Origin of the sequence: Polynucleobacter sp. HIN5 (assembly GCF_030297555.1) — a bacterium.
Taxonomy (GTDB): domain Bacteria; phylum Pseudomonadota; class Gammaproteobacteria; order Burkholderiales; family Burkholderiaceae; genus Polynucleobacter.
This window is the reverse complement of sequence record NZ_AP028136.1, coordinates 57,672-286,550: the sequence shown is the minus strand read 5'-3', so window position 1 is coordinate 286,550 and position 228,879 is coordinate 57,672. Positions and strand designations below refer to the sequence as shown.

Below are 228,879 nucleotides of genomic sequence, written 5' to 3'. Positions count from 1 at the left end.
ATGCCCCTCCGCTAAATCCATCACATGGATATAGTCGCGCTCGCCTGTTCCATCTTTGGTATCGTAATCATCACCAAAGATGTTGAGGTGCGGTAATTGCCCACTTGCCACTTGGCATAAATATGGCATTAAATTATTCGGAATACCTTGGGGTCGCTCTCCAATCAAGCCGCAGTTATGAGCGCCAATTGGATTGAAGTAGCGCAAGCAAACGATCGACCATGCATCATCAGATTGTGATAGGTCCTGCAAAATTTCCTCAACTTGCAATTTGGTTCTGCCGTATACATTGATGGGTTGCAAGGGATGCGCTTCATCATAGGGCAAATACTGTGGTGCGCCATAAACGGTAGCGCTTGAGCTAAAGATTAACTTTTTGATATTGATCGCCTGCATGGCCTCAAGTAATGCAATCGACCCCCCCACATTATTATCAAAATATTCTAAGGGGTTTGTCTGCGACTGGGCAACGGATTTAAGCCCAGCAAAATGAATCACGCACTCGATCTGCTCCTCTTTTAGAATTCGTTTGAGTAAAGGCAAATCCCGGACATCGCCCTCGTAAAACGGCAGAACTTTGCCCGTAATACTCCTTAGGCTGTTTAGCGTTTCTTTTTGACTATTATATAAATTATCAATGATCACTACATGATGGCCATAATCTGCCAACACGGTCGCGGTGTGACTGCCAATAAATCCTAAACCACCAGTTAAGAGAATATTCATTGTATCTATCTAATATTGATCAACAGACTTTAGCGCACTATAGGTTGGCCTTTGAGGAATCAATAGCCCTGCCATTAAGGCAATCATGAAATATAAAATTTCAATCCCGTGTTGGGAGCTCACTTCCCCTACAGTATATAAACAGAGGATCGAAAATCCTAAAAGTAGTACTAAGTACCGAAAGGGCCCGCTGCTGTGAAGGGCAAGGACCAAAATTGATCCAATCGCCCCTAATGTCAACACTAAGGCAGGAAATCCAAATGCTAAAGTCAATTCAACCCATGCACTATGGCTTGAGATGATTCCTTTAGAGCTATTTGGAAATGTCTCATTCAATAACATGCCAAATGGTCGACTGAGAATGCCCACGCCCAGGGGGGTTTGCGGGGCAAGGATGGTCATCCCGACTACTGCCCAAGAGACTCTCTCGTAAGTATTGACCCGCACTTGCTTTCCTAAGGCATTTTTTGGAAATCCTAAAGTGGCTGGATCTTGCCAGTTGGGATATTCATGCACTTGCACGGCAATATTCATATCTTCGATCAGGGTCGCCCAACCAGGATTCAATTTCGCTTGATGCCAACCAAACCATCCGGCAGCGCCAACAAGACTTACTAAAAATACGAAGTGAATGACAACTTTTTTTATCTCGGGTTTTGCGAAAAAAGAATGAACAAGACGAATCAAAAGTCCGACGCCCACTGCACCAAAAATCAAAAAGCTTAGCCCAACGCCGTTGAGCGCATCAAAAATAAAGACATAGGAAAACAAGGCAATGCCTGTGGCAAAAAGCCAGAAAATAATCATCGCCCACTTCGCACGCGCGCCTAGGCGAGGAAATAAATCCAACAGGGTTCCTAAGACTCCAGCAATGAAGATTGTGCCGACCAAAACACCACTGATCTTGCCGTAAAAAATATAACCGTGATAGTCCGGTGCAAAGAGACTCTGGGCAATGGCTGCTTTTTGTGCATACTGGTAGTACAAATAAAGAAAGCTCGGTATGAATCCAAGCCATAGGATATTCACTGCCGCGGGTCGCTTGGTAAGCGCGATTCCGGTGGCCAACCCCAACACCACCCCCATAAAGGCCCGAAGCCAGGTCGATCGCAATTCTTGAAATTGCAGCTCAGGAAAGCGGGCTAGAAATAAGAAATGAAATATGATCCAGCCAAACATCAAACCAATCAAAATAATTGGAATGAAATAGCAAAACGAAATCGCAATCCCTTGATCGTGCCACGTTTTAAAGACTTGATAACAGTAGAGCGCTGCGATTGGAGCACCCAAAAATAGCATGGCATTACGCAGAGCAATGGTGTCTTTGACCGCCCAACATCCCAAGAGGATAGCGCTCATGACAATGAGCACAAGACCAAGGGAGGGTAAATTAAATAATCGATTCACACGAAATCAATCGATCTATCACGGCATGGGGAATCTTGAGTAATCGACAGAGTCGATCCCCAACACCATAGGAAATGATGACGCCATCGTCTTGCAAGACCATACTCACCACAATCTCAATCCCAATATGTTCGATGAAAAAAGGTCTACTAATTTCAATGATCTGAAGATCGGGGCTAAAGAGCACGAAATGATGGGTGTACATCCGAGCGCCTTGATAAGCGATTGGGGCTGAATGCACCACTGCCAAATACCCGTCGGCATATGGCACTAAATTTGATCCCCCGCGGTACGGATAGGGTACTTCAGCCGCTACCGAATCAAACTTATCTGGCAAGCAGATTGGCTCCGTGGGAGAGTGCATCGAGAGAATTTGCAATGGCTCTAAGCTATAAATCAACTTTAACTGCGATGCATGGGCAACCGGAATCCAGTTCTTTTCTACTTTCTGCTCTCGGGGCGAAGGCAAGATACGATACTGAGTAATCCGATGCCCATCAAGCCGAACCATAACCTGCCCAATGGCGCCCTCCAAGCGATTACCAACGGCAGCAATACCCCACACCTCACCCTTCCAATCAAATAGCCGAATATCCTCAAGAGCAGAGGTCCAACCCGATGCATCCTTACTCAACAATGATTCATCCAGAATGTCGTATTTGATGATATTCAGTTGCGCATCTAGCCACATCACATAATTGACATCTTTGGGAGCATCGGGATTCGTCACGCAGACGCGGTCATTAAACACATGAACTGCGCTCGATCGTGCAGTCATCAAATAGCCACTGGGTATTTTTAATAAACTCGGGTTATACGCTGGGTTTGGGATGCTCAAAGAAAGCTTGATGCGTTTTACCCCATCTAGATTGATTAAAAATGGAGTCGTAGTCGCCGTGATGTGGGCTTGCAAGCGAGCAACGTCCGCTTTGGATGCCCACACTTTTTCTCTCCAGCGTCGGCCAAAGAGAATTCGCAATAGGATGTGGTCAATACGAAACGCGCTCTTCATTATTTCCTAATGGATCAATTTCAAAATCATTCTAAATTTTAAAACCACGAAGTGAACGGATGACCCTTAGTGGCTCGATGCGTCGCAAAGGGTGCTTTTGGGGCTATTTTCGTAAATCCAGCTTCACGTACTCGTTATAAGCAGTGGCCAGACCCTCTTCCAACCCAACCTTAGGGCTCCACCCTAGACGGTTTAATCGTTTAGAGTCCATGAGTTTGCGCGGGGATCCATCCGGCTTTGTCGGATCAAAGGTAATCTGACCTTGATAGCCAGTTGCTTTGGCAATCGCATCGGCTAATTGTGCAATCGTAATATCGCTACCAAAACCCACATTGATATGGCTTTGCATGGGTTCAGTTTGCGCCTCATAGGCTACCGGATCGAGCTGCATGACAAACACGCTAGCAGCAGCCATATCATCGACATATAAAAATTCACGCTTAGGAGTACCAGTTCCCCAAATCGTGACCTCGGGTGCGTGATTGATCTTTGCCTCATGAAAACGCCGAATGAGTGCCGGAATCACGTGACTATTTTCAGGATGGTAATTGTCCCCAGGCCCATACAGATTGGTGGGCATCACCGAGCGATAGTCCACCCCATGGCTTTTGCCATATTGACGGTTATAGCTCTCGCACATTTTGATCCCCGCAATTTTGGCAATCGCATAAGGTTCATTGGTAGGCTCGAGCTTCCCAGTCAAGAGTGCATCCTCCGCCATGGGTTGCGGGGCTAACTTGGGATAAATGCAGCTTGACCCTAAAAACAAGAGTTTTTTAACGCCGCTCATAAACGCCTGATGAATTACGTTGTTTTGCACCATCAGGTTCTCATAAATAAATTGCGCAGGATAGGTGTTATTGGCATAAATCCCGCCTACCTTGGCTGCGGCTAAATACACCTGATCGGGTTTTTCGGTCTCAAAAAAATCACGAACCGCCGCTTGATTGGTAAGATCCAATTCTTGGTGCGTGCGATAAATCAGATTGGTATACCCTTGGCGCCCTAACTCGCGCGCAATAGCTGATCCAACCATACCCCGGTGACCCGCGATGTAGATTTTTTGTTGAAGATCGTTTGCCAAGAAGAGTCCTAAATTTGTTACAAGAGAGTTAAGTGTGTTTTGCTGTTCGGTTACTTTTTGCTTACTTCTCTATTTCTTCTCGCTTACTTTTCCTTGCCCACCGCCACCACATAGCCATGCTTTTTCAATAGCGCATGCTGCTTGGCTTTTTCGAGGTCATGGGTAACCATCTCTTGAATCATTTGATCTAAGGTAATTTCAGGGACCCAACCGAGCTTCTCTTTAGCTTTGGTGGGATCGCCCAGGAGGGTCTCGACTTCAGTGGGGCGGTAGTAATGGGGATCGATTTGCACAATCACATCACCCACTTTGAGCGCAGGCGCTTTATCCCCCTCAATCTTGGCCACGATCGCCTTCTCGGCCTCCGATTTGCCTTCAAATCTGAGTGTGATTCCTAACTCGTTAGCGCTCTTTTGAATGAACTCACGCACCGTATATTGCACGCCAGTCGCAATCACAAAATCTTCGGGCCTGTCTTGTTGGAGCATCAACCACTGCATACGTACGTAGTCTTTGGCATGACCCCAATCGCGCAGCGCATCGATATTACCCATGTAGAGGCATTTCTCTAAGCCCTGGGCGATATTCGCAAGGCCCCGGGTGACCTTGCGCGTGACAAAGGTCTCGCCGCGGCGTTTGGATTCATGGTTAAAGAGAATGCCATTGCACGCATACATGCCGTAGGCTTCACGGTAGTTGACGGTAATCCAGTAGGCATAGAGTTTCGCGACTGCATACGGGCTTCTGGGATAAAAGGGGGTCGTTTCCTTTTGGGGAATCTCTTGCACCAAACCATAGAGCTCAGAGGTCGAGGCTTGGTAAAAGCGGGTTTTCTTCTCTAAACCCAAAATACGAATCGCTTCGAGCATGCGAAGCGCCCCAATTGCATCGACGTCCGCCGTGTATTCGGGGGACTCAAAGGAGACCGCTACATGGCTTTGCGCACCCAGGTTATAAATTTCATCGGGCTGGGTTTGCTGAATAATGCGTACCAAATTACTGGTATCCGTGAGATCCCCATAGTGAAGAATCAGATGAGGGTGATTGACATGCGGATCTTCGTAGAGGTGGTCAATACGCTCGGTATTAAAGAGTGAAGCGCGGCGTTTAATGCCATGCACCACATAGCCCTTCTCTAATAGAAATTCTGCAAGGTAAGAGCCGTCTTGACCAGTGATTCCGGTAATTAAAGCAACTTTGGCTTGATTTTTACTCATGGCTTCCCTCTTAACTTCATTATTCGTGATTGAGCTTATTGTCGCCCATAGGTGTCTTCAAAGCGCACAATATCATCCTCACCCAAGTAAGAGCCGGATTGAACCTCAATAATTTCTAAGGGCTCCGTGCCAGGATTGGCTAAGCGATGGGTTTGCCCTTGGGGGATGAAAGTGCTCTGATTTTCATGCAAAGTCAGCACCTGATCACCATTGGTAATCTCGGCAATACCCTTAACTACAATCCAATGCTCAGCGCGGTGATGATGCATTTGAAGCGAGAGACTCGCTCCGGGTTTGACTTGAATGCGTTTGACTTTAAAGCGCTCGCCCTCATCCACGCTGTCATACCAACCCCAGGGGCGATTGACTTTGCGATGCAGGTTTTTCTCTTCACGCCCCGCTTTCTCCAAGCGGCTCACAATCGCCTTGACCTCTTGGCTATTGGCACGATTGGCTACCAAGACCGCATCGGCAGTCTCCACAATCACAAGATCCTTCACCCCCACTGCGCTTACTAAGCGCGTACTCGAGTACACCAGACTATTGGTGGTTTGATCCAAAACCGTATCGCCCCGCGTCACATTCCCGGCATTATCTGCAGCGCCGACTTGCCAGACCGCGTCCCAAGCACCCAGGTCATTCCAGCCCGCATCCAATGGGACCATTTGAATGGGAAATTTACTGCCTGGGCATTTTTCAATTACCGCGTAATCAATCGACTCACTAGGAATCGCTTCAAACAGGGCATTGTCCGGACGAATAAATACGGTGCCATCGTGCGCGTCGCTGGTTTTACCACCCCATGCTTGAGTGCTTGCCTGCAAAATGTCTGGGCGAAATGCCTGGAGGGCTGCAAGCCATACGCTGGCTTTGAGTACAAACATACCACCATTCCAATAGTAGCCACCCTCCTTTAAATACTGGGTCGCAGTTGCCACATCGGGCTTTTCAACAAAACGCTCAACGGTCATGCCAACATCACCTGCTCCCTGAGCATTGACCTTAGCCTTGATGTACCCGTAGCCAGTCTCTGGGCCAGTGGGGGTTACGCCCAGGATGGCGATTGCCCCGGATTGCGCGATCTGCAGTGCGGAGTGCATCGCCAGCTCAAAAGCAGGTTGATTGGCAATCGTTTGGTCGGCTGGGGTAATGAGCAAAATAGGGTCATCGCCTTGCGCCTGTGCACACAATGCCGCTAGCGTGAGCGCCGGGGCAGTGTTACGCGCTACCGGCTCGAGTAGCAACGTTGCCTTTACATCCTTTAACTCACGCAATTGATCGAGTACTAAAAACCGATGCTCTTCATTAGTCACAATGAGGGCAGGCTCTTGGTGAGCATGGGTTCCAATGGCTTTTTGAGCGCGGCTTAGAGCCTGCTGAAAAAGGCTATGCTGGTCTTCATTACTTGAGAGAACAAGAAATTGCTTGGGAAATCCCGAGCGTGATAAGGGCCACAAACGCGTGCCCGAGCCGCCACAAAGAATGACAGGGATGACTTTGGAGTTTAAATTAGGGTTTGGCACAATTCGTATCATTTTTCAGAATAATCGTATTGTAAAGGGGGAAGGGGAGAAGCAAAGGCTCCCACAAGGCATCTAAGCTGAGGTCCTCTGCCCCTGACACCGAGCTCTGCATGGATCCTCATGAAAACCTGGCGCTGTAAGTGCCTCCCAAAAGTTCGTATCATTAGCGTATGAGCAAAAAAGCCCTCATTATTGGCATCACCGGCCAAGACGGTGCCTACCTAGCCCAATACCTATTAGGCAAAGGCTATACCGTAACCGGTTCATCGCGCGATGTGATGGCCTCCTCCTTTCATAATTTGAATATTTTGGGGATTCGCGAACAAGTCAAGCTCCTCTCTGTTTCCATTAATGATTTTCGTAGTGTGTTTAATGCCATTCAAAGCTGCGATCCCGATGAGATTTACAACCTGGCTGGACAAACCTCGGTGGGACTCTCGTTTGAACAACCGGTCGAAGCGATCGAGAGTATCGCGATTGGCACGCTCAATATCCTAGAAGTCATTCGGGTATTGGGGAAGTCTGTGCGTTTTTACAATGCTGGCTCCAGCGAGTGTTTTGGTGATACTGGCACGACCCCCGCCAATGAATCCACACCCTTTGCACCCCGTAGCCCCTATGCAGTCGCGAAATCAACTGCCAAGTGGCTCATTAACAGCTACCGCGAGTCTTATGGCTTATATGCTTGCACGGGCATTCTGTTTAACCACGAATCGCCCTTACGTCCGGAGCGCTTTGTCACCCAAAAAATCATTGTGGGTGCTAGCAAAATTAAAGCGGGGCTACTTCAAAAGATTCAACTGGGTAATTTAGATATTTGTCGAGATTGGGGCTGGGCCCCGGAGTATGTAGAAGCTATGTGGCTCATGATGCAGCAAGATAGGCCTGATGATTTTGTGATCGCTACGGGCCGCATGGAGTCGCTCACCTACTTTGTCGCTAAAGCCTTTGAGTATTTTGATTTGGATTGGCAAACCCATGTAGAAATCAACCCTGCGTTTTTCCGACCCAATGAAATCCAATACAGCGTGGGCAACCCAGAGCGCGCCATCACTCTCCTAAACTGGGCAAAACCCACGAATGTGGATGGCGTGATTCAACGCATGTGTGCTGCCCAATCACAAAAACTAGGGCTTTAGAGCCAATCGAAATAAGTTGGGCTACGATTCATTCCCTATCATTACTCGAACTTAATCAATTTCTGGCAGCTACTCACCACCTCGGCAACCGTCGGTGGTTGTTGCACATCGCCGTGATTGGAAATACGCTCTGACCAATAGCCTTCAGTTTTCCACCTCGGGGAGTCGCAATAAATCTCGACCGTGGGTTTACCCAAAATAGCGGCCACATGGGTTAAGCCGGTGTCCACACCCACGATGAGTGCGGCATGGCCAATGAGTGAATAGGCCTCTTCAATCGAGATGGCTCTTGGAACGATTGCCCCGGGGATGTGACTTGCGATGGATTCACTCACCTGCCTTTCGCTCGTGCTCCCCCAAGGCAGTACTAACCGGTAGCCTTCTTTAGCCAATGATTTTCCTAAATCAATCCACGATTCATTAGCCCAGCGCTTGGCGGCGCGCGCCGTGGAATGAAAACACACCACATACGGCGCGATGAGATCATTACCCACTTTCGAAAGACCCTCAAGGGGTAGGGTTGGAAGATGCTTTACAAATTCAGGAGGATAAAACTGCGGTGGTTCGTTCTCGCGTTTAATCAGTGGCCAGTCCATTGCCGAGCACATCACCCAACGCGCGCGATCAACCGCGTGGCACTGTTTAGGCACCTGAACTGCTTGGGTATAAAAAAAGCGTGCCAACGGCTCATAGCCTGAGTACTCGGTGGCATTCCCCAGGCCTGCAACCACCGCATGAGCGGATTTTTTTGCAAGTGCGCACACCAGCGCCGATTTGATTAAGCCTTGCGTTTCAAGAATCACATCGTAGGTGGTGAGTTGAAGCATTTGGCGCATCGCTAAAAACTCATGCCAGGCACTTCGACTCCAAAGGCTTTTGCGCCAGCGGCGAAACGCGAGCGGAATAATTCGATCAATCCCTCTAAATGTGCTCGTGGTTTCTAAGGGTTTGAGTAATGGGACATAGGCCTCTTCCACAATCCAATCGATTTGCGCATGGGGTAAGCGCTTGCGCAAATCCCAAACAATGGGCAAGGTATGGAGCACATCGCCTAAGGACGAGAGCTTGACGATCAAGATTTTGGGGGCATCCCCCTCTTGAGTGATCGATCCTACCCCATCAATCTCATGGATGGATGCGCGCTGTGACCCTTGCGTCTGCGATGAACTAGCCATGGCTCGATTATCGTATGGTTTAGTGATGGGCCTTGCTCATTTCCTTTGACTTTCAGGGCGACTCGATGGATACCACTAAAACTTGGGGGCCTGCTCCCAGGATAGACCTGCCGCATCTTTAGTATTGAGCGAAACTTCTACGCCCGCTGGAATGGACCATTGGATCGCGATGGTGGGGTCGCACCATGACAAACAGACTTCGCTCTTTGGATCGTAGTAATCGGTGGTTTTGTACAAAAACTCTGCAGTATCGGATAAGACCAAAAAGCCATGCGCAAAGCCGGGTGGAATCCACAGTTGGCGATGGTTTTGAGCGCTTAATATCTCCCCCACCCAGTGGCCAAAAGTCGATGAGTTTTTGCGTAAGTCCACAGCCACATCAAAGACCGAACCCGCTACCACTCGCACCAGTTTGCCTTGCGTGTGTTTGAGTTGGTAATGCATCCCTCGCAGTGTCCACTGCCGTGAGTACGAATGGTTATCTTGCACAAACTCCACAGTCAGCCCAGTCGCGTTGGCAAAATCCTTGGCATTAAAGGATTCAGTAAACCAACCGCGCTGATCCCCAAAGACCTTGGGCTCGACTATCAAGACCTCCGGGATCGCGGTGGGCTTGACTTGCAATTTCGGATTGGTATCGATAGTCATGATTTTGCTTTGGCAGACAAACTAATTGGCTGTGCGCTGGTATTTAACTCATGAAGTATTTTGGATAGATACTGACCATAACTGCTTTTACTGAGTTGATTAGCTACCCTCTCCACGGCCTCTTGGCTAATCCAACCGTGTCGGTAAGCGATCTCCTCGGGACAAGCGACCATCAAGCCCTGACGTTTTTGCAAAGTAGCAATAAACCCTGCGGCATCCAAAAGCGAATCATGTGTGCCCGTATCGAGCCAAGCATAGCCGCGCCCCATGATTTCAACACTCAAGGCATTGTGATTGAGATACGCACGATTGACATCCGTAATCTCAAGCTCGCCCCTAGCACTGGGTTTAATCGAAGCAGCAATATCGCATACCTGATGATCGTAAAAATAAAGGCCAGTTACCGCATAACTGCTGCGCGGCTTTGCAGGTTTTTCTTCAATTGAGATGGCTTTGTAATCTTTGTCAAACTCCACGACGCCATAGCGCTCAGGATCATTCACGTGATAGGCAAATACCGTGGCACCATCGGTTTGGGCACTCGCACGTTGAAGCTGGTCCACGAGCTCATGTCCATAAAAAATATTGTCGCCCAGCACCAAGGCACTCGGCTGATGACCGACAAAGGATTTACCCAAAATAAAGGCCTGGGCTAAACCATCGGGTGAAGGTTGGACGCAGTAAGTGATGTTCAACCCCCACTGTGAACCATCGCCTAATAGCTCGGTAAAGCGCGGCGTGTCGTGCGGAGTGGAAATCAACAAAATATCGCGAATACCAGCGAGCATCAGGGTTGTTAGCGGGTAATAAACCATCGGCTTGTCATAGACGGGCATGAGTTGCTTAGAGACTGCTTGCGTGACGGGATACAAACGTGTACCCGAGCCTCCCGCCAAGATAATGCCTTTGCGATTTTTTGAATTCATTGAATTTACAGTCATCGGGAAATGCCTTTAGGAAGCTCTAAATATTTTTATGAATCACTAAATCTTGAACATAGTCAGCGACTGGCTTTTGCCATGATTGTTGCCATTGTTGCCATTGCTGCCATTTTGTCACATCAGTGTCTTTAGAGATCTGATTCATTAGAGTATCTAATGCAGGTCGCGCCATGCGCGAGTTCATCGGTCGTGGTGCTGGTAAAGGGTGCTCTGAAGCAGGAATGGCAATGATGTGATCGGGACGCAGTTTTAGATCCGCACCCGCATCAATTGCAGCTTGAACTGCAAACGATGCCAATGCATGCCACGTGGTTTCTCCTTGGGGAATGGCGTGGTAAAGCCCCGAGGGAAAAGATCGCAGTTGATGGTTCTCATCAAGCACCATCGGTAGGCTAATACTCGCTAACCAAGGTGCGCTGGTAGGTACCCCATATTGATTGGCAATTACTTTGAGACTTTCGCGCTCTTTAGCGAGCCGTAAGATCGTACGAATAAAGTTACCCCCGTCGCCATAGACCCAGCTGGTTCGCAAAATCGCAAATTGTGCCTTTATATGAGGGTCTTGCTTAAAAGCATCTTCAATCCCCGCTTCGCCAGCCGCCTTACTTTTGCCGTAGATCCCCAAGGGATTGCGCACATCGCTCTCAAGGTAGGGAGTGGTTTTCATGCCATCAAAGACGTAATCGGTCGAGTAGTGCAACAAAGTTGCGCCCTCTTTCATAGCGTATTGCGCCATGATGGCTGGCGCATTGGCATTGACGGCATAGGCTAAATCGATTTCTTGTTCAGCTTGATCCACCGCTGTATACGCCGCGGCATTGATGATGAGGTTTGGTTTCGTTTCTCGTAAAAGATTGGTTATGGCATCGGCGTTGCTAAGGTCACATTGCGCGCGCCCCACGTAGTGAATGCGATGCAACTCGCCAAGTTTCTGATCTGTAAAGACGCATTGAAAGGCTTTACCTAATTGGCCATCTTTACCAAAAACCAGAATGTTCATCGAATGATGTGCCAATTGATCTTAGTTGTAGTGCTTTTGCACCCAATCGCGATAGGCGCCACTTACCACCCCCTCCACCCAGGATGGATTGTCGAGATACCACTGCACGGTTTTACGAATCCCCGTATCAAAGGTTTCAGCGGGTCGCCAACCAAGCTCGCGCTCAATTTTGCGGGCGTCAATCGCATAGCGCCGATCGTGGCCAGGGCGGTCTTTCACAAAGGTAATTTGCTTGGCATAAGACTGACCATCGGCCCTCGGTCTTAACTCATCCAAAATCTGACAGATGGTTTGCACGACACTGAGATTGGTTTTCTCATTCCAGCCGCCGATGTTGTAGGTTTCTCCAAGCGCACCGTGAGCGAGCACCGCACGAATTGCTGAGCAATGATCACCGACATAGAGCCAATCGCGCACTTGCTGACCATCGCCGTAAATCGGTAGGGGCTTGCCATTAATCGCATTGAGAATGACCAAGGGAATGAGTTTTTCGGGGAAATGGTAGGGTCCATAGTTATTCGAGCAATTGGTGGTGACCACGGGAAACCCATAGGTATGAAACCAGGCTCTTACCAAATGGTCAGATGCGGCTTTAGAGGCAGAATACGGGCTATTGGGCTCATAAGAATGGGTCTCCGTAAATGCCGGAGCGGTGGGTGCTAGTGAGCCATAGACCTCGTCGGTGGAGACATGATGAAAGCGAAACGTTCGTTTTGCATCGTCTGGTAAGCCACTCCAGTACTCGCGCGCGCACTCGAGGAGATTAAAGGTACCTACGATATTGGTCTCAATAAAATCGGCTGGCCCATGAATTGAGCGATCCACATGACTCTCGGCCGCAAAGTTCACAATCGCGCGCGGTTGATGCTCTTTTAATAGTTGCGCGACCAGAGCGCGATCGCCAATATCCCCCTGCACAAAAACATGACGCGAATCGTTTTTTAGCGAATCAAGTGTGGCTAAATTGCCGGCATACGTTAATTTATCCAGATTAATGATGCCTTCGGCATGGGGGTCTTTGAGCCAATCGAGTACAAAGTTGCCACCAATAAAGCCTGCGCCGCCAGTAACCAGAATCATCGCTTGTTTCTATTGTTCAAAAGTTGCAAACCTAGGGAGACTTCATGAGGTCTAGGTATTTGTTAAAGCGTTTTTTGCCAAAGAGCATCTGCCCCAAGCGCTGAACCAGTTTAAGCACCCCTTTGGGTGCTTGGGGTAGCGGCGGTTCGACGGCATCAGGGTATTGCGCGCAATTAATCAGCGCACAATTAATATAAATTTTATAGCCTTTTTGACGCAAGTCTTCATGAAAGGGGATGTGGTCCGCTACATCAAAGCCACCCTTACGATCAGTGCCCGCATAGCGCCCTGCGAGAAACGCCTCACGACGATAAATCGCTAAACCTCCAAACGCTGAATCAACTTCAATGAGTCCTGCGCGCGGATCCAGAGTCACTTGCCGCGCGGTCACCGCTAAATGTTCAGCCGGTCGATCGCCAATCACTGCTTCAAGCGCGGTTTTTTGCTGCCAGCAGTCGGTCGGGCACCAATCGCGATGGCGTAGTGCCCAAATGTCATAGTACGGTCCCAATTGATTGGCGGTAATCACATCCCAGTTTTCAGGCACGCTCCAGCACTGGGCAATTTTTTCCGGGGTGATGAGGTGATTCATGCCATCCATGTCGGCCATGGCAATGTAATCAATCTGCGCGCACTCTGGGTTTTGCGCTACCGCATCGATAATCGCATTACGACACAGGGCAATCCGATCAGTTCGTCTGGGATATTGCTTACTGAGCTGCCCCATGCTGACATAGGAAAACTGGGGCATGGTCTTGGACAATTGCTCTAATTGCTGAACGGTCGCATCACTCGAGTCACTTTCAATCACCAGGCACGCGCTCGTTTTAAAGTTCGCCAAACTCGCCATCAAGGTCTTGACTTCGCGCTCAATGGTGGCGGCGACATTGCGCACGGGGCCTGCCAATAAAATGGAAGACTCAGAGATAGGCCGGTGGTGAGAGTCTCGTGAGCGGTATAGTGTCATCAATAATGAAATTTGCGAATTATTATCAACCGGATCGGGTAAAAAACGCCTCGTTTGAGGTCATTGATCAACATCATACCTATAACCCGACCTATACCAATCGGCTTTTGCGCTCCGAGTTTTTGGCGCACGGCGTGGAACTCAATAACCCCGATGTGAACCTGGGGCGAGCCATTGCCTTTCACCTGCTGCACGATGGTCAAGTCACGCCTGATTTACCCAGCCCCAAATACCTGATTGCCACCGAAAATCCGATCATTTGCCCCTTCAATCGCGATCCTGCCTACTTGGCGCAATTTAATGCCTTCTTTACCTGGAATCGCGATCTTTTGCACCTACCCAATGCCGTGCCGCTTCTGATTCCCAATCAAATTCGCTATGAGGCAACTCCCCACTTTGACGAGCGCCCCATCTTTAGTTGCATCATTAATGCCAATAAAGCCTTTCCACCCGGCATCCCCGGAGACCTCTACCGCGAGCGTGTAGCGGTGATTCGTTGGTACGAAACGCATGCGCGGGCTGATTTTGCGCTCTATGGCTTAGGCTGGGGAAAGCCCAGCCCCGCCTTTGATCGCATGGGAAAAATCAAGCGGCGCGCGCAGCGCATCGCTTCCCAACTGGTTGGCTACAAACCTTTTCCCAGCTACGCCGGTGAAATCGAAGATAAATCGGTGGTCTATCGCAAAACCAAATTTGCCTATTGCTATGAGAATGTGGCAGATTTACCCGATTACATTACTGAAAAAATCTTTGATTGCTTTTTTGCGGGTTGCGTACCGGTGTACTGGGGGTCGCAGACGATTGGTGAGCGCATACCGAGTGAGTGCTTTATTGATCGCCGGCAGTTTGCAAGCACCGCCGATGTTCATCATTACTTAAAATCCATCGATGCCAAAACCTACGCGCGCTACCAAGCGCACATTGCCGACTTTTTAAAAAGCCCAGCCGCCATGGCCTTTGACACCACGCGCTACGTATCGATCATTCGCAGGCGCATTTTGAGTGATCTCGGACAATGAATCAGCGCTACTTCATTGACTACGACAATCCCGATGCAGGGATTGGTCACTCGCTCGGATTTATTAATCGCGGCATCAAAATTGCCACGCGCCATCAATTGCAATTTGCCTATGCCAAAGAGCAGCTTCGCAAATCATCGAATACGGATTGGCGCTGGCGTCTTCGGCAAGGGCTGCGCCAACTCCGAGGCGCCCGCGCCCATGAAACCCACAATCTTGGCGATGATCTCAATCGCATGCTGGGTCTCGCAAGCATTCTTCCGAGTCGCAGTGCGATTGAAGAGCGCATTCGCCAGGGTGAACTCAAGGTAATCGATCTTCCCCCGTTTGAAATGCACATTCCATCAAATGCGCAAATCGATGATGAAGTCTATCGCCCAGTCGATGAGTTTATTCAAGCTCACCCAGAACCCAATACCGTGTTTCGGGTGAGCAACAATCGCTTTGGCGATTACGAGTACGCGAGTACGCGGGGGTGGTTTCGTGAACTCTATGACAAGGCACGTCAAACCGATCCGATTACTCTTTCGTATCAACCTGAGCGCTTCAATATTGCTCTCCACATTCGCCGCGGTGATTTATTACCGGGTCGGCAGTTCTCTGATCTCGCCACGCGCATGCTGCCCGACTCCTGGTACCTCGCTATTTTGGATCTCATTGTGAGAACGACGCACCGCCCCCTTGCGATCCACATCTTTAGTGAAGGCAAACAAGGTGTTTACCAGTCGGAGAAGGGAGAACCCTTTTCTTGGACCCAATACTTTGCCCATAGCGATCACTCTGTGACCGAGCACATTGATACGCCCTTTTTAGAGACCTTTCACCATCTACTCTATGCCGATCTCTTCATTGGGTCCAAAAGCGGGATGTCGCACTTAGCTGGGATGCTGGGTAGTGCTGTCAAACTCGTACCAAAACTGTGGCACTCGTATCGCGGTGCGCAGCAACTCTTCGAAGTTCCCGATGCGATTGATAGAACGAGTGAAGAGGCGATTGCCAACTTCTTAGCGGTTTGCCCACCAGGCCGCGAACGCACGCTCTAAACGGGTCAAGGGCGTCCAAAGCCCTGAACGGCGATACTGAAAGCGCGCATAAATTTCACCGCAGGCCCGATACGACATCCCTGGAAAGCGCCCTTTTAAGGCGCAAAGCAAGGTGAGCGCTACCGGCCAACGCTCTCGCCAAGGTAGTGGTTCGGGACGCAGACTTAGATCGATTCCTAAGAGGGTCAAGTAGCGTTTTTGCACTTCAATTGTGGAGCGCTTAAATTTTTCCAGATGCACGGAGCTCGTTTGCGCAGGGTATTGCCGATAGGTCACCAGGCGCTCTCGCAAATTCAAAAAGCGAGCACCGGCAGCAGCCATTTGTACCCATAGGTAATAGTCTTCGGAGGTCAAAATCGTGGTGTCGTATTTGAAGCGTTTAAAGAGTTCGGCGCGCGCGGTCACCGCGGAGTTGCACAAGGTGCAGTAGATGGCCAGAAGCGCGCGCAAATCTGCGTCCGAAAATTTGTCTTTGGATTTTTTAACCTGTTGCGTCGCATCATCCAAGACCCACTGGGCACTACCGCACACATCGCACCCGTTGTTTTCTAACACACGCAGCTGCGCTTCAAGTCGCATGGGGTCCGCAATATCGTCTGCGTCCATGAGTGCGATGTATTTGCCCTTGGCTAAATCAATGAGGGCATTGCGGGCATAAACCACGCCCTGATTTTGGTCCGAGAGCACCTTGACGATGCGTGGATCGGTATAGCGATTAATGACCGATCGGGTTTGATCGGGGGAGCCGTCCTCAAAAATTAGGAGTTCCAGATGTGTATGGGTTTGCGCGAGGATGCTCTCAATCGCTTGACCAATGTATTTCTCACTCTTAAAGGCCGGCATGATGACGCTTACGAGCGGCGTGGTCATGGCAGCTTGCGCGCTCATTAGATGAAGCTTTGCAAATAGCGCCCCACGCGCTTGATTTTTTTCAAGGCGCGCGAGAAGATGGATTTGTTGCTCGGACCAAGATCGAGGCTCAAATCCCAACTCGATTGGTAGATGACACCCAGGTAGTTTTCCTTGAGCTTCGGGATAGACTCGCCCAAGCGGCGCAAGATAAAGTAATGCCAATCGTAGTAATACACCCGAAACAATTGCTCAATGGGGTGAAGAGGAATCGCCCGAAAGTTCAAAAGCGCCTCGAGGTAAATCAAGGTCTCGGGGTGCTCGCGCGTGCACAGATCCCACAAGGTTTGTCCTCGGGGTTCTAAATAATTGGTATCGAGCGATTGCCACACGGCAGCCGACCAAATAAAGGGTGGGCAGGGGCAATAGTAGTTGGGGCCCGTGCGTCCAAAAATAGCTTTGACGCGCTCGGCTTCGCTTTGCAAGTGTCGCGGCGCTTTGGCGTAGTTTCGGTTGGTTGCTAACTGGTGGTATTCCTTATTTTGGTACATCACCGTATAGGGATTGCCGTCGCTCGCGATAAAGTCGCTTTTTTGAAAGTCTTGAATAAAAATGCAATCCGAGTCCAAGCATACGTAATTCTTTGCCAGACCCAAACGCCAAAATTCGGATTTGATGACCTGCTGCGCAAGGCCTCCGGACTTGGTCTTATCAATATCCAATGGCGCTCGTGGGTTAGCGCGCACAATCGACTCGTCCGAGACCCACTGATAACCCTGAACACCAATTTGACGTTCGAGCTCAGCGCGCTCGCTCTCCGAGGTGGAAATGTAAAAATCGAGCTGGTCTTTGTTGTATTGCTCAATCGATGCCAATAAATTGCGCAGACGCAAAAAGTCCTTGGAGTAGGACTTGCAATACAAAACGATGTCTTTCAAAGGCGCGCCCGCTTAGTTGTAAAGATGACTCAAAATGGTGTGAACCGCTTGATCCACCCCAATTGGATTGTAAATCGGGGTAATGAGTTGCTGACTCTTCCAATCAAGCCAAATGCGCTCGAGCGTCATGGCAATGCCTACCGCATCGCCATCCGCGCTCAGATAGGATCCTCGCTCCGTGAGCATCTGATCGAGCTGCGGATTGCGGTGCGTGATACCCCAAATGGGGCGGCCCGCCCAGAGGTAGTCATAAAACTTCGATGGGATGTATTCCGCACACCACTCATCGTTCCCATGCAAGAGAAGAAGGATATCGGCCTCTTGCATCTTTTGCGCTACGCGTTCACGCCCCGATTGACCGGTTACCGGATCGCGCTCAAGACGACCGTGCGCCACCAAGAGATCGGCGTAATCGTATTGCTTGATTGCTTCGACGGTTAATGAATCCAAGGGTGCACCATAGGCATGCACTTTGATAAGCGCTCGGGCCTCTGGGTATTTAGCGACCAAGGTATGCACCGCCCGCAAAATCATGGAAAGCGAGCGATCATTGGCCAAAGAACCAAAGTGGCATAGATTCAAGTAGTTGCCATAGTGGTGAGGGGTGCGCTCTGCAGCAATCGGTGGATTGGCCCCTGGCATCACCACAAAACCACGGGCATTGCCTGGGGTATTTAAATTTGGATTACGAATCTTGGCGTAATGAAGCGCCCCATCGGTAAACCACCACACATCATCAGAATACTTGCACAACTGTTGCTCTAGGTAATGGCGAAAGCGCGCGTCGCGATTTCTGGGTTTTTCCATCCCAAGATCATTGGGACCTTTACGAATCACCAAGGGATCATGTACCTCGGAAATCAGTGGCAAGCCCGTAGCGCGTTTTAACCACACGCCTGCTAAGTGAGCTGACCATGCACTGCCAATCGAATAAATCACATCGACTTTGCCCGATTTGATGAGCCAGTAGCCACGCAAAAACGCCGGGATCGCCCAGGACCATTGACTCGAGTAACCCAAGAGGAGTTTTTCAATCGCAATGAAGGGGGCTAGGAGCACCGAAACCGTTCGAGTTGTCAGTTTATAAAACCACCCCCGTCCGTATTGATTGGCAATCCAATGGCGAAAGTCAAAGCGAAAGGCTGACGGGCCCCAGGCCAAGAACTGCTGATGAGGAAAGCGCGTATCGTGAATACCGGTAATGGCGCTCAGCACAATCGGCTGCACCCCGGCCTCTAAAAAATAAGGGATCTTATCGGTGATGGTCAGGCTCGCCGCCCGGCCGTCCATATTAAATGCATGGGTGAGCAGTAGCCAACGGCGTTGCGTGGGTGGAACGGATATTTTTTTCAATGAACTCTCTAAAAAGATCCCCTAATACCAATTGTTCTTGATGAAGTCCTAGCGAGGACTTTGAATACGAGCGAACGACTCGATTATAGTAGGCTTACTCGCTAGTCAATTCCTCAATCCACGAGATGCCCAATCTTCACCGACTCCTTGACTTTTTTCGTCGACCCGAACGGATTTCAGCGCCCTATGTTCTACATGATCATCGACTCTATACCAAAGCACCCATTGCCATCAAGCACGATCGGATTCGCTTTGTTCGCAAAGCATTTCGTAAAGGCCCCGAACTCCAGGTCGTTGACCTACAAGGCGAATCGTTTTATTTGCTATTGATTCACGTTGATAACATCGCGCACTTTTTTCATGACGTCTTCTTTCCGCTCTACTATGTCTGGCGCACGAACAAAAAACGAATTTGCGTCTCGATTGATGGTGATCGCTTTCAACAAGAGTTTCTTGAATCGGTGATTGGTAAAGACTATTTGGTTTTTCTCGATCGCTCTCGCGTTTACCAATTTTCCGATCTGATTCTCACTCCGGAAGGTCGAGATCTCAAAATCTATCCCGACTACCTCTCGATCTGCGAGGAGATTAAAGCGATTTGTTTTGCGCGCAATGGCATTACTGAACACCGCACTAAAAATCTGCTCTACGGTCGCAATGAACTGAGTCGCAAAAATTTACTCGATATTGATCCCAAGTTTTTAAACGATCACCACATTGAGCTTGTCTACTTATCAAAACTCAGCTTTAAAGACTATTTGCAAACCTTGGCTTCGGCTAAAACCTTTACTTACATGGTAGGTGCCGGAGTCTTTAATCTATTATTTCTTGATCGCGATGTTCGCGTGCTCGAAATTAATCCACATCGCAATAACTCCTGGGCACAGATGTTTGGGCTTAGTGCACTGGTGGATTTTCAAGTGATTATCGGTCAGCGCCTCAAACCATCCTCAGCTGCAACCCAAGATGAGGCAATTCTTGACAGTCACGTCTATTTTGATGAGAGCATCGCAGCCGCAATCGCAGCTTTAGTTGCCCGCCACGATTGACATCACCGCCATCCGGACAGCAATTCCAAAAGTGACTTGTTTGAGGATGACCGATTGAGCACCATCGGCCACCGCTGAATCAATTTCCACCCCGCGATTCATGGGGCCGGGATGCATCACAATCGCATCGGGTTTGGCGAGTGCTAAACGTGCAGGGGTGAGTCCAAACTGATTAAAAAATGCAGCGCCTTCAGGAACCTTACCCGCTTCCATGCGCTCTTTTTGAATGCGTAGCGTCATCACCACATCAACGCCGCGCAGACCCTCCTCCATGCTATGAAATACTTTCACGCCCAGCAAATCCAAATCATTGGGGAGCAAACTCTCAGGACCAATGGCGCGAATGTCAGTGCAACCCAAAGCAGTGAGCGCATGAATATTCGATTTCGCGACGCGGCTATGCACAATGTCCCCCACAATCGCTACCTTAAGTTTGGTGAAGTCCTTCTTAAAGTGGCGCATGGTGTACATATCGAGTAAGCCTTGCGTGGGATGCTGATGGCTCCCATCACCGGCGTTAATCACATGGACATAGGGTGGTACGTGATTCGCAATCTCAATCGGAGCGCGCGAGACACTGTGACGCACCACAAAAATATCGGCCTGCATCGCAATGAGATTATCGATGGTATCCATGAGACTCTCGCCCTTAGCGGTTGATGAGGTCGAGATATCCAGATTAATCACATCCGCCGAGAGGCGCTTGGCTGCAATCTCGAAGGTTGTGCGGGTACGCGTGGAGTTCTCAAAAAAGAGATTAAAGACGCTCTTGCCCCGCAGGAGCGGCACTTTTTTCACTTCACGGGCAGGGTCGGTCACGCTCACAAACTGCTGCGCAGTATCCAAAATGTGGACGATCTGCTCTTTGGGCATACCTTCGAGCGTGAGTAAATGGGTGAGCTCGCCTGCGGAATTTGTTTGCATGGTCATGCGCGCTCCTCGAGAACGAAGCGAAAGAGTTCGTGGTTGCCCTTGGTTACTTTTTCCAAAGCCAGGATTTGAGTGTCCGGTAGCTGGATATGCTCACCGACAAAATCAGCAGCGATCGGCAACTCCCGTCGACCCCGATCGGCAAGTACCATCAGCTCCACGGCAGCGGGCCTGCCAAAATCAAAGAGTTCATTGAGCGCCGCGCGCACGGTTCTTCCAGTAAAGAGCACATCATCGATGAGTACGATTTGAGCGCCAGTGACCTCAAAGGGGAGATGCGTTGCCATGGTGTCGGCCGATCGAATCGCTGCCAACCCTTTCTCCGCATAATCGTCGCGATGAAACGCCACATTAATCACGCCGTATTGTGCCAAGCTTAAATCGTTGGCGAGGCGCTTAGCAACCCAGGCACCGCCAATGGCAAGTCCGGCGATCTGAAGGGTTGGTTCACTTTGGAGCTTCTCCCGCAGATGATTTAGTAACTTTTGATAGAGAAGCTCAGCATCCATATTTTCGAATCGGTTGATTTGGACTGACTCACCTTAAGTTTTGAGCCAATTTTGTACTGCACCTGACCCAATCCCAATGCACCTTATTGTATTGCTTCAAAACAGAGGGCAGGATGAAACCGACCTAAATCCAAGAGCCTCCTCTGTCTTCTGGGTGTCGCGTATATCCCTCAAAGAATTCAAATACTTACAAATACCCCTAAAGATTGATTAACTTTAACTATCCATTAAGAAAATCACTAGTTTTTTCCTATTGGATCTATACAAAAATACGATGAAACGGTCATCAAAATTTCTGATAATTACTAAGTGGACTAGTGCCGGGAGAGCCTCTCCCGTCGCTGCCTCTAAATTTATAACCCATTCATTCTAAAGGAGATTTATATGGCTAAGTCGGTAAAAGGTACCAAGACTGAACAGTCGTTGAAAGAAGCATTTGCTGGTGAGTCCCAAGCCAACCGTCGTTATTTGTACTTCGCAAACCAAGCTGACATTGCTGGTGCAAACGACGTAGCAGCTGTTTTCCGCTCTACCGCCGAAGGCGAGACCGGTCACGCTCACGGTCATATGGAGTATTTGATCAATGGTGGCGCTGGCGAGCCAGGTACTGGCATGCCTGCTAAGACCGTTGCCGAAGCCCTCCAAGCAGCGATTGCTGGTGAGACCCATGAGTACACCGATATGTACCCAGGTATGGCTAAAACCGCTCGTGAAGAAGGTTTTGACGAGATTGCTGATTGGTTTGAGACTTTGGCTAAGGCTGAGCGCAGCCACGCTAACAAGTTCACCAAGACCTTAGAAGCACACTTGGCAAATTCCTAATTCGTCGTTTTTTTAGGAAAAGAAAATGGCGCTCAATTGAGCGCCATTTTTATTTGGTTAAACATCGCAAGGATGTTGAAAGGCTTGTTTCGAATTAACCTGCTTTCTTAGCCCATGCTGAGCACCAGCCGGCAGCGGCCACTTGCTTACCAGCAAAAAGGCTGCAACCACCAGCAGCAGCACCAGCTTTGGCTTGGTACAGGGCGCAGTTATCGCAACGCTGCGTATTGGCGTGCTTTGGATACTTCTTGGTATCGACCTTAGTGGTATCCGCTTTGTAACCCAAGGCTTGTGCTTGTGGATCGGTCTCAGCAACCATGGCTTGTGCTTGAGCCAAGTTATTGAGTGACAAAGTGGCTGCACCGGCAGCAGACATGATCAAAAATTGACGACGTGTGTTTTTCATGGATTCTCCGTGTTCAAAAAAACTGCAGATGCGATCTTAAAACACAAATCAACACTCGTTGTAGTGTTTTATAAGCTACTGATTTAATTGATTTTTTAACTGAGAATGATTCTCAAATCAATAAGATGGGGCTCTACTGCTTGCCTTGCTGCTTATCCATGAGCGCTAAGAACTCTCGGCGCAAATTCGCATCCTTTAGAAATGAACCGCGCATCACACTATTGACCATCTTGGAATTGAGATCCTTCACGCCGCGCCACTGCATGCAAAAGTGATCGGCTTCCATGACAAGTGCCAATCCAGTGGGCTTCATCTTCTCTTCGAGGATGTTGGCAAGTTCCACCACGGCCTCTTCCTGAATTTGTGGCCGACACATCACCCATTCGGTGATGCGAGCGTATTTAGACAAACCAATCAGCGCCGTTTGCTTATCGGGCAACACCCCAATCCACACGCGCCCCATAATCGGGCACAAATGGTGCGAGCACGCGCTCTTGACCGCAATGGGCCCGATGATCATGAGCTCATTTAGACGCGTAATGTTCGGAAACTTGGTGAGATTAGGTTGTGGGGTGTAGCGTCCGGTGAACACTTCGTTGACATACATCTTAGCCACCCGATAGGCGGTACCACGCGTGTTGTGATCACTCTCCGTATCAATCACCAAACTCTCAAGAACCCCTTGGAGCTTGCCAGCTACTTCATCAATCAAACCATCGATCTCACCGGGTTCAATGAACTGCGCAATATTGTCGTTTGCATGAAAACGGGCTCTCTTCGCTTGAATGCGTTTACGGATGACTTGCGAAAGTGGCGCGCCCTCTTCACTTTTGCGACTCTTACGAGTCACTGATGGAGTACTCGCTTTGGATGGGGTTTGTTTAATTGCGCGGGGCATAAAAGTCTCAGCGTCTTGGGTGCTGACCTAAATTTGGAAGAATAAAGCTACTGTACACGCAAATCCAATGAGCCACACGAAGGTGCGCAAGTTCGCCCAGTCCATCACATAGCATGCAATATAGGCCACGCGAGCTAAAAGGTAAGCAATTGCCAACACATCGATGCGTGCTTGGGGCGCTTGCAAGATCATCGCAATCGCAATCGCAACATAGAAAAAAGGTAAGGACTCAAAGGTATTGGCTTGCGCTGCATTCGCACGTGCACGCAATCCCGTTTGCTTGGCAAGCCACTCGCGCGGTTGGTTGTTGTCATAGGGATCGCTTGCAGAGTTCTCAGTGGGACCAAACTTCGCAATGCCCGCTGCAATGATCGGTAAAAACCCAGCGAGTATGACACAGATAATTGCAATGCTCATAGTGATGGCCTATTTTTTAGTGAGGCGCGTCTCCGTGCCATTGAGAAGATTGCGGATATTACTGCGATGGCGATAAATGAGAAGTGCACTCATCATCAAAATAGCTAATCCCATGGGCTGCACACCAAATAAAAAGGTGAAATAAATCGGTGCAAAGACTGCGGCGCACAGGGCAGCAAGTGATGAGTAGCGCATAAAGACTGCCACAATCAACCAAGTTCCTAAAGTGGCCAAGCCCAAAGCCCAATTGATGGCAAATAAGATCCCTGCGGCTGTGGCTACACCCTTGCCCCCTTTAAAGCGATGAAAGATCGGATAGAGGTGTCCGATAAAGACGGCAATCGCCACTAGTCCTAGGAGAATGTTGACGCTTTCCTGGCTGGCGTCGCCTAAGACTGCTCGCGCGAGAGTGACTGCCAACCACCCTTTGGCCGCGTCCCCAATCAAGGTGAGGGCAGCAGCGACTTTATTGCCAGTGCGCAAGACATTAGTAGCGCCTGGATTTTTAGAACCATGGGTATAGGGGTCCGGCAAACCCATCGCGCGACTGACAACCACCGCAAACGAGATCGACCCTAGCAAATACGCCACCGGGATCAACCAACAATACTTTATCAACTCGTCCATAAATCAATACTAGCGGATTTGATTAAGAACCACGCGGATGGTGGGTGGCGTGTAAGGATTTGAGACGCTCACGGGCCACATGGGTATAAATTTGGGTGGTGGAGATATCAGCGTGCCCCAGTAAGAGCTGCACCACACGCAAATCCGCACCATGATTTAGAAGATGCGTTGCAAAAGCATGGCGCAGGGTATGCGGTGAGAGAGCCACTTTGATACCCGCAAGACTCGCGTATCGTTTAATGATGAACCAGAAGGCTTGACGGGTTAATCCAGTGCCTGTACGGCGCCCCACAAAAACCTCTTGGCAATTTTTTCCTTCCAAAAGAATCGGTCGGGCCTCTTGTAGGTATTGACGTAACCACTGCCCAGCCTCTCCCCCAAAAGGCACAATGCGCTCCTTACCGCCCTTGCCGTTGACCACCCGCACCACCCCTTCATTGAGTCCTAACGATACAGTTTTGAGTGACACAATTTCTGAGACTCGTAAGCCGCTCGCGTACATCAGCTCGAGCATGGTGCGATCGCGCAATCCCAGCGGCTGCTCAATATTGGGGGCATTCAGTAACGCAATGACCTGATCTTCACTCAAGACCTTGGGGAAACGCTGTGCTTGCTTAGCTGCTCGTAATTTCGCACACGGATCTTCTTTGACATAGCCAAGACGCAGTGCATGGCGATAAAAGCGCTTAAAGACGGTTAGGCGCCGATTGGCTGTGGTGGCTTTATCGCCTCGCTTTACTGCCATGTAGGCCGTGAGATCTGCCTCCTGGACGTGATAAAGATCGCTGGCATTTTTTTGCTCACCCAACCAAGTGGCAAATAAAGTGAGATCTCGCCGATAGGCACTTAACGTATTTTTTGAAAGGCCGTCTTCGAGCCAACAGGCATCACAAAACTGATCAATCGCATTTTGAGATGCCAAAACCACAAATTAGTCGCGAAAATTGTTAAACGCCAGAGGGGCTTCGCTTGCTTCTTTTCGCAGCAACGCCATCGCAGTCTGCAAATCATCGCGCTTGGCACCAGTCACGCGCACCGCATCACCTTGAATACTCGCTTGCACTTTAATTTTGCTGTCTTTGATGATGCGCACGATCTTTTTAGCAAGCTCTTGCTCGATGCCTTTTAAAAGTTTCATAGTTTGCTTTCGCTTATCGCCTGACATCGTTTCGGTCTTATCGTCTTTTAAAAACCTTACGTCCACATTGCGTTTGGCCATTTTGCTAAAGAGTACATCGCGCACTTGCCCTAATTTAAAGTCATCATCAGCAAACAAAATGAGTTCGTTATCTTTTTGCTCGACGCGCGCGTCTGAACCTTTAAAGTCAAAGCGGTTTGTAATTTCTTTATTGGCTTGCTCGACAGCATTTTTGAGCTCCACGACATTGGGTTCGCACACAGTATCAAATGACGGCATTTACCTCTCCAAACGAATGTTGTAATCATGACGGTTTTGCTATTTTTAGACCAATTTCGTTCTTCATGCAAAACCCGAATAAGATTGTGGCATGAACTTTGATTACAAGCCACTCGCCAATTACTCCTTAGAGGATCGTAATACCTTAGGCTTTGAAGTGGTGGCCGAGTGGGTGTTACCCATTACCCAAGCTGAGCAAATCCCCGCTGCGATTCGCTGGGCCAAAAATGCCGGGTTATCCCATCGCGTTCTTGGAGGAGGTAGTAACGTTGTTTTACCCGACCAATTACAAGGAGTCACCCTCCTCATGGACATCGATTTCATCGAGATTCTAGAGAATCGTGATTCAAATACACGATTGCGGGTAGGAGCTGGGGTGAACTGGCATGACTTCGTTGGCTGGACCTTGGATCAAAACTATCGGGGCCTTGAAAACCTTGCTTTGATTCCAGGCACGGTTGGCGCAGCGCCCATCCAAAATATTGGCGCCTATGGGGTTGAGGTGAAAGAGTACATCGATGCGGTAGAAGCCTATGATTGCCAAACCAATCAGTGGGTCAGTCTATCCAAAGCGGATTGCCAATTTTCCTATCGGCACAGTGTGTTTAAAGATGAACGGAATCGCTTTGTGATCACAGCAGTCATTTTTAATCTACCCAAGGTATGGCAACCACGCCTGTCATACGCCGATCTCACCAACCATTTTGCTAATCGCTCAGTTGATGCGATCACTGCCCCTGAAATATTTGAAGCAGTGTGCGCAATCCGTACTCAAAAATTACCGGATCCCAAGGTGATTGGAAATGTCGGTAGTTTTTTTCAAAATCCTGTAATTTCCAATCAGCAATTGCAAATTTTAAAAGAACATTTTCCCCAGATGGTGAGTTATCCAGAATCGGCTACGCATAGCAAGCTTGCTGCTGGATGGCTCATCGACCAATGCGGCTTTAAAGGGATGCAACTGGGTAATGTGGGGGTTCACGACAAACAGGCCCTAGTTCTTACACATCGCGGTGGAGGTAATGCAGGGGAACTGCTTGGGCTTGCGGAGCAGATTCAGAAAAGGGTGAAAGAGACCTTTGGCGTTGAATTAGTTGTTGAACCGATTCTCTTTACTTAACAATTTGATAACAGCTCACGGAACAACCATACATTCCTCAAGTTAGTTTGCTACCGTGATGTAAGATTCGGTATGGATTTACTCAAATTAGATAAAAGATGGGATCAATTTCATCAAATATGCCCTATATCGGTAATTCGTAACTCTCAAGATCACGATCGAATGCTGCTCATTGTCGATCAAATTTCAGATGCTCTTTGCTCATCAAACAACGAGTCGCTCTTAAGCCTTTTTGATTTAGTTTGTGAGCTAATACACTCCTATGAGTTGGAGCACATTTGATTCACTAGCATAAATCCCAGCCAAATTTTGTTTTACAAGAATTGGGATAACCTAAGGATCGAATTAGCTACCATTCAATCTGCTGATAAGAGTTGGATATATTGGTGGTAGCTAAAACTTCGATTCTTCCTGTTTCCCGTTTGCTCAGAAATAATACCCAGGGCTTCTAAATTTTTGACAGCCAAGTTCGCGGTTGGGTAGGAAGTTGTTAGAGCCGCTCGCGCCCCCTCTACCGTAAAGCGAGGCATCATCGGTAGCATTTCAAATAAGCGCTGCGTGGCTGTTCCACCAACTGGGGATTCGAACACTTTTTTTCGATCATTTGCTACTAAAGCTCCAATTTGAACAATGTTTTTTTCAGCTTTAGTGGCGGCAACATCTACCGCCTCCAGGAAAAATTGAATCCACGATTCCCAATCGCCCTCAGCGCGTATTGCCGATAGAAGTCGGTAGTATTCCATTTGATGTTGCTTTAAATAACTACTCAAATACAAAAGTGGCTCCGGCAGCAATCCAAAATCCTCTAAAAGAGCAGATATGAGTAAGCGCCCAATACGGCCATTGCCATCTAAAAATGGATGAATGGTTTCAAATTGAGCGTGCACGAGCGCAATGACCACTAGAGGTGGTAGTCTTTGCTCGTTGACCTTATGAGAATTGAAATTCTGATCATGAATGAACTTTTCAAGCTCACTCATCAAGCTCCCCACATGATCAGCCGGAGGTGGAACAAAAACTGCATTCCCGGGTCGGGTTCCGCCTAACCAGTTTTGTGATTGTCGAAGTTGACCTGGTTGCTTTCCAGCCCCACGAATACCTTTTAGTAAAACCTTGTGGGCCTTGCAAAGCAGTCGAACGCTAATTGGCAAACCCTTGGGATCTTGCAAATTCTCACGCACCAACCGGTAGGCAGCAATATAGTTAACCACCTCCTCCACATCATCGGTATTGCTTACTTGTATACCAGCTTCGTTATCAAATAAGTCAGTAATGGTGGCTTGGGTCCCCTCAATTTGAGAAGTTAGCAATGCCTCCTTGCGGATGGCCCCATAGAGCAACCAATCGACCGAAGGCACCAATGCGGCCACTCCTGCAAGACGCGCTAGGGCCATCTCAGCTTTGTAATTAAGTTCCTGGAAACTCTCTAAGGCGATCTCTGGTCTTTGGGGCGGTAGTGGCTCTGGCACAAACGCTTTAACCACCTCCCCAAGTGTGGTGGATTGAATGTACTTCCCAGTACTTCGTTGGGTTTTAAGGGTTGCTTTAATCGTCATGCCTTATTTTAAAGAAAACTTTAAAATGAAGCAATCATATTAAAGTTTTCTTTAAAATAAGATCGCTGGTCGATGTTAACAAATATTTAAACTATTGATTTATATGAATTATTAGCATCATAATCATCTTGACCACGAAGCCACCAGCCAGCACTTAAACCAAAATACTGGCAAAGCTTTAGGTCCTCCCCCTCTGTAATGGGGCCCTTACCCGCAATAATGTCACTTATTCTTTGAGGCGACATCCCAACATCCTCAGCAAGACGATAAGCTGTGAGCCCCAATGGCTTTAAAAATTCCTCTTTCAACATTTCGCCTGGTGTAACTGGTGTAATTATTCTTTTCATTTTTTAAATCACTACTTAGTTGCTTTATCGAATCTAGCAAGAACCTCACCTGTGGCGAGTTTAACGATGTAATCCTCATCCTCCCGAATATCACTGGGTTGCCGTGCTGCCTTTTGATTCTGATCCAAAATGACGGCATACCCTCGCTCAAGCGTGCGCTGCGGATTGAGGGTTTCGAGTTGAGATAGCCAATGTGCTTGATTGCGTTTCAGGCTCTCTAGATACACGCGTATACCTTGTGACAGACGTTGCTGCCATTGCTCAATTTGCTCGCGCATGCGCTCTGGGTTTGGCAAAGCGTGCTTGAGTCTTAGGCTGATTTGATCAAGCGTTTGGGCTTCACGCTCGAGACGCTGCTCCAGACGCTGAGTGATCGTGTCTTGATAGCCCTTCAGTTCTTGTAAGAGTTGCTCTCGTTTGGGGGTGGCTAATTCAGCAGCACCGGTTGGTGTCGGGGCTCGTAGGTCTGCCACGAAATCGGCAATCGTGAAATCCGTTTCATGGCCCACTCCGCTGATGATTGGTATATCGGAGTTGGCAATGGTATGCGCTAGCTGCTCGTCATTAAACGCCCATAAATCCTCAATGCTGCCCCCGCCCCGCACTAGAAGAATTATCTCTGCCACGCCATCATCATTAGCCTTTTGAATGGCATTGATGATGCCGGCAGGGGCATCCGCGCCCTGAACCAACGTTGGATAAATGTAGATGGGAATGTGCGGCGCACGACGCGCCAAGGTGGTGAGTACATCCTTCAGAGCCGCGGCTTGTGTTGAAGTCACAATTGCAATTGCCCTGGGATGAGATGGAATTGCGCGTTTACGCTCTTCGTCAAATAAACCTGCCTTCGCTAACTTATCTTTGAGTTTCAGGAATGCTTCGTATAGACCTCCAAGGCCTGCTTTGCGTAAAGCATGAATCGTTAACTGCACATCACCGCGGGGTACATACATGCTGACCGATGCACTCACCTCGACCTGATCCCCAGATTGGGGCATAAATCCAACTTGTAGATTTTTTCCCCGAAACATTACACAGCGAATCTGACCCTCTTCATCCTTGAGAGAGAAATACCAATGCCCGCTGTCATAGGCTTTGAAGTTCGATACCTCCCCGCTAACCATGACAAACTCAAATTGTTCGGTCAACGACTCAGCAATGGCGCGGTTTAGATCGCCAACGCTCAGGATCAGGCTTGATTTTTCCGTCATTTATTTGTCACTTTCCAGTAACTATATGGGCTTGCGGGTCGCGACATATCCACAAGCCTTGGCTGGCCGAAATAGTAAGAAAGTTAGTGAATACTCGCTCTTTATCAATGTCGCTTTCATCCAACAAAAAATTTGCAAGTAATTGATTTAAATGCATATTTTTATCATTTGAATGGACTGATCTTTAGGCATAAATCAAGGACTTACACCACCCATCAAGGACTTAGGGTGGACTTTGCTCAAAGTTTTGCACAGAGTTATCCACAAGCCGGTATAAACGCCCGTGGCTCGATGAAACTGGTTTACTTGTTGGGATAGGGTCAGCCGCTTTTTTGGGCTTTTCTGAATTTGCATGAAAATACCGTTCATGTATTCCATCTTAATCGCTGCTGGCTGGCCAATCTGGCCACTTCTTGCTATATCCATTCTCGGCCTTGCCATTTTGCTTGAACGCTGCTGGTATTTGCGCAAAACCCACATCGTTCGCAAACAGTCGATTGAAGAGGCCTTTGCTGCCACACCGACTCTGGCCAATGATCCCAACTTCATTAATCACCTCACGAGTTCCTCCCCGATTGGCGGACTATTGGCTGGTGTCTTACGTGAGCATGCCCTGGGGCACTCGGCCGAGGTTGCCATCGAAGAGCTACAAATCCTCGCCCAAAATCTTTGGACCAAATTAGATCGCTATCTCGGTGCGCTCGCAACAATCGCCACTATTGCCCCCCTTCTAGGTCTCTTTGGCACTGTGGTTGGCATGATTGAGATCTTTGGTAGCCAAGGTGGCACGATTGGTAGTGCAGTGAATGCCGCAAGCGTTGGAGCGACCAATCCGCAGCAATTAGCACACGGCATCTCAATTGCGCTCTACAACACCGCGTTTGGTCTTTTAATTGCAATCCCAGCATTGGCTGGATGGCGGATCTTACGCGCAGTGGCTGATCAACGCCAACGTGAGTGCGAGGAATGCACTCGGCAGTTATTTAAGAAGTTGTATCCCGATACTTAACCTGGGGCAAGTGTTGCACTCACCAAAAATTGATCAGGTTTAGGTTTGCTAGGTTTTGGAAAAGGCAACCCACGTTCGCTATAAAAGACAAGGCAGTATTGAGAGCATCTTTTGCATGAATGAGCGCTTCATAGCGATTCTTACCAAAAGTAATGGCCTCAGGGATGTCATCAAACGTAACAAGTATTTTGTCATCGTCGTTAATCAAATTTGCAGGGTAGAGCATGATTTCGGAGAAAGTTGAATGTCTCATTATCAAGGATCGAATTAAAAGAACATAATTTTTATCACCTGAATAAGGTTATTATTTTTACAAATGAGCCCCTTTAAATATCAATCGCACAAAGCAAGATCTTTCTTCATTGGTAATACCTATGCCAATCGTTTTGCGCGCACTGAACCCGAAATCAATCTAATCGCATTTATTGATGTCCTCTTGGTCATTCTGATCTTTTTGATGATCTCCACCACGTTTACCAAATTTCAAGAAATTGCGATTACCTTGCCAACAGCTTCGGGTGTCGAGACGGTCGATTCAGCGCGTGAGATCAATATTGCGGTGAGTAGCGATGGCCGCTTTGCTCTCAACGGCAAGGTTATGAATCGCGCTCAATTAGGTAGCGCTCTCAAGCAAATGAACACCGCTCCTGAGCAAAACCTACGTATTAGCATTGATGCCGATGCTCGCGCACCACACCAAGCCGTCATGACCGTATTGGAACTGGCGCGTGATGCGGGCCTACCTAATATCGCCTTTAGTAGTCAAGCGAAGAAATAATGCTCTTCAAAACTGCGCCGCGCTTTTGGGAAAAATCTTCTTTTTCTCAATCGCCCATTCGAGCGCTGGTCGATCGCTTCATCAGTATTGTTTTACTGCCCTTGGCATGGCTCTATGGCCTCGTGGTTTGGATCAAGCAGTTGATCGTGGACTCTGGGCTATTGCACACCCTTAGGATCTATCGGGCTGCACCAGTTCCCATCATCATCGTGGGCAACATTCGGGTGGGGGGCACGGGAAAAACGCCGCTCGTGATTGCGCTTGCCAATGCACTAGTTGAGCGGGGTTTTAAGCCTGGCGTAATTAGCCGTGGCTATCAACCCCATACTCGCTCATCACTCTCGCAACCCACACGTGTTGATCGTGCCAGCAAGCCCAATCAAGTTGGTGATGAACCCGTATTGATGGCGCAACGCATTCATGACTGCGTGCCCATTTGGGTCTATCGCAAACGCAAAGCCTGTATTGATGCGCTTTTACAGTCCGATCCCGAGGTCAATGTGATCATTAGTGACGATGGTTTGCAGCATGCGGCCTTAGTACGCTGGCCTGCGCGCGAAGGCGGACGCGATTTGGAATTAGTCGTTGAGGACGAGCGTGGGAATGGCAATGCCAGACTCTTGCCCGCTGGGCCATTACGCGAGAGTGCTAAGCGTGAGCGCGATGCAACCATCACTATTAGCGAATCCCCTCCCCCGAACGACCCGTTTCCCAGCTCTCGCGAACTGCACCTGAGTCCGATGATCGATAGTGCCTATCCACTCCATCGGCCCAATGAGCCTATTAGCTTTACCCAAATGCTCAGTCGCTTGGTTGGATTAAAAGTAGGCGCACTTGCAGCCATTGGCAATCCAAAGAAGTTTTTTGATGCACTCACTAAACTGGGGGTGCATATTGATCAAACTCTAGCCTTACCCGATCATGCACCGGTTCACCACAATGATCTCAAAGCACTTCCTGTAGATCTCATCCTAATCACCGAAAAAGATGCAGTTAAATGCGCTGGGATCGAAGACTCTCGCGTCTGGGTTGTTCCCATGCGCCTAGAGATCCCACGCGTGTTTAGTGATTGGGTGCAAGAGGTGATTACGCGGCCCGATCCCTATCTCAAATAACCCCACGTCTTGGACTATGATGAGTACATGGTGATGATTAAGGCCCTCTGATGATGAATAGAAATCTACTCGATATTGTGGTTTGCCCGATTTGTAAGAGCTCGCTCCATTTGGATGAAGATAAACACGAGCTCATTTGCAAAGTCGATAAACTTGCTTACCCAATTCGCGATGACATTCCGGTCATGCTAGTTGATGAAGCGCGCAGTCTCAGTTCTGAAGAAACTGCTGCTCTCTCTAAATAATTACTTGCGATGACCGTATTTACCGTTGTAATCCCGGCGCGTTTAGCATCGACACGGCTTGAGCGCAAAGCGCTTGCGGATCTGGGTGGTAAACCAATGGTGGTGCGTGTGGCCGAGCGTGCAAAACAATCCAAAGCAAAACAAATTTTGGTTGCCACCGATGCCGTTGAGATTGAAGCTGCCTGCCATGCGGCAGGATTCAATGTCCTCATGACTCGTGCAGATCACCCTAGTGGTACCGATCGGATTGCAGAAGTTGCCTCTCGCTTAGGGTTAGATGATGAGGCACTGATTGTGAACGTGCAAGGCGATGAGCCTTTAATTCCGGTGGAGCTCATTAATCAAGTGGCTGACACTCTGGCAGCGAATTCAGAGTGCGTGATGAGTACAGCCGCTGTAGCCATTCAAAGTGCTGAGGAAATTACCAATCCCAATGCGGTGAAAGTAGTCCTCAATCAACAACGCGAAGCCTTGTACTTCTCGCGAGCAGCTGTGCCCTACGATCGCACTCAATCGTCACCTACTTACTATCGCCATATCGGTATCTATGCCTACCGCGTGGGTTTTCTAAAAAAGTATGCCCAACTTGCAACATCTCCATTAGAGATTGCAGAGTCTCTAGAGCAATTGCGTGCACTCTGGCACGGCTACCGTATCGCAGTACACCTCGTCTCCGAATTGCCACCAGCCGGCGTAGACACCCTCGAAGATCTTGCGCGGGTGCGTGCCTTCTTTTAAGGGATTTCGCTAAGAAGCAGGTCCCAATAAATCTGCCCTAAGTCGGTGCAATCAATTAGACTATAGGGAATGAAAAAATAAGACAGGGGATGACATGCGCTTAATTTTGCTAGGTGCTCCAGGTGCGGGCAAGGGAACGCAAGCCCAATTTATTTGTGAGAAATTTGGTATTCCGCAAATCTCCACTGGCGATATGCTGCGCGCCGCCGTTAAAGCGGGTACCCCCCTCGGAATAGCTGCCAAGAAAATTATGGATGCGGGTGGCCTGGTTTCTGACGACATCATTATTGGCTTAGTCAAAGATCGCTTAACCCAGCCCGATTGCCACAAAGGCTATCTCTTTGATGGCTTCCCACGGACCATTCCACAAGCACAAGCCATGAAAGATGCCGCTGTGCCGATTGACTATGTACTTGAGATTGATGTGCCCTTTGATGCCATTATTGAGCGCATGAGTGGTCGCCGCGTGCACCCCGCTTCTGGTCGCTCGTATCACATCAAATTTAATCCCCCAAAAGTCGATGGCAAAGATGATGTAACGGGTGAACCCCTTATTCAGCGCGATGATGATCAAGAGGCGACTGTACGTAAGCGTCTGCAGGTCTACACGGATCAAACGCGCCCACTAGTGGACTACTACTCAAAGTGGGCGAGCGAGCCAGCAAGTGCTGGGGTTAAAGCACCTGCCTATCGCAAAGTATCTGGTACAGGTTCGGTGGAGGATATTACTAGAGCAATTTTTACTGCTTTGGCTTAACTGAAGGCTTGATTGACCCACCCAAGGGTTTCTCAATTGGGTAATGCTGCAACTCATAGCTTTCGATTGCGCTGAGCAACACTTCAAATTCCTCAGCCTCTTGGGAATTCATCTCTGGTGGATGCTCAAAAAATTGTGAAGCCCGCTCAAGAGCATCCCAATAATTTTGCTCATTATGAATTTGCAAAAAATTCATTTCAGTAAAGCTACTTCAGCTCTTTGAGAGCACTCTCGAACGACTCCAGATCGGCAAAGCTGCGATAGACTGATGCAAAGCGGATGTAGGCGACTTTATCTAAACGCTTAAGTTCACGCATGACCAGTTCGCCAACCCGCTCACTAGGGATTTCTTTTTCGCCGGAGGCCATCAGTTTTTCTTCGATGCGTCCGATCGCATCATCAACCGCATCCGACGAAACCGGGCGTTTGCGTAACGCTAAGCGGATCGAGCTCACTAATTTCTCATGGCTGTACTCCACTCGACTGCCATTTTTTTTCACAATCGCAGGTAGACTTAACTCGGCTCGCTCATAGGTGGTAAAGCGCTTATCGCAGGATGCGCAGCGCCTGCGGCGTCTGACCGAATCGCCCTCGTCCGATACCCGGGTATCCATCACCTGGGTATCGTCACTATGGCAAAACGGGCAGCGCATGAAACCTAATTTCCGTAGACGGGGAAGCGTTTAGTGAGTGCATTCACTTGCTCGCGCACCTTTGCCAAATGATTGGCATCATTGGGATGATCGAGCACATCCGCAATCAGTTGCCCCACTTGCTTGGCTTCGGCCTCTTTAAAACCGCGCGTGGTCATCGCGGGTGAGCCCAAGCGAATCCCACTCGTTACCATGGGTTTTTCAGGATCATTGGGAATCGCATTTTTGTTGACGGTAATGTGTGCAGCGCCTAATGCGGCCTCGGCTTCCTTACCGGTAATTTTCTTGGCACGTAGATCGACGAGCATCACGTGCGACTCGGTTCTACCAGAGACAATCCGCAGGCCCCGCTCAATCAACGAATTTGCTAAGGCTTGCGCATTGGCAATTACCTGCTTTTGATAGTCTTTAAAGCTAGGCTCTAAGGCTTCTTTAAATGCCACCGCCTTCGCGGCGATTACATGCATTAAGGGGCCACCTTGCATACCTGGGAATACCGCAGAGTTAATGGCTTTCTCATGCTCAGCTTTCATGAGAATGATGCCACCGCGTGGACCACGTAGACTCTTATGCGTCGTTGAAGTTACCACATCCGCATAGGGCACTGGATTGGGGTACACACCTGCAGCGATCAATCCTGCGTAGTGCGCCATGTCGACCATAAAAATGGCACCGATCTCTTTAGCCACTTTTGCAAAACGCTCAAAATCAATCTGCAAAGAATAAGCGGACGCACCAGCAATGATGAGTTTTGGTTTTTTCTCGCGCGCTAAGCGCTCCATTTGCTCGTAATCAATCGCTTCGTTTTGATCGAGTCCATAGGAGATCGCGTTAAACCATTTACCGCTCATATTAAGGGCCATACCATGCGATAAATGTCCGCCCTCAGCAAGGCTCATGCCCATAAAGGTATCGCCAGGCTTTAAAAAGGCTAAGAAAACCGCTTGATTAGCCGATGCTCCGCAATGGGGTTGCACATTGGCGGCGTCGGCTCCAAACAATTTCTTGACCCGATCGATCGCCAATTGCTCAGCCACATCGACAAATTCACAGCCGCCGTAATAGCGCTTGCCGGGATAACCCTCGGCATATTTGTTAGTTAACTGCGAGCCCTGAGCGGCCATCACTGCGGGCGAAGTATAGTTTTCAGAGGCGATGAGCTCAATATGCTCCTCTTGACGACGGTTCTCGTTTTGGATGCTAGTCCATAACTCAGGGTCAATGTGCGCTAAAGTGTGCTGACGATCAAACATGGTGGCTTCCTAATTAATCACAAATCGATACCAAAATACGACAATTAAACTGCGGCAATCCGTTAAGGATTGGCTAAAATTACCCTCCATAATACAAAGTCCTTATGAACCCTACTGAAGACCTTTCTATTCTGACCCTGGTTCTCAATGCCAGCATCTTGGTCCAAGCGGTCATGGTGTTGCTCTTGAGCCTCTCTGTAGCCTCGTGGACCATCATTTTTCGTAAGGGCTCAAACTTACGCGCAGCGCGGCGTGAGACGGAGCGCTTTGAGCGCGATTTTTGGGCGGGCGGTGACTTACAAACCTTATTTGAGGCTGCCCAGCGCAAAATGAATAGTGCCGGCAGTCAAGCCAATGCAGCGGTTTTAGAGCGCATCTTCGCTGCCGGGATGCAAGAGTTTTTAAAAGCCAAAGAAATCGATGCGGCACGGCGCGCGATGAAAGCCGCCTATCAACGTGAGATGGATCGCTTAGAGGCCAATCTACCCTTCTTAGCATCCGTTGGCTCGGTGTCACCCTATATTGGACTCTTTGGAACAGTTTGGGGCATCATGCACGCCTTTCGAGGCTTGGCCAATGTGCAACAAGCCACTCTCGCCTCTGTTGCCCCAGGCATTGCAGAAGCGCTGGTAGCCACTGCAATTGGTTTATTTGCAGCCATCCCCGCCGTCGTGGCGTATAACCGTTACTCCACCGATATTGATCGCCTCTCGATTCATTTTGAATCCTTTATCGAAGAGTTCACGAATATTTTGCAACGCCAAGGCGCTCGCCTCTAAACCCCATGGCGAGCCGTTCATCCTTTCGCTCCTCTCGTCGGAAAGCGATTGCGGACATCAATGTAGTGCCCTACATCGATGTGATGTTGGTGCTCTTGGTCATCTTTATGGTGACCGCACCGCTCGTTAACCCCGGAGTGGTCAATCTTCCAACCGTCGGTGGCGCCAAGGTGCAAGCCCTACCCCCGGTCTTTATTACGATTGGTGCTGATGAAGCCATTACGATTCGTAAAGAGGGCGAGAGCGCACAAACTATTTCTAAATTAGAACTTGGTGCCTTTGCGCGCTCTCAAGCTGAAAAGTCTGCTGAGCAACCGGTGGTACTAGCAGCCGACAAGTCCATTAAATACGAAGTGGTGATGGATGTGATGTCACGCCTAAAAGAAAACGGCGTCAAACGCGTGGGATTAGCCGTTCGCAGTCAGTAATGATGAGTCAATATGAGTAGCGTGACCCTTAACGCCTCCTGGCAGTTTCATGCGGATCGTGAACCAGGCACTACCAAAGCATTTGCACTCTCCTTAGGGGCCCATCTTTTTCTCATTGCGCTGCTGACTTTGGGGATTCATTGGAAAACGAGTTCTAGCCCAGCTGGCGTTGAGGTCGAGCTCTGGGAGGCGAGTGTTCCACCTCCAAGTGTGACACCCGCCCCGAAAATGGATATCAAGCCCGAAGCCGCTGAGATCGTCATTAAAAAAACTAAACCACCCCCCGAGCCACCCAAAGAGGTGGTCAGAAAACCCGAGCCCAAGCCGGAGAAGAAAGCAGAAACCAAGCCACCTGAGAAAAAAGTGGATCCCAAAGAAGACGCAGCCGCTAGAAAAGCAGCTGCCGCGGCAGAGAAAGCACGCCTGGATCAATTAGCCCGTTTAAAAGCAGCTGCAGGTGCCGAGGGCGGTAGCAGTGGCAAAGTGGGCGATGGCGTGGGCGCAGGTGGTAATGCCCCGCCCGGCTACGCCGATCGGGTCCGTAAGAAGATTAAGCCCCTCATCGTCTTTAATACGGAGTCCACCAGTGGTAATCCAACGGTGGTGGTGATAGTTGATCTCGCTCCCGATGGCATGATTTTGAAACGGGCCGTGACCTCGCCCAGCACGGATCCAGCCTGGGATCGTGCGGTCCTAATTGCAATTGATCGCGCCGAGAGCCTGCCGCGGGACGAAAACGGCAAAATCCCCATGCGTCAGATCAAGTTGACCTTTAAGCCCAAGGATTAACTTCTAGGCCATTGCAAGCGGCTAGAATAATGTCCATGACATATGAGCGCATTCGTATTGCCTCCCTGCTAATACTAACTATTTTCATGGGACTATTCACTGCCCCCGTGAACGCTCAAATGAACATCGAGATCAAGGGTGTTGGTCAAACCCTCTATCCAATTGCGGTTTCCCGATTTAAAGATGAGGACAAATTACCGGTCAAGATTTCTGATGTGATTCGCCAAAACCTCACACGCAGTGGTTACTTCCGAAATATTGAGCTTGGTAACGGTGTTGAGGACGATCAAGTGATTCCCAACTTCAAAACGTGGGCGGCGCGCGGAGCCGATGCCCTAGCCGTTGGCTCAGTCACCCAAAAATCTCCTGGCCAGTATGAGGTTCGTTACCGCTTATACGATATTCGAAAGGGTGAGAGCCTCAATGGTTTGATCGTGTCAGCAAGCGAGGATAACTTGCGCCTTGCGGCCCACAAGATTTCAGATGACATCATCTTCAAACTTTTGGGTGAACGCGGCGTATTCTCCACCCGTCTGTCATATGTCATGAAAGAGGGTAAGCGCTATCGCTTAGTCATCTCGGACGCCGATGGTCAGAATATGCGCAACGCGCTCAATAGTAGTGAGCCCATTATTTCAGTTTCGTGGTCACCCGATGGTCAAAAGATTGCTTATGTATCCTTTGAGGATCGTAAGCCCATCGTTTATGTCCACGAGCTGGCGAGCGGGCGTCGTATTGTTCTTTCCAATGAGCGAGGTAATAACAGCGCCCCATCCTGGGCGCCTGACGGTAAGAGCTTAGCGATCTCGCTTTCTAAAGATGGTAATACGCAAATCTATCGAGTCAATGCCGATGGTAGTAATCTGCGACGCCTCACTCAAGGCAATACGATTGATACCGAACCGCAGTTTTCTCCAGACGGTAAGTTCATTTATTTCACGAGCGATCGTGGCGGCAATCCACAAATTTATCGGATGAGTGCCGATGGTGAGCGCGGCGAACCAGCCAAACGAATTAGCTTTAAGCAACCCTATGCAACCTCAGCACGCATCTCGCCCGATGGTAAGTACTTAGCTTACATCGGCGGCGCGGGCGGCGGCTTTAAGCTCTTTTTAATGAATCTCCTCACGGGTGATAGCACACCCATGACCGATACCAGCTTTGATGAATCCCCAAGCTTTGCCGCAAATGGTCGCTACATTTTGTACTCAACCCAAGTCGGGGGTAAAAAAGTATTAGCGGCAGTTTCTGTGGATGGCTATGTCAAACAAATTTTGAGTGTTCCAGGATCCGATGTACGTCAACCATCCTGGGGTCCATTTATGGATCGCTAATCCGCTTTAGTGATCCATAATTCAAGGCATAATACTAATCAGTTTGCAGTCCATCGGTTTAAAAACACCATCAATTTATACGAGGGAGAGCGCATGAAAACCACATCACCCCAGCGTCGCTTTGTACTGACCAGCATTTTGGGAGGCATCGGCCTACTCAGTGCATGCTCATCGGGCGTTAAATTAGATGACCTTAGCACCATGAAAACCGATGAGGCTAAAGGTAGCAATATTGCTTCTCAACCCTGGAATGATCCAAAGAGTCCCCTCTTTCAGCGCAGCATCTATTTTGACTTTGATGAATACACCATCAAGCCCCAATATCAAAATATGCTGCAAGCTGGTGCTGCTTTCTTAAAGCAAAACCCCCAACAAAAGATCATGATTCAGGGCAATACCGATGATCGTGGTACCGCCGAATACAACCTTGCCCTTGGTCAGCGTCGCTCGGATGCGGTTCGTAAAGCCCTCGCCGCACTGGGCGTACCCGATAATCAAATGGAAGCCGTGAGTCTTGGAAAAGAAAAACCCAAAGCAGAAGGTAATACTGAAGCTGCATGGGCTGAGAACCGTCGTGCTGACATCATTTACATCACCAAATAAGAGCAAATCGCTTGACCGTTATCTCCAAATTTACTCGTACCGCTCTTACGATTACAGCAGGAGCATTCCTTTCAAGTAATGCTTGGGCGATCTTCTCAGATGACGAGGCTCGCAAAGCCATTCTAGAAATGCGCAAGTCGGTTCAGGCCTCGCAAGGCGCTATTTTGGACCTACAAAATCAGATCGAGAAACTCCGTACAGAAAACGCCCAACTACGCGGCCAAGTCGAGACTCTACAAAAGCAAACGGATGATCTCACTAATAATCAAAAAACCTACTATCAAGATCTAGATAATCGACTGACTCGGTTTGAACCCCAAACCGTGGAGGTGGAAGGTGTGACTGGTGTGGTTCAACCCGGTGAGCGGTCTGCATATGAAGAGGCGCTCAATGCGTTTCAGAACAATCAGCTCAAAAAAGCCGATACCGATCTCAATACCTTTATCCGGAAATACCCATCTAGCCCTTATTTGCCCCTTGCACTCTTTTGGTCCGGCAATACTAAATACGCTCTTAAAGATTACAACGGCTCCATCAATCAATTACAAACTCTGATTACTAGGTTCCCAGGCCATCAGCGAGTGCCTGCGGCGATGTTAACCCTTGGCAATGCCAATCTTGAGTCGGGTAAGAAAGCAGTGGCCAAAAAGGTTCTGAGCGACCTCATCACCAAATATCCCGACTCTGAGGCTGCCAAAGAAGCAAAGCCGATTGTTACCAACATCAAGTAAGTAGATCCTGGGTTTCTAATTTTGGACTTTTCTGCTTTTAAGCATTCGTTTACTCAATCACAGGCACGCACACCCAATAGTTCTGCGGTCATTCTATTCTCCGGTGGCTTGGACTCTACGACCATTCTGGCGCTTGCCAAACAACTAGGCTATCGCTGTTATGCCCTCTCAGTTCATTACGGCCAAAAGCACTCGTCAGAGTTGGATGCTGCAAAAAAGATTGGGCAATCATTTGGTGTTGAGCGCCATGAGGTCATTCACCTGGATCTTGCCCGCTTTGGTGGGTCCGCCCTCACTGACGAGATGCTGCGTGTTCCAACCGAGGGCGATCCAAAGACAACAGACATCCCGATTACCTATGTACCCGCTCGCAACACCATCATGCTCTCGATGGCCCTAGCCTGGGCCGAGTCTCTGGGAAGTATTGATGTGTTCTATGGTGCTAATGCAGTGGATTACTCGGGGTATCCAGATTGTCGGCCTGAGTATGTGAAGTCCTTTGAAACCATGGCGAACTTAGCTACAAAAGCTGGGGTCGAGTCTATTGATGAGCAGCATCGATTCCGGATCCACGCGCCTATCATTTCCATGAGTAAGGCACAGATCATTCAACTGGGCCAATCCCTGGGCATTAATTACAGCCAAACGGTGTCGTGCTATCAAGCCAATCAAGAAGGCCAAGCCTGCGGCGTCTGTGAATCTTGTCAACTTCGTAAAGCGGGATTTAAAGAGGCTGGGGTAGCCGATCCAACGAGATATCAGTATTAAGTTGAGTCTTTACTTAGCATGCGCGCCACATAACGCGCAATCAGATCCACTTCTAAGTTCACGTGATCGTTTGCTTTGAGTTTGCCAAGTGTGGTGTGATCCAGGGTATGAGGAATGATATTGATTTCAATGGGGCATTGGGATTGATCTTTGGACCCTGCATGATTCACGGTTAGCGATACGCCATTCACCACAATCGATCCTTTGTAAGCCAGATAAGGAGCCAATGATTGCGGGGCATCGATTACCAACTTCCATGAGCCATATACATCGCCTTGAACGGGAGTAAAGGATTGAACTGTACCTATTCCATCGACATGGCCACTAACCAAGTGGCCTCCAAGACGATCATTAAATCGTAGAGCCTTTTCTAGATTCACAGAACCAAGTTTGTCGAGTCCTGTTGTTTTTGAAATCGACTCCTTAGAAACATCCACATCAAAGGCGTTGGCTTGCATAGTCGTAACCGTCATGCAGGCGCCATTAAGGGCGATACTATCCCCGATCGCCACATCATCAAGATAGTTGGCAGGGGTTGTGACGGTTAAATGGAGGCCATCCCCTTTGGGAGCGAGATGAGTAATTTCACCAATCGCGGTAATGATTCCAGTAAACATGAATGCACTATATCAGTTTGGAAGGCAGGCAATACTATGGACGTACAGCGCGTATGCGCAGATCATCTCCGATCAGAGTATGTTCAACAATTCTCCAAGAATCCCTCTGTGATAGTTCTTGAAGCAGTCCAATATTGACCATTCCTAGGCCCTCACCCAAGAAGCAAGGTGCCTGATAGATGAGAAGCTCATCCACACACCCCTCGCGAATGAGCGAACCATTTAATTTGTGACCTGCTTCGACATGGACTTCATTGATCTCACGCTCTTTAGCCAAATATGCAAAAAGTTTAGGCAGGTCTACCTTACCCTTTGCATTCGCAAGTTGCACCACTTCAATACCGCGCCCCGCCAACTCTTTTTGGGTTTTCTGTAAGTGGCCTGACTCTGGATTAGCGCAAACGATGATGGCATTTCCATCATGCAGCACCTTAGCTCCTAACGGAATCTCCAATTGCGAATCCACAATCACTCGTAATGGCTGACGCTGAGTGCTCACCTCACGTACCGTGAGAGCTGGATCATCTTCCCTGACCGTACCCACCCCCGAAAGAATGGCGCATGCTTGGGCCCGCCAATGATGACCATCGGCACGGGCAGCTGGTCCTGTAATCCACTGACTCTTACCATTGAGTAGCGCGGTACGACCATCCAAACTCGATGCAATCTTCATGCGCACATATGGAAGACCCTGGGTCATGCGTTTGATAAATCCAGGATTTAGTAAGGCCGCTTCATGCGCCATTAAACCAAGATCCACCTGAATGCCATGCTTTTGTAAGCTTGCAATCCCCTGACCAGAGACCTTAGGATTGGGATCTTGCATGGCAATAACCACACGCTGTGGCGAGAGTTTTATCAACGCATCACAACACGGGAGTGTGCGACCAGTATGCGAACAAGGCTCAAGCGTGACATAAAAGGTGCTGGCAGCAAACTCAGTGTCACCTGCTCCCAACCGTCGTGCATTAGCGATCGCCTCAATCTCAGCGTGCTGAGACCCCACTTGCTGGGTAAACCCCTGGCCTAAAATCTGTTCACCCTTGGTGATCACGCAACCCACCCGTGGATTGGGGTTGGAAAGATACAGGGCCTTATTGGCCTCCTCAAGCGCCAAGGCCATCATCTGTCGATCAAATGAACTAAATTGGGTCATAGCGCTATTAAACCCGATTTATTGATCTGACTAAATACACTAACAACCCAGCCCTTTTGGATTCGTTGCAGAATTTGGGTTACATATACGCCAGCGGCCACTTGCTGCCAAGATGACATGACGCTGCAGGGATGTGTTCTTGGTGTGAGCAAAAATCAAGCGATTAGCGACAAAGCCGCCATGTTTTGATTTCGCCCCGCCCGCAGGATTAAATCGAATCTGACTTTGGCCAGAATGTGGATCCATAAACCCCTTGGAATGAATCGCAATATTAGCAGGTAAGGAATGTCGAACAATCTTTTCTGGCGAGCCATTTATATCAAGGCCCTCAAGCTGCCAACCTGAATTCCAATTCGCTTCATCATCATTCCTTGCTCTTGGCTTTAAGAGCATATCGCGACCCCCATAGAGAGCGCGCTGTCTTGCAAACTGTGCGTGGTAAATGAACTGGCGCGCCGCATGCTCGAGCTCTCGCTCATAGAACTGATTTTGGATTTGAGGAACCCCAAACATCAGCAGCAAACTGATGAGCGCGATGACCACCATCAACTCCAATAAGGTATACCCCTGCTCCCCATACCCTCGCGAGTGAAATGAATAATATTCTTGTCCTCTACTCATAGATTAACTGCCAATTGATGCGGCTAAGGTGTTGACTGGCGATTTGATAACAGAGCGCGCTACGAAGCCGAATCCCTTGGCCAACTTCCATCTCGACTAGTAGCGTGTTCTTCATTGGATGTTTCTGTTGATGGACCATTTGTGTTGCACTCATGAGCTTTAGTCGACAGCCCTCCGAACCGAATACATCGAGGTCTTCCTGCGACGGATTAGGCTCATGAATCAATAATGTTCTGAGCCGATCTTCACACTGGGTTAAGAGCGCTTCTGCTCTCTCAAACTGGGACAGATATTGGACCTGGGTCGCTTGCGATTGAATCTCAAGGGCGATCACCGACTCTAACTGGGCTACCGCCCATGCCAGATAAAGTAAAAGACTCATCACCCAAAGCAATATCATGGGTTATAAATGCCATGGCGCTGACTAATGTAGCGCGTCTGCTCGATGACCCGCGTTGGGTTATTTGACCCTCCATGGGGTTGTACGCGCAGAGTAATGCCAACCAGGCCGCTTGGGGTCCGAGAGATAGTAGGCGCTTGGCTTAGTGAATGTGCTCGTACCCAGTTAATCTGCAAGGACTGAACCTTACTCAGAATTTCACCCTGATGTAACCGACCTTGACGATCGACGCTCTGACAAATCAGCGTCTGGGTTCGAGAATCATGCCGACTGGGTTCTACATAAAACCGCTGATAGGCCTGTTGTTTAATAGTGCGTTCGAGTGCTAATGGATTACCCATGCAGTCATACCCTAATTTGTCCGGAATATCTTGGGTAAGCACAATGGCATCAGAACCGCGAGAAGAGCCGCCTTTTTGGATGGTAATTGGGTTTACTGTCAATGAATTCTGCATTGAGCTAGATTGATAACCCGCACCTTGAATCGCTCGACTGATTAACTCCAGTGAGCGATCCATATTCTGTTGCAGCAAAACTCGATCCTCGAGCTGAGCGTGATGAGTAAGTACATGATGAACCAGCCATGCAGGTGGCAATAGCAAAATGGCGCTGAGTGTGAGTGCCGTTAAGCAGGCCAGTAAGGTCATCGTTTTGATCGAGGCGCATTGTTCGGTTGCTGACTTTTGAATCGATTGAGGTAAAGTGCAATTTCATGCTGGTTCTTTTGATGAACCCACGCTGCATGCGACTTCTCTAATTGAATAGCCTTCATGACCAGTTTTGAATAAACCATATGAGCAACCGTAATACTGCCCACGATAAGGGTCATCGCAATCAAAAGCTCAAATAAGACCATTCCAGATTCGGCTAAATGGTCATCGTTCATTAGGATTCTCCTGAAGTGGCTGATCCCAAAGATTGTTCCCAAATCCATAGGGCTTCACCATCAGCCTCTTCGGAAAATCCTGTTGTAGAGCCCTACTAAGAGCAAGAAGGCTTAAAATGACGCTCTATTTACGAATTCCATAACCATGCCAAGCTCACCATTACCAGCCATTAGCCCCGTTCATGAGATCGTGGCCGACCTTCGTGCTGGCAAGATGATCATCTTGGTTGATGAAGAGGATCGTGAAAATGAAGGTGATTTAGTTCTTGCCGCTGATCACGTCAGTGCTGAGGCCATTAACTTCATGGCCAAGCATGGTCGCGGTCTCATTTGCCTCACCCTCACGAAAGAGCGTTGCCAGCAATTAAACCTGCCTCTGATGGTTCGAGACAATGGCACTGCCCTAGGTACAAACTTCACGGTCTCAATTGAAGCCGCCAGTGGCGTAACGACTGGGATCTCAGCAGCTGATCGAGCACGTACCATTCAAGTCGCTGTTGCCCCAAATGCCAAACCAGCCGATTTAGTACAACCAGGCCATGTCTTTCCTTTAATGGCTCAACCTGGGGGTGTCCTAATCCGCTCTGGCCACACGGAAGCCGGTTGTGATTTAGCAAGTCTTGCTGGTTGCTCGCCCACTGCCGTGATTTGCGAAATCATGAAAGACGATGGCAGTATGGCACGCTTGCCCGATCTCATCGAATTTGCTAAAGAGCATCAACTCAAGATTGGAACGATTGCGGATCTGATTCAGTATCGCAGTCAAACGGAGAGTATTGTGTTGCGCGAAGGCGTGCGCGAGTTTGCCAGCCCTTGGGGTCGATTTACGGGTGTAGTGTATCGGGATACGCCGAGTAACTGCTTACACCTTGCACTGGTTCAAGGAGACCCGCAGTCCGCTGAAGAATCGATTGTGCGGGTTCATGAACCGGTTACTGTTTTGGATCTTTTGGATATTGATCAATCCACGCATTCCTGGCCATTGAGTAAAGCCCTGCAGGTGATCGCCAATGCACCGTGTGGCGTTGCTGTTTTACTCAACGCTGCCGGAGTTGCGGCTCCCAATGAGCTCAAATGGCTTTCGCAGTTTGAGAAGTTGACTCAATTGGACCAGGGCTCCAATCACAACCCATCAAAACCATCGAGTCAATCCGGTGCGGAGCGTAAAACGGATTTCCGAAGTTACGGAATTGGGGCACAAATTCTTAAAGACTTAGGTGTGCGCAAAATGCGTTTACTAGCTAACTCCTCTAGAGTGCCGAGTTTATCTGGCTATCAGTTGGAAATTGTTGATCACATCCCCTACACACCCATCTCATCTTGAGGAATACCGAATGAACGATATCGATGTCTTTGAGGCTGACTTAAATGGCCAAGATCTAAGAGTTGCGATCGTGCAAGCTCGTTTTAATGAAGAGCACTGTAAAGCCCTGTCTGAGGCCTGCATTACCGAGCTACTGAACCTAGGCGTGGCTCATCACGATATTCAATTGGTGACCGTACCTGGCGCCTTAGAGATTGGCTTTGCCCTCTCCCAGCTTGCGAAGACCCACGAGTTTGATGCCATGATTGCCCTGGGCGCTGTCATTCGGGGGGAGACCTACCACTTTGAATTGGTCTCTAATGAATCTGCGAGTGCCATTACTCGCATTAGTTTGGATCACGACATTCCGATTGCCAATGGGGTGCTAACGTGTGACACAGACGATCAAGCATTTGCACGCACCCTCGAAAAGGGTCGTGATTGTGCGCGAGCTGCGGTTGAAATGGCCAATCTCGCCCTAGCCATTAATCCTGACCTTGATATTGAGTCAACATAAATCATGACCGCTGGATCAACCTCTAAGCCAAAGCGCTCGCTCACGCCGCGGCGACGCGCCCGCGAGTATGCCTTACAGGGTATTTATCAGTATTTGGTGATTCAAAAGGCGGGCGAGCTAAGCGATGCCCCTTTAACAATCAGTGCGATCACAAAACAACTTGGCGAAGATCCGGCATTTAAAAAATGTCAGGGTGATTTATTTGCAAGCATCTTCCAGGGAGTGATTGGCCAACACCAAGAACTCGATGCATTAATTATTCCGGAATTGGATCGACCCTTGGCTGAGCTATCACCAGTCGAGCATGCTGCAATGCTGATCGGCACGTATGAGTTAGCTGCTGATCTATCGGTACCCTACAAAGTGGCAATCAATGAAGCAGTTGAATTAGCAAAAACCTTTGGTGGTACCGATGGCCATAAATACGTCAATGGGGTTTTAGATCAACTTGCCCAAAAACTGCGGCAAGCTGAAATCGTCACGAACTAAACGTTACCGCCTAAACGGCGCGCAACGTTACGTAACTCTTCACGTTGTGAAAATACCTTGTGGGTATAGGTACCAATACCGCTCGCTGCATTGGGAGCGCCCAAATAACTCTTTAAACCATCCTCAAGCGATCCAGCACGAGCGATACAGGCCTTCAAAATCAGAGCTCCCACCCGAATATTGGCTTCAGGGATAAAGGCAGCTAACGGACCGCCATAGGGTTCAAATTTCTCTTGATGGACGTGAGTTCGAACCTGCATTAACCCTTGGGCACCGGCACGGCTCTCAGCACGGGGGTTTAGGCTGGATTCTGTCGCCATCACAGCCAAAATTAAGGTAGGGTCTAAGTTAACCTCTTTACTCACCATCATGGCTTGATTGACGTAGTGAAGCGTATCTTCCATTGAAATACCAAATTTTTTGGCCAAGTGATCGGCAACCGCGCGACGCTCATTCTCAGTTCGCAATATGGAGCGATCGATCGCACTCAAGTCGACCAAATGCCCGGGGATTTGGGATGCAGGCCCTGCAATCGAGGGGATGCTCTGTGGGCTTGAGCTCCAAAACTTGAGCTGATTCGCGGACTCATCGGCCGTCAAGATCTCGGCGCTATCGGCACCAAGGATGAGCGCGCGGGCTTCGGCGGGAACTAAATAGTGGGCAAGATCAAAAATTCCGGCACCAGTGCGGGGACCAAGTAACCAAAGAGCAAGAACAGCAGCAACCAAAAATGCAAAAAGACGCTGTATGAGCCTAGCTAAAGATGCAGAGGCTAAGTGCTGTTCAATCCCAATTGTCTTTGGCAAATTAAATGGTTTCATCGTTTGGGTCGCATTGCAATAACAGGAATTCAGTCAATTAAACTCTTTTATATTGCAGTGCAACAACTATTAAACATGCCGCATCTTAGAAACCCCTATATAACCTGTCAAGAATAAAGAAATAGTTTTATATATCAATTAATTCATATTATCGGTTTAAACCCTAATATGATGCGCTACTGAATATAAAAATATCAATTAAAACAATGATTTAATTAAGTTAGTCAACACTCATTCCTCATCATGAAAAAAACATTCATTCGGGGCATATTTTCATATTTTGGAAAAAAATACATACCATTCTAACTACCTATAGGCTGTCAAGTGAGTCAAATCCACTATTGGTAGTAGTTTTTAGAAATCAGCATTCGCTCCATAGGCAATACGTTTGAGTATCTATTTTTGTATGTTTGGAGCCAAGCACCCCACTCTCTGGAGCCAATCATTGCCAATAATCCTCCGCTGCGGTTGGGATTACACTAAGCCATCGAAACACATCCACTCAAAAGAAAATTATCATGAACGCTCCTAACTCAATTGCTGACATCAGTAAGCTCCTGAAGAACCCCGATCTTTTTCATGAGGATGCGTTTATCAACGGCCAGTGGGTGAAAGCGTCAGGGAACGCTCGATTTGCCGTTTCCAATCCCGCCAGCGGTGAAATCATCGCTAAGGTTGCTAATTTAAATGGGTCGGATGCCCAAGAAGCGATCTCGGCTGCCGAGTTGGCTCTAAATGCCTGGAAAGGCAAGCTGGCCAAAGAGCGTGCTCAGGTCATGCGCAAGTGGTTTGAGTTAATTCTGGCCAATGCGGATGATCTCGCCACCCTCATGACTCTTGAGCAAGGCAAACCCCTTGCCGAAGCTAAGGGGGAAGTGGTCTACGGCGCTTCCTTTGTAGAATGGTTTGCCGAAGAAGCCAAACGCGTCATGGGGGCGATTCCAGCAACCACCTGGAGTGATAAGCGCACCATTGTTTTAAAGCAAGCCATTGGGGTCTGCGTCGCCATTACACCCTGGAACTTTCCAATTGCCATGATTACTCGCAAAATCGCTCCGGCAATGGCAGCCGGATGCACCATCGTGATTAAGCCTGCAGAACAAACTCCGCTTTCAGCACTCGCAATTGCGGAACTAGCGAATCAAGCAGGGGTCCCGCAAGGGGTCATTAATATCGTGACCTCCGATGCTGAGCAATCCATTGCGGTTGGTAAGGTCCTTTGTGAATCCCCAACGGTACGCCATCTATCGTTTACCGGCTCCACAGAGGTGGGTCGCATTCTGATGGCGCAATGCGCCCCAACGGTCAAGAAACTCTCCTTAGAGCTTGGTGGTCATGCGCCCTTCATTGTGTTTGACGATGCCGATATTGATGCTGCCGTATCGGGCGCAATGAGCTCCAAATACCGAAATGCCGGGCAAACTTGCGTTTGCGCCAACCGGTTTTATGTACATAAAAAAGTACACGATGCGTTTGTAGAAAAGTTAGCCCTTGCAACCAAAGCAATCAAAATTGGAAACGGTCTAGAGCAAGGCGTTTCTCAAGGGCCTCTCATCGATCAAGCCGCCATTGAAAAGGTGGAGCGACATGTAGCGGATGCAATTAGCAAAGGGGCGCGACTTATAATTGGCGGTAAACGTGCAAGTTTAGGTGGAACGTTTTATGAACCAACGGTTCTTGCTAACGTTACCAATACGATGCTCATTACCCATGAAGAAACCTTTGGTCCGGTTGCACCGGTCATACCATTTGAGAATGATGATGAAGTGATTCGACTGGCCAATAGCAGTCAATTTGGTCTAGCGTCTTACTTTTACAGTCGGGATATTGGTCGGGTTTGGAAGGTCGCTGAAGCGCTCGAATTTGGCATGGTGGGAGTCAATACCGGACTGATCTCAAATGAAGTAGCCCCATTTGGGGGGGTCAAACAATCTGGCTTAGGCCGCGAGGGTAGCTCTTGGGGAATCGACGAGTACCTTGAAATGAAATACGTCTGTATGGGTCTTTAAGACTCACCCTTACGATAGAGCAAATCCCAAACCCCGTGACCCAATTTAAGACCACGGTTCTCAAATTTGGTCAGCGGGCGATACGAGGGCTTATCGACAAAACCCTCATGTATCCCCTGTAACTGCTCCGCCGTCCAATCAATACCACCGATAGTTTGATCCTGATCGATACCGAGAATGGCTCCTAAGCGAACTTTTTGAGTGGATTGATTTCGTAATAGAGGGTGGTGATTGAGAACCAAGAGCATTTGCTCCGCGTAATGCTGCCAATCAGTGGCCAAGTGAAGATAGCCATTGGGCTTTAATCGGGAAACGAGTAGTTCTACAAATTCTTTTTGAATTAAGCGGCGTTTATGATGACGCGTTTTATGCCATGGATCCGGAAAGAAAATATGAACCCCATCCAAAGAACTGGGTGCAACCATCCGTTCGAGTACCTCAACAGCATCATGGGAAATTAAGCGAAGATTATGTAGATCCAACTCACCAATGCGTTTAAGAAGCGCGCCAACCCCGGGCTCATGAACCTCAAGGCCTAAAAATACATCGTTGGGACGAACCTGTGCAATCTGAGCGGTTGACTCTCCCATGCCAAAGCCGATCTCGACAATGCGGGGGGCATTCTGATACGACGGACCAAATACTGACCAATCAAATAATGTATCTTGATATGGAAGTAGGAATTGATTGCCCAAGGTTGCAATCGCATGCTCTTGGGCATTTGTAGTACGACCTGCTCTACGAACAAACGAACGAATTCTTCTATGAGGATGATTCGATGGCAGGAATTTATCCATGCCTTTTTATTTCAATAGAACTCGAAAGTAAGAGATTGTCTCTTTCAAGCCGTCCTCAAGGGATACCTTGGGCTTCCACCCTAATTTAGCTTTCGCTAAGTCGATGTTCGGTTGGCGCTGCTTCGGATCATCCGATGGCAATGGTTGATGAACAATCTTGGATTGACTACCAGAAAGCTTGAGAACCATCTCGGCAAGCTCAAGCATGGTGAACTCTCCGGGATTGCCAATATTGACTGGACCCGTAAAGCCAGCTTCTGTGGCCATCATCCGAACCATGGCATCGATTAGATCATCCACATAACAAAAACTTCGGGTCTGAGAACCGTCTCCATAAATCGTGATGTCTTTACCTTGCAAGGCCTGCACGACAAAGTTGCTCACGACCCGACCATCATTGGGATGCATCCTTGGGCCATAGGTGTTGAAGATACGTACCACTTTGATATCGGTTTGGTGTTGACGAAAGTAGTCAAAAAATAGGGTTTCAGCACAGCGCTTACCCTCGTCATAACAGGACCGAATGCCAATCGGATTGACTCTGCCCCAATAGCCCTCGGGTTGAGGATGCACCTCTGGATCACCATATACCTCACTCGTAGAGGCTTGCAAAATACGGGCGCGCGTCCGCTTAGCGAGACCTAGCATATTAATCGCACCGTGCACACTGGTTTTAGTCGTTTGCACGGGATCGTATTGGTAATGCACTGGAGAGGCGGGACACGCCAAGTTATAGATCTGATTGACCTCGACATACAAAGGAAAGGTCACATCATGGCGCATGATCTCCAAATTAGGATTACCCATCAAGTGCGCAAGGTTCTGTTTGTTGCCAGTAAAAAAGTTATCCACTACCAAAACATCATTACCCTCCCGAACCAAGCGTTCAGTCAGATGAGAGCCTAAAAAGCCAGCTCCACCGGTGATGAGGATTTTGTTTTGATTAATTGTCATAGATATCTTTCAGAAATTTTAGATTACTGCGAATTTTATTCCTAGGACCTTTTAGGCTTTTGAGATAGTTCTTGCGCAGGCATATCCCAACTCGTTGAGCGATAGGCAAATACAACCTCAACCAATATAAGTGTTAGAGAAACCACAAATGAGACCAAACCCGCAACAAACGTGATCAGAACATAACCCACATTGACTAATTTGCCAGCACCGGTTTGTACTAAAAACAGCTCAAGAACAGTCAGCGAAATTAAAACGCCTGCCAAAACATCAAAGAAAATGGCTAGAGTACATAATCTTCCCCTGGTCTTGAACTCATCAATTTCTTTCTCATAATGCGTTTTTAGCTTTTGACTGAGTTGATGATCGCCGTATAGCTGATTCTGAATAAAGCGCATCCGATCTACATTACGCGCTAGTCTTGCTGTGATCGCAGCAACTAAAGTAGCGACAGCCGTTAGGAGGAAGACGGGTGCTAAGGCCAACTGAATATTGGCTTGAATAGCATCGATGGAAAGGTTCATATTTTTACTCTACAACGATCAGTTAGACCAAGCGACAAGACCGGTATACGAGGTCACCAAAACTAAAACGCCAAAAATAATACGATACCAAGCGAAGGGGATAAAGTTGTGATGCGCAACATAATGAATCAGCCAGCGCACACAAATAAACGCTGAAATGAACGCAGCGACAAATCCGACCAAGAGGGTAGGTGCAAACTCAGCAAAACCAAATGCTTGGGATGAGTTTGCAATCTTGAGTAACTCATACGCAGTTGCCCCACCAATGACTGGGATTGCTAAGAAAAAAGAAAATTCAGTTGCGACAGCTCTTGGTAGTCCAAAGAGCATTCCACCAATAATCGTTGCTCCTGAGCGCGAGGTGCCAGGTATCAGAGCTGCGCATTGGGCTAGCCCCACCTTTAGGGCATCAAGTGCAGTCAACTGATCAATGCTATCGATTTTCTTCATGGTCGACGCTTTGGTTTGACGGTACTCCGCCCAGAAGATCACAAAGGCACCCACAATGAATGCGCTCGCCACAGGAACTGGTGAAAATAGATGGGCCTTGATGAACTTACCAAAAATTAGACCAAGCCCCATGGCCGGGATACAGGCAATCACCACATGCAAAACAAACTTTTGCGATTGTTTACTCGAGAAAAAGGTATTGGTCACCTTGAATAGGCGCTCACGGTACTCCCAGCACACTGCCAAAATGGCACCAAACTGAATAATGATTTCAAAAGCCTTGCCACGGTCATCATTAAAATTTAAGAGATCCCCCACCAAGATCAAGTGCCCGGTGCTCGAGATAGGTAAAAACTCGGTTAAGCCCTCAACAATCCCGAGAATGAGGGCTTTGAATAGAAGTAATGGATCCATAGGCATCAATACTAAAGCCTTAAACCCCTAAACTCATTAACTTGGCGTTTGGGCTTAAACTTCGGATCATGCATTCAATGAAACGGTTCCCATTAATTACCCTCATTGGACTGGCTGGATGGATAATATCTAGCCAGGTACTTTCACAATCGAATCAGCAGCCAACCTCTAATCAAGGCTCCGTCACCGTAACACCGGCAAATAATGCATTACCCAAGACCTCAAGTCCTCAAGACCTTCTAAGGCTCGAAGCACCACCACAAACAGCGATCCCAATCCCACCGATTTCATCGAACCTAACGGATCCACAAAACCGTAAGGCGCTCGATGGCCGTACTTTGGATCTCCTTACCCTGTATCAAGAGGCTGCATTTAATGATCCAGTGATTAATAGTGCACGCTTTAATTTAGCAGCCCGAAAAGAGCTCTACTGGCAAGGGTTATCCGTATTGCTACCACAGGTTTCAGCTAATCCAACTGCTACTCGGTTTTTCCAGCACGGAGAGGGCAATATCCGAGTTTATGATCAGCGCAGCTATACCCTTACGCTAACCCAACCGGTCTTTAACTTAAGTGGGGTGCAGCTATTTAAACAAGGAGAGCTTAATAGCAAAATCTCTGATCTTCAGTTTTATCAAGCTCAGCAAGATTTGGTCATTCGAGTATCGCAAGCCTACTTTGATGTATTAACAGCTCAAGACAATGTTGAGCTTTTCAAGAGCAAAAAAGAGTTAATCCGTCAACAACTTCAGGCTGCAAAGGCCAAGTTTGAGATTGGCTCGGCTACGATCGTCGATGCCAATGATGCCCAGGCACGCTTTGATGTCGCAAATGCTCAAGAGATTGCTGCACATGCAGACCTAGTCGTTAAACGCGGAGTTCTCGAACAGCTGATTGGCCACCCGGTCAAGCACATTAAACCAATGGCAAAGGATGTTTCGATTGCTGGGGTGGTGGCTGATCCAAGGGCCCGCAATAAGGATATCAAAGGAGTACCAATTGCAGAAAGTGTCAGCCCCAAACTACCCCCAGGCCAAGCATTGGAGGACTGGATTACCCAATCCGAAAACGCCAACTATGGAGTACTGGCTGGTCAACTCAGTGTGCAATTAGCCGAGAGTGTATATAAAGGCTCTCTCGCCGCAAACTATCCAAGCGTTAACTTTGTTGGGACTGCGGGTTTTAATCAATCGAATGGTTCTGCTCTGAACTTTAACCCACTCCCAACACAAAATATTTATAACAACACTTTAGCGTTACAAATGACACTGCCTATCGTGTCGGGCGGATTTAATATGTCCGTCATCCGCCAAAACGCAGCGCTTTTTGATAAGTCGAAGGCAGATTACGACAATCTACGACGTACCGCTGCCCAGGCAACCCGCCAAGCCTTTACTGGATTCTATGGTGGCTTAGCTACAGTCAAGGCATTAGAAGCGGCTGAGAAATCCTCGGCTACCGCAGTGGAATCCAGCAAGTTAGGCTACAACGTTGGTACCCTCATTAACATCGATGTCTTAATTGCCTTAGATACGCTCTTCACCACACGCGCCTCACTCTACAAAGCCCGCTATGACACGATCATGAATGCTTTGCGCCTTAAGGCACAGGCTGCCAATCTGTCCGATGAGGACCTAATTGCGATTAATTCCTTACTGCGCTAATGATTGATATGCAATTAATCGTGCTCGCGAAAGAACTGCTCTAAAAGTAATCCGGCTGCATGCGAATCTAGAGCCCCTTGATACTGGGAGTCTTGTTCTAGCAGTACCGAGGAATAGCGCTCATCGATAAAGTAAATTGGCTTACCAAATTGCTTGGAAAGCTGTTTACCGAACGAGCGCGAGCGTTTGGTTATTGCATGTTCAGCACCATCTGGATGCAATGGTAAGCCTACCACTAGGCAACTCGGTTGCCACTCATGAATTAACTCTTGAATTTTTTGATATGTTTGATTGGGCTTGATATTTTGGATTACATCCAAAGCTTGAGCACTTCCGGTCAGCGAATTGCCAACCGCCACCCCAATCCGCTTAGTGCCGTAATCAAAACCTAGAACAATGGTTACTGGATTTGAAGCATCATTAGGCATGCCCCGCTTCTCCAGAAAGGCTTGCTAGATCAAAGCCCAAAACCTGCATTGCCCTTTGATAACGATCGGTATATGGCGTATCAAAAATAATCGTTTGCATTTGATCATTTGGGATAGCGATATTGATCCACCCATTGAGCGAAATCTCCTCTTCGAGCTGTCCTGCACCCCACCCCGCATATCCTAGTGTCATCAGAAACTTCTCAGGTCCAGAGCCATTCGCTACCGCCTCAAGAACATCTTTAGATGTGGTCATAGTGAGACCATCTGCAATGATTAATGAAGATGAGTACTTCTCCGCAAGATCAGTCGGATGCAGCACAAATCCTCGCTCAACCTGAACGGGGCCACCAAAATAAACTGGCTGATCAAGTAATGGGGCGATTTCAAGCTTCAGCTCGATTTTCTCAAACAGGGTTGAGAGCACAATATCGGTCGGACGATTGACCACCAGTCCCATAGCACCTTTGTCGCTATGTTCTAAAAGATACACCAAGGAACCTGAAAAATTTTCGTCTAGCATACCCGGCATGGCTAACAAGAACTGGTTAGCAAAGGAACTGAATGAGGGGAAGGCATTGGCTTGGCTCACAACTCATTCTAGCAAGCCTCAGGAATTCAGAAAAGTGATATTTTTCCAGTCAATTGATATGCTGCAATACCAATATATTCATGCAGTAGCTTATTCCACAGAAATGCACCCTCCGTTAAATCAAATTCGCGCCATTGCAAGGTATTCGCTGTTTGGTAATCCACTGGTACAGCAATCACCGCAATGCCTTGCTTTTCAAAGATTTTTACAGAGCGATACATATGACTCGCGGAGGTGACCAAAAGCCATGGTTTTAACAGTTGGTCTGGGGATTGTGGATAAATGGCATCGATAATCTTTTTGGAATAAACCGCATTTTCATAAGTATTGCGAGATTGATTCTCGTAAAAGGCAGTGGTGTTTGTTCTATCGGCAAGCCCTTGCTCTTGAATCAATTGTTTAAACGCATCCGCCTCTGACATCCCTCTTGGATTCACTCTGTCTGAAAACCCACTAAAGATAAATGGCTTATCTGGATATTTTCGAATGAGCTCTAGTCCCTTCGTAACACGCTCGGCCGATGATTTAAGAGATATCTCACCACGATCAACGGCAACATCTTCACCCTCGATAGCCCCACCCAAAATAATGATTCCAGCAAATTGGTCTGGATTGAGATTCTGAATCGATGGTTTGGGAACGGCATTTTCCAGAATGCGGATCAAAGACTCAGGAATAGGCATATACCCCACGCCCAGGAAGCCAATAACTGCAAGTGCCAAAAGACGATTGGTGAAGACGGGCTTGCGAATGGTAAGAAAAAACCATGCCAGAAGGGTAGCCAAGAAAATCAGGTTTAAAGGCTCAATTAGGAATTGAACAATCTTCGAAGTAATAAAAAATAGGCTATCCATGAGGGCATCATAATCAAAATCGCATTCCCGAATAAGATAGAGCCTATGACAAGTGCATTGGTATGGCTTCGACGTGATTTACGCCTATATGATCAGGCGGCTCTTCATCACGCCCTAAAACAGTATCAACAGGTCTGGGTCTGTTTTATCTTTGACACCTCGATCCTTACCCCCCTACTCTCCAAAGGCAAAGGCTTTGATCGCAGGGTCGATTTCATTTGGCAAACGATTGAAGATCTAGATAAAACGCTAAGAGCTCAAGAAAGCGGAATCATTTGCCGTCATGGTAACCCAATAGAACTCATCCCCGCCTTAGCTAAACAACTTGATGCACAAGCAGTCTTTACCAACCATGACTATGAACCCTCGGCAATTTCACGCGATGAGGCCATCGCACAAACGCTTGCGAAGAATGGCGTTGCGTTCCAGCATTTTAAAGATCAGGTTATTTTTGAGAAGACTGAAGTCTTAACTAACTCTGAAACCGTATTCTCGGTCTTTACTCCGTATAAGAATGCATGGCTTAAGAAACTAAACCCCTCAGACCTTGAGCCCTTTGTCTGCGATCTCCCTAATGCTGGCTTACAGGGTCGATATGCCCCCATTCCCAAGAGCATTGATACCGGCATCCCTTCGCTGGAATCCATGGGATTTAGACCGACAGGCATAGAAAAGTATCTACCCCCAAGTCAGAAGGGTGCTGAGCTCTTTTTGAGTGACTTTCTAAAACGAATTGATCAATACAACATTGGCCGAGACTTCCCAGCAACCAAAGGCGTCAGCTACCTCTCTACATACTTGCGCTTTGGTCTTCTATCAATCCGGGGCTTGGTTCGCGAGGCTCATCGTCGAATGCTTGCAGGCAGTCTTGGTGCAAGCACATGGCTGAGTGAGCTCATATGGCGGGACTTCTATTTCATGATTTTGGCCAATCACCCACGCCTTGCCGATGGCGAATCATTTAAGCCCGACTATGACAAGATTGTTTGGGAGCAAGGTCCCAAAGCACAAAAATTATTTAAGGCCTGGTGTGATGGCCAAACTGGTTACCCACTAGTCGATGCAGCCATGCATCAACTCAATCAGTCAGGCTATATGCACAATCGCTTACGCATGGTCGTGGCTAGTTTCTTATGTAAAGACCTCGGCATCGATTGGCGCTGGGGTGAACAGTACTTTGCAGAGCATCTGAACGATTTTGAGTTTTCCTCTAACAATGGTGGCTGGCAATGGGCCTCGTCTTCTGGGTGTGATGCCCAGCCCTACTTCCGCATCTTTAACCCTATCACCCAGTCTGAGCGCTTTGATGGTGAAGGAAAATTTATCCGCCGCTATATTCCCGCTCTTGAAAAGCTATCCAATAAATCAATTCATGCGCCCTGGCTTGCAGGTCAGCTTGAACTCGAGGCAGCAGGTATTGTGTTAGGCAAAGACTACCCCCGACCCATTGTCGATCATGATGAAGCCCGTAAGGCGACCTTGATTCGATACAACGTTGTGAAAAAAGTGGCTTGAGTAATGACGCGCGTCTTTGCGATTGGTGATGTACAGGGTTGCTTAAGGCCCCTTAATCAACTCATCAAGAAACTCCACCATGGCTCTAAATTCATTTTTCTGGGGGATCTCGTCAACCGTGGCCCAGATTCGCTGGGTACCTTGCGGCGACTCAAGCAACTTCAGGAAGAGGGGGTTGCCGAGTGTATTTTGGGTAATCATGATCTGAACTTATTGGCGTGTGATGCAGGACTTCGTGATACCAAGCCTCTTGATACGATTGATGATATTTTGGCTGCACCTGATCGTCGTGAGCTGATCGATTGGTTGAGATACCGTCCCATGGCACTGAGTAATGGCAAGGTCTTACTGGTGCACGCAGGGGTACTACCCCAGTGGAGCATTAAGAAAACTTTATCTTTGGCTCATGAGGTGGAGATTGCACTACGCCATAAAAACTATCGAGATTTTTTATCCCAAATGTATGGCAATACCCCGAATCGCTGGGATCCAAAATTATCTGGATTTGATCGTTTACGTTTAATCACCAATACCCTAACCCGGATTCGGTTTTGTACTCCTCAGGGCGAAATGGAGTTCAAGAGTAAAGAGGGATTAGAAAGCGGTCCAGCTGGCTATATCCCATGGTTTGAGGCGCCAGAGCGTAAAACAAAATCGATACCGATTGTCTTTGGTCATTGGTCAACACTTGGCTTACTCAATCGCCAAGGGGTGATCGGAATTGATACTGGCTGCGTATGGGGTGGCACCCTAACTGCAATCGATCTCGATCATTTGGATACCATGAACCGCAAGACTTTAATTGGAGATTCCGAATCGCTTACGATTAAGACAGTCAGTGTGGCGGGCTATGATCACCCGCTGCGGATGTGAGCGCATTAAATCTTCTTAAACGATTGCTGAGCTGCTCGAATAATCTCATCAACCACTGCGTTATCGTGTGCAATCGATGTAAATCCAGCCTCATAAGCGGATGGAGCAAGGTAAACACCTTCGTCCAACATCGCATGAAAGAAGCGTTTGAAGGCTTCAATATCGGTTTTGGTCACTGCTTCGTATGAAGCTGGTACCGTCTGTGAAAAATAGAAGCCAAACATTCCACCAACACTGTCGACCGAGAATGGAATCTTAGCTCGATTGGCTTCTTGCTGCAATCCCGCCATTAATTTTTTTGTTTGTTCGGTCAAGCATTCAAAAAACCCGGGTCGCGAGATGATCTCCAAGGTCTTCGCCCCCGCAGCTACCGCAACAGGGTTGCCAGATAAGGTGCCTGCCTGATAAACATTACCTAAGGGAGCGAGCTTCGCCATAATCTCCCGCTTACCTCCAAATGCTGCCATGGGCATACCGCCACCCATGACTTTGCCCAGACAAGTTAAATCCGGCTGAATGCCATGCAAGGATTGGGTGCCGCCCAAGGCCACCCGAAATCCCGTCATCACCTCGTCGTAAATCAATACGGCGCCATACTGCTGGGTGAGCGAACGAACCGCCTTGACAAACTCGGGAGTCGCACGAATTAAGTTCATATTGCCAGCAATCGGTTCCAAAATTAATGCAGCGACCTGATCACCATGGCGCTTGAAGGCCTCTTCTAGAGCACCAACGTCGTTATAGGGCAGCACTAAGGTATGCTTCACTAAATCCTGAGGCACACCACCCGATGAAGGTGCATTCTTTGTGGAATCGGCAAAAGTGAGCAAACCAGAACCGGCTTTGACCAACAGGCTATCCGCATGGCCATGGTAACAGCCCTCAAACTTAATAATCAAATCACGATTCGTATAACCGCGGGCTAAACGCAAGGCACTCATGGTCGCTTCGGTACCGCTCGACACTAAACGAATTTGCTCGATTGCTGGCATTAACTCACAAATACGCTCAGCAAGATCAATCTCCCCTGCGGTCGGGGCACCATAGCTAAAACTCTGAGTTGCGGCACGCTGCACTGCTTCCACTACTTCTGGGTTCGCATGCCCAACAATCATGGGCCCCCACGACATGATGAGATCAACATAGCGCTTATCGTCGGCGTCCCAAAAATAAGGGCCTTCTGCACGCTTGATAAATCGCGGGGCACCCCCCACTTGCCGAAATGCCCTCACTGGAGAGTTCACGCCACCTGGAATCGTTTTCTGGGCGCGTGTGAAGAGTTGATCGTTTTGGCTCATGGCATTCATTAAAAAGTCTAATTCATTAAATGACGCACATCTCAAAATCATCTTTGCGCGCACCACACTCGGGGCACGACCAGTTCATGGGAACATCTTTCCACAAGGTTCCAGGCGCAATGCCATCATCCGGACAACCTTTGGCTTCATCGTAGATCCAGCCGCAGATCAGGCACATATAGGTTTTATATTCCATTTGTTATTTCTTTCAGATTGAAATCTTATTTTACGATTTCTGGGCATCGCTTCGCCCCCGAATCTCAAACTTGAAGAGTCTGCATTCCAAGGGGCCATTAAATAATGGGGTGCGTTTGGACTCTTTCATGCGTAAATGGCCCGGTAAGCCCATATCTGCAGTGAGAACAAAGATCTCCCAACCTGCAAAATGGTCTTTCAGTTGCTTACTAAACTGATCGAGTAGCATTGCAAACTTCGGATCGATCGGCTCTTTCACTAAAGGCTCTCGGCTCGTACGTCGTTTTTGCATGTATGCAGCCTTGCTATCACCAAAGACATGGGTTCGATCAGAGTCGCCACCCTTCATAGCTAGGCGCTCTCCATAAGGTGGATTAAATACCATCACCCCTTTTTGCCCTTCGCTTGAATCAATATTGGGCCTAATCGCGATTGCATCTAATTGTCGAACCACAGGCAATCCAGGCAACTGCGCGCGTTGCCAATTTGCCTTACACATTGCAATCATTTTCTCGTTGATATCGCTGCCACTAATTGCAATAGTGTCTTTCTGATGCCGATGCATTTCCGTCTTCGCAGCATCGCAAAGTGTTTGCCAGTTCTTTTTTTCCAGGGAGCTCAAAAAGGGCTTGAGTCGCAAAAAGCCAAAGCCACTTTGCATAACCGATGGCTTCCACGATACGGCTATATTTTGATCGGATGAGCCAAGTATGCGCGCTCGCAGCGCCCCCGCTGGAATATGAAAGGCTATCTGGGCAGCCTCAATCAAAAAGGTGCCGCTTCCGCACATGGGGTCATAAAGCGGCATTGCAGCTTGCCAGTTGGTCAATCGTAAAATCCCAGCAGCGAGATTCTCTTTAAGAGGCGCTTCACCCTTTTCCTCCCGCCAGCCGCGTTTGAACAAAGGCTCACCCGAGGTATCCAAATAGATGGTGGCGTGCTGTTGCGTTAAATGAACCTGAATCCGCACATCGGGATTGACTGTATCAATATTCGGGCGTCCACCCGTTTGCTCGCGCAAACGATCAACAATCGCATCTTTGATTCGTAAAGTAGCAAAGTTCAAACTCTTTAGAGGCGATCGTTGTGCGGTGATATCGACCCGAAGCGTTTGATTCGAGGAAAACCAATCTTCCCAACCAATCGCTTTTACTTGACGATAAAGATCATCCTCGGATTTATAGGGTCCGTCGGTCATCTTTAACAAAACACGACTGGCAATCCGTGAATGCAGATTCATTGCCATTGCTAAGGCAAGCGGTCCCTCAACCCCCATTCCGCCGGTTAAGCTTGACGGGGCTGGGTCAACCGATGATCGTCCCAATGCTTTTATCTCAGGTCGAGCAACAATCTCCTCGAGCTCTTGGGCTAAAACTGCCTCAAGTCCGCCCGGACAAACAATAAAAAATTTCACAATGGGGATCAGTTGGGCTTGATCACCACAAGGGCAGTGACCACTAGCATGAGTAAAACTGGAGCTTCATTAAACCAGCGGTACCACACATGGCTTTTGGTATTTTGCTTTTGAACAAATTGCTTAAGGAGACGCTTACATTGCAAATGGTAGCCAATCACAATCAGCACTAATAACACCTTCACATGCATCCAGATCGAGCCGCGGCCAACTCCGTAATACAGCCACAAAATGAGTCCCAAAGCGACCGCTGGCATCATCAGGATGGTCATAAAACGGTAGAGTCGTTGTGCCATACCGATTAAACGTTCATAGGCGATATCATTGGTTTCTTGTGCCAGATTCACAAAGATACGGGGTAAATAAAAAAGCCCAGCAAACCATGAGGCAATTAAAACGATGTGCAGGGTTTTAGCCCAAAGGTAACCATCAAACATAGAGTCTCTTTATCAAAATTACTGACGTATTTCACCGTGGCCCATCACCACATACTTCAACGAGGTGAGCCCCTCAAGACCAACGGGGCCACGCGCATGCAACTTATCGTTGGAGATCCCAATCTCGGCACCTAAGCCATACTCAAAGCCATCTGCAAATCGGGTACTGGTATTGACCATCACACTCGCACTATCGACTTCTCGCAAGAAACGATTGGCATGCTCTTGATTTTGGGTAATGATCGCGTCCGTGTGCTTACTACCATAATGCTCAATATGATCCATTGCCTCATCAAGACTCTCAACAGTCTTAATCGATAAGATCGGCGCCAGATACTCTGTGCGCCAATCTTCCTCAGTCGCATCGACCAAGTTAGCAAATTGATTCGATTCAAGCAAGGAGCGGGTCTTTGGATCCACACGCAATTCCACGCCTTTGTCTTGATAAATTCGGCAAAGCTTGGGTAAAACCTGAGGTGCGATCTTGCCATGAACGAGTAGAGTCTCCATCGCATTGCAAGGAGCATAGCGCTGGGTCTTGGCGTTATCACATACTTTAATCGCTAAATCAACATCGGCAGCCTCATCTATAAAGGTATGGCAAATACCATCGAGATGTTTGATCATGGGCACTCGACCATCTTGCATTAGCCGCGCAATTAAACTCTTGCCACCCCGCGGCACAATCACATCAATGTACTCGGTCATGGTGATCATTTTTCCAACCGCAGCCCGATCAGTCGTTTGCACAACCTGCACGGCATTGGCTGGCAATTGAGCGGCAGCCAGGCCCTCCTGAATTAATCCAGCTAAAAAGGTATTAGAGTCAATCGCCTCAGAGCCGCCGCGCAAAATGACGGCATTCCCCGACTTTAAGCATAGAGCTGCCGCATCAATCGTCACATTCGGACGTGACTCGTAAATAATGCCAATCACACCAAGAGGCACACGCATTTGACCAATCAAAATACCCGAGGGTTGCTGTTTAAAGGGGGAAATCTGACCGATTGGATCCTCCAGGGTGACGATTTGCTCTAACCCCATGGCCATGGTCTCGATCGATTTCTCGGTCATGGTTAAGCGATCCACAAATGCAGCGTCATGACCAGCGGCCTTAGCCCGCTCCACATCACGCGCATTGGCCGCGAGAATCTTTGCGACATTCCTACGAATAGCCTTCGCAATATTGCTTAATGCCTGATTCTTTTGCTCAGAACTGGCCCTGGCCATCGCCCTTGAAGCGAGGCGAGCTTGCTGACCAATGGTCAGCATCATTTGCTCAATCGAGGAGTTCATCGCATTTGCCATAATTGATACTCTAACGCAATAAAGAACCAACGAGTCGTAAGCCATCCCAAGGGTTGGCTGGAAGATCGCGAACCGATAGACCTTTGGCTTGCTTATCTAAGTTAGCAGCAAGCACTAGCGCTTGTTTGAGTTTCTTGGGTTGAATGCGCTTGAGAGCCACAGGGTAAAGCTTCTCGCGCTTTCCCCAAATGCGGTAATTACGCATGATGGTTGGCAAACTCTCTCCTGCCGCAAGCGCGGCTTGAGCCCGATTAAGTGTTCTTAGCTCATCGCTTATACCCCACAGAATCAGAGGCAAGGGCTCACCCTCACCTTGCAGGCCATCCACCATTCGATTCAGACGTGCCGCATCACCAGACAGCAGTGCTTCTGTTAGCTCAAATAGGTCATAGCGAGCAACCTTGAGAACCGCAGCACGAATTTGCTCATCGGTAATCACTCCGCTGGGATACAAAAGTCCTAGCTTCTGAATCTCTTGATGCGCAGCAATCAAGTTACCTTCAACCTGATCGGCCATCCATTGCAAACTGCGCAGCCCCGCTTCCCCAGGTTCAACGGATTGCAACTGCAGTGACATTCGCTTAGCAATCCATTGGGGTAATTGACTACGCTCAATCGAATCAATTTGTACTGCCATTCCGGCCTCATCAAGGGCCATAAACCAAGCTGAGCTCTTGGTTTTCAGATCAAGACGCGGAAGCTGAATGCACATAATCACGTCAGGCACTGAGCCGGCTGATCCTAGAGAAGTGGCAAAGTTTTTCAGTACATCCGCCCCCTCGCGACCAGGTTTGCCAGTGGGCATACGCAGTTCCACAAAGCGCTTATCGCCAAACAGGGACATGGATTGCCCGACACTTAATAACGATTGCCAATCAAAGTAGCGATCCTGAACCATCACATCGCGCTCAGTAAATCCTTGGGTTTTGGCAAATGCCCTGAGGCTGTCCACAGCCTCCATCATCAGAAGTGGCTCATCCCCCGAAAAAACATATAAGGGATTAAGGCTCTGGGAACCCTTCGCTAGACCAGCCAAATGAATCTGAAAGGCATCACTTTTGATCATTGAGATCGATCAAATCGTAAATTTATTTACTCACCCGACCGAGGGTGGCAATGCGACGCAAAATCTGCAGCGCCAAATCAGAGCGCATACTCTCTAAGAATTGTTGCTGCTGAATATCTGCCGATAGTACAGTTGACGTGGTGAAGTCAAGATCCCGAATCACATAAATGTCGGACTCTGGAATAACTTCGGCACCCGTATTGTCAAACGCACGAAATACAACCCGATTATTGAGTCGATACGCTGATATCTGACCCGTCGAGGTATAGGTCAAAATTTGCCGGGTACTATCCTCACTCACAATGTCCAGAATCAAATCGGCATCCTTGCCAGTTGTGACTACCTTTGCATTTGTTCCAGTCGCAATAATGCGCTCGAGGTCATAGCGTAGTTGGGGTGATGGCCGCCCTGAAATCAAAATCGATTTATATGGAATAGTGACTGATCCACGCAAACGAAAACCACAGGCAGTAAGTCCTGAAACTGAAATCAAGCCAAAAAGAGCGCTTTGCAGCAGTAGGCGACGATTAAGGTTATGGGGTGCGCTGCTCATCTATTTACGCAACCACATTCACCAAGCGGCCAGGAACCACAATGATCTTCTTGGGTACCGCGCCGTTTAAGAGTCGCAAAACAGGCTCTGACTGTAAGCTAATCGCCTCAATCGTATCTTTTGAGGCATCGGCTGGTACCTTGATTTGGCCACGGTGTTTGCCATTAATTTGCAGCACTAACTCAATCTCTGACTGAATCAAGGCAGACTCGTCCACTTGTGGCCAAGGTGCATCCAATAAAGAGCCAAAGTGCTTGGTAAATCCAAGGTCTTCCCACAACGCATAGGTGCAGTGTGGAACGACGGGATACAAAATGCGTAGCAAAATTCCAAGTGATTCCGAAAGCACTTCAGGACGAATCGAATTTACATCCTGATTTAACTTAAAGGGCTCTAACACATTCAACATCTTCATGGCAGCCGAGACCACGGTGTTGTACTGACGACGTTGATAGTCAAAATTAGCCTGCTTCAAAATCGTATGCACCTCAAAGCGCAGCTCTTTTTCAGTAGCATTGAGATCGCTTGGAAGGGACGAATGCGCTGTATGTAAAGATTCCGCTTGCGAACTCGCATAGCTCCATAAACGACGCAGGAACCGAGAAGCGCCTTCTACGCCAGCGCCGGACCATTCAAGTTGCTGCTCGGGTGGCGCAGCAAACATCGTAAATAGCCGTGCCGTATCAGCGCCATACTGATCAATCAGGGCTTGCGGATCAACACCATTATTTTTACTCTTGGCCATTTTCTCGACGCCACCGATCTGAACTGCTGAACCATCCTTAATCAATTTAGCAGCAATAGGACGTCCCTTCTCATCGAGATCCAATTCGACGTCCGCAGGATTAACCCACTGCTTTTTGCCACTCGAATCTTCTTTATAGAAGGTTTCGTTAAGAACCATCCCCTGCGTGAGGAGATTTAGAAATGGCTCATCAAACCGCACCAAACCTAAATCGCGCATCACCTTGGTCCAAAACCGAGCGTACAGCAGATGCAAGATCGCATGCTCAATTCCGCCAATGTATTGATCCATTGGCATCCAATAATCATTACGAGCGTCCACCATGCTTTCTGCATCGGGACCGGTGTAACGCATGAAATACCATGAGGAATCCACAAAGGTATCCATGGTGTCGGTCTCACGCCGTGCAGGCTTACCGCACTTCGGACAATCGACTTTTAAAAAATCTTCGCGTTTATTGAGAGGATTACCAGAACCATCTGGCACGCAGTCTTCGGGCAAGACCACAGGTAAATCCGACTCAGGAACTGGCACTTCGCCACAATCAGTGCAGTGGATCATGGGGATTGGAGTCCCCCAATAGCGCTGTCGAGAAATTCCCCAATCACGTAAACGATAGGTGGTTTTTAGCTCACCAAGACCTCGTTCTTTCAGATCTTTAGCAACGGCCTGGACTGCGTCTGGGTGCGATAAGCCGTCATAGGGCCCGCTGTAAATGCACTCAGTGTTCTCTTTTTGTGCATACCACTCTTGCCAGTGCGAGGTATTAAAAAGATCGGTTACCCCTTTAACAGCAATCACCTGCTTAATAGGCAAATGGTATTTATTAGCAAAGGCAAAGTCACGCTCATCATGGGCGGGAACTCCCATCACGGCACCATCGCCATACGACATCAGTACGTAATTACCAACCCACAGCGGAATGGGCTCATTGGTTAAGGGATGGGTCACATACAAACCGGTTGGCATACCCTCTTTTTCTTGGGTCGCCAGATCGGCTTCAATCACACTCCCGGTTTTGCAGCGTTCAATAAATTGCGCTAATGCTGGATTGGTTTGTGCCGCCTTGGCAGCCAAGGGATGCTCGGCAGCAACCGCGCAAAATGTAACGCCCATGATGGTATCAGCGCGTGTGGTGAACACATACATCTTGCCATCGTTAATGAAACGGCCGGCATCATCCTGAATTTGATGGGTAAATGCAAAGCGTACTCCATGGCTTTTACCAATCCAGTTTTGTTGCATGATCTTGACGCGCTCAGGCCATGCTAGATCATCGAGTCCCGTTAATAATTCTTCAGCATACGCAGTAATATTGAGGTAGTACCCAGGGATCTCACGCTTTTCAACCAAGGCACCCGAGCGCCAACCACGCCCGTCGATCACTTGCTCATTCGCTAAAACGGTTTGATCTACTGGATCCCAGTTGACGGTTTGGGTTTTGCGATAGGCAATGCCTTTTTCAAGCATCTTCAAAAATAGCCACTGGTTCCAACGGTAATAATCAGGCTTGCACGTTGCGATTTCTCGAGACCAATCAATTGCGAGACCCATCGAGGCCATCTGGCCGCGCATGTAATCAATATTTTGATAGGTCCATTGTGCGGGTGGCACATTATTCTGAAGTGCGGCATTCTCAGCAGGCATGCCAAATGCGTCCCAACCCATCGGCATTAAGACGTTGTAGCCCTGCATCCGCAGCTGGCGCGCCATCACATCATTGATAGTGTAGTTGCGTACATGCCCCATATGCAACTTACCGGAGGGGTAAGGCAGCATTGAACAGGCATAGAACTTGGGCTTTAATTGACCAGTAGCTGTCTTTGCATCTTCACTGACACGATAAACGTTCTCAGCTTGCCACTCATGATGTGCACGCGCTTCAATACTCCGAAAATCGTAATCTTTGGCTAAATGTTTATCCATTAATTGTTTTTGTTGTTAGGGATTAAATTATTTGAGGCCTAAGACGTCTTCCATATCAAACCAGCCTTTGGGCTGATTTTGTAAAAAAGTGGCTGCGCGTAAAGCACCTTCGGCGTAGGATTGACGGCTCGTTGAACGATGGCTAATTTCGATGCGCTCACCCTCACCGGCAAAGATCACGGTGTGATCACCCACAATATCACCACCCCGTATGGTTGCAAAACCAATGGTGCCTGGCTTACGCTCACCAGTGTGCCCCTCACGGGCATACACCGCCAGATCAGCCAGAGAATGCCCTTGGGCCTTGGCAATCACCTCACCCATTTTGATGGCCGTTCCTGAAGGTGCATCCACTTTATGCCGATGATGCGCCTCCACAATCTCGATGTCATACCCCTGCTTGAGTAATTGCGCAGCGACTTGCAAAATTTTGAGAGTAGCATTCACTCCCACGCTCATATTAGGTGCAAACACGATGGCAATGGTATCGGCAGCACTGCGAAGCTGTTGCAGTTGCTCAGCAGTAAAACCGGTCGTGCCAATAATCATTTTGACGCCTACCTGCTTCGCAGCCTCAACATGCAACAGAGTTCCTTCAGGTCTTGTGAAATCAATTAAATACTCAGCACCCGCCAATCCTTTGGCTAAATCAGACGTAATCAAGACATTGGTTTGTTGACCTAAAAATGCTCCCGCATCCGTTCCTAATAAGGGGCAACTAGGGTGCTCAAGAGCACCGGTTAATTGCGCATTGGATGATCTCAAAATCGTGTCGATGAGCATTTTGCCCATTTTTCCGGTCGCTCCCGCAACTGCAAATTTCATTGGCATTACTAGCTCTCTAATTAATTTTTAACAGGGGTAACCACCACATCAGGCTGCGGTGTTGGGGCCGGTAAATTATTGGGCTGACTAATCACCATCACCTCAGGGGGCGGTCTCTTTACTGGCTTGGGTGGCTTATTTTTACCCGTTAGCACTTCCCAAAAACTGCGCTTTTCACGCGCATAGTTATCAATCTCAGCCACAAGCTCTACTTCAGTGGGCAAGGCATCGCCATCAAACTTCACGAGTTTGTCGCCATCAAAAATTAATGTGACACGTCGCTCCTTACCAATCGTCTGGCCCTCACGTTTGAACTCAAATACATAATCCCAGCGGTTTGCATGAAAATAACTTGCCAGCAATGGTGTGCCCATTATTTGGCGCACCTGCTCGCGGCTCATGCCCACTTTCAGTTGAGAGTATTGCTCGCTGGATATAAAGTTACCTTGAACCACATCGGGGACATACGGCTGGAAAATACTATTCATCCAAGCTCGCTGAGTATTGTCAACCGCTGAAGTGCACGCACCCAAACCAACACAAGCACACAACACGATCAACATCCGTGATGCAAAAGCTCGATTTGGCTTACGGCAAGTAAAAATGCTAATCTGCATGGGTCAACAGTTCAACGTATCATTAAGTATCTGATTTTAGCGCCCAAATCTGCCAATCGAGCCAAACCGTATGAGCCAAAACGCCTCCCCTACCGATCTCCGTGAAATCGGTCTAAAAGTCACGGCGCCGCGCATGAAAGTCCTTGAGTTTTTTCAGGAAAATGCGAATTCACACTTTAGTGCCGAGGAGGTCTACATGGCCTTGGTCAAGGACAATTCCGATATCGGTTTAGCCACGGTCTATCGAGTTTTAACCCAGTTCGAGCAGGCTGGGATCCTACTCCGCAGCCATTTTGAGTCGAGCAAGGGTGACAGCCGTGCCATTTATGAGCTCAATGAGGGTAATCATCATGATCACCTTGTATGCCTAGACTGCGGCCATGTGGAGGAATTTGTGGATTCGGCGATTGAAAAACGCCAAAACGAAATTGCCAAATCCCTCGGGTTTAAGCTCCAAGAGCATTCTCTGGCGATGTACGGTCATTGCCAGAAAAAGAACTGTCGCAATAAGAAAAAGTAATTGATCCAATTACTCACTGAGCTTGTATGCCACAGTTCTACCTAGCGGGTGATTGGGCCCAATCTAATCTACCAAAACAACTTCTACCAGTTGATAATGATTTAGCCCATCACTTGCGCGTTCGTCGTATCGGAGCAGATGATGTATTCACTGTGTTTGATGGTAAAGGCCATACCGCGGTAGGAAGAGTCTCCAGAACGAACGAAACCTATTCCCAGATTGAAATTGAACAAATCCAAGAAGATCGCCAGCGCGAGCTCCCTTATCGCATAGACCTAATTCAGGGACTTGCCAGCGGTGACAAAATGGATTGGGTCATCGAGAAAGCTGTTGAAACGGGGGCGACAAGCATCACCCCCATTGAGTGTGAACGCTCGGTGGTCAAACTCAAACATGACTCAAAGCGACTAGAAAAACGTCTGCTTCATTGGCAGGCAATCGCGCAAGCGGCGTGTGAGCAATGCGATCGCAGCGTCATTCCAGAAGTTAACGCAATCCAACATCCTCGGGATGCATTCAAACAAAGTGTGGCTGGGTTAAAAATCCTTTTGAGCACAACGACCACCGATTCGCTGCATCAATTTCTAAATCGGCATCCACCCCAAAGCATTGCACTTGCGATTGGTCCAGAGGGAGGGTTTTGCCCTGAGGAAGAGGAATATGCCAAACAGGCTGGTTTTACCGCCTTATCACTTGGTCCACGCATTCTACGAACAGAAACGGCTGGGATCGTTACGATCTCAGCCGTAGAGAGTATTTGGAGCTTAAAGACGAGTTAAGCGAACGAGTAAAAGACTCGATATGGGACGCGGCGCTCTGACCAAAACTCAACGGCATCGCGGAACACATCCAGGAGGGTCTCCCTGGCTTCTTTGTCAAACTTTTGAGTGCAAGGCAAACCTTCGAGGACCACCACAAAACCTGGCTGAGGACCAGCTTTGTCAACCAAGGTTGTCAGAGCATCCAACAGGGGATCAAAGTTTTTAGCCTGCTGCTTGGTAAACATATAGGCGTTCGCGATTGCTTCGAGCACCTCACCCTTGGTATTGGCATTGGTGCAACTCGCATACACAAAGTGCTGGCCTAACTCTGTTGCAGCCTCGGCCAAATCACTGGTTCTGAATGCACGAATCGATTGCACGATATTGGGGCGCACACTGCGCAACATTGCTGGGGGACCAGCATCTCTCATCGCCAAAGCGGCACGCCAAGAAGCTGTCACTTTTTTTCCTAGGTCTTGATTAGCAGCATAGGTCTGAAGACGCGACAGTCCGCCTTGGGCATAAATGCTCGCCGCCGAGATCTCGCGATCGGCTTGATCATTTCTGTCCCAATTTTCTGCGCGGCTGTGATCTTCGACGCTTGCTGAAGTAATGTTTTCAGGCAGAATATTCATGATGGGTAATAGGTTACCCTTATCCCGCCCCCAAATCAAGCCCAATCCAAGAACTAATTTGATAAGTTATTGATTTTTATCAATAATTTAAAAGTGAGCAACTACTTACTAAGTATATTTCCCTTTTAAAATAAGCCCCTGGATTGGCTGGCGGCCTCTACGACCGCAAGCGTGCTCACATTGACAATCCGGCGCACCGTGGCCGCCGGAGTCAAAATATGGATGGGTTTTGCAACCCCGAGCAAAAGGGGTCCGATAGCTACGCCATTACCAGCAGCCGTTTTCAATAAGTTATAAGAAATATTGGCAGCATCAATATTAGGCAAAACCAATAAATTAGCTTCGCCACGCAAGCTTGAGTTCGTAATGGCGCCTGCGCGGATTTCAGGATCTAAGGCGCAATCGCCGTGCATTTCGCCATCAACCTCAAGTTCTGGAGCGGCTTTTTGCAAAATTGCCAGTACCTCACGCATTTTTGCAGCCGATGGAGCGTCGCTGGAACCAAAGTTCGAATGCGAAAGCAAAGCAACTTTCGGGGTCATACCCAACTTGCGCATCTCGCTCGCAGCTAAGAGTGTGATTTCAGCTAACTCGGCAGCGCTTGGATCAATATTGACATGGGTGTCCACCAAGAAGACTTGGCGATTCGGCAGTATCAGCCCCGACATTGCTCCATACACTGTCGCACCCGGTTCATGACCAATCACCTCATCAATGTATTTCAAATGAATGCCGGTGTTACTGATTGTGCCGCAGATCATGCCATCTGCCTGTCCCTTTTTAAGAAGGATGGAGCCAATTAAGGTATTACGGCGGCGCATCTCGAGCTTTGCGAAGGACTCGGTTACCCCCTTGCGCTCTGTGAGCTGCAAATAGGTTTGCCAAAAATCCTTAAAGCGTGAGTCACTTTCTGGATTAACGATCTCAATATCGACTCCTGATTTCATGCGCAACCCGAACTTCTCAATGCGATGCTCAATCACCGATGGGCGACCAATCAGAATGGGGTTGACCAAACTTTCATCGAGCATGATTTGCACGGCACGCATCACACGCTCATCTTCGCCCTCACAAAAGACGATGCGCTTTTGCTCCATTGGGATCTTCTTTGCGATCCCAAACAAGGGCTTCATGACCGTTCCCGAGTGATAGACAAACTGCTGCAATTGATCCTTGTAGACAGCAAAATCTTTAATTGGGCGGCTTGCAACCCCACCGTCCATCGCGGCCTTCGCAACGGCTGGCGCAATGACCGTAATTAGGCGCGGATCAAACGGTTTCGGGATTAAATAATCTGGACCAAAAGCCAGGTTCTCAGAACTGTAAACGGCCGCCACCACATCACTTTGTTCTGCTTGAGCTAATTCAGCAATTGCCTTCACTGCCGCGATTTCCATCTCGGTGGTGATGGTGGTTGCTCCCACGTCTAAGGCCCCGCGAAAGATGAATGGGAAGCACAGGACGTTGTTGACTTGATTGGGGTAATCCGTGCGTCCGGTAGCCATGACGGCATCAGGACGAACCAGTTTGACCTCCTCAGGCAAGATCTCAGGGGTTGGATTTGCTAAGGCAAACACTAGCGGCTTATCTGCCATTTTGGCAACCATCTCCGACTTCAAGACGCCGCCAGCCGATAAGCCCAAAAATACATCAGCCCCCTCAATCACATCACCCAAGGTACGCTTGTCGGTCTTTTGCGCAAACGGAGATTTTTGCGGATCCATGAGTTCAGTGCGGCCCTCATAAACCACACCAACAATATCAGTTACCCAAATATTGCTCTTAGGCAATCCAAGATGAACTAGTAACTCCAAACACGCCAGTGCAGCCGCGCCGGCACCAGATGTCACCAACTTGACCTTCGTAATATCTTTACCAACGACTTTTAGGCCATTAAGAATTGCCGCCGCCACCACAATGGCTGTGCCATGTTGATCATCATGAAAGACGGGAATCTTCATACGCTCACGGAGTTTGCGCTCGACCAAGAAGCAATCAGGAGCCTTTATGTCCTCGAGGTTAATTCCGCCAAAGGTTGGTTCCAGGGCGGCAATCACCTCAACCAATTTCTCGGGATCGCTTTCGTTGACTTCAATATCAAACACATCAATCCCTGCAAACTTTTTAAAGAGTACCGCCTTGCCCTCCATGACCGGCTTACTGGCGAGTGCGCCAATATCACCCAAACCCAATACAGCCGTACCGTTGGTGACCACCCCAACCAAATTGCCTCGTGCGGTATAGCGAAATGCAGTGGCGGGGTCTCGCTTGATTTCTTCACAAGCAGCTGCTACTCCTGGTGTATACGCCAAGGAAAGGTCGCGCTGATTGGTTAATTGCTTGGTGGGAGCAATCGATATTTTGCCGGGGACCGGAAACTCATGGTACTGAAGGGCAGCTTCACGTAAAGCCTTAATTTGCTCTTCTTTGTTTTGATTGGATTTGTTGCTAGATTGACTCATAGGGTTTCGCGGATAATGGGATAAAGGGGCTTGAAGCCTTAAACAAGAATGCCAAAAGCTCTATTCTATTCCTCTAAAGCCCTCTCTTTGTATGCCCTCTTAAACGGCAGGTCCTGAAAGAATGGGCCTTAAAGCCCGCCTACAATACAAGGATGACGAAGCAATTCCCTCAGAACCCGCCATCTGATACCCAGAAACTAGGGGAATTTGAGTTAATTCGCGATATTTTCATGAAGCGCGCCGAACAAATGATGAGGGCTAAACCGCAACATGCTCCGCTTCTTAGCATTGGCGATGATGGGGCAGTGGTTGCTTGTCATCCAAACGAGGAACTGGTGATCACAACCGATATGTTGGTGGCCGATCGCCACTTCTTTGTGGATACCGACCCTTACCTCGTCGGGAAAAAATCCCTGGCGGTTAACTTATCGGATCTTGCCGCAATGGGTGCTAAGCCGACCGGATTTACTCTGGCGCTCGCCTTACCGAAACAAAAGCAAGCATGGTTACATGGATTTGCGAATGGTCTTTTTGACTTAGCCGATCTATTTGATTGCCACCTAATTGGCGGCGATACCTGTCAAGGGCCATTAACGATTAGCATCACGGCTTTTGGTGTGGTTCCAAATGGACAAGCGATTAAACGATCGGGCGCTCAGGTGGGCGACTCCATTTGGGTCTCTGGTGCACTGGGCGATGCTCGTCTAGCACTCGGATGCATTCGTAAAGAATGGTCTTTGGATCTAGGCGCCGAAGAACTCAATCAGATCAATCAACGCCTTCATTCGCCGCTGCCCCGAGTGGCACTCGGAATTGCTCTGCGTGAAATCGCAACGGCAGCCTTAGATGTGTCAGATGGATTATTAGGCGATTTGCGACACATTTTGGAGGCCTCCCATGTGAGCGCCAAAATTAACCTGGATGCCCTACCCCGCTCAACAGTGTTGCGGCGACAAGATCAGGCAATTCAGTATCAATGCGTAGCCTCTGGTGGCGATGACTATGAGCTTTGCTTTACTGCAAACCCAGATCAACATGACACCATTACGAGTCTCTCGAAAGAACTCGGGCTTCCTCTGACTTGCATCGGTCAAATTATCGAAGCCCAGGATGAAAGTTTATTGATACTCGAGGATGGCGATGGCATACCACTAAGCCTCGAAAAGTCCCAAGCGCTGCTGAGATCTTTTGATCACTTTCGAGATTAGGCATTTATGAGGTCAGCTCACTGCCCGTCTCTGAATTGGATGCTGGGATCCGTGCATCGGGTATTTGGTATCGGCTTTGGGGTCGGCCTTGCTCCAATTGCTCCAGGCACGGCTGGCACCCTGCTTGCCTGGGCTTTGTTTTTGATCCTCAACGCAATTCTTTCAACAACGGTCATGTTTGTTCTACTTAGCGTTGGAACGCTTTATGGACTATGGGCTTGCGGGCAATGTAGTCACGATCTAGGCCGCCCCGATGATGGCTCGATTGTTTGGGATGAAATCATCGCCTTTGCTTGGATCCTACAACTGCTTGAATCCAATGATCTTTGGGTGCAAGCAATTGCATTTTTGATCTTTCGGTTTTTCGATGCCGCCAAACCTTGGCCTATCAATCGCATCGATCAATACTTTAAGAAAAACTGGATCCATCAAGAACATATCAACTCATCGCAGATCATCAAACACGGCTTTGGGATCATGATTGATGATCTCATCGCCGCTCTCTTTACTATTTTGATCATGATGCTTGGAATACACTGGCTCGCATGAACTCATCGATCACCTCACTGACTCAACAATTAGCTCAAACCTTGTTGTCTAAAGGTTTCAAGATTGCCTTAGCCGAGTCATGTACTGGGGGCTTATTGGCTGCGCACCTCACCAGCCTTGCCGGATCCAGTGACTGGTTTGAGCGGGGCTTTGTCACCTATAGTAATCAAGCGAAAGAAGAGAGTATTGGCGTAGCGCATTCGCTCATTGAGTGCTACGGGGCCGTGAGTGAAGAAGTTGCTCGAGCGATGGCCGAAGGCATTCTTAAGAACAGTCTTGCCCAAGTTAGCGTAGCCATTACTGGAATTGCAGGCCCTGGCGGAGGAACTGCGAATAAACCCGTCGGGATGGTTTGCTTTGCTTGGGGAATGCGAGTGGTTGATCAGATCCAAACCCGCTCACAAACGAAACACTTTAGCGGTGATCGTCAGAGCATTCGGGAGCAGGCTTGCGTTTACGCGATCGAGTCACTCCTTGCGCAACTCACTGCAAGCGAGTCCCACTAATTTGACTTCAACCAGCCTTTGTGGCGGAAGTAGCCCAAGGGAATCATTGCCGAGATGATCATGCTGATGATTGCCAGTGGATAGCCCCAGGTCTCTTTGAGCTCGGGCATGTATTCAAAGTTCATACCCCAAACGCTTGCCAATAAGGTTGGGGGCATTAAGGCGACCGAGACCACAGAGAAGATCTTAATAATTTTGCTCTGGTTCAAGCTAATAAAACCCACCGTGGCGTCCATTAAGAAGTTAATCTTGTCAAATAAGAATGCTGTGTGATTTTCTAGCGAATCAATGTCACGCAAAATCTGACGTGCCTCTTCTTGCTGCTCGTCGGACAATAATTTGCTTCGCATCAGAAATGACAGTGCGCGCCGTGTATCCATCACATTGCGTCGAATACGGCCATTGGTATCCTCTTCGGTAGCAATCGTCTCAAGAACTTCTGCTGCGTCGGCGTCGGTGATCGTTTCTGATAAAACACGTTTGCCCGCGCGCTCAAGATTTTCATAAACCTCTTCAAGCGCATCGGCCGAGTACTCGGCATCGGTTGAGTACAAGTCAAGGAGCACATCCTTCGCATTACTGACCGAGCCCGGACGTAAACGCGCCCGTAAGCGCACTAGACGGAACACTGGTAAATCTTCATCGTGGATGGAGAACAAGACCTGATTGGTCAGAACGAATGCCACCCTCACGTTGCGTGATGTATCTTCTTCGTCAAGCAAAAAGTCGGTGCGAATATGCAGATGCCCATCGTCTGCCTCAAAATAGCGTGCAGACGCCTCCAAGTCCCCAAGGTCGTCCAACTCAGGCAGTTGGACTGCAAAAGCCTCTTTAATCCAGAGAAGCTCTTCCTCTTCAGGATCGATCACATCAATCCAAATTGGATTGTGGTGTTGGAGCAGTTCATTGCGATCTTCGACTTGCTCTTGCGATAGACGGCCATTTTGTAGGACGAACAAGTTGATCATGGTGAACTCCCGACGAATGCGCTAGTTTATCCTATGCACTATGAATCGTTCATTACATTTGGCAAAAAATCCGGGGTCCTTTCGGGATCAGATCGAGGCTGCCTGGGCATCCCAGGGCAGCATGCTCTGCCTGGGTCTAGACCCCGACCCCCAGCGCTTCCCGCCCAGCATGGGTAAAGGCCCCAAAGCCATCCTCAGCTTTTGTAAGGAAATTGCGGATTCATGCGCCGACCTGGTGTGTGCATTTAAACCACAGTTTGCCCACTTTGCCTCCCAACGGGCAGAGGATCAACTGGAAGAACTAATTGCCCACCTCAAAAGATCCTACCCACAGATCCCCATTATTTTGGATGCCAAACGGGGTGATATTGGTAGCACCGCCGAGCATTACGCACTAGAAGCGTTTGAGCGTTATGGGGCCGATGCCGTCACAGTCAATCCATACATGGGTAAAGACTCAATTGAACCCTATCTTCAGCACCCCGGTAAAGGGGTGATCATCCTGTGCCGCACCTCCAATCCGGGTGGATCCGATATACAAAACCTTCCCATCAACAGCAACCAAGCAGTGTTTGAACGCGTTGCACACCTTGCCAAAGAGTGGGATCAAGTGGGTCAAATTGCACTTGTGGTGGGAGCTACCTTTCCCCAAGAAATCGCCCGAGTTCGAGCCATCGTCGGCGCCATGCCCTTACTCATCCCTGGAATCGGGGCGCAAGGCGGGGATATTGAAGCGACGGTTGCTGCGGGGCAAGTAGCGAATAAACCCGGAACGGGAATGATGATTAACTCATCGCGCGCCATTTTGTATGCGAGCAACGGAAAAGACTTTGCAGACGCTGCCAGAAAAGTAGCAATAGCAACCCGTGATGCGATTCGCTCCGCACAAGCCAAATAAGATAGATGGTTTGTGTTGCTAACGGTTTTTAGGTAAGACTACGCGATCCATATTCTCTAAGATAAATTGTTGGCGCAGGCCAAAATCAATACTGCCGCGTTTGCAGTACTTACTTTTATCAAAACATTTGGGTGCCGGTAAGGCAGATGCTAATGCGGCTGCCTGTTCGCGACTAATATTTTTGGGATTAGCCACGTAGTAGTGAGAAGTCGCTGCACCAATCCCAAAAATCCCCTCGCCCCATTCGACGGAGTTCATATAAATCTCAAGAATGCGTTGTTTGGAAAGCATCAGCTCCAAAAGACCCGTAATCACCAGCTCTTGTGCTTTACGTAGGTAGTTTTTTTCAGAGGAAAGAAATAAATTCTTGGCCAATTGCTGGGTGATTGTGGAGCCACCGCGTACCACCTTACTGCCGCCCTTTTGGTTTCGCTCCCACGCTTTTTGCATATCGTCAATCCGAACGCCGTTGTGCTTAAAAAAGATATCGTCTTCACTGACCAAAATCGCCCGCTTTAAGTCGTTACTGATCTGCTCGTAAGAAACCCAACGATGCTGAATTGGACAGCTCAAACTCCAGTGACAAAGGCGCCAACGTTCAGCCCTCTGAAATGCCGTACTGCTTGGATTCATGAATGCCCATAATCCAATCTGAATCACAAAGTAAAGCTGCAAACCAATTGCTCCCCAAGCCATACATTTGAGGAGATACATGACCCATGGCATGATGATTACGCGTTGCGCAGTTGTGCAACAACAGCTCGAGTATCTAAACGTTTGATGTCCACTTGACGCCACTGACTAAACGCAATAGCTGCTTGCTCGACTAACATTCCTAATCCGTCACTGATCCGACAGCCGCGCTGTAAGGCTTGTTCCATAAATACGGTGGTTTTACCGTACACCAAATCATATGCAAAGCCGCCGGTGCAAAAGACATGGTCTGCCGCTAATGTGCTTAAAGGACTTTGGTCCTCAAGACCAGCTGAGCTCGAATTAATCACGAGTGAGAATGCAGGAGTTGCATGATTCTCCAATTGAGCGGTGCTACTTGCCATTAACTCCACGTCAAGCTCTGTTGCCAGAGGCTGAAATATCGACACAAGCTCGTGGGCTTTTTGAGCGGTGCGATTAGCAATCCAAATCCGTTTGGGCTTTTGATGTAGCAGTGGCTCAAGGATCCCGCGACTTGCACCACCAGCCCCCACGATCAGGACATCTGCTTCATGAATGACCACTCCTTGAGACAGTAGATCAGCCACCAACCCAGCCCCGTCGGTGTTATCACCGCAGAGCATCCCGTCCTTTTGCCAGACGGTATTCACAGCACCCGCTAAACGCGCACGGGTGCTCAATTGCTGACATAGCTGATACGCATCTAACTTGAATGGGATCGTAATACTTGCGCCTTGACCACCGAGTGCAAAAAATTGGGTGAGCATTGCTGCGAATCCATCCAGTGGTGGCTGAATCCTTAAATAATCGATTTCTTGCTGGGTTTGTATCGCAAACTGCTCATGAATCAGCGGGGACTTACTATGCCCAATCGGATTGCCAAATACCGCATAAATATTTTTACCAACAAAACGATTTGGCTTCAGCTCAGTCAAAAAGGGATAGTGACTCATGGTTTGGCACCCCTTAATTCCAGTCGATTGCCAGATTGATCTTTCAAATCGCGTGTGAACTCAAACGTTGAAACCCAATCCAAAACATCGATCTGCTGACGCATCTCACTTGGAAACGCTCCGAACGGAGCGGCGGCGCGCACAATCGCCACTGCTTGACGATCAAGCTCTGGAATACCGGATGAGCGACTTACTTCAATACCCTCACGCCCTTTGACGTTATTAGTAATTCGACCCTCTGCATCAACACTAACAGTTAACACCAAGCTACCATACAACGGCCGACCCTGGACGCGAGGAAAAAAAGTATTGCCATAGGCTTCAATCTTTTGACGCATACCATCATAGTAATATGCAAACGCAACCGTTTTGGTACTGCTTGCACTAAGGACCGCGCGACGTGGAAGACGACCCTCAGGGCTAAGTCGTCTAGCAAGCTCGGCTTCCAACGCATTGGTCTGAGAGAGCTGTTTAGATTCTTCGCCCGATCGCATTCCACTGGCCTGTTTTTTATCGGTATCTAATTTGGATAACAATTGCTTTTGGCGCTTCTCAAGTGCCTCTAACTTAGCATCGGCACCCAAGTGGGCGCGGTGCAATGCACTCGCATCCTCCCGAATAGTGAGGCCCCCACCATCCAAATTAGCCTGTGCTAATTTCTGTGCTTTTTGAGGAGGCGCGGGGCTTGATGCATTCACGAGCACAATACTCAATGGTGTATTGAAACGCCTCTCGGTTTCTGGCGGATTGAACCAGCGCTGACTCAATAGGGCAAGGTGAACCAGCAGAGATATGGCTAATGCGATCCATAGCGGCTTAATAGACCGACTCACCTCAAATGAATGCAGAGCCAGTCTCATTCTGGTAAATCCCCTTCTACCTCAGCACTAACTTCACTCGGGCTGGTTTCCAGCTCAAGCACACGGGCCTTAGCAGATAGGTCTAAAAGATCTATATCCATAACTTCGATCTTAGCGCGGGTGAGACGAGGATGACTCGCCAATTCAGGGATGGGCAAATGCAGTGGAATAGGCTCAATACGCGCCATACCCTCTTTCAAATGACGTGCGTAAATTGAATGGGGCAATCCAGATTGAGCCAACCAACGCAAGCACCAATAGCGCTCCATGCGTGACTGATATTCCCCGTACTGAAGATATACCGTATCGAAATCAGCGGCAATTCCCATGATCTCAGAATCTTTTGGCGGAAAGGGAGCTGTCATCTTCGCTGTTACGCCATTTCGAATCATGGCAATCAATTGCCATTGATTTACAAGATCTGCATACCGACGTAATGGCGAGGTACACCACGCATAACAATCAACACCCAAGCCCTCATGAGGGCCAGGGGTGGTTTGCATGCGCGTGCGCATCGCTCCCCAGCCTTTTTGGGTTCGAAATAAAGCTGGTAAACCATGCGCAGCCAGCGCTTGTCCCCAAACCCGATTACATAAGATCATGCATTCGGCCACGATGGTATCCAAAATAGAACCGCGAGTACGGGGCTCAATCACAATTTCATTGCCTGACGAAGTGATCTTGAAATTGAAATCACGGATTAAAGCATTTGGATCAGCTTGACCCAAGACCTCGGCTCGCAAGCCGTCTTTGACACGCTGCTCTTGACGTTTTTGATGCTCATTTTGAGCCAAAGCCCACAATCGAGTCAGTGCTTCGTGATGCGGTAATGATGAGTTCTCTTGGACCAAGAAGGCTTCGTCAACTAGTGGTTCCCAATCGTCTAAGCGAAGATTAGTTTCAATCGGCACTAACTCGAGAGCACTTTGCACAGGCGTCTGGGTTCGTTGGCCAGAGGCATCTATCTCAAGATATAAAGAAATGGCAGGACGAGCTGAGCCTGCATCCAAAGAGAAATGCTGAACAAACTGCTCTGGCAACATGGTAATTTTGTCACCGGGAAAATAAACAGTCGACATCCGCTCGCGTGCGACTTGATCAAAACGATCGCCCTTCTGAATCAGTAAACCCGGTGCTGCAATATGAATACCCAATCGATAAAGGCCATCACCGATAGGCGTTAATGACAAGGCATCATCAATTTCAGTGGTACCGGCGTCATCAATTGAAAAGGCCTTCACTTGCGCAATCGGTAAGCCAGCAATGGCCTTTTCAAACTCTGCGTCAGTAAATCGAAAATCACTTGCAAAGCCCGTGCCTTTCGGAAAATGGGTCTGCACAAATTGGCCATGATGGTAAGACTGCGGGGAATCCAAGGCAGCACAGCGCATCAGCAAACGCGCCGGATGTTCGCCCGTCTGTTCACAGGCCCCATGAAAAGCCTTGTATGCCAAGCTATTTTTATCTGGACGAAACAGTAAACTATTCACCTGCGTATGTAAGGCTTCTGGCAGCCTTCCTTCAATCAGTTCCACCTGCCAAGCCTCTTGTTGTAAAAGCTCTCTTTGCTTGCGTTCGATTGCTGCTAATCCAGCTTGCAACTGCTCGAGTGGCGCCCGCATAAAGACACCGCGCCCCTTGCGTCGAAAGTAAACAGGTGCCCCTTGTAATGCAATCGCCAAACCGATTAATTGGGGTGTACCAACAGTGTCCCCAAAATACTCTTTAGCAATTGTCTGGAATGAGAATTCTTGATCGGGCGCGCAGTCCCATAGAAGTTGTAAGTCAATCGTTGTAGCAATATCATGCGCTTGTTCAAGAGCGTCTTGAGGATTCGCCTGATCAAGTTGCAGCCATACCTCTTTAGCCTTTAGCTTGAGATGCTTGCCTGATAAAGCGCTTGCCTGCCATGACTGAGAGTCTCCAGTCCCAGAGGTTGACAAGATAGTGGCAATACGTAACTCACCACCTTCCTCGTACAGTAAATGCATTAAAGCGAAATCCCGCCACTTGCCTCAATGGTTACGCCATTGACATAACTGGCTTCATCGCTCGCTAAGAACAGATACACATTCGCCATTTCCTCGGGAGTGCCCAAGCGTGCCATCCACGAACGCTGCTCAATACTTTGCAAAATGTTCTCGGGCATCGCCTTGACCATCTCAGTTGCAATGAATCCAGGACACACGGCATTTACCCGAATCCCTTTTTGACCGAACTCACGGGCCCAGGTTTTGGTAAATCCAATTACGCCAAATTTAGTGGCAGAGTAATTGGTTTGCCCGAAATTACCATAGATGCCAACCACACTCGAAGCATTGACGATAGCCCCTTTTTTAGCCTCTAGCATATGAGGAACCACCAATTGGGTGCAATTAAAGACGCCTTTGAGATTGACATCAATCACCGCATCAAATTGTTCCTCGGTCATTTTCACTAAACGTGCATCTTGAGTAATGCCAGCGTTATTAATTAATATGTCAATGCGTTGATGTTTAGAAATAATGTCGTCAACCGTACGCTGAATACTGGCTCGATCGGTAACATTCAACACATAGGGTTCAGCATGCTTGAGTTGGCCGACGGCCTCCATCACCGCAGCTTCATTTAGATCGGCCAACATGACCTTGGCACCCTCCTCGGAAAACCGTTTGGCAGTTGCAAAACCAATTCCTTTAGCTGCTCCAGTAATAAGTGCCACTTTGTTTCGTAAACGCATACCAATTCCTCTAATTAGGGATGAAGGTGCTCTAAGCGAGCCAGAATTTTTTGATGAACCCCACCAAAGCCGCCATTGCTCATCACCAAAATATGATCATCAGGTTTGGCTTCGCTACATACCGCTTCAACTAAGCGCCCAAGATCATGAAAGCTTTTCGCTTTAGAGCCCAATGGCGCAATCGACTCTTGCAAATCCCAACCTAAGGCATCTTTGCCACTAATTGCTCCATAGGCAAAGACCAAATCAGCTTCTTTCAAGCTATCCGGAAGCTGTGACTTCATAACACCAAGCTTCATGGTGTTGGAGCGTGGCTCAAGTACCGCCAGAATTCGTGCCTCACCCACTTGTTTGCGCAACCCATCAATGGTGGTGGCAATTGCCGTTGGATGATGGGCAAAATCGTCATACACATGGACTCGATGCTTCTCACCGATGAGCTCTAAGCGTCGCTTCACATTTTTGAACTCCGCTAAAGCGAGGGCGGATTCTTCTGGGGTGATGCCAATATGATGGGCAGCCGCAATCGCTGCTAGTGCATTGAGTTGATTATGAACACCCATCACACCCGAATGCCTTGCCCAATGAACTTCCGCGCATTTCTTGCCCTGATAAATAACTGCAAAATCAGCTCCACCTTTGCCGTCTGCATTTTGCATATCCTCAAATGACCATTCGCTGTTACCGGAACCAAAGCGCTCCAAAGGTGACCACAATCCGCGCTCGATCACGCGATCCAATGACTGCTGTGAACCATTCGCAAGCACCAGGCCTGTTTGTGGAATGGTTCGGACTAAATGATGAAATTGGGTTTCGATCGCCGCTAAGTCTGAAAAAATATCGGCGTGATCAAACTCGAGGTTATTCAAAATCGCGGTTCGTGGCCGATAGTGCACGAACTTACTACGCTTATCAAAGAAGGCGGTGTCATATTCGTCAGCCTCGATCACAAAATGGCTCCCATCACCTAAGCGAGCCGATACTGCAAAGTTCAATGGCACACCGCCAATTAAATATCCGGGCTTGCGGTGATTGCGCTCCAAAATCCAGGTAAGCATGGCCGTCGTTGTGGTCTTGCCATGCGTTCCAGCAACTGCCAGCACATGCCTACCGGACAACACCTGCTCGCCCAACCATTGGGGGCCTGAGGTGTACGGCAAACCTTGATTCAGAATCTCTTCAAGCAAAGGGTTTCCCCTGGAGACCACGTTCCCAATCAGAAATAAATCAGGTTTCGATTTAAATTCACGAAGTTGATCGGGGGAGTATCCTTCGATTAATTGAATACCTTGGGCTTCGAGCTGGGTACTCATTGGAGGGTAAACATTTGCATCACAACCGGTTACCTCATGACCGGCTTGTCTGGCAATTGCCGCGATCCCACCCATGAAGGTGCCACAAATGCCTAAGATATGAATATGCATGCGTGGATTTTAGCTAAGGAGAGTCATGAACCGTCGTCATTTTCTAATTGCAAGTGTGGTCGCCATTGTTGCTGCCGTCGCAGGTGCTTTTATGGCCAATCGCAGAACTGCCCTCAAGTCCGCCTCGCAAGATGCTGTCAAAGCCCTTTTTGACCGCGAGTGGTTTTCTCCAGACCAAAAGCCCATTTCGACCCAAGATTGGAAAAATAAGGTTTTGGTCGTCAATTTTTGGGCCTCCTGGTGCCCGCCCTGTGTTGAAGAAATGCCCGCTTTGGACAAAGTTCAGGGGGAATATGACCCTAAAAAGATGCTAATTGTCGGTATCGGTATCGATTCACCCTCGAATATTCGTCAATTTATTGAAACTACCATTATTTCTTATCCCATTGTTTTAGGTGGACTTGGTGGCAACGACATCAACAAAATGCTAGGAAACCCATCGGGAGCCCTACCCTTCACGGTAGTGATCAATGCCAAAGGGGATATCACAGGTAGAAAATTAGGCAAGATCAGCGAAGATGAGCTTAGAAAGATCATTAAAGACGCAATTTAATTAAAATTAGCTACTTTTAGACCAATATTGAAAATGGCTTAGACGGCCATTTTTCGTTCAATTCTTAAAAAAACGGTCAATTTCTAGGTATTCCAAGCTCTTGGGGGTATACTGCTTCTTACGTTAATTTTCTGGATTTATCACCAAATTAATCGATATTTTTCAATAACTGTAGCGATCTATGCCTACTAACCATTCAAATTTCTCTGTTTTGCTTCTAAATGGTCCCAATTTAAACCTTCTCGGCACTAGAGAGCCTGAGGTTTACGGTAAAACAACCCTTGAAGACATTACAAAACGCATGGGTGAGCTTGCTAAAAATGCCGGAATTTCGCTGGAAAGCTTTCAAAGCAATCATGAGGGCGAACTAATTGATCGAGTTCAGAAGGCAAAAAAGGATGGTATTGGTTTCATCATCATTAATCCAGGTGGATTTACGCACACCAGCGTTGCCCTGCGCGATGCTTTAGCTGGTGTAGCGATCCCTTTTATTGAAGTGCACCTCTCGAATATTCACCAGCGTGAAGAATTTCGCAAACATTCTTATTTCTCAGACCTAGCCATGGGCGTGATTTGCGGTCTAGGTGCACAAGGTTATGAACTGGCATTCACAGCAATTCAGAACAAACTGGCTTCTCATTAAAAATCATTACAACGAGGTTTGGCATGGACTTACGAAAACTCAAAACCCTGATTGACTTAGTCTCTGAATCTGGAATCTCCGAACTCGAAGTGAGCGAAGGAGAAGATAAAGTCAAGATTGTGAATGCGCGACATTCCGGTTCCGTTGCAAACGCTCCTGCAGCGATGCCCATGAATACCATGGTCATACCAGCGCCGATCCAACCCGAAGCTCCAACTGCATCGGTTGTTGCTACCCCACAAGCAAGTGCAGCGCCAGAGGGGTTCGTACAGAAGTCGCCGATGGTGGGAACCTTTTATCGCTCACCCAATCCTGAGGCACCTGCTTTCGTGAATGTGGGCGATACCGTAACTGTTGGTCAAACCTTATGCATTATTGAGGCAATGAAGCTTCTCAATGAAATTGAATCGGAGAAAGCAGGGGTAATCAAACAAATCCTGTGCGAGAACGGTCAAGGCGTTGAATTTGACCAGCCGCTATTCGTCATCGCCTAATCGCCATGTTTGACAAAATACTGATCGCCAATCGTGGCGAAATCGCTCTGCGAATTCAGCGAGCTTGCCGAGAACTCGGGATTAAAACCGTAGTGGTGTACTCCACCGCTGATAAAGACGCTAAATACGTAAAACTCGCTGATGAGGCGGTTTGCATCGGGCCCGCACCCTCGACGCAAAGCTATCTCAATATGCCAGCGATTATTTCAGCGGCTGAAGTCACCGATGCCGAAGCTATTCATCCAGGCTATGGATTTCTCTCAGAGAATGCGGATTTTGCTGAACGAGTTGAAAAGTCCGGATTTGCATTTATCGGCCCAAGACCCGAGTCGATCCGCTTAATGGGAGATAAGGTTTCAGCAAAAAATGCGATGATTAAGGCAGGGGTTCCCTGCGTACCCGGATCAGCCGGTGCATTACCTACGGATAACCCAAAAGAAATTTTGGCGACCGCCAAGCGCGTTGGCTACCCCGTCATCATTAAAGCGGCCGGTGGTGGTGGTGGGCGCGGTATGCGCGTTGTTCACACCGAAGCAGCCCTGATTAGCGCTGTCAATATGACCCGTGAAGAAGCGGGGCGCGCCTTTGGGAACCCTGAAGTCTATATGGAGAAATTCTTAGAGCGCCCAAGGCACGTGGAAATTCAAGTCTTAGCCGATACCCATGGGAATGCGGTTTGGCTGGGTGAGCGAGACTGCTCGATGCAGCGTCGCCACCAAAAAGTGATTGAAGAGGCACCGGCTCCAGGAATCGATCGCAAACTGATTGCAAAAATTGGGGAACGCTGTGCCGATGCTTGTAAAAAAATTGCCTACCGCGGTGCTGGTACTTTTGAATTTCTCTATGAAAAGGGTGAGTTCTTTTTCATTGAGATGAACACCCGCGTGCAAGTCGAGCATCCCGTCACGGAGATGATTACTGGGATTGATATTGTTCAGGAGCAAATTAAGATTGCGGCTGGTCAGAAACTGGGCTTTCGGCAACGCGATATCGTCTTTAAGGGTCATGCGATTGAATGTCGCCTAAATGCTGAAGATCCCTTTAAGTTCACTCCCAGCCCTGGTCGAATTCAGTCATGGCATATGCCTGGTGGCCCGGGTATTCGCGTCGACTCGCATGCCTATAGCGGGTATCTGGTGCCCCCGAACTATGATTCGATGATCGGTAAGTTAATTGCCTATGGAGCTACACGTGAGCAAGCAATTCGTCGCATGCGGATTGCCCTCTCCGAAATGGTGATTGATGGCATTCTGACCAATGTGCCCCTGCATCGCGAGCTGATGCTCGACTCAAAATTTGTGGAGGGTGGCACGAGCATTCATTACCTCGAACAACGCCTTGAGGAGCAATCCGCGACTCGTGGCGAAAAGTAGGCCCTCCTAAGCCAATGTCGTATCGCGAGTTCCAATTTACGGTCGTTGCTGAAATTGCTGAGCCCTTGGGCGATGCGCTCATGGAACTTGGGGCGCTCTCAGTTTCGGTCGAGGATGCTACAGCGGGCGGCTATGATGAAAATCCCCTCTATGGTGAACCGGGACTATCACCCGAAGTGCAGGCATGGGATTTATCCGTTGTTAAGGCACTCTTTGATCAAAGCTTCGAAACCAGCAAGGAAGAATTAGCCAACATTCTTCTAGAGGCAGGATTTGCCGTTCAGACACCCACCGAATCAATTGTGGCTGACCAAGATTGGGTGTCAATGACACAAAATCAATTCGACCCGATTGCGATTGGTGAGCGTATTTGGATTGTCCCTTCGTGGCACCAAAAACCGTCTGCACCAGAAGCAATTTGTCTGGCAGTCGATCCCGGCCTTGCATTTGGTACTGGCAGCCACCCAACAACCCGACTATGCCTTGAGTGGCTTGAGCAATACAGTAAGAACCCTGTTTGTAAAAGTCAAAGCGCGTTGGATTATGGCTGCGGCTCTGGCATCTTGGCAATTGCCGCTAAAAAACTAGGCTTTCAAACCGTGTTTGGAACCGATATTGACCTGCAGGCTATTGAGTCGGCGCGTGCAAATGCCAATCAAAATCAAACGAAGATTGAGTGCCAATTACCTGACGATATCGATGCGGCGATTGGGTCTACACAGTTTGATGTAGTGATTGCCAATATTTTGGCCAACCCCTTACAAGTTCTAGCGCCCGCTCTCATCGCACGCGTAAAGGATGGTGGGCAATTAATCCTATCGGGCATCTTAGAGCGCCAAGCGCAAGAGGTCATCGATTGTTATCAGCCCCATATTCCGCTGTCGATCTGGAGAGCCTCGGAGGGCTGGGTATGCCTACATGGTCAAAAGCCTGTCTCTAAGCAAAACCGGACCTCGAGCGTTCGTTCGATTGAGGATGTCTCAAAGCCCAATCGCTCAATTGTCAGCGCTCCCATCACAAAAAGTACAGGATTTCATCTACGTAAACCTTTGATCACCGTTGGCTTATTAATGATGATCGGCTTCATCGTCGCAATGAGCCTTTGGCGTGTCTCAATCTTGCATTTTTTTGCACCCAGCCTAGATAAAAACCCCAACCCAATTGCCTTGCGTAGCTTCGAGTTGTTACAAACAGTTGATCGGGGAATATGCGAAGTCTTGCCGTGTGATCAGAAAGCTGTGATTGATTTCACGGCATGGCGCTTTCTGCTCGCCAATCTTGGAATGGATGACAGCAAGCGCGGTATTGAGGTTCAATCCATCTTGCAAATCGAACTACAAAATCGCTTATTGGTCCCAGTTGCAATCCCCCATTTGGAGCTAACACTTAGCGATGCCGATGAAAAAACCATTGCTCGTATTCTGATGAGTCCTGAAGAGTGGCTTCCCAAGACCTGGCAAAGCGCCCATCCCAGCTTTTTGCTGACCGGAGCGCCACCCAAAGAACTGTTTAACCTTTCGATACCCCTGCAGCTTCCTGCGAATGCCGCGGGCTATCGCATGCGTGTAGCATATCCCTCCTCCACTCAACCTTCATCCCTATAGAGAACTTTATGGCAAGCATTATTTGTGGCTCCATTGCGTATGACACCATCATGACCTTTGAGGGTCGCTTCCAGGATCAAATTCTTCCAGAACAAATCCATATCCTGAACGTCGCCTTCTTGGTCCCCAGCATGCGCCGGGAATTTGGCGGATGCGCTGGCAATATCGGCTACAACCTCCAGCTGCTTGGCGGCAAACCAATGATCATGGCGACCGTGGGAGCGGACGCAGATCCCTACCTCTCCCACCTCGAGAGAGTCGGGATGAGTCGAGAGTTCATTAAAAAACTCGATCAAGCCTTTACGGCCCAAGCGATGATTACGACTGATCTTGCCAATAATCAGATCACCGCCTTTCACCCTGGAGCCATGAACGATTCCCATTTAAACCGTGTGGATGACTGCATAGCCACTCTGGGTCAAAAGGATCGGCACATTGGTATCGTCGCACCCGATGGCCGAATTGGCATGTGGGAACATTGCCATCAATTTGCGCAGGCAAAGATCCCATTTATCTTCGATCCCGGCCAAGGGCTGCCAATGTTTAATGGTCAGGAGCTACTGGAGCTTGTGGATTTAGCCAACTATGTCGCTGTAAACGACTATGAGGGTGAAATGCTTTGCCAGCGTACCGGCTTATCGCTAAACGAACTGGCAAGTCGCCTAGAAGCCTTAATCGTGACGAAGGGGGCTCAAGGAGCGCAGATTCATGCACAAGGCAAAGTCATTGATATCCCCGCGGTTCCGGCTGAGAAGATTTCTGATCCAACCGGTTGCGGCGATGCATTCCGGGGAGGCCTGCTATATGGCCTTGAAAAAAGTTTAGATTGGGAGACCACTGGGCGCTTAGCAAGCCTCATGGGATCGATCAAAATTGCTCACCAAGGTCCTCAAAACCATCAACCCACTCGCAGTGAAATCAGTGATCGCTTCAAAGCTGCTTTTGGTACTGCGATTACTCTTTAAATAAAAATGGGGTCCCGAAGGACCCCATCCAGACTACTTCAACTATCCACTAAGCCTAGGCTTAGGGACGGCTGCCTGTAGGAAATGGCCAAGCCGCAGCCGGATTCAGCGCAGTTTGCGCTGGAGCAGCAACGGCGGGCTTAGCCGCGGGCTTTTTTACAGAAGCACCTTTCTTGGCAGCAGGCCTTTTCTTGGCTGCTTTTTTAGCAGGCTTTTTCTTGGCAGCTTTTTTCTTTTTAGCAGCAGGACGCTTTTTGGCTACTTTTTTCTTAGCAGCTTTTTTAGCGGCAGGCTTCTTTGCTGCTTTTTTAGCAGCTGGTTTCTTAGCGGCAGCTTTTTTAGCAGCTGGGCGCTTCTTTGCTGCTTTTTTAGCAGCTGGTTTCTTAGCAGCTACTTTTTTCTTAGCAGCTGGTTTCTTTGCAGCAGACTTCTTTTTGGCGATTGCCATAGTGATTCTCCTTCACGTGTGAGGATTAGAACAAACTACTGATTAAGAAAACCCGACCATGACTCCACGTTACGCCTTGCGGTGCACCATGGGAAACGAGCGAGCTATTCATCGGCGCGCGGCTTACTACATGGTGCTGCACGCTAATGAATCCTGGAAAAAAAGCTGCGGCCCTTGCGGGAAGCAGCTTTTCAAAGAGGGTGGAAAAAATTGGGAAGAAAATCCAGTCACCCTGTTTAAAGGGTTTTCGCATTTTTGCCAGTTTCAAGCGACTACTAATACTAATCAACCGAACTATCTCCTATATTGCCGGAGGAAGCGCTGGTCTAGCTTTTTGTTACTCCCAATTCAGCGCACCACCGGTTTGATACTCAATCACTCTAGTCTCAAAAAAGTTTCTCTCTTTTTTCAGATCTATCATTTCTGACATCCATGGAAATGGATTCTCTTCATTTGGATACATTGCGTCAAGTCCTATTTGCATACACCGACGATTACAGATAAAGCGAAGGTAACTTTTGAACATCGGCGCATTGAGTCCAAGCACCCCTCTTGGCATCGTATCCTCGGCATAGCGATACTCTAACTCCACTGCTTTTTCAAAGATGCTCCGAATCTCTTCTTTGAACGCAGAAGTCCATAACTGCGGGTTCTCCAGCTTGATTTGGTTGATTAAATCAATGCCAAAATTGCAATGCATCGACTCATCACGCAAGATGTATTGATACTGCTCCGCCGCCCCCATCATTTTGTTTTGACGGCCCATCGCGAGGATTTGCGTAAAACCAACATAAAAGAACAAACCTTCCATCACGCAGGCAAAAACAATCAGGGAGCGCAATAGCTTTTGATCGTTTTCAAGAGTACCGGTCTTAAAAGCGGGATCGGTGAGCACATCAATAAACGGAATTAGGAACTCATCTTTGTCCCGAATCGAAGGAACCTCATGGTAAGCATTGAAGATTTCGGCTTGATCCAGACCCAAGGACTCAACAATGTACTGGTAGGCATGGGTGTGGATGGCCTCTTCAAAAGCCTGGCGCAATAAATACTGACGGCACTCTGGAGCCGTAATCTGGCGATAGGTTCCCAATACGATGTTATTCGCTGCCAAGGAATCCGCGGTTACAAAGAAACCTAAATTACGCTTAATAATGCGCCGCTCATCTTCGGTCAGACCATTGGGGTCTTTCCAGAGCGCAATATCGCGGTTCATATTGATTTCTTGGGGCATCCAATGGTTAGCACAGCCAGCTAGGTACTTCTCCCAAGCCCACTTGTACTTAAATGGAACCAGCTGATTAACATCGGTTGTGCCATTAATCACCCGCTTATCGGCGACGTTTACACGACGCTCAGTGGCATCGGCTACTGGTTTTGCTGCCGCTTGGACTGGAGGAGCAACAGCCACCTGATCAGCCACAGGGGCAACTTGCACTGGCGGAACGGCCATTGGCGAGGGTGGCGGCACAAACCCTGCCTTCGCAAGGGCTGGAGCGACTTCTTCATCCCAGTTCAACATACTTTTCTCCTAATTCCTATTTGTTCTAGTGTTCTCATCGAGCTTATTGACAAGCTTCGCATTCCTCAAACCCTGGATCGCCAGGACGCATGGTGCAAACCGGGCCATCTGCGGCAACTGCTCCTGCGGTACTGGCAACAGCCCCACTGGAAACCGCATTGAGCTGGCCAGTAGCGACGGTCGATTTCTCAACATGGGTCGCTGCCATGGTCCGCAAGTAATAGGTGGTTTTCAAACCCCGAATCCAGGCCAACTTATAGGTGTCATCCAATTTCTTACCGGAAGCGCCGGCCATATAGATATTGAGCGATTGCGCTTGATCGATCCACTTTTGACGACGTGAAGCAGCCTCAACCAACCAGCTTGGCTCAACCTCAAAGGCAGTCGCATACAAATCGCGTAGATCTTGGGGAACGCGATCAATTTTGGACAAGGTGCCATCAAAATACTTCAAATCCGCAATCATGACCTCATCCCAGAGTCCGCGATCCTTCAAATCCCGGACTAAGTAGTCATTGACTACGGTGAACTCGCCAGAAAGATTGGATTTCACGAACAAATTCTGGAAGGTGGGCTCAATACAGGCCGAGACACCAATAATGTTCGAGATCGTTGCGGTTGGGGCAATTGCGACGCAATTGGAGTTACGCATGCCGTATTGCTTAATCTGGGTGCGTAAGGCATTCCAATCCATGGTGCTTGACTGATCTACTTCAACATAGCCGCCGCGCTCCTCTTGCAGCATCTTAAGGGTATCTTGGGGCAAAATGCCGCGATCCCACAGCGATCCTTGATAACTGCTATAGGTACCACGCTCTTTGGCGAGCTCACTCGATGCCTGATAGGCGTAGTAGCAAACCGCTTCCATCGAGGTATCAGCAAACTTGACCGCCGCTTCACTCGCATACGGAATCCGCTGCATGTGCAAGCAATCTTGGAAGCCCATAATCCCAAGACCGACTGGGCGGTGCTTCATATTGGAGTTACGAGCCTTCGCAACCGCATAGTAATTGATATCAATCACGTTATCGAGCATGCGCATTGCAGTCTGGATGGTCTTCTTGAGCTTAGCGTGATCGAGCACCATCTGACCGTTAGCATCGGTGGTCATGTGGGCGGTAAGGTTGACTGAACCTAAATTGCAAACGGCGATTTCGCTCTCATTGGTGTTGAGGGTAATCTCAGTACACAAATTGGATGAATGCACCACGCCTACATGCTGTTGAGGACTACGAATATTGCAAGGATCTTTGTAGGTAATCCAAGGATGGCCGGTCTCGAATAGCATGGCCAACATCTTGCGCCACAACTGAACCGCAGGGATCTTCTTCGATGGCTTAATTTCGCCAGCCTCAGCACGTTTTTCATAGGCAATATAGGCTTGCTCGAAGGCCTTGCCGTATTTGTCATGTAAATCTGGGGTGCTGGATGGGGAAAACAAAGTCCACTCTCCGTTTTCCATCACCCGCTTCATAAATAAATCGGGGATCCAATTGGAGGTGTTCATATCGTGGGTACGGCGGCGATCGTCGCCCGTATTCTTGCGAAGCTCTAAAAACTCCTCGATATCTAAGTGCCAGGTCTCCAGATAGGCGCAAACAGCACCCTTGCGCTTACCACCTTGGTTTACGGCTACAGCGGTATCGTTCACAACCTTTAAGAAGGGAACAACGCCCTGGGACTTGCCATTGGTACCCTTAATGTGACTGCCCAAAGCCCGCACATTCGTCCAGTCATTACCCAAACCACCGGCAAACTTGGATAACAAGGCATTCTCTTTCAGGGCCTCGTAAATACCGTCCAAATCATCATCCACCGTGGTGAGGTAGCAACTCGAGAGCTGCGAGCGCAGGGTCGCTGAGTTAAATAATGTTGGGGTACTCGACATGAAATCGAAGGTCGAGAGAACCTCATAAAACTCAATCGCACGGCGCTCACGCTCTGGCTCATTTAAAGCCAGGCCCATTGCCACGCGCATGAAAAATGCCTGGGGCATTTCAATCCGATGGTCTTCAATGTGCAAGAAATAACGGTCGTAAAGGGTTTGGAGGCCTAGATAGTTAAATTGCAAATCCCGATCGGCATTGAGCGCTGCCGAGATTTTGCTCAGATCAAACTCCAAAAGGCGGGGATCTAACAGTTCCGCCTCAATACCCTTACGAATAAATTGAGGGAAATAGTTTGGATACTCAGACTGCATATCGCCTTGCAAGACCTCGCGCCCCAGAATTTCCTTCCGAATCACATGCATCAAAATACGAGCAGTCACTTGACTGTATGCAGGGTCCTTCTCAATCAGGGTGCGCGATGCCAAAATAGCCGAGTCATACACCTGCGCCATGGGGACACCGTCATAGAGATTCTTGATGGTTTCGGTCATGATGGGGCTTGCATCAATGTGGTTACCCAATCCTTCGCATGCCGCCTCAATTACACTGCGCAAAGCAGCGACGTTGAGGGGCTTGGTAACACCGTTGTCGTTCACTTGCACGGAGGGCAAGCTAGGGTCGGCGACTTGCTCTTGAGCCGCGCTTTGCTGCGCAGCGCGTTCCTGATTGCGCTTTTCGCGATAAAGAACATAAGCGCGAGCAACGTTATGCTCCCCACTACGCATCAAGGCTAACTCAACCTGATCCTGAATGTCTTCAATATGAAAGGTTCCGCCATTGGGACGGCTGCGCAATAGTGCACGAACCACGTTTTGGGTCAATTGCTCAACTTGCTCACGAATCCGTGCTGAGGCTGCACCCTGACCACCGTTAACCGCTAAAAAGGCTTTGGTCACAGCAATGGCAATTTTCGAGGGCTCAAAAGCAACTACCGAACCATTACGACGAATGATTTTGTAGTCTGAAAGCTGGGTGGTTTGAGCAAGACCTACACCACCGGCGACATAGTTAGCGGATGGGGTTTGGGTCAAATTACCTACGGGGCTAACGCCTCCATGACTCATGGTGCCTACTTGGCCAGCTGCTTGAGGATCGGCGAAGGTCATATTGCTCCTGCTATATATATGTATTTATTGGAAAAAAGACAAATTTGTAACAAAAACACTAGATGTAGTGGTTTTGAATCGTTCTGGGTACTAAGTATAGGTAAATATTTTAAATTAGGTAAGTTCTTTTTTACGGAATTTATTAGTAATTTCCCTATTTTTGATAGAAATGAAATCTTCAAAAAAGTGATGTAAGCGGCCGCTTACCTGATGGAGATACAGCTAGCGAGAGTCAAGCCCAAAAGGCAATTGTTTCTCACTTAAATTTGCTAAGCGTTGTATTCGCACCCAATCAAATGATTTGCCTGGGTCGGTCTTGCGATCGGGCGCAATATCGCTATGTCCCGCAAATCGCAAGTTGGAAAAATTCTTTTCTAAGAGGTCAATCAGTTCGGCAAGGGCCGCATATTGCTCATTGGTGAACGCGCAATCTCCATCCCCCACTAACTCAATGCCAATGGAAAAATCATTACAGCGCTCACGCTCAAAAAATTGGGATGCACCTGCATGCCAAGCCCGTTTATGAACCGATACCAGCTGAACGACTTGCCCATCACGATCAATCAAGAAATGGCTTGAAACCTTCTGATGCGCAATTTGTTCAAAATAAGGGTGGGCATGAGCATCTAACTTGTTTTGAAAAAAATCAATAATGTGACCGCTGCCAAATTGACCAGGGGGCAAACTAATGTGATGAATAACCGCCAAATCTGGCTTAGCTTGAGTGGGTCGATCATCAAAGTTAGATGAAGCTCGCCACTGAGCCCTTCCCCACCAACCCTTTTGACTTAGACGATCGTGGTGATCAGCGCAGCAGTAATAGCGACCATCCCATGCAATCGCATCATCTTCGGGCAAGTGAAGATCGCAATACGAACAAGAAACCATGCGCTTCGGCTTTAACTGAGAGGGTGGTGCTGACTTCGGCTCCAAAGCCTTTTCTTGATCCCGCTTTTTCTTAAGCACCAACCACCAATAGGCGAAGGCCAACCCCAAGCCTAGCAAAATCCATTTCAGCAAAATTAGGTTCTCTGCAAAATCACTTCGGCAACAAAGCGTGTGCCCGCATAAGTCAACAACAGAGCTATAAACCCACCCAAGACCCAGCGCACTGCCGTTGGCCCCCGCAAACCAACGCGCAGGCGCGCGACCACTAAACCGCTAAATACGAGCCACGATAAGAGTGCAAACACTGTTTTATGGTCAAAGACTAGTGGCTTACCGAACAGCTCTTGTGAGAAAAATAGGCCGGAGAAAACGGTCATACTCAAAAGTGCATATCCGACATAGAGCAAACGGAACAAGAAGCTCTCCATGGTCAATAATGGTGGCAGACTTTCAATCCAGGTTGGTGCGCCGCTCATGCCATTGGCCATCCCCTTACGCAACGCACGATCTTGCAGGCTCATTAAGACCGCCAGCATCGCTGATAAGCTAAAAAAGCCCACTGCAAAGGTTGCAACAATAAAGTGGGCCTTAAACCAAGGATCGGCGACGGCGCGTTGAGAGATGACCGACCCCGGAAAGAGATCGGGCAGGATCGCACAAAACATCGCCATGCTGATGGTCATCAGCCGTAAGCTTGAAATGGGCAAGAAAAAGCTCTGAATCCAGTAAAAACTGAGTCCCACCCAAGCCATCAGGGAAAGATCTTGCGCAAAGCCAAATACAAAGCGCTCCCCATTAAAAATGGACTCGTATAACAAGATTCCGTGAATGATCAACACGATCAGAATCAAAATTTGGACCAAGCCAACAAAAAATGGAGTCTCAGGACGCCTTTGGTCGCGATAACCCAGAACAATAATTAGTAAGAGATAAAGTAAGGATGGCAGCCAGCCAAATCCCGAGTAACCTAAAATAGTCATTTCGAAAGTCTAATCGATAAATGCTTGAGAATCTGACCGACCGCTTAAGTCGTGTGGTTAAAACCATGCGGGGCCAAGCTCGCCTGACCGAAAGCAATACGGCCGACATGCTGCGCGAGATTCGTCTCGCTTTACTTGAGGCGGACGTGGCTTTACCGGTTGTAAAGAGCCTCATGGAGCAAATCAAGTTCAAGGCGCTTGGTGAGGATGTGGTTGGCAGTCTGACGCCTGGTCAAGCCTTAGTGGGGGTCGTACAACGCGAGCTAGCCCTCATCATGGGCGGGGATGAAGAAGAGTCTGGGAAATTAAATCTAGCCACCCAACCTCCTGCGGTCATCTTAATGGCCGGTTTGCAAGGTGCTGGTAAAACAACCTCAGCAGCCAAACTTGCTAAGTTCTTGCAAGAAAAGTTAAAGAAAAAGGTTTTGACTGTTTCGTGCGACGTGTATCGTCCGGCCGCGATCGAGCAATTAAAAACGGTTAGTGCTCAAGTTGGAGCGGATTTCTTTCCAAGCTCACCTGACCAAAAGCCCATTGAGATTGCCAATGCGGCGCTCGATTGGGCTAAACGCCATTATCACGATGTTTTAATTGTTGACACGGCAGGTCGTTTAGGCATTGATGAGCAAATGATGCAAGAGATTAAGTCTTTGCATGCGAGTCTCAAACCGATTGAAACCCTTTTTGTGGTCGATGCCATGCTCGGTCAAGACGCGGTTAATACGGCACGGGCTTTTCATGAGGCATTACCCCTGAGCGGCGTCATTCTCACCAAACTGGATGGTGATTCCCGCGGGGGTGCAGCGCTATCGGTTCGTCATATTACCGGCGTGCCCATCAAATTTATCGGCGTTGCAGAAAAAATGGATGGGCTTGAGGCGTTTGATGCCGAGCGCATGACCAACCGCATACTGGGCATGGGCGACATCCTGGCCTTGGTTGAACAAGCCCAACAAAATGTCGATGTTGAGCAAGCCCAAAAGATTGCCAAAAAAATACAAAAGGGTGGATTTGATCTTGGTGACTTCCGAGAGCAAATTAAGCAAATGCAAAATATGGGGGGCATGGCCAATCTGCTCGATAAATTACCCAGTCAAATTGCGCAGCAGGCCAGTAAAGCCAACTTAGGAATGGCTAATAAGCAAATGAAGCATATGCAAGGGATCATTGATAGCATGACCCCACAAGAGCGTGCCAAACCCGAACTATTAAAGGCAAGTCGTAAGCGTCGGATTGCTGCCGGTGCGGGCGTTCAAGTTCAAGAGGTCAATCGCCTCTTGGCGCAATTTGAACAAATGCAAGGCATGATGAAGCAAATGAAGGGCGGCAAGATGGCCAAGATGATGAGCTCGCTTGCCGCCCGCGGTGCCGCCAAAGGACTCGGCGGGCTGTTCAAAAAATAGAGCTTAAATCAAATTATTTTTTGCGGTATTGATCGCAGTAACAATTGTGTGCGTAATCGACTTCAGCGGTATTAATTGAGCGACACTTTCTCGTCGACTCTGAAACTCAACCTGATCTTCTTTGAGACTACGCTCGCCAATCACGATACGATAAGGGACACCAATCAACTCCCAGTCTGCAAACATCGCGCCCGGACGCTCACCGCGATCATCTAAAACAACATCCACGCCAGCAGCAAGAAGTTCTTGATGTAAATGGTTGGCAGCGTCGCGTACCGCATCGGATTTATCGTAGCCTACCGGACAAATCACGACCTCAAATGGCGCCATGGAAATCGGCCAAATAATCCCACGCTCGTCGTGACCTTGCTCAATCGCAGCACCCAATAAGCGGGTCACGCCAATTCCGTAACAGCCCATCACCATCGGCTGAGCTTTACCATTTTCGTCAAGGTAAGTGCACTTCATCGCTTCGGAATATCGGGTTCCCAATTGAAACACATGGCCTACTTCAATGCCGCGACAAATCTCAAGAGTTCCTTTTCCATCTGGCGAAGGATCTCCGGCCACTGCATTACGCACATCGGCTACCAAAGGCTCAGGAACGTCGCGCCCCCAATTGACACCAGTCAAGTGATAGCCTTCGGCATTGGCGCCGCAGACAAAGTCACTCATATTTGCCACGGTGCGATCGGCAATCACTTGAACTGAGGACGGTAATCCAACCGGGCCTAAGTAACCCACTGGTGAACCGCACGCTGTTTGGATTTCAGCATCGGTGGCAAACCGAAAGGCACTTAAGCCAGGGACCTTATTAACCTTGATTTCATTGAGCTCATGATCACCCCTGAGCAACACCATAAATAGTTTGGCGGATCCAGTTTCTTGATCAACTGCCAACACTAAGGATTTAATGGTGTTTGACAGATCGATCTTGAGAAACTGCGCAACATCTTCGCAACGCTTTTGACCTGGCGTTGCCACTTTTTGCATGCTTTCTTTTGGAGCGGCACGCTGTGCAATCAGAGCAACCGATTCAGCCGCTTCTAAATTGGCGGCGTAATCCGAATTCGGGCAATAAACAATCGCATCTTCACCGGTATCGGCAATCACATGAAACTCTTGGCTGCCTGAACCTCCGATTGCACCGTTATCGGCAGCAACGGCTCGAAACTGCAAACCCATGCGTTGAAAGATTCGGGCGTAGGCATCAAACATGAGCGCGTAAGACTTTTTCAAGCCTGCCTGATCACGATCAAATGAATAAGCATCCTTCATGCTGAACTCACGACCCCGCATGATCCCAAAACGGGGGCGACGCTCATCACGAAACTTCGTCTGAATTTGATAAAAATTGACGGGCAATTGTTTGTAGCTTCTGATCTCCGAGCGCGCAAGATCAGTAATTACCTCTTCGGAGGTTGGCTGAATCAGGTAATCGCGCTCATGGCGATCTTGAATGCGCAACAACTCAGGGCCCATTTTTTCCCAACGGCCCGTCTCTTGCCATAACTCAGCAGGTTGAACGATCGGCATCAGAAGCTCGATGGCTCCGGCGCGATTCATTTCTTCCCGAATAATGTTCTCGACCTTCCGAATTACCTTGAGCCCGAGAGGGAGATAGTTATAAATTCCAGCACTTAATTTACGGATTAGCCCAGCGCGCACCATCAGTTGGTGAGACACAATCTCCGCATCTGCTGGAGCCTCTTTTAGGGTTGCAAGAAAGGTTTGTGAAGCTTTCATGAGTGACTATAATCAAATCGTTGATTTTAAAGGATTAAAGATTAGGGACTAAAAGGTACGATTATGCTTGACCGTGAAGGCTATCGACCTAATGTTGGCATTGTGCTTCTCAATGCTCGCAACGAAGTATTTTGGGGTAAACGAATTGGACAACATTCTTGGCAATTTCCACAAGGAGGAATTGCGCACGGAGAAAGTCCCGAAGAAGCGATGTATCGCGAACTCCACGAAGAGGTGGGTCTTTTTCCTCACCATGTCGAGATCATTGGGCGCACCCGTGATTGGATTCGCTACGATGTGCCCGAGGAGTTCTTACGCCGCCAAATGAATCACCGTCATCAGCGTGTCGCTTATAAGGGTCAAAAACAAATTTGGTTCTTACTGCGAATGCTAGGCCAAGACCATGAGATTCAACTACGAGCCACAGGGCATCCTGAGTTTGATGCCTGGCGCTGGCATCCATATTGGATTGAGCTCGACACCGTGATTGATTTCAAGCGCGAGGTCTATCAACTTGCACTCTCTGAACTCGCCCGGTTTATTGTCACCACCAACCAAATGCAACAATTAGTCTGGGGGGCGCCACTGCACGCCTCGCACCCCTCATGAATCAATTCTGGCTAGCATTGCTTGCTTCATCTGCCTTCGTTCTGAGTGCATGTTTCTCGGATCCATTGGCCGACGGGACTGATCCGTTTGCACCAACAGTATTTAAGGAAGGGGAAACACCCATGCCTTTAAATCCGCCTAATAAAAAATATTTGATACCTTTCTCAGTATCGCAAACCACCATTTTCAAGTTTGCGGTCGATACCGAATCCATCAAGATTGGAAACGATGGTGTTACCCGCTACATTGTTGTGATTACCAATCCCAGTGGCGGTCAAAATGCCTACTTTGAAGGAATTCGGTGCGATACCTTTCAGTGGCGCCTGTATGGAACTCTTGAAACTAATCAACAATGGCGAGCCAATCCACTGGGAAGTTGGTTAGCCATTAAAGACAATGTCCCGAATCGCTATCAGGCAGCTTTAGCTCAGGGCGCTTTTTGCAATCTGGCCTCCCAGGAAAAGAGTTATGCCAAGGTTGTGAAGTCGCTCGATCCCAATAATTTTCTGGGAATCATCGCTCCTGTCGGATCCGAAGCCGAGCTACCAACGATTCGTTAATTAGGCCTTACTCAGCAAGGTTCCAATCGACTCGCCTTGATAGAGGCGCACTAAGACATTGGGCTCACGGCCGGATGCAATCACGGTACTCGCCTCAGTTTGTACCGCTGTTTTAGCTGCCAACACTTTCGTTAGCATTCCGCCTTTACCCAAATCGCTTCCTGCGCCCCCTGCCATACGCTCTAAGGCGGGATCGCCGGCGATTGCAAAATCAACCATCGTGGCGGCGGCATCCTTACGGGGATCAGCGGTATATAGCCCACCTTGATCCGTCAAAATAATCAGGGCGTCGGCGTCTACCAAATTCACAACGAGTGCCGCTAAGCTATCGTTATCTCCAAATTTAATTTCATCGGTGACAACCGTATCATTCTCATTAATAATCGGAACAACGCCCAAGGACAGCAGTGTTTGCAAAGTTGCCTTTGCATTTGCATGGCGTTCCTCATTGGCTAAGTCAGCATTGGTTAAGAGAACCTGTGCAGTATGCACACCAAATTTAGCAAAGCATGATTCATAGACTTGAACCAAACCCATTTGCCCAACAGCCGCTGCAGCTTGGAGCTGATGAATTTCTTGTGGACGCTGGGTCCAAGCTAAGCGCTGCATTCCCTCTGCAATGGCGCCAGAGCTCACCATCAACACCTGGCAGCCTTGCTTAAGCAAATTAGAGACCTGCTCTGCCCACGTAGCAATCGCAGTTCGATCTAGCCCTTCGCCATTATTGGTCACCAGGGTAGACCCAACCTTCACAACAATTCGTTTTGCTTCTGAAATCGTTTTTTTCATGGCTATTACTCGTCTAAAAAACGGGGGTCTTCAGCACGCTCTTCCTCTAGGTCGCGGTCTTTACGAAGTCCATCCAAATAGTCTTGAATCGCATAACAAAGACGATCGCAACCTTCGCCCGTAAGGGCAGAGACCTCAAATACGGGACCCTGCCATTTAAAGCGTTTTAAGAAATCAGCAATGGTTTGCTCTCGATCCTCGGGTTGCAGCATATCGACCTTATTTAATACCAGCCAACGTGGTTTTTGATACAAGGCCTCATCGTATTTGCGCAGCTCATTGACAATCGCCTTGGCGTCAGCGACCACATCGACATTCTCATCAAAAGGAGCAATATCAACCAGATGCAAGAGCACGCCGGTACGCTGCAGATGCCTTAAGAATCGGTGACCAAGACCAGCGCCCTCGGCAGCACCCTCGATGAGTCCTGGAATATCCGCAATCACAAAACTACGTTCATTACCAACTCGTACCACCCCCAAATTAGGATGTAAGGTGGTAAATGGATAATCGGCAATCTTGGGGCGCGCATTCGATACAGCGGTAATCAAGGTGGACTTACCGGCATTGGGCATCCCCAATAAACCCACATCGGCCAACACTTTTAATTCCAACTTTAATTTACGACGCTCACCTGGTTTGCCATTGGTCTTCTGACGCGGAGCGCGGTTGGTACTGCTTTTAAAGTGAATATTTCCCCAACCTCCAACCCCACCTTGAGCAAGACAAATTCGCTCACCATGTTTAGTTAAGTCGGCAATTAACTCATTGGTCTCTAAATCCGCAATAATGGTTCCGACTGGCATCCGCAGCTCGATATCGTCTCCGGCACGACCATAACAATCTGCGCCCCGTCCAGGCTCGCCATTCTTAGCGGTATGGGTTTTGGAATACCGATAATCAATCAGGGTATTGATGTTGCGATCCGCAATTGCATAAACACTGCCCCCGCGACCACCATCACCGCCGTCTGGGCCACCAAACTCGATAAATTTCTCGCGACGCATTGAGGCGCTACCGGCACCGCCATTGCCGGCAATCACTTCAATTTTGGCTTCGTCAATGAATTTCATAAATAAAAAGGCCTCGCAATCTGCGAGGCCTGTTTCTGTTGATTAATTAAATCTCAGTCAGGCCGCTGATGAACGAGGCAATACTGAAACTTGCGCTTTCTTCATTGCGCCTTTAACTCCAAACTCCACTTGTCCATCAATCAAAGCAAATAAGGTATGGTCCTTGCCCATTCCAACATTGACGCCGGGATGAACTTTGGTACCACGCTGACGAACAATAATTCCACCAGCATTGATTGCTTGACCGCCATAGACTTTCACGCCCAAGCGTTTTGATTCTGAGTCACGACCGTTGCGTGTTGAGCCGCCGCCTTTTTTCTGTGCCATCTTTCTCTCCTAACTCAGGCCTTAATCGACTTAATCAGAATCTCTGTGTAATTCTGACGATGGCCCTGATGTTTTTGATAATGCTTACGACGACGCATCTTAAAGATTTTCACTTTATCGTGACGCCCCTGGGAGACCACAGTAGCCATCACAGCGGCACCGTTAACCAAAGGATCGCCCACTTTAAGCGATGTGCCCTCGCCTACGGCGAGAACTTGGTCAAGAGTAATGTCGCTGCCGATGTCCGCTGGTATCTGTTCTATTTTCAATTTTTCGCCAGCAGCAACTTTATACTGTTTGCCACCGGTTTTTATGACCGCGTACATGGTTAAACCTCTCAAAAAGTACTACAAATAATTACAAATCAACTTATTTCGCGGCATGATTCCTTTAAAAGTCGGTGACTTACAGAAAATCTGCTACTTTGAGCTGAGCCAAGTATTATATCTTGGATGAATAACACTGTCAAAAACAATCACTTAGGGCAAATTTTGGCCCCCATCAGCCCTGATTTACAGGCTTTGGACGAGGTCATTCGCCGTCGACTGGCCTCCGAAGTGGTTCTAATTGACCAAATTTCGTCTTACATTATTCAATCCGGTGGCAAACGGGTCCGCCCAGCTCTTCTTTTATTAATGGCCAAAGCTTTAGCCAATAGCAAGGAAATTCCCCATGCTTTGGAGCTGGCCGCAGTAGTTGAATTCATCCATACTGCCACCCTGCTCCACGACGATGTGGTGGATGAATCCACCATGCGCCGTGGCAAACAAACCGCCAACGCCGCCTTCGGAAATGCCGCTAGTGTTCTCGTGGGCGATTTCTTATACTCACGGGCTTTTCAGATGATGGTTGCCCCCAATGATATTCGGGTGATGCAAATTCTTTCTGATGCTACAAACACCATTGCAGAGGGCGAAGTCTTACAACTTCTGAATATGAATGATCCCGAGGTGGATGAATCGAGTTACCTCCAAGTGATTCGCTATAAGACCGCAAAATTATTTGAGGCATCGGCTGAGCTCGGTGCGCTAATTGCCCAAGCAAGCGACATCGAGCGTGAACTCGCAGCAGCATTTGGGCGCCATATTGGTACCGCCTTCCAGCTAATGGATGACCTTTTAGACTACACCGCAGATCCCAATGAAATGGGCAAGAATGTGGGTGATGATTTGCGTGAAGGTAAACCAACTCTCCCGCTCATTTATCTTATGGAAAAAGGTAGCGCAGATCAACAACTACTGGCTAGGGAAGCGATCTCGCAAAACGAGGAGCTACCAGATGATGTGTTTGATCAAATCCTGCAAGGCATCTACAGCTCTGGCGCCTTAGAGTACACCCAAGATGCTGCAAGGCGCGAGGTTGATTTGGCCCTCAATACGATTAAGGATTTCCCACAAAATGCAGCCAGTGATTCATTGCGTGCTTTATGCGAGTACTCACTAATTCGTCAGGGATAAAATAGTTAATACGGAATGTAGCGCAGCCTGGTAGCGCACCTCGTTCGGGACGAGGGGGTCGGAGGTTCGAATCCTCTCATTCCGACCACTATCTCCCAACCGTCTTTTGCCGAATCTCTTTTGCGGCCAGCCTTGCTGCTTCAGCCTCAGAGCGCAAGGTTTCAATTTCCTGGATTGTTAAACGCTCAATATTCATGTAGTCCAGTTTCCAATGAGGATCATCACTCCAACGCAAGGCACTTTGAAGAGTCGTTCGCGGTCCCGGGGCAAACTCCAGTACATCAAGGGCTAAATTAAAAATAATGTGCTGTGATTGTGGGTCTTGAGGTCTTGCTGCTGCATTGCCCAAGGGAAAATCATTAAACACGAAGCGCGGGACACCACAGAACTCCACAATATCTTTAGCAGCTCCAATAATGATCGTTGGAATGCCTGCCTCCTCAAGAAAGCGTGCTAACAATGAAATACTTTGATGACAAATGGGGCAATTAGGAACCAAGATAGCGACGTCCACCCCATCGGCTTGGCACATTTGCAGAATGCGGGGTGCATCGCTTTCTAAAGTGTGACGTTGACTTCGGTTAGTCGGCAAGCCATAGAATCGATCTGCTAACTTTCGAATTCGTTGCTCAGCCACTGCGTGTCTAGCCGCATTCAACGGAAACCAACAGGCCATCTCCACTAAATTCGCGTGCTTTCGATCAATTCCTACATGCGCAATACGTAAATCTGGGTCGGCTGCGCTTGCCATCGCATATGGCTCATAAAACTTCGCATGTGCGTTGTATGGAGCACCGGGCCCCTGATCACCCTTGGAAGCATCATAAGGAACCGCAGTTGTAATTAAGGCTACTGTCGAAGCCTTCATTGGCTTATTTAAGGGGGTAAATGGCACATCGTTGTAATGCGCCCAAACATACGGATTGTCATAACCAAGTGCCAGATAGTACGAGCGCGTGCGCTGCATATATGGAATCGCACTGTCGAACTCGGGGGCAAAAGACAGTTCTGGCATTTTTTAGAGTGGGTCAGTAGTAATTGATAAGATCATGGTAATCATAAATAAAGGAGAACGATACTATGGCTCAGTGGTTACGCTTTACGCATCAAGGGAATGTCGGCTTTGGACAGTTACAGGGCGATCAAATTGCTGTCTATGCCGGTGATTTATTTGCTAACCCCAAGGCAACCGGTGAATTCCTCAAGCTTACGGATGTCACGATGGAGATACCCTGCGTTCCAAGTAAATTCATTGCCCTAGTGGATAACTTTCATGCCTTGGTCACCAAGCTTGAGCACACCGTTCCAGATGAGCCTTTGTATTTCTTGAAAGCAAGTAATTCCTATCTAGCAGCTGGGCAAACCATCCAAGTGCCGAAATCCTATGCAGGAAAGGTTATTTACGAAGGTGAACTTGGGATTGTGATTGGGACAAAATGCCATGGGGTGAGCGTTGCGGATGCCGCTCAATTCATTTTTGGCTATACCTGTGTCAATGATGTCACTGCCGTCGAGATTTTGAATCGCAACCCAGGTTACGCACAATGGAGCCGCTCAAAGAGCTTTGATACCTTTGGCGTGTTTGGACCGACCATCACTACTGATGTCGATCCCATGGGCTTATCGATTAAGACGATCCTTAACGATCAAGAACGTCAAAACTATCCAATGAGCGACATCGTTTTCACGCCCGCTCAATTAGTCAGCCTCATTTCACAAGACATGACCCTCTTGCCCGGCGATGTAATCGCCTGCGGAACCTCCGTGGGCGTCGGCTCCATGAAGCCAGGCAGTCAGGTCAGTATCGTGATCGATGGCGTTGGGCGCCTTGATAATCGCTTTGAATAATTAATATCCAGCGGCTACTGGTAATACAAGATTTCCCTTGGCATCCTGCACGTTTTGATCTAAATACTTGGTCAAGGCATAAACAGTATTTAGGCAAGGTGTCGGGGTTCCTGTAATCTCACCCAACTCAATCACAGAGCCCAACAAAGCGTCGATTTCCAATGAACGGCCAGCCTCCAAATCTTGCAACATGGAGGTTTTATGTTTACCCACTTTTTCAGCACCGGCAATACGTCGCTCAATATCCACACGGAAGGTCACGCCAAGCTTTTCAGCGATTGCTTGCGCTTCAGCCATCATATTGCGGGCCAGCTCCTTAGTTAGAGGGTAACGACAAATTCCTTCTAAAGTACCGTGTGTTAGAGCACTAATTGGATTGAATGTGAGATTACCCCAAAGCTTTAACCAAATTTCGGCACGAATATCATCTAAGACAGGTGATTTGAAGCCTGCAGCACCCATCACATCTGAAATCTTCTGAATACGTTCCGTTGTTTTCCCATCTAACTCGCCAAGCGGAAAACGCACGCCCTCAACATGTCGAATAACCCCAGGCCCTTGCGTAATGGTCGCCGGATAAACAACGCAACCAACAATATTGTCGGGACTAATCGCGCGCATGACAACACCGCCTGGATCGACGGTATCGACAGCGTGATCTTTATATTTACTATTGAGTTTTTGAAAATACCACCAGGGAATTCCGTTTTGCATTGGAATTAATATGGTGTCGGGTCCCAGCACAGATACCAGATCATCAATGACTGGTTCCACTTGGTGGGCTTTCACTGCCAAAATAATGACATCCTGTTTTGGCAAGCCACGTAGATTTTCAACGGCCTTTACTTTCGCAATAATGGGTTCAGGATGCTCATCACTAATGAGAGCGAGTCCACGCTCTTCAATGGCTCGCAAGGTGGCGCCACGCGCCATTACCGTTACGTCGTTACCAGAATTTGCCAACATGACCGCTAAATAGCCGCCAATTGCGCCGCCACCACCAATGACACAGATTTTCATGAACACTCCAATTTAAATATGATGATTGACAATAGTACGATATTTTTTAGGGCTATTAGGATTTCCCTACATACCCCTCTCCGGAAATTCATCCAAAAAATCCCGCTCATTTTGCAGTGACCATCCTCAAAAAAATGATCAACTCTTTTATAAGACTTAGCCGCCATTGGCACTTTTAATAAATTGCCAATCAATTTTGGTCGCTAAATAACCGTAGATCTTGATAGGTTTCAATACCTTAGACATCATTTCCCTGATTCGGGCTCGCAGGATAATCCCCACCTATAATCAGGGCTTGCTACTGGATGGGCCCAAATGGGGTGGAATGACGACCACCCAATGATCAATCTATTTGTCGAGAGAGGACGGTTCGATGCTGCTTTGGTTCGTAATTGCTTATCTCGGCATTTCAATTGCGATTGGTTTGTACGCCGCTACCAAAGTTCACAATGCCAGAGACTACATCACGGCTGGCCGGAACTTACCTATGGCTTTTGTCCTGGCAATGGTCTTTGCAACCTGGTTTGGGGCTGAGACCGTTCTTGGCATTTCTGCTACTTTTTTAGAGGAGGGATTTAGAGGACTCATTTCCGACCCCCTTGGTGCATCGATTTGCTTGGTTCTATTCGGACTCGTTTTCGCAAGGCCCCTATACCGAATGAATCTCATCACTCTTGGTGATTATTTTCGAATTCGCTACAACCGCCAAACCGAGCTATTAATTTCAATTTGCATTATTGTGTCTTACCTTGGTTGGGTATCTGCCCAAATCTCGGCGCTAGGCCTCACTTTTAATGTGCTTTCAAATAATCTCATATCGATGAGTGATGGCATGCTGATTGGTGCTGGTGTTGTTTTAGTCTATACCTTGTTTGGCGGGATGTGGTCGGTTGCACTGACAACCTTTGTACAAATGATTGTGATTGTGATCGGACTCTTATTGGTGGCTAATAATGCCGCCGATCAAGCTGGTGGGGTCGCCAATGTTATCGCCAAGGCAAATGCTGAAGGTAAATTTAATTTCCTGCCGACCCTTGATCCAATTGATATGCTTGGCTGGGTTGCGGCATTACTCACGATCGCATTAGGCTCGATTCCACAGCAAGACGTATTCCAGCGCGTCAATGCCGCTAAAAGTGAGTCAATTGCAATATGGGGAACGGCTTTAGGTGGAATTGCTTATTTCTTTTTTGCAAGTGTCCCACTTTTCTTAGCTTATACCGCGATCATGATTGATCCGCAAATGGTCAATAAATTTTTAGCAATGGATTCTCAAATGATCTTGCCAACTCTAATTCTTGATCATATGCCGCTTTACATACAGGTTATTTTCTTTGGGGCGCTCATCTCTGTGATCATGAGTACTGCTTCTGGAACCTTACTAGCTCCGTCAGTAACCTTTACAGAAAATATCCTCAAAGGTTTTTATCGTCACATGACGGATAAACAGTTTCTATGGGCAACACGCATCACCGTGTTTATTTTTACCTGCATTGTGACTTACTATGCAGTCGCTACACAAACAAAAATTCATACAATGGTTGAAAATGCATACCGTATTACTTTGGCAGGTGCATTTGTACCACTCGTTGCGGGGTTATTTTGGAAGAAAGCGAGTGATCTCGGTGCTTTACTAGCGATTACCTTTGGCTTAACCATATGGCTCCTGCTTGAATTCATGGGGATTGAGGAGCCTGTTGAGCCACAATTAATTGGTTTGCTTGCAAGTGCAATCGGGATGGTCATCGGCAGCTCGATTGCACCTCGCGCTGCAGGGAGTAACTCAAATCATTCAAGCAAAGCTCAACATTAATTACCTACTTCTTTTCAAAAGCTAAACCGCGCATGTCTGCTTTATCTGCTGATGAGCTATATCAACGCTCAATTCTTGAATCGGTATCTCGAACGTTTGCGCTTACCATTCCATTATTACCCCCAAATTTAGAAAAGGTGGTTGGTAATACGTATTTACTTTGTCGCATTGTTGATACGATTGAAGATGCATCCTGCATGGATGCAATAACTAAGCAAGATCTATCGGCTAGTTTTGTTCAAACGGTTCTGGGCGAGCAACATCCCAAACAATTTACTGATCAGTGCGCCATTGCGTTGGCGGAACATGGCAATCTGGATGAAAAAGATCTGATTCAAAACATTCCTCGGATACTGCGCGTCTTAGATAGTTGCGATATGCAACAACGTCAAGCGGTTGCTCGCTGTATACAAATTATGTCCGATGGAATGAGCTATTTTCATACTCGTCAAAATCCCCATGGACTCGAGAACTTAGCTGAATTTGAAAAATACTGTTATGTCGTTGCTGGGGTTGTCGGTGAAATGCTAACCACCGTATTTGCCTTACACTCATCTGCTTTTGCAAAAGCGATTTCACAAAATGAATACTTAGCAATTTCGTTTGGTCAGGCCTTGCAAATGACTAATATTCTCAAAGACTCTCCCGAGGATCGAGCGCGCGGTGTTTCATGGAAGCCGATCGGGGTCAGCGAAACTGATTTACTAGTGATCGCTCATCAAAAACTTGAAGACGCTCTTCATTACATTCATTGCATTCCAAAGTCAGAGCTCGGAATTCGCCGCTTTTGCTTTCTTGCCTTTGGCCTAGCAGTACTAACCCTCAAACAAATTGCATTACGTCATCATGGCGATGCATCAATCGAACCAAAACTAACTCGATCGCAAGTGAGCCGTTTTTATATCTTTACTAAACTTGCGGTACGTAGTAATTGGCTGATGGATATCTTTTTTAGAATCCAAGCCCGACCCCTAAAGGCTTAGTCCCTGATGGCATTTTCATGTCGTAACAGCCACTGTTTAATTCTCAAATAAGGGCCGTTCGCTTCACCCATAAAGCCACCTACACCTGCTTTTGATAAGACGCGGTGACAGGGAATAATCAGTGGATAGTAGTTCGCGGCGCAAGCCCCGCCAACGGCTCTAGGACTCGATTTGACCTGATTGGCCAGCTCGCCATAGGTCATGGTTTTTCCAACGGGAATGGATTCAATGCTGGACCAAACACGTTGTTGAAAAGTGCTACCCTGAGTTTTCATTGGTAAATCAAAGAGGAAATAAGGATCGTCAAAATATGTCTCAATTTGTTCTTTAGCATCTTTTGCCAACTCATTGAGGGGCCGACTTGTTTTATCTAAATGACTGAGGTATTGGATTTGGGTAATCATTAATGATGCATCAACAATTTCAGTGCGGATTCGCAATCCCCCAAACGGGGCGCGCATCACGCAGTGCTGAACATGTGCTGATAAACTTGTCTTTAGCAACAAATGATCCTTTCTGACACCAAAATCAACCAATCCTGGTAGTCTAAATAATTAGTATTTGCTATATTGCTTATCTGTGCTTTTCTTGAAAGTGTAGATGGATTCTTTTTTTGATTCTTGGCCCCTTTGGGCACAAGCTGCTCTGGTTGTCTTTTTACTCGCCCTATCAGGATTTTTCTCGATGGCAGAGACCAGTATGGTTGCTAGCAACCGACATCGCTTACGAGCGATGGCAAATAGTGGTCATGCAGGGGCCGCCATTACCCAAAAACTCCTAAAGCGCATTGATACTCTTTTATCGGTTCTGTTGATTGCCAACAACCTCATTAATACTATTTTGCCGATTTTGGTGACTGGTATTGCACTCCATCTATTTGGGACTAACGGTTTGGTATTGTCGATCGCCACTCTAACCATTGCATTTTTAATCATTATCTTTAGTGAGATTACCCCGAAGGTCATTGGTGCCGCTTTCGCTGAAAAAATATCGGCCAATATTGGCTGGGTCATTTATCCGCTCACAATTTTGCTTAAACCCTTATTGTGGCTAGTGAACTCATTTGTTTCAGGGTTAATGGGCCTCATGGGTCTAAACCGGAAAGAAACAGCATTACAAACGATGAGCACTGAAGAACTCAGAAGTCTCGTCCTGGAATCAAGTCATTTTATTTCAAATCAGCATCGCAGCATCTTGCTCAATTTATTTAATCTTGAAAATATTTCCGTCAATGATGTAATGACACCCCGAGCCAAGATGGAGATATTGGATTTATCACGACCTATTGACGAGGTCATTGGGCAACTGGAGACCTGCTACCACAATAAATTACCTGTATGCGAGGGAGATCCTGAAAAAATTAGCGGCATCCTTTCGGTTAAAAAGGCACTTTCTTTGCTCGGTAGCGAAGAGCTAAGCCACAGCGACTTTCGAGATCTACTAAACGAACCCTACTTTATTCCTGAGGGTACCCCAGTGATGCAACAGATGCAGTTTTTTCAGGAAAATCGCCAACGCTTAAGTCTGGTTGTGGATGAATATGGGAGTGTTCAAGGCTTGTTAACGTTTGAAGATATCGTTGAAGAACTAATCGGAGAGTTCACTACCTCCTTTCCGGGTATGATGTCCCAAGACCAATGGTCTAGTGATGGCTCCTATTTAGCAAACGGTGGTGCAAATTTACGCGATCTCAATCGTTTATTGGGATTACAGCTCCCCGTGGATGGGCCGCGCACACTTAATGGACTCATACTGGAAGAGCTCGAAGAAATTCCGGATCATGACCTCAGCGTCAAGGTTGGGGGTGTGGTGATGGAGATTATTCAATTTGATGATCAAGGGATTAAGACGGTGAAGCTTCACAAACCATCGCCCGAAGAGCCAAGTCTGTCGGCGCCTTGATTCAGACTATCTCAAGTACCCAGAATCCATCGCGCAAGCTACTCGAAGAATCCGATCACCATATCATTCGTCTGTGGCAAGAAATTTCTTTATCTGCTATCGATGAGGATGCAAGCGATATTCATATCGAAGCGCAGCAAAATTCGTGTGTCGTGCGCTTTCGGATTCATGGCGACTTATGTCTTTTTAAAACATATCCAAAATCAGATCATATTCGACTCATTACGCGCATCAAAATTCTAGCGAAGCTGGATATTGCTGAACAGCGCCTACCGCAAGATGGTCGTCTAACCATGATTGGTAGGGAATCATCGGATCATGAAATTGATTGTCGGGTCTCCACGATGCCGACCCTATTTGGTGAAAAGGCAGTCATTCGACTTCTCAGAACAACCAATTCAGAATTGGATATTGACCGTATTGGATTGACTGACTCTCAAATGGATATTGTCAAAGGGTGCTTGAGTCGGCGGCATGGCTTGATTTTGGTGTGTGGCCCTACGGGTAGCGGTAAAACACGAACGCTGTATAGCTTTCTTCATTATCTAAATCAACCCCATCTCAATCTTTGCAGCATCGAGGACCCAATTGAAATACGCCTACAAGGGGTAAACCAAATTGCATATCATCCAAAGGCTGGACTCCATTTCGATGCCATCATTCGAGCCCTTCTGCGTCAAGATCCTGATGTCATGATGATTGGTGAAATCCGTGATTCAGAAACAGCAAAACTTGCCGTGAGTGCGGCACAAACGGGTCACTTAGTACTGAGTACCATCCATACTCGCCAAGCACTCTCATGCATCGAGCGGCTAGGAAACTTTGGTATCGAGCCTCATTCCATCGCCCAAAATCTTTTATTTATTAGTTCCCAGCGTTTAATTCGGCATCGGGATTTACAGCTGGGACGATTTGCGATTCATGAGATATTGCCCTTTACTCCCAAGCTTATTGCTGCGATTGAATTACAAGTGACCGCAACAGAACTTCAAGAAGTTGCTTATGCGGAGGGGTTTCGCTCAATGCGCCATCAGGCTGATGCTTTATTCCATCAGGGGTTGATTGACCAATCGGTTTTACTTCATGAAATTCCATGATGATTGGGCGCTCTCTTTCTCTTCGCGATCAAATCAACTTTACATACCGGCTTCAGAATATTTTGCAAGCAGGTGTGCCGCTTCTTGAGGCTCTGCATTTGCTCGAGCAGTGCTCCCCCAAGCATTGGAGATCATTTCTATCGCATACCATCCAAGGACTCAAACGTGGCAATAGTTTGGCCGCCAGTCTTTCTACCCAGGACAAATGGTTTAGTCCGATTTGTATTGGGCTAATATCGATTGGAGAAAAAACGGGGTCATTAGAGCAATCGCTTTTCTTGATTCATCAACAATTGCTTGCTAAAGAATCGCTTGTGCAGCAAATGAAGCAAGCGCTGACCTACCCTGCAATCACCTTTGCTGCTGCGATGCTGATGGTTATCACCATGTTAATGTGGGTTATACCCAGCTTTGAAGATATCTTTCATCACTTTCATGCTGAATTGCCCATGAGCACGCAGCTATTGATTGCCCTATCGAGAGGTTTGAATGAGCATGCGCTGGTGATTATGGGTGCAATGCTCATGCTAGTCACTGGCATACTAAATCTTTGGAGAAAATCAATCCAGTTTCAAAAATGGTGTGACCATCATTGCTTTCGGATTCCGATATTCGGTGATTTGATCCGACTTTCGCACCAAATTACGTGGTGTCAAAACATTGCTCATTTGCTTCAATCGGGCCTAAGCCTATTAGAGTCGATCCGCATTTGCGCACAATCATCCAATCACTGGCTCAGTCATGATTTGAGTGCCAAGCTATTTAAGCAACTTTCTTTGGGTTGGGATTTTGGGGTTGCCCTGAAACACACTGATCCAAATGGCCGATTCTTTGATTCTGAAACGATCCAATTGCTTGAAATAGGTGCTCGAACCGGTATGCTCAATACCATGCTGATCAATCGGTCTCGCTCGTTTGAAAGTCAGTTAGAGCATCGGCTAGCCATTCTTAGTCAGAGTCTAGAGCCTATGTTTATTATTTTTCTTGGTCTACTGGTAGCGGGATTGCTAATGACGCTCTACTTACCCATTTTTTCATTAGGCAGAATCATGTAATGTGGATTGATTCCATTCTCCGAATTGGCCTCATCCTAATCCTCCTATATGTGGCATGGATCGATTTTCATCGCTTTTTAATCCCCAATCGCTTCACTTATCCCATGATCATTCTTGGCCTTGCCTTTAATTCACTCTCACCAATGCCATGGTGTGATGCTCATTGGGCGTGGCTAGGCGCTATTCTTAGCTACTTCCTCCTGTGGTTCATTAATCAACTCTACAAAGGAATTCGCTCGCGTCATGGTCTTGGAATGGGGGACGCAAAACTTTTAGCGGGCCTTGGAGCTTGGCTCGGAATCCATAGTGCTTTATGGATATTAGTCCTAGCTGCTTTTTGCGGGATGATTGGGGGTCTCCTTTGGCTAAAGTATCAAAAATTACCGTCTAACCACCCATTTCCCTTTGGCCCCTTTCTGGCATTTGCTGGCATCATAGAAATACTATGGACAAGCCCATTCGTTCACTCCTTGATTTAAAAGGAAAAGTTCCATTTTTAGGTCTGACCGGGGGAATTGGGTCGGGCAAGTCCAGTGTTGCCACATTTCTTGCGAAGCGAGGGGCCTGGGTGATCGATACCGATCATATAGCCCACCAAATATGCGCTTCCGGGGGTGTCGCGATTGACCCTATTAAAAGGGAATTTGGGTCGGAGTTCATTCTTCCGGATGGATCACTCAACCGAGCAAAAATGCGTGAACACGCATTTAAGGATACCGAGTCCAAGCGTAAACTCGAGGCCATTACGCACCCCCTAATTCGCCAGGAAACCATACTCCAGGCTGAAAATGGCTTAAAAAATCATGCACCCTATTTGGTATTTGTCGTTCCATTGCTCCTCGAGTCAGGCACCTGGACCGAGAACCTCGACCATATTGCAGTGGTTGATTGTGAGGAAGAGGTCCAAATTGAGCGGGTCATGGAGCGCAGCCAGCTAGACCGCCAGGGAGTGCTGGCCATCATGGCCCATCAGGCAAGCCGGGCCGAGCGCCTGGCAATTGCGGATACCGTGATTTATAACCAAGGGGATCTAGTAAGTCTTGAGATTGAAGTCGACCGCCTCCATCAAAAAATGCTGGATTTATAGTTTTTTGGCTACGGTCGGCATAAAATAAAACTCTGTGATTATTTACGAATACCCGTTTAATGAACTAGTCCGAAGCATGCTCCGACTGGAGTATCTGTTCGACCGGTTTAATCACTTTGCGCGCTCAGATGACCCCGAACTGCACCATAATGCCTTGACCACCTTGTTTGAGCTAGGCGATATTAGTGCCCGTGGTGATATCAAATCATTACTTTTAAAAGAATTGGAGCGCCAAAAATTTGCGCTTAATCAACTCAAGCATGCCAAAGAGGTTGATCAAGAAAAATTAGCGTCCACCATGGCAGAGTTAGAGCATGCCAGCGCCCAGGTGAATGCGTCAGCCATTAAGCCCAATGCGCTCATTGGCGAGAACGAATGGCTTAATGCAATTCGGACACGCTTACATACACCGGGCGGCACTAGTCCAATTGATTTACCAGGTTTTTATGCTTGGCGTCATAGTCCCGCCTCTTCAAGACGCGAGCTCTTACAAAAGTTCATTTACCCTATGCTTCCTTGGCAAGAGGCCTGCCATTTATTTTTACGACTGCTGCGCGAGTCGGGGGAAAGCAAAGAAGTTTTAGCTCATCAGGGCTCGTTTCAGCAAGCGCCCTCTGGCAAGGTTTATCAATTAATGCGCATTACCTTAGAGGATCCATCGCTCTTTGCCGAGATCAGCGCCAATAAATATTTAGTCTCAATTCGGCTGCTTAAGTGTGAGCAAGATCTTAAGCCTACCCTCATCAATCAAGACATTCCCTTTAAGTTAACGTTCTGCCAATTTTGACCTAGGCAGATTACTGCTTACGTACTTCTCAAATACGAACGAACTTTTTCAATCATCGGCCAAGCAGCTGGCAATAATGGTTTAATCGTTAACTCCGAATTAAATATATTTTGCCAAGATAGCTCTTGATTTTCTAGGCCAACTGGCTCGCCCTCCCAGCGATCAACCAAGCACACATGCAGACGAACATAGGCGTGCGGGTAATCATGTTCGAGCATCATGATTTCCTGACAATGGTTTTTATCCAAAGCAATCCGAATGCCAAGCTCTTCATATAACTCGCGCTCTAAGGCAGTTGTGATAGATTCATTGACCTCCAGCTTGCCACCCGGAAACTCCCAATAGCCTGCATAGGGTTTGCCACTGGGTCGTTTACCCATCAAAACAAGTGATTGATCTTTTAAAAGGATTCCGACAGCGACCTCAACGATCGGCCGGGATTGATTTGTCATGGACTACTTTTTGCCGGATTGGGAACCGGCCCAGTGCTTGGCAAACTGCCAAGCTACACGTCCTGAACGTGAGCCGCGCTCTAGAGCCCAGACTAAGGCTTCGGGGCGGGCAGCCTCAATGGCTTTATCGGAGAGACCAAAATGTGCCAACCAATGAGCAACGATCGCGAGATATTCTTCTTGCCTTGGTGGATAAAAAGAAAGCCACAAACCAAAACGCTCTGATAAGGAGATTTTCTCTTCAACAACCTCGCCCGGATGAATCTCACCATCGTCGGTATGAACATACGACTCGTTATCCTTCATGTACTCGGGTAACAAATGACGGCGATTGGAGGTTGCATAAATCAAAATGTTGTCTACTTGCGCAGAAATTGAGCCATCTAGGGCAGACTTCATAGCCTTATATCCAGACTCGCCATCCTCAAAGGACAGATCATCACAAAACACGATAAATCGCTCCGGACGAGCCGCGAGAATCTCGGTGATATCTGGTAAATCAGCTAAGTGATCCTTATCGACCTCCACCAAGCGCAAGCCTTGAGAAGCAAATTGGTTAAGACAAGCCTTAATCAATGAGGACTTACCGGTACCACGCGCACCCGTTAATAAAATATTATTCGCAGGCTTCTTTTCAACAAAATGCCTCGTGTTATCAACAATTGCATCGCGCTGACGATCAATATGTTTTAAATCTTGAAACGAGATTGGGGATAAGTGTTTAACTGGCTTTAGAAATCCAATGCGCCCAAAAATACTATCGCGACGCTGCCACCGAAAGGCTTTAGCGGTTTGCCACTCGGCATCGGTCAATGGCTTCGGTAAAAATGTTTCGAGATGATCTAAAAGACGATCGAGCTTGTCATTCACAGTTCAGGTTCTCGTAATAATGAATTTAGCTAAGAGCGGTAATCGGCATTGATTGAGACGTACTCATGCGATAAATCGCAGGTCCAAACGGTCTCCATCGCATCCCCTCTTCCCAAATCAACCGTGACAGTTATTTCGGATTGCTTCATCACGGCTTGACCTTGCTCCTCTCGATAGTCTGGATGCCGGCCGCCATCTTTTGCAACCCAAACATCATCCAACCATAGTTGGACCTTGCCACTATCAAGATCGCCGATACCAGCATAGCCCACCGCAGCTAGGATGCGACCCAGATTGGGATCGCTGGCAAAAAACGCAGTCTTCACCAAAGGAGAATGAGCAATTGCTTTGGCTACCTGCTTGCACTCAAGGCTATTTTTGCCGCCTTTTACACAAATTGTTATAAATTTAGTGGCACCCTCGCCATCGCGCACAATCAGCTGCGCTAACTGTTGAGAGATAGCAATTAAACCCTCTCGGAATAAGCTATAAAGTGGATCCGAGCGATCCTGAATTCGGATTGATGATTGTCCAGTAGCTATCACGATAAATGAATCATTGGTTGATGTATCGCCATCAATCGTGATTGCGTTAAATGACAGGTTCGCAGCCTCTGCGGTGAGCTCTTGCAGTAAGCCTCGATCAACTTGAACATTCGTCCCCACAAAACCCAGCATAGTCGCCATATTCGGCTGAATCATGCCAGCCCCTTTTGAGATACCCGTAATCACCATGGGTCCCTGCTCGGTATTGATCGTCAGCGAGGCTGCCTTAGGCAGGGTATCGGTTGTCATGATCGCTTCGGCTGCTGCAAACCAATTGTCTTCGGTTAATTTCGCAACGGCTTGCGGTATTGCAGCCACAATTTTGTCAGCTGGCAGTTGCTCCATGATCACCCCTGTTGAAAAGGGTAATACTTGTTCTGGACTCAGTCCAAACGACTTTGCTAACACCTCACAGGTCTGAAAGGCTCGACGAAGACCTTCTTCACCAGTTCCTGCATTGGCATTACCGGTATTCACGATCAAAGCCTCAATTGGATTGGCTTCCAATAGGTGCTGTTTACATAACTGCACTGGAGCGGCACAAAACCGATTTTGAGTAAACACGCCTGCCACTGCCGAACCGGGAGCTAAGCGCATCACTAAAACATCTTTACGATTTGGGCGCTTAATGCCAGCCTGTGCAAACCCAAGAGCAAGCCCAGGAATAGGGCTCAGGGATTTGGGATCAAGGGTTGGAAAATTAACAGCCATCGTTAAATTAGACCGGCAAACCTCAAATTAAGCAATTTTTCCATGGCAGTGCTTGTATTTCTTACCGCTACCACAATGGCAAGGGTCATTTCGACCAATTTTGGGGCCCTCGCGAACTGGTGCTGGTGCAATTTCATGCTCAACCTGCTCAACAGGGATGCTGTCTCCCTCAGCAAACTGGTTATGCTTAAATTGCATTTCTTTTACCTGACTATCATCGGCAATAGTCTCTGATGCTTCATCAAGCTCTGAGGCATTTTTGATCTGGACCGTAAACACGGTTTTAATCACATCGTTTTTCACCACATCCAAAAGTTCTGCGTAGAGCTCAAACGCCTCACGACGATACTCTTGCTTTGGATCTTTTTGGGCATAGCCACGCAAATGAATTCCTTGACGCAATCGATCCAAGGCAGCTAGATGCTCTCGCCAGTGAGTATCTAAGCTGTACAGCATTACCGAACGCTCAAAGCTTGCAAACGACTCACGGCCCGTGAGCTCCTCTTTAGCCTTGTAATTGTTCTTTGCCGCTTCAATCACCCGGGCTACGATTTCTTCATCATCAACTGTATCGGCATTGGCAATCCACCCCTGTAGATCGATGGTAATTCCCCATTCGTTCGCCAAGAGATGCTCGAGTGCAGAGATATCCCACTGCTCCTCCATCGATTCCACTGGGACGTAATTGCGAACAATCGCTGTAAAAACGTCTTCGCATAAATTGGTAATCAAGTCACCAATATCTTTACTTTCAAGAATCTGGTTGCGAAGTCGATAGGTCTCTTTACGCTGATCGTTAGCAACATCATCGTATTCCAGTAATTGCTTACGAATATCAAAGTTACGGCCTTCTACTTTGCGCTGAGCGGATTCAATTGAACGCGTTACCATTCCCGCCTCAATCGGCTCACCTTCGGGCATCTTTAAACGATCCATTACGGCACGTAAACGATCGCCTGCAAAAATACGTAATAAAGGGTCGTCCAACGAAAGATAGAAACGCGACGAACCAGGGTCGCCTTGACGTCCAGCACGTCCACGCAGCTGATTATCAATGCGGCGACTTTCATGTCGTTCAGTACCAATAATATGCAGACCACCAGCATTAACAACTGCGTCATGCAGCCCCTGCCATTCGTCTTTTAACTGCTGGATCCGTTTTGCTTTTTCAGCATCGCTCAAGGACTCATCGGCCTCAATCAAGATTGATTGCCGCTCGACATTCCCGCCCAGCACAATATCGGTTCCGCGACCAGCCATATTGGTAGCGATTGTGATCATTTTTGGCCTACCCGCTTGAGCAATAATTTCTGCCTCACGCGCATGTTGCTTTGCATTGAGAACCTGATGAGAAAGCTTTTCTTTATCGAGTAATTTAGAAATCAGCTCCGAGTTCTCAATGGAAGTAGTGCCTACTAGAACTGGCTGACCTCGTTCATAACATTCTTTAATGTCTTTCGTGACTGCTGCGTAGCGCTCGGGCGAGGTCTTATAAATTTGATCTTGCCGATCCAGTCGACGGCTGGGTCGATTGGGGGGAATCACCACCGTTTCAAGTCCGTAGATCTCTTTGAACTCGTAGGCTTCGGTATCGGCCGTTCCGGTCATGCCAGCCAATTTTTGATACATCCGGAAATAGTTCTGGAAGGTAATGGTGGCAAGCGTTTGGTTCTCGTTCTGAATCCCTACCTTCTCTTTTGCCTCAACCGCTTGATGCAAGCCGTCCGACCAACGTCTACCCTGCATTAAGCGGCCCGTGAACTCATCCACGATGATGACCTCACCCCCCTGAACCACGTAGTGTTGATCGCGGTGATACAAAGAGTGTGCGCGTAAGGCTGCGTAGAGGTGATGCATCAAATTGATATTTTGCGGGGCATAAAGCGAATCACCCTCTTTCAATAAACCAATTTGGGTCAGGATTTGTTCTGCTTTTTCATGGCCACGCTCAGTCAAATAGACCTGATGGGATTTCTCATCGACCCAGTAATCGCCTGGTTTAATCACGCCCGAACCATCGGATTTTTCTTCTCCCACCTGCGGATCAAGATGCGCAGGTAATGCATTCATCTTGATATACAAATCAGTATGGTCTTCAGCCTGCCCCGAAATAATAAGTGGGGTCCGAGCTTCGTCAATCAGAATCGAATCAACCTCGTCAACAATTGCATAGGAGAGGCCGCGCTGTACCCGCTGCGCCACATCCTGAACCATGTTGTCACGCAAATAATCAAAGCCAAACTCATTATTAGTTCCATACGTGATATCAGCGGCATAGGCTTTTTGCTTGGCCTCATGATTCATTTGCGACAAATTAATACCAACGGTCAGTCCCAAAAAGGTGTAGAGCTTAGACATCCACTCGGCATCCCGCTCTGCCAAATAGTCGTTAACCGTGACCACGTGGACGCCCTTGCCCGAGAGTGCATTTAAGTAAACCGCCAAGGTTGCGGTTAGGGTTTTACCTTCACCTGTACCCATTTCAGCGATTTTTCCCTGATGAAGGGCCAAGGCTCCCATGATTTGAACGTCAAAATGACGCATTTTCATGACCCGTACGCTGGCCTCACGCACCACTGCAAATGCCTCAGCAGCAAGGTCATCCAAAGCCTCGCCGGCAGCAATCCGTTGCTTAAATTCGGCAGTTTTTGCTTGTAAGGCAGAATCGTCCAAAGCCTGGAGATTGGCCTCAAGGGCATTTACCTTAGAAACGACCTTGCGGTATTGCTTGAGAAGGCGGTCATTGCTACTACCAACCAGTGTTTTAATAAGACCAAGTACCATAGGAATCTAGAAAAAATTTTAGCTATTGAGTTTATCACCCGCGAGCCCCTCTTTGATGAATAAGCCCCTAGTTAAGTTAGCCCAGCCATGGCAGGATTGCCTAGCCCATGAGCAAGGCTTCAAACCCCTTCTAGAGCGGGCTAAAAAACATGACGCCCTAACCCATGCCGTTCAAAATGCCGTGCATTCTCTGGGTTTTGCATCCATCAGCCAATCCCTACTAGTTGAATGGCGTCCCGATCGCCCTAGTGAGCTAGTTTTGGTGGTACCGAATGCCACGATTGGCAGCCGTTTACACCAAATTGCCCCCAGTATTGCGAAAGAACTTAATCAACACCAATGGCTCATTCGTCAGGTTCAGGTGAAGGTAAAACCCAAGCAGTTAGCAGTGAAAACCAATCGAGTGGATGAAGATCCACCTGAATTTACCCAAGCAGCTCAACGTGCTTGGGAGGGGCTTTATCAAAAACTATCTCCGCAGTCATCCCTACGGCAATCAATCGAACGATTATTGAAAAATAGAAAATCTAAGCGTTGATGCTTTCGGGGGTTTGCAGAAAGGCCGCAGGGGCACTAGCCTTATCAAAGGTTTCGATCGAATACGAACTTGGGTCGTCTAAGAGCTTTCGTAATAGTGCGTTATTAAGTGCATGGCCCGACTTTTCTGCGGTGTACGCTCCGACAATGGGATGACCAGCTAGATAGAGATCTCCGATCGCGTCCAAAATTTTATGACGCACAAACTCATCGTCATAACGTAACTCTTCGTTATTTAAGATGCGATGCTCATCAAGCACAATCGCATTATCCAAACTACCACCGCGAGCTAAACCAATCTCACGCAAGGCTTCCACCTCATGCGCAAATCCAAAGGTGCGAGCTCGGCCAATCTCACTGCGATAGGCGTGTTCGGCAAAATCGACCACAAAACGCTGCCCCGTTTTATCAACTGCTGGGTGCTTAAAGTCAATCGTGAAATCCAACTTAAATCCAAAATGTGGCTCTAGGCGTGCTAATTTATTGCCTTCACGCACTTCCACCGCCTTTTGAATCACCATAAATTTGCGGGGTGCTTCTTGTTCAACAGTACCAGCGGACTCAATTAGAAAGAGAAAAGAGGCGGCACTACCATCCATGATCGGTACTTCTTCCGCATCGACCTCAATCAGTAAATTATCCAATCCCAAGCCCGAACAGGCCGAGAGCAAATGCTCAACCGTAGAAACCTTCACGCCTTGACTCTGGATCACTGACGCTAAACGGGTATCGCAGACTGCTAATGCGTGGGCTGGAATAGGAACTGCGTTAGGCATATCAACCCGCACGAACTGAATACCAAAATCAATTGGTGCGGGTTTAATGCTTAGCGTTGATTTACGACCAGAATGCAGGCCAATGCCGACCGTTTTGATCGGCTGCGCTAAGGTTTTTTGCTTGAGCACCATGGCCTACACAATATCAATTAAAGATGCTTTAAGGTATTTGCAGCATCACTGACTTCAAACTTACCGGGTGCCTCGAGTGCTAAATGCTTCACAACGCCGTTATCCACGATCATGGCATAGCGTTGTGAGCGAACACCAAGGCCCCGTGCGGTTAGGTCAAATTCCATACCTAACTTTTTGGTGAACTCAGCACTACCATCGCCCAACATACGCACTTTCTTACCAACCTTTAGATCCCGGCCCCAGGCGCCCATCACAAATGGATCATTCACAGAAACACACCAAATCTCATCAACACCTTTGGCTTTAATCGCATCAAAATGCTCCACAAATCCTGGAACATGCTTGGCTGAGCAGGTTGGTGTAAATGCGCCAGGCAAGGCAAAAATAACAATTTTTTTTCCAGCGGTTAATTTTTCAACTTCAAATGCATTGGGTCCCAAGGAACAGCCATCGCGCTCTTCATCAAAAAACTCGTAGAGGGTAGCGTTTGGTAATTTTTGTCCTACAGCAATCATGTGATCTCCATATCAATAGTGGTTTGGGGTGCTAACGCAGGCGCTGGATTCGTCGTCCGGAGGGGCGACTGAATTAGCAATCCTCGAACCCACTATTGTATGGTTTATTTATTAGTCTGCTTGCTTCCTTAAAAAGGCAGGTATCTCATAGTAATCCGCCCCTTTCTCAAGCATGGCCTTCGCTTGTGGCGAACTATCAGCACCAAGGCTTGGAGGCACAGACTCTCGAGAATTACGAAATACCTTTGGAACATCAAACTGACCATAATCAACTGCAGGATTAACTGGGGCAGCTGTGGTTGAGCCCATGGCGCTCGACGCTTGGGTCACATTACGGCTCATCGCAGCAGCTGGGCTAGTTGGGGCAAAATCACCCAAAGTGGTCATGGTTGGACTTGCATCATTCGTACCTGTTGCAGCTCGCCAGATTAACTGGGGTTGATCCTTTTGCAGGGATTGGGAACCATTGAGTCCAGTGGCCACTACGGTTACTCGTAGGGCATCGCCTAAGCTATCGTCATACACCGTTCCAAAAATGACCGTAGCATCTTCAGCAGCATACCCACGAATCGCAGCCATCACCTCACGGGTCTCGGATAACTTCAATGAACGACTGGCAGTGATATTGACCAATACGCCGCGTGCGCCAGATAAATCAACGCCTTCAAGCAGTGGCGATGCAACGGCTGCCTCTGCCGCCAAACGCGCCCGGTCCATTCCAGAAACTGTCGCCGTTCCCATCATGGCTTTACCCTGCTCACTCATGACAGTCTTCACATCTTCAAAGTCGACGTTGATTAAGCCCTGCTCATTAATGATTTCTGCAATACCAGATACCGCGTTATGCAATACATCGTCTGCACAAGCAAAGGCTTTATCAAATTCTGCATCTTCACCCATCACCTCAAAGAGCTTTTCATTTAAAACAACGATTAATGAGTCAACATGCTTTTCTAGCTCTTGCGCACCCATCTCTGCCACTTTTAAGCGCTTCACGCCCTCAAAGTCAAATGGTTTGCTAATCACGCCAACCGTTAAGATGCCCATTTCTTTAGCAACTTGAGCAACCACTGGGGCCGCCCCGGTTCCGGTACCGCCGCCCATCCCCGCGGTAATGAACACCATATGTGCGCCTTGCAATGCATCGGCAATACGCGAGCGGGCTTGCTCGGCAGATGCCGCGCCCACCTCTGGCTTCGCGCCAGCGCCCAAGCCAGTCTCGCCCAGTTGTAGGTTTAAGCTTGCTTGCGACCGCTGCAAGGCACCTGCATCGGTATTCATGCAAATAAACTCCACGCCGTTGACATTGCGACGAATCATGTGCTGGACAGCGTTGCCGCCAGCGCCTCCGACACCCACCACCTTGATGATGGTCTTGCCAGCTGTTTCTTGTTCTACCATTTCAAATTCCATAACACCCTCCTTAATAAGATCGGCTTTCCACCATGGATCACCGATTGACGACGACGAAAAAAATCAAAAATTTCCTGTAAACCATTCCTTCATGCGTGCAACCACGCCTTGTAAACTGCCGCCTTGGATTGCTCTGCGACCACGCATCATTTGCGCCTGCCCTTCCATGAGCAAACCAAGCCCGGTGGAGTACCGTGGGCTTCTCAATACTTCATGTAAATGACCGCGATACTCTGGTGCGCCAATGCGTGCGGGCTTTAAGAAAACCTGCTCTGCCAACTCAACCATGCCCGGCATCATGGCGGTGCCACCAGTCAACACGATTCCAGAAGAGACCATGTCTTCATAGCCAGACTCGCGGACAATGTTGCGAACTAAAGTAAAGAGTTCCTCAACCCGTGGCTCAATCACTGCCGCAAGCGCTTGTTTGGACATTGGGCGGGGCTCACGATCCCCCACGCCAGGAACATCGATCATGGCATTGGGGTCGGCCATATCCTGTTTGGCAACCCCATGATGAATCTTTAAATCCTCTGCCTCAATCGTTGGGGTTCGTAAGGCCATCGCGATGTCATTGGTAATTTGATCGCCAGCAATCGGAATCACTGCGGTGTGGCGAATCGATCCTTGACTGTAAATAGCGATGTCTGTTGTGCCACCACCAATATCAATTAATACAACGCCCAGTTCCTTTTCGTCTTCGGTCAGAACTGCCAAACTCGAAGCAAGGGGTTGCAAAATTAAATCATTGACTTCGAGACCACAGCGGCGGACACACTTCACAATATTTTGTGCCGCACTTACTGCTCCAGTCACGATATGCACCTTGACCTCTAAACGAATACCGCTCATCCCGATCGGCTCACGCACATCTTCTTGACCATCAATGATGAATTCCTGAATCAAGATATGAAGAATTTGCTGATCAGTAGGAATGTTGATCGCCTTAGCTGTTTCTAGAACACGCTCGACATCGCCAGTACCAACCTCCTTATCCCGAATCGCAACCATCCCACTCGAGTTAAAGCTCACAATGTGATTACCGGCGATACCTGTGTAAACCTGAGCAATGCGACGATCCGACATTAACTCTGCTTCCTCGAGTGCCTTCTGAATCGACTGGACTGTGGCTTCAATATTGACCACCACACCCTTTTTTAGTCCTTTTGAGGAGGTTTGCCCCAAACCCAATACATTGAATTGACCATCGGGGCTAAGCTCTGCAACCAAAGCCACTACTTTTGATGTACCAATATCTAATCCAACCAATAAATCGCGGCTGTCTTTACTCATTTCCATTCCTCGATGCGTTGCTCGTCATGACTCAAAATAGCGATTTGATATGCCTTCGGTATTTCAACTTTGATAGCGGGTGTGCTTGGTTTAGTGGGCGCTCCCACAATATGCACAGCAAACCCATTGGGATAGCGCAGATCGACTGCGTCAACCCGATTGGGCCATTTTTGCTGAACCTGCGGCCAATATTGCAAAAGCTGTGCAACGCGTTGATCCAGAGCACCTTTGGCTTGCTCCTCTTCGCGCCCAAACTCAATACGCACACCATTGCTCAGTTTGATATGCCAAGCATAGCGATCCGATAACGTTAATGATTTAACCTCGGCATCCCATGGTTTAAACCAAGTACTGGCTTTTTGATAAAGACGCAGTACTTCTTTGCTTGAACCATCCGGTCCACTAAATTCAATCAGAGGACTATTTTCATCAAGCTCCGCAACTGAGCCATCAAATACTTCACCATGAACATTGAGTAACTTTTGTTGATCGGCCTTGCCCCAAACTCCTAAGGGTTTTTGCTCTTCGATGCTAACAATCAAACCATTGGGCCAAGCACGGCGCACACTCGCATGGCGCACCCAAGGTAGTGCTTCGAAGGCATCCTTCACATCTTGCAAACGAACACTAAAAAAATTACCCTGAACTTTATCCAAAACCTGAGCTCGAACTGCAGGAAGATGCACATGCTTTAAGTCCTGATGACCAGCAGACTCAATCTGTAAATGCTTTAACGTAAATACGGGTTGCTGGCTGAGCCATATTAAGACGAATAGAGCAATAGCCAAAATAAAAAAGCGCACTAACCAACGCGTGATTTCTTGCATTCGTTGCGCATGATTCCAAATCGGTGCAATCGCAAAACCGATTGCCTCAGAGATCCGTTGCATCACCGTCATGATTGATCAACCCCCGGTGAAGAGGGCACACCTTCCAAGGTCTGACTTAAGATCCACATCACCAAATCGGCATAGGGAACGCCAGCTGCTTTAGCAGCCATCGGAACCAATGAGTGCGAGGTCATTCCAGGCGATGTGTTCATTTCCAGCAAATAGGGTTTGTTCTGATTTGCCGAATCGAGCATGACATCCGCACGCCCCCACATCCTGCAACCCAGCGCACGATAGGCTGATACTGCAAGCTCCTGAATCTGTCGCTCAAGTTCTGGATCAAGCCCTGGAGGGCAGCGATATTGCGTCTCATCTGAAAAATATTTGTGATGAAAGTCATAACCCGCTTCTGGGGGAATGATTTGAATGAGTGGCAGTGCTTGGGCGCTCTCACCCTGGCCCACAATCGGACAGGTGAGCTCTGGGCCAACGATGCAGGCCTCCGCCAAAACCCGTCGATCTAACTTAGCTGCCAACGCATAGGCAGCTGGAAGCTCTTCAATACGCCGCACCTTACTTAAACCTAATGAGGACCCCTCATGTGCGGGCTTCACAATCAAGGGCAGTCCTAAATGATGTACGACACGCTCCCAATGACTATCCTCAGTTAAGACCTCGTAGCGCGGCGTTGGTAATTGATGACTCAGCCAGATTTGCTTGGTCACCACCTTATCAATCGACAAGGCCGAGGCCAAAACGCCACTACCGGTATACGGGATATTGAGTAACTCAAGAAGACCCTGGATCGTGCCATCTTCACCATAACGGCCATGCAGTGAAATAAAGACACGATCAAATTGTTCGTTTGCAATCTCAACTGGACTGCGCACCCCTGGATCGAAAGCATGCGCATCAATACCCTTTTCTAAAAGCGCATTGAGTACTCCTTGACCAGACAAGAGAGAAATCTCACGCTCGGCAGAACGTCCGCCCATTAACACGCCAACACGCCCAAATTGTCTGGGGGTTAACTGGGCAAGTTGCGTAGCAACCTGCTGACCCCAAGAATGGATCGTTTGAGGATTAGCCATGGCCATTCTCCACGAGCATCTGGGGCAATTTGGAAATGGAGCCAGCGCCCATCGTAATCAAGACATCACCATTTTGGAGAAGTCCACTTAATGCAGCAGGAATCTCCTGAAGATCTTCAACCACTTGGACTGCAGTCGCTTTACCTAATGCTTTCATCAAGCTTTTACTGTCCGCACCGGCAATGCGTGCCTCACCAGCCGGATACACGTTGGTGAGGACCACCGCATCAAACTGGCGCAACACATTGACAAATTCACCAAAACAATCGCGAGTACGAGTAAATCGATGGGGCTGAAATGCTAAAACTAAACGCCGATTTGGATACGCGCCACGTGCAGCCGCTAAGGTTGCATTCATTTCAACGGGATGATGACCATAATCATCTATCAAGGTAAATACTCCGCCACCCGCTAACGCAATATCCCCATAGTGTTGGAACCGACGCCCGACACCGCTAAATTTTCCTAAGGCATTTGTAATTGCCTCATCACTCACGCCTAGTTCGGTTGCAATTCCAATCGCCGCTAATGCATTAAGAACATTGTGCTTACCCGGCAAATTAAGAACCATCGACAAGGGTCCGGGTCGGGGACCATGCCGCCGAATTGCGCGACGATGAACTGTAAAGTGCATTTGCGTGCCAACGGCTTTGATATCCGTTGCGCGAATATCAGCCTCTTCAGAAAATCCGTAGCGTAAGATTGGTTGCGAAACAAACGGCAGAATATCTCGAACATTACTATCTTCAATGCAAAGTACTGCGATTCCATAGAATGGCATGCGTTGCGTAAATTGCACAAAGGTTTGCTTTAAACGGGTCATATCGTGCTGATAGGTATCCATATGATCCGCATCGATATTGGTGATCACTTCCATGGCTGGATAGAGTTGCAAGAACGAGGCATCCGATTCATCGGCCTCCACCACAATGAAGTCACCCTGCCCTAAGCGTGCATTGACGCCCGCAGAATTTAACTTTCCACCAATCACGAAGGTTGGATCGAAGCCACCCTCTGCAAGGACCGAGGCAACTAAACTTGTTGTCGTGGTTTTGCCATGCGTACCAGCGATTGCGATTCCCTGCTTTAAACGCATTAACTCCCCAAGCATCACTGCGCGCTGGATCACCGGAATCCGATTGGCTCTTGCAGCAAGCACTTCTGGATTATTACCAGTGACCGCCGACGAAATTACCACTGCTTCGGCATCGCCGATATTCTTCGCATCGTGCCCAATCGTAATTTGTGCGCCCAAACCAATTAATCGCTTAGTCACCGCGGACTCCGCTAAATCCGATCCGGAAACGCGATAGCCTAAATTGAGCAGCACTTCGGCAATGCCGCACATGCCGGCTCCGCCAATTCCTACAAAATGAATGTGCTGAACGATATGCTTCATCGAGCGCACTCCTCGCAAATTGAGGCTACTTCCTCGGTCGCACGAAACTTTGCAAGCGCCTGCGCTTTCATGGCCATTTCAGCTAAATCCTCGCGCTGCAATCCAAGAATCAAGTTTGCCAACGTAGCTGCGTCTAACTCCGTTTGAGACATCAGCATTGCTGCCTTTGCATCGGACAAAAAACGAGCATTGGCGGTCTGGTGATCATCAATTGCGTACGGAAATGGCACAAAACAAGCAGCAACCCCAGCAGCCGAGATCTCGGCTACGGTCATTGCACCAGCACGGCAAATCACTAAATCAGCTTTGGCATAGGCCTCAGCCATGTCCTCAATGAATGGCTTTAGTTCGCCACGGACGCCCAATTGTTGATATTTTTTAGTCACTGCTTCCAAATGCTGCTCACCCGTCTGATGCATCACGTTTGGACGCTGATCGTCTGGCAATAAGGCTAGCGCTTCTGGGACCACTGTATTGAGTGCGGCAGCCCCCAAACTTCCACCAACCACAAGTAAATGCAGTGGGCCCTGACGCATTGCATAGCGCGCCTTACAATCACCCAGCACTTCAAAGCTCCCTCGAATCGGATTACCCACCCACTGGCCATGTTCGAGTGTGTGCGGAAATCCAGTGAGGACTCGGTCAGCAAATCGTGCCAACACTCGGTTTGCACTTCCAGCTACCGAGTTGGCCTCATGCAGCACCAAAGGCCGACCCATTAAGTAGCTCACTAAACCCCCTGGGAAGGTGATATAGCCCCCCATACCTAACACCACACTTGGCTTCAAGCGACGCAAAATTTTCCAGCTTTGCATCATGGCGCGCACCAACCGAAAGGGCATCAGCAGCTTTGTCAGCATTCCCTTGCCCCGCAAGCCGCCAAATTGCACGCCCTCAAAAGTAAATCCTTTTGCAGGTACTAAGCGATATTCCATACCACTAGGGTTGCCCATCCACGACACGGACCAACCCTGCTTACGCAAATACTCTGCAACGGCTAATCCCGGGAAAATATGTCCACCCGTTCCCCCGGCCATGACTAAAACAGAGCGCGTAACGAGGGTCATAGCTTACCTCCGCGCATCAAAATTCGGTTCTCGTAATCAATCTTTAATAAGACCGCGAAAGCCACCATATTCATCAAAATGGCTGAACCCCCATAACTTACGAGCGGTAAAGTTAATCCTTTAGTTGGCAAGATGCCTAAATTCACACCCATATTGATAAACGTTTGCCAACCGATCCAAATACCAATGCCTTTGGCGCACAAGCCCGCAAAGCTACGATCCAATTGCAATGCAGTACGCCCAATCAGAAATGCCCGACGCACGACCCAATAAAAAAGCAGAATCACTACAAATACACCCACAAAACCGAGTTCTTCCCCAATCACAGCCAAGATGAAGTCGGTGTGCGCTTCAGGTAAGTAATGCAACTTCTCAACACTACCTCCCAAACCAACACCAAACCATTCACCACGTCCAAAGGCCATCAAGGAGTGAACCAATTGATAACCCTTGCGCGCAGCATGCTCGGCTTGCCAAGGATCTAAGAATGCAAAAATGCGCTGACGCCTAAACTCGGATAATGCGATCACGGTCGCCACAATCACAACACCTACAATCGTTAAGCCAGCAAATAATTTGGCATTGATACCGCCTAAGAACAAAATGCCCATGGCAATGATGGCAATCACCATGAGGGCTCCCATATCGGGTTCAAGCATCAGCAATAGCCCAACCAAGGCAACTGCAAGACCCATGGGTACGAAGCCCTTTACAAAGGAGTGCAGATGCTCCTGGCGTTTGACGGTATAACTGGCCGCAAAGATAATGACGGCGAATTTCATCAGCTCGGATGGTTGGAAATTCATCACGCCCAAGGAAATCCAACGCCGCGCTCCATTTACACCCTTACCGATTCCAGGAATCAAAACAGCAATTAAGAGCAAAATGGTGACTGCAAAAATATAGGGAGCCAACTTATCCCAAGTTTTCACCGGAATCTTAAAGACCCAAAACCCAACAAACACCGCAATTCCAAGCGAGATCAAATGCCGAATCAAAAAGTGATTACTACTGTAGTTGGCATATTTGGGACCATCTGCCAAGGTAATCGAGGCCGAATAAACCATGACCAATCCAATAAGACTCAGGGATAAAACTGCCCAAACTAGTAATTGGTCATATTCCATCATGCGCGATCGAGTTTGCTCAACGCCGGATACCGCGTCTCGTAATCCAGAACGAAAGCCATCAAAGCCTTCGCGCGAGATATTCCAAAAACGGTTCTGACGAATATTCATGCCGATGCCCCTAGATGTTCATTGGGACTATTACTCCATTGATTCGCGAGTTCATGAACAGCATCCACAAACACGTCCGCACGGTGTTGATAGTTTTTAAACATATCAAAGCTCGCACACGCCGGAGATAACAAAACAAGGTCACCCGCTGATGCATATTGAGCTGCCGACTGAACAGCTGACTCCAAATCCTTTGCATCGATCACTTGTAAATTGCCTCGGCTGATCGCGCTTGAGCATACTGACTTAATGGCTGGGCCATCACGGCCTATCACGATGAGGCCTTTTACAAATCGATCGATCGGTTCAGATAAGGGAGCAAAATCTTGGCCTTTTCCATCACCGCCCGCAATGAGCCATATATTTTTTTGGCCTGAGGCAGCCCCTAGGCCCATCAATGCAGCAACGGTTGCTCCCACATTGGTACCCTTACTATCGTCAATGTATTCCACATCTTGAATCACAGCAATGGTTTGAACCCGATGCGGTTCGCCCTGGTACTCACGTAAGCCATGTAAAAGTAAGCTAATCCCTAAACCTGCAGCACGGGCAAGAGCAAGTGCGGCAAGTGCATTGAGGGCATTGTGTCGACCTCGAATACGAAGCGCATCTGCTGGAATTAACCGCTTGAGTCGTAAGGTATCTGCCTCTTCATACGCATTATTTTTCCTACGACGGCGACGCTTTATGAATCCCTCTTGCGCCTCCTCCTGCTCCATCGCTTGGGTCGCTTCGTCAGGCTCCGCCCAAACCAACCAATCGATTCCACCACCATTTAAATCACGCTCAATACCAAATGAGTCACTCTCCGTTGGCGTGTCACTTCCAAAAGAGATAACCTTATGATCGACTGTATGACTAAATACTTCATTCACTAGTAAATCATCTCGATTTAGAACTAAAACTGAATCCCTTCCTAAAATGCGAGCCTTCGCAGCAGCATAGGACTTCATATCGCCATGCCAATCTAAGTGATCCTGCGAGAGATTAAGAATGGTTGCGGCTGTTGGATTCAGAGTGTGGGTAAAGTGCAACTGAAAACTCGATAACTCCAATACCCAGATGTGAGGCAAATCAGCAAAACTATCTGCCTCATTCAATGCACTACTCAATTTTTCAAGAGCGGCTGGACTAATATTGCCAGCCAAAGCAACACGGCGACCTGCTCGTTCACAAATCTGAGCCGTTAATGCGCTCGTGGTTGTTTTGCCATTGGTACCAGTGATTGCCAGAATGTTAGGCTGATACTTCGTGTCAGCTTCTAAAGCCATCCGACTCAAAGCAGCAAGTGAGCGAGCAAAAAATTCGATTTCGCTCCAAACAGGGATCTTGCGCTCCTCGCAGATGGCTAAAAATGAATTAGCGGGCTCTTGCAGTGGCGATAAGCCAGGGCTGATTCCTAAAATATCAGCTTGCTCGAGCAATCCCTTCCAATCGCTTACTTCAGGGGTAAAGGACTTGAGTCCCTCATCCTTAAGCTCACTAAGCCAAGTTTGTTGTTGTGAATTTAGCTTCGAGAGAGGGCGTGTATCAGCAAGTTGTACTTGTGCGCCCTGGCTTAAGCACCACTTCGCCATGGCATAGCCAGATTCACCTAAACCCACAATTAGGATTTGTGGTGAAGTTAGTCTGGCGAACTCATCGCCATGGCTGGAACTAAATGGGTAAAGTAAGCGCTGGTTCATCGTATTAATCGTTTCTCACCGTAACTTAAGGCTTGACAAGCCAACGAGTACCAACAAAATCGTAATGATCCAAAAACGCACAACTACTTGCGTCTCGCGCCATCCGCCAAGTTCAAAATGATGATGCAAAGGCGCCATCCGGAAAATACGTCGTCCTTCACCATAATATTTTTTGGTGAACTTGAACCATAGAACTTGCATCATCACCGAGACTGTTTCAGCAACGAAAATCCCGCCCATCACAAAGAGAACAATCTCTTGACGAACAATGACTGCGATGGTTCCTAGGGCGCCGCCCAGAGCGAGAGCGCCTACGTCACCCATAAAAACTTGGGCGGGATGCGCGTTGTACCAAAGAAATGCTAGGCCTGCACCACCCATTGCTCCACAAAAGATTAATAGTTCACCGGCACCCGGAATATGAGGAAATAGCAAATACTTCGCGTAGATTGAGTTACCCATAACATAGGCAAAGGCTCCTAGTGCAGCGCCCACCAAAATCACGGGCATGATGACTAAACCATCTAGGCCATCGGTTAAGTTCACCGCGTTACTGCTACCTACGATGACTAAGTAACTCAAAATGATGAAGCCCATGACGCCCAAGGGGTAGCTCACTTCTTTCATAAAGGGTACGGTTAAGTTTGACTTGGCTGGCAGATCTAAGGAAAAGCCGCTCTCGACCCAACTCATGAATAACTGTAGAACCTTCAGGTTATTGACTTCTGAAACCGAGAACGCTAAATAAATTGCTGCAAATAAACCAATCAAGGTTTGCCAAAAGAATTTTTCTTTCGAAGGCATCCCTTTGGGATTCTTATAGACCACTTTGCGATAGTCATCGACCCAACCAATCGCACCAAAACCAAAGGTCACTAGCATGACGATCCAAATAAAGCGATTACTTAAATCAGCCCACAATATGCAAGAGATAAAAATACCAATGAGGATTAATATGCCGCCCATAGTAGGGGTGCCAACCTTCGCTAAATGCGATTGCGGTCCATCGGTACGGACCGCTTGATCCACTTTCATCATGGTCAACTTCCGAATGACCCAAGGACCAAAGACAAGACCAATCAGAAGTGCGGTCATCGTCGCCATCACGGCACGAAAGGTAATATATGAGAAGACCCGGAAAAATCCATAATCGTCTTGTAACCATTGGGCCAAGATCAAGAGCATGGTTTCACTCCCTCAATGAGAGCTTGCACTACCCGCTCCATCCGCATAAATCGGGATCCTTTAACTAAGATACAAACATTACGTTGGTCAAATTGCCTAAGATTCTGAAGCAACTCGCGATTCAATAAATCAATGTCATCAAAATGACGTGCATCCCCAGTAGGTCTCTCACGTAAATATGCTGTATGACTTTCTTTCGTTAGAGAACCAATCGTCTTGAAATGCTCAATACCGCATTGCGCCGTGTACTTCCCAAGTTCCTGATGAAAAGCGGGGCCCTGCGAACCCACTTCTCCCATGTCACCTAAAACGAGGTGGCGCTCACCACGAAAAGCTGCTAATGCCTTAACAGCGGCTTCGACCGAATCTGGATTAGCGTTATAGGTATCGTTGATGAGTTCGATATTCTGGGATATCGTGATCCGCTGCATCCGACCCGATACAGGCATGAATTGCCCTAAGCCGGCTTTAATTTGCGACAACGGAATTTGTGCAGCAATAGCCACAGCAGTAGCGGCTAAGGCATTACGGTAGTTATGCTCCCCAAGTGTATTGAGTTTCACCTGAATCGAACCGATTGATGTTCGAACTTGAATCTGACCATCCGCAAGTAAATAACCATCAATCACGGAATCTGATTCCAAATTTGTATTAGGGGCCTGATCTAACCAGCGAAACTCTAAATGCCGTTTGCAAGCGCAAGCTCCTTTCCATAAAGCGGTATATGGGGTATCTGCTGGAAATACACCTACGCCATCAGACCGAAGTGCACGTAAAGCATCTGCATGCTCATGCGCCACCGCATCAACGGTTTCCATGAACTCTTGATGCTCTCGTTGCGCGTTATTAATGAGTGCAATGGTTGGGCGAGCGATCATTGCAAGCTCGGCAGTCTCTCCCGGATGATTCATGCCTAACTCAATCACGGCTAGGCGATGCGAAGGACGAAGCTTTAATAATGTAAGCGGCAAACCAATATCGTTATTTAAATTTCCTTCGGTCACAAGCAATTCAGACGGGCTAACTGCTTCTCTGAAAATTGCTGCAATCATTTCCTTGACGGTTGTTTTGCCATTACTTCCGGTCACCACTGCCAGAGGCAATGCAAACTGAGCTCGCCATGCGGCGGCAAGCTCTCCGAGTCCCTTGCGGGTATCGTCTACATAAACAGCTGGCAAACTTGTTGGGCAGGATGTTTTTTCACTAATCAAGGCAGCAGAAGCACCGTGCTCGGCCACAGCACTTAAGAAACTGTGCGCATCAAAGCGATCGCCTTTAAGTGCTACAAAAAGCTCTCCGGTTGAAAGATGACGACTATCGGTTCCAACCTGACTAATTAGTTGATCGCGTGCTTCAACCATACCTATGTTATGCAATTGACTATTTGGAAGTAAGGCATGGATATGAGCAAGATTAGTCATGGTTGGAATGGCTTGCATCAAACCGCTCCTCCACTCACCAGCCGCAAATGCGCTTGATCCGAAAAGTCAAAACGTTTTCCCTGAATTTCTTGAGTGGTCTCATGGCCCTTACCGGCAACTAGAACAACATCGTGGGCTTGAGCTTGTCTAACTGCGGTCATGATGGCTGCAGCGCGATCTGCAATGAGCTCAACGGATGAGGTGTGATGGTCACTCATACCAGCCACAATCATATTCATGATGTCTTGTGGGTCTTCGGAGCGTGGGTTATCACTTGTAATGATCACATGATCAGCGATCGATTGCGCAACTGTACCCATCATGGAGCGCTTTTCTTGATCCCGATCACCACCACAGCCAAATACGCACAACAATTTTCCTCCGCGCCCTTGCGCAATGGGCTTTAAGGTTTCTAAAACTTTTTGTAATGCGTCAGGGGTGTGGGCGTAATCAACCACCATCAATGGGGTGTCTGCGCGATCACTGTGAATCACTTCCATGCGACCTAAAACAGGTTTTAGGTTCGAGAGTCGCTTCAGTGCATCTGGAATTCTAAAGACCATCAGGGTTGAAATCACGGCTAAGGCATTACTTAAATTAAATTTGCCTAATACAGGAATAGTGACCGAATGATTGACTCCATCAATACTCAACTGACATTGATAGGCATTCTTTCCAAATGTGTACTCCTGAAAATATATAGCTTTGAAGCGGCTTTGTAATTTTTCTAATCCCTGAAATGAGCTTTGAGACATACCGTATGCCCAAATCTCCACACCCTCGCGCGTGGCCATACTCATTAGTAGCTCGCGTCCAAAGGAATCATCAATATTGATCACAACATTCTTTGGATGAAAATCAAGAAAAAGTCGGGCTTTTGCGGCACCATACTCTGCCATGCTGCCGTGATAATCCAAGTGATCACGGCTAAGATTCGTAAAGACGGCGCAAGCAAAGTGAGTGCCATTCACACGTCCTTGCTCTAGGGCATGTGAAGATACCTCGAGCGCAATATATTCAGCCCCTTTTGCTTTTAAGCTAGCAAGCTCCATTTGTAGGCGGGGCGCATCTGGGGTGGTGTACCCCAGTCCTTGTAATTGGTTTGGAAAGCCACTACCGAGTGTACCGATCACGGCAGCTCTCTCAGATAAGCATTGTGCAAGCCATTGGGTCACACTGGTCTTACCATTCGTGCCAGTCACGCCAATCACTGGCACCACCTCACTGGGCTTGCCATACCACACTGAACTTAACCATCCAGCATGCTTGGCAAGCTCAGGAACCGCAATGCAACGCTCATCCAAATCGGATTCCCAAGCAAGGTTTTGTGCTTCATCAGTGTTTGGTTGATATAACACATAGGTAGCCCCTCGGGAGAGTGCCTGAGCGATATAAATCCGTCCATCTCGGAGGGCCTTCCCGTGTCCAACCGAGTAGGCTAGAAACACATCGCCCTTTGTAATAAGACGGGTATCTGCAACCAATTTGGCGCTGGGTACAAGGCTTAGCCTTAAATAAGGCAATACATCGCGATGGGTCATTTGCATATTGGCCATCATTGCTTTAGCGCCACTTTTTGTAACGCACCAGTTACCGGTTGCGCATCCGGCGCCTGTACCACCGTGCGCTCATTCATATCGGGAGTGACGTTCATACTACGCAAGGTCTCACTCACAATGGTTGAGAACACGGGTGCAGCGACTTGCCCACCGTAATAACCACCAGCGGTAGGCTCATCAACCATCACCGCAACCACAATGCGTGGGGCACTAATTGGTGCTAAGCCAACAAAGAATGCGCGGTATTTATTAGAGGCATAGCCCTTGCCCTCAACCTTATGGGAGGTGCCGGTTTTTCCCCCAACCCGAAATCCCTCCGCGCGTGCAGTCGTTGCCGTACCGCCTTGCTCCGTAACGGTCTCCAACATATTGCGCATCTCAATGGCGGACTTGGCCGTAATAATTCGGGTGCCCGGTTTGTAATCTGGGCTACGCATAATTGTGGTGGGCACTAACTCGCCATCGCGAGCAAAAATCGTATAGGCGCGAGCCAACTGAAATAATGAAGTGGAAATTCCATATCCGAAGGACATGCGGGCTTGATCACTTTGGCCCCATTTTTGATAAGGATGTAGGCGCCCTGCCACTGCGCCGGGAAATCCAATGTTCGGGGCTTGGCCAAAACCAACTGCTGCAAATAGATCCCACATCTCACGAGGCTCGAGCTGCAGCGCTAATTTTGCAGTGCCAATATTGCTCGATTTCTGAATCACTTGAGATACTGTCAACATTCCATAGGGATGCGTATCCGTGATCGGCTTGGGACCTACTAATAATTTTTGACCAATGGTCATATTGGTTTCGGGCTGCACCTTACCTTGCTCTAGTGCAAGCGCAACTGGGAAAGGCTTCATGGTTGAGCCCGGCTCAAAGGTATCGGTCAAGACCCGGTTACGCAGCTGCTCACCAGTCAGTGCTTTACGCGAGTTTGGGTTATAACTTGGCCAATTAGCCAATGCCAAAATTTCTCCAGTACGCACATCGAGCACTACCGCGCCGCCGGCCTTGGCACGATGCTTTTCAACGGCACTCTTTAAGGCGTTGTACGCAATGTACTGAATCTTGCTATCGATTGAGAGTTGAAGATCCTGGCCATCCTGTGGAAATTGCAAGATTGAAATGTCATTGACGATTCGACCCAAGCGATCAACTACGACCCGTCGTTTCCCTGGCTGAGCCGCTAGGTCTTTATCACGCGCCAGCTCAATTCCTTCTTGACCACGATCTTCCACGTTCGTAAAGCCAACCACGTGAGCCATCGCCTCACCCTCGGGGTAATGCCGACGGTATTCATTGTTTAATCCAATTCCTGGAATCTCTAAACGACGGATTTGTTGAGCAATCTCGGGGTCAACCTGACGCTTTAAAAATACTTGATTGCGCTCATCAGAAAAACGCTTCTTAATCTCTGCTTCACTCATCTCCAACAACTTAGCGAGTTGAGAAATTTTCTCAGGCGCAAGGTCAGCAGGAATACTGTCGGTATACGCAATCACAGCCTTTGCCTCAAGGCTTGTCGCAATTAACTGACCGTTGCGATCCAAAATTTTTCCACGCGTGGCACGCATCTCAATCTCACGCTGTACGCCCTTGACCGCTTTTGCTTCATAAAACCCATTTCCTGGGCCCTGAATCCAAAATGCACGAATGACCAACGCTACGAATGCAATAAACAGCAAGAACAGCATCAGTCGCGAGCGCCACATCGGCAGTCGCAACACAACGTTTGGAGAGGTCGAGAAGCCTACCGGTTTCATAGGCCTTCCTTGAAGTACAAGGTGCGATCTGGGGTAATCGGACTCATCCGCAATTGGTTGCGAGCCACATCACGAATTCGGGCCGATTTGGAGAGATTGCGCTGCTCAAACTCTAACCTGAGCCATTCTTGATTTAACTTACGTTCTTGTGCTTGAGCACGCTCCAAGGATACAAATAACTTTCTAGTTTTCTGTTGAGACGTAACCAGCGACAATGCGCAAATTAATAACAATGCGAGCAGACTAAGCGTGGCGCGATTCATACGAGAGCGCCTCTTTTCTGCGCAACTCGCATCACCGCTGAACGGGCTCGGGGATTTTCATTAACCTCGGTTAAGCCTGGCTTAACCCGAGTAATGATTTCTAAATCGCCCTGCGGTAAATCTTTTGCTCGTATGGGCAATTCTCGAGGGATGTTCACTTGCGCATGCGCTTGCATGAACTGCTTAACAATACGGTCTTCCAATGAATGAAAACTAATCACTACCAATCGACCGCCAACTTTTAATACGTTTAGAGCGGCGGATAGGCCCTTCTCAAGATCGGCTAATTCTTGATTGATAAAAATCCGAATGGCTTGAAACGTGCGAGTTGCTGGATCCTGTCCTGGCTCACGTGTTTTCACTACGCTTGCAATCAAATCTGCCAAGGCTTTAGTGGTTTGAACAGAATGACCTTCTTCGCGTTGTTTCACAATTGCTCGTGCAATGGACGATGCAAAGCGCTCCTCACCAAAGGTTTTAATTACCTGCGCAATTTCATCGACTGCTGCGCTGGCAAGCCATTCCCGAGCTGAAATTCCGCGCGTCGTATCCATACGCATATCAAGCGGGCCCTCGAACCGAAATGAAAATCCCCGCTCCGGTGTATCGATTTGCGGTGAGCTGATCCCCAAGTCGAGCAACACTGCATCGACCGATGCCCTCTGAATATGCTGCTCGATGTTGGCAAAACTTGAATGAATAATTTGTAGACGTGGATCGCAAAGCGATTGTGCTTTGGCGATGGCTTCGGGATCCTTGTCGAATGCGATAAGCTTGCTCTCCTTGCCAAGCACATCCAATAGTGCTTGCGTATGACCACCTCGACCGAAGGTTCCATCGATTAGTACGGCAGAGTTGGGCTGAAAGGATGGTCCACTGATCATGGCGGTGACTGCCTCGGCCAGTAATACTGGGCGATGGGTGTTGTTCATGGCGCCCGATCATCAAAAGGTAAATTGTTTTAATGCGTCTGGCATGCCCTGCGCAATTGCCGCCTGCTCTTTTGCTGCATACGTGTTTGCATCCCAGATCTCTAGATGCGAACCCATACCCAGCAACATAATTTCACGTTCAATGTTTGCAGCGCTGCGGAGCTCGGGCGTGATCAGAATGCGTCCAGCACTATCTAAATCAATTTCCGCAGCATTGCCCAAGAAGATTCGGCGCCACCAATGTGCGTCCATTGGCAATTGCGCAACCCGAGCCCGAAATGCTTCCCACTCGGGTCTGGGAAATAACAATAAACACCCGTCGGGGTGCTTGGTTAGCGTGACGCGACCTTCGCCCTGCAGCAATAAGGCGTCACGATGCCTTGCCGGCACCGACATACGACCTTTTGCGTCGAGATTGAGAGCTGAAGCGCCTTGAAACAAAATTTACCCCACTTTTTCACACTTCCTCCCACTTTAGAGGAAGCTTCCTACAGGGTCAAGTATTTTTGGGTAAATTTTTAGGAAATTCTCTAGTGATTACAAATACTTAGAGAAGCTTTACAAAATAATCGTAAAATAAAATTATGACCTAAAACAAGTACTTGTAATCTATAGCTAAGATACGTCTTTAGGTATATATGGGGAATGCCCTGAAAAGCCTGTATAAAAGAACAGTAATGCTAGATTTTATAAGCGGTCGTTGTCATGATTTTGGAAATGCCGGCCATGAGCGCGGCAATGGGCCGTGGTAATTCTTGCCCACCAGCAGCCATTGCAGTTGCGCCATGCTCAATTTCATCCATCCGCATCTGCTCCACAATGGCTCGGGAACGAAGGTCGGCCTCAGGAAGCTTCTCAAGATGATCATCCAAGTGCCGCTCCACCTGCTTCTCCGTTTCCGCTACAAATCCTAAGCTCCAACGGTCGCCAGCCAACCCCGCGACCAACCCGATTCCAAAGGCTCCCGCATACCACAATGGATTCAATAGACTGGGGCGAGAGTCCAACTCTTTGAGACGCTCCTCACACCATGCCATGTGATCCATTTCTTCTTTTGCTGCCTGATCCAACAAGGCACGAGTTTCAGGAGTCTTAGCCAGTATTTTTTGAGATTGGTAGAGCGCCTGGGCACAGACCTCACCAACGTGATTGATGCGCATTAAGCCTGCTACATGGGTGCGGTCTTGGGGGTTTAAATCAAGATCTGAAGTGAGCACTTGCTCTTCATTTAATCCTTTTTGAATATTGGCCTTAGGGACCGGCCGGCTGCAATTGGCACCACCGGCAATTGCACGCAACGCAGTATCAAACTCACCAATCAAACGATCAATTGGGCTGTGATTGATAGGGTTTGAACGACTCATACTTGCACTTCAGCCTTGCAACTTTCCTTGGTTTTTAGACCAAGTTCTGCGAGCAATTGGCGATCGGCCAATGCCTCCGGATTACCAGTAGTGAGCAACTGGTCACCATAGAAAATGGAGTTCGCACCTGCCTGAAAACACATCGCTTGCACGGCTTTTCCAAGCTCTTGGCGACCTGCAGATAATCGAACTCGGGCTTGGGGCATCGTAATTCGAGCAACGGCGATGGTGCGCACAAATTCCAAGGGGTCTAATTTGGGTTGATCGGCCAACGGGGTGCCGGCTACCGGCACCAAATGATTGATAGGAACCGATTCTGGGTAAGGATTTAAATTCGCTAGACGTGCAATGAATGCCACGCGCTGCTCTCTGGATTCCCCCATCCCCACAATCCCGCCGCAACATACCGACATTCCAGCATCACGAACATGCTGCAAAGTATCCAAGCGATCCTGGTAGTTGCGGGTCTGAATCACATTCGGATAAAAATCCTCACTGGTGTCTAGATTATGGTTATAAAAATCTAGCCCTGCGTCCCGCAAAGCCTTAGCCTGACTGGCTTCTAGCATTCCAAGTGTTGCGCAAGTCTCAAGCCCTAACTCCTTAACACCCCGAATCATGGCGGCTACTTTTTCAACATCACGATCCTTGGGCTCCCGCCAGGCGGCACCCATACAAAACCGATTGGAGCCAGCCGCTTTAGCTGCCCTCGCAGCCTCTAGCACCTCGTCTAAATCCAAGAGTTTGGTTGCCTTCACGTCTGTGTGATAGCGCGCCGCTTGGGGACAATAGCCGCAATCCTCGGGGCAGCCTCCAGTCTTAATCGATAACAAGGTAGCTAACTCGACATCACCCTCTGGAAAATATTGACGATGCGTTTCTTGGGCCCTAAACATCAACTCGTGAAATGGGAGCTCAAACAATGCTGCGACCTGCTCCAGCGTCCAGTTTGGATAGACGCTAGATGAGCTTGGCTTCACCTGAACCAATGGTGAGATCGTTGGTGATGCTGACATGGTTTTATTGGGATTGGACTCTAAAACCAATAACATACCAGATATGCTGCTTGATTTTGAAATAATCCATACCTGCGCCAATGAATAAACCGGGTCATTCCTTAGATTGGGTCAGTCGAAGCCTTGCTTCGGTTTGGCAACCCTGTACCCAAATGAAAGACCACGAGGCTTATCCATTAATTGCCATTACCTCGGGAAAAGGGGGGTGGCTTTGCGACGATCAAGGACGGCGATTTATTGATGGGATTAGTTCGTGGTGGACCAATTTGTTTGGTCACGCTAATCCGCGTATCAATCAAGCAATCACCGAGCAACTCAACCGTATTGAGCATGTGATGCTCGCTGGGTTTACCCATCAACCAGTGGTGGAACTATCAGAACGTTTAAGTGCACTAACAAATGGTCAGTTAGGCCATGCCTTTTATGCCAGTGACGGTGCATCGGCCGTTGAAATTGCGCTCAAGATGAGCCATCACTTTTGGAAGATTCAGGGGAAACCCAATAAAAAAGAATTTATTTGTTTAGCAAATAGCTATCACGGAGAAACCTTAGGCGCTCTAAGTGTGACCGATGTCTCTATATTTCGCGATGCCTATGGATCACTTCTCAATCCGGTTCATATCGTCATGTCACCCGATTCTCGGGCTGCAACGGACCGAAACTCAAGTGAGGAAATTATTGATTTAGCACTCCAAAATCTTGAGGAGTGTTTAGCCAAACATCATCAAACCATTGCGGCCTTAATCATTGAGCCCCTAGTGCAATGCGCAGGCCAAATGGCGATGCACGCGCCACGATATGTGAAAAGAGCGAAGCAACTATGCGAGCAATATGACGTTCATCTAATTGCCGATGAAATCGCAGTGGGCTGTGGTCGGACAGGCACATTCTTTGCCTGTGAGCAAGCTGGCATTTGGCCAGATCTCATGACCCTATCCAAAGGAATCAGCGCGGGTTATTTGCCCCTGTCCATTTGTTTGAGCACCGATACGATTTACTCCGCCTTTTACAGCGACCGCATATCAGCGACTTTTTTGCATTCCCACTCATACACCGGCAACCCATTGGCGTGTCGAGCTGCACTCGCAGGCTTGGATATTTTTCAAGAGGATGGCGTACTGGAGAAAAATAAAGTTCGCAGTCAATCGATCCAAGAAGCATTCGCATGGGCCCGTGATCACGCATCGATTGAACATGTTCGTCAACAAGGAATGATCTTCGCGTTTGATGTCAATGCAGCTGCGATTTCAAATCCAGGCTCATTCTCGAAAATGATGTTTCAGGAGGGCTTACAAGAGGGGGTGCTGATTCGACCTATTGGTCGCACAGTCTATGTCATACCGCCTTATATTCTTTCTGCCGATGAAATCCAACAGATGGGTCGTGCAATCGAACGAACCTTGCATACTGTTTTGCAAAAGTCCTAATTCCATATTACATATGCCCTTTGCTCTCAATCAAATTGATGCGGAACTAGTAACACTCGATCGCGAGTTACTGCGTCGCTCGATTCGCTCAGTCGATACCCCATGTGGTACTGAGATTCAAATTGGAGGGAAATCATTGCTGGCATTTTGTAGCAATGATTATCTAGGTCTTGCCAATCATCCCGAATTAATTGCAGCCCTATCCGAAGGGGCTAAGCGTTTTGGCACTGGAAGTGGTGCCTCGCATTTAATTAGCGGTCATCATGCGATTCATGATGAGCTCGAAGCAAAATTAGCATTGACTCAAGCTGGCGCCATTCCACATGCCCGCGCTTTATTTTTTTCCACTGGCTATCTTGCGAACATCAGTGCAATTACTGCCCTGAGCCTGATCGGGGAAAAAACAAGTATTTATTCTGCTGCCCTTAATCACGCATCTCTGATTGATGGTATTCGCTTAGCAAAAGCACAGACATCGATCGAAGTGCATGTCTTTAATCACCATCACCTTGCAGAGCTTGAAGAGGTCTTAAGTCATGACACTGCCCCAAACAAACTCATCGTGACCGATGGGGTCTTCAGTATGGATGGTGATCTCGCTCCAGTTCAAGAGCTCTTACGTCTAGCCAATCAATACGATGCACTCCTCATGATTGATGATGCGCATGGATTTGGTGTGCTCGGCAAGCATGGGTACGGAATCTTAGAAGACCAAACGATTTGCTCGGACCGCATTATCTATATTGGCACACTAGGTAAAGCTGCTGGTCTCAATGGTGCCTTTGTCTGCGCCCATGAAAAAATCATCGCATGGCTCATTCAGAAAGCAAGGCCCTATATCTACAGCACAGCCAGCTCACCTGCATTAGCCTTTGCCGTACTGCGCAGTATTGCCCTAATCGAAGGAAATCTTGGACAAGAATTACGGGCTCGTTTACAAGCCAATATTACGCTTTGGAAAAAAGGTTCTACTTTTAACCGTTGGAACCGATTGAAATCGGATACCGCGATTCAGCCCATTGTGGTTGGCAGTAATGAGACTGCCTTACAGCTTGCACGAGCCCTAGATCAATTGGGATATTGGATACCCGCAATTCGTCCGCCCACTGTTCCTAAAGGCATGGCGCGCTTACGGATGACCTTATCAGCCGCACATACTACAGAACAGATTCAGGGGCTCTGCAAGGTGCTATCGGATCTCGAAACCTCTTTGCCAAAATCATGAGCCACTCCTACTTTGTCACCGGTACCGATACTGAGATTGGCAAAACCTTAGTCACCGCTGCGTTGGTTTACAAATTAAATGTGCTCAAGCCAGGTTCAGCATGCGCCTATAAGCCGGTGGTCGCAGGAACTTATCGCAATCATGCTGGCATATCCAGTAATGAGGATTTAGAGACCTATGTGCTAGTCCAAGATCCGGCAATTCCCCAAAGTACGATTTGTCCTTATGTATTAGATACTCCAGCTGCACCTCATCTGGTCGCTGCCGAGCATGGCAAGCACTTAGAACTCGATCGCATGGTGCAAGCTTATCAAACACTACAAACACAAATCGCCCATGTTATTGCCGAAGGTGCTGGTGGATTTCTAACGCCGATCGACGATCGCCATGATCTCTCGAAATTTGCTATGCGTATTCAAGCGCCAGTGATTCTGACCGTGGGAATGCGTTTGGGTTGCATCAATCACACATTGCTGACGGTAGAAGCCATTGAGCAACGCAGCCTCAAACTAGGCGGGTGGGTCGCCAATTGCATCGATCCTCAGATGGCCTATTTAAACGAAAACATTTCAACGCTTCAAAATCGAATCAAGGCGCCCCTATTAGGAAGCATTGCTCATTTACCGCCGAACTTACAGAAAAAAACGAATGCGCCCTATTCAATCGAAGCGATTCAATTTGCTGCTGCTGCAATCAAACTACCCTGATTGACTTTCATCACGCAAGACACGGCGCAGAATCTTACCCACATTATTCTTAGGCAAGCTCTCCCGAAACTCGATTTGTGTTGGGCGCTTGTAGTGCGTCAGCTCACGATTACACACTTCCATAATTTGTTCTTCAGTAATCGCAAGGTCTTCTCGTACTACAAATAACTTGACCGCCTCACCCATCGCACCTTGACGAATGCCAACCACCGCACATTCAAGAACCCCGGGAACTGAGGCAACTACATCTTCGACTTCATTTGGGAAGACATTAAAACCAGCCACCAAAATCATATCTTTCTTACGATCCACAATTCGAAAATAACCAGCCTCATCCATCACACCGATATCACCCGTTCGAAAAAATCCATCTGCACCGAGTACATTCTGTGTTTCGGTTTCTTGTTGCCAATAGCCACGCATGACCTGCGGGCCTCGAATATAGATTTCACCAATCTCGCCAATTGCCAAATCCTTACCCTCTTCATTCCGAATGCACATATCGGTATCGGGCAAGGGTAGGCCGATCGAACCCGTGAACTCCGTTGCCAATGGAGTGTTGCACGATGCAACCGGCGAAGTTTCAGAAAGGCCATACCCCTCGGTAATGACCGTACCGGTTAATTCTTGCCAGCGTTGCGCAACGGAGCGCTGCACTGCCATGCCACCACCAATCGTCAGTGCCCAATGCGAGAAATCTAATTGAGCAAATTTGGGATCGTTCAAAAGAGCAGCAAATAAAGTATTGACTCCCGGAAACATGTTGATCTCCGGAAACTCTTTCAAGATCCCAATTAAATTTTGTAAATCGCGCGCATTTGGGACCAACAAAATTCGGGCGCCCAGGCGCATGCCCAATAGTCCACAGCCCGTGAGGGCAAAGATGTGATACATGGGAAGTGCGCACAGAAAATGCCAAGCGGTAATCGTTTTACGTTGTTCAATCGGTTTTAACCAGGCCTCAATTTGCAATACATTGGCAATTAAATTGCGATGGGTCAATATGGCACCCTTTGAAATTCCGGTGGTTCCACCAGTGTATTGCAACAGCGCAATGTCATCGTGAGATCGATGTGGGCGCTCATAAGTGCGTCTCGCGCCCAGCTCTAAGGCGGCGGTAAATTGAATCGTGCTGACTTGCATTGGCAAGGAATAGGGAATGACCTTACGCTTAAAGGTCCGTATAAAACGATCTAACCATGGTCCTTTCCAACCCAACATCTCAGCAATACTTGTAACCACGGCGTGCTTTAATGCAATTGACCTACCCTCAAGCACAAAGGCATCTTCAAGAGTTTTTCCAAAATGCTCCAAAAGCAAAATTGCCTCAGCCCCGCAATCACTCAGTTGGGCCGCTAACTCACGCGGGGTATACAAGGGATTGATACTCACCACAATGAAACCCGCACGAAGTACGCCATATAGGGCCATCGGGTATTGCGGAATATTGGGCAGCATGATTGCAACCCGTGCACCCTTGGATAGGCCAAGGCTTTGCAAATAACTGGCCAATTGCTTCGATGCCAAATCAATGGCTTCATAAGAAAATTGTTTACCCATGCACCAATACGCGGGTCGCTCCCGATGCATTTCAAATGACTCATCCAGTAAATCCAAAAGTGAGCTGTACCGGTCATAACTCAGATGATGGGGAACGCCCGTTGGGTAGGATGAAAACCAAGGTTTATTTGTAATCATTGGTATTTATTACACTTTTTTAATCGACACGCTATCTTCACACCAAGTGTATCGCTTTGGGCTAATATTGATCTATGCGAATACTCCCCGAAATCCTCGAAGCGACTCCTAGGATTGCTGAAATCCGACGCAATATTCATGCGCATCCTGAACTGCGCTTTGAAGAAAAGCGTACCGCTGAACTCGTTACTCAAGCACTATCTAGTTGGGGTATTGCGGTCTATCAAGGCTTAGGCAAAACAGGAGTAGTAGGTCGCTTAGATGGTGAGCTAGGCCCAGGCAAGATGATTGGCTTACGCGCCGATATGGACGCCCTGCCATTACAGGAAAAAAATACGTTTGAGCACGCCTCGCAAAATCCAGGCAAGATGCACGCCTGCGGTCACGATGGTCATACTGCAATGCTCTTGGGGGCGGCGCAATATCTTGCTAATCATCGCGATTTCAAAGGAACCGTGATTTTTATCTTTCAACCCGCCGAGGAAGGTGGTGCTGGCGCCCAAGAAATGATTGAAGACGGTCTGTTTGAGCAGTTCCCATGCGATGCGGTATTCGGGATGCACAATTGGCCCGGTTTAGAAGAGGGTCATTTTGGGGTTGTAAGCGGCCCCATGATGGCATCCAGCAACGAGTTCGTGATCGATATTCAAGGAAAAGGCGGGCATGCAGCCCTCCCGCACAACAGTGCGGATCCCATTATGGCGGGCGTTCAGATTGCGCAAGCTCTACAAAGCATTATTACTCGTAATAAACGTCCGGTTGATGCTGCGGTGATCTCGATCACACAATTTCATGCCGGAGAAACCAGCAACGTCATTCCCGATACTGCGATGCTGGGCGGAACGGTACGGACATTTACGCTAGAAGTTTTGGATTTAATCGAACAGCGTATGCATGAGATTGCCAATCAAGTGGCCAGCGCCTTTGATTGCAAAGCGAATCTGACCTTCAAACGCAATTACCCACCCCTGATTAACGATGAACAGCAAACCGAGTTTGCCGCTCAGGTCATGAAAGAACTCGTGGGTAACGAACGGGTCAACACCCGAATCGATCCAACCATGGGTGCCGAGGACTTTGCCTTCATGCTTTTAAAAAAACCGGGCTGCTATGTATTTTTGGGCAACGGGGATGGCGATCACCGCGCAACAGGTCATGGCATGGGACCCTGTCATTTGCACAACCCCTCCTATGATTTCAATGATCAAATCATTCCAGTAGGAGTGAACTACTGGGTCCGCTTAGCCCAAACTTTCTTGCGTTAACGGTTCTTAAACTGCGCGGGCCGCTTTTCTAAAAAAGCAGCCATTCCCTCTTTTTGATCCTCAGTACCAAAGCAGGCATGAAATAATCGGCGCTCATACCGAATGCCCTCGCTCAAGGTTGTTTCATAAGCAGCATTCACACTTTCCTTCACCATCATGAGAGTAAGTAGTGGCATCGCGGCAATCGTTTGCGCAATTGCAATTGTTTCAGCCATCAACTGCGCTGCTGGATAAACCCGGGCAACTAAACCACTTCGCTCGGCTTCAGCAGCATCCATCATGCGACCCGTTAAACATAAATCCATCGCCTTCGATTTTGATACTGCACGGGTTAACCGTTGCGTGCCACCCGAGCCCGGAACAATCCCTAATTTGATTTCGGGTTGCGCAAATTTGGCGTTATCGGCAGCAATGATCATGTCACACATCATCGCGAGCTCACAACCACCGCCCAATGCATACCCCGATACCGCAGCAATCACTGGTTTACGAATCTTGCAAATGGTTTCCCAATTACGGCTAATAAAATTATTTCGATACGCTTCCTGAAAATCCAATTTAGCCATCTTGCCAATGTCAGCTCCGGCAGCAAATGCTTTCTCACTCCCAGTAATCACAATGCATGCAATCGTGTCATCGGCATCAAAGCCCAATAATGCAGCGCCCAACTCATCCATTAGCTCGTCATTTAAGGCATTGAGTACCTGTGGGCGATTTAAGGTAATAAGGGCAACTTTTCCCTCAGTCTGAGTCAATATTGTGTTGTATGGCATTTCAGTCCCTCTTCGGTAGCATTAACCAAACACGGCCATTTTGCTTCATTCTGCCGGCCAATTCTCCAGCTTCGTCCCCGGTGCCCCAAAAATAATCAACTCGGACCGGGCCCACAATCGCCTTTCCCGTATCTTGGGCCATCACCAAGCGTCGAATTGGCTGATTACTCAGCGGTCGTGTGGTTTCTAAAAAAACAGGGGCGCCCAATGGAATTGCCCTAGGATCAATCGCGATACTACGTTCTGGAGTCAGGGGAACTCCCAAGGCCCCAATCGGTCCAAGATCTAGATTTGCTGAGGCAGGTAGTTCTCGAAAGAAGACAAAACGTGGATTGGCATTGAGCATCTCTTGCACCTTGCCGGGATTGCGCTTGGCCCACTCCGAAATCCCCTGCATCGTTGCTTGTGCGCGAGTAATCTCTTTACGATCCAATAGCCACTGTGCACTGGATTTAAAAGGTAAATCATTCGACCCCGCAAACCCTAATCGCATAATTTGGCCATTATCCAAACGGATTTTTCCAGACCCCTGAATCTGCATCGATGCAGCCGCTACCGGATCTTCAACCCAAGCAATTTCTGAACCCTTAAGAAGACTTGAGTTCATTAGCTCAGCTCGTGTTGGCGCAGGCGATGGTTTCGCACGAACCCAGGCTTTGGGATAGGCATACAGTGGCACGGTATACCGATCGGTACGAACCCGCGAACCCGCAATAATCGGTTCGTAATAGCCAGTGACCAAACCTTCTGACTTCCCAGAAATTTGATTGCGAACTGCGTAAGCCTTGAAATTATTCTCAAAGAATACTTTCGCATCTCTGGGTTTTTGAGCATTGGCCCGATCGCAGACCGCAAGCCAATTTACGGGCCCTGGTTTACGCTTTCGCAAAGTATTGCAACTTTGTAACCACGCTTGCCAAGCCTCACTCAAATTGTCCTCATTCCAACCGGGTATCTCAGAAAAATCCACAGGTGTTAATGCGGCTGATGAACTACTATCATCGGCGACGACCGTTTCAGTCACTTTCGGAGTGCGCGGCAAGTTACTCGGGCTACTCGCCTTAGGTGTTTGAGAAACTGGCTTGGTTGGTGGCGCCGCGCACGATGCAAGAAAGAGACTGGCCACCACAACGCAGAATACAGGCTTACAAACTACAATTGGGTATCTCGAATTCCAGAAGATCATCATGCTCGCTCAGTTATTTGATGAATATCCCATGCTCTTATTTGTGCTAGAAGCATTCCTAGCTCTGGCTATTCTATTAGCAATTGTGTTTTGGACCGGCAAAGGCCGTAGAGACTAGAAAAATTAGTCAGCCAATATTTTCGAGAGAAATTCCTTGGCCCGAGGTGATCGTGCATCGGGATTGGCAAAAAACTCATCGCATGTGCAGTCCTCCACAATTCTGCCGCGATCCATAAAGATCACACGATCGCTCACTTTCTTGGCAAAACCCATTTCATGGGTGACCACGCACATGGTCATGCCTTCCTGCGCTAACTTGACCATCACATCCAAAACCTCTCCCACCATTTCAGGGTCAAGAGCCGAGGTAGGCTCATCAAACAACATCACGATTGGATCCATGCATAAGGCACGAGCAATGGCTACGCGCTGCTGCTGACCACCTGAGAGCTGGCCCGGAAACTTATCTTGTTGTTCTAATAAACCCACACGCTCTAAATATTTAAGGCCCTGCTGTTTAGCCTCCTCTGGATTACGATTGAGTACTTTCACTTGGGCAATGGTTAAGTTCTCCATCACCGATAAATGGGGAAATAGTTCAAAGTGCTGAAACACCATACCAACACGTGCACGCAGCTTTGGCAAATTCGTATTGGGATCATGTAAGTTAATCCCATCAACCGTCAACTCACCCTCCTGAAAAGGCTCTAGAGCATTGATCGTCTTAATCAGGGTCGACTTTCCCGACCCCGACGGCCCACAAATGACCACCACCTCACCCTTGTGAATCACCGTCGAGCAATTGGTGAGCACTTGAAACTGACCGTACCATTTTGAAATATGTCGAAGCTCAATCATGGCAATCTCATTTCTTAGCGAACAATTGCAACTTTTTCCTGAATGCGCTTAACAATTCGGGATAGCGTAAAACAGATTAGAAAATACGTCACGGCTGCTAACAAATAGGTTTCAATCGGTCGTCCAAAATTTTTACCGGCAATCTCAAATCCCTTTAGAAGATCGTAAGCGCCAATGGCATACACCAAAGAGGTATCTTGAAACAGGATAATGGTTTGGGTCATAAAGACAGGGATCATATTTCGGAATGCCTGGGGCAAAACCACCAAACGCATATTTTGGGAGTAGGTCATTCCCAATGCTTGGCCAGCATATACCTGTCCCTTTGGAATCGACTGAATTCCGGCTCGCACAATCTCTGAAAAATAAGCCGCCTCAAATGCAATAAAGGTAATGATGGCTGATAAATTAACGCCAATTGGTTTGCCAATCATCAAGGGAATTAACAAGAAAAACCACAAAATGACCATGACAAGAGGAATGGATCGCATGGTGTTAACGTAAGCAGTTGCAGGCAATGCAAGCCACGGTTTTCCTGAGAGGCGCATTAAAGCCAGCACCGTCCCCAGTAGAATCCCACCAATCGTCGCAATGATGGTTAACTGAACACTAAAGATCAAGCCCTTTTGGATATAACTAGTCAATAGTTCCCAGTTATAAAAGCTCAGATCAAGGTTCATGGTCTCTCGTTTGCCTTAATGCGTAGAGGGTGGATTGGCGGCAATAAAACCAGGAACGCGCGTTTTTTTCTCAATCCAGACCATGATTCGATTGACCGAGAATGCACTCACCATATAAAGCCCCGTAACGGCTAAATAAATTTCGATACCGCGCGAGGTTTCCTCCTGAGCCTGTAAAGCAAATAAAGTGAGTTCCGGTACAGACACCGCAAACGCAACGGATGAGTTCTTCACGATATTCATACACTCTGATGTAAGTGGCGGAATGATGATTCGCATACCCATCGGTAACAACACGTAGCGATAACTTTGTGTGGTGGTCATACCCAAGGCAATCGCTGCATTTCGCTGTCCTGTTGGAAGTGACTGGATCCCCGCACGCACTTGCTCGGCAATCCGCGCCGATGTAAATAAACCCAAGGCAATACTCACCAATAAATAGGATGGGAAGTCTTTCATGATGGGGAAAAACGCCGGCACTACGTGATACCAAAGAAAAACTTGAACGAGTAATGGGATATTTCGGAAGAGCTCAACCCACGCCGTTGCCCCTGCGATGCATAGTCGATTGACAAGATGCTTAGACGGTAAGGTGCGCATCGTACCAATGACGACCCCCATCACCATTGCTAACACTAGACTAAGCCCAGCGACAGCTATGGTCCAACCCCATGCAGAGATTAGCCAATCCAAATAGGTAGGATCAGCGTTAGGATCCATCCCAAATAAAAAGGAGAAGCAGCGTGGGGCTACTTCTCCAGTCAAAGTGTCTTTACAAAAGACACTCCAATCTAAGTTCATATCAAACTGAAAGGGCCTAAATTACTTCTTCTGATAATCCTCTGCAGGCTTATCGTTTGGATTGGCCCATGCTTGTTTGGTACTTTCAGACAAAGCCAAACCAACTCGTGCATTCTTAGGGGGAATGGGTTGTAAGAACCACTTATCCCAGAGCTTGGTGAGGGTGCCATCTTTCATCATGCGCTTGAGGTTATCGTCCACTGCTTTCTTAAAGCCAGGGTCATCTTTACGCATCATGATGGCAATCGGCTCAACTGCGATGACTTCACCCACAATGCGGTAATCGCCAGGATTTTTTGCATTCGCGATATTGCCGGCCAAAATGGAGCCATCCATCACAAACGCATCAGCGCGCCCCGATTCCAACAACAGGAAACTATCGGCATGGTCTTTACCGAATACTTCTTCAAAGTTCACTCCGGTAGCCTTCTCATGCTTACGCAAGAGCTGCACTGAGGTAGTGCCTGTAGTGGTTGCTACCTTTTTACCATTGAGCTGATTTAAGGAGGTAATTCCAGAGTTGGCCTTCACCGCAATCCGAATTTCCTCAACATACGTTGTTACAGCAAAAGCCACATCCTTTTGCCGGGTTGCATTATTAGTCGTTGAGCCACACTCAATGTCAACAGTTCCATTCTGTAACAAGGGAATGCGATTCTGTGAAGTGACTGGGGTGTATTTAATATCCAGTGTCTTTAAATTCAGTTGCTTTTGTATATCGCGCAATACGGTATTGCAGATTTCTACATGGAAGCCGGCATATTTGCCATCACCCAAGGTATACGAAAGAGCGCCAGATGACTCGCGAACGCCCATAGTTACCACACCGGTTGATTTCATTTTATCGAGTGTGCTTTGCTGAGCAATCGCCACTGGCGAAATTAATAAACTACTGGCAAGCAAAGCCATACTGCCTAATACGCTAGAACACGAAAAATGCTTCATAGTTAATCCTTTAATCAATTTGGGTTTTGATTTGAATCAAGCGCTTCCATCTTAACGAGAATCCCTGCCAAAACTCCCTAATAGCCCTATTCAGTGCAAGGTTCTTGGCATCACCAGGGCAAACTCTGGAATTGTTGCCTGAAAAAACTGAGCATCCTCGGTGACGCAAAAATACTCCCCGCGCATCGTGCCGGCTGGTGTGGGCAAAGTAGCCCAACTCGTGTACTCAAAATGCTCGCCGGAGCGTAAAAGTGGCTGTTGACCAACTACCCCCAAACCCTTCACCTCCTGAACCTCCCCTTCGCCATCGGTAATCAACCAATGGCGGGCAATTAGCTGAACACTGGCCGTTCCGGTATTGCGAATGGTTACGGTATAAGCAAACGCGTATTGCTGATTATCGGGATCCGATTGCTCGGGAAGATACTGGGGGCGGACGTTAACAGTAATTTCGGGTGGATTCATGAGGAGCATTCTGCGCTATCCCAACCCCGTTCGCAAGATAGAATCTAGGTATGTACATCAAAAAAGCACTCAAATGAGCCCTAATTCCGCCGTCATTGCCCCCTCGATTCTGTCAGCCGACTTTGCCAAACTGGGCGAAGAAGTGAAGGCTGTCTTGGATGCCGGGGCCGATTGGATTCATTTTGACGTGATGGATAACCACTATGTGCCTAATTTAACGGTTGGGCCCTTGGTTTGTGAGGCAATTCGTCCGCATGCGATCAAAAACGGTAAACCAGCCATGATCGATGTCCACCTCATGATTGAGCCGGTTGATCGGATTGTCCCTGATTTTGCCAAAGCAGGAGCCAATCTGATTAGCTTTCACCCCGAGGCCAGTGCGCATGTGCATCGTACCCTCTCCCTCATTAAAGATCATGGCTGCCAGTCTGGACTCGTCCTCAATCCTGCCACCCCGCTCCATCACCTAGACCACGCTCTGGATCAAATTGATTTGGTGCTCCTGATGTCAGTCAATCCAGGCTTTGGAGGTCAATCCTTCATTCCCAGCACCCTTACTAAGATCGAACAGGTCCGTAAGATGCTCGATCACTATCAAGAAACGAGTGGTCGCGCCATTCGTCTTGAGGTGGATGGTGGGATCAAGATTGACAATATTGCTAGCGTAGCTAAGGCTGGAGCCGATACTTTTGTAGCAGGCTCGGCGATTTTCGGTAAGCCAAATTACGGTGAGGTCATTCATGCCATGCGTAACGCGATTGGGTCTTAAATCATTCAAGTAGACCTGGCATGATGAACATGACTGACTTACACGAATTCGCGAAACAGGGTTACAACCGCATAGCTCTGGTTGCGGAGTCGCTTGCCGATCTCGAGACCCCGCTGTCGCTCTATTTGAAGCTGACCCAGAAGTCCGGCCAAAAAAATACCTTTCTCTTGGAGTCCGTTTATGGGGGCGAGCGCTTTGGGCGCTATTCCATTATTGGCCTACCAGCGCGCACTATTTTTAAAACCGTTGGCACACCAAGCAACCCAATCAATGAGATCGTGCACGATGGTACGGTCATTGAGCGCAATCACGAGAACCCACTTGACTTCATTGATACCTATCTCAAACGCTTTAAGGTAGCCCCTCAAGCGAACTTGCCGCGCTTTTGTGGTGGCTTGGCCGGTTACTTCGCCTACGACACAGTTCGCTATATTGAAAAGCGACTTGCGGTTCACTCCTTACCCGATGAAATCGGTGTACCTGATATTCAGCTGATGCTCACCGAGGAATTGGCTGTGGTTGACAATGTCGCAGGCAAGATCTACTTCATTGTGTATGTAGATCCCAATGACTCCAACGCTTATGAGAGCGGCACTAAACGGCTGCAAAGCTTGCAAGCAATGCTTACAGTCCCGATCCAGATACCCGAAGAACAAGCATCCAAGCCACGCCCCGAACTTATTCGCAAATTCAAGGCGAGCGATTTTGAAGATGCAGTGCGTCGCACCAAGGACTATATCCTCGCAGGTGATTGCATGCAGGTGGTCATTGGCCAGCGCATCAGCCGAACCTTCACTGAACCACCATTGCAACTCTATCGCGCATTACGCTCACTCAACCCCTCCCCTTATATGTATTTCTATGACTTTGGGGATTTGCAAATTGTGGGCTCATCCCCTGAAATCTTAGTGCGCCAAGAAAAACGTGAGGGCCGTAAGATGGTCACCATTCGGCCACTGGCCGGAACCCGTCGCCGCGGTGCGACGCCCGAAGAAGATGCACAACTTGCCAAAGAGTTGTTGGCCGATCCCAAAGAAATCGCTGAGCATGTGATGTTGATTGATCTAGCTCGTAATGATGTTGGGCGCATCGCTAAGACCGGAAGTGTCAAGGTCACCGATTCGATGGTGATTGAAAAGTATTCCCACGTGCAACATATCGTTAGCTCAGTCGAAGGCGAACTCAAGGACAATATGAGCAATATGGATGTCTTACGCGCCACCTTCCCTGCCGGCACCCTATCCGGTGCTCCCAAAATTCGGGCGATGGAAATTATTGATGAAATGGAAATTACCAAACGTGGCATCTATGGCGGTGCTGCCGGTTATCTCTCCTTCTCAGGCGATATGGATGTGGCGATTGTGATCCGCACCGGCGTGATTAAAGACGGCATGCTGCACTCGCAAGCGGGCGCAGGTGTCGTGGCCGATTCGGATCCCATCTCCGAATGGAAAGAGACCGAAGCGAAAGCAAAAGCGGTATTAGCAGCCGCTGAATTAACCGAATCCTCTAAAGGAGCATAACGATGCTCTTAATGATCGATAACTACGACTCCTTTACCTATAACTTGGTGCAATACTTTGCTGAGCTTGGCGAAGACGTGAAAGTTGTCCGTAATGATGAAATCAGTGTTGCAGATATTGCCAAAATCAATCCAGATCGGATTTGCATTTCCCCAGGACCATGCAGCCCAAAGGAAGCAGGGATCTCGGTTGATACCATCAAGACCTATGCGGGCAAGATTCCGATTCTGGGCGTCTGCCTTGGGCATCAAGCGATTGGTGAGGCTTTTGGAGGCGAGGTGATCCGCGCTAAGAAAGTGATGCACGGCAAAACCGATGAGATCACCCATACGGACGAAGGCGTCTTTAAACATCTCCCGAAATCATTTCGGGTGACGCGCTACCACTCGCTCGCCATTAATCGAGAGAATCTACCTGGTTGCTTAACCATCACCGCACAAACTGCCGATGGTGAAATCATGGGCGTGCGTCATAAGGAGTTATGCGTGGAGGGTGTTCAATTTCATCCGGAGTCAATTCTCTCTGAGAACGGTCACGCTCTCCTGAAAAACTTTTTAGCGATGAAGTAAGAAATGGCCATGACCCCATCCCAAACGCTTCAACACTTGATTGACGGGAAAGAGTTACCCGAAGCTGAAATGGTACAGATCATGCGCGCCATTATGGGTGGTGAACTGCCAGGCCCGATGGTGGCTGCCCTTTTGGTTGCCCTTCGCAGCAAAAAAGAAACGCCCACTGAAATTGCTGCGGCTGCGACCGTAATGCGGGACTTTGCCACTGCAGTAGATGTCAAAGACAAGACCCATCTGGTTGATGTGGTCGGTACCGGTGGTGATGGTGCTCATACCTTTAATATCTCGACGGCATCCATGTTTGTTGCATCTGCGGCAGGTGCCAAGATTGCGAAGCATGGCAACCGCAGTGTCAGTAGCAAATCAGGAAGCGCCGATGTTTTGGAGGCGCTTGGGGTCAAACTAAATCTGAGTGCTGCGGCGGTGAGTCAATGTATTGAGCAACTTGGTATTGGCTTTATGTTTGCCCCTAACCATCACCCTGCCATGAAAAACGTGGTTCCGGTCCGCAAGGACCTGGGGGTGCGCACCATCTTTAATATTTTGGGGCCCCTCACCAATCCCGCCAAAGCACCCAATATTCTGATGGGCGTATTTCATCCGGAGCTAGTGGCTACTCAAGCAAAAGTCTTGCAACTGATGGGGGCTGAGCATGCCTTAGTGGTCCACGGCAACGATGGTTTAGATGAAATCACGCTCTCGGGCCCCACCATGGTCGCTGAACTGCGCAACGGGCAAATCAATGAGTATGAGATTACGCCCAGTGACTTTGGGATCGCTATTACCTCAATGGAAACTCTGAAGGTCGCCGATGCGCAAGAATCTAAAGCCATCATTTTGAACCTCATGAACAATCAATCGGGGCCTGCGCGTGATGTTGTGTGCCTCAATGCAGGCGCCACCCTCTATGCTGCTAATGTCTCTCCATCGATTGCCGAGGGCATTGCGCTGGCTAACAGCACAATTGCTTCGGGTAAGGCTAAACAGAAACTCGAAGCATTTGTTACCTTAACGCAAAGTCTTGCCTCATGAGCGATATTCTGAGTCGTATTCTGGAGACGAAGCGACATGAGATTGTGGCAGCACAACGCTTGATCTCGAGTGGAGAAATATTAAAAAAGGCCCTCCAAGCCAATTCCGATCCAAATACGAAGGTGCGTGGCTTTGCCCAAGCATTAATGGGCTCCGTTAGTAATCACAAACCGGGCATCATTGCTGAAATCAAAAAAGCGAGTCCTAGTAAGGGGATACTTCGTGAGCACTTTGTGCCACATGATATTGCCCAAAGCTATGCCGCGCATGGCGCGACCTGCTTATCAGTTCTCACCGATCGGGATTACTTCATGGGTTCACCACAATATCTCAAAGAAGCCCGAGCTGCATGCTCTTTGCCAGTGATTCGTAAGGACTTCATCATTGACCCTTATCAGGTCTATGAAGCACGCGCGATGGGTGCTGATGCAATACTTTTAATTGTCGCGGCACTTGAGTTATCGCAAATGCAAGAGCTCGAAGCATGTGCGATCGAGAACCGGCTCGATGTACTGGTGGAAGTTCATGATGGCGCGGAATTAGAAGCGGCTCTTGAACTTCAAACACCTCTACTGGGCATCAATAACCGTAATCTCAAGACCTTTGAGGTGAGCTTACAAACCACCCTCGATCTACTACCAGCCATTCCCAAAAACAAACTCGTCATTACAGAGTCCGGGATTCTTAATGCCAACGATGTCAAGCGGATGCAAGAAGCTGGGGTCAATGCATTTTTAATTGGTGAAGCCTTTATGCGCGCTGAGCACCCGGGCAAGGCACTCGCAGCATTATTTGCTTGACTTAGACGTTAAATAAAAAGTTCAAGACATCGCCATCCTTGACGATGTATTCCTTACCTTCGGCACGCATCTTGCCTGCTTCCTTCGCACCCTGCTCACCTTTGTATTGAATGTAATCATCGTAAGCAATCGTTTGTGCTCGAATAAAGCCGCGCTCGAAATCCGTATGAATCACTCCTGCAGCCTGGGGCGCGGTGTCGCCAATATGAATCGTCCAAGCACGCACCTCTTTCACACCAGCTGTGAAGTAGGTTTGTAAGCCCAATAAGCTATAGCCCGCCCGAATCACCCGATTTAGCCCTGGCTCACTCATTCCAAGATCAGCCAAGAACTCGGCCTTATCGGCATCCTCTAAATCAGCAATCTCAGCTTCAATGGCTGCGCATACCGCAACGACCGGGGCATTCTCTTTGGCAGCATGCTGCTTGACCGCCTCAAGATGGGGGTTGTTCTCAAACCCATCTTCTTTTACGTTCGCCACATACATCGCTGGTTTTGCCGTAATTAAACAAAAGGGCTTAAGCAGGACCAACTCTTCCTTACTGAGACTCATGGCGCGTACCGGCAAGGCTTGATCCAGTTGTGCCTGAACCTTGGTGAGCACCGCAACCAAGGCTGCTGCCTCTTTATCGTTCCCCGATTTAGCCGCCTTCGAGTATCGCTGCAGGGCTTTCTCAACCGTACCTAAATCAGCTAAAGCGAGTTCAGTATCAATCACCCCAATATCCGCAATCGGGTCGACCTTACCACTGACATGGACCACATTAGCATCTTCAAAGCAACGCACGACGTGGGTAATCGCGTCGGTCTCCCGAATATTGGCCAAAAATTGATTTCCAAGCCCCTCGCCTTTGGAGGCGCCGGCTACCAATCCAGCAATATCGACAAACTCGACCGTAGCGGGCACGATTCGCTCAGGACTCACAATCTGCGCTAAGGCAACCAAACGGGGATCCGGGACCTCGACCATGCCCACATTGGGCTCAATCGTACAAAACGGATAATTTTCGGCTGCAATACCTGCCTTAGTGAGGGCATTAAACAGGGTGGATTTACCTACATTCGGTAGGCCAACGATTCCGCATTTGAGTGACATGCCCCCATTGTAAATGCGCTTGATTCGCTATCATCTTGGTATGCGTTCCCAAAGCACCTCCAATTCTGCCCATCACACCAATACCCAATACGACTTTGCGGTCGTTGGGGGCGGCATTGTGGGTAAGGCAAGCGCACTTGCCATGGCGCAACTGGGCTACTCGGTAATTCAAATTGCACCCGATTTGCATCAGACAATTGCGCTTGAGCCTTCCTTTGGGCAGAGAATCTATGCCCTCTCACCGAGCACCAAACGTCTTTTATCCGAACTAAACATTTGGGATGGCTTAGACCAGAATCGCATTCAAGCAGTGCGCGATATGCGAATCTATGGTGATCGTGGGCAACAGCATGATCAACTGCATTTCTCGGCCTTTGAAGCCGGTCGACCGGAACTTGCCTGGATTGCTGAATCTGATTTGATTGAAGCCACGCTAACCCAAGCGATGCGGTTCAGCAAGAACCTGCAAAGCATCGAGGCTAGCGTTGACGAGGTTCGGTTTGAGCCCAATGCATCACCAAAGCTTTCATTGAGTAATGGTCAAACCATGCAAGCCAAACTGGTGATCGCAGCCGATGGTGCGAACTCCCCTCTACGTCAGTCAGTTGGAATTGAAATCGATCAACATTCTTATGATCAGCATGCAGTGGTTGCCAACTTTACCTGCTCGATTGCCCATCGTGAGACCGCCTACCAATGGTTCTTACCCAGTGGCGACATCCTAGCCATGCTTCCATTACCGCAGCAACAGGTTTCGATGGTGTGGTCAACACAAAACGAGAATGCCAAGCATTTACTGCAACTGGATAGCCAGGCATGGTCAAACCAATTTGGTCAAGAAGTTCATGATCAACTCGGTGAGCTACAACTGCAATCCACACCAGCAAGCTTTCCTCTGCGACGCATCAAGGCGCATCGCCTGATTGGCCCAGACTACGATCCTAAATTAATCTTGGTTGGTGATTCTGCGCACGTCATGCACCCACTAGCCGGTCAGGGGCTCAATCTGGGCTTACGGGATGTGGCAAGTCTGCTCCACATCATAAAGAACAAAGAGTCCTATCGCGAAGTGGATGATCGCATTCTGCTGCGTCGCTATGAGCGCGAGCGTGAAGGGGACACCACCTCACTTTTATGGCTAACTGATCGCTTAAAGAGACTATTTGCGGCACAAAGCCCGATTGAAAAAGGCTTACGCAACTGGGGTTTAGGTATGGTTAATCGAAGTCATATGATTAAGCGCCAACTGATTGAGCGCGCACTAGGAGAACAGTTGCATGGGTAGATTGATTCAGTATTTAGGTCTGGCGATCGTCTTGGTCGGCTTTTTTGGTTCGGTCGATGCCATGTCAGAAAGACAAGTTCGTGCCGAGTTGCAAAAACGCCTAGGCACCTCGGCGAATGTGCGTAACATTACGCCATCGCCTATTCCAGGCTTATTTGAGGTCCAGATCAATCAAGAGATTTTCTATACCGATAGCAATGCCAAGTATTTGATACAAGGGGAGATGATTGAGCTTGCATCGGGCACCAACTTAACCGCCAAGCGTCAAGAGGATATCAATCGAATCAAGTGGTCAGAGCTCCCGCAAGCCAACGCAATCAAAATCGTACGCGGTAATGGTAGCCGCCAAATTGCCGTGTTCTCTGATCCCAATTGTGGTTATTGCAAACGTTTAGAAAAAACTCTGCAACAACTTGATAACGTCACCGTCTACAACTACCTGATTCCCATCTTATCGGCTGACTCGGCCCTGAAGTCTAAACAGATTTGGTGCGCCTCCGATCCACAAAAAGCGTGGAACGATTGGATGCTGAGTAACATCACACCCAGCGGCAAATCGGATTGCGCCAATCCAATTGATAAAAACATGGCTATTGCCAAGACCTATGGAATCAATGGCACACCCACCATTTTCTTTACCGATGGCAGTCGCTTTCCAGGAGCTGTGCAGCTCTCTGATATCGAGAAGAAGCTCGCCTCTTTGAAATAATTCATGATGGCTTTTGATTCCACACCTGCAGTTCAGTACACGGTATGGCCTGATGATCTACATGGTCATCGCTTTACCGTTTCGCTCGTGATTCACCATCCAAATCCTCAAGGGCAAGTTGTGCATATGCCCGCATGGATTCCAGGTAGTTATTTAATTCGGGACTTTAGTAAGCATATTGAGTCCATCACCGCCTTTACTCTCCCCAGAAATCAGACCGAGGTAAAGAAAAAAATTACCTTGGAACGTCTGGACAATGATCGCTGGCGTATCCCCAAAGGAACTGGATCTTGCGAGATTGTCGCTACAGTATATGCCTTTGATCAATCGGTACGCACGGCTTATCTCGATCAAGAACGAGGTTTCTTTAACCCCACTAGTCTATGTCTCGCCGTTGAGGGTCAGGCCCACTTACCCTGTTCACTCGCTATTGCACCACCACGTGATCAGACCAACAAGCAATGGCAAGTGCAAACCACATTACGTCAGGTCAAGACCGATGCAAGCAGTTTTGGATTTTATATGGCCAAAGACTATGCAGATCTGATTGATCATCCGGTCGCGCTCGGACAGTTCGAGACGATTGAGTGGCAATCCTTTGGCACCCCTCACCGCATGGTCATTCAAGGGCTAACAAGTGAGCAATCCGAACTACTTGATAAAAAACAGCTTGCTGATGATCTCCAACGGATCTGTGATGCCACGATTCGCTTATTTGAGCCACGCAAACCTAAAGCCCCCTTCAAACAATACCTATTCATCGTCAATGCGGCTCTCGATGGCTATGGTGGACTTGAGCATCGCGACAGCACGGCGCTCTTGTGTAAACGTGATCAATTACCCTACGGCGATCATAGTTCTCAAAGGCCTAAAAAATCCTATGAAGAGTTTTTAGGACTCTGTAGTCATGAGTATTTCCATGCCTGGCTCGTCAAACGAATTCAGGCGAAGGCCTTTCAACCCTATCGCTTAAATGAACGCAACCACACCCGACTGTTGTGGCTCTTTGAAGGATTTACCAGTTACTACGATGAGCTACAACTCATACGTAGTGGGTGCATCAAGATGGAGCGCTACTTGGAGCTAGTGGCCAATAATTGGAATGGAGTATTGCGCAATCCTGGTAGAACCAAACAAAGCGTAGCCGATAGCTCCTTTGATGCTTGGACCAAGTATTACCAGATGGATGAGAACACTCCCAATGCAGTAGTGAGTTATTACGCCAAGGGATCATTGATTGCTTTGGGTCTGGACCTACAAATTCGGCAATACTCAAGCAATCGGCAATCGCTGGATGATGTCATGCGCTTTTTATGGAAAGAACATGGCAAAACTGGAATTGGGATTAATCAATACGCACTGGATCTGGCTATTAACTCAACGATTGGGATTGGCTTTAATAAAACGTGGCAGCGCCTTAAGCGCGACTATATTGATGGCACACAGGACCTTCCCTTGCAGATTTGGTTACCTCAGATTGCCAATATCGAAGTCGCTCAAAAGCAAGCGAACTTTACTGAATCCATCAAACTAGCGCTTGGGATGCGCTATACCGATAGTGCCGGCTGGATCAAGGTAACGCATGTGCTTGATGGTGGCATTGCCCAGCAAGCAGGGCTGGCCCCAAACGATCTAATTGGCAGCATCAATCAGCAACGGATCACCACCACAAGGATTGATCAGGTACTCGGAAGTCTTGTGAACAGCAAGAAAATCACTCTCCATTACTTCCGACAAGATAAAGAGCATCAAGCAAGCATTACCTTAAAGCTCGACTGTCCAGCTCAATATGAGCTCAAGCAATCTAAAAAGTAGTCTTGCTCCATCAGCATGGATCTAAAGCAGTTCATCCCTGATGATTGGCAATCTCTTCTCAGTAATTATCTACAATCAAGTGATTGGCACTCCCTATCTGAAACGTTTGCTAAAGAGTATCAACAATACGGCGATGCGATTCGACCGGATCGAGAGTGGATCTTCAATGCCTTGCATCTCACACCAGTCAATCAAGTAAAGGTGATCGTTTTGGGACAGGATCCCTATCACTCTCCAGGGCTGGCGCAAGGCTTGGCATTCTCAGTCCCCAAGGATATTCCGCTGCAATCCAAACAATTTCCAAGCTCACTACGCAATATCAATAAAGCATTAGCCCTTGAAGGGTTTGGATCCCTCAAAAGTGGCGATTTAACTCACTGGGCTAATCAAGGGGTATTGTTATTAAACACCGCCCTCTCCGTTCGACTGGGTGAGGCAAACTCGCATGCGCTGTTGGGATGGAAATCCCTTGTGACTGAGATCATTCAAAAGCTCTCACAACAACCCAATCTCGTTTGGATGCTTTGGGGTGGCCACGCGCAGTCCATGGAGGAATATATTCATAATCCCGATCAACACCTCATCCTAAAATCCTCGCACCCCTCAGGCCTTGGAGTCTATAAAACAGAACAGCCATTTATTTACCCAGGTGACCAAAAAAGTTGCGGGCACTTTACGAAGGCAAATGCGTATTTAATAACTCATCAGAAAAGTCCAATTGCTTGGACAAAGTTCGGTCAACAAGAGTTCAAATTAAGCTCGCATGGACAATAGGTAGACTTGGGGCAATAAAAATCCCCCCACAATCGCACTGCCCCACTCGAGCATTTGCCCAGCAGTAAATAGCCCCGCAGCTTGGCCTCCAAAACTTGCAAAGGCAGTCCCAAGAATCCCAAGAAACATGCTCCAGAGGTAGGTTGCTTTAGTCCGCTTGGCTCGTTTAGCGCCCTTATTTCTAGGGGAAACCCCAGGAAAATAATGGGCAGCAGCCCAGCCCATCAGGCTTCCGAGTAGTAAATAAGCCAAAAACCCCATTCAAAACGCCCCTATTAGCCCCAAGAAACCTATAATTATCAATATGAAGCTGTTGACTTTGGGCATTAACCATCACACAGCGCCAGTTGCCGTTCGGGAAAAAGTGGCTTTTGATCCCGAGGGTCTGCTTGACGCATTATCCGACCTACGCTCCCATTTGGGTGGCGTTAATCGTGGCGGCATGCCTGAGGCAACCATTCTGTCGACCTGCAATCGTACCGAACTCTATTGCGCGGCTAATGATCCCGCCTCTGAGGGTGAGTTTCATGAGGCAACGTTTGATTGGTTAGCCAAAAGCCAAAATTTGGCACCGAGCGTTTTACAACCCCATATCTATACCCTACCCCAATCCGATGCAGTTCGTCATGCGTTTCGGGTTGCTTGTGGCTTAGATTCGATGGTGATTGGCGAGACCCAAATCTTAGGTCAAATGAAAGATGCAGTTCGCACCGCCAATGAGGCTGGTGCCCTAGGAACCTATCTCAATCAACTCTTTCAGAAAACCTTCTCCGTTGCTAAAGAAGTTCGTGGCTCAACTGAAATCGGTGCCCATTCCATTTCGATGGCTGCCGCATCGGTTCGCTTGGCCGAGCGCATCTTTGCATCGATTGGCGAACAGAAAATTCTGTTTATTGGTGCCGGTGAAATGATCACCCTCTGCGCCACCCACTTCGTCGCTCGCAAACCCCGTGGTGCAGCGATTGCAAATCGTACCGTGGAACGTGGTCAAGAACTGGCCGACTCGATCTCAGCCCAAAACATTGAAGCGGAGTCCTTTCGTCTGAACGACCTCCCAACACGCCTACATGAGTTTGACATCATTGTCTCGTCTACCGCTAGCCCGCTACCCATCATTGGCTTAGGGATGGTGGAAAGTGCCCTAAAACTTAGGCGTCGCAGGCCCATGGTCATGATTGATCTAGCAGTGCCACGGGACTTTGAGCCCGAGATTGCCCGATTAAACGATGTATATCTCTACACGGTGGATGACTTAGGCGCCATGGCCCAAGCTGGTGCCAATCTGCGGCAAGCCGCAGTAAGCCAAGCCGAGATCATTATTGAAGAACGTGTGAGTAATTTCATGCATTGGTTGCAGGGTCGCAATGCCGTACCGCTAATTCAAGACATTCAACAACAGGGCGATCGCTTACGGCAAATTGAGCTTGAGCGCGCTCTTAAACGCTTAGTTCGTGGCGAGGACCCGCAAGAGGTTCTCAATGCCATGGCCCAGGGCCTCACTAACAAGTTTTTGCATGGCTCCTTACACGCCCTACAGCACGCTAGCGGTTCTGAGCGTGACGCTTTACTGAAATTACTGCCCAAGTTATTTGCCACTCACTCCAGCGATAAAAATAATCCTTCCGATAGCCATTAGATGAAATCCAGCATGCGTGCCAAGCTGGAGCATTTGGATGCCCGTTTGGCTGAACTCAATACCATTTTGATGCAAGAAGACTCCGCCAAGGATATGGATGTCTATCGCAAACTCACTCGTGAGCACGCCGATATTTCCACGGTGGTGGAGCAGTTTGGGCTTTACAAAAAAGCAGAGGCCGATGCGAAGGCTGCTAGCGAAATGCGCCTTGATCCTGAAATGAAGGATTTTGCAGACGAAGAGGAAAAAGATGCACAAGCACGGATGGCCGACCTTGAGAAAAGACTGCAAACCCTTTTGCTACCCAAAGACGAAGACGATGGACGTAATATCTTTTTAGAGATCCGAGCAGGCACTGGCGGTGATGAAAGCGCTTTGTTTGCAGCTGATCTACTACGCATGTATACCCGCTATGCGGAGCGTCAGGGCTGGAAAACGGAGATTGTCAGTCAAGCTGAGTCTGATCTCGGGGGCTATAAAGAGGTGATCGTGCGCTTAGCTGGCAATGACGTCTATGCCAAGATGAAGTTTGAGTCCGGTGGTCATCGGGTACAGCGCGTCCCGCAAACTGAGACTCAAGGACGGATTCATACATCGGCCTGTACGGTTGCGGTGATGCCCGAAGTGGATGAGATTGAGAGCGTCAAAATTAATCCGGCCGAGATTCGGATTGATACCTTCCGAGCCTCGGGTGCCGGTGGACAACATATTAACAAAACGGACTCAGCGGTACGGATCACTCACCTTCCTACTGGAATAGTGGTGGAGTGCCAAGACGATCGCAGCCAACATCGCAATAAAGATCAAGCCATGAAGGTCTTGGTCTCGCGCATCATGGATGCCCAACGATATGCGCAGCAGCAAGAACAAGCCCAAACCCGTAAATCCTTAGTGGGTAGTGGCGATCGCAGTGACCGGATTCGTACCTACAACTTTCCCCAGGGCCGAATCACCGATCACCGTATCAACCTAACCCTCTACAAAATTGACGCCATGATGGATGGTGATATTGGCGATCTGTTGAACGCTCTAGCAGCAGAGCATCAAGCTGAACTCTTAGCCGCCATGGGCGATGCGTAATCCGCATCATGTCCAACACGATTGCCGCTCTCCTGGAAAGCACACCACTCAATAAAACGGATGCCAAGGCCTTGCTGGGGCATTTACTGGATAAGCATCTGGGTTGGCCGCGCTCAGCTCTGATTTCTAGAGATCAAGAACCTCTCCCTAATGAACTTCTCATCGCCTGGAAATCCCTAGAATCCCAGCGTATATCTGGGGTGCCCGTGGCTTACCTCACAGGAGTGAAGGGTTTTCATGGGATTGAGCTTAAGGTCAATGAGGCGGTATTGATCCCCCGCCCAGAGACCGAGCTCTTGGTCGATCTTGCACTAGAAGAAATGAAGCGTATTCATGCGAAAGTTCCTAATCAAGTCATTCAGATTCTGGATTTGGGAACCGGCTCTGGAGCGATTGCTCTAGCGATTGCCCATGAATGCGCCATCAGTAAAGCGCTGATCAATCTTCGTATTCTGGGAGTTGATCAATCGACTGCTGCAATTGAACTTGCGCGCGAGAACGCCAAAGCCTTGGGGCTTAATCATATGGTCGAGTTTTTACAAAGTAATTGGTATGCAGCAATACCCGATCAATTCCAAACCGCATTTGATGTGATTGTCAGCAACCCTCCTTATATCCAAAAGGATGATCCCCATTTGTTAGATAGCGATCTACGCTTTGAGCCCAGAGCAGCGCTCACTGATGATGGCGATGGCCTGTCGTGCATTCGGGAGATTGTGAATCACGCCCAGCATTACTTAAAGCCTGGTGGACTGATTGCCGTCGAGCATGGCTATGATCAGGCGGCTGCGGTTGCTGCGCTCCTAGAAAAGCGCGCATTTCATGACATTAGCGACCTTGCTGACCTAGCAGGGCATTTACGAGTCACGCAGGCCAGAAAATAAAACCCTACTCTTTAATCGGTCATAAAATAGCTATCAAGTAAAAATTGAAGCAAAAACCAGTTCGTTTATGAAAGGATTTCATCACCATGAGTGATACCCAAGCTAAGATCAAAGAAATTGTGACCAGCCATCCCGTGGTTCTATTTATGAAGGGTACCGCACAGTTCCCACAATGCGGCTTCTCGGGTAATGCCGTGAATATCTTGCGTGCCTGTGGCCTAGAGACCTTGCATACCGTCAATGTCTTTGATGATGAAGCCATTCGTCAGGGCATTAAAGAGTATGCAAACTGGCCCACTATTCCTCAGCTCTATGTCAATGGTGAGTTTATTGGTGGTTCAGACATCATGACTGAGATGTACCAAAGCGGCGAACTCAAAAAACTCCTCGGTCTTTGATCGCAAGCCCCCTCCTCAAAAGCTCACTCGGTGGGCTTGGTCTGCAGTAGACTAAGCCCATGACAGACCTTCCTACCCTGATTACCATTGTTGCCCTTGGCATTTCCATCGGGCTTGGAATGTATGTTGCCATTCTTCGATCCAATCAGAACCAACAACAAGGCGCTATTGCTGAGTTAACCACCCAGTTGGAGCAAATTAGGCTTGAGCGTGACCAAGCCCTCCAGCGCGCCATTCGCCTAGAAGCTGAGTTGGATTCAGAGCGTAAGCAAGTTCAACATCGGATTGATTCATTAAACGAGGCCAAGGAGGCGCTCACCAACCAGTTTAAGAATCTCGCCAATGAGATTTTGGAAGATAAAACCAAGAAGTTCACGGAGCAAAATGCCCAGCAGCTCGATATTTTGCTAAAGCCCCTACAAACCAAGCTCACTGAGTTCAAGGAACAAGTGAGCAACTCTTACGAAAAAGAATCTAGGGAACGCTTTGCACTTAAGCACGAAATTGAGCGTCTAGCTAATCTCAACCTCAAGATGTCGGATGAGGCACGCTCGCTTACCAATGCGCTAAAGGGCGACTCTAAGGCCCAAGGGAACTGGGGTGAACTGGTTCTGGAATCCATCCTAGAGTCCTCGGGCTTACGTAAAGGCGAAGAGTATCTGGTTCAAGATAGTCATACGCAGGCGGATGGTAGTCGCTTACAGCCTGATGTCATTATTAAGTTACCTGAAGGTCGCCACCTCGTAATCGATAGCAAGGTATCCATTACAGCTTATGCCAGACATACAGAGGCAGCCACTATTGATGAAGCCGATAAGGAACTGCTTGCCCACATTCAATCGATTCGGCAACATATTCAAGGTTTATCTGGTAAGAACTATGCCGGGATTGCGGATATTGCGAGCGTTGACTTTGTCTTGATGTTTATTCCTATTGAACCTGCCTTCTTAAGTGCCCTCAAGTCTGCTCCCAATCTCTACCAAGAGGCACTCAGTAAAAACATTGTCTTGGTATGCCCAAGCACCCTAATGGCCACCTTGCGAACCGTTGCCCACTTATGGAGACAGGATCAGCAGAATAAAAATGCCATGGAGATTGCCCGTCAGTGCGCCAACCTCTATGACAAGTTTGTAGGCTTTGTGGAAGACCTTGAACAAATTGGTAAGCGCCTAGATCAAGCGCAATCGAGTTATCACGATGCCTTCAATAAACTCAGAACGGGTAAAGGCAATCTAATTAAGACTGCTGAGAGAGTAAAAGAATTAGGTGTGAAGCCCAATAAGATGATTGCGAGCAATCTGCTCACGCAAGATGATGACTCTGCATAAATAAAAACCCGCTCACTCGGAGCGGGTCTTCATCAACAACGAATTACCAATTAAGCAGCTTTACGAGCCTTTGCAGGAGCAGCTGCTTTTTTCACTTGAGCCAATTGGCCTTGGAATGCTTCAAATGCTTGGTCAGCTGATTTCTCAACAGTAGCCAATGCATCCTTGCTGGCCTCACGGAACTGCTCAATACCTTGCATAACGGAGTTCATCGAGGTTTTGAATGCAGATACAAACACATCCGAACCAGCAGGTGCGTTTGCTGCCAAGGTATTTACCCAGTCTTGCATACCAGCTTGAGCTTGCTCAATGCTAGCTTCTACGACATCAGCAAACTCTTTGCCGCTCTCACGCAATACTTTGGTTACTTTACGCTGATGAGCAATGGCTTGGTTACCAACGTCTTGCAAAGTATCGGCTTGCAAAAGTTCGGTTACTTGCTTGGGATCTTTTGCACTCAATACTTGCTGAATGTTTTCTTGAGCATTTGACAACGCAGCTTTAGAAGCGTCGTAGTTCAGTTCAACGAGTTTCTGAGCATTCGCAAGAGCAGCTTCGCTCAATGAAAATACAGTCTCGAGGTTCTTGCTCTGGATTTGCGACAATTTTGCTGCGACTTGATCTTGATTCATGGTGTACTCTCCAATTAGTTAATTTGTTCAATATTGCACTGCACCATGAAACTATACCCAATTATTTGCTGCCATGCAATAAATATATGTGCAATGCAACAAAATACTCAGGTATTCAATAAAATACTCAATTAAATCAATTATTTATAGTAAATTTCCTGTGCCAAATCCCCCACAAACCAAGCATTCTTACCCAAAAATCGCTACTGCTGCCTGTTTTGGCACCTTTCTAGAGTGGTACGACTTCCTCACCTTTGCGACCTTAGCGGTCGCCTTTGCCCCCCTCTTTTTTCCAAGCTCAGACCCCATGACGGGTCTCTTAGCCAGTCTTGCAACCTTTGGCGCTGGGATGGTGGTTAGACCTCTGGGTGCAGCATTCTTTGGCTCTCTCGGTGATCGCATTGGGCGTCGGCCAGTCTTTCTGATCACCATCACATTAATGGGAGGTGCCACCTTTGCCGTGGGATTTTTACCCACCTATGAGCAAATTGGGATTTGGGCACCCATTTGCTTGGTAACCCTTAGACTTCTTCAAGGCCTATCTGCCGGCGGAGAAATTGGTGGGAGCGCGGTCTACTTAACTGAGCATGCAGGGAGCGCCAACCGGGGGCTTAAAACAAGTGTTTTACAACTCATGGGGCCACTTGGCATGCTGGCCTCGATCCTGCAATTGGTGTTACTCAATCACTATTTAGATCCAGAGAGTTTTAAAGAATGGGGCTGGCGTGTGCCCTTCTGGTTCTCCATTGTTCTTCTATTGCTTGCTCTAAAGGTTCGGATGACCCTCGAAGAAACGCCGATCTTTAAAGCGATGCTAGCTAAAGGTGGGCTTGCCAAATCGCCCCTGCGCGATAACTTTAAAGATAGAGAAACGCGTAAACAAATGTTTCTGTTGTTTTTCTGTATCTCAGCCGGTGGATCCGTGCTCTTTTTCTGTGTGCAGGTCTACACCGGCATCTTCATGAAATCTGCCCTGCAAATGAGTGCGCAGATTGTTGATACCCTCACCATCACCGCAACGCTCGTTCTCTTTCCGATGGTGATTATTGCGGGAGCACTCTCGGACAAAATTGGTCGACGTCCAGTCGTAATTAGTGGGCTATTGCTCGGAACAATCCTGATTCAACCTGCCTATCAATTTCTGCAAAGCCTATCCATGCAAAGCGCCCCTGATTATTTTCTAATGAGCGCCACTCTAATTGCACTCGCAATACCCCTTGCATTAGTTGTCGGGCCTCAAACGGCCCTCCTAGCAGAGCTATTTCCTGCGAGAACACGCAATAGTGCAGCAACCTTGCCACACAACCTAGCGGCTGGATGGATTGGGGGGCTGCTGCCGTTGATTGTGACCTGGCTGAATAAAGAGTTTGCAAGTCAGCTTGCGGGGCTTTGGTATCCGACTTTGTTCTTAGCGATTGCAGCAACTTTGGCAATACTGTATCTGCCAGAGACAAGGAAAGTGGATCTGAATCAATGAAGATAGGATCAAGAGGGTGATTGGTGCCCCATGTCCGACTCGAACAGACCACCTACTGATTACAAATCAGTTGCTCTACCAGATGAGCTAATGGGGCATTGACCTTTTAAAACTGGATTTTAACTTACTTCACAATCTTCAAAGCGGGGCGTTCGCTCTTAATCTTGGTGGCTTCTTGATTACCAAGCCCCTTATCTACTGGACCCTTGGTCACGGGATCAAAGGGGAATGACATGCCTTGGCCATTTTCTCGGGCGTAAATTGCCAACACATGTGAGACCGGCACTAATACCTTCTTCGGCACACCCCCAAACCTCGCCTGAAAACTGATCCAATCGTTCTCAATATGCAATTGATGGCAAGCTTCTGAAGAAATGTTGAGAACAATCTCGTTGTTCTTTACGAACTCCATGGGCACTTCAACTCGTTCATCAACAAAAACTGCTAAGAACGGTGTAAAACCAAAATCCGTACACCACTGATGCAGTGCACGGATGAGATAGGGTTTGGTGCTTGGGGTTTCGCTAGCCATATTGCTATTTTAAGCTAGCGACACAGATGCTTCGATTAACGACGCATGACCTTTTCAGAAGGGGTCAAGGCCTCAATATAAGCAGGACGACTGAAGATTCGTTCGGCATATTTCAGGAGTGGAGCAGCGTTTCTGGAAAGATCGATGCCATAGTGCTCTAAGCGCCACAACAGAGGAGCGATTGCCACATCCAACATCGAGAACTCATCGCCCAACATATATTTGTTCTTCACAAAAACAGGGGCCAATTGGGTCAAACGATCCCGAATCGCTATACGTGCTTTCTCATGGAGTTTCTCAGCACTTTTACCCTTTTCGTTCTCAAGTGCGCTCACATGCACAAAGAGCTCTTTCTCAAAATTAAACAGAAATAAACGGGCACGGGCACGAGCTACTGGATCGGGCGGCATTAACTGCGGATGAGGAAAACGCTCATCAATGTACTCATTAATGATGTTGGACTCATACAAAATCAGATCCCGTTCAACCAAAATAGGAACTTGGCCATAGGGGTTCATAACCGAGATATCTTCAGGTTTATTGAAGAGATCGACATCACGAATCTCAAAGTCCATGCCCTTCTCAAAGAGAACTAGGCGGCAGCGTTGTGAGAATGGGCAATTAGTACCCGAGTACAACACCATCATAAGCAAATATCCTTCAAATCAAATAATCAAAATACGCTAAGCCTTCACTTAGCGAATGTCTTTCCAATACGCCTTATTCAGACGCCATGCAATCAAGGTAAAGATAGCAAGGAACAGAAGGACAACGACACCGATCCGCTTACGTTGTAACTGAGTGGGCTCAGCCATCCAGGACATAAATGAAACGAGGTCCGCAATATTATCATCATATTCTTGGGGTTTCATTAATCCTGGAGTAACTTGCTCAAAACCTTTAAACACCTTAGCCGTTTTGCTTGGATCGTGAGCATCCTTCACACTCTCAAACTTCGCAATACGCTCCCCCTGCAGTTGCCACAACACATGGGGCATACCGACATTGGGATAAACCAAATTATTCCAACCCGTTGGGCGCTCTTCGTCTTTGTAGTAAGTACGGAAATAGGTATAGAGCCAATCGGTACCGCGCGCACGCGCTTCCACCGATAGATCAGGTGGTACCTTACCAAACCACGCTTTTGCATCCTTAGGTGACATAGCAATCGTCATCAGATCGCCCACCTTTTGATCGCCCAAAAGTAGATTGTCCTTAATTTGCTGATCGCTCAGACCGATATCACGTAAACGGTTGTAACGTAAATTAACGGCTGAATGACACCCCATGCAATAGTTCACAAAAATCTTGGCACCATTTTGCAAGGAGGCATTGTTATTGACGCGATTGGGTGCGGTATCTAAGGGGAAGTCACCGCCCGCAGCAAATGCCGCTCCGATCATGAAGCTGCCTATACCTGCAGTCACAAATTTCTTAAGTGCACCGATCGTATAAAGAGAATGGTTCATCTGGATTCCTAATATCTTCTATTGTTCTGATGGATTAGTGCGCCTCAAAAGTCACGCGATCGGGCACGGGCTTGAATTTGCCCATCTTGCTCCACCAGGGCATAGCAAAGAAGAATGCCAGGTAGTAAATCGTGCAAATCTGTGAGATCTTCTCAAAGAGTGGTGAGGGTGGCTTGATACCCAGATAGCCCAAAATCACAAAGCTCACTACGAAAATACCGTAAATGTATTTATGAAAGTCAGGGCGATACCGAATCGAGCGCACTGGGGATTGATCGAGCCAAGGCAAGAAGAACAGAATCACGACCGTGCCACCCATAATGACCACACCCCAAAACTTGGCATCTAATGCATAAAAACCAAGAGCAAGAGCTGCCAAAATACAAGCGCACACACCTTTAACCCGAATGTCTTTGTTGGTCTTGATAACCATCCCCAAAATCACTGCGCATAGAATCCACAATGGGATCAGGAACGGGGTCGTCGTCGCTCGCAGCATCGAGTAGAAGGGCGTGAAATACCACACCGGCGCAATATGCGAAGGCGTTTGCAAGGGATCAGCCGGAATGAAGTTATTCGCTTCTAAGAAGTAGCCACCCATCTCAGGTGCAAAGAACACAATAGCGGCAAAGATCATGAGGAACACACCGAGACCCATGATGTCATGCACTGAGTAGTAAGGATGAAATGGAATGCCGTCCACTGGCTTACCAGAGGCGTCTAAGTTGTTCTTGATATCAATCCCGTCTGGGTTGTTTGATCCCACTTCATGCAAGGCAATGATGTGGGCAGCGACTAAACCGACCAAGACCAATGGCAAGGCGATCACGTGTAAGGAGAAAAAGCGGTTTAAGGTGGCATCACCCACGACATAATCACCACGTAGCCACAGAGCAAGATCTGGGCCAATCAAAGGGATGGCGGCAAAGAGATTAATAATCACCTGGGCACCCCAGTAAGACATTTGCCCCCAGGGCAAGAGATAGCCCAAGAAGGCTTCGGCCATGAGCAATAAGAAGATGGTGCAACCAAAGATCCAAATGAGCTCACGCGGTTTTTGATAGGAACCGTAGATCAAACCGCGGAACATATGCAGGTACACCACCACGAAGAACATCGAGGCGCCCGTCGAGTGCATGTAGCGAATCAACCAACCCCAGGGCACCTCGCGCATGATGTACTCCACCGAGTCAAATGCTTTGATGGCGTCGGGTTTGTAGTTCATCACCAAGAAAATACCGGTCACAATCTGGATTGCCAACACCACAATGGCTAAAGATCCAAAGAAGTACCAGAAGTTAAAGTTCTTCGGAGCGTAGTACTCGCTCATATGCTCTTTAAAGAGCTTACTCAATGGAAAGCGCGAATCCACCCAGGCCAGGCCCTTTTGGGCAACAGAAGCGTTATCAGGGACTTTAATTTCTTGGAATGCCATAGTTAGTTTCCTAAATCAGTAACTAATAATTAAATAAATTAAGACTTCTTGTCCTCACCAATCAAAATCTTGGTGTCGCTCAAATACATATGAGGAGGTACTTCTAAGTTATCTGGTGCTGGCTTGTTCTTGTAGACGCGGCCTGCCAAATCAAAGGTGGAGCCATGGCAAGGGCACAAAAAGCCGCCTGGCCAATCATTGGGTAAGGATGGCTGTGGGCCAGCTTGCAACTTTGCGGTCGGCGAGCAACCTAAATGGGAACAAATACCCACTGCCACTAAGTACTCCGGCTTGATCGAGCGGTGGTCATTACGGGCATAAGGGGGGGTTAAGGCTGCGGGATCACGCAAGGATTTGGGATCGGCCAGCTCACCATCCAACTTCGGTAGCGCTGCCACTTGCTCCGGGGTGCGACGCAAAACCCAAACTGGCTTACCGCGCCACTCAACCGTACGAATCTCATCGGGCTTCATGCCGGAGATGTCCACCTCAACTGGGGCACCAGCTGCCTTAGCGCGCTCCGAGGGCTGAAAACTATCTAGAAATGGGTATGCAACTGCAGCCGCACCGCAACCACCAACAGCGGTTGTGGCAATCAGCCAAGTCCGGCGGTCTTTATCCATTTTTGGGGTATCACTCATGTACGATCTATCCTTGTGCCTAAGTAAATAAGGGTTCTGAAGGGTGTATTGCAATAACCCTCCATTTTAAGGTAAAAAGCCAAATACTCGCTTAATTTGGGTCAAAAATGACCTAACCCACAGAAAAACCAGGAGAAGACCGTGGCATCCAAAATGATGAAAGAATTTAGGGCCTTTGCGGTTCGCGGCAACGTCGTTGATCTGGCGGTAGGCGTCATTATTGGCGGGGCTTTTGGAAAAATCGTCGACTCCCTGGTCAATGACATCGTCATGCCCCTAATTTCTACCCTATTAGGGGGCAGAATCGACTTTACTAACCTATTTATAGTGCTTGGCACCGTCCCTGAGAACGTACCTCGCACCTTTGATGCCCTCAAAAAAGCCGGCATTCCTATTTTTGCCTATGGTAATTTCATCACTATTTCCATCAACTTTATCTTGCTCGCTTTTGTCATCTTCCAGATGGTCAAGATCATCAACAAAATTAGAGATGAAGAGCCAAAACCTACGCCACCAACGCCTGAGGATATTGTGTTGTTGAGAGAAATTCGGGATAGTTTGAAGAAGTGAGTTGAATAACGACTCATTTTTGATATGCAGGCAGGGTAACCGCGCTTTGTATTTTTAAGAAAATTAGCACAAACTTGTGAATCAAAATCCACCTCCATTTATTATTCAACTCTTTGAGCTGGTTAAATCAAATGAGCTTGCAAATAATCAGAAATTTTTATTGGAGGAAATCTCAAAAAAAGAAGGGCTATCTTATGTTTTTGAATTAGGCCTCCTTTGTGCAAACAATGAAAAAATAAATGATGCATTGCTTATTTTCGAGTCATTAAAAACCGAAATAGAGAATGATGAAAGAATTTTTTACAATCTAGGACTTTTATATTCGCTTCAAAATGATCCCGATACCGCAATCTCATGTTACGACTCAGCAATTCAAATAAAACCAAGTGATGTTGCAAGCATTATCAACAAAAGCCAGTTACTCATCCAGTTAAAAAAGTACGATGAGGCGAATAAATCCCTTGACGAAGCAATAAGTATTGATCCCAGCTTTCCTGAGGCATGGTCAAACAAAGGAATTGCCCTCAATCATTTAGGTCGATATGCGGACGCATTAAAAGCGTTTGATGAGGCAATAAAACTAAATCCTTTATATAGCGAGGCTTACGCGAACAAATCGAATTCTCTAATCAAGCTTAAACGGCACTTTGAAGCGATTAATGCATGCGAACAGTCAATTCAAATACAACCTAATTTTGATGCTCTATTAAATAAAAGCATCGCACTAAATGAGCTAAAAAAATATGAGTCAGCAATCTTATCGTTTGATGACACATTAAAAATTGACTCTCGGTCTGCTGTTGCTTTCTTTGGCAAAGGTATTGCATTCACTGGCTTAGATAAGGATGAACATGCAATCCGTGAATTTGATAACGCCCTACTCATTGATCCCAATTATTTTGAGGCATTATTAGCAAAAGCATTTACTCTTAATAAGATAAAAAAATTTGCAAACGCAATTAGTGGTTTTGATGCAGCTTTATTAATTGATGATACCTCTTCGAAAGCTTACTACGGCAAGGGTGCTGCGCACGTTGGCTTAGCACAAAATGATAAGGCTCAATTATTTTTTGATCTTGCCCTAAGGCACGATCCGAATTTTAGGTTGGCGCAGTGGTCAAAAGTATTTGCCATCATTCCCTCTATTTTGGGTCCGAAAAATGATGTCAATTCAATTAGAGAAATTTTCACCACTGAATTTATAAAACTCAAAAACAGCTTGTTAAGTGACGTAAATCTTAAGTCAAATGAAATCATTGAGATTGTTGCGTCAACTCAACCTTTTTACCTCGCTTATCACAATTTCAATAACAAGAATATCCTGTCTGAATATGGAGATCTCTGCTCAAAATTGATGGGTAAAGCAGTTTCTATTCAGTCAAGCCCCGAACAAAACACTCCCAGGTTAAAAATTAGGCTTGGAATCGTCAGCAGTCATTTCAGAAATCATTCTGTTTGGCATGCACTCACTAAGGGAATGATTAAAAATTTAAATAGAGAGGCCTTTGAGATTCATCTCTTTAGCACCAACCCCTATTGTGATAAGGAAACAAATTTTGCTAGAGAAAATTCAGATTCTTTCACCATTTATTCTCAAGACATAAATGCTTTTGTCCAAGAAATTGTGAACAAAAGAATTGATTTTTTGTTCTATCCCGAAATTGGCATGGATCAGCTAACTACTCAACTTGCAAGTTTGAGGCTCTCTCCTATACAGCTGGTTGGCTGGGGACATCCGGAGTCAAGCGGCTTACCCACAATTGATTACTATGTGTCCTCTGAGCTTTTTGAGCCCCCAAATGCCACTAATTATTATTCTGAAAAGCTAGTTCAATTACCGAATCTTGGCACTTACTACGTTGACCCAGTTAATATTCAATCTACAAAGGATCAGCCACTGTCCCAATTCCCCTCCGATATCCCAGTCCTCATCTGTCCAGGAACGCCCTATAAATATCAACCAGATAGCGATTGGATTTTTGCAAATATAGCGAAACGGTTGGGTGTTTGTAAATTTGTGTTTTTTAACCTTGAAGACCCGCTGGCCAGTGTTTTGAGCAATCGTCTTGAAAATGAATTCAGCAAACATGGTCTTGATTCTAAAGAGTTTATTTCATTCATGCCATGGCTAGACGCGCGTGAGTTTCATGGTTTATTGAAGTCTTCGACGGCGATGCTTGATACCCTTCATTTCTCTGGATTTAATACTGCTATCCAAGCTATCGGATGCAATCTGCCAGTAGTTAGCCATGATGGTAATTTCTTGCGCGGCAGGCTTGGGAGTGGGATATTGAAACGCATTGGACTTACAGAACTGGTAGCAAAAGATTCAGCAGAATATATTCAGTTAGCAGTAAGGCTGTGCCAAGATTATTCGTTCCGTAAAAATGTTAAAGATAAAATAATTGAACGAAAGTCAACTCTCTATGAGGATATTGAGCCAATTAAAGCGTTTGAGGCTTTCATGATTAACCATTCTCTTAGTGTCAAGTAATCCATTAAATAGTGAGTTTCCCTTGTTAAATTCTTATCAGAATATCTACTATAAATTTTCATGATGAATCCTCAAGTTCACTTCCTTTTAAACAAAGCACTTGAGTCACTTGGAAACTCAAATTTGGATTCTGCGGAACTTTATTTGAATCAGGCATCAAAATTACAAGTTAATAATCCACATGTTTTAGGACTCTTGGGCATCGTTTATGCACAGCGGGGCAACTATCCAGATGCACTCAAATTCCTAAATGATTCTCTTCGAATCCTGCCAAAAAATCCCTTAACCCTGAGTAGTCTCGGCAATACATATCTTGGACTTAAAGATTATGAGAATGCTCTTAATGCGTATAAAAGAGCAATTAAATTTGAACCTAATTTCTTTGAGGCTTGGTCTAATGCAGGTAATGCCCTACAGGAACTCAAACGTTTTGATGAAGCGATTGTTCATTACGATAAGGCACTTAGTTTAAAACCAGACTACGCAGAAGCTTGGTCTAATAAAGGTAACGCATTACAGGAACTCAAACGTTTTGATGAAGCGATTGTTCATTACGATAAGGCACTTAGTTTAAAACCAGACTACGCAGAAGCTTGGTCTAATAAAGGTAACGCATTACAGGAACTCAAACGTTTTGATGAAGCGATTGTTCATTACGATAAGGCACTTAATCTGAAGCCGGAGTATGCAAAGGGTTATGCTAACAAGGGGAATGCTTTAATCGAGATTAAACGATTTAAAGAGGCTATTAAAAATTATGAAATTGCGCTTAACTTTAATCCTAATTATGCTGAGGCGCACTCTGGCATAGGCAATGTTTTATATGAGCTAAAGGAGTTTGATGCGGCTCTTCTTCATCATAACAAAGCAATTGAGCTAAAACCTGAATATGCGGCTGGCTGGATTAATAAAGGGGTTACCCTAAACGAACTGAAGAGATTTAACGATGTGGTTTCTTGTTATGGTAAGGCACTCAATTTATGCCCAGATATCTATTGGGCATATGGCTCTTTCATTTATTTCAAAATGAAAATAGCCAGTTGGTCAGGTTTATCAGACACATTGGAGGATATTTCTAGAAAAGTTAAAAACAATCAGAAGGTGGCCGATCCCTTTGTATTGCTATCTTTGATTGACGACCCGCTGTTGCATATGCAAGCAGCCAAAATTTATACCCAACATTTCTTCTCTGCAAATTTAGTATTGAGTCCTTTGCCTAAATATTCAAAAAGGGAGAGGATTCGTATTGCATATTTTTCCCCCGATTTTCGAAGTCACCCTGTTTCCTACTTAACTAGTGAACTATTTGAACTACATGATCGTAGCAAATTTGAGGTGCTGGCCTTTTCGCTACAAAAAGCTCCTCATGATGATCAAATGAATTCAAAACTTAAAAATACATTTGATGAATTTATCGAAGTTGACTATTTATCAGATATTGAAGTTGCCCAGTTGGTGCGAAATCATGAGATTGATATTGCTGTTGATTTATCTGGTCACACTAAACACTCTCGAGCAGGAATATTTTCGTATCGCGCCGCACCCATTCAAGTCAACTGGCTTGGCTACCCAGGAACAAGCGGTAGTGAATTTATAGACTATATTATTGGTGATAAAACTATTATTCCGATCTCAAATCAACTCTTATATTCTGAAAAGGTTGCATATTTACCAAATAGCTATATCGTTGATGACTCTAAGCGCATTCCTTCCGAAAAGATATTTTCATTGCAAGAGTTTGGACTACCAACAAATAGTTTTATTTTTTGTTGCTTTAATAATGACTTTAAATTTAACCCCTGTGTATTAGATCGCTGGTCAAAAATTCTTTTTGCAGTCCAGAATAGTGTATTGTGGATTTCAGAAAATAATAAAGATTTTAAGAAAAATATTATGGTCGAATTTGAGAAGCGTAATATTGAGTCATCAAGAATTATTTTTGCTGGGCAGATTGATTCAATGAGTGATTACTTGGCCAGATATAAATTGGCCGATTTGTTCCTCGATACACATCCTTATGGTGCTCATACGACTGCCGTTGACTCTCTTAAAGCGGGAGTACCGGTGCTGACTTTTATGGGCAAGTCCTTTGCAAGTCGTGTCGCAGCTAGTTTACTAAATGCGATTGGATTGCAGGAGCTTATTGCATCCAGTCCAGAGGAATATGAGGAGATAGCTATTGCCTTGGCTATTGAACCGAAAAAATTAGAAACTATAAAGATTAAATTAGCCCATAACCTAAAAACAATGTCTTTGTTTAATACATCTTTGTTTACAGAAAATCTTGAATCAATTTATTTGAAAATGTATGAGAGATATCAGTTAGATTTGGAACCAAATCATATTTCTTTTGACTAAATAAATTACTTTGTTGTTGGAGCATAAATCCAACTAACTAATAACTGTTAACCTTTTCTCCACATTAAAGACAATCGTTTTTTCGCACGGCTTAAGACGATTTTAATTAAGTAGAATTAAAACTAATAATCTGTTCATCTACATATGTGAATAAGTAGTTGCGTCGAAAGCAATTGGAATAATTGATTGGTCTATAAAAAACCCACTGTGTTGCCACAGTGGGTTTATTTGCTACAACTAATCTTCAACTAGCCAGAGCTAGCATCAAATTAGAAAGTGTGACGTACACCAACAGCGTAGTTGTTGGAATTGGCGCTGGTTGCACGTGCAGCGGTGCTAGCAGCAGAGCTGGTGATGATCAACGCATTGCCCGAAGTTTGGGATGTGTTGGTTGCACCAAAGATTGCGTACAAATTAGTACGCTTGCTCAACCAGTAGTTGGAACCAATCTGATAGCCAGTGAAGTCAGCAGTTGGGTTGGCATAACCGAAGGCGCTGTAACGGCCCATACCAGCAGAACCCCAAAGTTCAACTGTCTTGGTAACGTTTCCACGCACACCAATCTGCTGAGCAGTGCGCTTCTCGTAGGCATTGCCGTCCAGACCAGAACTGACCTTACGGTTGATGTACTGAGCATAGGCCTTCAAGATACCAAAGTCATAAGTTGCACCAGCGTACCACTGGTTATCGTTGCGGTTGGTCAAAATACCAGTTTGGGCTGCTGAACTACGTGTAATGGCAGCATCGGTAGTTGAGGCACCACCTACAGCAACTAAATTAGTCTGTTGAGTCCAGTTATTCTCGGTCTTAAACGACTGATAGTTCGCAGAGATCAAGAACTTTTGAATAGCAAAGTCTAAGCCAAGGCCCCAACCGGTGCTGTTGGTATTGCCACCCGTGTAACCTAAACCATTTGTGTAACGTGATGTACCCGACGTTGAGCCACCAGTAGCAGCGTAGGTTGTTTGGTTCTCGTTTCTGCTGTTTGCAACGTAAAATGCCTTGCCTTTTAGACCAGAAAAGCTCTCGGTTTCAAAACGAATCATGTTGTTGGCACGAACTGTATAACCTGCGTTGGCGTTGCTTGCGCTACCATCGCGGTTGGTCAAACCAGTGTTCTGAGGATAAATTACATCGCCTACCAAGTTATTTTGTTGGTTAGCGCCTGTTGCTGCAACGGCCTCATGGATTGGGGTGTATTGAGTACCGATGCGTGCGTTACCCATACCTTTTTGACCCAAACCAACGAATGCTTGACGGTTATTGAATGGCGATAGGGTGCTTTGATTTGGCTGAAGACCAGTTTCAAAGGTGAAGAATGCGGTTGTACCACCACCTAGATCTTCGGTACCACGGAAACCCAAACGGCTGGTTTGTTGGGCAGATTGACCAATCAGGCTTACAGTTTCAGCTACGTTAACTTGACCACCAGTTGAATTGACAGTAGTTGCCTTGGCATTACCACCCACATATCCCACATCCAAAATACCGTATACGGTCACGCTGGACTGGGCTTGAGCAGCACCAGCAAACGCGCCGACTGCGGCGAGTGCAAATAGTGATTTTTTCATTGTTTAAATCTCCATAAATTAAGAAATGCCCGAATTCCTTCGAGACCATTGAATTATCCCGTTTTTGTATGTAAATACAGCCTTTTGAGGCTTTTTTATGGGTATTCGTTGTATTGGTGCAACAGGGATTTCTCGCTGATTTAGTCTATATAAATCAATAAGTTACAGAATTATTCTGATTTTTCTTCTTCAGATTGAGTTTTGGGTAGGTAGAAACGAGCAATTAAAAGCCCAAGTTCGTAGAGAAGGCACATGGGAATGGCTAATAAAAGCTGAGAGAGCACGTCAGGCGGGGTCACAATGGCAGCGATGACAAATGCTCCAACGATTACATAAGGCCGGATCTCTCTTAGCTTTTCGATGTTAACGATCCCCATTTTGACCAGCACGACCACCACAACAGGTACCTCAAAGGTAATGCCAAAGGCCAAAAAAGTCGACATGGCAAAACTCAAGTACTTATCAATATCGGTCGACATATCCGCACCCAAGGGGGCGTTGTAGCTCGCCATGAACTGAAATACGGTTGGAAACACTAGAAAGTAGGCAAACGACATACCCACCAAAAATAGTGAGTAACTACTTACTACCAACGGGAGGACTAATTTTCTCTCATGCGTATAGAGCCCTGGGGCAATAAAGGCCCACATTTGGTAAAGAACAACTGGTAGTGCAATTAAGAATGCCACCAGCATGGTGACCTTCATCGGTACAAAAAAGGACCCGGTCACGTCGGTCACGATCATCTTCCCCCCGGCTGGAAGCGAGTCCAAAAGTGGCTTGGCAAATAGATGAAAAATATCCGGAGCCCAATAGACCAGGGAAACAAACACAATAATGACCGCAATCGCCGATTTAACCACCCGATCGCGCAACTCAAAAAGATGCGACATGAAGGTTTCTTGAAAACCCTCGCCCCCTTTTGCAGTCTCTTCGCTTTGACCTGGTTTGGTATCGGACATCGTATTTGTTCTTGGTTCTTAATTCGTGATCGGATCTATTGATTAGTGATGCTTTTACTTGCTCATTGCCGGACGTTTAAATCGCTTAACCCTTGCTGCGCCCGATTGCACCCGAGTACGCACACCTGCTGAATGTTTATACCAAAGGGGTCTCGCGGTGCGCTTCACACCCCAACTGTCACGGCCTTGACGGAGTGCATCCCGATATACCTTCCTCACGTCGGGCGAGGATTCTAGAATGGCGCTTGCGTAATCGTCCTTGGGCTCGGCCTGATCACTCAGGTTCACATTCGCCTCTTGCATGGTGGCATTGAGAGTGCCTTCCATTTCTTTCATGGCATCCGCACTTGCCTCACGCAGTTTCTTGAACTCGTCAAGTTCAATCTGGCGGTTCACCTCAGAGCGCACTTCAGCCATATAACGCTGCGCACGACCAAATAAATTACCCGCCATGCGAGCCACTTTGGGTAAACGTTCGGGGCCCACCACAATCAAAGCCACCACTGCAATCAGTGCGAGCTTTGATACACCAAGATCAATCATCGATGCATCGCTGATATTAAGTTTGTGTGTTTAGTTAGATCAGGTCTTACGACTTGTTCACGTCCTTGGCTTGCACATCAACAGTCTTTTCTGCTGTAGCAGGAGTTTGCGACTGAATCTGTTCGGTCTTGGCTTCTTCATTCGTCTTCATGCCATCTTTAAAGCCTTTGACCGCACCGCCTAAGTCCGAACCAATGTTACGTAGTTTCTTGGTACCAAAGACCAACAAAATAATGACCAGTACGATTAACCAGTGCCAAATACTAAATGAGCCCATCTCAATTTCTCCTCGGATTATTTTTTCCAGGGGCGCGGTCCGCCCATCACATGCAAATGCAAGTGATAAACCTCCTGACCCCCATCCGCGCCATTGTTCACCATCACCCGAAATCCCCCCTCTTTACCAGGGCGACATCCTTCTTGGGAAGCTAAACGCGGGGCTAATTCCAACATTCTACCCAGCAATGGCGCATCGTGGGCAGTCGCTGACTCCAACATTGGTATGTGTTTCTTGGGAATCAGCAATAAATGGACTGGGGCAGCCGGATTAATGTCCTTAAACGCCAGGATTTCATCATCCTCGTAGACCTTTTGGCAAGGAATTTCCCCTGCAACAATCTTGCAAAAAATGCAGTTTAGGTCATAACTTGGGTGTTTCATAGGCTGGCATCTTACCCGAATTAGCCCCAAAAACGGGCAAATTGGGGGTAAGCACTACGTTTTGCGACTGGCCTTCTCGGCAATGCCCGAAGTGCCCTCGCGACGCTTAAGTTCGGCTAGTACATCTTCGGGACGCAAATTGAATCGGGAGAGCGCCACCAGGCAATGAAACCACAAATCAGCCATCTCGCCGACCAATAACTGTTGGTATTTGGGATCGAGCTGATTCTGGCGCGAGTCCTTGGCCGCCATCACCGTTTCTGTGGCCTCCTCCCCAATCTTCTTCAAAATCGCATCGTCACCCTTGGTAAATAGCTGGGCAATGTATGAACTTCCGGCATCGATCTTGCCACTTGCTAAATCAGCACGACGGCTATCAACCACATCGGCTAGGTGCGCCAAGATGGAATCGAGGTTGGGTGTTTGGTTCGGTTGATTCGAGCTACTCATGGCTTCATTGTATCGACCCAATTGCTCGCTACGGAATCCCACTCGTTAAAAAAGCAACTGTGTCTACCCGTATGGCAAGCAATTCCGTCTTTTTGATCCACAATTAACAAAAGGGTATCGCCATCGCAATCCAACCGAATCTCTCGCACGGTTTGCGTATGACCCGATTCTTCACCCTTATGCCACAACTTGTTACGCGAGCGCGACCAATACACCGCCTCACCCTTTTGCAAGGTTTGCATTAGAGACGCTTGATTCATCCAAGCCATCATCAACACAACACCCGATGAAGCCTCTTGAGCAATCACGGGCACCAAACCTTGCTCGTTCCAAACAATGCGCTCAAGCCATGGGCCTGGTTCCAAACCCGATATCTTTGTAAATTTAGCGTTGGTCATGATGATTAGAGTCTAATCGCAATTCCCTGTTTGGCCATATAGTGCTTAGCCTCTTGCACACTATGCTGTCCGTAATGAAAGATACTTGCGGCAAGCACCGCATCGGCTCTCCCAATCTGAATCCCATCGACTAGATCTTGCAAGCCGCCCACACCACCAGACGCAATCACAGGCACAGGTACTGCTCTACTTACCGCAGCCGTGAGTTCCAGATCAAAACCATCCTTGGTGCCATCGCGATCCATGCTGGTGAGCAGGATCTCACCGGCGCCACGCTTAGCAACTTCCTTAGCCCACTCGATGGCATCGATACCCGTGCCTTTACGACCGCCGTGCGTGAACACCTCCCAACGCTTGGGAGCGATTTGCTTGGCATCAATCGCCACCACGATGCATTGCGAGCCATAATGCGCAGACGCATCCGAGACCAAGTCCGGATTGGCAACCGCTGAGGAGTTCATGCTCACCTTATCTGCGCCAGCATTGAGTAAGCGACGCACATCCTGGGTTGCACGCACCCCACCGCCGACCGTCAAGGGAATAAATACCTGCGACGCCACCGCCTCAATGATGGGCAAAATCAGATCACGACCATCCGATGTTGCGGTGATGTCTAGAAAGGTAAGTTCATCAGCGCCTTGCTCGTTATAACGCTCTGCAACCTCCACTGGATCACCCGCGTCTTGCAAGCCAACAAAATTAATTCCTTTAACGACCCTGCCTGCAGTCACATCGAGGCAAGGAATAATCCGTTTCGTAAGCATCGATTGCCTATTTGGCTTTGCTGAGTTGATCAGCGTACTGTTGTGCCTCAGTTAGATCAATATCACCGGTGTAAATAGAGCGCCCAGCGATCACGCCCATCACGCCCTCGTCCTCAACCGCACACAAGGCTTCAATATCTTTCTTGCTCGAGAGACCGCCACTGGCGATCACCGGGATACGAACCGACTGTGCAAGTTTGACGGTTGCCTCTAAATTAATACCCTTGAGCATGCCATCACGCCCGATATCGGTATAGATAATGGCCTCAGCGCCATAGTCCTCAAACTTCTTGGCAAGATCAATCACCTCATGGCCGGTTAATTTGCTCCAACCGTCGGTAGCGACCTTACCATCCTTGGCATCCAAACCCACCATGATGTGCCCCGCAAATGCAGTGCACGCATCTTGTAAAAATCCTGGGTTCTTCACCGCAGCGGTGCCAATGATGATGGTGCTGATGCCATCATCGAGTAAGCGCTCGATGGTTTCTAGATCGCGGATACCGCCGCCCAATTGCACAGGAATATCGCTACCCACTGCTTTCAGAATCGATTTAATTGCAGCCTCATTCTTGGGCTTGCCCGCAAAGGCGCCGTTGAGATCAACCAAATGCAAACGGCGCGCGCCTTTACTCAACCAATGCTTGGCCATCGCCGCAGGATCTTCGGAGAACACGGTGCTACGGTTCATATCACCTTGCTCAAGACGTACACAGTGTCCGTCTTTAATATCAATGGCAGGTATTAACAACATAAGATCATCTTATTGAAATCAATCAGGGTCGCCAAGCGACAAAGTTTTGATAGAGCTTAAGTCCGTATTGAGCACTTTTCTCGGGATGGAACTGCGTAGCAAAAATAGTATCGCGAGCCACGGCCGATGTAAACCACCCGCCGTAATTCGTTGATCCTACAGTATCTTCCGGGTTACCTACCTCCACATAATAACTGTGCACGAAGTAAAAACTCGTCATGTCGGGGATGCCATACCACATCGGGTGATCACGATCTTGGCGAACCTGGTTCCATCCCATGTGCGGGATCTTAAACTCTGAACCATCCTCTTGCATACCCGACAAATGAAAGCGCTTGACTTTCCCCGGCATTAAGGCAAGGCATGCGGTATTGGTTGTTACTCCGGGTTTGCGCTCTTCGCTCTCTTCAAAAAGCATTTGCTCGCCCACACAGATACCAAAAAGTGGCTTCTCACGCACCGACTGCTTCACCGCATCCATGAGACCTGAAGAACGTAACTGCTTCATGCAATCGGGCATTGCGCCCTGTCCGGGCAACACCACACGATCTGAGCGCAAAATTTCAGCTGGATCGCTGGCAATCGTAATCTTGCACTCTGGAGCCACGTGCTGCAGAGCCTGCGATACCGAGCGCAAATTACCCATTCCATAATCAACAATAGCGATGTGCATCGCGATCTCAATAATCTGTTGGTAAAAGAAGTGTGTCTTACAAACTTCCCTTAGTGGATGGCACCGCATGGGGTGAGCGTGGATCGATGCTCAAGGCCATACGCAATGCACGCCCAAAAGCCTTAAATACGGTCTCAATCTGGTGATGCGCATTCACACCGCGAATGTTATCGATGTGCAAGGTTACGCCGGCGTGGTTTACAAAACCACGGAAGAACTCGATGCTCAAATCCACATCAAAGTCACCCACCCGCGCACGGGTAAAGGGTACGTTGAACTCTAAGCCTGGCCGACCGGAGAAATCTATCACAACGCGCGACAAGGTCTCATCGAGTGGTACATAGGAGTGGCCATAACGTGTAATACCCGCTTTATCGCCAACCGCTTTCGCAATCGCTTGGCCCAAAGTAATACCAACATCTTCCACGGTGTGGTGATCGTCAATATGAGTATCACCCTGGGCATGCACCTTGAGATCGATCATGCCGTGACGGGCAATTTGATCGAGCATATGATCTAAAAACGGCACCCCGGAGTTCAAATCCGCTTTGCCGGTACCATCCAAGTTCAACGTAATTTGGATCTTGGTCTCTGAGGTATTACGACTGACATCTGCTTGGCGCATGGTGTGTGAATAAAAATAAACTCTTAAGCGTTCATAATATCATTTGTCATTCAAAATCAATCACTTCACCTGTTTTTTATCGTTACTCTTTGGACCCCATTGCGATGAGCCTCTTTTGGAACCCCGATCTACACAACTTAAGCCCGTATGTCCCAGGGGAGCAGCCCAAACACGAGAAGCTTGTCAAACTCAATACCAATGAGAGCCCCTATGGACCCTCACCCAAAGCCCTAGCAGCGATTGCTGCACGGAACCACGAGGGCCTGCGGCTGTATCCCGATCCGGATGCTAAAGCCCTCAAAGAGGCCATCGCAAAACACTATGGCTTAGAACCCAATCAGGTGTTTGTCGGGAATGGCTCGGATGAAGTCCTCGCTCATTTGTTCTTAGGGCTTCTCAAACACCCCAAGCCCCTCCTCTTTCCCGATATCACCTACAGCTTCTACCCCGTCTATTGCCAACTCTTTGGAATTGACTACCAAACGATTGCGCTCGATAGTCAGTTTGCCATTCACTTGGATGACTACATTCAGAAAACAAATCAGTTAGGCGGTAATGGTGGGGTCATCTTCCCGAACCCAAATGCGCCCACCGGTCGCGCTCTACCGCGCGCAGCAATTGAAGGGTTTCTAAAAATAAATACCCAAAGCGTGGTGGTGGTTGATGAGGCCTACGTGGATTATGGCACCGAATCGTGTGTACCACTCTTACAAAAACACTATCCCAATCTTCTGATCACCCATACGCTCTCAAAATCGAGGGCCTTGGCAGGACTGCGAGTTGGTTACGCTTTAGGTCACCCCGACTTAATTACGGGACTAGAACGCGTGAAGAATAGTTTTAACTCCTACCCCTTAGGTCAATTAGCGCAAGCCGGTGCGATTGCCGCGATTGAGGACCAGGCGCATCTTGATGCGATTACTCAAAAGGTCATTAAGACCCGAGAACCCTGCATTGAAAGTCTAAATAATCTGGGCTTTGAGACGCTTCCATCAAGTGCTAACTTTGTCTTTACCCAGCATCCAAAACACGATAGCGAGAAATTGTTTTTAGCCTTACGAGAGCGCGGCATCATCGTGCGCCACTTCAAAACACCACGGATTAAGAACTACCTTCGCATTACGATTGGCACGAATGAGCAAATGAACATCCTCATCGATGCCTTGCGCGACATCGTCTCGTAATTTTTTGTAGTGGGGCTGGGTTAATTATTTTTTCGTGAGCCGCATCTCGGCTGCACGCGCGTGCGCCTGTAAACCTTCACCATGCGCTAAGGTACTGGCGATAGGGCCTAAGGTTTGTGCACCCGCCTCACTCACCTCAATGAGGCTCGAGCGCTTGATAAAGTCATAAACACCCAAGGGCGAAGAAAACCGCGCTGTCCGCGCCGTGGGTAAAACGTGATTCGGTCCAGCGCAGTAGTCACCCAATGACTCACTGGTGTAGGAGCCCATAAAAATTGCTCCTGCATGCCGAATTTGCTCGGCCCATTGATCAGCATTATTTGCGCAAATCTCCAGGTGCTCAGCCGCAATCAGATTGGCAATCTGGCAAGCCTGCGCCATATCGTCCACCTCAATCAAGAGTGCCCGATTTTGCAAGGATGCTCGGATCACTTTCTCTCTAGGCATCTGCGGCAATAGCTTCTGAATACTCGCATCGACTCGATCAATGAACTCTTTGTCAGGACAGAGCAAAATCGATTGAGCGAGCTCATCGTGCTCGGCCTGCGAAAACAAATCCATCGCAATCCAGTCTGGATCGGTAGAACCATCGCACAATACCAAGATCTCGGAGGGGCCTGCAATCATATCGATCCCCACTCGACCAAATACTCTGCGCTTGGCCGCTGCGACGTAGGCATTACCAGGACCCACGATCTTGTCGACCGCTGGTACCGTTTGGGTTCCATACGCCAATGCGGCAACCGCTTGTGCACCACCAATCGTAAAGACCCGATCCACTCCTGCTAAATGAGCGGCTGCCAATACCAAGGGATTGCGGGCACCATCGGGTGTAGGTACCACCATCACAATCTCACCAACCCCAGCAACCTTGGCAGGAATGGCATTCATCAGCACAGAGGATGGATAGGCGGCCTTACCACCGGGCACATAAATACCAACGCGATCCAAGGGCGTAATTTTTTGACCTAAGCGCGTGCCATTGCTCTCGGTGTACTCCCACGAATGGCAACCGGTTTCTATCTTCTGGCGCTCGTGATAGGCGCGTACTCGCTCGGCCGCAGCGCGCAAGGCGCTTGCTTGCTCTTGCGCTAGAGCTTGATAAGCCGCGGCAAGATCAGCAGAGGTGACCTCAAGATTGCTAACCTGATTAACTGCTAAGCGATCAAACTGCTGGGTGTATTGCAACAGTGCCGCATCGCCCTCGCGCTCAATGCGCTCCAAAATCCCAAGCACAATCTGATCAATGGCTTGATCGTCGGCCGATGGAATCGACAAGCTCGATAGCAAGGTCCTCTCAAAACCAGGATCGTGGCTGGTCAGGCGTCGAATCTTGACACTCATGGCTGCCAAATACTCAGGATCTTTTGCAATTGAGCACGCTTACGCTTAAACGATGCTTGGTTCATAATTAAACGTGCACTGATATCGGTAATCGACTCGACCTCGACTAAGTTATTGGCGCGCAAGGTGTTGCCAGTGGACACCAAATCCACAATCGCATCGGCTAAGCCCACCAAGGGAGCGAGCTCCATCGATCCATATAAATGAATCGTATCAATGTGCACACCCTTGTTGGCAAAGTGCTCGCGCGCGCAGTTCACATACTTAGTGGCTACTCGCAAACGCGAGCCCTGGCGTACCGCCGCCGCATAGTCAAAGCCGTTTTTGACGGCCACTGCCATTCGACAGCGCGCGATTCCCAAATCAATCGGGATGTATAAGCCATCGCTGCCTTTTTCTAACAGAACGTCTTGGCCCGCCACACCAAAATCCGCTGCGCCAAATTGCACATAGGTGGGCACATCTGATGCACGCACAATGATGATTTGCACCTCTGGATTGGAGGTCGGAATAATTAACTTACGGGATTGCTCAGGATCTTCAAGCGGACGAATACCCACCTTTGCTAAAACAGGGGCGGTTTCTTCAAAGATGCGTCCTTTGGACAAAGCTAAAGTCAACATAATGGCCCATTATTTCATGCGGCGGATGTTTGCGCCAAGTTGGGTCAATTTCTGCTCCATACGATCGTAGCCGCGATCGAGGTGATAAATTCGATCCACCTGGGTCTCACCTTGAGCCGCTAAGCCAGCAATCACGAGACTTGCAGAGGCACGCAGATCGGTCGCCATCACTGTTGCACCCGAGAGCTTCTCAACGCCCTCAACAATCGCGGTATTGCCCTCAATCGAGATATCAGCTCCCAAGCGATTGAGCTCTTGTACATGCATAAAGCGGTTCTCAAAAATGGTCTCGGTGATGCGTGAACTACCCCCGGCAATGGCATTGAGCGCCATAAACTGCGCTTGCATATCGGTTGGAAAAGCCGGGTACTCGGAGGTCCGAAAGCTCACCGGTTTTGGACGACCATTCATCGATGCAGAAATCCAATCGGCACCCTTTTTCATTTTGAGACCCGCCTCTTTAAGCTTTACTAAAACAGCATCTAAAGTATCAGGTCTGCAGTTCTTAAGAATAATCTCACCACCGGTGGCTGCTACTGCACATAAGAAGGTACCGGTCTCAATACGATCCGCAATCACATGATGGCTTGCTCCGTGTAGGGCGGGAACCCCCTCGATCACGAGGCGATCACTACCAATGCCACTGATCTTTGCACCCATCTTGACCAAAAGCTCAGCCAAATCACCGACCTCGGGTTCACGCGCCGCGTTTTCTAAAATCGTTGTTCCTTCTGCAAGGCAAGCCGCCATTAAAAGATTTTCTGTGCCGGTCACGGTAATCATGTCGGTCAGGATCGCATTACCCTGTAACCGGGTATTGGGCTCTGCAATCTTCGCAACAATAAAACCTTTGCGAATCTGAATACTCGCCCCCATCGCCTTCAAACCTTTGATGTGCTGATCTACGGGTCGTGCGCCAATTGCACAGCCCCCGGGTAGCGATACGGTTGCACGTCCCATCCGCGCCAAGAGAGGGCCCAATACCAAAATCGATGCCCGCATGGTTTTTACTAACTCATAGGGTGCCTCAGGACTTGAAATCATACCGGCTTGCAAAATCAAATGGCTGCGATCGTTCGGATTCGGAAACTCTAAAGTGACGCCCATTTGTTGCAAGAGCTTTAACATCGTGCGCACATCTTGCAAATCAGGCACATTAAAGAGCTCGACCGGGTCAGCCGTTAATAAGCTGGCACACAAAATGGGTAGAGCGGCATTCTTAGCACCCGCAATATTGATCTCGCCCTTAAGGGGGGCTCCTCCTGTCATCACTAATTTATCCATACGCTGATCTCAGATAATTTATTGAGCCGTAAACTCATCAGGCGTAAAGGCTTTAATCGAGAGCGCATGGATCTCCGCCTTCATTCGATCACCCAATGCTGCATAGACCAACTGATGGCGCTGCACCAAACGCTTCCCAGCAAAATCGGGGCTCACAATGGTGGCATAAAAATGTTGCCCATCACCCTCGACCTCTAAATGCGTACAAGGGAGCTTCTCGCTGATATAGCTTTTCACTTGTTCAGGGGTAGGAAACATCGCAATCCTTCATTAATGGCGTAATTTATAACCCGATTGTAGTAAACGCAGAGCCAACCCTGAGACGACCAAGAAAAACGAAGTGACAATGGTCAGGCTTAGCCAGGGCGAAACATCCGAGACCCCAAAAAATCCATAGCGAAAGCCATCAATCATGTAAAAGAATGGGTTCAGGTGTGAAATGAATTGCCAAATCTCTGGTAAGGAATGAATCGAATAAAACACACCTGAGAGCATGGTGGCGGGCATGATCAAAAAGTTCTGAAAGGCAGCTAACTGATCAAACTTATCGGCCCAAATACCCGCAATCAATCCCAAGCCACCCAAGATCGCGGCCCCCATGAATGCAAACAAGATAATCCAAAAAGGGTTATGCATAGCCGGCACATCAAATAAGAGGGTAATGATTAAAACACCCAGACCCACCACAACCCCCCGAAATACTGCAGCCAGCACATAGGCTGAATAAAACTCCAAATGCGTGAGTGGTGCCAACAAAACAAACACTAAGTTACCGGTAATTTTGGATTGAATTAATGAGGAAGAAGTATTGGCAAATGCATTTTGTAACACGCTCATCATGACCAACCCCGGAATTAAAAATGCCGTGTAGGTTAACTTGTCATACACCACCAAACGACCTTCTAAAACATGCCCAAAAATCATGAGGTACAGCACGGCGGTCAAGACAGGTGCAGCAACTGTTTGAAAGGCAACCTTATAAAAACGCTTAATCTCTTTGCGTAGCAGAGTGGGAAAACCACTACCGTATTCAAATGGAATGGGCATTTCGACTACTCTCCTGCCATGATTTGAATAAACACATCCTCAAGATCAACCTCTTGACCTGCTTGTGTTTTGTGCGCTCCATAGCGTGCGAGGAGATTTTGAGTAGTATCCAGAGCCACGACTTGACCAGACTTGAGCATCGCAATCCGACCACATAAACATTCAGCCTCTTCTAAATAGTGCGTGGTCAGCAAAATGGTATGGCCATCTTGATTAAGCCGACTAATAAATTTCCAGAGGGACTGGCGCAGCTCGACATCCACCCCAGCGGTTGGCTCATCCAACACAATCACAGGCGGACGGTGAACTAAAGCTTGCGCTACCAAAACGCGCCGCTTCATGCCCCCAGAGAGCGAGCGCATATTACTGTTCGCTTTACTGGTTAAATCGAGGTGCGTCATGATCTCATCGATCCAATCGTCATTGTTCCGAATCCCAAAGTAACCCGACTGAAACCGCAAGGTCTCGCGCACTGTAAAAAAAGGATCAAATACCAGCTCTTGAGGAACCACACCCAATAAACGGCGCGCCTCAATAAAGTTGGTTTGCACATTCGTGCCCATAATGAATGCGCGACCAGAATCAGGACGGCACAAACCAGCCAAAATAGAAATGAGGGTGGTCTTACCGGCACCGTTGGGGCCGAGTAATCCAAAAAACTCGCCCTCTTTGATATCTAAGGAAACATCCTTGAGGGCTTGTAATGATCCGTAGGATTTACTTAAATGCTCGACTAAAACTGCGGACTGCATAAATTATTGAAGTCCTAAAATATCAGTCACTCCATATACACCAGCCAGGACTTTTAACTTCGCAGGAGGATTTAAAACGATCAAGGATTGATTGCGCTCTTGTAACTGACGGCGCCATGCGAGCAAAACCGCTAGAACGCTTGAATCAAAATCGGAGAGAGCAGAACAATCTACCCGACCAGTCTGTGCTAAAGCAAGACCACCCTGCTTAGTAATTTCCCCGGCATTCGCCTGGGTCACTTGCTGAGGCAAAGCAAAACTCATACTTACTTCTTACCTGCCAACATCGCATTGCGCTCTTGCAAGAACTTGATCAGGCCTTCGACACCGTTTTGGCTAATTTGATTGGTAAATTGATTGCGGTATGCCTCGATTAACCAAGCGCCCATGATGTTGATGTCATAGACTTTCCAGCCATCATTGGTTTTCTCAAGGCGATAGTCCAAGGGAATGGGATCCGATTTACCAATGACGACAGTGCGCACAATCACATCCGTATCGCTCGGATTGGCACGAAAGGGTTTGTATTGAACCGTTTGATCGCGTAACTGACTCAGCGCTCCTGAATAGGTCCGAATCAATAAGGACTTGAACTCGGCAATCAGTTGGGTTTGCTGCTCAGGGCTTGCCTTGCTCCAATTTCGACCCATGGCCAATTGCGTGGTTCTGCGCATATCCGTGTAGGGAACAATTTTCTTTTCGACTAAATCCACGACGCGTGGAATATTGCCTTTCTGGATTTCAGGATCGGCTTTCACGGAGGCCATGACATCAGCCACAATCATTTTGATGAGACCATCGGGTGTATTAGGATCGGGGACACTTTGCGCATTAGCAAAGCCCAGCATGCCGGATAACAAAAGGGCGCAGAAAGATAAAAGGGGTGTTTTCACGATGAACCGGTCGAAAAATAAAAATTAATTTTAGTCTCTTTGAACCATTTACTCGTAGGGGTTCTCATAGACCGGGGCAGGAGGCTCCTTGCCCTCTTTGGCCTGATCAATTTGATACTGGCGCCTCTGAATATACGCATCGCGCGTAAAGGTGTACTTATCAATCGCTGCACCCTCGAGAAGATCGCCTGCCTCGTAGTAGTTATTACGAGCATTGACAATCCGCAGCCCCGTCAAACTATTACGCAACGCTACATCGGGTAAGAGACGGAAAAGGTAATCGGTCTCTAAATCCACTGCGGTACCAAAGGTATCGCGCACATTACTGGGGCCAAAGATTGGTAAAACCACATAAGGGCCTGCAGGTACACCCCAAACACCGAAGGTTTGCCCAAAATCCGCTTTATGTTTTTCTAGGCCGCCCGGGGTGGCCATATCAATAAAGCCACCTAATCCAAAAATCGTATTGACGACCACCCGCATTAGATCGCTAAAAGCCATGCTGACATTACCTTGCAATAAATTATTCACTGAGGTGTAGATATCGCGGTAGTTACCAAAAAAGTTATCAATCCCTTGCTGCGCTGGCTTTGGCAGAATGAAGCGATAGCCTTTGGTGATGGGCTTTAATAAATAATCGTCCAATCCTTCATTAAAGGAAAAAACCGAGCGATTAAAAGACTCCCATGGATCATGCGGCGATGGCTCGCTGCCCGCCGGGATACTTGCACAACCGATGATGCACAGGCTCAGGAAGGTAATGCACAGGCGCTTTAACACAATCACAGTCGGTCTTATTTCTTAAATATGAGGTTATTTGGTACCCGACTTGGTATCGCCTTTGTCCTGCCCCGTATCCGCTGCCTTGTTATACAAGAACTGACTAATCAGATTTTCTAAAACGATGGCTGATTGGGTTTGAGTAATCTTGCCCCCATCGGCGAGCATTTGCTCATCACCGCCTGCTTCAAGGCCAATGTATTGCTCGCCTAACAAACCTGAGGTTAAGATCTTTGCCGACGAATCTTTGGGGAACTGATAGGCCTTTTCAATCGTCATCGTCACCGTGGCTTGATAGGTTGTGTCATCAAACTGGATGCTTGAAATACGACCAACCACAACGCCTGCGCTTTTTACCGGTGCGCGGGGCTTTAGGCCGCCAATATTGTCAAAGCGGGCCGAAACCGTATACGTTGGTGCAAATGACACAGCGCTCATATTGCCCACCTTAAGTGCCAGAAAAAGCATGGCTAACATGCCGATCGTTACGAATAACCCGACCCAAATATCAATTGCACTTTTTTTCATAAGAATCCTAGTTTATTCCGATCTTGGCCTGCGCTTTAGTTGGAGAACATCATGGCGGTCAATAAAAAGTCCAATGCCAACACTGCTAAAGACGAGAGCACCACAGTCCTCGTAGTCGCTTGCGACACTCCCTCCGGAGTGGGCTTTGACTCATACCCCTGATAGAGAGCAATAAATGTCACAGCCACACCAAAGACAACGCTTTTAATAAAGCCATTGGCAATATCATCAAATAGGTCGACCCCACCCTGCATTTGGGACCAGAATGCGCCGCTATCGACCCCAATCAGTGGCACGCCCACTAGGTACCCACCCAAAACACCAACCGCAGTAAAGATGGTGGCCAAAATTGGCATCGCAATAATCCCGGCCCATAAACGCGGCGCGATTACCCGACGTAATGGATCTACTGCCATCATCTCCATGGCGGATAACTGCTCTCCCGCTTTCATAAGACCAATCTCCGCTGTGAGCGAAGTGCCGGCACGACCCGCAAACAATAAAGCAGTAATCACGGGACCCAGTTCACGCGTTAGTGACAAAGCAACCAATAAGCCGAGAGCCTGCTCGGAACCATAACGCGTTAAGGTGTAATAGCCTTGCAACCCTAATACAAAACCAACAAATAAGCCCGATACGGTAATGATCACAAACGAATAGTTACCGACAAACAAAATTTGATCCGATACCAGGCGCGGTCGTTTAAGTAACCCGCCAGAACGCATCAGCACCAAGACAAACATCCGGGCAGCATATCCAAGGCCTGTAATATTTTTACGAATAAAAAATCCGAGATCACCCAACGCGTTCGTGATTGGATTTGATTTGGAGCTTGGTTCGAGATTCATCGAGGGTGTAATCCAAAGTCAGTTGCTAAATCCGGGCCTGGATAATTAAACGGCACCGGGCCCTCAGGCGAAGCGTCTAAAAATTGGCGCACAAAAGGATCGGCTGAGCGATTGAGTTCATCGGGCGTCCCTTGTGCTCCAATCTTGCCATTGGCAATAAAGTACACGTAGTCTGCAATCTCGAAGGTCTCCTCAACATCATGCGTTACTAGAATGCTGGTTGCGCCCAAGGCATCATTGAGATTGCGGATCAATCGCGCCGTAATGCCGAGTCCAATCGGATCAAGTCCTGCAAATGGCTCATCGTACATGATGAGAGGCGGGTCTAAAATAATCGCGCGTGCCAAGGCAACTCGCCTTGCCATCCCCCCTGAAATCTGCGATGGCATTAAATCGCGAGCACCACGTAAACCCACCGCGTTTAATTTCATCAGCACCAAATCACGAATCAGCTCTTCGCTTAGGTTCGTGTGCTCACGCAGTGGAAAAGCGACGTTCTCAAACACGCTCAAATCAGTAAACAAGGCACCGAACTGAAATAGCATGCCCATACGACGGCGAGCCTGCATCAGCTCATCACTATTCATCGCAGAAATCTCACGGCCCTCAAACTCCACCGAGCCCGTTTGAGCGGTCACCTGTCCGCCGATCAATCGCAATACTGTGGTCTTACCGCAACCCGAACCACCCATCACCGCAACCACTTGGCCGCGGCGGAATTCCATATGAAGCCCACCGAGAATTTGGCGCTCACCCGGGGCATACGAAAAATCTACCCCCCGAATCGAAACAACCGGCGAATCGATCGCGCGTGCGGCGGGAGTAGAGGGCATTCTTGGATTATCGCGGTAAAACCGACGATCCCATTAAATACTCATCGACCGAGCGTGCGCATTGACGACCCTCTCGAATCGCCCAAACCACCAAAGATTGGCCACGCCGCATATCGCCTGCCGCAAACACCTTGGGAACATTGGTGTGATAGGCATGATGACCATCCGTTGAAGCCTTTGCATTGCCGCGCGGATCTTTCTCGACACCAAAGGCATTTAAGATTTGCTGTGCTGGGGAAACAAAACCCATAGCAAGCAAAACCAAATCAGCCTTGATCTCAAACTCTGAATTGGGGACCTCACTCATCTTGCCGTCTTTCCATTCCAAACGCACCCCAATGAGTTTTTCTACTTTGCCGTTTTTGCCTTCAAACCGCTTAGTAGCAACCGACCAGTCGCGCTCGCAACCCTCTTCATGCGAAGATGAAGTACGAAGTTTAGTGGGCCAATAGGGCCAGACTAAGGGTTTGTTTTCTTCTTCGGGTGGCTGAGGCAATAACTCAAATTGCGTAACATGCTTAGCACCATGCCGATTAGATGTGCCCACGCAATCAGAACCCGTATCACCACCACCAATCACAACCACATGCTTATCGGTTGCCCGAATCTCATTTTTGAGATCGCCAGCCACTTCCTTGTTTTGTGGAATTAAAAATTCCAAAGCAAAATGAATTCCACTTAACTCACGACCAGGGACTGGTAAATCGCGCGGTTGTTCGGCGCCACCACTGATAATGACCGCATCAAAGCTCTTGAGTAATTCATCCGGGCTTACCGTTTTTTGAGCATAGTTCTTCACTTCCTTACCAAGCGTTTCTTTGCCGACAAAAACCCCGGTTGCAAAAGTAACGCCTTCGGCTTGCATTTGCTCAACCCGTCGGTCAATCAACCACTTCTCCATCTTGAAGTCGGGAATGCCATAACGCAATAAACCACCGACCCGATCATTCTTTTCATAAACGGTCACATCATGACCAACTCGCGCTAACTGTTGAGCTGCTGCCATCCCGGCAGGGCCAGAACCAACCACGGCGACCTTCTTGCCAGTCTTGGTTTTAGGTGGTTGAGGCTTTACCCAATCATTGGCCCACGCTTTATCGATAATGGCATGCTCAATTGACTTGATACCAACCGGCAACTGATTGATCCCGAGCGTACATGCAGCCTCACAAGGTGCTGGGCAAATACGGCCGGTGAACTCCGGAAAGTTATTGGTGGAATGCAAAACCTCAATCGCATTTTTCCAATCGCCTTGATACACCAAATCATTAAAGTCAGGAATGATGTTGTTTACGGGGCAACCATTGTTGCAAAACGGAATCCCACAATCCATGCAACGTGCGCCCTGCACCTTCGCATCGGCATCCGATAGTGCAGCCACAAATTCTTTGTAATGATGAATTCGTTTGACCGGTGCTTCATAGGTCTCTTCGACCCGCTCAAATTCCATAAATCCAGTGACTTTACCCATACCTACTCCAAAGATTCTTCATTAATCAATTCACGTGATCAAGCCATCACAGGCTTGGTTTGATCTTGCCCTTGAGCACGCTCCCACAATTCACCGAGAGCCCGCTTATATTCAGTAGGCAATACCTTCACAAAACGCGCGCGCGACTTGTCCCAATCAGCTAGCAATGCCTTGGCACGCTCTGATCCGGTGTACCGGAAATGGCGCTCAATCAGTGTCTTTAGGATTTGCTCATCGGTTTGACGCTCGCCACCCTCTTTGACATTGACTGGTGCATGCCACGTGGATTTAGGCATATTTGCGATTTGCTCTGATGTTGGCAATACCTTCTCCAAAGTTGCCATCGTGGTATTGCAACGCTTCTCAAAGAGTCCGTCTTCGTCAAAGACATAAGCAACACCACCGCTCATACCTGCGGCAAAGTTACGGCCGGTTTTCCCAAGAACGACAACTGTGCCACCCGTCATGTACTCGCAACCATGGTCACCGGTGCCCTCGACAACCGCAATCGAGCCGGAGTTACGCACTGCAAAACGCTCGCCGGCGACGCCATTGAAAAATGCCTCGCCTTCAATAGCGCCATACAACACCGTGTTACCCACAATAATATTTTGAGAAGCATCACCCCGGAACTCATGGGGTGCACGCACCACAACGCGACCACCCGATAATCCCTTACCGACATAGTCGTTGGCATCGCCCACGAGATCTAAGGTAATGCCGCGCGCCAAGAATGCTGCAAAACTTTGTCCAGCCGTACCGTTTAACTGAATATGGATGGTGTCATCGGGTAAGCCCAAATGGCCATAGCGTTTTGCCAACTCACCAGAGAGCATCGCACCCACTGTTCGATTGACGTTGCGGATCGGCACAATGAAAGAAACCTTCTCGCCACGCTCTAAGGCCGGCTCACTCTTTTCGATCAAGGTATGGTCAAGCGCAGCACCTAAGCCATGATCTTGAGTGAGCGTTTGGTGACGAGGCTCGTCATGTGACACATTGGGTAGAGCAAAGACTTTACTGAAATCCAAGCCCTGTGCCTTCCAATGATCAACGCCCTTACGCGTATCCAAGAGATCAACGCGACCAATCAGTTCATCAAATGTCCGAATTCCCAACTGCGCCATAATCTCGCGCACTTCTTCGGCAATAAAGAAAAAGAAATTAACAACATGCTCGGGTTTGCCTGAAAACTTCTTGCGCAACTCAGGATCTTGGGTCGCAACACCCACTGGGCAGGTATTGAGATGGCATTTACGCATCATGATGCAACCCTCAACCACTAAAGGTGCAGTGGCAAAACCAAACTCATCTGCACCTAATAGAGCGCCGATCACCACATCTCGGCCAGTTTTCATTTGGCCATCGGCTTGTACACGAATCCGACTTCGCAGTTGATTGAGTACGAGTGTTTGCTGGGTCTCTGCAAGACCCAGCTCCCACGGTGTACCAGCATGCTTAATCGATGACAAGGGGGATGCACCTGTACCACCGTCATGACCAGCAATCACGACGTGATCGGACTTTGCTTTAGCAACGCCCGCGGCCACCGTACCAACACCGACCTCTGAGACAAGCTTTACTGAAACATCAGCTTGCGGATTAACATTCTTTAAGTCATGAATGAGTTGCGCCAAATCCTCAATCGAATAAATGTCGTGATGCGGTGGCGGCGAAATGAGACCCACACCTGGCACCGAGAAGCGTAAACGTCCGATATAGTCGGAGACCTTACCACCGGGTAATTGACCGCCCTCGCCTGGCTTTGCGCCTTGCGCCATCTTAATTTGAATCTGATCGGCTGAACGCAAATACTCAGTGGTCACGCCAAAACGTCCAGAGGCGACTTGCTTAATTTTCGAACGCAATGAGTCGCCGTCTTGTAATGGAATATCTGCCTCAACGACATCCTTGCCTAAGATGCTGGCAAGCGTCTCACCCTTCTTAATCGGAATCCCTTTGAGTTCATTGACATAGCGATTTGGATCTTCGCCGCCCTCACCCGTATTGGATTTACCACCAATGCGATTCATTGCGATTGCTAAAGTTGCATGGGCCTCGGTCGAAATTGAACCTAAGGACATCGCACCCGTTGCAAAGCGTTTCACAATCTCCTTGGCAGGCTCGACTTCATCGAGCGGAATGGCTTTATTCGGATCGATCTTGAACTCAAATAATCCTCGTAAAGTCATCAAACGCTTACTCTGATCATTAATCAGATTGGCGTACTCTTTATAGGTTTGATAACCCTTCTCTGGCCCAGTGCGAGTCGCATGTTGTAGCTTTGCAATCGAATCGGGTGTCCACATATGTTTCTCACCACGTACCCGATACGCGTACTCTCCACCCGCATCCAACATATCAGCCAATACAGGATCATCACCAAACGCGGCATGGTGCATCCGTAAGGCTTCTTCAGCAACTTCGAACACACCAATTCCGCCTACGTTCGAAGAGGTCCCTTTGAAATACTTATCAATGAGCTCATGATTAAGACCAATCGCCTCAAAGATTTGCGATCCGGTATAGGACATATAAGTAGAAATACCCATCTTCGACATCACCTTTTGCAAGCCCTTACCAATGGCCTTGACAAAGTTCTTAATCGCCTTCTCAGGCGATAGGTCACCCGATAGACCTTTGGCCATTTCAGCCAAGGTCTCCATCGCCAAATAGGGATGAATCGCTTCGGCACCATACCCAGCAAGTAATGCAAAGTGATGAACCTCGCGAGCGCTGCCAGTCTCCACGACTAGACCAGTGCTAGTCCGCAAACCACGCTCCACCAAGTGCTGATGAATGGCCGAAGTTGCCAAGAGCGCTGGAATCGCCATATGGTCTCGATCCACTTGGCGATCGCTCACAATTAATATATTGAATCCACTGCGCACTGCATCGGTTGCCTCAGCACACAACGAAGCCAAACGTGCCTCGATCCCCTCCTTGCCCCAGGCAACTGGATAACAAATATCTAATTCATACGAACGGAACTTACCACCGGTGTAATGTTCAATATGACGCACCTTGGTCATGTCATCCAAGTCCAAGACCGGCTGACTGATCTCCAAACGCATCGGGGGATTGATATTGTTGGTATCTAATAGGTTGGGCTTTGGTCCAACAAAGGACACCAAAGACATCACCAGATTCTCACGAATCGGATCAATTGGAGGATTGGTAACCTGAGCAAATAATTGCTTAAAGTAGTTGTAGAGCGACTTGCTGCGATCCGATAAAACTGCAAGCGGACTGTCATTGCCCATCGACCCAATTGCCTCTTCCGCATTTTGTGCCATGGGTGCCATTAGGTATTTGAGATCCTCCTGGCTATAACCAAATGCCTGCTGACGATCGAGTAACTTTGCAGCAGGGCGAATATGTTTAGCATCGTCTTGGGTGTCTTTTTTGCTGACATCCAACTCATCAAGCTTCACACGCACCGCATCAATCCAGCTCTTATATGGCTTGGCTTTGGAGACCGAGTTCTTCAGCTCTACGTCGTCGATGATGCGACCTTGATCCATGTCGATCATAAACATCTTGCCAGGCTGTAAGCGCCACTTTTGCACAATCTTATTTTCTGAAATTGGCAACACACCGGCCTCAGAGGCCATGATGACCAAATCATCATCGGTCACGTAATAGCGCGCAGGTCGTAAGCCGTTACGATCCAGGGTAGCGCCAATCTGACGCCCATCGGTAAAGGCCATGGCGGCGGGGCCATCCCATGGCTCCATCATGGCAGCGTGGTACTCATAAAAGGCGCGGCGGTTTTCATCCATGAGGGTATGCTGTTCCCATGCTTCAGGAATCATCATCATCATGGCTTGCGCAAGCGGATAACCGGCCATCACCAAGAGCTCAAGGCAGTTGTCAAAGGATGCGGTATCGGATTGACCTGGATAAATTAGTGGCCACAGCTTTTGCAAATCATCGCCTAGTACAGGTGAGCTAATTGCGCCCGTGCGTGCATTGATCCAGTTCACATTCCCCTTCACCGTATTAATCTCACCATTGTGAGCAAGCAAGCGGTATGGGTGAGCTAGTTCCCACGCTGGGAAGGTATTGGTTGAGAAGCGCTGATGCACCAATGCCAGAGCTGACACTGCTTTGGGATCTTTAAGATCGCAATAATAGGCGCCCACTTGACTGGCCAATAAGAGGCCTTTGTACACCACAGTCCGCGCAGACATCGATGCCACGAAATATTCTTTACCGTGTTTGAGGTGCAAATCTTGAATCGCATGACTTGCCGTTTTACGAATCACATAGAGTTTGCGCTCGAGTGCGTCGGTGGTCATGATGTCACGACCACGCCCAATAAATATTTGACGAATAATTGGTTCGGTTTTTTTCACGGTTGGCGACATCGGCATCGCACGATCGATCGGCACATCGCGCCAACCCAATACAATTTGTCCTTCTTGACGTACGGTGCGCTCTAACTCTTGCTCGCACGCTAATCGTGACGCGTTCTCTTTAGGCAAAAAGATCATGCCAACGCCATATTCGCCAACGGGTGGCAACTCGACCCCCTGCTTTTTCATCTCGCTGCGATACAGCTCATCAGGAATTTGAATCAATATTCCGGCGCCGTCACCCATGAGTGGGTCAGCACCCACAGCGCCCCGGTGATCGAGGTTTTCCAGGATCTTTAATCCTTGAGTGATGATGTCATGGGATTTTTTGCCCTTGATGTGCGCCACAAAACCAACGCCACAGGCATCGTGTTCATTTTGAGGGTCGTAGAGACCTTGAGCGGACGGACGTAACTCGAGATGATTCATATTTAATCCAAATTGGTCATGCGGCCGGCAATCCCCATGGATTGCTTCAAATAAAGGCCGGGAGGGTAAATATAGGGGAATCCACTAAGGGATGCAATAGAAATTTAATGACTCTGTCCCATTTAAATAATGGGGGAAGAATAGAAATTAAATTAAATAGGGACAGACTTAAAGTTTTTTTGGTCTGCCACGCGGCTTGACCTGCCATTGATTCAGGCTCATCTTAGGATTTTGCTTGATAAATTCAGGGCTTACCCAGGGTCTTGAGCGGATTAAATGCTCAGTAATTGCCCGATCCTCATGATGCGGCGCCCCCTCCCTCACAAAAGCCGCCCAGGCCAGCTGCCTCTCAAAAGGGGTGTTGCCTAAACCCCAAAAGCTTGGGTGATCGGTTAGCCAAGTCTCACCTTTGCCCCCAATGTGGCTTTGGTAGCTGGTATTTTTACAGTCCTCAGCGCGAGACTCCAGTCCGGCGCGCACAGGGTTAAGTTCAATGTAGCGCTGGACTCGTAAGGCATACATTGGATCAATCAGGGAAGAACAAAAGCGACCCTCCCAAATCGTGCCCGAGGTACCTTGTTGTCGATTGATGTATTGCGCGTAGCGTCGCCCCAAGGATTGCATTGTTTTGGATAAGGAATATTCAAAACGAGGGGTGGCTAATACGTGTGCATGGTTGGGCATCAAGGCATAAGCATGGACGGCACATCCAAACTCTTTGGCAGCATCGCGTAACCAGTCAAGATAAATTCGGCAATCCGCATCATGGCTAAATATGGTTTGACGATTGTGGCCACGAACCAAAAGATGCATTGCTTGTCCAGCAATGACCAAGCGTGCTTTACGGGCCATCTCTACTTAATTAATTTGGCGAACGCCGCCCAAGGGAGCGAACTCAGGAATAATCCAATCGCCATCGTACTCAGAAACTCCCGGCGGAGGGGTGCGGTTTATCTCGGGGACGCCTCGCAAGGCCACCGACATAAAGTTAATCCAAACTGGCAATGCTAAGCCGCCACCTGTCTCACGGTCGCCTAGGCTTCTTGGGTTATCAAAACCAATCCAAGCCACTGCCGCAACCCGAGGGTTGTAACCAGCAAACCATGCATCGTGCGAATCATTCGTTGTACCCGTTTTTCCAGCGATATCGTTACGACCTAGCGCAGGCCTGGCACGCGCTGCGGTTCCCGTCTTAGTAATTTCTTGCAACATGCTATCCATTACAAAGGTTGTTCGCTCATCCAAGACACGAATCGCATTTTTTCCAACACGCACTGGGTTCGCCTCAAACAAGGTTTGACCTTTTGCATCCGTGACCTTATCAATCAAATAGGGGTTAACAAAATAGCCGCCATTCGCAAACACGCTGTAAGCACTGGCCATTTGCAATGGCGTGACCGAACCTGCGCCAAGGGCCATCGTGAGATACGGAGGATGCTTGTCAGGCTCAAAACCAAAGCGCTGAATAAATTCTTGGGTATACGATGGGCCTATCTTGCGAATGACACGAACCGATACTAAATTTTTAGACTTCGACAATGCAGTCCGCAGCCGCATCATCCCATCAAACTTGCCATCGTAGTTCTTAGGTTGCCATACTTGGCTGCCGGTCTCCAAAGCCCCAATCGACAATGGTGCGTCATTGACCATGGTTGAAGGGCTCAAACCCTTTTCAAGAGCTGCAGCATAAACAAAGGGTTTAAATGCCGAGCCTGGCTGACGAAAGGCTTGCGTGACGTGATTAAATTTATTACGACGAAAATCAAATCCGCCCACCAGGGCCAAAATTGCCCCATCATTTGGATCAAGAGCTACGAACGCAGCCTCGACTTGAGGTAATTGAGCTAACTTCCAAACCCCATCATCGTTAAGCAGTCGAACGACCGCCCCCGGACGAATCCGTCGTTTAGGTTGTGCAGATTCCGATAATGAGGCGCTCGCCAGCTTTAAAGCATCTCCTTTAATTGTGATTTGTTCTCCGGTTGCAATCATGACCTTTAATTCTTTAGGGCTTGCCTCCAATACCACTCCGGATTGCAATTCATCCAGCGCTGGATAATCAAGCAAGGCATCGTCGATCGTGCGTTGGCGCTTTACAGGGTCTTGGGGTAACTCAATAAAACCCTCTGGTCCCCGATATGCATGCCGCAAATCGTAGTCAAAGATACCTTTGCGAACTGCAGCATAGGCAGCGTCTTGATCTGCCTTTAAGACGGTGGTGTAAACATTAATGCCCTGCGAATAAATAATATCGCCGTACTGAGAAAAGAGCAACTGTCTGGCCATCTCCGCAACGAAATCACCGCGAGTATCAAACTCTTTTCCTAGGCCACGGATCTTGATGGTCTCCGCCATTGCCTTGTCATAATCGGCCGGCGTAATGTACGAGAGGTCACGCATGCGCTGCAAAATATACTCTTGACGAATCTTGGCGCGCTTATAGTTACTCACGGGGTTATAGGCAGAAGGCGCCTTTGGTAGACCTGCTAGCATCGCTGCCTCAGCAACGCTGATATCTTTGAGTTCTTTACCAAAATAAATTTTGGAGGCGCTCGCAAATCCATAGGCGCGCTGACCCAAATAAATTTGATTCATGTAAATCTCAAGAATCTTATCCTTGGTTAATTGGGCTTCGATCTCCCAAGCAAGGAGTACCTCATAAAGCTTACGACTGAAGGTCTTCTCATTGCTTAAGAAAAAATTACGCGCCACCTGCATGGTGATGGTCGACGCCCCTTGGGAGAGGCTTCCTCTTAAATTGGCTAAAGTTGCTCGCAATACACCCCAGTAATCAACGCCGCCATGACTATAGAAACGATCATCTTCAATCGCAATTACTGCATACTTTAAATAGACAGGAATTTCATTGAGAGGGACAACGCTTCGCCGTTCCTCTCCAAACTCACCTATTAATACCTTATCGGCGGTATAGATCCGCAGCGGCTCTTTGGGGTTGTAATCCACTAGCGCTGAAATATTCGGTAAGTTTGGCTTCGCAATAATGAATGCGTAGGCGACTAACATGGTAAATAACAAGCCAAGCACCACCATCAAAATCAATAGGGCTTTAATGAGCGGGCTGGCACCTGACTTCTCAGAAAAACGAGTACCCGAACCCCGTTGGAAGGGCGGTTTTTTGCTCGGTAGATTAGCCATCTCCAAATTATATGGTCCTACAGCATTTGTAAGAATGACCGATCAATTAATCCGGGTTTGCTGATTTCAATAACTAGCGCCCACCAACACAATAGGGCATGGTCTATCGCAATATCAAACGAGAGGATTTTGACGAAACCTTGCAAAGTCTAGGCGACGATCCTGCCATTTTGGAACATGAAACCCAGGCTGATCATTTACAAAGCAAGCAACAGGCAGCAAGGCACAATCAAATGAGCCAATCCTGGCCAGGCCTTAACGCCTTCAAAGAATTGCCCCTAGCATCGCTTCACCCAGGAATGCTCATTGCTGGAATTAGTTTTGTAGCGATGCTTATAACTTTGGTTTATTTGACCATCCAGGTTCGGGAACTTGCCGAACTTGGCCAGGGTGAGCCAAACCAAACAGCTATGAAGAAAGAGTTGATGACAATTCAAAGCCAAATTGACGAACTTCATAGCCAGGCTGACGAAAATCTAGAGCAGATGATGGAGTTTCTGGAGGAGATCCAAGCAAAGCGACACATTTCTGTCAAAGAAACGAAGCGATCAGTTATCCCCGATCCCGATGAGGTCGATTTAAAGAAATGGCGTCATTTGGGTATTAGCAAGAATAAGGATGGCGCCTTCGTGATGCTTCATGATGGCCAACAAAGTCGACTCTTTGCAAAACATGGGTTTGCTAAACCTTCCTGGCAGATCACCCACTTTGACGAGTCCCAGGTCACCTTACAGGGTCCCGGAGGAAAGCAAGTGGTGCTGATTTCGCCATGAAGCATGTGATATTTCGATACTGTTGGATTTGGCTTTTACTTGGCCCACAAAACACATTTGCATACCACGCGGCCAGTGGTAATGCTGCACTGAGTACTCCAATTAGTATTTCAGCAAAAGAGATGCCACTAGTGGATTTGCTCCATGTATTGGGGCAACTTGGCAATACGCATTTTGTATTAAGTCCTAGTATTCAAGGAAGTATTGATGTTCAGCTTGTCGATGTTCCATGGCAAACTGCGTTATCAACGATCTTGGCAAGCCGAGGCTTGCGGTTCATACGCAATCAGGGGGTCTATTGGATTGCACCGCATCAAGAAATCAACGCTTTCCAAAAACAACGTCGGGATGACTCAGCACTCCCCTTTGGGGGCGATCATCATGGCACACCCCGGCAAATTTTGATTGAGGCGCGGATTGTTGAAGCTGACCATCGCTTTGCACGTAATCTTGGCGCCAAGCTTGGCTTGCGATCGCAAGCAAAGAATCTCCCCGAAGGGAGCGATCGGGTTCAGGGTTCGTTTGAACTAGGATCACCACTTGGGGCTGGCGGCCTTAGTGGATTTGAGCCAGTGACTGCCGCGGCGACCCTTCTTAGTAAAAATGCCACCCGTCTTCTCGATGTGGAATTAAGCGCCTTAGAGAGCGATGGGCAGGGCAAGATATTGTCCAATCCCCGCATCATGACCGCCGATATGGTGAAAGCAACTATAGAACAAGGCACTGAACTACCGTACCAAACCTCCTCTTCAAATGGAGGTAACAAAATTCAATTCCGTAAAGCGAACTTGCGTCTCGAGGTGATTCCCAAGATTCATCATGACGGCAAAGTCTCTTTATTGGTTGCCATTAATAAAGATAGTGTAGGTATGAAGACAGAACAAGGCTACGCCATCGATACTAAGAATCTGAGCTCCGAAGTCAGCGTTGAGAATGGCGGGACGGTCATCTTGGGTGGTATTTATCAAACGACGGAGCGTGATGACACCGTCAAAATCCCACTCTTGGGTGATATTCCCTTGATCGGGCATCTGTTTAAACATCAATCAACTTTGCGAGATAAAACAGAACTTCTCGTCTTTCTAACACCCACTATCTTAGATAAACCCGAATAGAATGATGCTATGGACATTGAAAATTCCAATATCTTTCTGATTGGGCTGATGGGAGCTGGCAAATCAACGGTCGGGAAATTAATTGCCCGCAAACTCGAGCGACGCTTTATCGATTCTGACCACGCACTTGAAGAGCGCTGCGGGGTCAAGATACCAACCATTTTTGAGATGGAAGGTGAAGCAGGTTTTCGTAAACGCGAGGCACAAATTATTGACGAGTTAACCCGCGAGCAATCGATTGTGCTCGCTACCGGTGGTGGCGCAGTACTGCTCCCAGAGAACCGTAAGGTGCTAGCTGAACGTGGTACGGTCATTTACCTGCATGCCAACCCGATTGAACTTTGGCATCGCACTAAAGGAGGTGAGGGTCGCCCCCTGTTGCAACATGGTGACTCAAAAGCAATCTTAGAAAACTTATACGCCATTCGCGATCCACTCTATCGCGAAATCGCAGACTTTATTATTGAGACTGGTAAACCAAGCGTCAATCAACTCGCAAGCTCTTTACTCATGCAACTTGAATTAGCACCATGAAAACTCTGAATGTATCCCTCGGTGAGCGCAGCTATCCCATTTACATTGGCTCAGGGCTTCTCAAAAAGCCAGAGCTATTTAAGCCTTGGATTGCCGGCAAATCGGTATTCGTGGTCACCAACACAACCGTGGGGCCCCTCTATAGCAAGACGTTGATCCAAACCATTTCAGGCGACGCGAAGTCGGTTCATGAGATTGTTCTACCCGACGGGGAGTCTTACAAAGACTGGGCTACTCTACAGAAAATTTTCGATGCCTTATTAACCCATGGGGCTGACCGCAAATCAGTACTAATCGCTCTCGGTGGTGGCGTGATTGGTGATATGGTGGGGTTTGCAGCGGCTAGCTTTATGCGCGGCATTCAATTTGTTCAAGTACCCACGACTTTATTAGCTCAGGTTGATTCTTCAGTAGGCGGTAAGACTGGGATTAATCACCCGCTTGGTAAAAATATGATTGGCGCCTTTCATCAGCCGGTTGCGGTTATTGCTGACCTTGATACCCTCAAATCACTCCCGCCAAGAGAACTATCAGCCGGCTTGGCGGAGGTCATCAAACACGGCGCAATTGCAGACGCTGAATTTTTTAATTGGATTGAAGCGCACCGTCAAGAACTATTAAATTGCGATAGTGGCGCCATGAGTCATGCGGTCGAGCGTTCTTGCGAAATTAAATCGGCAGTAGTGGCCGCCGACGAGAAGGAATCTGGGATTCGTGCCATCTTAAATTTTGGTCATACTTTTGGCCATGCCATTGAATCTGGCTTAGGCTATGGAGAATGGCTGCATGGTGAGGCCGTGGGATGTGGAATGGTGATGGCGGCTGATTTATCTTCTCGTCTGGGTTATTTAAAAACCGAGGAAGTAAGTCGTATCAAAAAACTCGTTATGGCAATGGGTTTGCCCAATTGTGCGCCAAAACTTGGAAACAGCCGTTTCTTTGATTTAATGCGCATCGATAAAAAATCCGAGGGCGGTGAAATTCGCTACATCACCCTTGAGAAAATTGGCAAAGCAAAAATTGAAGCGGTTGATGATGCGATTGTTGAGCAGGTCTTAACGACTAATCAAGTAAGTTAATTTCAACTGTCTGCCCCGCCTGGTCGCTCACAAAGCGGGATAAATCGGCGAGCAGCTCATTACCAGTTTTTGTATCAAGCCAGAGTGGCTGGTTAATCACTCCGGCCCAACGGTAGTGAAAGCCTCCGGCTTTACAAGCCACCCAAATTTCATGCAGGGGCGGCTGGGTATTGACTACGACCACGCTACGATCCCGAAAAACAATATTAATCACATTGCCCCCTTGACGAGCAATATCAAGGTCGAGATCTAAACGCTCATCAGCGTTTTCTAGCGACAGTTCAATCGATTGCAACAGGTGGCTAGCCAGTTGATGAAATTGCTTATCATCAATTTTGTCAATCTGGGATGAAGGGGTGTTCTGCATGCTATATTCAAATTCCGGTGATTAAACAGATGATATTGATTGTAGTTAAGATTCCAGTTTACGTTGCGTTGCTGTCCCTACTTGGATGTGGGGTTAGAGGACCTTTGTTTTTACCCAATCCACCGCCCGCTCCACCAGCGCCCACCCAACCGGAGCCCAAAGGTACTCTGTACCCTCCTAAAGAATCAGGCATATCCACCCCCACTAATACGAGCTCGCCAAAGTAATGACGCATTCCATTCCATCATTAACTGGCTTTACTGAACACCATGGAGAGTGGTTTGCTGAAGGTGTTTCGCTATCTGCTTTAGCGAATCAATATGGCACCCCTCTATATGTTTACAGTAAGCATGCAATTTGTACGGCATACCGCGCCTATGATGTTGCCTGTATCCGTGCAAACGGCAGTCGCCGCGCCAGAATTCATTATGCCGTCAAGGCTAATAGTAATCTCGCTGTTTTAGATGAGCTCAAACAATTAGGTGCTGGATTTGATCTGGTCAGCGGCGGCGAACTCGCTCGAGCCCTTCACGTTGGAGCCGATCCAAAAAGTATGGTTTTTGCTGGAGTCGGCAAATCCGCTGATGAAATTAAATTTGCCCTCTCGGTTGGCGTCAAATGCATCAACGTCGAGTCCATCCCTGAACTGCAGCGTATTAATTCCATTGCTAAGAGTTTGGGTCTTCGCGCCCCAGTTTCATTGCGCGTGAACCCTGATGTAGATGCGCAAACCCATCCGTATATTTCGACGGGTCTCAAAGATAACAAATTTGGGATTGCCTATTTTGAAGTTCTAAAAACGTATCGCGAGGCCGCACTCCTGCCCCATATTGATATTGTTGGCATCGATTGCCATATTGGTTCACAAATTACCAATGTATCGCCCTATCTCGATGCCCTTGATAAGGTACTTGATCTTATCGATCAACTCAAACGTGAAGGTATTCTCATTCATCATCTCGATCTAGGCGGCGGTCTTGGAATTGACTATGGCTCGGATGCACCACCCGATATCACAGAGTTTACGAACACCCTACTCAATCGCATCGATGAGCGTGGCTTTGGACATATGGATGTCATTTTAGAACCCGGTCGCTCCTTAGTTGGAAATGCGGGATTGCTCTTGACCCAAGTTGAATATCTCAAAACTGGTGCAGATAAAAACTTCTGCATTGTGAACGCCGCTATGAATGATTTAATGCGTCCAGCCCTCTACGATGCCTATCATGCAATCGTTCCAATCAAAGCATCTACCGGTAAAGCAATTTCCTATGATGTCGTTGGGCCTGTTTGTGAATCAGGCGACTGGTTAGGCAAAGATCGCGCCTTAACAGTTCAAGAAGGTGATGTGCTGGCTATTTTGTCGGCAGGTGCTTATGGATTTGTGATGGCCTCAAACTACAACACCCGAGGACGGCCAGCAGAAGTGATGGTAGATGGCAATCAAGCACACCTAGTCAGAGAACGGGAGGCTGTAAATAGCCTCTTTGCTAATGAGCGAACGCTTGGGTCGAGCTAACTTACCGAAGTAATTAGCTTAGCGCAACCCAGCCATGTAATCAGACACCGCTTTCATTTCAACGTCTGACATCTTGGCAGCAATCGTGCTCATTTGCACACTATTCTTGCGCGTACCCTCTCTGAACGCAATTAATTGGGAGGTCGAGTAATCGGCCCATTGACCACTTAAACGGGGGTACTGGGCTGGAATACCAGCGCCATTGGGACTATGGCATCCTGAGCATGCTGGAATACCTTTCTCAGCAATACCTGAACGATAAATACGTTGGCCAAGAGCAATCGTGTCTTTATTCTGGGCTACACCCAATTTTGGCTCTTGCTTGTTTACATAAGCCGCTAGGTTGGCCATGTCTTGCTCGGTTAACGTTGCCACCATTCCCATCATGACGGGATTCATACGAGTACCATCTTTGTAATTTTTAAGTTGCTTGACCGTGTAGGAAATGTGCTGAGCAGATAACTTTGGCCAAGTTGCGACTCCACTATTTCCGTTTGGTCCATGGCAGCCAACACAGGCAACGACGCCTCGCTTTGGGTCGCCATTGTTATAGAGGGCATCGCCAGCAGCAGCATCCGCCTTAATCACTGCCGGAGTTGGGGCGCTGGTGGTCATCGCGGGAGCTGCTGCTTTTGCAGGCTCAGCCGCGTAAGAGAACGATATAAAACCACCAACTAAAACAGCCATGAGGGCAGAGATATTTAATTTTGAGAATTTGCTGCTATAGCGCATTATGGGTACCTAGCCTACTTTGAAATGTTCAAACGAAATTCATGTGATTTTACAATAGCTTCCAGTCATGTCTAAACTGCACCAAGCCCGCTTTTTTACCACGGTCAATGAGCTACAAACCCTTCCCCAGGGCGACCTGCCTGAGATCGCCTTTGCGGGTCGCTCCAATGCCGGAAAATCCAGTGCAATCAATATCTTATGCAATCAAAAGCGCCTGGCTTTTGCAAGCAAAACTCCGGGCCGAACCCAGCACATTAACTATTTTGGGATCTATGCCAAAGATGAGCTGCTCGCGTATTTAGTCGACCTGCCAGGCTATGGCTATGCCGCAGTTGGTGAGGCAACCCGCTCGCACTGGAACGAGATCTTGAGCCGCTACCTCCAAACCCGCAAAAATTTGGTTGGTTTGATCTTAATTGTGGATGCACGACGGGGTTTAACAGAACTTGATGAACAAATGATTGCCTGGTTTAGTGTGACCCAAAAACCTATCCATATTTTGCTAAGTAAGTCAGACAAACAAACTTTCTCCGAAAACCGCGCCCTGTTGCAAGCCATCTCAGAACAAATTAAGCAATTTGCCCCTGCCCAGATTACAGCTCAACTGTTCTCCAGCACAAAACGGGTCGGTCTTTCGGAAAGCGATACACTTATTCAACAATGGCTTTTTCCAGAGCGCAACATCGCCTAACCCTATCCTGATTAGAGAGTATTTGCATGTCTCAATATCCTGCCTATCGCCCCCGTCGGATGCGCCGTGATGATTGGTCACGTCGTCTCGTTCAAGAAAATCATCTAAGGGTTGACGATCTAATCTATCCCGTTTTCTTACTACCTGGAAGTAATCAAACCCAGGCGGTCAACTCAATGCCGGGTATTGAGCGCATGTCGCTTGATCGCCTCTTTCATGTGGCTGAAGAATGCGTAACGCTTGGTATTCCGGTCATGGCTCTCTTCCCTGTAATCGATGCATCACTAAAGAGCAACGACGGTGCTGAAGCATTTAATCCAAAGGGCCTTGTTCCAAGCGCAGTGATGGAGCTCAAAAAACGTTTCCCCACCCTTGGCATCATGACCGATATCGCGCTCGATCCTTATACGAGCCATGGTCAAGATGGCGTACTCGATGAACAGCAACGGATTTTGAATGATGAAACCGTCGCGATCCTCATGAAACAGGCACTCTGCCATGCCCAAGCAGGTGTGGACATGGTTGCCCCATCGGACATGATGGATGGCCGAATTGGGGCGATTCGTACCGCCCTTGAAAATCAAGGATTAATTCATACGCGCATCATGGCTTATGCCGCCAAATACGCTTCGTCGTTTTATGGCCCCTTCCGAGATGCAGTTGGATCATCACGCAATCTTGGCAAGGCGGACAAAAAAACCTATCAAATGGATCCCGCTAATGGCGATGAGGCCATCCGTGAAGTTGGCTTAGATATTAGCGAGGGTGCTGATTTAGTGATGGTTAAGCCTGGTATGCCCTACCTCGACATCGTATATCGTATCAAAGAGGCCTTCGGTTACCCAACCTATGCCTATCAGGTGAGTGGCGAATTCGCCATGATTAAGGCTGCCGCCCAAAATGGCTGGCTTGATCATGATGCGGTCATGATGGAGTCACTGCTCGGATTTAAACGTGCCGGAGCAGATGGTATCTTGACCTATTTTGCGCTTGAGGCCGCTCGCTCACTCAAGCGCTAAAATCATTTAGCACCTAGCTCTTGCAAGCGCTCTAGAAAACGACTGGGGGCCATAAAACCCACTACCCGCAACGATTTTTGTTCTTCACCAGCACCATTGAAAAACAAAATTGCGGGCGGGCCGAATAAACCAAATTGCCTCAATAATGCTTGGCTTTGTTGATTGTTAATGGTGACATCAACTTGTACTAATACAAAACGGCTCAACGCATTAGCAACCTCAGAATTGGTGAAGGTAATGGCCTCCATCTCTTTGCAAGAGATACACCAATCGGCGTAGTAATCGAGCATGACGGGTTTATTGTCAGCCTTTGCCTTTTGCAAAATACGCTCGAGCTCTTCACTCGAACGCACAATCTGAAATACCAAATCCGGTGGAATTCGTTTTTCAGTACGAGTACTTGTTTGAGTTTGATTACCAGTTACGACGGACATTGCTGGCCACACAATCCAAATGGCTAAAGCAACCAACACCAAACCAAGACTGCGCTGCAACCACATCATCCAGGCGCCTGTTTGCGGTAAGAAACTTCTAGCACCCAATGCGATGAGCAATAACGGCAATCCCATTCCTAAAGCCATCACAAATAGTAGGCCTCCACCAAGCGCCATCGATCCGGTTTGTGCCACAAACCCTAAAACACTTGCTAAGGGTGCTGTAATGCAAGGACTTGCAACCAGAGTCGAAATTGCGCCAAGACTAAAAGCGCCGGCAATACTTCCGCCCTTTTGTCGTCCCGCCAATTGATCCACTTTGCTCTGCCACGTTTGGGGCACCTTTAGCTCATATAAACCAAATAAGCTACCAGCCAAAAACAATAGAAGGAGGGCAAACAAAATAAGGGCAATAGGGCTTTGTAAGGCGCGCTGCACGCCGCTTCCCAATGCGGCCGTAAGAATCCCCGCTAACGCATACAACAAGGCCATACCCAAAATGTAAGCCAAGGCAAGATAAGCCGATCGGGTCTTGCTAATTGGGCTTCCATCTTGGCGACCCAAAACAATGCTGCTCAAAATCGGGAGCATCGGTAATACGCAAGGCGTAAATGCTAGGGCAATCCCAAGAATAAAAAATCCGATCAATAGATAAAACGGCTTGGCATTCTCCAAATAGCTTTTAATCGATGTGACATCATCGCGCCCGCTCCATAAATCACTGAGGCCAAATGGTTCTGAATGTGTATCCGCAACCCGTATTGGTGCTGCGTCACCCTCGGGGATAGGTGCCACTCGAACGCCTGGAGCTGCAATAAAGTATTGATAGGTCATTGGTGGGTAGCAAATGCCGCCATCAGCACAACCCTGCAAATCAATCTCTAAACGAATACCGCTTTGTGTGGCTTGAGCCAACCCAAGAAGAACTTCGAATGGTTTTGGAAAAATCTCCATTTTTTTTCCAAAGGTCTCATCAAACTTTTCAACCCCTTTAGGAATTTGAATGCTCTTGGGAGCGCTTGGCTTGTCATTGATGAACAGCCGATACTGCAAGGACTCATGGTAAATGTAATAACCCGAAACCGGTCGATACTCAATGGCAATTTTATTGGCATTGGCAATCCATGTCGCCTCCACAATAAATGCCTTTTCGGGAGGTAGAAATTCCTTGGCATTTACTGAACCAAGGAGTGCGACACTCGATAGTAGAAATAGCAAGAGTTGAACCAAGCCATATTGAATTCGCCTCATGACTTTGTTTCCTCATTCACCCAGCGCCCATATGCCTGGGAGTATTCAACTGGTTTTAAAGCGATGATCTCTGGCAACTGATAAGGGTGATGGGCCTTAATAAATGCCTCAATGCCCTTCCATTGAGTTGTTGCTGTTTTAGCACTTAATAGAACTTCGGTGTCATTGCAAACCTTTCCATCCCATCGATAGATCGATTGCACGCCCTCCTGAATTTGTACACAGGCTGCAAAACGCTCATCGATTAATTGCTGACCTAGTAATCTAGCCGCATCCATCGTGGGCAAAGTCGTGGTTACGATCAGTATCGAATCCATACAAAAGATGGCTCAAGCAGTGGGTTAAATGAAAAAGCCAGACCGAAGCCTGGCTTTAACTATACCTGATGCTAATTTATACTGCTGCAGGCTCTTGTTGAGGCGCCTCTTCAACTTCAGGGCGATCAACCAACTCAACCAGTGCCATTGGGGCATTGTCACCGTGCCGAAAACCAAATTTCAGAATACGAAGATAACCACCTGGTCGAGTTGCATAACGTGGGCCGAGCTCAGTAAACAATTTGCTTACCATTTCACGATCGCGCAAACGATTGAATGCCAAACGGCGGTTCGCTAAATTATCTTTCTTACCCAAAGTAATCAAAGGCTCAACCACCATCCGCAATTCTTTTGCCTTTGGCAGGGTTGTCTTAATAACTTCGTGCTCGATCAGTGAGTTCGACATATTGCGCAACATCGCCAAACGATGCGATAAAGTGCGATTTAGTTTGCGTAAGCCATTACCATGACGCATGATGCTTCCTTTCTAATTATTGCCCGAGAGTCGCTGGTGGCCAGCTGTCGAGCTTCATCCCAAGACTTAAACCACGGGCTGCCAATACGTCCTTGATTTCATTCAAAGACTTGCGACCCAAATTAGGCGTCTTGAGTAATTCATTTTCAGTACGCTGAATCAAATCACCGATGTAGTAAATGTTCTCAGCCTTTAGGCAGTTTGCAGAACGAACGGTCAACTCTAAATCATCAACCGGTCTCATCAACAACGGATCAACCATGGTTGAGCGACTTGGAGCCAACTCACCGCTCACTTGACTGCTCTCTAAGGCGGCAAATACGACCAACTGGTCAACCAAAATACTGGCGGCCTGGCGAATTGATTCTTCAGGAGAGATCACACCATTGGTTTCAATAGTCATCACCAAACGATCTAAATCAGTACGTTGCTCAACACGAGCAGACTCAACCGCATAGCTAACACGATTAATTGGACTAAATGATGCATCTAACACAATGCGGCCGATCAGCTTGGTTGCTTCATCTTGATACTGACGCATATTGCCTGGTACATATCCACGGCCCTTTTCAACCTTGATTTGCATATCGAGCTTACCGCCAGCTGCTAAGTGTGCAATGACATGCTCTGGATTAATGATTTCTACGTCATGGGGAAGATCAATATCCTTAGCGTAAACAACGCCAGGACCTTCTTTACGCAAATTGATCGTCACTTCATCCCGGGACTGTAACTTGAAAACAACTCCCTTTAGATTAAGCAGCAAGTTCACAACATCTTCCTGAACACCGTCCAAGGTGGAGTACTCGTGAACAACACCAGCAATCGCTACTTCGGTTGGAGCAAAACCAACCATGGAAGACAACAAAACACGACGTAATGCATTACCAAGCGTGTGGCCATAGCCACGCTCAAATGGCTCCATCACAACCTTAGCCTGGTTTGCACCGAGTGCTTCAACAGAAATGATTTTTGGTTTAAGCAAATTTGTTTGCATAGATATCTTTTCCTTAAGAGGTGCAGTATTAGCGTGAATACAATTCGACGATCAAACTTTCGTTGATATCACCACTGATTTCATCGCGATCTGGTACTTGTTTAAACGTTCCCTCGAGCTTACTTGCATCAACGCTGACCCAATTAATTGCGCCAACTTGGGAAGCAAGATTTAGAGCTTCTTGAATACGGGTTTGCTTCTTTGCCTTCTCACGAATAGCAATAACATCGCCAGGACGAACTTGCATGGACGGAATATTGACCACTTGGCCATTCACCGTAATTGCTGCATGCGATACCAACTGACGTGCTTCAGCACGGGTTGAACCAAAGCCCATGCGATAAACCACATTATCCAAACGGGACTCAAGCAGCTGCAATAAGGTCTCGCCAGTATTGCCTTTACGGCGCTCGGCTTCAGCAAAGTAGCGACGGAACTGACGCTCGAGTACGCCATAAATCCGCTTCACCTTTTGCTTTTCACGCAACTGATTACCGAAGTCAGAAGTACGAGCACCTGAGGTACGACCGTGCTGTCCTGGTTTGCTGTCTAGTTTGCACTTGTCCGATAAAGCACGGCGAGCGCTCTTTAAAAATAAGTCGGTACCTTCCCGACGAGATAGTTTGGCTTTAGGGCCTAAATAACGTGCCACGATTTTTTCCTTTCTATGCCTCGATGGTTACCGAGGTGAGTTCGCTGTAACTACCAACGAACGGTGGGCTTATTAAACAATTGCTGGCAAAGCCAGCGGCTTGGTACTGCAAAAATTAGATACGGCGGCGCTTTGGAGGGCGGCAACCATTGTGTGGGACCGGAGTCACATCTTGGATCTCAACAATCTTGATCCCTAACGAGTTCAATGCGCGAACTGCAGACTCACGACCAGGGCCTGGGCCCTTGATTTGGACCTCTAAATTCTTAATCCCACACTCAATTGCTGCCTTACCAGCCACTTCCGCAGCAACCTGAGCTGCAAATGGCGTTGACTTGCGCGAACCCTTAAATCCTTGACCGCCTGAAGTTGCCCATGACAAGGCGTTTCCTTGACGATCGGTAATGGTCACAATGGTATTGTTAAACGATGCATGCACGTGGGCAATGCCATCAGCGACGTTCTTTTTAACCTTTTTGCGAGCGCGTTGTGCACTTGCGTTTGCGGCGGTTTGTTGTGCTTTTGCCATATCAGTTCCTAATTATTTCTTGAGTGCAACGCCAGCCTTACGGGGGCCTTTGCGGGTACGAGCATTGGTCTTCGTTCTCTGGCCACGCACTGGCAAGCCCTTGCGATGACGAATGCCGCGATAGCAAGCCAAGTCCATTAAACGCTTAATGTTCATGGTGACTTCACGACGCAAATCACCCTCTGTGGTGCGCTTACCCACTTCATCACGAAGCTTTTCTAGCTCAGCATCGGTAAGATCTTTAACTTTCTTATCGATTGCAACACCTGTGTTCTCACAGATCTTGAGAGCTTGTGCCTTACCAATACCGTAGATGGCGGTTAAACCAATCACAGTATGTTGATGATTTGGGATATTTACCCCAGCGATACGTGCCATATAAATTCCTCTACTTAACCGAATTAACCTTGACGCTGCTTATGACGTGGATCGGACGAGCAGATCACACGCACCACGCGCTTACGCTTGATGATTTTGCAATTGCGGCAAATACATTTAACGGATGCCAATACTTTCATCATTCACCTCTTTAATAATCCTTACTTCGCACGGAAGATAATTCTTGCGCGCGTCAAATCGTATGGGGTCATTTCCACAGTTACCTTATCTCCTGGCAGGATTCGGATGTAATGCATCCGCATCTTCCCAGAAATATGACCTAATACCACATGCCCATTCTCTAACTTCACCCTAAACATAGCGTTGGGGAGGTTTTCAACAATTTCCCCTGCCATCTGAATTACATCGTCTTTAGGCATCTTAGAGAGTGGGTCCCATCTTAAAGTTGGCTTTCTTCATCAGAGAGCCGTACTGCTGCTGCATCACAAATGATTGCACTTGAGCCATAAAGTCCATCGCAACCACCACAATAATTAACAACGATGTTCCACCGAAATAGAAAGGAACGTTGTATTTCAAAACCAAAAACTCGGGCAATAAGCACACTAAAACCATATAAATTGCACCAGCCAACGTCAAACGAACCAAAATCTTATCGATGTAGCGGGCAGTTTGATCACCTGGACGAATACCTGGAACAAACGCACCGCTCTTTTTCAAGTTATCGGCCGTATCGCGACTATTAAAAACCAAGGCAGTATAGAAAAAGCAAAAGAAAATAATGGCAGTCGCGTACAAAATGATGTAAACCGGTTGGCCAGGGGCCAAGGTTGCCGCCAAATCTTTCACAATACGACTCAGCATATTGGTTGGTTCGCCTGCAGTAAACCAACCGGCAATGGTGGCCGGGAACAAAATAATCGATGAAGCAAAAATAGGAGGAATAACACCGGCCATATTCAGCTTTAGAGGCAGGTGGGAAGACTGACCGCCATAAATCTTATTACCCACCTGACGTTTAGCGTAGTTCACCAGAATACGGCGCTGACCACGCTCTACGAAAACAACAAAATATGTCACTGCAATGACAATCAATACGATAAAAATCGCTGAGAGAATGCTCATGGAGCCAGTGCGAACCAACTCTAAAAGACTAGCCAATGCGCTTGGCAAGCCAGAAACAATCCCGGCAAAAATAATGATGGAAATACCGTTGCCCAAGCCGCGTTCAGTAATTTGCTCACCGAGCCACATTAAAAACATTGTGCCGGTGACAAGGGTTACAACCGTATTGAACTGAAACATGAGGCCAGGATCAACAACAAGACCGGGTTGAGACTCAAGCGCAACGGAAATCCCAATTGCTTGGAAGGTTGCCAAAAAGACGGTTGCATAACGAGTGTATTGGGTAATCTTGCGTTGACCAGCTTGGCCTTCCTTCTTCATCGCCTCAAGCGAAGGAAGCACAATGGTCATCAATTGCATGATGATCGACGCAGAGATATAGGGCATGATGCCCAAAGCGAACACCGTAAAGCGAGACAAAGCCCCGCCTGAAAACAAATTGAACATTCCCAAAATACCGTCTTTTTGCTCACTAAACAGTTTTGATAACTGATCAGGATCAATACCGGGCACTGGAATGTGAGCACCAATACGGTAGACAACCAACGCCAATACCAAGAAAATCAAGCGGCGACGTAAGTCACCATACTTGTTTCCAGATGGTGTCAAACTAGAGACGTTAGAGGAACCGAGCGCCATAAATTGCTTTAAACCTCAGCGAGCACCTTACCGCCAGCAGCCTCAATAGCGGCTTTTGCACCTGCACTTGCAGTCAATCCCTTTAAGGTAACCGCGCGCTTAATTTCACCAGTCTTAATCACTTTGACAGCATTCGTTTGCTCGCCAGCAAGGCCATGCTGCTTGAGGGCAACTAGATCTACTTCGGCCAAACCGATGCGTTCTAAATCTGCGAGGGTTACTTGACCAACAAAACGACGTGTTAAAGAAATGAAACCGCGCTTGGGTAAGCGACGATACATGGGCATTTGGCCGCCCTCAAAACCAACTTTATGAAAACCGCCGGAACGCGACTTTTGGCCTTTATGACCACGACCAGCAGTCTTACCAAGACCCGAACCAATACCACGGCCGACACGGCGACGTGGGCGTTTAGCACCTTCGGCGGGTTTAATCGTATTTAATTGCATTGCTTTACCCGATCACTTTCACAAGGTATGAAACCTTATTAATCATTCCCCGGACCGCCGGGGTATCTTGTAACTCTGAAACCGAGTTCAGGCGACCAAGGCCCAAACCACGAACCGTGGCACGGTGACTCTCGCGCGTACCGATCAAGCTACGTACTAGCTGAAGTTTGACCTTTGAATTTGATTGTGTATTTGCCATCTTTTACTTTCGATTACAGGCTATTAACCCAAAATTTCTTCAACCGACTTTCCGCGCTTCGCAGCAATTTCTGCAGGCGTGCTCATCTTGCTCAAACCATCCAATGTGGCACGAACCATGTTGTAGGGATTGGTTGAACCAAGCGACTTTGCAACCACATTGGTCACACCCATTACATCAAAAATCGCACGCATTGGACCGCCTGCGATTACACCGGTACCTTCTTTGGCAGGAGAAATCAGAACACGCGAGGCACCATGCTGACCAATCACAGAATGCTGCAATGTTCCCTTACGAAGGGGAACCTTAATCATTTTGCGACGTGCTTCATCCATTGCTTTTTGAACAGCAACGGGAACTTCCTTCGATTTACCTTTGCCCATTCCAATTCGTCCATCACCATCACCAACGACCGTCAAGGCAGCAAAGCCAAGAATACGGCCGCCCTTCACTACTTTGGTTACGCGATTAACAGCAATCATCTTCTCGCGTAGACCGTCATCGCGCTCTTCTGACTGAATTTTGGTTTGCATTTTTGCCATAATTTTTTCCTAAACCGTTTCTTAGAACTTCAAGCCAGCTTCACGCGCAGCTTCAGCAAGGGCCTTAATACGGCCGTGATAACGATGTCCCGCACGATCAAACGCGACGCTCTCAACGCCAGCCTTCTTTGCACGTTCGGCGATTAATTTGCCAATCGCTTGTGCCGCTTGGCTGTTACCGCCATTTTTTACCGAAGTACGCAAATCCTTTTCCATGGTCGAGGCCGCGGCAACCACCTTGCTACCGCATGGGCTATAGACCTGGGCGGAGATATGGCAATTGCTCCGAATCACCGTCAAGCGATGAGCTAATAGTTCAGCAATCTTGATGCGGGTTTGACGTGCACGTCTTTGTCTTGTTTCGTTTTTGTTCATATCGAATCTCGGCTTTACTTAATTACTTCTTCTTGGTTTCTTTAAGGTGAACCACTTCGTCGACATAACGCACACCCTTACCCTTGTAGGGCTCTGGGGAGCGATAGGCACGAACTTCCGCAGCAACTTGACCAACTTGTTGCTTATTGGCGCCTTTGATAATGATTTCAGTTTGCGACGGGGTTTCCGCTTTCACACCAGCAGGGAGTGGATAGTTAATTTCATGCGAGAAGCCCAATTGCAATTTCAAAGAATTGCCTTGTGCCTGTGCACGATAACCCACTCCAACAAGACTTAGCTTGCGCTCAAATCCCTGGGTCACACCAACGACCATGTTATTAACCAATGCACGAGTCGTTCCAGACAATGCATTTGCTTCAGGCGAGTTATCTTTGATGGCAACTGTAATGACACCATCTTTATGTTCAAGACCAACACTAGGATGCACGGTGTGGGTGAGAGTTCCCAATGGGCCCTTCACAGTTAACAACGCGTTTGCGATACTGATCTCAGCGCCTTTTGGCACTGTAATGGGAGATTTACCAACTCGAGACATCGTTCTCTCCTTAAGCCACGTAGCAAATGACTTCGCCGCCAACGCCGGATGCGCGTGCTTTGCGATCGGTCATCAAACCTTGCGGTGTTGAAATAATGGCAACGCCCAAACCATTCATGACCTCAGGAATGTCATGGCGTCCCTTGTAAATACGCAAACTGGGAGTAGAAACTCGCTCAATTCGTTCAATTACAGGACGGCCAGCATAGTATTTGAGATCAATCTTCAATACAGGCTTAGCTGCTTCACCGGTGATTTCAAAACTATCGATATAGCCTTCGTCTTTCAAGACCTTGGCGATAGCTACTTTTAATTTGGACGACGGCATGGTAACCAAGGTTTTCTGCACCGCTTGCGCGTTGCGAATTCTGGTCAACATATCGGCGATTGGATCACTAATGCTCATGGGTTCTCCTAAATTCTTTCGCCGCTTACCAGCTGGCCTTGGTTAAACCGGGGATCTCGCCACGGAAAGCAATCTCACGGATCTTGCCGCGCGCTAAACCAAATTTGCGGAAGGTGCCACGTGGACGACCGGTTAATGAACAACGATTACGTTGACGAATAGGGCTCGCATTGCGCGGCAATGATTGCAGCTTTAAACGAGCCTCATAGCGCTCCTCGTCACTGCGGCTTGTGTCGTTAATGATCGACTTCAGCTCAGCGCGCTTATGCGTGAATTTTGCAACCAACTTAGCGCGTTTTTTCTCACGCTCAATTAAAGATAGTTTTGCCACGTTTGCCTCTTAATTGCGAAATGGAAATTTAAACGCCGCTAACAATGCCTTAGCTTCCTCATCGGTTTTAGCGGTGGTCGTAATACTGATATTGAGACCACGTAATGCATCAATTTTGTCGTACTCAATTTCAGGGAAAATAATTTGTTCTTTAACGCCAATGTTGTAATTACCACGGCCATCAAACGCTTTACCTGAGATTCCGCGGAAATCGCGTACACGTGGCAAAGAAACCGTAATAAAGCGATCCAAAAATTCATACATGCGAGTACCTCGCAGAGTAACCATCGCACCGATGGGATAGCCTTGGCGAATCTTAAATCCTGCAATCGCCTTACGCGCCTTGGTGACAACCGGTTTTTGACCAGCAACTTTGGTTAAATCACCAACTGCATGCTCAATCACTTTTTTATCACTCACGGCCTCACCTAAACCCATATTGAGGGTGATTTTGGTAATGCGCGGGACTTCCATCACAGACTTATAGCCA

The 228,879-nt window shown here is 48.0% G+C and carries 243 protein-coding genes, 2 tRNA genes and 4 pseudogenes (2 of these 249 running past the window's edge); 84 read left to right on the top strand and 165 right to left on the bottom strand.

What is annotated here, in order from left to right:
• From galE to QUE61_RS01540, 6 genes are all read right to left on the bottom strand, one after another.
• Positions 1-726, bottom strand: partial view of a UDP-glucose 4-epimerase GalE gene (gene galE, locus QUE61_RS01565; RefSeq protein ID WP_286307210.1) — the 5' portion only. It extends 282 nt beyond the left edge of the window; 726 of the gene's 1,008 nt are visible here — the first part of the coding sequence; its start codon is at positions 724-726; the stop codon falls past the left edge of the window.
• Positions 727-735: 9 nt separating this feature from the next.
• On the bottom strand, positions 736-2,085 hold the full coding sequence (locus tag QUE61_RS01560; protein WP_286307209.1) for a hypothetical protein: 1,350 nt from the start codon (positions 2,083-2,085) through the stop codon (positions 736-738).
• A gap of 31 nt (positions 2,086-2,116) precedes the next feature.
• Entirely contained in the window at positions 2,117-3,145 is a 1,029-nt protein-coding gene (locus QUE61_RS01555) for a hypothetical protein (RefSeq protein ID WP_286307208.1), read from the bottom strand.
• A gap of 103 nt (positions 3,146-3,248) precedes the next feature.
• The gene (fcl, locus tag QUE61_RS01550; RefSeq protein WP_286307207.1) at positions 3,249-4,229 is read right to left on the bottom strand and encodes a GDP-L-fucose synthase; all 981 of its coding nucleotides are present in this window, start codon (positions 4,227-4,229) and stop codon (positions 3,249-3,251) included.
• An 83-nt stretch (positions 4,230-4,312) separates the two neighbouring features.
• Positions 4,313-5,446: a GDP-mannose 4,6-dehydratase gene (gene gmd / locus QUE61_RS01545; RefSeq protein WP_286307206.1), complete on the bottom strand. Its 1,134-nt coding sequence runs from the start codon at positions 5,444-5,446 to the stop codon at positions 4,313-4,315.
• A gap of 35 nt (positions 5,447-5,481) precedes the next feature.
• A complete protein-coding gene (locus tag QUE61_RS01540; protein ID WP_286307205.1) occupies positions 5,482-6,981 on the bottom strand; it encodes a mannose-1-phosphate guanylyltransferase/mannose-6-phosphate isomerase in 1,500 nt (499 codons plus the stop codon).
• A 158-nt stretch (positions 6,982-7,139) separates the two neighbouring features.
• Between QUE61_RS01540 and QUE61_RS01535 the strand changes: the two genes are divergently transcribed.
• Complete coding sequence (locus QUE61_RS01535; RefSeq protein ID WP_286307204.1) at positions 7,140-8,108, top strand: GDP-mannose 4,6-dehydratase; 969 nt, start codon at positions 7,140-7,142, stop codon at positions 8,106-8,108.
• Between the two features lie 41 nt (positions 8,109-8,149).
• Here the strand turns inward: QUE61_RS01535 and waaC are convergent, their stop codons facing one another.
• From waaC to QUE61_RS01505, 6 genes are all read right to left on the bottom strand, one after another.
• Positions 8,150-9,283 carry a lipopolysaccharide heptosyltransferase I gene (waaC, locus tag QUE61_RS01530; RefSeq protein ID WP_286307203.1) on the bottom strand — a complete coding sequence of 378 codons (1,134 nt, stop codon included), beginning with the start codon at positions 9,281-9,283 and terminating at the stop codon, positions 8,150-8,152.
• Positions 9,284-9,358: 75 nt separating this feature from the next.
• Positions 9,359-9,931 carry a dTDP-4-dehydrorhamnose 3,5-epimerase gene (gene rfbC / locus QUE61_RS01525; protein WP_286307202.1) on the bottom strand — a complete coding sequence of 191 codons (573 nt, stop codon included), beginning with the start codon at positions 9,929-9,931 and terminating at the stop codon, positions 9,359-9,361.
• Positions 9,928-10,857 (bottom strand): glucose-1-phosphate thymidylyltransferase RfbA, encoded by a 930-nt coding sequence (rfbA, locus tag QUE61_RS01520; RefSeq protein ID WP_286307201.1) that lies wholly within the window; start codon positions 10,855-10,857, stop codon positions 9,928-9,930. Before rfbA ends, rfbC begins: the two co-directional genes overlap by 4 nt.
• Positions 10,858-10,894: 37 nt before the next feature.
• A complete protein-coding gene (gene rfbD, locus QUE61_RS01515; RefSeq protein WP_286307200.1) occupies positions 10,895-11,872 on the bottom strand; it encodes a dTDP-4-dehydrorhamnose reductase in 978 nt (325 codons plus the stop codon).
• A gap of 21 nt (positions 11,873-11,893) precedes the next feature.
• Positions 11,894-12,952: a dTDP-glucose 4,6-dehydratase gene (gene rfbB / locus QUE61_RS01510; protein ID WP_286307199.1), complete on the bottom strand. Its 1,059-nt coding sequence runs from the start codon at positions 12,950-12,952 to the stop codon at positions 11,894-11,896.
• Between the two features lie 31 nt (positions 12,953-12,983).
• The gene (locus QUE61_RS01505) at positions 12,984-13,922 is read right to left on the bottom strand and encodes a glycosyltransferase family protein (protein WP_286307198.1); all 939 of its coding nucleotides are present in this window, start codon (positions 13,920-13,922) and stop codon (positions 12,984-12,986) included.
• A gap of 2 nt (positions 13,923-13,924) precedes the next feature.
• On the opposite strand from QUE61_RS01505, the gene QUE61_RS01500 reads away from it, so the two are divergent.
• Complete coding sequence (locus QUE61_RS01500; protein WP_286307197.1) at positions 13,925-14,938, top strand: glycosyltransferase family 10 domain-containing protein; 1,014 nt, start codon at positions 13,925-13,927, stop codon at positions 14,936-14,938.
• Positions 14,935-15,981 (top strand): hypothetical protein, encoded by a 1,047-nt coding sequence (locus QUE61_RS01495; RefSeq protein WP_286307196.1) that lies wholly within the window; start codon positions 14,935-14,937, stop codon positions 15,979-15,981. Before QUE61_RS01500 ends, QUE61_RS01495 begins: the two co-directional genes overlap by 4 nt.
• Here the strand turns inward: QUE61_RS01495 and QUE61_RS01490 are convergent.
• From QUE61_RS01490 to QUE61_RS01480, 3 genes are read right to left on the bottom strand one after another with little or no spacing between them, the layout of a single operon-like run.
• Entirely contained in the window at positions 15,943-16,869 is a 927-nt protein-coding gene (locus QUE61_RS01490) for a glycosyltransferase family 2 protein (protein ID WP_286307195.1), read from the bottom strand. The genes QUE61_RS01495 and QUE61_RS01490 overlap by 39 nt on opposite strands.
• Positions 16,869-17,768 (bottom strand): DUF6492 family protein, encoded by a 900-nt coding sequence (locus QUE61_RS01485; protein WP_286307194.1) that lies wholly within the window; start codon positions 17,766-17,768, stop codon positions 16,869-16,871. Before QUE61_RS01485 ends, QUE61_RS01490 begins: the two co-directional genes overlap by 1 nt.
• Positions 17,769-17,780: 12 nt before the next feature.
• Entirely contained in the window at positions 17,781-19,121 is a 1,341-nt protein-coding gene (locus QUE61_RS01480; protein ID WP_286307193.1) for a glycosyltransferase family protein, read from the bottom strand.
• A gap of 125 nt (positions 19,122-19,246) precedes the next feature.
• Here QUE61_RS01480 and QUE61_RS01475 point away from each other — a divergent pair, with 125 nt between their 5' ends.
• Positions 19,247-20,170 carry a glycosyltransferase family 61 protein gene (locus QUE61_RS01475; RefSeq protein WP_286307192.1) on the top strand — a complete coding sequence of 308 codons (924 nt, stop codon included), beginning with the start codon at positions 19,247-19,249 and terminating at the stop codon, positions 20,168-20,170.
• On the opposite strand, the gene QUE61_RS01470 is transcribed toward QUE61_RS01475, so the two are convergent.
• Together QUE61_RS01470 and pyrR are read right to left on the bottom strand one after the other, a co-directional pair.
• Positions 20,150-21,100: an aspartate carbamoyltransferase catalytic subunit gene (locus QUE61_RS01470; protein ID WP_286225598.1), complete on the bottom strand. Its 951-nt coding sequence runs from the start codon at positions 21,098-21,100 to the stop codon at positions 20,150-20,152. The two genes, QUE61_RS01475 and QUE61_RS01470, sit on opposite strands and share 21 nt — an antisense overlap.
• Positions 21,097-21,609: a bifunctional pyr operon transcriptional regulator/uracil phosphoribosyltransferase PyrR gene (gene pyrR, locus QUE61_RS01465; RefSeq protein ID WP_286307190.1), complete on the bottom strand. Its 513-nt coding sequence runs from the start codon at positions 21,607-21,609 to the stop codon at positions 21,097-21,099. Before pyrR ends, QUE61_RS01470 begins: the two co-directional genes overlap by 4 nt.
• A gap of 384 nt (positions 21,610-21,993) precedes the next feature.
• Between pyrR and QUE61_RS01460 the strand changes: the two genes are divergently transcribed.
• On the top strand, positions 21,994-22,431 hold the full coding sequence (locus QUE61_RS01460; RefSeq protein ID WP_108507821.1) for a rubrerythrin family protein: 438 nt from the start codon (positions 21,994-21,996) through the stop codon (positions 22,429-22,431).
• Positions 22,432-22,525: 94 nt separating this feature from the next.
• Here the strand turns inward: QUE61_RS01460 and QUE61_RS01455 are convergent, their stop codons facing one another.
• The 6 genes from QUE61_RS01455 to QUE61_RS01430 form a co-directional block, all read right to left on the bottom strand.
• The gene (locus tag QUE61_RS01455; protein WP_286261811.1) at positions 22,526-22,837 is read right to left on the bottom strand and encodes a high-potential iron-sulfur protein; all 312 of its coding nucleotides are present in this window, start codon (positions 22,835-22,837) and stop codon (positions 22,526-22,528) included.
• 133 nt (positions 22,838-22,970) lie between these two features.
• A complete protein-coding gene (folE, locus tag QUE61_RS01450; RefSeq protein ID WP_286307189.1) occupies positions 22,971-23,735 on the bottom strand; it encodes a GTP cyclohydrolase I in 765 nt (254 codons plus the stop codon).
• 27 nt (positions 23,736-23,762) lie between these two features.
• Positions 23,763-24,152: an MAPEG family protein gene (locus tag QUE61_RS01445; protein WP_286307188.1), complete on the bottom strand. Its 390-nt coding sequence runs from the start codon at positions 24,150-24,152 to the stop codon at positions 23,763-23,765.
• Between the two features lie 9 nt (positions 24,153-24,161).
• A complete protein-coding gene (plsY, locus tag QUE61_RS01440) occupies positions 24,162-24,779 on the bottom strand; it encodes a glycerol-3-phosphate 1-O-acyltransferase PlsY (protein ID WP_286307187.1) in 618 nt (205 codons plus the stop codon).
• Positions 24,780-24,801: 22 nt separating this feature from the next.
• A complete protein-coding gene (gene xerD / locus QUE61_RS01435; RefSeq protein ID WP_286307186.1) occupies positions 24,802-25,707 on the bottom strand; it encodes a site-specific tyrosine recombinase XerD in 906 nt (301 codons plus the stop codon).
• A 3-nt stretch (positions 25,708-25,710) separates the two neighbouring features.
• Positions 25,711-26,196, bottom strand: coding sequence for a YajQ family cyclic di-GMP-binding protein (locus QUE61_RS01430; RefSeq protein WP_215371326.1), 486 nt, complete (start codon positions 26,194-26,196; stop codon positions 25,711-25,713).
• A gap of 91 nt (positions 26,197-26,287) precedes the next feature.
• Between QUE61_RS01430 and murB the strand changes: the two genes are divergently transcribed.
• Positions 26,288-27,316: a UDP-N-acetylmuramate dehydrogenase gene (gene murB / locus QUE61_RS01425; protein ID WP_286307185.1), complete on the top strand. Its 1,029-nt coding sequence runs from the start codon at positions 26,288-26,290 to the stop codon at positions 27,314-27,316.
• Between the two features lie 356 nt (positions 27,317-27,672).
• Here murB and QUE61_RS01420 read toward each other — a convergent pair whose 3' ends face one another.
• From QUE61_RS01420 to xseA, 3 genes are all read right to left on the bottom strand, one after another.
• Positions 27,673-28,872: a Fic family protein gene (locus tag QUE61_RS01420; protein WP_286307184.1), complete on the bottom strand. Its 1,200-nt coding sequence runs from the start codon at positions 28,870-28,872 to the stop codon at positions 27,673-27,675.
• An 86-nt stretch (positions 28,873-28,958) separates the two neighbouring features.
• Positions 28,959-29,219: a HigA family addiction module antitoxin gene (locus QUE61_RS01415; RefSeq protein WP_286307183.1), complete on the bottom strand. Its 261-nt coding sequence runs from the start codon at positions 29,217-29,219 to the stop codon at positions 28,959-28,961.
• An 11-nt stretch (positions 29,220-29,230) separates the two neighbouring features.
• Positions 29,231-30,430: an exodeoxyribonuclease VII large subunit gene (xseA, locus tag QUE61_RS01410; RefSeq protein WP_286307182.1), complete on the bottom strand. Its 1,200-nt coding sequence runs from the start codon at positions 30,428-30,430 to the stop codon at positions 29,231-29,233.
• A gap of 352 nt (positions 30,431-30,782) precedes the next feature.
• On the opposite strand from xseA, the gene QUE61_RS01405 reads away from it, so the two are divergent.
• Entirely contained in the window at positions 30,783-31,439 is a 657-nt protein-coding gene (locus QUE61_RS01405; protein ID WP_286307179.1) for a MotA/TolQ/ExbB proton channel family protein, read from the top strand.
• Positions 31,440-31,458: 19 nt separating this feature from the next.
• On the opposite strand, the gene QUE61_RS01400 is transcribed toward QUE61_RS01405, so the two are convergent.
• The gene (locus QUE61_RS01400) at positions 31,459-31,692 is read right to left on the bottom strand and encodes a type II toxin-antitoxin system HicB family antitoxin (RefSeq protein ID WP_286307178.1); all 234 of its coding nucleotides are present in this window, start codon (positions 31,690-31,692) and stop codon (positions 31,459-31,461) included.
• 63 nt (positions 31,693-31,755) lie between these two features.
• Between QUE61_RS01400 and QUE61_RS01395 the strand changes: the two genes are divergently transcribed.
• The 5 genes from QUE61_RS01395 (at position 31,756) to adk (ending at position 35,072) form a co-directional block, all read left to right on the top strand.
• Positions 31,756-32,217 (top strand): ExbD/TolR family protein, encoded by a 462-nt coding sequence (locus QUE61_RS01395; RefSeq protein ID WP_286307177.1) that lies wholly within the window; start codon positions 31,756-31,758, stop codon positions 32,215-32,217.
• Positions 32,217-33,332, top strand: coding sequence for a tetraacyldisaccharide 4'-kinase (lpxK, locus tag QUE61_RS01390; RefSeq protein WP_286307176.1), 1,116 nt, complete (start codon positions 32,217-32,219; stop codon positions 33,330-33,332). Before QUE61_RS01395 ends, lpxK begins: the two co-directional genes overlap by 1 nt.
• Positions 33,333-33,385: 53 nt before the next feature.
• Positions 33,386-33,577, top strand: coding sequence for a Trm112 family protein (locus QUE61_RS01385; RefSeq protein WP_286226138.1), 192 nt, complete (start codon positions 33,386-33,388; stop codon positions 33,575-33,577).
• A gap of 9 nt (positions 33,578-33,586) precedes the next feature.
• Positions 33,587-34,315, top strand: coding sequence for a 3-deoxy-manno-octulosonate cytidylyltransferase (gene kdsB, locus QUE61_RS01380; RefSeq protein WP_286307175.1), 729 nt, complete (start codon positions 33,587-33,589; stop codon positions 34,313-34,315).
• 94 nt (positions 34,316-34,409) lie between these two features.
• Entirely contained in the window at positions 34,410-35,072 is a 663-nt protein-coding gene (gene adk, locus QUE61_RS01375; protein ID WP_286307174.1) for an adenylate kinase, read from the top strand.
• On the opposite strand, the gene QUE61_RS01370 is transcribed toward adk, so the two are convergent.
• Genes QUE61_RS01370 through glyA form a run of 3 tightly spaced genes read right to left on the bottom strand, consistent with a single transcriptional unit; the run spans position 35,056 to position 36,978 of the window.
• Complete coding sequence (locus QUE61_RS01370) at positions 35,056-35,268, bottom strand: hypothetical protein (RefSeq protein WP_286307173.1); 213 nt, start codon at positions 35,266-35,268, stop codon at positions 35,056-35,058. The two genes, adk and QUE61_RS01370, sit on opposite strands and share 17 nt — an antisense overlap.
• A 10-nt stretch (positions 35,269-35,278) precedes the next feature.
• Positions 35,279-35,725: a transcriptional regulator NrdR gene (gene nrdR / locus QUE61_RS01365; RefSeq protein WP_108507803.1), complete on the bottom strand. Its 447-nt coding sequence runs from the start codon at positions 35,723-35,725 to the stop codon at positions 35,279-35,281.
• A 5-nt stretch (positions 35,726-35,730) separates the two neighbouring features.
• Complete coding sequence (gene glyA / locus QUE61_RS01360) at positions 35,731-36,978, bottom strand: serine hydroxymethyltransferase (RefSeq protein ID WP_286223949.1); 1,248 nt, start codon at positions 36,976-36,978, stop codon at positions 35,731-35,733.
• Positions 36,979-37,082: 104 nt separating this feature from the next.
• Between glyA and tolQ the strand changes: the two genes are divergently transcribed.
• The 7 genes from tolQ to queC all read left to right on the top strand — a co-directional run bounded on the left by tolQ (position 37,083) and on the right by queC (position 42,410).
• Positions 37,083-37,757 carry a protein TolQ gene (tolQ, locus tag QUE61_RS01355; RefSeq protein ID WP_286307172.1) on the top strand — a complete coding sequence of 225 codons (675 nt, stop codon included), beginning with the start codon at positions 37,083-37,085 and terminating at the stop codon, positions 37,755-37,757.
• A gap of 5 nt (positions 37,758-37,762) precedes the next feature.
• Positions 37,763-38,185 (top strand): protein TolR, encoded by a 423-nt coding sequence (tolR, locus tag QUE61_RS01350; RefSeq protein ID WP_286223947.1) that lies wholly within the window; start codon positions 37,763-37,765, stop codon positions 38,183-38,185.
• 12 nt (positions 38,186-38,197) lie between these two features.
• Complete coding sequence (gene tolA / locus QUE61_RS01345) at positions 38,198-38,974, top strand: cell envelope integrity protein TolA (protein WP_286307171.1); 777 nt, start codon at positions 38,198-38,200, stop codon at positions 38,972-38,974.
• A 35-nt stretch (positions 38,975-39,009) separates the two neighbouring features.
• Positions 39,010-40,308: a Tol-Pal system beta propeller repeat protein TolB gene (tolB, locus tag QUE61_RS01340; RefSeq protein WP_458574716.1), complete on the top strand. Its 1,299-nt coding sequence runs from the start codon at positions 39,010-39,012 to the stop codon at positions 40,306-40,308.
• A gap of 93 nt (positions 40,309-40,401) precedes the next feature.
• A complete protein-coding gene (gene pal / locus QUE61_RS01335) occupies positions 40,402-40,911 on the top strand; it encodes a peptidoglycan-associated lipoprotein Pal (RefSeq protein WP_286307170.1) in 510 nt (169 codons plus the stop codon).
• Positions 40,912-40,922: 11 nt separating this feature from the next.
• On the top strand, positions 40,923-41,642 hold the full coding sequence (ybgF, locus tag QUE61_RS01330) for a tol-pal system protein YbgF (RefSeq protein ID WP_286307169.1): 720 nt from the start codon (positions 40,923-40,925) through the stop codon (positions 41,640-41,642).
• A gap of 90 nt (positions 41,643-41,732) precedes the next feature.
• Positions 41,733-42,410 (top strand): 7-cyano-7-deazaguanine synthase QueC, encoded by a 678-nt coding sequence (gene queC / locus QUE61_RS01325; protein ID WP_286308233.1) that lies wholly within the window; start codon positions 41,733-41,735, stop codon positions 42,408-42,410.
• Here the strand turns inward: queC and QUE61_RS01320 are convergent.
• The 6 genes from QUE61_RS01320 to QUE61_RS01295 are packed head-to-tail and all read right to left on the bottom strand — an operon-like array spanning position 42,407 to position 46,090.
• Positions 42,407-43,027, bottom strand: a complete 621-nt coding sequence (locus QUE61_RS01320; protein ID WP_286307168.1) for a riboflavin synthase — start codon at positions 43,025-43,027, stop codon at positions 42,407-42,409. The two genes, queC and QUE61_RS01320, sit on opposite strands and share 4 nt — an antisense overlap.
• A gap of 34 nt (positions 43,028-43,061) precedes the next feature.
• Positions 43,062-44,183 carry a bifunctional diaminohydroxyphosphoribosylaminopyrimidine deaminase/5-amino-6-(5-phosphoribosylamino)uracil reductase RibD gene (gene ribD, locus QUE61_RS01315; protein WP_286307167.1) on the bottom strand — a complete coding sequence of 374 codons (1,122 nt, stop codon included), beginning with the start codon at positions 44,181-44,183 and terminating at the stop codon, positions 43,062-43,064.
• A 39-nt stretch (positions 44,184-44,222) separates the two neighbouring features.
• On the bottom strand, positions 44,223-44,804 hold the full coding sequence (locus QUE61_RS01310; protein WP_286307166.1) for a GspH/FimT family pseudopilin: 582 nt from the start codon (positions 44,802-44,804) through the stop codon (positions 44,223-44,225).
• Positions 44,797-45,186: a hypothetical protein gene (locus QUE61_RS01305; RefSeq protein WP_286307165.1), complete on the bottom strand. Its 390-nt coding sequence runs from the start codon at positions 45,184-45,186 to the stop codon at positions 44,797-44,799. Before QUE61_RS01305 ends, QUE61_RS01310 begins: the two co-directional genes overlap by 8 nt.
• A gap of 14 nt (positions 45,187-45,200) precedes the next feature.
• Positions 45,201-45,851 carry a hypothetical protein gene (locus QUE61_RS01300; RefSeq protein ID WP_286307164.1) on the bottom strand — a complete coding sequence of 217 codons (651 nt, stop codon included), beginning with the start codon at positions 45,849-45,851 and terminating at the stop codon, positions 45,201-45,203.
• The gene (locus tag QUE61_RS01295; RefSeq protein WP_286307163.1) at positions 45,848-46,090 is read right to left on the bottom strand and encodes a hypothetical protein; all 243 of its coding nucleotides are present in this window, start codon (positions 46,088-46,090) and stop codon (positions 45,848-45,850) included. Before QUE61_RS01295 ends, QUE61_RS01300 begins: the two co-directional genes overlap by 4 nt.
• A 145-nt stretch (positions 46,091-46,235) precedes the next feature.
• On the opposite strand from QUE61_RS01295, the gene ribBA reads away from it, so the two are divergent.
• Genes ribBA through nusB form a run of 3 tightly spaced genes read left to right on the top strand, consistent with a single transcriptional unit; the run spans position 46,236 to position 48,399 of the window.
• Positions 46,236-47,414 carry a bifunctional 3,4-dihydroxy-2-butanone-4-phosphate synthase/GTP cyclohydrolase II gene (gene ribBA / locus QUE61_RS01290; RefSeq protein WP_286307162.1) on the top strand — a complete coding sequence of 393 codons (1,179 nt, stop codon included), beginning with the start codon at positions 46,236-46,238 and terminating at the stop codon, positions 47,412-47,414.
• A gap of 10 nt (positions 47,415-47,424) precedes the next feature.
• Positions 47,425-47,910 (top strand): 6,7-dimethyl-8-ribityllumazine synthase, encoded by a 486-nt coding sequence (gene ribH / locus QUE61_RS01285; RefSeq protein ID WP_286307161.1) that lies wholly within the window; start codon positions 47,425-47,427, stop codon positions 47,908-47,910.
• A 3-nt stretch (positions 47,911-47,913) separates the two neighbouring features.
• Entirely contained in the window at positions 47,914-48,399 is a 486-nt protein-coding gene (nusB, locus tag QUE61_RS01280; RefSeq protein WP_286307160.1) for a transcription antitermination factor NusB, read from the top strand.
• Here nusB and QUE61_RS01275 read toward each other — a convergent pair.
• Complete coding sequence (locus QUE61_RS01275) at positions 48,396-49,220, bottom strand: lytic transglycosylase domain-containing protein (protein WP_286307159.1); 825 nt, start codon at positions 49,218-49,220, stop codon at positions 48,396-48,398. The two genes, nusB and QUE61_RS01275, sit on opposite strands and share 4 nt — an antisense overlap.
• Positions 49,221-49,738: 518 nt before the next feature.
• Here QUE61_RS01275 and QUE61_RS01270 point away from each other — a divergent pair.
• A complete protein-coding gene (locus QUE61_RS01270; protein WP_286307158.1) occupies positions 49,739-51,229 on the top strand; it encodes an NAD-dependent succinate-semialdehyde dehydrogenase in 1,491 nt (496 codons plus the stop codon).
• On the opposite strand, the gene trmB is transcribed toward QUE61_RS01270, so the two are convergent.
• Genes trmB through QUE61_RS01250 form a run of 4 tightly spaced genes read right to left on the bottom strand, consistent with a single transcriptional unit; the run spans position 51,226 to position 54,368 of the window.
• Positions 51,226-52,026 (bottom strand): tRNA (guanosine(46)-N7)-methyltransferase TrmB, encoded by an 801-nt coding sequence (gene trmB / locus QUE61_RS01265; protein WP_286307157.1) that lies wholly within the window; start codon positions 52,024-52,026, stop codon positions 51,226-51,228. The genes QUE61_RS01270 and trmB overlap by 4 nt on opposite strands.
• A gap of 6 nt (positions 52,027-52,032) precedes the next feature.
• Positions 52,033-52,980, bottom strand: coding sequence for a UDP-glucuronic acid decarboxylase family protein (locus tag QUE61_RS01260; RefSeq protein WP_286307156.1), 948 nt, complete (start codon positions 52,978-52,980; stop codon positions 52,033-52,035).
• A 41-nt stretch (positions 52,981-53,021) separates the two neighbouring features.
• The gene (locus QUE61_RS01255) at positions 53,022-53,504 is read right to left on the bottom strand and encodes a DUF2721 domain-containing protein (protein WP_286307155.1); all 483 of its coding nucleotides are present in this window, start codon (positions 53,502-53,504) and stop codon (positions 53,022-53,024) included.
• Between the two features lie 18 nt (positions 53,505-53,522).
• Positions 53,523-54,368 carry an undecaprenyl-diphosphate phosphatase gene (locus QUE61_RS01250; protein ID WP_286308232.1) on the bottom strand — a complete coding sequence of 282 codons (846 nt, stop codon included), beginning with the start codon at positions 54,366-54,368 and terminating at the stop codon, positions 53,523-53,525.
• 68 nt (positions 54,369-54,436) lie between these two features.
• Between QUE61_RS01250 and QUE61_RS01245 the strand changes: the two genes are divergently transcribed.
• The gene (locus QUE61_RS01245; protein WP_286307154.1) at positions 54,437-56,032 is read left to right on the top strand and encodes a TolC family protein; all 1,596 of its coding nucleotides are present in this window, start codon (positions 54,437-54,439) and stop codon (positions 56,030-56,032) included.
• A gap of 14 nt (positions 56,033-56,046) precedes the next feature.
• Here QUE61_RS01245 and ruvX read toward each other — a convergent pair whose 3' ends face one another.
• From ruvX to QUE61_RS01230, 3 genes are all read right to left on the bottom strand, one after another.
• On the bottom strand, positions 56,047-56,460 hold the full coding sequence (gene ruvX, locus QUE61_RS01240; RefSeq protein ID WP_286307153.1) for a Holliday junction resolvase RuvX: 414 nt from the start codon (positions 56,458-56,460) through the stop codon (positions 56,047-56,049).
• Entirely contained in the window at positions 56,453-56,992 is a 540-nt protein-coding gene (locus tag QUE61_RS01235) for a YqgE/AlgH family protein (RefSeq protein WP_286227460.1), read from the bottom strand. Before QUE61_RS01235 ends, ruvX begins: the two co-directional genes overlap by 8 nt.
• A gap of 86 nt (positions 56,993-57,078) precedes the next feature.
• Complete coding sequence (locus QUE61_RS01230) at positions 57,079-57,906, bottom strand: YdcF family protein (protein WP_286307152.1); 828 nt, start codon at positions 57,904-57,906, stop codon at positions 57,079-57,081.
• A gap of 45 nt (positions 57,907-57,951) precedes the next feature.
• On the opposite strand from QUE61_RS01230, the gene QUE61_RS01225 reads away from it, so the two are divergent.
• Together QUE61_RS01225 and QUE61_RS01220 are read left to right on the top strand one after the other, a co-directional pair.
• Positions 57,952-59,421, top strand: a complete 1,470-nt coding sequence (locus QUE61_RS01225; protein WP_286307151.1) for a cryptochrome/photolyase family protein — start codon at positions 57,952-57,954, stop codon at positions 59,419-59,421.
• Positions 59,422-59,424: 3 nt separating this feature from the next.
• Complete coding sequence (locus tag QUE61_RS01220; protein ID WP_286307150.1) at positions 59,425-60,294, top strand: symmetrical bis(5'-nucleosyl)-tetraphosphatase; 870 nt, start codon at positions 59,425-59,427, stop codon at positions 60,292-60,294.
• A 5-nt stretch (positions 60,295-60,299) separates the two neighbouring features.
• Here the strand turns inward: QUE61_RS01220 and hemL are convergent, their stop codons facing one another.
• From hemL to QUE61_RS01170, 10 genes are read right to left on the bottom strand one after another with little or no spacing between them, the layout of a single operon-like run.
• On the bottom strand, positions 60,300-61,592 hold the full coding sequence (hemL, locus tag QUE61_RS01215) for a glutamate-1-semialdehyde 2,1-aminomutase (protein ID WP_286307149.1): 1,293 nt from the start codon (positions 61,590-61,592) through the stop codon (positions 60,300-60,302).
• 25 nt (positions 61,593-61,617) lie between these two features.
• Complete coding sequence (locus tag QUE61_RS01210; RefSeq protein ID WP_108507762.1) at positions 61,618-61,788, bottom strand: rubredoxin; 171 nt, start codon at positions 61,786-61,788, stop codon at positions 61,618-61,620.
• A 30-nt stretch (positions 61,789-61,818) separates the two neighbouring features.
• Positions 61,819-63,201 carry a THUMP domain-containing class I SAM-dependent RNA methyltransferase gene (locus tag QUE61_RS01205; RefSeq protein WP_286307148.1) on the bottom strand — a complete coding sequence of 461 codons (1,383 nt, stop codon included), beginning with the start codon at positions 63,199-63,201 and terminating at the stop codon, positions 61,819-61,821.
• A gap of 8 nt (positions 63,202-63,209) precedes the next feature.
• Positions 63,210-63,638: a CopD family protein gene (locus QUE61_RS01200; RefSeq protein ID WP_286307147.1), complete on the bottom strand. Its 429-nt coding sequence runs from the start codon at positions 63,636-63,638 to the stop codon at positions 63,210-63,212.
• An 18-nt stretch (positions 63,639-63,656) separates the two neighbouring features.
• On the bottom strand, positions 63,657-64,934 hold the full coding sequence (locus tag QUE61_RS01195) for a glutamate-5-semialdehyde dehydrogenase (RefSeq protein ID WP_286308230.1): 1,278 nt from the start codon (positions 64,932-64,934) through the stop codon (positions 63,657-63,659).
• Positions 64,935-64,956: 22 nt separating this feature from the next.
• The gene (holA, locus tag QUE61_RS01190; protein WP_286307146.1) at positions 64,957-66,012 is read right to left on the bottom strand and encodes a DNA polymerase III subunit delta; all 1,056 of its coding nucleotides are present in this window, start codon (positions 66,010-66,012) and stop codon (positions 64,957-64,959) included.
• Positions 66,013-66,034: 22 nt separating this feature from the next.
• Positions 66,035-66,565 carry an LPS-assembly lipoprotein LptE gene (locus QUE61_RS01185; protein ID WP_286307145.1) on the bottom strand — a complete coding sequence of 177 codons (531 nt, stop codon included), beginning with the start codon at positions 66,563-66,565 and terminating at the stop codon, positions 66,035-66,037.
• A 4-nt stretch (positions 66,566-66,569) separates the two neighbouring features.
• Positions 66,570-69,236, bottom strand: a complete 2,667-nt coding sequence (gene leuS, locus QUE61_RS01180; RefSeq protein ID WP_286307144.1) for a leucine--tRNA ligase — start codon at positions 69,234-69,236, stop codon at positions 66,570-66,572.
• 27 nt (positions 69,237-69,263) lie between these two features.
• The gene (dapB, locus tag QUE61_RS01175) at positions 69,264-70,061 is read right to left on the bottom strand and encodes a 4-hydroxy-tetrahydrodipicolinate reductase (RefSeq protein ID WP_286308226.1); all 798 of its coding nucleotides are present in this window, start codon (positions 70,059-70,061) and stop codon (positions 69,264-69,266) included.
• 20 nt (positions 70,062-70,081) lie between these two features.
• Positions 70,082-70,678: an outer membrane protein assembly factor BamE gene (locus QUE61_RS01170; RefSeq protein WP_286307143.1), complete on the bottom strand. Its 597-nt coding sequence runs from the start codon at positions 70,676-70,678 to the stop codon at positions 70,082-70,084.
• 70 nt (positions 70,679-70,748) lie between these two features.
• Between QUE61_RS01170 and fur the strand changes: the two genes are divergently transcribed.
• A complete protein-coding gene (gene fur, locus QUE61_RS01165) occupies positions 70,749-71,198 on the top strand; it encodes a ferric iron uptake transcriptional regulator (protein ID WP_215371220.1) in 450 nt (149 codons plus the stop codon).
• A 26-nt stretch (positions 71,199-71,224) separates the two neighbouring features.
• Positions 71,225-71,977: a 16S rRNA (uracil(1498)-N(3))-methyltransferase gene (locus tag QUE61_RS01160; protein ID WP_286223915.1), complete on the top strand. Its 753-nt coding sequence runs from the start codon at positions 71,225-71,227 to the stop codon at positions 71,975-71,977.
• Here the strand turns inward: QUE61_RS01160 and QUE61_RS01155 are convergent.
• Together QUE61_RS01155 and QUE61_RS01150 are read right to left on the bottom strand one after the other, a co-directional pair.
• Complete coding sequence (locus tag QUE61_RS01155) at positions 71,974-72,594, bottom strand: barstar family protein (RefSeq protein ID WP_108509280.1); 621 nt, start codon at positions 72,592-72,594, stop codon at positions 71,974-71,976. The genes QUE61_RS01160 and QUE61_RS01155 overlap by 4 nt on opposite strands.
• Before the next feature lie 125 nt (positions 72,595-72,719).
• On the bottom strand, positions 72,720-75,056 hold the full coding sequence (locus tag QUE61_RS01150; protein ID WP_286307142.1) for an NADP-dependent malic enzyme: 2,337 nt from the start codon (positions 75,054-75,056) through the stop codon (positions 72,720-72,722).
• Between the two features lie 152 nt (positions 75,057-75,208).
• On the opposite strand from QUE61_RS01150, the gene thiL reads away from it, so the two are divergent.
• From thiL to QUE61_RS01135, 3 genes are read left to right on the top strand one after another with little or no spacing between them, the layout of a single operon-like run.
• Positions 75,209-76,264 carry a thiamine-phosphate kinase gene (thiL, locus tag QUE61_RS01145; protein ID WP_286307141.1) on the top strand — a complete coding sequence of 352 codons (1,056 nt, stop codon included), beginning with the start codon at positions 75,209-75,211 and terminating at the stop codon, positions 76,262-76,264.
• Between the two features lie 6 nt (positions 76,265-76,270).
• Positions 76,271-76,813, top strand: a complete 543-nt coding sequence (locus tag QUE61_RS01140; RefSeq protein ID WP_286307140.1) for a phosphatidylglycerophosphatase A family protein — start codon at positions 76,271-76,273, stop codon at positions 76,811-76,813.
• Positions 76,810-77,319: a CinA family protein gene (locus tag QUE61_RS01135; RefSeq protein ID WP_286307139.1), complete on the top strand. Its 510-nt coding sequence runs from the start codon at positions 76,810-76,812 to the stop codon at positions 77,317-77,319. The genes QUE61_RS01140 and QUE61_RS01135 overlap by 4 nt, the downstream gene beginning before the upstream one ends.
• On the opposite strand, the gene corA is transcribed toward QUE61_RS01135, so the two are convergent.
• Positions 77,316-78,287, bottom strand: a complete 972-nt coding sequence (gene corA, locus QUE61_RS01130) for a magnesium/cobalt transporter CorA (RefSeq protein ID WP_108507748.1) — start codon at positions 78,285-78,287, stop codon at positions 77,316-77,318. The genes QUE61_RS01135 and corA overlap by 4 nt on opposite strands.
• Positions 78,288-78,327: 40 nt before the next feature.
• On the opposite strand from corA, the gene pyrF reads away from it, so the two are divergent.
• Positions 78,328-79,185 (top strand): orotidine-5'-phosphate decarboxylase, encoded by an 858-nt coding sequence (pyrF, locus tag QUE61_RS01125; RefSeq protein WP_286307138.1) that lies wholly within the window; start codon positions 78,328-78,330, stop codon positions 79,183-79,185.
• Positions 79,186-79,203: 18 nt separating this feature from the next.
• On the opposite strand, the gene mtgA is transcribed toward pyrF, so the two are convergent.
• The 6 genes from mtgA to mpl are packed head-to-tail and all read right to left on the bottom strand — an operon-like array spanning position 79,204 to position 85,816.
• The gene (gene mtgA, locus QUE61_RS01120) at positions 79,204-79,911 is read right to left on the bottom strand and encodes a monofunctional biosynthetic peptidoglycan transglycosylase (RefSeq protein ID WP_353506491.1); all 708 of its coding nucleotides are present in this window, start codon (positions 79,909-79,911) and stop codon (positions 79,204-79,206) included.
• A gap of 5 nt (positions 79,912-79,916) precedes the next feature.
• Positions 79,917-80,813, bottom strand: coding sequence for a shikimate dehydrogenase (aroE, locus tag QUE61_RS01115; protein WP_286307136.1), 897 nt, complete (start codon positions 80,811-80,813; stop codon positions 79,917-79,919).
• Positions 80,810-81,673 (bottom strand): energy transducer TonB family protein, encoded by an 864-nt coding sequence (locus tag QUE61_RS01110; protein WP_286226916.1) that lies wholly within the window; start codon positions 81,671-81,673, stop codon positions 80,810-80,812. Before QUE61_RS01110 ends, aroE begins: the two co-directional genes overlap by 4 nt.
• Positions 81,670-83,664, bottom strand: coding sequence for a ribonuclease catalytic domain-containing protein (locus QUE61_RS01105; RefSeq protein ID WP_286307135.1), 1,995 nt, complete (start codon positions 83,662-83,664; stop codon positions 81,670-81,672). The genes QUE61_RS01110 and QUE61_RS01105 overlap by 4 nt, the downstream gene beginning before the upstream one ends.
• A complete protein-coding gene (locus tag QUE61_RS01100) occupies positions 83,664-84,392 on the bottom strand; it encodes a beta-ketoacyl-ACP reductase (protein ID WP_286307134.1) in 729 nt (242 codons plus the stop codon). Before QUE61_RS01100 ends, QUE61_RS01105 begins: the two co-directional genes overlap by 1 nt.
• Before the next feature lie 14 nt (positions 84,393-84,406).
• A complete protein-coding gene (gene mpl / locus QUE61_RS01095; protein WP_286307133.1) occupies positions 84,407-85,816 on the bottom strand; it encodes a UDP-N-acetylmuramate:L-alanyl-gamma-D-glutamyl-meso-diaminopimelate ligase in 1,410 nt (469 codons plus the stop codon).
• Positions 85,817-85,841: 25 nt separating this feature from the next.
• Between mpl and QUE61_RS01090 the strand changes: the two genes are divergently transcribed.
• The 7 genes and pseudogenes from QUE61_RS01090 (at position 85,842) to QUE61_RS01060 (ending at position 91,448) form a co-directional block, all read left to right on the top strand.
• Positions 85,842-86,369, top strand: a complete 528-nt coding sequence (locus QUE61_RS01090) for a TlpA family protein disulfide reductase (protein WP_286307132.1) — start codon at positions 85,842-85,844, stop codon at positions 86,367-86,369.
• 181 nt (positions 86,370-86,550) lie between these two features.
• A complete protein-coding gene (gene aroQ, locus QUE61_RS01085) occupies positions 86,551-87,012 on the top strand; it encodes a type II 3-dehydroquinate dehydratase (protein WP_286307131.1) in 462 nt (153 codons plus the stop codon).
• Between the two features lie 23 nt (positions 87,013-87,035).
• Entirely contained in the window at positions 87,036-87,506 is a 471-nt protein-coding gene (accB, locus tag QUE61_RS01080) for an acetyl-CoA carboxylase biotin carboxyl carrier protein (RefSeq protein WP_286307130.1), read from the top strand.
• 5 nt (positions 87,507-87,511) lie between these two features.
• Positions 87,512-88,879 carry an acetyl-CoA carboxylase biotin carboxylase subunit gene (gene accC, locus QUE61_RS01075; RefSeq protein WP_286307129.1) on the top strand — a complete coding sequence of 456 codons (1,368 nt, stop codon included), beginning with the start codon at positions 87,512-87,514 and terminating at the stop codon, positions 88,877-88,879.
• A 14-nt stretch (positions 88,880-88,893) separates the two neighbouring features.
• Positions 88,894-89,808: pseudogene (gene prmA, locus QUE61_RS01070) on the top strand (50S ribosomal protein L11 methyltransferase); the annotation flags it as partial.
• A 141-nt stretch (positions 89,809-89,949) separates the two neighbouring features.
• Positions 89,950-90,483, top strand: a complete 534-nt coding sequence (locus QUE61_RS01065) for a DUF3426 domain-containing protein (RefSeq protein ID WP_353506506.1) — start codon at positions 89,950-89,952, stop codon at positions 90,481-90,483.
• A gap of 8 nt (positions 90,484-90,491) precedes the next feature.
• Positions 90,492-91,448, top strand: a complete 957-nt coding sequence (locus tag QUE61_RS01060; protein ID WP_286307128.1) for a carbohydrate kinase family protein — start codon at positions 90,492-90,494, stop codon at positions 91,446-91,448.
• 61 nt (positions 91,449-91,509) lie between these two features.
• Here the strand turns inward: QUE61_RS01060 and QUE61_RS01055 are convergent.
• From QUE61_RS01055 to QUE61_RS01030, 6 genes and pseudogenes are all read right to left on the bottom strand, one after another.
• Positions 91,510-91,890: pseudogene (locus tag QUE61_RS01055) on the bottom strand (histone); the annotation flags it as partial.
• 31 nt (positions 91,891-91,921) lie between these two features.
• Complete coding sequence (locus tag QUE61_RS01050; RefSeq protein WP_286307127.1) at positions 91,922-92,164, bottom strand: hypothetical protein; 243 nt, start codon at positions 92,162-92,164, stop codon at positions 91,922-91,924.
• A 69-nt stretch (positions 92,165-92,233) separates the two neighbouring features.
• A complete protein-coding gene (locus QUE61_RS01045) occupies positions 92,234-93,418 on the bottom strand; it encodes a ribonucleotide-diphosphate reductase subunit beta (protein ID WP_286307126.1) in 1,185 nt (394 codons plus the stop codon).
• Between the two features lie 43 nt (positions 93,419-93,461).
• The gene (locus QUE61_RS01040) at positions 93,462-96,371 is read right to left on the bottom strand and encodes a ribonucleoside-diphosphate reductase subunit alpha (RefSeq protein WP_458574725.1); all 2,910 of its coding nucleotides are present in this window, start codon (positions 96,369-96,371) and stop codon (positions 93,462-93,464) included.
• 264 nt (positions 96,372-96,635) lie between these two features.
• Positions 96,636-97,433 (bottom strand): 1,6-anhydro-N-acetylmuramyl-L-alanine amidase AmpD, encoded by a 798-nt coding sequence (ampD, locus tag QUE61_RS01035; protein WP_286307124.1) that lies wholly within the window; start codon positions 97,431-97,433, stop codon positions 96,636-96,638.
• Positions 97,434-97,435: 2 nt separating this feature from the next.
• Positions 97,436-98,281 (bottom strand): cytochrome C assembly family protein, encoded by an 846-nt coding sequence (locus QUE61_RS01030; RefSeq protein WP_286307123.1) that lies wholly within the window; start codon positions 98,279-98,281, stop codon positions 97,436-97,438.
• A 20-nt stretch (positions 98,282-98,301) separates the two neighbouring features.
• Between QUE61_RS01030 and ffh the strand changes: the two genes are divergently transcribed.
• Positions 98,302-99,684 (top strand): signal recognition particle protein, encoded by a 1,383-nt coding sequence (gene ffh, locus QUE61_RS01025; RefSeq protein WP_286307122.1) that lies wholly within the window; start codon positions 98,302-98,304, stop codon positions 99,682-99,684.
• 3 nt (positions 99,685-99,687) lie between these two features.
• Here ffh and QUE61_RS01020 read toward each other — a convergent pair whose 3' ends face one another.
• A complete protein-coding gene (locus QUE61_RS01020) occupies positions 99,688-101,430 on the bottom strand; it encodes a proline--tRNA ligase (RefSeq protein WP_286307121.1) in 1,743 nt (580 codons plus the stop codon).
• Between the two features lie 63 nt (positions 101,431-101,493).
• Between QUE61_RS01020 and QUE61_RS01015 the strand changes: the two are divergent.
• Positions 101,494-102,018 (top strand): annotated as a pseudogene (locus QUE61_RS01015) (RNA pyrophosphohydrolase); the annotation flags it as partial.
• A gap of 17 nt (positions 102,019-102,035) precedes the next feature.
• Positions 102,036-102,599 (top strand): CNP1-like family protein, encoded by a 564-nt coding sequence (locus tag QUE61_RS01010; protein ID WP_286307120.1) that lies wholly within the window; start codon positions 102,036-102,038, stop codon positions 102,597-102,599.
• A gap of 12 nt (positions 102,600-102,611) precedes the next feature.
• On the opposite strand, the pseudogene proB reads toward QUE61_RS01010, so the two are convergent.
• The 4 genes and pseudogenes from proB to rplU form a co-directional block, all read right to left on the bottom strand.
• Positions 102,612-103,388: pseudogene (gene proB / locus QUE61_RS01005) on the bottom strand (glutamate 5-kinase); the annotation flags it as partial.
• 5 nt (positions 103,389-103,393) lie between these two features.
• Entirely contained in the window at positions 103,394-104,461 is a 1,068-nt protein-coding gene (cgtA, locus tag QUE61_RS01000; protein ID WP_286307119.1) for an Obg family GTPase CgtA, read from the bottom strand.
• A 57-nt stretch (positions 104,462-104,518) separates the two neighbouring features.
• On the bottom strand, positions 104,519-104,788 hold the full coding sequence (gene rpmA / locus QUE61_RS00995; RefSeq protein ID WP_286307117.1) for a 50S ribosomal protein L27: 270 nt from the start codon (positions 104,786-104,788) through the stop codon (positions 104,519-104,521).
• A 14-nt stretch (positions 104,789-104,802) separates the two neighbouring features.
• The gene (gene rplU / locus QUE61_RS00990) at positions 104,803-105,114 is read right to left on the bottom strand and encodes a 50S ribosomal protein L21 (protein ID WP_215371137.1); all 312 of its coding nucleotides are present in this window, start codon (positions 105,112-105,114) and stop codon (positions 104,803-104,805) included.
• Positions 105,115-105,240: 126 nt separating this feature from the next.
• On the opposite strand from rplU, the gene QUE61_RS00985 reads away from it, so the two are divergent.
• A complete protein-coding gene (locus tag QUE61_RS00985; RefSeq protein ID WP_286307116.1) occupies positions 105,241-106,245 on the top strand; it encodes a polyprenyl synthetase family protein in 1,005 nt (334 codons plus the stop codon).
• 11 nt (positions 106,246-106,256) lie between these two features.
• Positions 106,257-106,333 (top strand) — tRNA-Pro (locus QUE61_RS00980).
• Here QUE61_RS00980 and QUE61_RS00975 read toward each other — a convergent pair.
• Complete coding sequence (locus QUE61_RS00975; RefSeq protein ID WP_286307115.1) at positions 106,334-107,260, bottom strand: glycine/sarcosine/betaine reductase selenoprotein B family protein; 927 nt, start codon at positions 107,258-107,260, stop codon at positions 106,334-106,336.
• A 65-nt stretch (positions 107,261-107,325) separates the two neighbouring features.
• Here QUE61_RS00975 and QUE61_RS00970 point away from each other — a divergent pair, with 65 nt between their 5' ends.
• Positions 107,326-108,093: a fumarylacetoacetate hydrolase family protein gene (locus QUE61_RS00970; RefSeq protein WP_286307114.1), complete on the top strand. Its 768-nt coding sequence runs from the start codon at positions 107,326-107,328 to the stop codon at positions 108,091-108,093.
• Here the strand turns inward: QUE61_RS00970 and QUE61_RS00965 are convergent, their stop codons facing one another.
• Positions 108,094-109,113: a 2-dehydropantoate 2-reductase gene (locus QUE61_RS00965; protein WP_286307113.1), complete on the bottom strand. Its 1,020-nt coding sequence runs from the start codon at positions 109,111-109,113 to the stop codon at positions 108,094-108,096.
• A 373-nt stretch (positions 109,114-109,486) separates the two neighbouring features.
• On the opposite strand from QUE61_RS00965, the gene QUE61_RS00960 reads away from it, so the two are divergent.
• Together QUE61_RS00960 and QUE61_RS00955 are read left to right on the top strand one after the other, a co-directional pair.
• Positions 109,487-110,926 carry a high affinity choline transporter 1 gene (locus QUE61_RS00960; protein ID WP_286307112.1) on the top strand — a complete coding sequence of 480 codons (1,440 nt, stop codon included), beginning with the start codon at positions 109,487-109,489 and terminating at the stop codon, positions 110,924-110,926.
• Positions 110,927-110,958: 32 nt separating this feature from the next.
• The gene (locus tag QUE61_RS00955) at positions 110,959-111,909 is read left to right on the top strand and encodes a squalene/phytoene synthase family protein (RefSeq protein WP_286307111.1); all 951 of its coding nucleotides are present in this window, start codon (positions 110,959-110,961) and stop codon (positions 111,907-111,909) included.
• Here QUE61_RS00955 and QUE61_RS00950 read toward each other — a convergent pair.
• Positions 111,906-112,370 carry a methylated-DNA--[protein]-cysteine S-methyltransferase gene (locus QUE61_RS00950; RefSeq protein WP_458574724.1) on the bottom strand — a complete coding sequence of 155 codons (465 nt, stop codon included), beginning with the start codon at positions 112,368-112,370 and terminating at the stop codon, positions 111,906-111,908. The two genes, QUE61_RS00955 and QUE61_RS00950, sit on opposite strands and share 4 nt — an antisense overlap.
• Before the next feature lie 139 nt (positions 112,371-112,509).
• On the opposite strand from QUE61_RS00950, the gene QUE61_RS00945 reads away from it, so the two are divergent.
• From QUE61_RS00945 to zapD, 6 genes are read left to right on the top strand one after another with little or no spacing between them, the layout of a single operon-like run.
• A complete protein-coding gene (locus QUE61_RS00945) occupies positions 112,510-113,811 on the top strand; it encodes an HlyC/CorC family transporter (RefSeq protein WP_286307109.1) in 1,302 nt (433 codons plus the stop codon).
• Entirely contained in the window at positions 113,808-114,908 is a 1,101-nt protein-coding gene (locus QUE61_RS00940) for a GspE/PulE family protein (RefSeq protein WP_286307108.1), read from the top strand. The genes QUE61_RS00945 and QUE61_RS00940 overlap by 4 nt, the downstream gene beginning before the upstream one ends.
• On the top strand, positions 114,905-115,963 hold the full coding sequence (locus QUE61_RS00935; protein ID WP_286307107.1) for a type II secretion system F family protein: 1,059 nt from the start codon (positions 114,905-114,907) through the stop codon (positions 115,961-115,963). The genes QUE61_RS00940 and QUE61_RS00935 overlap by 4 nt, the downstream gene beginning before the upstream one ends.
• Positions 115,963-116,442: a prepilin peptidase gene (locus QUE61_RS00930; protein WP_286307106.1), complete on the top strand. Its 480-nt coding sequence runs from the start codon at positions 115,963-115,965 to the stop codon at positions 116,440-116,442. The genes QUE61_RS00935 and QUE61_RS00930 overlap by 1 nt, the downstream gene beginning before the upstream one ends.
• Positions 116,409-117,050, top strand: a complete 642-nt coding sequence (gene coaE, locus QUE61_RS00925) for a dephospho-CoA kinase (RefSeq protein WP_286307105.1) — start codon at positions 116,409-116,411, stop codon at positions 117,048-117,050. Before QUE61_RS00930 ends, coaE begins: the two co-directional genes overlap by 34 nt.
• Positions 117,051-117,084: 34 nt before the next feature.
• A complete protein-coding gene (gene zapD / locus QUE61_RS00920) occupies positions 117,085-117,837 on the top strand; it encodes a cell division protein ZapD (RefSeq protein ID WP_286307104.1) in 753 nt (250 codons plus the stop codon).
• A gap of 17 nt (positions 117,838-117,854) precedes the next feature.
• Here the strand turns inward: zapD and QUE61_RS00915 are convergent, their stop codons facing one another.
• The 4 genes from QUE61_RS00915 to secA are packed head-to-tail and all read right to left on the bottom strand — an operon-like array spanning position 117,855 to position 123,199.
• A complete protein-coding gene (locus QUE61_RS00915) occupies positions 117,855-118,289 on the bottom strand; it encodes an NUDIX domain-containing protein (protein WP_286307103.1) in 435 nt (144 codons plus the stop codon).
• A 3-nt stretch (positions 118,290-118,292) separates the two neighbouring features.
• Positions 118,293-119,159 carry an ATP-binding protein gene (locus QUE61_RS00910; protein WP_286307102.1) on the bottom strand — a complete coding sequence of 289 codons (867 nt, stop codon included), beginning with the start codon at positions 119,157-119,159 and terminating at the stop codon, positions 118,293-118,295.
• 29 nt (positions 119,160-119,188) lie between these two features.
• Positions 119,189-120,415: a bifunctional glutamate N-acetyltransferase/amino-acid acetyltransferase ArgJ gene (argJ, locus tag QUE61_RS00905; RefSeq protein WP_286307101.1), complete on the bottom strand. Its 1,227-nt coding sequence runs from the start codon at positions 120,413-120,415 to the stop codon at positions 119,189-119,191.
• A 27-nt stretch (positions 120,416-120,442) separates the two neighbouring features.
• Entirely contained in the window at positions 120,443-123,199 is a 2,757-nt protein-coding gene (secA, locus tag QUE61_RS00900) for a preprotein translocase subunit SecA (RefSeq protein ID WP_286307100.1), read from the bottom strand.
• 55 nt (positions 123,200-123,254) lie between these two features.
• On the opposite strand from secA, the gene QUE61_RS00895 reads away from it, so the two are divergent.
• Positions 123,255-123,737, top strand: a complete 483-nt coding sequence (locus tag QUE61_RS00895) for a hypothetical protein (protein ID WP_286307099.1) — start codon at positions 123,255-123,257, stop codon at positions 123,735-123,737.
• Here the strand turns inward: QUE61_RS00895 and lpxC are convergent.
• From lpxC to bioB, 19 genes are all read right to left on the bottom strand, one after another.
• Complete coding sequence (gene lpxC / locus QUE61_RS00890) at positions 123,727-124,641, bottom strand: UDP-3-O-acyl-N-acetylglucosamine deacetylase (RefSeq protein WP_286308221.1); 915 nt, start codon at positions 124,639-124,641, stop codon at positions 123,727-123,729. The two genes, QUE61_RS00895 and lpxC, sit on opposite strands and share 11 nt — an antisense overlap.
• A 20-nt stretch (positions 124,642-124,661) precedes the next feature.
• Positions 124,662-125,162 (bottom strand): peroxiredoxin, encoded by a 501-nt coding sequence (locus QUE61_RS00885; protein ID WP_286307098.1) that lies wholly within the window; start codon positions 125,160-125,162, stop codon positions 124,662-124,664.
• A gap of 111 nt (positions 125,163-125,273) precedes the next feature.
• On the bottom strand, positions 125,274-126,575 hold the full coding sequence (ftsZ, locus tag QUE61_RS00880; protein ID WP_286307097.1) for a cell division protein FtsZ: 1,302 nt from the start codon (positions 126,573-126,575) through the stop codon (positions 125,274-125,276).
• A 63-nt stretch (positions 126,576-126,638) separates the two neighbouring features.
• A complete protein-coding gene (gene ftsA, locus QUE61_RS00875; RefSeq protein ID WP_108507703.1) occupies positions 126,639-127,868 on the bottom strand; it encodes a cell division protein FtsA in 1,230 nt (409 codons plus the stop codon).
• Positions 127,865-128,767: a cell division protein FtsQ/DivIB gene (locus tag QUE61_RS00870; protein WP_286307096.1), complete on the bottom strand. Its 903-nt coding sequence runs from the start codon at positions 128,765-128,767 to the stop codon at positions 127,865-127,867. Before QUE61_RS00870 ends, ftsA begins: the two co-directional genes overlap by 4 nt.
• Positions 128,764-129,789 (bottom strand): D-alanine--D-alanine ligase, encoded by a 1,026-nt coding sequence (locus QUE61_RS00865; RefSeq protein ID WP_286307095.1) that lies wholly within the window; start codon positions 129,787-129,789, stop codon positions 128,764-128,766. The genes QUE61_RS00870 and QUE61_RS00865 overlap by 4 nt, the downstream gene beginning before the upstream one ends.
• Positions 129,782-131,188 (bottom strand): UDP-N-acetylmuramate--L-alanine ligase, encoded by a 1,407-nt coding sequence (gene murC / locus QUE61_RS00860; RefSeq protein ID WP_286307094.1) that lies wholly within the window; start codon positions 131,186-131,188, stop codon positions 129,782-129,784. Before murC ends, QUE61_RS00865 begins: the two co-directional genes overlap by 8 nt.
• The gene (gene murG, locus QUE61_RS00855; RefSeq protein WP_286307093.1) at positions 131,185-132,255 is read right to left on the bottom strand and encodes an undecaprenyldiphospho-muramoylpentapeptide beta-N-acetylglucosaminyltransferase; all 1,071 of its coding nucleotides are present in this window, start codon (positions 132,253-132,255) and stop codon (positions 131,185-131,187) included. The genes murC and murG overlap by 4 nt, the downstream gene beginning before the upstream one ends.
• Complete coding sequence (ftsW, locus tag QUE61_RS00850) at positions 132,252-133,493, bottom strand: putative lipid II flippase FtsW (RefSeq protein ID WP_286307092.1); 1,242 nt, start codon at positions 133,491-133,493, stop codon at positions 132,252-132,254. The genes murG and ftsW overlap by 4 nt, the downstream gene beginning before the upstream one ends.
• On the bottom strand, positions 133,490-135,178 hold the full coding sequence (gene murD / locus QUE61_RS00845; RefSeq protein ID WP_286307091.1) for a UDP-N-acetylmuramoyl-L-alanine--D-glutamate ligase: 1,689 nt from the start codon (positions 135,176-135,178) through the stop codon (positions 133,490-133,492). The genes ftsW and murD overlap by 4 nt, the downstream gene beginning before the upstream one ends.
• A gap of 15 nt (positions 135,179-135,193) precedes the next feature.
• Positions 135,194-136,363 (bottom strand): phospho-N-acetylmuramoyl-pentapeptide-transferase, encoded by a 1,170-nt coding sequence (gene mraY / locus QUE61_RS00840; RefSeq protein WP_286307090.1) that lies wholly within the window; start codon positions 136,361-136,363, stop codon positions 135,194-135,196.
• Positions 136,354-137,802 carry a UDP-N-acetylmuramoyl-tripeptide--D-alanyl-D-alanine ligase gene (locus QUE61_RS00835; RefSeq protein ID WP_286307089.1) on the bottom strand — a complete coding sequence of 483 codons (1,449 nt, stop codon included), beginning with the start codon at positions 137,800-137,802 and terminating at the stop codon, positions 136,354-136,356. Before QUE61_RS00835 ends, mraY begins: the two co-directional genes overlap by 10 nt.
• Complete coding sequence (locus QUE61_RS00830; protein WP_286307088.1) at positions 137,802-139,325, bottom strand: UDP-N-acetylmuramoyl-L-alanyl-D-glutamate--2,6-diaminopimelate ligase; 1,524 nt, start codon at positions 139,323-139,325, stop codon at positions 137,802-137,804. Before QUE61_RS00830 ends, QUE61_RS00835 begins: the two co-directional genes overlap by 1 nt.
• A gap of 14 nt (positions 139,326-139,339) precedes the next feature.
• Positions 139,340-141,100 carry a peptidoglycan D,D-transpeptidase FtsI family protein gene (locus tag QUE61_RS00825; RefSeq protein ID WP_286307087.1) on the bottom strand — a complete coding sequence of 587 codons (1,761 nt, stop codon included), beginning with the start codon at positions 141,098-141,100 and terminating at the stop codon, positions 139,340-139,342.
• The gene (ftsL, locus tag QUE61_RS00820; protein ID WP_286307086.1) at positions 141,097-141,363 is read right to left on the bottom strand and encodes a cell division protein FtsL; all 267 of its coding nucleotides are present in this window, start codon (positions 141,361-141,363) and stop codon (positions 141,097-141,099) included. The genes QUE61_RS00825 and ftsL overlap by 4 nt, the downstream gene beginning before the upstream one ends.
• A complete protein-coding gene (gene rsmH, locus QUE61_RS00815; protein ID WP_286307085.1) occupies positions 141,360-142,295 on the bottom strand; it encodes a 16S rRNA (cytosine(1402)-N(4))-methyltransferase RsmH in 936 nt (311 codons plus the stop codon). The genes ftsL and rsmH overlap by 4 nt, the downstream gene beginning before the upstream one ends.
• Before the next feature lie 12 nt (positions 142,296-142,307).
• Positions 142,308-142,736 carry a division/cell wall cluster transcriptional repressor MraZ gene (mraZ, locus tag QUE61_RS00810; protein ID WP_286307084.1) on the bottom strand — a complete coding sequence of 143 codons (429 nt, stop codon included), beginning with the start codon at positions 142,734-142,736 and terminating at the stop codon, positions 142,308-142,310.
• Positions 142,737-142,975: 239 nt separating this feature from the next.
• Entirely contained in the window at positions 142,976-143,659 is a 684-nt protein-coding gene (gene coq7, locus QUE61_RS00805; protein WP_458574715.1) for a 2-polyprenyl-3-methyl-6-methoxy-1,4-benzoquinone monooxygenase, read from the bottom strand.
• Positions 143,656-144,675 carry a biotin synthase BioB gene (gene bioB / locus QUE61_RS00800; RefSeq protein ID WP_286307083.1) on the bottom strand — a complete coding sequence of 340 codons (1,020 nt, stop codon included), beginning with the start codon at positions 144,673-144,675 and terminating at the stop codon, positions 143,656-143,658. The genes coq7 and bioB overlap by 4 nt, the downstream gene beginning before the upstream one ends.
• A gap of 80 nt (positions 144,676-144,755) precedes the next feature.
• Between bioB and bioA the strand changes: the two genes are divergently transcribed.
• The 3 genes from bioA to bioD are packed head-to-tail and all read left to right on the top strand — an operon-like array spanning position 144,756 to position 148,034.
• On the top strand, positions 144,756-146,102 hold the full coding sequence (gene bioA, locus QUE61_RS00795) for an adenosylmethionine--8-amino-7-oxononanoate transaminase (RefSeq protein WP_286307082.1): 1,347 nt from the start codon (positions 144,756-144,758) through the stop codon (positions 146,100-146,102).
• A 13-nt stretch (positions 146,103-146,115) separates the two neighbouring features.
• Positions 146,116-147,327, top strand: a complete 1,212-nt coding sequence (locus QUE61_RS00790) for an aminotransferase class I/II-fold pyridoxal phosphate-dependent enzyme (RefSeq protein WP_286307081.1) — start codon at positions 146,116-146,118, stop codon at positions 147,325-147,327.
• Positions 147,324-148,034 carry a dethiobiotin synthase gene (gene bioD, locus QUE61_RS00785; RefSeq protein ID WP_286307080.1) on the top strand — a complete coding sequence of 237 codons (711 nt, stop codon included), beginning with the start codon at positions 147,324-147,326 and terminating at the stop codon, positions 148,032-148,034. The genes QUE61_RS00790 and bioD overlap by 4 nt, the downstream gene beginning before the upstream one ends.
• Here the strand turns inward: bioD and QUE61_RS00780 are convergent.
• Complete coding sequence (locus QUE61_RS00780; protein ID WP_286307079.1) at positions 148,026-149,732, bottom strand: AMP-binding protein; 1,707 nt, start codon at positions 149,730-149,732, stop codon at positions 148,026-148,028. The genes bioD and QUE61_RS00780 overlap by 9 nt on opposite strands.
• Positions 149,733-149,806: 74 nt before the next feature.
• Between QUE61_RS00780 and QUE61_RS00775 the strand changes: the two genes are divergently transcribed.
• A complete protein-coding gene (locus QUE61_RS00775; protein ID WP_286307078.1) occupies positions 149,807-150,997 on the top strand; it encodes a M20 aminoacylase family protein in 1,191 nt (396 codons plus the stop codon).
• Here QUE61_RS00775 and QUE61_RS00770 read toward each other — a convergent pair.
• From QUE61_RS00770 to apaG, 7 genes are all read right to left on the bottom strand, one after another.
• Positions 150,994-151,770, bottom strand: coding sequence for an enoyl-CoA hydratase (locus QUE61_RS00770; RefSeq protein WP_286307077.1), 777 nt, complete (start codon positions 151,768-151,770; stop codon positions 150,994-150,996). The genes QUE61_RS00775 and QUE61_RS00770 overlap by 4 nt on opposite strands.
• Before the next feature lies 1 nt (position 151,771).
• Positions 151,772-152,959 (bottom strand): murein transglycosylase A, encoded by a 1,188-nt coding sequence (gene mltA / locus QUE61_RS00765; RefSeq protein ID WP_286307076.1) that lies wholly within the window; start codon positions 152,957-152,959, stop codon positions 151,772-151,774.
• A gap of 120 nt (positions 152,960-153,079) precedes the next feature.
• Positions 153,080-153,814, bottom strand: coding sequence for an amino acid ABC transporter ATP-binding protein (locus tag QUE61_RS00760; protein WP_286307075.1), 735 nt, complete (start codon positions 153,812-153,814; stop codon positions 153,080-153,082).
• Positions 153,815-153,828: 14 nt separating this feature from the next.
• Positions 153,829-154,494 carry an amino acid ABC transporter permease gene (locus QUE61_RS00755; RefSeq protein WP_286307074.1) on the bottom strand — a complete coding sequence of 222 codons (666 nt, stop codon included), beginning with the start codon at positions 154,492-154,494 and terminating at the stop codon, positions 153,829-153,831.
• A 15-nt stretch (positions 154,495-154,509) separates the two neighbouring features.
• Positions 154,510-155,295 (bottom strand): amino acid ABC transporter permease, encoded by a 786-nt coding sequence (locus QUE61_RS00750; protein WP_286307073.1) that lies wholly within the window; start codon positions 155,293-155,295, stop codon positions 154,510-154,512.
• Between the two features lie 21 nt (positions 155,296-155,316).
• Entirely contained in the window at positions 155,317-156,204 is an 888-nt protein-coding gene (locus tag QUE61_RS00745) for an amino acid ABC transporter substrate-binding protein (protein WP_286308217.1), read from the bottom strand.
• 126 nt (positions 156,205-156,330) lie between these two features.
• Complete coding sequence (gene apaG / locus QUE61_RS00740) at positions 156,331-156,705, bottom strand: Co2+/Mg2+ efflux protein ApaG (protein WP_108509272.1); 375 nt, start codon at positions 156,703-156,705, stop codon at positions 156,331-156,333.
• Between the two features lie 73 nt (positions 156,706-156,778).
• Here apaG and rpe point away from each other — a divergent pair, with 73 nt between their 5' ends.
• Genes rpe through trpC form a run of 5 tightly spaced genes read left to right on the top strand, consistent with a single transcriptional unit; the run spans position 156,779 to position 161,401 of the window.
• Positions 156,779-157,474, top strand: a complete 696-nt coding sequence (gene rpe / locus QUE61_RS00735; protein WP_286307072.1) for a ribulose-phosphate 3-epimerase — start codon at positions 156,779-156,781, stop codon at positions 157,472-157,474.
• A 29-nt stretch (positions 157,475-157,503) separates the two neighbouring features.
• Positions 157,504-158,997, top strand: coding sequence for an anthranilate synthase component I (gene trpE, locus QUE61_RS00730; RefSeq protein ID WP_286308215.1), 1,494 nt, complete (start codon positions 157,504-157,506; stop codon positions 158,995-158,997).
• 2 nt (positions 158,998-158,999) lie between these two features.
• Positions 159,000-159,566 (top strand): anthranilate synthase component II, encoded by a 567-nt coding sequence (locus QUE61_RS00725; protein ID WP_286307071.1) that lies wholly within the window; start codon positions 159,000-159,002, stop codon positions 159,564-159,566.
• 3 nt (positions 159,567-159,569) lie between these two features.
• The gene (trpD, locus tag QUE61_RS00720) at positions 159,570-160,601 is read left to right on the top strand and encodes an anthranilate phosphoribosyltransferase (RefSeq protein WP_286307070.1); all 1,032 of its coding nucleotides are present in this window, start codon (positions 159,570-159,572) and stop codon (positions 160,599-160,601) included.
• Positions 160,598-161,401, top strand: coding sequence for an indole-3-glycerol phosphate synthase TrpC (trpC, locus tag QUE61_RS00715; RefSeq protein WP_286307069.1), 804 nt, complete (start codon positions 160,598-160,600; stop codon positions 161,399-161,401). The genes trpD and trpC overlap by 4 nt, the downstream gene beginning before the upstream one ends.
• Before the next feature lies 1 nt (position 161,402).
• Here the strand turns inward: trpC and ychF are convergent, their stop codons facing one another.
• Positions 161,403-162,497 carry a redox-regulated ATPase YchF gene (ychF, locus tag QUE61_RS00710; RefSeq protein ID WP_286307068.1) on the bottom strand — a complete coding sequence of 365 codons (1,095 nt, stop codon included), beginning with the start codon at positions 162,495-162,497 and terminating at the stop codon, positions 161,403-161,405.
• Positions 162,498-162,537: 40 nt separating this feature from the next.
• On the opposite strand from ychF, the gene QUE61_RS00705 reads away from it, so the two are divergent.
• Genes QUE61_RS00705 through QUE61_RS00690 form a run of 4 tightly spaced genes read left to right on the top strand, consistent with a single transcriptional unit; the run spans position 162,538 to position 167,080 of the window.
• Positions 162,538-163,782 (top strand): FAD-dependent monooxygenase, encoded by a 1,245-nt coding sequence (locus tag QUE61_RS00705; protein ID WP_286307067.1) that lies wholly within the window; start codon positions 162,538-162,540, stop codon positions 163,780-163,782.
• The gene (locus QUE61_RS00700) at positions 163,775-164,491 is read left to right on the top strand and encodes a DsbC family protein (RefSeq protein WP_286307066.1); all 717 of its coding nucleotides are present in this window, start codon (positions 163,775-163,777) and stop codon (positions 164,489-164,491) included. The genes QUE61_RS00705 and QUE61_RS00700 overlap by 8 nt, the downstream gene beginning before the upstream one ends.
• 3 nt (positions 164,492-164,494) lie before the next feature.
• Positions 164,495-166,306 (top strand): M61 family metallopeptidase, encoded by a 1,812-nt coding sequence (locus QUE61_RS00695; protein ID WP_286307065.1) that lies wholly within the window; start codon positions 164,495-164,497, stop codon positions 166,304-166,306.
• A 15-nt stretch (positions 166,307-166,321) separates the two neighbouring features.
• Entirely contained in the window at positions 166,322-167,080 is a 759-nt protein-coding gene (locus QUE61_RS00690; protein ID WP_286307064.1) for a uracil-DNA glycosylase, read from the top strand.
• Here the strand turns inward: QUE61_RS00690 and QUE61_RS00685 are convergent.
• Positions 167,060-167,341 carry a hypothetical protein gene (locus tag QUE61_RS00685; protein WP_286307063.1) on the bottom strand — a complete coding sequence of 94 codons (282 nt, stop codon included), beginning with the start codon at positions 167,339-167,341 and terminating at the stop codon, positions 167,060-167,062. The genes QUE61_RS00690 and QUE61_RS00685 overlap by 21 nt on opposite strands.
• Positions 167,342-167,384: 43 nt before the next feature.
• On the opposite strand from QUE61_RS00685, the gene hemA reads away from it, so the two are divergent.
• From hemA to QUE61_RS00660, 5 genes are all read left to right on the top strand, one after another.
• Positions 167,385-168,716, top strand: a complete 1,332-nt coding sequence (hemA, locus tag QUE61_RS00680; protein ID WP_286307062.1) for a glutamyl-tRNA reductase — start codon at positions 167,385-167,387, stop codon at positions 168,714-168,716.
• Positions 168,717-169,796 (top strand): peptide chain release factor 1, encoded by a 1,080-nt coding sequence (gene prfA, locus QUE61_RS00675; protein WP_286307061.1) that lies wholly within the window; start codon positions 168,717-168,719, stop codon positions 169,794-169,796.
• Between the two features lie 8 nt (positions 169,797-169,804).
• Positions 169,805-170,680, top strand: coding sequence for a peptide chain release factor N(5)-glutamine methyltransferase (gene prmC, locus QUE61_RS00670; RefSeq protein WP_286307060.1), 876 nt, complete (start codon positions 169,805-169,807; stop codon positions 170,678-170,680).
• Positions 170,681-170,766: 86 nt separating this feature from the next.
• Positions 170,767-171,078, top strand: a complete 312-nt coding sequence (gene grxD, locus QUE61_RS00665) for a Grx4 family monothiol glutaredoxin (protein ID WP_108507666.1) — start codon at positions 170,767-170,769, stop codon at positions 171,076-171,078.
• Positions 171,079-171,137: 59 nt separating this feature from the next.
• Entirely contained in the window at positions 171,138-172,406 is a 1,269-nt protein-coding gene (locus QUE61_RS00660) for a DNA recombination protein RmuC (RefSeq protein ID WP_286307059.1), read from the top strand.
• A 50-nt stretch (positions 172,407-172,456) separates the two neighbouring features.
• Here QUE61_RS00660 and QUE61_RS00655 read toward each other — a convergent pair whose 3' ends face one another.
• Positions 172,457-173,038, bottom strand: coding sequence for a phasin family protein (locus QUE61_RS00655; protein ID WP_286307058.1), 582 nt, complete (start codon positions 173,036-173,038; stop codon positions 172,457-172,459).
• A 160-nt stretch (positions 173,039-173,198) separates the two neighbouring features.
• Here QUE61_RS00655 and QUE61_RS00650 point away from each other — a divergent pair, with 160 nt between their 5' ends.
• Complete coding sequence (locus QUE61_RS00650; protein WP_286307057.1) at positions 173,199-174,515, top strand: MFS transporter; 1,317 nt, start codon at positions 173,199-173,201, stop codon at positions 174,513-174,515.
• Positions 174,516-174,536: 21 nt separating this feature from the next.
• Here QUE61_RS00650 and QUE61_RS00645 read toward each other — a convergent pair.
• The 6 genes from QUE61_RS00645 to petA form a co-directional block, all read right to left on the bottom strand.
• Positions 174,537-174,612, bottom strand: a tRNA-Thr gene (locus QUE61_RS00645).
• A 27-nt stretch (positions 174,613-174,639) separates the two neighbouring features.
• Complete coding sequence (locus QUE61_RS00640) at positions 174,640-175,047, bottom strand: ClpXP protease specificity-enhancing factor (RefSeq protein WP_286307056.1); 408 nt, start codon at positions 175,045-175,047, stop codon at positions 174,640-174,642.
• Between the two features lie 35 nt (positions 175,048-175,082).
• Positions 175,083-175,694: a glutathione S-transferase N-terminal domain-containing protein gene (locus QUE61_RS00635; RefSeq protein ID WP_108507650.1), complete on the bottom strand. Its 612-nt coding sequence runs from the start codon at positions 175,692-175,694 to the stop codon at positions 175,083-175,085.
• A gap of 48 nt (positions 175,695-175,742) precedes the next feature.
• The gene (locus QUE61_RS00630) at positions 175,743-176,450 is read right to left on the bottom strand and encodes a cytochrome c1 (protein WP_286308214.1); all 708 of its coding nucleotides are present in this window, start codon (positions 176,448-176,450) and stop codon (positions 175,743-175,745) included.
• Between the two features lie 100 nt (positions 176,451-176,550).
• A complete protein-coding gene (locus QUE61_RS00625) occupies positions 176,551-177,951 on the bottom strand; it encodes a cytochrome b (protein ID WP_286307055.1) in 1,401 nt (466 codons plus the stop codon).
• 38 nt (positions 177,952-177,989) lie between these two features.
• On the bottom strand, positions 177,990-178,592 hold the full coding sequence (gene petA / locus QUE61_RS00620; RefSeq protein WP_286307054.1) for a ubiquinol-cytochrome c reductase iron-sulfur subunit: 603 nt from the start codon (positions 178,590-178,592) through the stop codon (positions 177,990-177,992).
• Between the two features lie 153 nt (positions 178,593-178,745).
• Between petA and mscL the strand changes: the two genes are divergently transcribed.
• The 3 genes from mscL (at position 178,746) to QUE61_RS00605 (ending at position 184,014) form a co-directional block, all read left to right on the top strand.
• A complete protein-coding gene (gene mscL / locus QUE61_RS00615) occupies positions 178,746-179,162 on the top strand; it encodes a large conductance mechanosensitive channel protein MscL (RefSeq protein ID WP_286308211.1) in 417 nt (138 codons plus the stop codon).
• Between the two features lie 76 nt (positions 179,163-179,238).
• A complete protein-coding gene (locus QUE61_RS00610; protein ID WP_286307053.1) occupies positions 179,239-181,656 on the top strand; it encodes a tetratricopeptide repeat protein in 2,418 nt (805 codons plus the stop codon).
• Positions 181,657-181,716: 60 nt separating this feature from the next.
• Complete coding sequence (locus QUE61_RS00605) at positions 181,717-184,014, top strand: tetratricopeptide repeat protein (protein ID WP_286307052.1); 2,298 nt, start codon at positions 181,717-181,719, stop codon at positions 184,012-184,014.
• Positions 184,015-184,283: 269 nt separating this feature from the next.
• Here the strand turns inward: QUE61_RS00605 and QUE61_RS00600 are convergent, their stop codons facing one another.
• The 11 genes from QUE61_RS00600 to hisB all read right to left on the bottom strand — a co-directional run bounded on the left by QUE61_RS00600 (position 184,284) and on the right by hisB (position 191,414).
• The gene (locus tag QUE61_RS00600; RefSeq protein ID WP_286307051.1) at positions 184,284-185,585 is read right to left on the bottom strand and encodes a porin; all 1,302 of its coding nucleotides are present in this window, start codon (positions 185,583-185,585) and stop codon (positions 184,284-184,286) included.
• 170 nt (positions 185,586-185,755) lie between these two features.
• The gene (tatC, locus tag QUE61_RS00595; RefSeq protein WP_286307050.1) at positions 185,756-186,547 is read right to left on the bottom strand and encodes a twin-arginine translocase subunit TatC; all 792 of its coding nucleotides are present in this window, start codon (positions 186,545-186,547) and stop codon (positions 185,756-185,758) included.
• Positions 186,548-186,601: 54 nt separating this feature from the next.
• Positions 186,602-187,090 (bottom strand): Sec-independent protein translocase protein TatB, encoded by a 489-nt coding sequence (tatB, locus tag QUE61_RS00590; RefSeq protein WP_286307049.1) that lies wholly within the window; start codon positions 187,088-187,090, stop codon positions 186,602-186,604.
• Between the two features lie 46 nt (positions 187,091-187,136).
• Positions 187,137-187,367 (bottom strand): Sec-independent protein translocase subunit TatA, encoded by a 231-nt coding sequence (tatA, locus tag QUE61_RS00585; protein WP_286307048.1) that lies wholly within the window; start codon positions 187,365-187,367, stop codon positions 187,137-187,139.
• A 17-nt stretch (positions 187,368-187,384) separates the two neighbouring features.
• A complete protein-coding gene (locus QUE61_RS00580; RefSeq protein ID WP_286307047.1) occupies positions 187,385-187,750 on the bottom strand; it encodes a histidine triad nucleotide-binding protein in 366 nt (121 codons plus the stop codon).
• A gap of 54 nt (positions 187,751-187,804) precedes the next feature.
• Positions 187,805-188,200 (bottom strand): phosphoribosyl-ATP diphosphatase, encoded by a 396-nt coding sequence (locus QUE61_RS00575; RefSeq protein ID WP_286307046.1) that lies wholly within the window; start codon positions 188,198-188,200, stop codon positions 187,805-187,807.
• Entirely contained in the window at positions 188,197-188,598 is a 402-nt protein-coding gene (hisI, locus tag QUE61_RS00570; protein ID WP_286307045.1) for a phosphoribosyl-AMP cyclohydrolase, read from the bottom strand. Before hisI ends, QUE61_RS00575 begins: the two co-directional genes overlap by 4 nt.
• 5 nt (positions 188,599-188,603) lie before the next feature.
• The gene (gene hisF / locus QUE61_RS00565) at positions 188,604-189,362 is read right to left on the bottom strand and encodes an imidazole glycerol phosphate synthase subunit HisF (RefSeq protein ID WP_286307044.1); all 759 of its coding nucleotides are present in this window, start codon (positions 189,360-189,362) and stop codon (positions 188,604-188,606) included.
• Positions 189,363-189,369: 7 nt separating this feature from the next.
• Entirely contained in the window at positions 189,370-190,116 is a 747-nt protein-coding gene (hisA, locus tag QUE61_RS00560; protein ID WP_286307043.1) for a 1-(5-phosphoribosyl)-5-[(5-phosphoribosylamino)methylideneamino]imidazole-4-carboxamide isomerase, read from the bottom strand.
• A gap of 22 nt (positions 190,117-190,138) precedes the next feature.
• The gene (hisH, locus tag QUE61_RS00555; protein ID WP_286308210.1) at positions 190,139-190,795 is read right to left on the bottom strand and encodes an imidazole glycerol phosphate synthase subunit HisH; all 657 of its coding nucleotides are present in this window, start codon (positions 190,793-190,795) and stop codon (positions 190,139-190,141) included.
• Positions 190,796-190,826: 31 nt separating this feature from the next.
• The gene (hisB, locus tag QUE61_RS00550; RefSeq protein ID WP_108507634.1) at positions 190,827-191,414 is read right to left on the bottom strand and encodes an imidazoleglycerol-phosphate dehydratase HisB; all 588 of its coding nucleotides are present in this window, start codon (positions 191,412-191,414) and stop codon (positions 190,827-190,829) included.
• Positions 191,415-191,518: 104 nt separating this feature from the next.
• Here hisB and hisC point away from each other — a divergent pair, with 104 nt between their 5' ends.
• On the top strand, positions 191,519-192,598 hold the full coding sequence (gene hisC, locus QUE61_RS00545) for a histidinol-phosphate transaminase (RefSeq protein ID WP_286307042.1): 1,080 nt from the start codon (positions 191,519-191,521) through the stop codon (positions 192,596-192,598).
• Positions 192,599-192,622: 24 nt separating this feature from the next.
• On the opposite strand, the gene hisD is transcribed toward hisC, so the two are convergent.
• The 16 genes from hisD to QUE61_RS00465 all read right to left on the bottom strand — a co-directional run bounded on the left by hisD (position 192,623) and on the right by QUE61_RS00465 (position 210,944).
• Positions 192,623-193,942, bottom strand: coding sequence for a histidinol dehydrogenase (gene hisD, locus QUE61_RS00540; RefSeq protein WP_286307041.1), 1,320 nt, complete (start codon positions 193,940-193,942; stop codon positions 192,623-192,625).
• Positions 193,939-194,565, bottom strand: coding sequence for an ATP phosphoribosyltransferase (gene hisG / locus QUE61_RS00535; protein WP_286307040.1), 627 nt, complete (start codon positions 194,563-194,565; stop codon positions 193,939-193,941). The genes hisD and hisG overlap by 4 nt, the downstream gene beginning before the upstream one ends.
• A gap of 9 nt (positions 194,566-194,574) precedes the next feature.
• The gene (gene murA / locus QUE61_RS00530; RefSeq protein WP_286307039.1) at positions 194,575-195,849 is read right to left on the bottom strand and encodes a UDP-N-acetylglucosamine 1-carboxyvinyltransferase; all 1,275 of its coding nucleotides are present in this window, start codon (positions 195,847-195,849) and stop codon (positions 194,575-194,577) included.
• An 18-nt stretch (positions 195,850-195,867) separates the two neighbouring features.
• On the bottom strand, positions 195,868-196,107 hold the full coding sequence (locus QUE61_RS00525) for a BolA family protein (RefSeq protein ID WP_286307038.1): 240 nt from the start codon (positions 196,105-196,107) through the stop codon (positions 195,868-195,870).
• Positions 196,108-196,119: 12 nt separating this feature from the next.
• The gene (locus QUE61_RS00520; protein WP_286261669.1) at positions 196,120-196,896 is read right to left on the bottom strand and encodes an ABC transporter permease; all 777 of its coding nucleotides are present in this window, start codon (positions 196,894-196,896) and stop codon (positions 196,120-196,122) included.
• A gap of 5 nt (positions 196,897-196,901) precedes the next feature.
• On the bottom strand, positions 196,902-197,648 hold the full coding sequence (locus QUE61_RS00515) for an ABC transporter ATP-binding protein (RefSeq protein ID WP_286307037.1): 747 nt from the start codon (positions 197,646-197,648) through the stop codon (positions 196,902-196,904).
• A gap of 3 nt (positions 197,649-197,651) precedes the next feature.
• Complete coding sequence (locus QUE61_RS00510) at positions 197,652-197,912, bottom strand: STAS domain-containing protein (RefSeq protein WP_286307036.1); 261 nt, start codon at positions 197,910-197,912, stop codon at positions 197,652-197,654.
• Positions 197,913-197,914: 2 nt separating this feature from the next.
• The gene (locus tag QUE61_RS00505; protein WP_458574723.1) at positions 197,915-198,544 is read right to left on the bottom strand and encodes an MlaC/ttg2D family ABC transporter substrate-binding protein; all 630 of its coding nucleotides are present in this window, start codon (positions 198,542-198,544) and stop codon (positions 197,915-197,917) included.
• Positions 198,545-198,589: 45 nt separating this feature from the next.
• Positions 198,590-199,327, bottom strand: coding sequence for an MlaA family lipoprotein (locus QUE61_RS00500; protein ID WP_286307035.1), 738 nt, complete (start codon positions 199,325-199,327; stop codon positions 198,590-198,592).
• A 27-nt stretch (positions 199,328-199,354) separates the two neighbouring features.
• Positions 199,355-199,849, bottom strand: coding sequence for an outer membrane lipid asymmetry maintenance protein MlaD (mlaD, locus tag QUE61_RS00495; RefSeq protein ID WP_286307034.1), 495 nt, complete (start codon positions 199,847-199,849; stop codon positions 199,355-199,357).
• Positions 199,850-199,884: 35 nt separating this feature from the next.
• Complete coding sequence (mlaE, locus tag QUE61_RS00490; protein WP_286307033.1) at positions 199,885-200,697, bottom strand: lipid asymmetry maintenance ABC transporter permease subunit MlaE; 813 nt, start codon at positions 200,695-200,697, stop codon at positions 199,885-199,887.
• Positions 200,694-201,530, bottom strand: a complete 837-nt coding sequence (locus QUE61_RS00485; protein ID WP_286307032.1) for an ABC transporter ATP-binding protein — start codon at positions 201,528-201,530, stop codon at positions 200,694-200,696. Before QUE61_RS00485 ends, mlaE begins: the two co-directional genes overlap by 4 nt.
• Before the next feature lie 7 nt (positions 201,531-201,537).
• The gene (locus QUE61_RS00480; protein ID WP_286307031.1) at positions 201,538-203,001 is read right to left on the bottom strand and encodes a glutamate synthase subunit beta; all 1,464 of its coding nucleotides are present in this window, start codon (positions 202,999-203,001) and stop codon (positions 201,538-201,540) included.
• 38 nt (positions 203,002-203,039) lie between these two features.
• Positions 203,040-207,788 (bottom strand): glutamate synthase-related protein, encoded by a 4,749-nt coding sequence (locus QUE61_RS00475; RefSeq protein WP_286307030.1) that lies wholly within the window; start codon positions 207,786-207,788, stop codon positions 203,040-203,042.
• A gap of 168 nt (positions 207,789-207,956) precedes the next feature.
• Positions 207,957-208,640, bottom strand: coding sequence for a transposase (locus QUE61_RS00470; protein WP_286307029.1), 684 nt, complete (start codon positions 208,638-208,640; stop codon positions 207,957-207,959).
• A gap of 6 nt (positions 208,641-208,646) precedes the next feature.
• Positions 208,647-210,944: a penicillin-binding protein 1A gene (locus QUE61_RS00465; RefSeq protein WP_286307028.1), complete on the bottom strand. Its 2,298-nt coding sequence runs from the start codon at positions 210,942-210,944 to the stop codon at positions 208,647-208,649.
• Positions 210,945-211,042: 98 nt separating this feature from the next.
• On the opposite strand from QUE61_RS00465, the gene QUE61_RS00460 reads away from it, so the two are divergent.
• From QUE61_RS00460 to aroB, 4 genes are read left to right on the top strand one after another with little or no spacing between them, the layout of a single operon-like run.
• Complete coding sequence (locus QUE61_RS00460) at positions 211,043-211,717, top strand: hypothetical protein (RefSeq protein WP_286307027.1); 675 nt, start codon at positions 211,043-211,045, stop codon at positions 211,715-211,717.
• On the top strand, positions 211,714-212,832 hold the full coding sequence (locus QUE61_RS00455) for a secretin and TonB N-terminal domain-containing protein (RefSeq protein ID WP_286307026.1): 1,119 nt from the start codon (positions 211,714-211,716) through the stop codon (positions 212,830-212,832). Before QUE61_RS00460 ends, QUE61_RS00455 begins: the two co-directional genes overlap by 4 nt.
• Before the next feature lie 9 nt (positions 212,833-212,841).
• Positions 212,842-213,366, top strand: a complete 525-nt coding sequence (locus QUE61_RS00450; protein WP_286307025.1) for a shikimate kinase — start codon at positions 212,842-212,844, stop codon at positions 213,364-213,366.
• Positions 213,363-214,445, top strand: a complete 1,083-nt coding sequence (gene aroB, locus QUE61_RS00445; protein WP_286307024.1) for a 3-dehydroquinate synthase — start codon at positions 213,363-213,365, stop codon at positions 214,443-214,445. The genes QUE61_RS00450 and aroB overlap by 4 nt, the downstream gene beginning before the upstream one ends.
• On the opposite strand, the gene cyaY is transcribed toward aroB, so the two are convergent.
• Entirely contained in the window at positions 214,429-214,812 is a 384-nt protein-coding gene (cyaY, locus tag QUE61_RS00440; protein ID WP_286307023.1) for an iron donor protein CyaY, read from the bottom strand. The two genes, aroB and cyaY, sit on opposite strands and share 17 nt — an antisense overlap.
• Positions 214,813-214,870: 58 nt before the next feature.
• The gene (locus tag QUE61_RS09560) at positions 214,871-215,047 is read right to left on the bottom strand and encodes a hypothetical protein (RefSeq protein ID WP_286307022.1); all 177 of its coding nucleotides are present in this window, start codon (positions 215,045-215,047) and stop codon (positions 214,871-214,873) included.
• Here QUE61_RS09560 and lysA point away from each other — a divergent pair.
• On the top strand, positions 215,039-216,331 hold the full coding sequence (lysA, locus tag QUE61_RS00430; protein WP_286307021.1) for a diaminopimelate decarboxylase: 1,293 nt from the start codon (positions 215,039-215,041) through the stop codon (positions 216,329-216,331). The two genes, QUE61_RS09560 and lysA, sit on opposite strands and share 9 nt — an antisense overlap.
• A gap of 18 nt (positions 216,332-216,349) precedes the next feature.
• Here lysA and QUE61_RS00425 read toward each other — a convergent pair whose 3' ends face one another.
• Positions 216,350-217,063, bottom strand: coding sequence for a c-type cytochrome (locus QUE61_RS00425; protein ID WP_286307020.1), 714 nt, complete (start codon positions 217,061-217,063; stop codon positions 216,350-216,352).
• Positions 217,064-217,130: 67 nt separating this feature from the next.
• Between QUE61_RS00425 and yihA the strand changes: the two genes are divergently transcribed.
• Together yihA and hemB are read left to right on the top strand one after the other, a co-directional pair.
• Complete coding sequence (gene yihA, locus QUE61_RS00420) at positions 217,131-217,754, top strand: ribosome biogenesis GTP-binding protein YihA/YsxC (RefSeq protein WP_286307019.1); 624 nt, start codon at positions 217,131-217,133, stop codon at positions 217,752-217,754.
• 26 nt (positions 217,755-217,780) lie between these two features.
• Positions 217,781-218,773 (top strand): porphobilinogen synthase, encoded by a 993-nt coding sequence (hemB, locus tag QUE61_RS00415; protein WP_286307018.1) that lies wholly within the window; start codon positions 217,781-217,783, stop codon positions 218,771-218,773.
• Positions 218,774-218,775: 2 nt separating this feature from the next.
• Here the strand turns inward: hemB and dsbD are convergent, their stop codons facing one another.
• From dsbD to rplE, 18 genes are all read right to left on the bottom strand, one after another.
• Positions 218,776-220,458, bottom strand: a complete 1,683-nt coding sequence (dsbD, locus tag QUE61_RS00410; protein WP_286307017.1) for a protein-disulfide reductase DsbD — start codon at positions 220,456-220,458, stop codon at positions 218,776-218,778.
• Entirely contained in the window at positions 220,455-220,775 is a 321-nt protein-coding gene (cutA, locus tag QUE61_RS00405; RefSeq protein WP_286225442.1) for a divalent-cation tolerance protein CutA, read from the bottom strand. The genes dsbD and cutA overlap by 4 nt, the downstream gene beginning before the upstream one ends.
• 76 nt (positions 220,776-220,851) lie before the next feature.
• On the bottom strand, positions 220,852-221,250 hold the full coding sequence (rplQ, locus tag QUE61_RS00400) for a 50S ribosomal protein L17 (RefSeq protein WP_286307016.1): 399 nt from the start codon (positions 221,248-221,250) through the stop codon (positions 220,852-220,854).
• 16 nt (positions 221,251-221,266) lie between these two features.
• The gene (locus QUE61_RS00395) at positions 221,267-222,247 is read right to left on the bottom strand and encodes a DNA-directed RNA polymerase subunit alpha (protein WP_286223783.1); all 981 of its coding nucleotides are present in this window, start codon (positions 222,245-222,247) and stop codon (positions 221,267-221,269) included.
• A 28-nt stretch (positions 222,248-222,275) separates the two neighbouring features.
• Positions 222,276-222,899 (bottom strand): 30S ribosomal protein S4, encoded by a 624-nt coding sequence (rpsD, locus tag QUE61_RS00390; RefSeq protein ID WP_286281109.1) that lies wholly within the window; start codon positions 222,897-222,899, stop codon positions 222,276-222,278.
• Positions 222,900-223,014: 115 nt separating this feature from the next.
• Positions 223,015-223,428, bottom strand: a complete 414-nt coding sequence (gene rpsK, locus QUE61_RS00385; protein WP_108507603.1) for a 30S ribosomal protein S11 — start codon at positions 223,426-223,428, stop codon at positions 223,015-223,017.
• Positions 223,429-223,440: 12 nt separating this feature from the next.
• The gene (gene rpsM, locus QUE61_RS00380; protein ID WP_108507602.1) at positions 223,441-223,806 is read right to left on the bottom strand and encodes a 30S ribosomal protein S13; all 366 of its coding nucleotides are present in this window, start codon (positions 223,804-223,806) and stop codon (positions 223,441-223,443) included.
• A 23-nt stretch (positions 223,807-223,829) separates the two neighbouring features.
• A complete protein-coding gene (gene rpmJ, locus QUE61_RS00375) occupies positions 223,830-223,946 on the bottom strand; it encodes a 50S ribosomal protein L36 (RefSeq protein WP_096673338.1) in 117 nt (38 codons plus the stop codon).
• Between the two features lie 21 nt (positions 223,947-223,967).
• The gene (gene infA, locus QUE61_RS00370) at positions 223,968-224,186 is read right to left on the bottom strand and encodes a translation initiation factor IF-1 (protein WP_108507601.1); all 219 of its coding nucleotides are present in this window, start codon (positions 224,184-224,186) and stop codon (positions 223,968-223,970) included.
• A gap of 1 nt (position 224,187) precedes the next feature.
• Positions 224,188-225,531, bottom strand: coding sequence for a preprotein translocase subunit SecY (gene secY / locus QUE61_RS00365; protein WP_286307015.1), 1,344 nt, complete (start codon positions 225,529-225,531; stop codon positions 224,188-224,190).
• An 8-nt stretch (positions 225,532-225,539) separates the two neighbouring features.
• Entirely contained in the window at positions 225,540-225,980 is a 441-nt protein-coding gene (rplO, locus tag QUE61_RS00360) for a 50S ribosomal protein L15 (protein WP_108507599.1), read from the bottom strand.
• A 4-nt stretch (positions 225,981-225,984) separates the two neighbouring features.
• On the bottom strand, positions 225,985-226,179 hold the full coding sequence (gene rpmD / locus QUE61_RS00355) for a 50S ribosomal protein L30 (protein ID WP_108509267.1): 195 nt from the start codon (positions 226,177-226,179) through the stop codon (positions 225,985-225,987).
• 23 nt (positions 226,180-226,202) lie between these two features.
• On the bottom strand, positions 226,203-226,721 hold the full coding sequence (gene rpsE / locus QUE61_RS00350; RefSeq protein WP_286307014.1) for a 30S ribosomal protein S5: 519 nt from the start codon (positions 226,719-226,721) through the stop codon (positions 226,203-226,205).
• Positions 226,722-226,742: 21 nt separating this feature from the next.
• Positions 226,743-227,096 (bottom strand): 50S ribosomal protein L18, encoded by a 354-nt coding sequence (gene rplR / locus QUE61_RS00345; protein ID WP_286307013.1) that lies wholly within the window; start codon positions 227,094-227,096, stop codon positions 226,743-226,745.
• Between the two features lie 22 nt (positions 227,097-227,118).
• Positions 227,119-227,652: a 50S ribosomal protein L6 gene (gene rplF / locus QUE61_RS00340; RefSeq protein WP_286307012.1), complete on the bottom strand. Its 534-nt coding sequence runs from the start codon at positions 227,650-227,652 to the stop codon at positions 227,119-227,121.
• Positions 227,653-227,662: 10 nt separating this feature from the next.
• Positions 227,663-228,058, bottom strand: a complete 396-nt coding sequence (gene rpsH / locus QUE61_RS00335) for a 30S ribosomal protein S8 (RefSeq protein WP_108507595.1) — start codon at positions 228,056-228,058, stop codon at positions 227,663-227,665.
• Positions 228,059-228,083: 25 nt separating this feature from the next.
• Entirely contained in the window at positions 228,084-228,389 is a 306-nt protein-coding gene (rpsN, locus tag QUE61_RS00330; protein ID WP_108507594.1) for a 30S ribosomal protein S14, read from the bottom strand.
• A gap of 9 nt (positions 228,390-228,398) precedes the next feature.
• Positions 228,399-228,879, bottom strand: partial view of a 50S ribosomal protein L5 gene (gene rplE / locus QUE61_RS00325; protein WP_286225438.1) — the 3' portion only. The gene runs 62 nt beyond the window's last position; 481 of the gene's 543 nt are visible here — the last part of the coding sequence; its start codon lies off the right edge, out of view; it ends in the stop codon at positions 228,399-228,401.

Bases quoted from the DNA above. Each gene is read 5' to 3' on its own strand.
- coq7 (WP_458574715.1), bottom strand. From the start codon at position 143,659: ATGAGTCGTTCAAACCCTATCAATCACAGCCCAATTGATCGTTTGATT.
- QUE61_RS01135 (WP_286307139.1), top strand. From the start codon at position 76,810: ATGAACTCATCGATCACCTCACTGACTCAACAATTAGCTCAAACCTTG.
- QUE61_RS01270 (WP_286307158.1), top strand. From the start codon at position 49,739: ATGAACGCTCCTAACTCAATTGCTGACATCAGTAAGCTCCTGAAGAAC.
- QUE61_RS00945 (WP_286307109.1), top strand. From the start codon at position 112,510: ATGGATTCTTTTTTTGATTCTTGGCCCCTTTGGGCACAAGCTGCTCTG.
- QUE61_RS00425 (WP_286307020.1), bottom strand. From the start codon at position 217,063: ATGCGCTATAGCAGCAAATTCTCAAAATTAAATATCTCTGCCCTCATG.
- prmC (WP_286307060.1), top strand. From the start codon at position 169,805: ATGTCCAACACGATTGCCGCTCTCCTGGAAAGCACACCACTCAATAAA.
- secA (WP_286307100.1), bottom strand. From the start codon at position 123,199: ATGGTACTTGGTCTTATTAAAACACTGGTTGGTAGTAGCAATGACCGC.
- QUE61_RS01065 (WP_353506506.1), top strand. From the start codon at position 89,950: ATGATGATCGGCTTCATCGTCGCAATGAGCCTTTGGCGTGTCTCAATC.
- tolR (WP_286223947.1), top strand. From the start codon at position 37,763: ATGGCGAGCCGTTCATCCTTTCGCTCCTCTCGTCGGAAAGCGATTGCG.
- QUE61_RS00930 (WP_286307106.1), top strand. From the start codon at position 115,963: ATGTGGATTGATTCCATTCTCCGAATTGGCCTCATCCTAATCCTCCTA.
- QUE61_RS00455 (WP_286307026.1), top strand. From the start codon at position 211,714: ATGAAGCATGTGATATTTCGATACTGTTGGATTTGGCTTTTACTTGGC.
- QUE61_RS00745 (WP_286308217.1), bottom strand. From the start codon at position 156,204: ATGGCTTTGCTTGCCAGTAGTTTATTAATTTCGCCAGTGGCGATTGCT.
- dapB (WP_286308226.1), bottom strand. From the start codon at position 70,061: ATGAAATTTGCAGTTGCGGGAGCGACCGGAAAAATGGGCAAAATGCTC.
- nusB (WP_286307160.1), top strand. From the start codon at position 47,914: ATGACCGCTGGATCAACCTCTAAGCCAAAGCGCTCGCTCACGCCGCGG.
- kdsB (WP_286307175.1), top strand. From the start codon at position 33,587: ATGACCGTATTTACCGTTGTAATCCCGGCGCGTTTAGCATCGACACGG.
- rpsM (WP_108507602.1), bottom strand. From the start codon at position 223,806: ATGGCACGTATCGCTGGGGTAAATATCCCAAATCATCAACATACTGTG.
- QUE61_RS00515 (WP_286307037.1), bottom strand. From the start codon at position 197,648: ATGCAGTCCGCAGTTTTAGTCGAGCATTTAAGTAAATCCTACGGATCA.
- bioA (WP_286307082.1), top strand. From the start codon at position 144,756: ATGAATAAACCGGGTCATTCCTTAGATTGGGTCAGTCGAAGCCTTGCT.
- QUE61_RS01185 (WP_286307145.1), bottom strand. From the start codon at position 66,565: ATGAGCAGCGCACCCCATAACCTTAATCGTCGCCTACTGCTGCAAAGC.
- corA (WP_108507748.1), bottom strand. From the start codon at position 78,287: ATGATCAACTTGTTCGTCCTACAAAATGGCCGTCTATCGCAAGAGCAA.
- QUE61_RS00870 (WP_286307096.1), bottom strand. From the start codon at position 128,767: ATGACGGTGATGCAACGGATCTCTGAGGCAATCGGTTTTGCGATTGCA.
- QUE61_RS01020 (WP_286307121.1), bottom strand. From the start codon at position 101,430: ATGAAAGCTTCACAAACCTTTCTTGCAACCCTAAAAGAGGCTCCAGCA.
- QUE61_RS01455 (WP_286261811.1), bottom strand. From the start codon at position 22,837: ATGAAAAACACACGTCGTCAATTTTTGATCATGTCTGCTGCCGGTGCA.
- QUE61_RS00480 (WP_286307031.1), bottom strand. From the start codon at position 203,001: ATGGGTAAAGTCACTGGATTTATGGAATTTGAGCGGGTCGAAGAGACC.
- QUE61_RS01255 (WP_286307155.1), bottom strand. From the start codon at position 53,504: ATGAACCTTTCCATCGATGCTATTCAAGCCAATATTCAGTTGGCCTTA.
- QUE61_RS00630 (WP_286308214.1), bottom strand. From the start codon at position 176,450: ATGATCGGAGCGGCATTTGCTGCGGGCGGTGACTTCCCCTTAGATACC.
- QUE61_RS01395 (WP_286307177.1), top strand. From the start codon at position 31,756: ATGAGCCCCTTTAAATATCAATCGCACAAAGCAAGATCTTTCTTCATT.
- accB (WP_286307130.1), top strand. From the start codon at position 87,036: ATGGACTTACGAAAACTCAAAACCCTGATTGACTTAGTCTCTGAATCT.
- cgtA (WP_286307119.1), bottom strand. From the start codon at position 104,461: ATGAAATTCATTGACGAAGCCAAAATTGAAGTGATTGCCGGCAATGGC.
- QUE61_RS00465 (WP_286307028.1), bottom strand. From the start codon at position 210,944: ATGGCTAATCTACCGAGCAAAAAACCGCCCTTCCAACGGGGTTCGGGT.
- QUE61_RS01200 (WP_286307147.1), bottom strand. From the start codon at position 63,638: ATGTTTGATGGTTACCTTTGGGCTAAAACCCTGCACATCGTTTTAATT.
- murB (WP_286307185.1), top strand. From the start codon at position 26,288: ATGAACTTTGATTACAAGCCACTCGCCAATTACTCCTTAGAGGATCGT.
- rplO (WP_108507599.1), bottom strand. From the start codon at position 225,980: ATGCAATTAAATACGATTAAACCCGCCGAAGGTGCTAAACGCCCACGT.
- lysA (WP_286307021.1), top strand. From the start codon at position 215,039: ATGACGCATTCCATTCCATCATTAACTGGCTTTACTGAACACCATGGA.
- QUE61_RS01495 (WP_286307196.1), top strand. From the start codon at position 14,935: ATGAATCAGCGCTACTTCATTGACTACGACAATCCCGATGCAGGGATT.
- rpsE (WP_286307014.1), bottom strand. From the start codon at position 226,721: ATGGCAAAAATGCAAACCAAAATTCAGTCAGAAGAGCGCGATGACGGT.
- QUE61_RS00625 (WP_286307055.1), bottom strand. From the start codon at position 177,951: ATGGCATTCCAAGAAATTAAAGTCCCTGATAACGCTTCTGTTGCCCAA.
- QUE61_RS01300 (WP_286307164.1), bottom strand. From the start codon at position 45,851: ATGACCTTACTGGCCTGCTTAACGGCACTCACACTCAGCGCCATTTTG.
- trmB (WP_286307157.1), bottom strand. From the start codon at position 52,026: ATGGATAAATTCCTGCCATCGAATCATCCTCATAGAAGAATTCGTTCG.
- hisG (WP_286307040.1), bottom strand. From the start codon at position 194,565: ATGTTGACTTTAGCTTTGTCCAAAGGACGCATCTTTGAAGAAACCGCC.
- QUE61_RS00475 (WP_286307030.1), bottom strand. From the start codon at position 207,788: ATGAATCATCTCGAGTTACGTCCGTCCGCTCAAGGTCTCTACGACCCT.
- ychF (WP_286307068.1), bottom strand. From the start codon at position 162,497: ATGTCACTCAAATGCGGAATCGTTGGCCTACCGAATGTAGGTAAATCC.
- rpmJ (WP_096673338.1), bottom strand. From the start codon at position 223,946: ATGAAAGTATTGGCATCCGTTAAATGTATTTGCCGCAATTGCAAAATC.
- QUE61_RS00865 (WP_286307095.1), bottom strand. From the start codon at position 129,789: ATGGCTAATCCTCAAACGATCCATTCTTGGGGTCAGCAGGTTGCTACG.
- QUE61_RS00640 (WP_286307056.1), bottom strand. From the start codon at position 175,047: ATGGCTAGCGAAACCCCAAGCACCAAACCCTATCTCATCCGTGCACTG.
- QUE61_RS01445 (WP_286307188.1), bottom strand. From the start codon at position 24,152: ATGAGCATTGCAATTATCTGTGTCATACTCGCTGGGTTTTTACCGATC.
- QUE61_RS01310 (WP_286307166.1), bottom strand. From the start codon at position 44,804: ATGAGTAGAGGACAAGAATATTATTCATTTCACTCGCGAGGGTATGGG.
- trpE (WP_286308215.1), top strand. From the start codon at position 157,504: ATGACTGACTTACACGAATTCGCGAAACAGGGTTACAACCGCATAGCT.
- plsY (WP_286307187.1), bottom strand. From the start codon at position 24,779: ATGGACGAGTTGATAAAGTATTGTTGGTTGATCCCGGTGGCGTATTTG.
- QUE61_RS00685 (WP_286307063.1), bottom strand. From the start codon at position 167,341: ATGGGGTTTTTGGCTTATTTACTACTCGGAAGCCTGATGGGCTGGGCT.
- tatC (WP_286307050.1), bottom strand. From the start codon at position 186,547: ATGTCCGATACCAAACCAGGTCAAAGCGAAGAGACTGCAAAAGGGGGC.
- QUE61_RS00770 (WP_286307077.1), bottom strand. From the start codon at position 151,770: ATGCCATACAACACAATATTGACTCAGACTGAGGGAAAAGTTGCCCTT.
- petA (WP_286307054.1), bottom strand. From the start codon at position 178,592: ATGAGTGATACCCCAAAAATGGATAAAGACCGCCGGACTTGGCTGATT.
- QUE61_RS00485 (WP_286307032.1), bottom strand. From the start codon at position 201,530: ATGCCCTCTACTCCCGCCGCACGCGCGATCGATTCGCCGGTTGTTTCG.
- rpsH (WP_108507595.1), bottom strand. From the start codon at position 228,058: ATGAGCATTAGTGATCCAATCGCCGATATGTTGACCAGAATTCGCAAC.
- bioD (WP_286307080.1), top strand. From the start codon at position 147,324: ATGAGCCACTCCTACTTTGTCACCGGTACCGATACTGAGATTGGCAAA.
- QUE61_RS01370 (WP_286307173.1), bottom strand. From the start codon at position 35,268: ATGAATTTTTTGCAAATTCATAATGAGCAAAATTATTGGGATGCTCTT.
- mtgA (WP_353506491.1), bottom strand. From the start codon at position 79,911: ATGCCATGGGTCATGTATCTCCTCAAATGTATGGCTTGGGGAGCAATT.
- mlaE (WP_286307033.1), bottom strand. From the start codon at position 200,697: ATGAATCTCGAACCAAGCTCCAAATCAAATCCAATCACGAACGCGTTG.
- xseA (WP_286307182.1), bottom strand. From the start codon at position 30,430: ATGACGGAAAAATCAAGCCTGATCCTGAGCGTTGGCGATCTAAACCGC.
- QUE61_RS00725 (WP_286307071.1), top strand. From the start codon at position 159,000: ATGCTCTTAATGATCGATAACTACGACTCCTTTACCTATAACTTGGTG.
- mscL (WP_286308211.1), top strand. From the start codon at position 178,746: ATGATGAAAGAATTTAGGGCCTTTGCGGTTCGCGGCAACGTCGTTGAT.
- QUE61_RS00580 (WP_286307047.1), bottom strand. From the start codon at position 187,750: ATGAAACACCCAAGTTATGACCTAAACTGCATTTTTTGCAAGATTGTT.
- QUE61_RS01155 (WP_108509280.1), bottom strand. From the start codon at position 72,594: ATGAATATTCTGCCTGAAAACATTACTTCAGCAAGCGTCGAAGATCAC.
- QUE61_RS00955 (WP_286307111.1), top strand. From the start codon at position 110,959: ATGTCTGCTTTATCTGCTGATGAGCTATATCAACGCTCAATTCTTGAA.
- QUE61_RS00775 (WP_286307078.1), top strand. From the start codon at position 149,807: ATGCGAATACTCCCCGAAATCCTCGAAGCGACTCCTAGGATTGCTGAA.
- QUE61_RS01535 (WP_286307204.1), top strand. From the start codon at position 7,140: ATGAGCAAAAAAGCCCTCATTATTGGCATCACCGGCCAAGACGGTGCC.
- tolA (WP_286307171.1), top strand. From the start codon at position 38,198: ATGAGTAGCGTGACCCTTAACGCCTCCTGGCAGTTTCATGCGGATCGT.
- rpmA (WP_286307117.1), bottom strand. From the start codon at position 104,788: ATGGCACAGAAAAAAGGCGGCGGCTCAACACGCAACGGTCGTGACTCA.
- pyrF (WP_286307138.1), top strand. From the start codon at position 78,328: ATGAATCGTTCATTACATTTGGCAAAAAATCCGGGGTCCTTTCGGGAT.
- QUE61_RS00985 (WP_286307116.1), top strand. From the start codon at position 105,241: ATGAATAACACTGTCAAAAACAATCACTTAGGGCAAATTTTGGCCCCC.
- QUE61_RS01405 (WP_286307179.1), top strand. From the start codon at position 30,783: ATGAAAATACCGTTCATGTATTCCATCTTAATCGCTGCTGGCTGGCCA.
- QUE61_RS01170 (WP_286307143.1), bottom strand. From the start codon at position 70,678: ATGCAGATTAGCATTTTTACTTGCCGTAAGCCAAATCGAGCTTTTGCA.
- tolQ (WP_286307172.1), top strand. From the start codon at position 37,083: ATGAACCCTACTGAAGACCTTTCTATTCTGACCCTGGTTCTCAATGCC.
- QUE61_RS00395 (WP_286223783.1), bottom strand. From the start codon at position 222,247: ATGCAAACAAATTTGCTTAAACCAAAAATCATTTCTGTTGAAGCACTC.
- QUE61_RS01110 (WP_286226916.1), bottom strand. From the start codon at position 81,673: ATGAGACTGGCTCTGCATTCATTTGAGGTGAGTCGGTCTATTAAGCCG.
- ffh (WP_286307122.1), top strand. From the start codon at position 98,302: ATGCTTGAGAATCTGACCGACCGCTTAAGTCGTGTGGTTAAAACCATG.
- aroB (WP_286307024.1), top strand. From the start codon at position 213,363: ATGAAAACTCTGAATGTATCCCTCGGTGAGCGCAGCTATCCCATTTAC.
- QUE61_RS00830 (WP_286307088.1), bottom strand. From the start codon at position 139,325: ATGACCCATCGCGATGTATTGCCTTATTTAAGGCTAAGCCTTGTACCC.
- QUE61_RS00755 (WP_286307074.1), bottom strand. From the start codon at position 154,494: ATGAACCTTGATCTGAGCTTTTATAACTGGGAACTATTGACTAGTTAT.
- rpsK (WP_108507603.1), bottom strand. From the start codon at position 223,428: ATGGCAAAAGCACAACAAACCGCCGCAAACGCAAGTGCACAACGCGCT.
- tatA (WP_286307048.1), bottom strand. From the start codon at position 187,367: ATGGGCTCATTTAGTATTTGGCACTGGTTAATCGTACTGGTCATTATT.
- QUE61_RS00605 (WP_286307052.1), top strand. From the start codon at position 181,717: ATGATGAATCCTCAAGTTCACTTCCTTTTAAACAAAGCACTTGAGTCA.
- rfbD (WP_286307200.1), bottom strand. From the start codon at position 11,872: ATGAACATTCTGGTTTTTGGTAAAGATGGCCAATTAGGTAAAGCCTTT.
- ribD (WP_286307167.1), bottom strand. From the start codon at position 44,183: ATGACCCAATTTAGTTCATTTGATCGACAGATGATGGCCTTGGCGCTT.
- QUE61_RS01415 (WP_286307183.1), bottom strand. From the start codon at position 29,219: ATGAAAAGAATAATTACACCAGTTACACCAGGCGAAATGTTGAAAGAG.
- QUE61_RS01490 (WP_286307195.1), bottom strand. From the start codon at position 16,869: ATGAGCGCGCAAGCTGCCATGACCACGCCGCTCGTAAGCGTCATCATG.
- aroE (WP_286307136.1), bottom strand. From the start codon at position 80,813: ATGAGTCACTATCCCTTTTTGACTGAGCTGAAGCCAAATCGTTTTGTT.
- QUE61_RS01040 (WP_458574725.1), bottom strand. From the start codon at position 96,371: ATGAGTCATGGAGGCGTTAGCCCCGTAGGTAATTTGACCCAAACCCCA.
- QUE61_RS00915 (WP_286307103.1), bottom strand. From the start codon at position 118,289: ATGACAAATCAATCCCGGCCGATCGTTGAGGTCGCTGTCGGAATCCTT.
- QUE61_RS01475 (WP_286307192.1), top strand. From the start codon at position 19,247: ATGCCCAATCTTCACCGACTCCTTGACTTTTTTCGTCGACCCGAACGG.
- QUE61_RS09560 (WP_286307022.1), bottom strand. From the start codon at position 215,047: ATGCGTCATTACTTTGGCGAGCTCGTATTAGTGGGGGTGGATATGCCT.
- rfbB (WP_286307199.1), bottom strand. From the start codon at position 12,952: ATGATTCTGGTTACTGGCGGCGCAGGCTTTATTGGTGGCAACTTTGTA.
- mpl (WP_286307133.1), bottom strand. From the start codon at position 85,816: ATGCATATTCATATCTTAGGCATTTGTGGCACCTTCATGGGTGGGATC.
- QUE61_RS00655 (WP_286307058.1), bottom strand. From the start codon at position 173,038: ATGAATCAAGATCAAGTCGCAGCAAAATTGTCGCAAATCCAGAGCAAG.
- QUE61_RS01210 (WP_108507762.1), bottom strand. From the start codon at position 61,788: ATGGAATATAAAACCTATATGTGCCTGATCTGCGGCTGGATCTACGAT.
- QUE61_RS01140 (WP_286307140.1), top strand. From the start codon at position 76,271: ATGAGGTCAGCTCACTGCCCGTCTCTGAATTGGATGCTGGGATCCGTG.
- QUE61_RS00950 (WP_458574724.1), bottom strand. From the start codon at position 112,370: ATGCGCGCCCCGTTTGGGGGATTGCGAATCCGCACTGAAATTGTTGAT.
- QUE61_RS01260 (WP_286307156.1), bottom strand. From the start codon at position 52,980: ATGACAATTAATCAAAACAAAATCCTCATCACCGGTGGAGCTGGCTTT.
- folE (WP_286307189.1), bottom strand. From the start codon at position 23,735: ATGCCCCGCGCAATTAAACAAACCCCATCCAAAGCGAGTACTCCATCA.
- QUE61_RS00460 (WP_286307027.1), top strand. From the start codon at position 211,043: ATGGTCTATCGCAATATCAAACGAGAGGATTTTGACGAAACCTTGCAA.
- QUE61_RS01150 (WP_286307142.1), bottom strand. From the start codon at position 75,056: ATGAGTCAATCTAGCAACAAATCCAATCAAAACAAAGAAGAGCAAATT.
- leuS (WP_286307144.1), bottom strand. From the start codon at position 69,236: ATGGATAAACATTTAGCCAAAGATTACGATTTTCGGAGTATTGAAGCG.
- ribH (WP_286307161.1), top strand. From the start codon at position 47,425: ATGAACGATATCGATGTCTTTGAGGCTGACTTAAATGGCCAAGATCTA.
- QUE61_RS00575 (WP_286307046.1), bottom strand. From the start codon at position 188,200: ATGAGTAGCTCGAATCAACCGAACCAAACACCCAACCTCGATTCCATC.
- QUE61_RS01385 (WP_286226138.1), top strand. From the start codon at position 33,386: ATGAATAGAAATCTACTCGATATTGTGGTTTGCCCGATTTGTAAGAGC.
- QUE61_RS01245 (WP_286307154.1), top strand. From the start codon at position 54,437: ATGCATTCAATGAAACGGTTCCCATTAATTACCCTCATTGGACTGGCT.
- QUE61_RS01500 (WP_286307197.1), top strand. From the start codon at position 13,925: ATGAAATTTGCGAATTATTATCAACCGGATCGGGTAAAAAACGCCTCG.
- QUE61_RS00520 (WP_286261669.1), bottom strand. From the start codon at position 196,896: ATGCCCATTCCATTTGAATACGGTAGTGGTTTTCCCACTCTGCTACGC.
- QUE61_RS00450 (WP_286307025.1), top strand. From the start codon at position 212,842: ATGGACATTGAAAATTCCAATATCTTTCTGATTGGGCTGATGGGAGCT.
- QUE61_RS01555 (WP_286307208.1), bottom strand. From the start codon at position 3,145: ATGAAGAGCGCGTTTCGTATTGACCACATCCTATTGCGAATTCTCTTT.
- hisI (WP_286307045.1), bottom strand. From the start codon at position 188,598: ATGACCAACGCTAAATTTACAAAGATATCGGGTTTGGAACCAGGCCCA.
- QUE61_RS00790 (WP_286307081.1), top strand. From the start codon at position 146,116: ATGCCCTTTGCTCTCAATCAAATTGATGCGGAACTAGTAACACTCGAT.
- rpe (WP_286307072.1), top strand. From the start codon at position 156,779: ATGAGCCCTAATTCCGCCGTCATTGCCCCCTCGATTCTGTCAGCCGAC.
- QUE61_RS01560 (WP_286307209.1), bottom strand. From the start codon at position 2,085: ATGAGCGCTATCCTCTTGGGATGTTGGGCGGTCAAAGACACCATTGCT.
- QUE61_RS00660 (WP_286307059.1), top strand. From the start codon at position 171,138: ATGACAGACCTTCCTACCCTGATTACCATTGTTGCCCTTGGCATTTCC.
- murA (WP_286307039.1), bottom strand. From the start codon at position 195,849: ATGGATAAATTAGTGATGACAGGAGGAGCCCCCCTTAAGGGCGAGATC.
- ribBA (WP_286307162.1), top strand. From the start codon at position 46,236: ATGCCAAGCTCACCATTACCAGCCATTAGCCCCGTTCATGAGATCGTG.
- accC (WP_286307129.1), top strand. From the start codon at position 87,512: ATGTTTGACAAAATACTGATCGCCAATCGTGGCGAAATCGCTCTGCGA.
- apaG (WP_108509272.1), bottom strand. From the start codon at position 156,705: ATGAATCCACCCGAAATTACTGTTAACGTCCGCCCCCAGTATCTTCCC.
- QUE61_RS01010 (WP_286307120.1), top strand. From the start codon at position 102,036: ATGAATCAATTCTGGCTAGCATTGCTTGCTTCATCTGCCTTCGTTCTG.
- rplR (WP_286307013.1), bottom strand. From the start codon at position 227,096: ATGAACAAAAACGAAACAAGACAAAGACGTGCACGTCAAACCCGCATC.
- grxD (WP_108507666.1), top strand. From the start codon at position 170,767: ATGAGTGATACCCAAGCTAAGATCAAAGAAATTGTGACCAGCCATCCC.
- QUE61_RS01160 (WP_286223915.1), top strand. From the start codon at position 71,225: ATGCCACAGTTCTACCTAGCGGGTGATTGGGCCCAATCTAATCTACCA.
- ftsA (WP_108507703.1), bottom strand. From the start codon at position 127,868: ATGAGTAAAGACAGCCGCGATTTATTGGTTGGATTAGATATTGGTACA.
- thiL (WP_286307141.1), top strand. From the start codon at position 75,209: ATGACGAAGCAATTCCCTCAGAACCCGCCATCTGATACCCAGAAACTA.
- QUE61_RS00690 (WP_286307064.1), top strand. From the start codon at position 166,322: ATGGATCTAAAGCAGTTCATCCCTGATGATTGGCAATCTCTTCTCAGT.
- QUE61_RS01320 (WP_286307168.1), bottom strand. From the start codon at position 43,027: ATGTTTACTGGAATCATTACCGCGATTGGTGAAATTACTCATCTCGCT.
- QUE61_RS00975 (WP_286307115.1), bottom strand. From the start codon at position 107,260: ATGCCAGAACTGTCTTTTGCCCCCGAGTTCGACAGTGCGATTCCATAT.
- rfbA (WP_286307201.1), bottom strand. From the start codon at position 10,857: ATGAATTCAAAAAATCGCAAAGGCATTATCTTGGCGGGAGGCTCGGGT.
- mltA (WP_286307076.1), bottom strand. From the start codon at position 152,959: ATGATGATCTTCTGGAATTCGAGATACCCAATTGTAGTTTGTAAGCCT.
- ftsZ (WP_286307097.1), bottom strand. From the start codon at position 126,575: ATGGAATTTGAAATGGTAGAACAAGAAACAGCTGGCAAGACCATCATC.
- QUE61_RS01460 (WP_108507821.1), top strand. From the start codon at position 21,994: ATGGCTAAGTCGGTAAAAGGTACCAAGACTGAACAGTCGTTGAAAGAA.
- QUE61_RS00510 (WP_286307036.1), bottom strand. From the start codon at position 197,912: ATGAGTTTTGCTTTGCCTCAGCAAGTGACCCAGGCGAATGCCGGGGAA.
- ftsL (WP_286307086.1), bottom strand. From the start codon at position 141,363: ATGAATCGCGCCACGCTTAGTCTGCTCGCATTGTTATTAATTTGCGCA.
- holA (WP_286307146.1), bottom strand. From the start codon at position 66,012: ATGATCAAAAGTGATGCCTTTCAGATTCATTTGGCTGGTCTAGCGAAG.
- QUE61_RS00705 (WP_286307067.1), top strand. From the start codon at position 162,538: ATGCGTTCCCAAAGCACCTCCAATTCTGCCCATCACACCAATACCCAA.
- ruvX (WP_286307153.1), bottom strand. From the start codon at position 56,460: ATGCCTAATGATGCTTCAAATCCAGTAACCATTGTTCTAGGTTTTGAT.
- QUE61_RS01225 (WP_286307151.1), top strand. From the start codon at position 57,952: ATGACAAGTGCATTGGTATGGCTTCGACGTGATTTACGCCTATATGAT.
- QUE61_RS00835 (WP_286307089.1), bottom strand. From the start codon at position 137,802: ATGCAAGCCATTCCAACCATGACTAATCTTGCTCATATCCATGCCTTA.
- QUE61_RS00750 (WP_286307073.1), bottom strand. From the start codon at position 155,295: ATGAACTTAGATTGGAGTGTCTTTTGTAAAGACACTTTGACTGGAGAA.
- trpC (WP_286307069.1), top strand. From the start codon at position 160,598: ATGAGCGATATTCTGAGTCGTATTCTGGAGACGAAGCGACATGAGATT.
- murG (WP_286307093.1), bottom strand. From the start codon at position 132,255: ATGACCCTCGTTACGCGCTCTGTTTTAGTCATGGCCGGGGGAACGGGT.
- lpxK (WP_286307176.1), top strand. From the start codon at position 32,217: ATGCTCTTCAAAACTGCGCCGCGCTTTTGGGAAAAATCTTCTTTTTCT.
- QUE61_RS01540 (WP_286307205.1), bottom strand. From the start codon at position 6,981: ATGATACGAATTGTGCCAAACCCTAATTTAAACTCCAAAGTCATCCCT.
- rplQ (WP_286307016.1), bottom strand. From the start codon at position 221,250: ATGCGTCATGGTAATGGCTTACGCAAACTAAATCGCACTTTATCGCAT.
- rpmD (WP_108509267.1), bottom strand. From the start codon at position 226,179: ATGGCAAATACACAATCAAATTCAAAGGTCAAACTTCAGCTAGTACGT.
- gmd (WP_286307206.1), bottom strand. From the start codon at position 5,446: ATGAGTAAAAATCAAGCCAAAGTTGCTTTAATTACCGGAATCACTGGT.
- rplF (WP_286307012.1), bottom strand. From the start codon at position 227,652: ATGTCTCGAGTTGGTAAATCTCCCATTACAGTGCCAAAAGGCGCTGAG.
- prfA (WP_286307061.1), top strand. From the start codon at position 168,717: ATGAAATCCAGCATGCGTGCCAAGCTGGAGCATTTGGATGCCCGTTTG.
- ftsW (WP_286307092.1), bottom strand. From the start codon at position 133,493: ATGAATATTCGTCAGAACCGTTTTTGGAATATCTCGCGCGAAGGCTTT.
- cyaY (WP_286307023.1), bottom strand. From the start codon at position 214,812: ATGCAGAACACCCCTTCATCCCAGATTGACAAAATTGATGATAAGCAA.
- adk (WP_286307174.1), top strand. From the start codon at position 34,410: ATGCGCTTAATTTTGCTAGGTGCTCCAGGTGCGGGCAAGGGAACGCAA.
- QUE61_RS00895 (WP_286307099.1), top strand. From the start codon at position 123,255: ATGAATAAGCCCCTAGTTAAGTTAGCCCAGCCATGGCAGGATTGCCTA.
- QUE61_RS01220 (WP_286307150.1), top strand. From the start codon at position 59,425: ATGACGCGCGTCTTTGCGATTGGTGATGTACAGGGTTGCTTAAGGCCC.
- QUE61_RS01060 (WP_286307128.1), top strand. From the start codon at position 90,492: ATGGCAAGCATTATTTGTGGCTCCATTGCGTATGACACCATCATGACC.
- hisB (WP_108507634.1), bottom strand. From the start codon at position 191,414: ATGCGCCAAGCAGATGTCAGTCGTAATACCTCAGAGACCAAGATCCAA.
- QUE61_RS00470 (WP_286307029.1), bottom strand. From the start codon at position 208,640: ATGGCCCGTAAAGCACGCTTGGTCATTGCTGGACAAGCAATGCATCTT.
- QUE61_RS00700 (WP_286307066.1), top strand. From the start codon at position 163,775: ATGGGTAGATTGATTCAGTATTTAGGTCTGGCGATCGTCTTGGTCGGC.
- bioB (WP_286307083.1), bottom strand. From the start codon at position 144,675: ATGTCAGCATCACCAACGATCTCACCATTGGTTCAGGTGAAGCCAAGC.
- hemB (WP_286307018.1), top strand. From the start codon at position 217,781: ATGTCTCAATATCCTGCCTATCGCCCCCGTCGGATGCGCCGTGATGAT.
- murD (WP_286307091.1), bottom strand. From the start codon at position 135,178: ATGAACCAGCGCTTACTTTACCCATTTAGTTCCAGCCATGGCGATGAG.
- trpD (WP_286307070.1), top strand. From the start codon at position 159,570: ATGGCCATGACCCCATCCCAAACGCTTCAACACTTGATTGACGGGAAA.
- hisC (WP_286307042.1), top strand. From the start codon at position 191,519: ATGAGCCTCTTTTGGAACCCCGATCTACACAACTTAAGCCCGTATGTC.
- rfbC (WP_286307202.1), bottom strand. From the start codon at position 9,931: ATGACTATCGATACCAATCCGAAATTGCAAGTCAAGCCCACCGCGATC.
- pal (WP_286307170.1), top strand. From the start codon at position 40,402: ATGAAAACCACATCACCCCAGCGTCGCTTTGTACTGACCAGCATTTTG.
- dsbD (WP_286307017.1), bottom strand. From the start codon at position 220,458: ATGAGGCGAATTCAATATGGCTTGGTTCAACTCTTGCTATTTCTACTA.
- QUE61_RS01250 (WP_286308232.1), bottom strand. From the start codon at position 54,368: ATGGATCCATTACTTCTATTCAAAGCCCTCATTCTCGGGATTGTTGAG.
- cutA (WP_286225442.1), bottom strand. From the start codon at position 220,775: ATGGATTCGATACTGATCGTAACCACGACTTTGCCCACGATGGATGCG.
- hisF (WP_286307044.1), bottom strand. From the start codon at position 189,362: ATGCTTACGAAACGGATTATTCCTTGCCTCGATGTGACTGCAGGCAGG.
- hemA (WP_286307062.1), top strand. From the start codon at position 167,385: ATGAAGCTGTTGACTTTGGGCATTAACCATCACACAGCGCCAGTTGCC.
- infA (WP_108507601.1), bottom strand. From the start codon at position 224,186: ATGCCTAAAGACGATGTAATTCAGATGGCAGGGGAAATTGTTGAAAAC.
- mlaD (WP_286307034.1), bottom strand. From the start codon at position 199,849: ATGAAAAAAAGTGCAATTGATATTTGGGTCGGGTTATTCGTAACGATC.
- QUE61_RS00600 (WP_286307051.1), bottom strand. From the start codon at position 185,585: ATGAAAAAATCACTATTTGCACTCGCCGCAGTCGGCGCGTTTGCTGGT.
- QUE61_RS01305 (WP_286307165.1), bottom strand. From the start codon at position 45,186: ATGAGTCTTTTACTTTATCTGGCATGGGCGGTAGCCCAGTTAGAGTCG.
- QUE61_RS01045 (WP_286307126.1), bottom strand. From the start codon at position 93,418: ATGTTGAACTGGGATGAAGAAGTCGCTCCAGCCCTTGCGAAGGCAGGG.
- QUE61_RS01420 (WP_286307184.1), bottom strand. From the start codon at position 28,872: ATGACGATTAAAGCAACCCTTAAAACCCAACGAAGTACTGGGAAGTAC.
- QUE61_RS00970 (WP_286307114.1), top strand. From the start codon at position 107,326: ATGGCTCAGTGGTTACGCTTTACGCATCAAGGGAATGTCGGCTTTGGA.
- QUE61_RS01430 (WP_215371326.1), bottom strand. From the start codon at position 26,196: ATGCCGTCATTTGATACTGTGTGCGAACCCAATGTCGTGGAGCTCAAA.
- QUE61_RS01230 (WP_286307152.1), bottom strand. From the start codon at position 57,906: ATGGATAGCCTATTTTTTATTACTTCGAAGATTGTTCAATTCCTAATT.
- QUE61_RS01235 (WP_286227460.1), bottom strand. From the start codon at position 56,992: ATGCCGGGTATGCTAGACGAAAATTTTTCAGGTTCCTTGGTGTATCTT.
- QUE61_RS01090 (WP_286307132.1), top strand. From the start codon at position 85,842: ATGAACCGTCGTCATTTTCTAATTGCAAGTGTGGTCGCCATTGTTGCT.
- QUE61_RS01400 (WP_286307178.1), bottom strand. From the start codon at position 31,692: ATGAGACATTCAACTTTCTCCGAAATCATGCTCTACCCTGCAAATTTG.
- QUE61_RS01105 (WP_286307135.1), bottom strand. From the start codon at position 83,664: ATGCATTTACTGTACGAGGAAGGTGGTGAGTTACGTATTGCCACTATC.
- QUE61_RS00635 (WP_108507650.1), bottom strand. From the start codon at position 175,694: ATGATGGTGTTGTACTCGGGTACTAATTGCCCATTCTCACAACGCTGC.
- QUE61_RS01295 (WP_286307163.1), bottom strand. From the start codon at position 46,090: ATGAACGATGACCATTTAGCCGAATCTGGAATGGTCTTATTTGAGCTT.
- QUE61_RS00935 (WP_286307107.1), top strand. From the start codon at position 114,905: ATGATGATTGGGCGCTCTCTTTCTCTTCGCGATCAAATCAACTTTACA.
- QUE61_RS00885 (WP_286307098.1), bottom strand. From the start codon at position 125,162: ATGATTGCTGTAGGACAAAAATTACCAAACGCTACCCTCTACGAGTTT.
- hisA (WP_286307043.1), bottom strand. From the start codon at position 190,116: ATGTTGTTAATACCTGCCATTGATATTAAAGACGGACACTGTGTACGT.
- QUE61_RS01030 (WP_286307123.1), bottom strand. From the start codon at position 98,281: ATGACTATTTTAGGTTACTCGGGATTTGGCTGGCTGCCATCCTTACTT.
- QUE61_RS01195 (WP_286308230.1), bottom strand. From the start codon at position 64,934: ATGAACTCCTCGATTGAGCAAATGATGCTGACCATTGGTCAGCAAGCT.
- waaC (WP_286307203.1), bottom strand. From the start codon at position 9,283: ATGGCTAGTTCATCGCAGACGCAAGGGTCACAGCGCGCATCCATCCAT.
- QUE61_RS01275 (WP_286307159.1), bottom strand. From the start codon at position 49,220: ATGAAACCATTTAATTTGCCAAAGACAATTGGGATTGAACAGCACTTA.
- QUE61_RS00960 (WP_286307112.1), top strand. From the start codon at position 109,487: ATGCTGCTTTGGTTCGTAATTGCTTATCTCGGCATTTCAATTGCGATT.
- QUE61_RS00760 (WP_286307075.1), bottom strand. From the start codon at position 153,814: ATGATTGAGCTTCGACATATTTCAAAATGGTACGGTCAGTTTCAAGTG.
- QUE61_RS00525 (WP_286307038.1), bottom strand. From the start codon at position 196,107: ATGTTTCCTACCCCTGAACAAGTGAAAAGCTATATCAGCGAGAAGCTC.
- tatB (WP_286307049.1), bottom strand. From the start codon at position 187,090: ATGATTGATCTTGGTGTATCAAAGCTCGCACTGATTGCAGTGGTGGCT.
- hisD (WP_286307041.1), bottom strand. From the start codon at position 193,942: ATGAGTGTCAAGATTCGACGCCTGACCAGCCACGATCCTGGTTTTGAG.
- QUE61_RS00825 (WP_286307087.1), bottom strand. From the start codon at position 141,100: ATGAAACCGGTAGGCTTCTCGACCTCTCCAAACGTTGTGTTGCGACTG.
- glyA (WP_286223949.1), bottom strand. From the start codon at position 36,978: ATGTTTGATCGTCAGCACACTTTAGCGCACATTGACCCTGAGTTATGG.
- QUE61_RS01470 (WP_286225598.1), bottom strand. From the start codon at position 21,100: ATGACCATGCAAACAAATTCCGCAGGCGAGCTCACCCATTTACTCACG.
- hemL (WP_286307149.1), bottom strand. From the start codon at position 61,592: ATGAGCCAAAACGATCAACTCTTCACACGCGCCCAGAAAACGATTCCA.
- QUE61_RS01100 (WP_286307134.1), bottom strand. From the start codon at position 84,392: ATGCGTTTACGAAACAAAGTGGCACTTATTACTGGAGCAGCTAAAGGA.
- rsmH (WP_286307085.1), bottom strand. From the start codon at position 142,295: ATGAACAACACCCATCGCCCAGTATTACTGGCCGAGGCAGTCACCGCC.
- QUE61_RS00780 (WP_286307079.1), bottom strand. From the start codon at position 149,732: ATGATTACAAATAAACCTTGGTTTTCATCCTACCCAACGGGCGTTCCC.
- pyrR (WP_286307190.1), bottom strand. From the start codon at position 21,609: ATGGATGCTGAGCTTCTCTATCAAAAGTTACTAAATCATCTGCGGGAG.
- QUE61_RS00695 (WP_286307065.1), top strand. From the start codon at position 164,495: ATGATGGCTTTTGATTCCACACCTGCAGTTCAGTACACGGTATGGCCT.
- tolB (WP_458574716.1), top strand. From the start codon at position 39,010: ATGACATATGAGCGCATTCGTATTGCCTCCCTGCTAATACTAACTATT.
- argJ (WP_286307101.1), bottom strand. From the start codon at position 120,415: ATGGCTGTTAATTTTCCAACCCTTGATCCCAAATCCCTGAGCCCTATT.
- murC (WP_286307094.1), bottom strand. From the start codon at position 131,188: ATGAAGCATATCGTTCAGCACATTCATTTTGTAGGAATTGGCGGAGCC.
- fur (WP_215371220.1), top strand. From the start codon at position 70,749: ATGAGCCAAAACGCCTCCCCTACCGATCTCCGTGAAATCGGTCTAAAA.
- yihA (WP_286307019.1), top strand. From the start codon at position 217,131: ATGTCTAAACTGCACCAAGCCCGCTTTTTTACCACGGTCAATGAGCTA.
- secY (WP_286307015.1), bottom strand. From the start codon at position 225,531: ATGGCGCTCGGTTCCTCTAACGTCTCTAGTTTGACACCATCTGGAAAC.
- mraY (WP_286307090.1), bottom strand. From the start codon at position 136,363: ATGCTCTTGATCTTGGCCCAATGGTTACAAGACGATTATGGATTTTTC.
- nrdR (WP_108507803.1), bottom strand. From the start codon at position 35,725: ATGCGCTGCCCGTTTTGCCATAGTGACGATACCCAGGTGATGGATACC.
- QUE61_RS00965 (WP_286307113.1), bottom strand. From the start codon at position 109,113: ATGAAAATCTGTGTCATTGGTGGTGGCGGCGCAATTGGCGGCTATTTA.
- coaE (WP_286307105.1), top strand. From the start codon at position 116,409: ATGGACAAGCCCATTCGTTCACTCCTTGATTTAAAAGGAAAAGTTCCA.
- rplU (WP_215371137.1), bottom strand. From the start codon at position 105,114: ATGTACGCGGTCATAAAAACCGGTGGCAAACAGTATAAAGTTGCTGCT.
- aroQ (WP_286307131.1), top strand. From the start codon at position 86,551: ATGCCTACTAACCATTCAAATTTCTCTGTTTTGCTTCTAAATGGTCCC.